The organism is Saccharicrinis fermentans DSM 9555 = JCM 21142 (assembly GCF_000517085.1).
In the GTDB taxonomy this organism is placed as follows: Bacteria; Bacteroidota; Bacteroidia; order Bacteroidales; family Marinilabiliaceae; genus Saccharicrinis; species Saccharicrinis fermentans.
The window spans coordinates 469,796-700,481 of sequence record NZ_KI912107.1 but is presented as its reverse complement, the minus strand read 5'-3'; the positions used below and the strand labels follow the sequence as shown (position 1 = coordinate 700,481).

Below are 230,686 nucleotides of genomic sequence, written 5' to 3'. Positions count from 1 at the left end.
TATAACCTTTGATACCTAAGGGACAAATTTCAGGTTTAGAAATTACTTTCGCTGTCAGTTCATCCTCTTTTTGGCTAGATGCAAGTGCTATCGTTTTAACAATCCTCATTAAATACAGCAGACTCATCTTTTCAAATTTTCTTGAGTAAAAATGCTTATAAAATTCATTTATCAACTGATTTAATTCCAAATTATGTTCTTGTTTTATTTGGAACAAAATCCATTTGGAATTTAGTTCAATAATTTGATTTCTTTTCACTAAAGAAACTTGTAAGGCAAATTTTAAAAGTTCAGATATTTCCAGATAGAATTCTTCGAATCGATTATCTAAACACAACCCAAGCAAGTCTTCATACTTGTTTAAGAAGTTTGCTGAAACAAATTGATTTTGAATGGCAGTAATATAACCAGTAATATTTTCTAATATTGAATCTATTTGTTCACAAAAAACTAACTGTTTCCCAATAAGCACCCTAGAGATAAATCTTAAATCCCAATAGTCTATCGCAGGGTGCTTTCCATCGATTCTAATTTTGAAATCTTTTACTTTCTCGTAGAAAGAAACAAGCCAATCTAAACTTCTTTCTTCAATATCAGCTTCTTTAGTAAGTTGTGAAACAATAAACTGCAATTCATCTTCAAGGCTTGAAGTTTTAATAATAAAATAATCTACATCTGAAGTTTTAGTGTCAGCACCAAGAGCTTTACTCCCCCCAATAAATAAGGCTAATCCGGCCATCTTGCACTCATAATTGTTCTTTCAACTAAAGGAATTAAGTCTGGTTCTGTACTAGAAAGTTTTTCAGAAAGAATTAACTGTTCTTTAATCTCAATTTTTGTTGTTTCATCACTTATTTCATAAGCAGATTGTAAAAGTTGGCTGGCTTCCTGAAAATTGCCTTTCAACATTTTAATTGTTGCAGAGGCCGACAATACCATGGAATCATTATCATTTATAGTTTTCTGTTCTAGAAGAGTTTGTGCTTCATCAATTCTTCCAGATTTAACAAGAAAATTGAACTGAAGAACCTTATATGGAATTTCTCGACCAATTATATGAGCACTTAGGTTCCCTTCTGGTGCAATAGCTATTGCTTTGTTTATCCATGTGAGAGCCTCAATAGGCTTTGACATTCTTGAATAACAAAGAGCTATTCGACTTGCTGTATTATTATTTTCTTGAATTTCAAATGATGAAGTTAATAATGTTAAGGCTTCTTCATAGTCTCTTAGCATATAGAAAGCTTCTCCAAGCTTTGATTTAAAAACGTGAGAGTCTGTCGATAATTTTTTACACTCATTTAAAAAGCCTTCAGAAATTTCTGCAGCTTTTTTGAAGATGTTAATTTTAGATTCTAGTTTTTCAAATTGATCCATAGTTTAAATATTTAATTAATTTCTTTTTTGACTGTTTACAAGGTTGATTCTTGTAGTTAGACTAATTGTGAACTTATTAATACCTCCTTTATTGTCATCCGATTTGTCAACGTTAAATGCATCTTTGAATGAAAAAGTCATACCAGCTGTAGGATTAAAAGCATTCTGATTTTTTAAGAAAAATACACCTAACCCTAACGTTGTTTTTGGTTTTTCAGAACTAGAAATTTCTGTACGACTATAACCTAAAAAACCAATATTTTTTAAATTATGAGGCACTACGTACAGGTCAAAATTTAAAGGATAAACAGTTTTCGTTTCATAATCACCAGAGTACACAGTCTCTTTGATAACATATTTTCTAGTCGTCATATTTAATGTATCAGCTGAAACTTTAGTGTCCTCTCTTGTGCCTTCAACTAAATCATCAAAGTTATTTTTTTGTTTTACTCCTAAACTAATACCTGTTAAAGTAGTAAGATTTAAAATTCTTGCGTTCCAATAATTTAAGCCTAACTGAACATTGTAACCTGTAAAGTTTTCTTTTTGAATTTGACTAGAGAAGAGTGTATCTGATAAAAAACGTTTAAATGATGTACCTGAAAAGCTACCTTCTAACACAAGCCAAAGGTCATTTGCAGGCTTTGTTGAATCGTTTAAAATACTATGGACTATGTCGGGATCACTAATGTTCCTGTTAGCCATGAGCTTAGGCCAATCTGTTTTATTCTTAAAAATCCTAAACCCCGTTTTTAATTTAACTTCTCCTTCTGCAACAATATTCTTTTCTGAAAAAATATTGGCGGTACTATTTTTAATTTTACTGTTTGTTGAAATCCCGATGTAATAATCAGTAAATCGTTGAGGCGTAAAGTAGGAGTAGTAATCAAGCGCCAGTTTTTTATCCTTAGTTGTAAATTTAACCATTCCAAGATCAAAACTAACTGTATCAATCTTAGGTTTGTCTTCAGTTGAACCTTTTTTAGTTTCTTTAAAACCAGGAGTTAACCCTAAAGTTGAAAAACCTCTTTCATCTTCAATTATTGATTGCCCTTTTACAAGAGCAATGTTTGCTACTAAAATTATAGTAACAAATAATTTAAAGGACAGCTTAAATTTCAAGATTGAACTGACCATAACCATTACGATTAAAAGGTTTGTACATGCTAAATTCACCTTTAAATTCACTATTTACAGTGAGCTTTAATTTTGAATTTTCTCTAGGATTCCCTACAGTTATAATAAGGATATCTAAATCTTCATCGTTATTTAAAGGAAAATCCTTTTGTTCTGCAACCCAACTTCCATTGATAAAATCAAAAAAAGAATTAGTACTTAAGACTCTTCCTTCAATATTGATATATTCAATCCTTCTAGAATTCAAGTCAATTTCAATTTTTAAGTTAACTTTTTTCATAAGGTTTAATTTAGGACTTTATTAACTTGTAACATGTTTAAGATGAAAAAGTTTAATTTAAATCAAGAATTATACTTCAACGATCTAATCCTTTTCAACCAACCTTCTAGGAACAAATGATTTTTGCCCTTTTTAACTATTTTATAGTAATAGCGTATTCTTGCTTTTTTAATCTCCCAAAACAAATCTTTAGGCTCGTGAATATTAATAGCCGTCAGGGTGTTGAAACCTATAATACCATCCATCTTCAGGTCTTCATCAAAGAATTGGTTAAGCACACGCTGAACACCTCTGGCTCCCCAATGACCGCTATTGACACACCAATCAAAGATAATTTCTTGTAATGAACCATCAAGAACACCATCTATTTTGAACTTCTTATAAAAAGCCTCTTTATAAAAATCCTTAACGTGCTGTGTCAGTTCTGGAACATCTATTTTGTAGTTCCATTTGATTTTTCCGTACGTCTCTTTATAGGCATCAATATACTCCCAACCTTCCCAATCGGGATGTAAATTACGGGCAACTCCCATGTAGGTTTCACCACCTCGGTCTCCGTTAATATTGGCGTAATATCCCTCATGCTTAATTACTCCATCAAAGAGTTTATCAAAAGTCATCATTCTTACGTTTGGTTTTAAGTTTTACATTGTTTACATCGGAGATTGAACCTCCAAAAAGGAAGTCTATAATTGTGCTTAGTTTAGTGGATATTCCACCGTTAATACTGCTTACAAAGGCTATTTGCCAATCATCAAGCTGAATAGATTGAAAAATGAAATAGTTCAGCATAATAAAAGTCAATCCACACCATGCAATTAGGAAGAATATGGCAAATGCTTTTTGTAGCCAACTATCGTTCTGATACATTTCCCTAGCTGAACTCCTATCAGCTACCGCCATCTTGAATAGTTCCATTTTCCCCTGGAGCTTTTCTTCTTTAGTTGTAAATATCTCATCAATGAGCTTTGTACCTTCCTTTAGAGTTTCTGCCACTCCTGCATTGGTTAGTTTTGAAAATATCTTTCTCATCTTTCTACAAATTTTAATATGGTATCAAGCTTCTCATTAAGCTGTTTTATGGTTTGATGGAATAGCTCCTTGCTCACATAAATTTCTTTAGAACTATCTCTTAAATCAGAAACTCGTTTATGCAGTATGGTAAACTTGGTTTCAGCTCCTTCAAGTTCTTTTGTTAGGTGCAGAATATCCTTTTCAAGCAAGTCCGTTTTTGCTTCAACACTTTCTTTTGTTGCATTTCTCGATATAGCATTGCGTATAACAAATGAGACTACACCAACAATTAGTGAGCTGAATCCTGCAATGACTACCCAATAGAATTTAATTGTCATTTCCTCCATGTTTAGAAGATTTTAATGGTTTCCTGGCTACCTTCTGGAAAGCGATTCTTTTCCATTGTTGCACTCTTGTTTTCAATGTGCATGATAGCATCTACAAGGTGTTCGTATTTCGTTCCACCTTTTGATGTGCCGTCACGATTTGCTTGATTGATAATAACGAAAGAGGTTCGTGGGAACTGTTTTTTCAAGACCACCAATTCCTCATGTGAGACTTCTGTAGTTTGAGTACTGTCGATAAAAACTACATCGTAATCCTTGAATAATTTAGGATTGTAGTCTTCGATAATTCCGATTGGACTATTGATACCAAGTCGCACAACTTTCTCCTGCATCGTACCTTTTGCTCCCTCTTCATTGGCAACGTAAATCACCTTATGATCATGCTGCTTTACTAACTCATCGGCAAACATCAAAGCAACCGTACTTTTACCATGAAAGCGAGAACCGTATATCATTATATAGTAAATATGCGGTCTGCTACATATTGCAAAATAAAAAAATGCTCCAATCCGGATGTCGATTGGAGCGTTGAAATTCTCTAAGTTTTACTGGAATCTTTTGGAATTAATCGAAATTAGTGGGTGTTTTTTGGAATATTCTGGCAACTATTAGACTTTTTCCAATTGTGCTGCAAAAGATCAGCCAAGTCTAAATCATAATTGCTTCTGTATAACGCAATCTTAGATAATACATCCGTAAGCCATTCGCGAGGATTTACATCACTGGCTTTGCAGCATCCCAGTAGTGAGTAAATAATTGCTGCATTTTCTGTGGCATCATGGTTACTACAAAAAAGAAGGCTTTTCTGAGACGAGGCATAGCAACTACTATGGTGAGTTGAAGAAAAGTAACGTAGTGACTTCTTTTGAAGCCATTTAAAGACGTAATAGATTTTCTAATGCATTTTCCGCGTTACAACTCTCGCCGCCGACCACGGCTATTGTTCTGGCCAACCCTGCGCTCGTTAACCTGATAGTTGAGCTTGCAAATGAGAATCACTCATTGATTGAAAAACGCAACTCAACAACTCCACGACTTTACCAGCTCGCCATCCTAACAAGCTAACAATCTAACGACCTAACTATCTAACAACTTTACCAACTCGCCAACTATAACAACTCCAACAACTCGCCATCCTCAAGCTCTCTCGCCAACGCCGGCCCCGGGGCTATTGTTCTGGCCTGCCCTGCGGTTTTTAAATTGAAACTTTCTTATTTAAATGGAAGATATCCTTTAATTGAGAAATCTTAAATACGGATTTTTATAACTGAGAGCTTCTATGTTCTACCTGGATTTATATTTAAAACGTAGGTTTTCAATATCTGAGAAACACAACTTCCCAACTCGCCAACTAAATGGCCATAAAAGAAGGCTTTTCTGAGACGAGGCATAGCAACTACTATGGTGAGTTGAAGAAAAGTAACGTAGTGACTTCTTTTGAAGCCATTTAAAGACGTAATAGATTTTCTAATGCATTTTCCGCGTTACAGCTCTCGCCGCCGACCACGGCTATTGTTCTGGCCAACCCTGCGCTCGTTAACCTGATAGTTGAGCTTTCAAATGAGAATCACTCATTGATTGAAAAACGCAACTCAACAACTCCACGACTTTACCAGCTCGCCATCCTAACAAGCTAACAATCTAACGACCTAACTATCTAACAACTTTACCAGCTCGCCAACTATAACAACTCCAACAACTCGCCACCCTCAAGCTCTCTCTCCAACGCCGGCCCCGGGGCTATTGTTCTGGCCTGCCCTGCGGTCGTTTTATTGATAGTTTAATATTCAAATGAAAGATAACTATTAATAGAAAAATCTTAAATATAGAATTTTATAACTGAGAACTTCTATGTTCTACTTTTGGAGTCATAACTACTAACTGATGCCGATGATGGCAGGAAAACCTAAACGAATGAGCCAATGGATCTGCTCATCATTGATGATTTTGCTGTAAGAAAAATGGATGGCCTACAGTTACTGGAATTTATGGAGCTTATTGAAGACCGACACGCAAGAAAGTCCACTATTATCATGCGCCAGTTAAAGGTTGCAGACTGGTATGATGTAATGTTGTCGAACACTGCGGCTGCCGATGCCATTATGGGTAGAATCGTACATACCGCATACCGCTTCGATCTTAAAGGAGAAACAAGGCGTAAATAACAGAATGAATAATTTTTTGTAAATTCATAGCTGATTAAAAAAAGTGAACGGGTATGGCCGTTTTCACAGGGTGGGTATAGACCGTTTTTTCCAAATTGACGACAGAGATTAACTTCATCACCCCACAAAAATAGAATTTACAAACACTTGGATATAAACAGATTTTATATATTTGTATATATGTAAACATGATTTGATGCCTGTAAAGCCCAAAATAATCCTCTCTTTAGCACAACACCGGAAGATGGATGTTGTAAAAATAGGAATAAACAAAAAGGTGACTCCACATATGCTACGCCACTCATTTGCAACTCATTTATTAGAACATGGTGTCGACCTTAGATACATTCAAACGTTTTTAGGTCATGTATCGAGTACCACAACAGAAATTTACACACACGTAAGCAAACGATCTCTTGCAAATATAAAAAGCCCTTTAGACCAAATTACAGAATATAAACAACTCAATAACTGATAATTAAACAATTATCGACATAATAGATATAAACACAATATGCATTTACACATACGTTAGCTGCAAGTGAAAAAAACGAAACTGCAACATTGAAAACTGATTATAAAATTTGAAAAAACAGATAGAAAATATTAGCTCTTTGATTGAAAGTTGGTGCAAGAAAAAATTAGTTTTTGCCCGCACGCTTCTGCCCTTCGGGACAGTTGGGGAAGCCCACTCACATTGCACACATTTGCAAATCGCACAAGCCGCCCCACAGTCCGAAATTTGCAAAAGAGTGCAATTCTTCACCCCTCAAAAATTTGATATATGATTAATACAGGAACCTTTAAAAGGTTATTATATGACAAAAGAATAAATAAATATGATTTAGTTAAAGAACTAAAGGAGTCTTCTGATATAGAGCTAATAAATAAAGTCTTGAGACAAAACAGAAGTCATCCATTAATCAAGAACATACTAAGCATAAATTCTTTACCCAAATCTTACGAAGAAATATCATTAAGGAAATCAATCGGATTTACTCATAGTTTTGAATCAGAAATTAACTGGCAACTAATACATTTCGAAAAACATGCTGATTTAATTAATGATTTTATTGGACTAAAAACAGATTTTGACAAACTTATGCTACTTGGCAAATATCAAGAAGCTGAAGAAATATTAAACACGATAGAAAAAGATATTTGTTACTCAAATTGGTCATTGGAGAATAAATTTCTGTTAAAAGAACATAAGGATGGTGTTAAAGAAAACTGGGGTATACTTAGTGAAATAAATAAAATGAACCTGCAGCCCATGACTGCAATTTTAGCTGATAATTTTAGTAAAAGAGCTGAAAAGAAAATCTCATATTTTCGATTTAAAAATCTTCTAGACAATCAACTTGAAGAGTTAGTTGACTTTAAGTACTTCTATGAATACATGTGTTTTCGGATACATATGTTTGGTTATAAGGGTTATGAAAACTTCACCCATCTTCAATATTTAGAATCACAAGCATCTATAGCAGACAGATATCTAGCTTATTTAAATATTGCTAATGAAATCATTTCTCAACAGAACACGGAGAATTTAAGTGTAATTGAAAGAAGTCTAAACTATCTTAATTCCTTTATAAATGATTCTAGCCTAAATCAAGCCCTAAACCATATGGGAGAATCTATTGAGTTAGAAGATTCAAAAACGGCTAATCAAGCTTTTACGATGTATATCAAAGGGGATTATCAAGAAGTTCTGACACATTGCAGATATAATATTATCCACAATCCAGCATTATATGAATTATGGGAAATATATGTAAAGGCCTTAATTGAATCTAAGAGTGATTTTATTGAAATAGAAGGAATTGGTTTTCTGAATGATATATTAAAAAACCTATACTCATTTTTTGATAAGGGGCCTAACTTTCAGAACTCAATCCAACAACTATTAAAAATAATCCTTTCGTTCTCAAGTACTAAATGGTCTAAGCAGATTTATAATACGGTGTATTCACATTATAACTGGTCAAATCCTCTATATTACAATTCGATAAGTTCTATTAACAGTATTATTAATTCTACTTTAACAGATTTATTGCTTTGAATAACAGAGGTCTATGTCACGCTGTCGCTTTTCATGTCGCTGCTGCAGTTTTTCCAGCATCCGTTCATCGGTCATTTCACGATAAAATTTGTATACCATAAAATCCATAATGTCTCTTGCCGACAACAATGGGACTTCGTCTTGATTCAATAGTTTTTCTTTCAGCATAAAGCTGCCCACCATTAAGTTGAGGGCTACTTGGTGATGCCATGACAGCCATTTGCGGGTTTGGAACTGATCCAAGCCTACTATCTGTTTTTGCTCTTTGAAGCTATGCTCAATGAAAAAGCGTTGTGCCTGCATGTATGCCAGCGCCTGATGCGTGTATTGAGCAAGTTCTGCGTTAGTGAACGAATATTTTATTTCTACTCCCTGCTTTGTCTTTCTTTTCGAAATGACCAGCAACCGTTTCTCAACAATGTTCTGAACCTTATCCCAAATGTAAACTGTCTTAAAATGGAACAATCCCTTCAGCTTTCCCTTGGCAGAATCACGAATGTCAAGCTTTTTCCAGTCCTTGTTTGTAAGCGTTTCTATATATTCGTTAGCGTTTACCGATGGGGTGCTTGCCTTCGGCCTTTTGGGTGGGCGCCCACGATTGCTCTTTCGCTCTGGAATATGTAGTTCTGGTTTTTCAAGGTGGATTTTTTGATCGCTATGAATGTCAAGCATGTACACCAAACCCATATCCTCAACCGAACGGGTAAACGCAAGGTCATTGCCATAAAGTCCATCCCCCCCAACGTAATCGAACTCGATACCCATTTCCAGTTGGTGCTTCACAATATCTGTAGCCAGCTCCGGTTTTGTCTTGAAAACCCTGTCCTCTTTGGGGATGCCAGCAGTTTCACACCTGGCGTTGTTAGTACACCATGACCTTGGAAGGTACAGTCTCGTGTCGACCAACGCTGCATATTTGTCCGTGCACAAGCAACCAAAAACTGCAACCTGCGAGTTTGCAGTCTTCCCAACGTTCCCGCAATACTGGTGATCAACACCAATGCTTTTGTCACCTTTTTTCACCCATTCCGCTTTCGTCTATGAGTAATCCTTTTAAATTTTTGGTTTGGGAGTGATTGGTCTACCTGATTTGCTATTTGGTCGATGACAGCTCTTGCATCCCAATTGGATTCGGTGATAAAATGCTGCATCTTATGGTAGTCTGCGTTTAATGTCTCAGTGATGCGTTCGATGTTTTTCAAATCGCTTAAAGCTAGACCTTCGACGTATTGAGTAGCTTTGTCGAAGTTGGATTTTGTTCTATTTTTAAAATGGTGCTGAAATTCAGATAAATACACTTCAAGTCGGTTGTTGACCGCTAGCAGTGTTTTACCATTATTCGTATATTTTTTTAAGTTTTTCGCCCGTTACCCATTGCAAACTTGAGTTTTGTTCTTTGTTTCAATTGCAATATACTAATTTACTGTTTATTACGAAAGAAAAACAATACTAAATTATCGTTTTTTCAGTGATCATTTTAATCTGTTAAAGTAGAATTAGTGTGGTTTAATAAATCAATAGCACGAATCATTTTGAATGGAAATATTTTCTCACTTTTTTTCTTTAGAATCTTAATAAATTCTATGCATTGACAAATACTCCAATCTTCTCGTTTGTCACCTGTTTGTTCTTCGTAAATTTTAAATAAATCCATAAAGTACTTCTGGTGACTTCTGTTTCCAACTAAATCTAAACAAATGTCACTATTAATTTCGAAATCAAATTGAAATACGTGGTAATCATTATTGTAATGATATTTACCCCAACTTTTTGCAAGTTCAATATTATCATCCCAAAAATAATAACCTGAACCTAAGAATTGATATTTCTCTTCATCCATATTGTGCTCTGCAAAGAAAGGAACATTAGTTGTCACATAATCAATTCCTCCTTCTTTTTTGCATGTATGATGAGCAATAGTCTTCATTGGTTTAATTTCTAGGATGCAAATATATAATTTATATTGTAATAATGATGAAAAAGAACAGGCTACAATCGAATAGGTGGCTGACAGGATTGTAGCCCTGCCAGTGCACCTTTCACAGCACGACTTTTTACTCCATAAAAAGTACGTACGGGTAACTTCGTTATTCCTCTTCACAAATTAAAATACTATTTTAATTTATTCGAGCATATACGGCGGTTCCCTACATCATGGGGAATCGAAGATCGCCGGAGCCAATAACGAATTATCCCTTGAAGGTAAAGAAGAAGTTATTTCATTGTACATGGAAGCTAAAGCAATATAGCCACGCTTCTGAAGTCTTTTTATCGTGATGGTAGTCCCTAATATTGGACTTTGCCAACAAAGATTATGTTTTATTGGTGTTAGCGATTTCCGCTTTGCTCCAATTCAATGTAAATATGCGGTCTGCTACATATTGCAAAGTAAAAAAATGCTCCAATCTGGATGTCGATTGGAGCGTTGGAATTCTCTAAGTTTTACTGGAATCTTTTGGAATTAATCGAAATTAGTGGGTGTTTTTTGGAATATTCTGACAACTATTAGACTTTTTCCAATTGTGCGGCAAAAGATCAGCCAAATCCAATGAGTAATCGCTATTATAAACAACTATCCTCGTTAACACATCGCTCAGCCATTCTCTTGGGTTACCATTTGAACGATTTCTCAAATATTTATCATTCAAAGCTGAGCACTACTTTTACGGGGAAATGATCAGAAGGCATACGTACAACATATTTCGTTAAAGATACTTCTTTCGGAAAATTCCCTGACTTCTCCGGTTTACTCGCCTCTATTTTAGCACGATAACTATCTGTTAGTACGCCATAACGTTCAACGGTAAAACCGTTACTTACAAACACATGATCAATGCGACTATCTGTTTTTCTATCTGCCATAAAGTTATTGAAAGTACCATTTAGAGCATACCTTATTTTCGCTGTTTTATAGGCGTCATTTAATAAGTCTGATTCTTCCAACACCGCATAATTCCGGCTATGTTGATCAACATTAAAATCGCCGGTTAAGATCACAGGTGTATTCCCACACATCTCGGTAATCTTTTGAAGAACTAGCTTAGCACTATTTTTCCTTGCTTCTACGCCAACATGATCCATGTGAAGGTTAAAAAAGAAACACTCAAATCCAGTATCAACAGCCTTGAACTTTGCCCACGTACAAATCCGTGGCAATACAGCATCCCAGCCTCTATTAGGTCTATCGGTTACTTCCGACAACCAAAAATTGCCTGATGACAACACTTTAAACTTTTCTTTCTGATAAAAAATAGGAGCATATTCACCCTGTGTTTTACCATCGTCACGTCCTACACCTACATAAGCATAACCAGGCAATCCGACCAACATGTCCAACAGTTGGTCATGCAGTACTTCCTGCGCTCCAAAAATCTCAAAATCATTAAACCGTATCAAATTGCAAATTATTGGGCAACGCTGTTTCCATCCATTTCCCTTTATGGAATCAGATGAATTGTGGTTGCGAACATTAAAAGACGCAACCGTTAATTGTTCAGCACTTAATACCTGAATTCCAAATAAAACAAGTACCCAAAAAGTAAATAATATTCGTTTCATTTCATCTATTTAAATATATCTTTCAATGGTCATAAAGAGCTCGCCAAAGTTAATCATCTACCATATGGAGGGAAATGTACAGCTATTTTTAAAAATCTAAATGTATATAATATTAACTAAAAAAGGAAGACCAAGAAACGACAACTATATCTCAGCAAAATCCTACTGTTCTTTATATAAGAATGATCGTCTTTACGCACTCTGGTGATCCTTCCAAACAATACTATTAATAAATTTTCTATATCCACATTTTTCAATTCAGATTATTCTGATATAGCTGGAATGAAACAAGGAACTGCATTTATTTATACATCATGTATCGATATAGATAAAGCACTTTTAATGTCGAAATATTAAACAGGATAAACAATAGCTATTTCGTATATTGCAGCACTATTAAACCTGCCGTTAAGTAAAAAGCCCATAAAACGAGCCATAGGTATAAATTCACAGACAGGCAGATGATTAATTTCGGCGAATTCCATCTAGGCACAGAAAGATAAATTTAATCATATGAAACGAGCCATGAGAGTGATCTCTCACACAGGTGAATGATTATCACGGCGAGTTCCATATGGCAACTGAAAAACAAATTATAATCATATGAAAGCAGTATTTTTCGACATGAATGAAACCTTGTTAAACTTAAGTCTTTTAAAAGAACAGTTTAACAAATACTTTGATGATCAATATGTACTAAAATATTGGTTTACCAAATTATTACACAGCTCTACAGTGATGGGAATAATGGATGAGTATAAGAATTTTGGCGAATTAGCTGAAGTTGCCTTAGAAAATCTCTTTAACGAAAATAATAGAACCTTAACAAAAGAGACAAAATCAGAAATACTAGGTGCTTTTAGAGAATTACCCACCTATAAGGATGTTCGGCCTGCCTTACAATGGTTAAAGAAAAATAATATTCGGGTAATAGCCGTTTCTAACTCATCATTAAGCATGATTGAAGAGCAACTAACGAATGCCGGAATCATTGATCTATTTGATCAATATTACTCGGTAGATGCAGTAAAGAAATACAAGCCTTTTAAAGATATTTACCAATACGTAGCCAAGCAAGAAGCCATTGCCGTTCACGATATTGTAATGGTGGCCACCCATGATTGGGATTTATTTGGTGCTAAAAAAGCAGGTTTAACAACTGCCTATATTCAACGCAAAGAAGAACTATTTCACCCTCTTTATGCAAAAGCAGATTTTTACGACACCGACTTATCAGCATTATTAACACAAGTATTTAACCCGGTAAAATAATCCAATCAAGAATGGCACCCCATCTCTTTTTTTAACCATTATTGTTTAACGCCAATGATGCATTGGAACTTCGTCAAAGATTTTCTAATACGTTTTTCGGGTTTAACGATGTTTGGAATTATACAAGGCTACCCTATCCTCTAATTTCTGAATCAATTCTTCCACTTCAAAATCACCACGTCCAGCAATCATTTCCAAGGTTGCTACATTACCCATTGTATTAAAAACAACTGGATTATTGAGTTGCTTATATTTGGGACTTAGTGAAATTAGAAATTCCTTTAAGTATGGATATTTTTTTAGTAGTGGCGCAATTACAGCTCCCTTATGAATTTCTAAAGTTTTAACGGCTTCTTTTGTTTTCTGCTAAAGTGAGTGTTTATCTGCCTGAGTTTATCATATAGCTCTAACCATTCATTTTTAATAAACTTGGTATTCATTTTTGCCTCGATACCTCGAAGCAAAGCCTCTAATGCATCCACTTCGTTGAGATAGGTCTGAATTGGATGTCCTTGAGGTAAATGACTATCCTCTGTTCGTAACACATCTTCAAAAATATCAATAATATCATCCATACCCTCCACCATAACTTCATCCGTTATGCCATATTCAAGTATATGTTGTTCACCATAAGCAAACTCTTCGGGAGTGATAAACGTAAATGAATCATTCACTAGCTTTTTAGCTTCTGCAGGGCTCATCTCTCGCCTAAAAACTTTTAGTTTTATATCAAGAATCTTTTTTAACTTTTCCTCATCGAGGTTTAAATACGCTTTCATGTTAACCTTTATTTTTGTTAGTCTTTTGGAACCCGACAAAATAGCTAGCCACTAGCCAGATAGAGAATAATATTCCCCCACCAGGTTCCCTTAATGTCAAATTATATAACCATCGCTTACAATATAGCTCAGCACAACATGTACTAAACCAGATTCTAGCCTCCCTGTTTTTAACTACAATCACATATAACAATTCGTGAAGATACAGCATAAAATCATAATAAAAGGATATACATATCTTTTTATAAAATGTTTCTATATTTGCAATCAGCAAGCAAAACTGAAAATTAAGACGATTTATTAACTTCAAACATTAAAATAAGACACCTATGAAAGTAGCAATATGGGATACCTACGTAGAAAAAAAAGATGGCAAGAAGATGCATTTTGATATTGCTGTTCCTGAGGAAGAAAAAAATGCCTTAAAAATATACCATTTTGGACAAGAATACCTAAAGGGAAAAGATGTTCAATCAGAAACGCTGAGTGCAAAAGAATGCGTATTTTGCCATATTGAGAATGCAAATGAGGTAATGGTCAATGCCATACAAAGTAAGGGGTATTATATTATTGAAATGGAGAATTGCGATTAACTATGAGGAATTCAAAGAACAAAGTGACAAAGATCTTTAAAAAGCTGCATAGATGGCCCGGCTTAATCATCTCATTTTTGCTATTATACTATAGCATCACAGGTATTTTCATGAATCATAGAGAATTTTTCTCTGGGATAGATATCTCAAGAACGATCCTCCCTGCAAACTTCCGGTATCATCATTGGAACAACGGTGCCATTAAGGGAAATTTGATCATTAATAGTGACAGTATACTGGTATATGGCAATATAGGAATTTGGCAAACAGATTCTAGCTTTAAAGAATACCGCACCTTCAATGCAGGTTTTCCACAAGGAATGGATAACCGAAAGATTTTCGACCTTCATCGCTCGCAAGATGGAAATCTATATGCGGCAACACATTTTGGTTTGTACGCCTACAACAAAGAACAGTTGGCATGGACTAAATTTCATCTTGATGTAGAGATAAAAAGATTTGTGTCTATTGAAAGTATAGGTGATACCATTTACGCAATGAATCGTTCCTTTTTATTCAAGGGAAGGTCAAAGGGAAGTGAGACCGAATTCAAAAAGATTGAATTAAAAAAACCCAAGGACTACAAAAACCAAGTGAGTCTCTTTGAAACCATCTGGCAAATTCATTCCGGAGAAATACTGGGTTTGCCTGGGAAGTTATTTGTTGATTTACTCGGTATTGTAACCCTCTTCCTTTCCCTTTCCGGCATCATTTATTTCTTCTTTCCTAAATGGATTAAACAACGGCAACAAAAATCAAAAGAGAGAACAAAAATCATTAAAATAAATCGCTGGTCGTTAAAATGGCACAATCATCTGGGCGCATGGACTTTTGTTTGCTTAATCATACTTTTTTTTACCGGTATGTTCCTTCGGCCTCCTTTGTTAATAGCCATTGCCAGGTCAAAAGTAACACCTATTAAATATTCTCATCTCGATCAGCGCAATCCTTGGTATGATAAGTTAAGAGACCTACTATACGACGCAAACAAAAACATCTTTCTACTATCCACTTCCGAAGGCATGTATCACCTATCAACCAACAACTTAACCCCCATCCCTTTTAAAATACAACCACCGGTTAGCGTAATGGGCATTAACACATTGAAACCCTACACACAGGGAGCCTACATGATCGGTTCATTCAGTGGTTTATTTCTTTGGCATCCGTCACACCCCGAAATATATAATTATGCACAAGGTGAAATTTACAAGGGAAATCATTCCGGTCGTCCCATTGGTGATTATAAAATCACTGGACATTTGACCGATACAAATGGCAATCAATACATGGTAGACTACGACAAAGGTGTTATTCCTTTGAATCACCATGGGCACTTTCCTGAAATGCCAGAGAATGTATTAAAAGAATCAAAAATGTCGCTCTGGAATTTGTCACTGGAAATACATACCGGCCGTTTTTTTCAGCAGCTAATCAGCAGCTTCTACATCCTAATAGTCCCCCTTTCCGGACTAATAGGAATGATGGTCGTATTAAGTGGCTATCTACTATGGCGAAAACGATATAAAAAGAAAAATATACCATAGTTTTTTTGTATATTGTTCACAATATTAGTTGAACACATAGGTTCATTCATATTCGAAGATCATACAATTAAGTTGTTTACTCATCTACACACTAAGATTCAATACCTTACATAAGAAATTTACGCAAACAGTTATGAAAAGTATCCGAATACCATGTGTAGAAAAAAATAAATGCATAACAAATGGAAAGTAATTTTAACAATTTCAAAATCGAATCTCCTCTTTTGAAAAACATTCTGAAGTACAGGAAGATGATCATCATCGCCTTTTTTTCATTGCTGATTTTCTTTGGTTCTTTTTTTCAGGTTGAACCAGAAGAAGTGGGTGTTATTACCCGTTTTGGTAAATATGTAAGAAAAGTTGAACCAGGGCTGAATATGAAAATGCCTTTTGTTGAACAGGTATACAAGGTAGCTGTTGAAAGACAACAAAAGTTAGAATTCGGCTTTCGAACACGTAAAGGTGGCTCTCAAGCACAGCATGCCAGATCGGGTGTTAAAGATGAGTCTTTAATGCTCACAGGCGACCTTAATCTGGCTGATGTGGAATGGGTGGTACAATACCGTATTAACAAACCATACGACTATCTTTTTATGGTAAGAAACCCGGAAGGCACACTACGTGATGTATCGGAAGCTGCTCTTCGACAAATCATTGGAGACCGCACGGTAAATGAAGTACTAACCGTAGGACGTACAGAGATAGCCACCAAAATGGAAGTGCTTGTGAACGAAATATGTCAGGAATATTCACTGGGTGTTAAGGTAGATCAGATAGTACTGCAAGATGTAAACCCTCCAGAACCGGTAAAAGCTGCATTTAATGCTGTCAACCAAGCACAACAAGAAAGAGAAACCTTGATTAATCAGGCAAAATCAGAGTATAATAAAGTAATTCCCAAAGCAAGAGGACAAGCCGAAGAAACCATACAAAAAGCGGAAGGTTTTGCTACAGAACGGGTGAATAACGCACTCGGTGAAGTTGCCCGTTTTAACGCAATCTACAAAGAGTACGTAAAAGCTCCTGAGGTTACCAAAAGAAGAATATACCTTGAAACCATGGGCTCTGTTTTACCAAAACTAGGTAGCAAGATCATCATTGATGAAGAGGGAAACAGTGTTTTACCATTATTACAGATGCAGTTGAATAAATAGCACTTTTAAATGGTAAAACAAGCCACTAAAAGCACTGCCTACCTATTAGAAGAGATCAGCGCAATAGTGAGATCAACACATACTTCTTTGTAAAACAAAGCAATACCATATGAAACGTGTTATGAGAATTGTTTCACACACAGAAGGATGATTAGTTTTAATGAGATCCATAGGACCATTAAAAGTTAAATATAAACAGATGAAACGGGCATGAGCAGCGCAAATGATTGGGCACATAGATGAACAATTGAAATTTGCACAGTTTAGTAAAGTTTCACTAATTTTTAAACAAATGAAAAATAATAAATTCATACTTATATCCGTCGCTTTGGCTGTATTGCTAGTTGTAATATTTCAAAGTGCATACGTGGTAAAAGAAACAGAACAGGTTGTAATTACTCAGTTTGGTAAACCTGTTGGAGAAGCAAAAACAGAACCCGGTCTAAAATTTAAAACACCTTTTATTCAAAAGACCAATTATTTTGACAAACGCTACATGGAATGGGATGGTGATCCTAACCAAGTCCCCACAAAAGATAAAAAGTTCATTTTTGTTGATACGTATGCACGATGGCAAATAACAGACCCATTGCAATTCTTCAAGAGAATGACCAACGAAAGAGGTGCTCTTACACGTTTAAATGATATATTGGATGGAGAAACACGGGATTACATAGCAGCCCACGATCTGGAAGAAGCAGTACGATCTCAGAACAGAACACCAGCATCTTCCGGAGCTACGGGAGAAATGATCTCAGACTCACTGGATATCATATCTGTTGGACGTCAACAACTGCAAGATAAAATTCTTATATCTGCCAACGAAAAGGCCAAAGACCTGGGTATTATCATCCTAGATTTTAGATTCAAAAGAATTAACTATGTGAAAGAGGTGAGTGCTCAGGTGTACGAACGAATGAAAAGTGAAAGATTTCGTATAGCCGATAAATTTCGCTCCGAAGGTCAGGGTGAAGCCTCTCGTATTAATGGAGAAAAAGAAAGAGAGCTAAAAACAATACAATCCGAAGCCTTTAGAAAAGCTGAAGAAATAAAAGGTAAGGCCGATGCACAGGCCGCAGCCATCTATGCCTCTGCGTACAACCAAACAGCTGCTTCCCGCGAATTATACGGTTTCTTAAAATCAATGGAAACTTTTGAAACTACATTTGACACAACAACTTCGGTTATCTTATCAACCGACAGCGAACTTTTTAAATACATGAAAAGTATGAAGTAAAGAACAAAAGTAATTGGGTAATAAGTAAAATACGATCTCCTATAACCCAATTAATATAAACAATAGTTATAGCGGACTTATTCTCCGCGTAATCAGCAAACTAAAAAGTCATTTACATGAGTCACCATTGCAAAAATGGTGACTCTTTATTTATATAGGCGTTTTGCATTTAACACACCATAAAACACCGGCAGATAACGCACAAAAGTTGGTTCTGTTAAAAAAACATTTACACAAGACCTTTTCAGTCTGTATCAGCACACAGATCCCACCCATGCATATGTCAAAAGAAACTATACTACCGAATCAATACGAGACACATTATAAACGCCTTTCACTTTCTTCACCTTTTTGATGAGTCGTCCTAACATATCGGTATCATTTACAAATACAGTTACTGTCCCCTCAAAACTCCCCTCCTGGGAGTCAATAGAAATAGACCGCATTTTCATTTTCAAGTCTTTAGTAATGACCTGGCTTATATTACTAACAATACCAATATCATCCGTTCCTGTAATCTTAAGAGTAGCCTGAAAATTAGCTGTACCACCAGAATTCCATTGTGCATTAACAATTCTATATCCAAATTTAGATCGCATCTCTGGAGCATTGGGACAGTTAATTCGATGTATTTTTATTCCTCCAGTAACCGCCACGAAGCCAAAAATTTTGTCACCAAAGATTGGACTACAGCATTTGGCCAGTGAATAATCCACATTTTTAAGGTTTTTATCAATCACAAGCACATCATCCGAGTCCTCCAGTTCATCATAACCGGCCACAAAATTGGTAGCACTTTTCTGTTGAGCAACCTCTTCCTGCTTCTCTTTATCCAGCACTTTAGTATCTGGAGCACTCACCACATCCTTCATACTGGTCACATCTATCGTCCCCAGTGCAATCTCCCTAAAAAAATCATTAATCGACTTTGATTTATAATGCTTTACCAACTGATGAATCAGCTGATCGGTCAGTTCTATTTTCCAATTTTTAAGTCTTCTAACGAGGGTTTCTTTTCCAAATTCAGATTCCTTATATTGTATTTCCTTGAGCGCCTGTTTCACCTTCGATTTAGCACGAGAAGTAGCCACCACATTTAACCATTCAGCCCTAGGCACTTGTGTTTTAGACGTAAGCACCTCTATTTGATCTCCATTTTTCAATACCTGTTTAATGGAGGCATGCTTTCCATTTATCTTAGCGCCATTACATTGTTTTCCAACCCCTGAGTGAATATCAAAAGCAAAATCAAGCACCGTAGCGCCCTTTGGCAAGCGTCTCAGATCCCCTTTGGGTGTAAAAACAAACACCTCTTCATCGTAAAGATTCAGTTTAAAATCATCGATAAAGTCAATGGCATTTCTTTCTGGATTTTCCAATACCTCACGGATATTACCTAACCAAGCGTCCATTCCCTTTTCGCCTTCTCCCCCCTTATATTTCCAGTGAGCAGCAAGTCCTTTTTCAGCCACTTCATTCATTCTATGGGTTCGAATTTGCACTTCCACCCACTTTTTATCGGGCCCCAGAACGGTGGTATGCAATGATTCATATCCATTTGATTTGGGGATAGATAACCAATCGCGTAGCCGGGATGGATTAGGTTGATACTTATCAGTAACAATGGAATACACTTTCCAACAATCAGCTTTCTCATCCTTTTCCTTACTATCTAGGATAACACGAATAGCAAACAGATCATACACATTTTCGAAAGGTGTATTTTGCTTTTTCATTTTATTATGGATAGAGTAGATCGTTTTAGTACGTCCCTTGATATCGAACTTTAAGCCAGCAGCCTCCAGCTCTTTTTTTATAGGCGCAATAAAATCGGCGATATATTTATCGCGGGCACGTTTCGTTTCATTTAGTTTTTTAGCAATAAAACTATACATCTCTCTATTGGTGTATTTCATCACACCATCTTCCATCTCACTTTTGATAGAATACAAACCCAAGCGGTGAGCCATAGGCGCATACAAATAGCCCACTTCGGCTGCAATTACCTGTTGGCTCTCAGCATCGTATAAATTTAAGCTACGCATGGTCTGTAACCTGTCCGCTAAAATAATGAGGATGACCCTCACATCCTGCGCAAAAGTCAGAAGTAGCTTTCTAAAGTTTTCACTTTCAATAGAAGTATCTTTCTCGTACAATCCTTTTACCTTTATCAATCCGGTAACAATATCCTCCACATTCTTACCAAAGATCTCTAGTATCTCATGTTTCTCAACATCATCACCCTGAACAACATCATACAATAAAGCACAGATGATAGAGGTCCTTCCCAATCCGATCTCCGATGCCACTATATTGGCCACTTCCAATGAGTGAATGGCAGATAACTTGCCCGATGGCCTTCTAAACTCTTTCTTCCTACTCAGAGCCATTTCAATGGCTTTCCGAATCTCCTTTATGTCATCATTAGATAATATATTCTTACAAGCCCTCAACAAGCTTCTATAGTTCTTTGTTATCTCTTTCTTCTCGTAACGATCAATTTCAACCAGCTTCTCCATATGTTTCTTTAAAAATCCATACCGTGTCAGTCATAAAACAAAAACAGACCCGATGCTAATCCCCAAATTTAGTGTACAGATATGTTTATTCAAAGCAATTATCAAAAGCTTTTTTTGCCATCTTGACTTTTACACCTTTAAGTGTTATATTAATAAATGATATACATTATTATTAACCATTTAAAAATTAGGCATATGAAAAATACAGGATTATTTTTAGGAGGCTTGCTGGCCGGAGCTATGGTTGGCGCTGCAGGCGCACTATTATTTGCACCTCAAAACGGAAAAGAAACCCGTAAACAACTAAGAGATAAGCTGCATGAGTTAGAAAAAGAGATGAATGCCACAAAAGAAAAAGTAAAAGTTAAAAGTGGAGAAATTAAAGACGAACTTAGAACTAAGATTCACAACATAGAGGGGAAAATTGAAAAACTTCTTGAGGAATACAAAAAAACACTAGAACCCACAAACAGTCCTAATTAATAAGAGGCAGCATCATCCATCATCTTTGTTAATTAATTGATGTCACATAAAATTTGCAGCATTTTATTTTGAAGCCCGATTCAAATTTCTTACATTAAAACAGAAATTGATTCGGGTATTTTTACGTATATACTATGAGTAATAAAGAAAGTTTATCTGACGATCTAACAGAAATAAAAAAAGAGATTGAATCTTACGTTCAAAATAGAATAGATTTGACGAAGCTGCATGTTGCCGAAGATTTAAGTCGTTTTACGGCCGGTGTAGCTGTTCGTCTTGTTTTATTTTATATCGCATTTTTTATACTCTTATTTTTATCAATAGCTGCAGCTTACGCATTTGGACGCTACACAAACAGCACCGAGTTAGGCTTTATCATAGTAGCAGGAGCCTATCTGGTTGCCGGTATTATTTTTTATCTGCTTAGGGGAATCCTTATCAACAAGCCCATCATTCAATCATTTATACATTTATTTTTTCCTAACTACAGCAATTATGACAAAGAATAATAACTATACACACATAAGTTCCTTTGACGACTTCCGAGAAGAAAAAATAAAACTTTATTATCAAATACGTCTCTCTGAAAAAAAGTTAGAAATAAAAAAAATGGAGCTTCAAGAATACCTGAATCCAATGCGTTTTGTCTCTGCTATCTTCAATGACTTATCACAATATGTTTTAAACCTATTCAAATCCTTTATAAGTGGCTTTATGCAAAAAGCAGAAACAAGTAACGCAGAAAAAGCCACTACCCCGAAATCTTCGGATTCAACATCCGAGACATAAGACCCATTAGTTTGACACCATTACCCATCATCACAGGATACAGGTCTACAAACAACCAGCATCCTTCACTCGGGCACTATTATTTCAATTTAAAAACAACACCCCATATTAACCTCCCTCAAAATAATTCATCAAGTTACATCAGGCAAGTGCTTTTTCACATATACTGTTCAAGTAGGAATTTTATTCCTCACTCAATACGATGATTGTCACAAGACAAAACACAATCCACCTTCTACATCGTCATTAAACACGAATATTTTATTAAATTTGCCGCATATTTGGTTTTCAAGGGTTGTAACAACCCGCGAATGAAAAGGGAATCCGGTGCTTGGTTTATTCCAAAATTCCGGAACTGTACCCGCAGCTGTAGGTTCATTAGTTATTACTGAAACACGCACACCACTGACAGACACTTGACTGTTGGGAAGGTATCAGTAGTATGAACAAGTCAGAATACCTGCCAATAATTAATTAACAAAAGCTTCGGGAGCTAGGCTGTTAAAGGTATTCTAACTAGAACATCTTTTTTTCCTCCCAGGCTACTATTTGACAAGTAAATGCATAAGATAGTCGGGATTGCTTTTTTCGTTTTTTTCACTTCTGTCATTCAAGGACAGAACTTATATTTACTGAATGACTCCACTCATTCGGTGTTAGCAGATACTTTTTATATCCAAGAAGTAGATGTTCTGTCACCCATCACGCAGAAATATTTAGTAGGCAGTAAAACCCAGCTCATCTCCCCTGAGCAAATGGAACAAATGGCCTCCCAAAATCTCAGCGATTTATTATCAACGAATACGCCCATATACATAAAATCTAACGCAGGCGGCTTATCCAGCTTCCACTTCAGAGGTACGTCCAGCGACCACACCTCTGTAATGGTCGGGGGCTTAACCATTAACTCACTCACCTTAGGCAGTTCTAATCCTAGCAATATCCCAACTTTTCTGTTTGACAAGGTGAATGTTTTATATGGCAGCTCATCCGCATCTCTTGGATCCGGATCCATAGGTGGCAGTATTCGCTTAAGTTCTGCACTCAACTGGACACAAGGACAGAAGGTTGAGTTATTGGCATCCACTGGATCTTTTGGCGCCTACACATGGGGTGGAAAAATATTTTTAGGGAATGGTAAATTTGAATCGGTCACCCGTATTTTATCTTTAGAAAAGAAAAACGACTTTAAATTTAAAAATACAGCCATTAAAGACTTTAGTACAGGTCAATTTAAAACGGAGAAACAAAAATATGCTTCCATAGATAACATGGATGTAATGCAAGAGCTAAATTTTAAAATTTCAGATAAAGAATCTTTCACATCCATGTTTTGGTATACCAATAGCTGGCACGAAGTTCAACCTACCATAGAAGCAAACTCCAGCGATACATTAATACAACAGACCTATGAAGATACTCACTTCAGAATGTGGACAAATTACAAGCTACAAAAACGCAAAATAAAATTCCAATTAGGAGCAGGTTATGTCTATGACGACGCTATTTCAAACGGTCTTCAAGAAGAATCTATTTCTACCCAAAGATTTATTTCAGAAACAAGCATCCAACACCAATGGAAAAATTTCAATTACACAATAGGAGCAAAATACAAACATATCGTTCCTGATGTTTACGCCTATAAAAACAATCCCACGGAAGATCGACTTGATATTTTCGCTTCCTTACTTATGAGATACGGCACCAACACCAATGTATCCATCAATTTACGTCAACAGTTTGTGACTTCATTCTCGGCACCCTTTACACCTTCCTTAGGATTAGAACACAACCTTTGGGTTCAAAAAAACTCCGTTCTAAAACTAAGTGCTAACATCCAAAAGAGCTATCGAATACCCACCCTCAATGATCGTTTTTGGGATCAACCTAACTATAAGGCCAATGAAAATTTAAAGTCAGAAGAAGGACTCGCTATTGAAGGAGGCTTAAAATACACCGTTAGCTTGGAGCACTTTACCCTTAAATCCAACATACATTACTTTTATATGGATGTGGATAATTGGCTTATGTGGATTCCAAAGACCGAAGGTTGGATTGCGGCCAATATACTTCGCGTAAAAAGCAAAGGACTAGAATTCCATTCCGATGCCACCATAAAACTCAACAAAACGAACATCCAATTAAGTACAAACTACACCTACAACAAGGCGATACGAGCAGCTTCGGAAATTGAGAATGATCAATTAGGACGTCAGTTAGAATATACACCCAAACACATGGCCAATGGATCCGTCAGCATCAACTATAAAGAACAGGGAATCAACATAAACGGATCTTATACCGGAGAAAGATATTACAACCAAGCGGAAAACAAAACATTGAACGACTATTTTCTTTTAAACATTTCTATTTACAAATACTTAAAGTTAAAAGAACACAAGCTTAGAATGTTTTTAAACATAAACAATGTGCTCAGTGAAAAATACCAAAACGAATATAGATACGCCATGCCCATGATCCACTACACTCTGGGCATCAAATATTACTTTAATAATTAGAAACAAATATTTTACACATGAAAAAGCTATTTTTATTAATTGCTATTATTCCATTTCTATTTTCTTCGTGTGAAGAAGACAATGAAACCAATAAAAACACGGAGACATCCAGTTTTTACATTGTAAATTATGGAAATTACGGAGGCACTAAAGGCTCTTTATCTTCCTTTAACCTAGCAGATTCAACCATCAACAATTACGTCTATGAATCGATCAATGGCGTAGCCATGACGGGTAACCCACAGTATGTATACAACTACGATGGTAATATTTATGTGATGGGTAACAACAAGGACGAAGTATATTATTTCGACAATGTTTTTCTTGAACAAACAGAAAATGGAGTGAGCACAGACATTGTGAAACCCAGGTACTGTGTTGGCAATGGAGACTACCTGTATATTTCATGCTGGGGAGGAGACATCTGGGAAGACACAAGCCTTTCCTATATTGCTAAATATAATTTAAAGGAAAAGATTGTGGAGAAAAAGATTGCTTTAGCCGGCGGTCCGGAAGGACTTGAAATTGCCAACGGCAAATTGTACTGTGCCTTAAATTATGAGCAAAAAGTAGCCATAATGGATTTAAACACCGAAACCTTCTCATATATCGATTTACCTGCCGCCACATCGTACTTTCTAAAAGATAATAGCAATAATTTATATGTAAGTATGATTAGTACCTTCACACATCCATCCACAGAAACAGGCATGGGGTATATCAACACACAAACAGATGAACTGGAAACAACGTATACCTTAAGTGGTATATCCACCGGCTATAGCTCCATTATGGCAGCCAATAGCGATTTTTCAAAAATATATATTATTGCTTCCTCATGGATTCAGGATACCAATGATGAGTGGATACAAGTAGGTGGACTACAAACTTTTGATGTTGCTAGCCAGACATACGAAGCAGAACCCTTCGTTTCCAATGTAAATGGATTAAATGGAGTAGCCGTCAACCCCGAAACCGATGATGTTTTCTGCATGATATCAGAAAGCACCTCTACCTCAGGAAAATTACAAATGTATAACAAGGATAAAACACTCATAAAAACACTAACTACCGGAATAGCGCCCGCATGGGCTTTATTTATTCAATAAAGATTATCTGCCGATAACTGCGAAGCACGCTTTTTCAAAAAGTTGAGAAAGCGTGCTTTTTTATTTTAGTATGTTCTTTCATTCTTTAAAAATTGTATTTTTACAAAATACCGATTCGAAAATGATAGATGATGAACGAAAACATTCAACAAGAGATACAAAGTTTACGAGAACAACTCAACCAACACAACCATCAATATTACGTTCTTAACCAACCTAGCATCTCTGATTATGCCTATGATCAGATGATGCATACATTGATAAAGCTGGAGAAGGAGCACCCCGAATACATGGATACCAACAGTCCTTCACTAAGAGTAGGTAGCGACATATCCAATGACTTTCAACAAATCACCCATAAATACCCTATGCTATCCTTGGGTAATACTTACAACGAAGGAGAGATAGCTGATTTTCACCAAAGAGTTAGCAAGGCTATTGGAGGAAATATAGAATACGTTTGCGAACTAAAATATGACGGAACGGCCATTGGTCTCACTTACGAAAATGGCCAACTAACACATGCTGTAACAAGGGGCGATGGAGAAAAGGGCGACGACGTTACAGCCAATGTAAAAACCATAAAAAGCATTCCTCTGCAATTAAAAGGTGACTATCCAGCTCATTTTGAGATCAGAGGAGAGATATTTATTCCCAATGCCGAGTTTCAGAAGATAAATGAGCTCCGTGATATTGAAGGAGAAGCACCCTTTGCCAATGCCCGTAACGCCGCAGCAGGCTCTCTTAAAATGAAAAAAAGCTCCGATGTGGCCAGACGTGGTCTCGACTGCTATCTATATTACATGATCGGAGAACAGCTTCCCACGACAATACATTCTCATAACCTGGAAAAAGCGCGTACATGGGGTTTTAAAATACCCGAACACTATAAGATATGTCATTCTCTGGAAGAGATCAACGAATTTATTGCCCATTGGAATAAGGAACGACATCAATTACCCTTTGAAATAGATGGCATCGTCATCAAGGTGAATGACATCAACTTACAAAATGAATTGGGCTACACCGCCAAGTCGCCACGCTGGGCCATATCTTATAAGTTCCAGGCTGAGGAAGCTTGTACCCAGCTACTATCTGTTGATTACCAGGTAGGCCGTTCAGGAAAAATAACGCCCGTGGCCAATCTGGAGCCAGTACAACTTGCTGGCACAACCGTAAAAAGAGCCTCCTTGCACAATGCCGACATCATTCAACAGCTAGATCTGCATGAGTCAGATATGGTATACGTGGAAAAGGGAGGAGAGATAATACCCAAGATAACAGGCGTAGATGAAAGTGCCCGCCCCCCTTTATCGTCAAAGATCCATTTTATAACAAAATGTCCTGAGTGTGGCACAATGCTCATCAGACCCGAGGGTGAGGCAGCCCATTTTTGTCCCAACGACAAGACCTGCCCCCCTCAACTCAAAGGCAAAATTGAACATTTTGTTAGCCGAAAGGCATTGAACATAGATTCATTTGGCGAACAGGTAGTTGATCTTCTTTTTGAAAAAGGTTTGGTAAGAGAAGTCAGTGATATTTACCAATTAAGTTACGATCAGCTAAATGGACTCAGCAGAATTTCAAGCGATGACCCTCAGAAAAAAACATTCAGCTTTCAGGAAAAGTCGACCCAAAACCTACTAAATGGAATTGCCAAATCCAAAGAAGTTCCTTTTCCCAATGTTTTATTCGGACTAGGCATCAAACATGTTGGGGCAACAGTTGCCAAAACACTCACTAAAAAGTTTCATACTATCGATCGATTAGCTAACGCTACCTTGGAAGAACTAACAGAAGTGGATGACATAGGACCTAAGGTAGCCCAAAGTGTCATTACCTATTTTGCCAATAGCGAAAACAGGGCTATGATTACACGATTAAAAGACGCAGGTCTTCAACTACAAGGTGAAGCACAAAATGAAAACCTGGGCAAATTCACAGGACTATCCTTTGTGGTAAGTGGAACCTTTACGCAGTTCTCGCGAGATGAACTAAAAAATAAGATTGAACAACACGGTGGAAAAAACCTTAGTGGAGTTTCGGCAAAAACATCGTATCTTGTGGCAGGTGAAAAAACAGGACCAGCTAAATTAGCCAAAGCCCAAAAACTAGGTGTAAAAATTATTAGCGAATCTGATTTTATTGATCTTCTAGAAAATTAATTCTGTGAACTACTTAACAAACATAAGAATTCGATTGGGTGCTTTTATATTGAAGCAAAAACTAAAAAAGAAAAAAAGAACGCCGGTCATTTGCAACTTAAAACAAGCCAAGAACATTGGTATTGTTTACGATACCAGCATTGCAAACAATCGACAATCCGTCACAAAACTCGAATCCTATTTCAAGGAATTAGAAATGAATATTGAAGTGTTAGGCTATGCCCATGTGAAAAAAGAAGAAAACACACTTATTGGAGACAATCACCACCACTATATTTACGCACAGGACTTTAACTGGTATTACAAGCCTAAAAATGAAATGATTGAACATTTCATTCAAGCCCCACTGGATATTATTATTAATTTGTACCAAGAAGAAGAATTTGCCATCGAATACATAATCAAGATGTCAAACGCAAAGTTTAAGGTAGGTTGTGCCCATATTGAAGAAAGCCTGCACGATCTGATGATAGATGTGAGCAAGCACAAAGGAGATACGGAATACTTAATTGAAAATGTGAAACATTATCTGAATATTTTGAATAATTAGTTGGCATGATAATTGATTTTTGACCACTACAATTACAAAATAAATATAAACATTTATCCAACCAAAATACGGTAAATATGAAAACTAAATTACTAACGTCCGCCCTTTTTATAGCATTACTTTTTTCGGCCTGCGCCAGTCACAAAGTAGAGCGAGTATCTCCTGATGAAGCCATTGATTTAAGTGGGAGATGGAACGACACGGATTCAAAGATGGTGGCAGAAGCCATGGTAGAACAAGTACTTTCCGGCGCTTGGATCACCAATTATATGCAAAACAACAACGGCAAAAAACCAGTGGTAATCGTTGGATTAGTATACAATAAATCACACGAACACATTAATGCCAACACCTTCATTAAGGATATAGAACGCACCTTTATTAATAGTGGTAAAGTACGTTTGGTACAGGCCGCCGACAAACGAGAAGAGCTTCGAAAAGAACGTGCTGCCCAACAGGAGTTTGCTTCACTGGAAACTGCCAAGCAATGGGGCAAAGAATTAGGAGCTGATTTCATGCTCAACGGAGACATCAACTCAATTGTAGATACCTATAAAAAAGAACGGGTGAACTATTACCAGACTAACCTGGAGTTATCAAACCTTGAAACCAACGAAATAGTTTGGATTGGTGACAAAAAGATAAAAAAATACATCAACAAATAAATTACAAAAGCCTATTCCATTCCTACTAAACACTACGAATGGAATAGGCCTTTAAAGCAGTCAAATCAGTGACGCATAAATATTTATTTCTCACCTCCTTCCAATTAACTCATATGTCAATTAAAAAAAACAAACTCGTACTTTTAATTGTCACTACATGTATATCCCTCACTTTTATGGGATGTGCCACCTACTACCAAAAAAACTATCAACTTCAAAGTTATATTACAAATGGAGATTTTCATTCTGCCGACAAACTCTTAAAAAAAGATAAGAAAGGAGAATCTGGAGTTAATAAGGTACTCCACTATATGAACAAAGGGGTGGTCAATTTTATGTTGGGCAACTACCAACTTAGTAATACCTACTTTGAAAAAGCAGACTTATACAACGAGGACTACAAAAAAAGTCTGGGTTCAGAAGCTTTAGCAATGATCTCCAACCCCATGGTACGCCCCTACAAACCAGAAGATTTTGAAATCGTAATGGTTCATTATTACAAATCGCTCAATTACCTTATGCTTAAAAATTATGAAGAAGCACTGGTAGAGTGTAGAAGAGTCAACATTCAGTTACAACAGCTAAACGACAAATACAAAAACAATAAGAACAAATACACCAATGACGCTTTTGCCCATAATTTAATGGGGATGATTTATGATGCCTCAGGAGATAAGAACAATGCATTCATAGCCTACCGTAATGCTTACGAAGCCTATGAAAATGACTATAAGAAGTTATTTAGTATTGCTGCCCCCCTTCAATTAAAAAAAGACCTCCTACGTGTTGCATACCAAATAGGTTTTATGCAAGAATATAATTACTATAAAGACCTATTCGCACTAGAATACAAACCTTCCGACAACGAAGATGGATCGCTTGTTTTTTTATGGATGAATGGTTTTGGCCCAGTTAAATCAGAGTGGAGTATCAATTTTACAAATGCAGGCTACCGAAATGGATGGGTTACTTTTGTCAATGAGGATTATGGCTTTAACTTCCCGGTATACGTAGGTAACCGAAGAGTAAATGAGCAAGGTGCTTTTAAAAACCTATCCTTTCTTCGGGTGGCCTTTCCCAAGTACATAGAAAGAAAACCTGCATTCACTCAAGCTATACTACGAACCCAACAGCAGGAATATCCCCTGGAATTATCAGAAAATATTAACGCCATCGCATTTCAATCACTCAAAGACCGTATGACCAGAGAGATGGCCAATAGCATTGCCCGACTCGCCACAAAAAAAGCACTGGAATCATTGGCCAACAGAGAAAACCAAAACCTGGGCTCCATCATCAGTATTGTTAATGCACTCACCGAAAAAGCAGACACCAGAAACTGGCAGTCGCTTCCATATGCCATCCACTATACAAGAATACCTTTAGCACCAGGAAACCATCAGATAGAGATGATAGTCAATGGTTCTGAACAACGCCACGAAACCTTTCATTTTGATATTGAAAAAAACAAAACAAGCTTTTTCACTTTCCACCAGATAGAAACAAAATAAACTTTAGAGCATATCGTACACTCATAACAAATACTTCGCTAACGAAAACAATGCACTCCTTAGATGATTGATGACATTACTCAAAAAAAAGGACTACATCATCGAATTAATTTGGACTGTATTCAAATTAAGTAGTATTTTAGTATTTATAAATTCTATCATTGCAAATTAATATGCTTACAGCAAAGACGTGGACCTATCAAACAACAACTATAATTACTTCTTAAAACGTTGGAAAGGACAATTTGGCATTTATGCCCAAATAATGAATTGTTCCATGGTTTTATTAGCTGAATTAAAAGAAAATAGCTTAACAGCGATTGCCTATAGTTCGCCAAGTGAAAACAATATTTTTTACAATAAAAACATCAGCAACAGTCTTTGCAAACAAATTATTGACACTTCAAAAAGTCAATTCATTGACGACCTACAAAGGTCAGATAAAAATGAAACACTAGAAGCTCAAGCAGGTTTAAAATGCCTATATGGTGTACCGGTCCTTGACGAACAAGGCAATAATTTTGCTTGCTTATGCATGTATTCCAAAAAACAAAGCTACATCTCTGACGAAAAAAAAAGGCAACTTGAAATCATTAAGATCCAACTAGAAGAAGACATCATATACGCATCCAAACATTATCAAAGAAACACCATACCACGCGACGTACTGCTGAACGAAGATGAAAAACTAAAATATTTTTTTCGATATTCTCCCATTGGCATATTCTACTTCGACAAGAATTTGATTATTACCGATTTAAACGAAAAGTTTGCCCACATACTCAAATCGGATAAAAGGGCATTACTAGGGCTTAACATAAACAAGATTTATGATAAGAGAGTACTCCCAGCCCTTCAGAATGCACTTTTAGGTATTGAGGATGAATATGAGGGAGAATACCTTACTTCCACTAGTGGCAATGTTACAAATGTACTTTTAAAGGCCGCTCCGGTATTTGTAAATAAAAAGATCGCCGGGGGTATTGGCATCTTACAAGATATATCCATCAGAACAAAGATCGAAAAAGCCTTAAAATCCAGTGAAAATAAATACCGCGACCTGGTAGAAAAGATTAACGACGTCATTTTTTCTATTGATGCCAATGGAATCTGCACCTATATTAGTCCGGTCATTAAATTATTGGTTGGCTATGATCCTCAGGAAGTAATCGGATACAGCTTCAGTGATTTTGTCTGCGAGAACCACCGCCTCACCTTTAGTGATGCGCTTAAGAGTGTAAAGCGAGGATGCACTGTTGATTCCGAAATAAAAATAAAAAATAAAAGTGGCGATTTCAACTGGATTCGCAGCTCCATGCGCCCCATCTATGGAGAAGATGGGGTCTTTGTTGGCATACATGGTATCGCCCAAGATATTAGAGAAACCAAACGCATAGAATTGTCTTTGCGGGAAAGCGAAGAGCAATTCAGGATGGTGGCTACTCATATTTCAGACATCATATATGAATGGAATCCACACACCGATGAATTGACATGGTATGGAGACCCATCCGTTATTCTTAAACAGTTAAGCACCATCAATAAATTTTCTGATTTAAAGGAATTCATCCATGAGGAAGACCGCCCTACAATAACCCAACGATGGGAAAATGCGCTAAAGGATGGAATCGCTTGGAAAAATGAATTTAAACTACAATCAGGCAATCATAAACCCATATACATTTTAGGTAGTGGCTTAATGCTATTTAAAAATGACAAACCCCACAAAGGTTTTGGCACACTTACAAACGTAAGCACAGAGAAAGAACTGGTTGAAAACCTTAAACTATCCAACCAAAGATTGGCAAAGAACATGACCAAAACCAACAGTCTGATGTCTGCCATTCCTGATATGATGTTTGTATTTGATAGAAATGGTAAAATAACAGACTATCAAAGCAATGACGAAGCGGAACTATTTAAGAAAGCAAATATTTTTATTCATAAAAATGTAAACCAGGTATTGCCGCCCGACATCGCCCAGTTAACACTTGATAAAATAGCCATTGTACTTCATAACAAAAACATTGAGACCTATAAATATGAGCTCCAGTTCAAAAATACGGTTCAAATATTTGAATCAAGAATGGTGTATCTTGACGAAGAGCACACCTTAGCCATCGTCAGAAACATTACCACAAAAGAACTGGCAGAAAAAGAACTCATCACGGCAAAGGAAAAAGCGGAAGAAAGCGACCGGTTGAAATCCTCATTCTTAGCCAATATGTCTCATGAGATCCGAACCCCCATGAATGGCATCATAGGTTTTTCAGAGCTATTATCTTCTAAAACCATTAATCCTGCCGAAAGAGAATATTACACCTCGGTTATTATTAAAAGCGGACATCAATTACTGGACATCATCAATGATGTACTGGAAATATCCAAGATAGAAACCGGTCAAATACAGGTAAACAATTCTGTTGTTCATGTTTTTGACGTATTGCAAACCATGTTTTCTTTCTTTAACAAAAAAGCACTGGAGAATGACATACATCTTAGGGTAGACATTCCGGAAGACGAAGAAAAAGTGCTTGTTGTAACTGATGAAAGCAAATTAAAACAAATATTAAGTAATTTAATAAGCAATGCCGTTAAATTCACGAAGGGCGGTACCATTTGTATTGGCTACAGCATTACAGACCGTTTTATTGAGTTCTTTGTGGAAGATAATGGTATTGGCATCGCCAAACAAGAGCAGAAAAAAATATTTGAACGCTTTTCGCAAGCGAATCCTCAGATCATGCGGCAGCATGGAGGAACAGGCTTGGGTTTGTCTATTTCTCAAAGCTTGGTAGAAATACTAGGAGGAAGTATTGGTTTAGACTCAGTGCCTGGCAAAGGGTCTAAATTTTCCTTTACAATCCCTTACAAACAACCAAAATAGTTACATATAGTATCTTACTGCGTTCTTAGGTACTCACACTTAACGGAGTCTACTTTTTCGAATCGGTGCAGCACCTTTTGAACTTCGGACTGACGTATACTAAATTCTAATTCACAGGACAGGTCAAATTTTTGGTTGGCAATTATCAAATTCTCATCCTTCACAATCTTCATAATATCATTCATTACCAAATAATCGAACTTAACACTATATAAATCATCCACCGTTTTTTCAATAATATCGGCATTAGCGATGGCATCTATGGTAGCCTCTTTATAAGCGCGTATTAAACCAGGAACGCCCAGTTTGGTCCCTCCAAAATAACGTACTACAACCACCAAAATATTAGTCAGCTCCATGGATCTTAACTGCCCATAGATAGGCTTACCTGCCGTACCCGATGGTTCACCATCATCATTGGCACGGTAACGTAGACCATCCGTCCCTAACTGCCAGGCAAAACAATGATGACGTGCATCGTAAAATTCATCCTTTAGCTTACGCACATGTTCTTTGATTTCATCTTCGCTATAAACTGGATATGCGTACGAAATAAATTTACTTCCCTTTTCTTTATATATGCCTTCTGAAGGGGCTGCTATGGTCTTATATTTATCTTTAATCTCTCCCATATTTCTTTGTAGAAATGCAAATCTACAAAAAGTACAATGATAAATAAAGCAAGCATGCCTTGTATATAAATTTAGTACCATATATAGTGGCTGCAAGAAAACTACTGTTTTCTTTGTCTTTGATAAGAAAGCTACAAAGACAAGGCTTTCGATATTTTTGAAACCAAGGAGTTTACTGATAGTAAATGACTGTTTCAAAAATGAGAATAACGCAGTATTTGGAGTTTTCTTGCAAAGACTATATAACAACACTTCCCCTTCTGTCCTCAGACAAAAGGGGAAGTACAGTGTTAAAGTTGAATTTCTAAAAAACTGCCAGTCCTTTACTAATTAAATACCAACTGTAAACGGCTAACTAGGATCATACACTACTTGATATATTTTTTCCTGCGAATCTCCTTTATTAACCCTTATCCTGAATTCAATTTCATTATCCTCATTCAGCTCTAACAGAGAAGAAAGCTCACTCAAATCGTATGTTTGGTAGGTATAATAATTAGCGCCACCATCTTCTTCTTCCTCCGGATAATAATTATACAGATCTAGAATAACAGCTTCACCATCCTCCTGTTGAGTTGCATCATAACACAAAGAAAACACATGCGATCCTTTTTGCTGGGCATAAAAAATCTGCAAATTCAAATAATTCTCAGATATACCCATATCTGTTACTGTAATAAAGCCATCTCCAATGGTGTCGCGACTATCATCATCTAAGGTCACAATATCAGAAAAGTCAATATCGTAAAAACCTTTCAACTCCACCAAATAATCATAAAGAATAGTCTCCTCTGGTGTTTCTTTGATGGAAAAAGTAGCAAGCACCCTATCATAAGCATCTAGTTCTACCCCTTCATCATCAAAGGATTCCACCATTAGCTTCTCGCCACCATCAATATCGATAAAGTAATTACCCCCATCTGTATACATAAAACCAAAACGTGTAAACACCTCTGGTATTGGGTCACTATCTTCTGAACAGGCTGACATCCCGACAACAATAGCGAACATAAGCAACATATGCTTCATTTTTAAAAACTTCATTCCTTCTTTTTTTTATGTGTTATTAATTTCCTCTAATCTAACCTATTTTACAAATAGGCTAAATTAGGATGCACCTACTACCATCAATTGTTTGACTAAATTTATTGGTAATGGTTGCGTACCAAATAAATTTATTACTATATTTTTTCGAAATAGATTTCCTAATGCCTTTTCCGCGTTTATTAATCACAAGCAAAAAACAAACAGGTATTTTTAAAGATACAAGGCTAAAAAAATGCCAACACTCACTCAAGTATTGGCATATACAATTTCATCAAAACAGGATAACTAGCTATACCCTACTCAGAATATTATTAAAGGTCTCACTTGGACGCATAGCTTTTGAAACCAAGTCCTCATTTGGTTGGTAATAACCACCAATATTCACTTCTTTACCCTGTGCATCAATCAGTTCTTTGGTAATTTTTCTTTCATGATCGGTAAGCATCAATACCATTTTAGCAAACTTACGTTGCAACGGTACATCTTCCGTTTGTTCGGCCATTGCTTTGGCCCAATATAGAGCCAGGTAAAAATGACTGGTTCTATTATCTGGTTCATTCACCTTACGCGACGGAGATTTATCATTGAGTAAAAACTGGCTATTCGCCTGGTTTAAAGCCTTAGCCAATAGTACTGCTTTAGTATTCCTTGTTTTATTACCAATATCCTCCAACGACACAGCCAATGCTAAAAACTCTCCCAACGAATCCCAACGAAGATGTCCTTCGCTCAAGAATTGTTGCACATGTTTTGGAGCAGAGCCTCCTGCGCCGGTCTCATACAGACCTCCGCCAGCCAACAAGGGCACAATAGATAACATCTTGGCACTTGTTCCCAACTCCAAAATAGGAAATAAATCAGTCAAGTAGTCACGAAGCACATTACCTGTCACCGAAATAGTATCTTCACCTACTTTCACGCGTTTTAAAGTATATTGCATAGCTTCCACTGGCGACAATATTTTGATGTCTGATCCAGCAATATCTTCTTCCTGAAGGTAAGCATTCACTTTGTCCATGATATTTGCATCATGCGCTCTATTCTTATCCAACCAGAAAATAGCTGGATTACCGGTTGCCTTTGCTCTTTTAACAGCCAGACGCACCCAATCTTTCACTGCCACATCCTGCGTTTGACACATACGCCAAATGTCTCCTTCCTCAACAGCATGCTCAAAGGCCACAGAACCATCACTAAAAGTGACTCTCACTGTTCCGTCAGCAGGAATCAAAAATGTTTTATCATGCGATCCGTACTCCTCTGCTTTCTTTGCCATCAATCCCACGTTGGAAACGCTCCCCATGGTAGTCACATCAAAAGCTCCATTTTCCTTACAGAAAGAAAATACCTCTTGATATATTTCGGCATAAGACCTATCCGGGATCATGGCTTTGGTATCTTTCAGTTTACCATCCGGTCCCCACATTTTACCTGAGGTACGAATAGCAGCCGGCATAGAAGCATCGATAATAATATCACTAGGTACATGCAGGTTGGTAATTCCCTTGTCTGAATTAACCATGGCCAATTCCGGACGAGATGCATACACCTGTTGAATAGCAGCTTCCACTTCTTCTTTTTCTTCTGCAGGCAGGGTTGCTATCTTGGCATAAACATCCCCCAAGCCATTATTGGGATCCACTCCCAGCTTATTAAAGAGATCGGCATATCTTTCGAATACCTCCTTATAAAAAACAGTTACTGCATGTCCAAACATAATAGGATCGGACACCTTCATCATGGTAGCTTTTAGATGTAAGGACAGCAATACATCCTCACTTTTAGCAGCTTCTATCTCTTTTTCATAAAACGCTCTCAACGCTTTTTTACTCATCACCGAACCATCGATCACCTCTCCCTTTTGCAGAACAGTTTGTTCTTTCAACACGGTTACTTCCCATTCATTGGCTATTAACTCAATTTTTACAGCCCCTTGCTCAGGCGCTACAAAAGATTTTTCAGAAGAATAAAAATCACCACCTTTCATATAGGCCACATGAGATTTAGAGTCGGCACTCCATGCCCCCATTGAATGTGGGTTATTCTTTGCATATTGCTTCACTGCTTCTGCCACCCTTCTATCAGAATTCCCTTCTCTCAACACAGGGTTCACTGCACTTCCCAATACCTTAGCATACCTGGCCTTTATTTCTTTTTCCGCATCGTTTTGGGGATCTACCGGGTAGTCAGGAATATCATATCCATGGTCTTGCAATTCTTTAATAGCAGCTATTAACTGAGGTATAGAAGCACTTATATTTGGTAATTTAATGATATTGGCCTCTGGACTATTGGCCAATGCTCCCAACTGTGCCAAGGCGTCATCCTGCTTTTGTTCCTCTGTCAAACGATCCGGAAAGCTAGCAATAATTCGTCCTGCCAAAGATATATCAGTCAACTCAACCTCAACACCAGCAGCGTCAGTAAAGGTTTTTATGATGGGCAATAAAGAATAGGTAGCCAAAGCCGGTGCTTCGTCGGTTTTGGTGTAAATAATTTTTGATGTTTTTGTCATATCAAATCAGTTTTCTGTATTCGGTGTTCAGTAAACAGTTTTTTATCTGCAAAAGTTTAAAAAAATAATATTTTGCCAGCCATTCATCTATCAAACCAGATACACATTTAGTATCATCCTGTTTTTAAACGCATTATTCAACATCCAAATCAAACTTCTTGGTAAGCGACAATAACGCAGGATTCTTTTTTGCCATTAACTTGGCTTTTTCGGCAGCCGTAAATGCCTTTGTTGTTACATGCTCACCAGTCATCAATTGCGTCTCTAATTCTAAGTTCGCATTTCTCAATTCGCTCTTTAAGAATAAGAAGATGTTTGTTTTCTGTTCTTTCAGCTCATGATCTTGCGTTTTATTTTTAAGCTGAACTCTTAATATATTACCTGCTTGTAAGGCCGGTATATGATTATTCAGGATACTTGCCAGCCGCGGATTTGTTTTCTCAATCTTTTTCGCATATTTGAGCCAAACCAATCTCACACTGTCCTGATCTACTGGATCGTTCCAGCTTGGATCAATGGTGATAACCTCCTCATTGGTTTTACCATCACCTGCACCATCCGCCTCATTTATTAACAAATCACCATGCAGCGCAGCTTTTAATGAGATGGTTTTTTTTAGTGCACTCTTATGTCCACCTCCTTGTTTTACTGTATTGCTTTTTGCAACGGATTTTCCAGATCTAATATGATCTGGTGACGAAGCACCGGCTGAACTTACATTTTTATCACTCCCCCCGGAACCGTTTTGCTGCCTCGCCTTTTTAGCTACTTTTTTCTTTGTTCATCTAATACACGTGCTATCTTAAGAAGAGCAAACTCCACATGCAAACGCTTATTTTTAGCCACCCTATATTGCAAATCGCAATCGTTGGTAATATTTAAAGCATCCATTAAAAAGTCAATCGTACTTTTTTGCGCCTGAACACCGTACTTCTCCTTAATTTTAGCACCCACATCCAGCAACTGAATGGTGGCTGCATCCTTACATACAAGTAAATCACGCAAATGAGAACTTAAACCGGAAATAAAATGATGTGCATCAAATCCCCGTTTCAATATCTCATCAAAAATCAATAGTGTTTGTGTAGTATCTTCTGCCAGAAAAGCATCCACCAACCTAAAGTAAAAATCATAATCCAATACATTCAAATTATCGATTACTTGCTGATAGCTGATACTTTTACCTGAGAAAGCCACAATCTGATCAAAGATGGAAAGTGCATCCCGCATAGCTCCATCAGCTTTTTGTGCAATGACGGTTAACCCCTCTTCTTCCACAGTTATATGCTCACTCTCTGCTACATATTTTAAATGACCTACCGCATCTTCAATGGTAATCCTATTAAAATCGTAAATCTGGCAACGAGACAGGATCGTTGGTAGTATTTTATGTTTTTCAGTAGTGGCCAAAATAAAGATGGCATGCTTGGGTGGCTCTTCCAATGTTTTAAGAAAAGCATTAAAAGCTGCCTGCGATAACATGTGAACCTCATCGATAATATATACACTATAACTACCTATCTGAGGTGGAACACGAACTTTATCAATCAGACTCCTGATATCCTCTACTGAGTTATTGGAGGCTCCATCCAGTTCATGAATATTATAAGAACGATTCTCATTAAAAGACTTACAGGATTCACACTCATTACACGCTTCAAAATCAGCTGATATATTCGAACAGTTGATGGTTTTAGCAAAGATACGGGCACAAGTCGTCTTTCCCACACCTCGCGGTCCGCAAAAAAGATAGGCGTGTGCCAGTTGACTGCCTTTAATGGCATTTTTTAATGTAGTGGTGATGTTCTGCTGCCCTACCACCGAAACAAAGGTAGAGGGACGATATTTTCGTGCTGAAACAATATAATCCATGAATAATATTTTTGCTTAGGCAAAGATAAAATTTAACATGGAATGACAGCGATATTTATAACAGCATTTTTAAAAACTATACAACAATACTTACTTAAAAATGGTCATGAATGGAATCTGTCGCCAATGGAATTGCACAAGTTTAAGCAAAAGTAGAATGTTGCTTTTCACTAAAATTGTAAGAAAACGAAATCAGTTTACAGGATCACAAATGTCTTGCTGGAATTTTATATATTTTGTTGGACTAAGATTAAGATAATATTTAAAATCATTGATAAGATGGCTTTGATCGTAGTAACCACAATGGTCAATAATAGTAAACCAATCTTCTTTTGAATCCTTTGAATACTTTTTTTTTACCGGATAACCTATTAGAACATTATCATGAAAATAAATAGTGCAATCAATCACTTGCTGAGATCAGCCATCGCACCTACTATGGTGAATTGAAACGAGCCATGGGAATTGTTTCACACAAGAGGATGATTCACCATGGCGAGTTCCATATGACCATAGAAAGATCTATTTAAACATATAAAACGGTTAGGTTTTACGATTGGAAGATTGTATCCAAATGGTATTCTAAGAACTCTTTCTTTGGTTTAAAGCGTTCAGGAATATTAATACCAGAAATTGCGCACCCTTTTCAAAAAACAAACTACAAGCAAGCTAGCACATGCAAAAAACACCATTAATTTCATACCAACTTATCCTTAATTATTTAATATTGATTACCTTTGCACAAAAAATTGAGTGTGCAACATAAAATAAGTGATTGGCTTCCTACCACAGCAAAAGAGGTAAAGGAAAGAGGATGGGATGAGTTAGATGTGATTCTTTTTAGTGGAGATGCATACATTGATCATCCCTCATTTGGTGCCGCCGTTATAGGCAGAATCATTGAAGCTGAAGGCTTAAAGGTAGCCATCGTACCGCAGCCTAATTGGCGTGACGACTTACGTGATTTTAAGAAACTGGGTATTCCCCGGCTGTTTTTTGGGGTTACCGCAGGTAGTATGGATTCCATGGTCAATCATTATACGGCAAACAAAAGGTTAAGGTCTGATGATGCATACACCCCGGGAGGGAAAGCTGGTTTCAGACCGGACTATGCGTCCTATGAATACACCCGCATATTAAAAAAGCTTTATCCTGATGTTCCTGTTTTAATAGGTGGCATAGAGGCTTCACTGCGCCGCGTAACTCATTACGATTATTGGAACGACCAGTTGATGCCGGGAATACTGGAATCAACCAAGGCCGATCTATTGGTCTATGGTATGGGAGAAAAGCCATTGAAACAGATCATTCATTTGATGGACAAGGGAGTACCTTTTAAGTCATTGACTACCATACCACAAACTGCCTTCTTACACGAAGGAGAGGAACTGCCCAAAAACAAAAATTGGAAAGATTTAGAATTAGCTTCGCATGAAGAATGTTTAAAGGATAAGGTTAAGTACGCCAGAAATTTCAGGCATGTAGAAGAAGAGTCGAACAGGTGGCAGGCAGCAAGGCTCATTCAGCCGGTGGGTAAACACAAGATTGTTATCAACCCTCCTTTTCCGCCCATGTCGAGCAAGGAATTGGATGCGTCCTTTGATTTACCATACACCAGACTTCCTCACCCCAAATACAACAAAAAAGGCATCATACCCGCTTTTGAGATGATTAAATTTTCGGTGAACATGCACCGTGGTTGTTTTGGCGGATGTAGTTTTTGTACCATATCGGCTCATCAGGGCAAATTTATTGCTTCCCGATCGGAGAAATCCATTTTAAAAGAAGTAAGAGCCATCACGCAGATGCCTGACTTCAAAGGCTATATATCCGACCTAGGAGGCCCCAGCGCCAACATGTATAAGATGGAGGGTAAAGACTTGAAAATATGCGAACGTTGCGCCCGTCCATCGTGTATTCACCCTAACATATGCACCAATCTAAACACCGACCATACGGCCATGACCAATATTTACAAAAAGGTTAATAAGATGCATGATATCAAAAAAGCCTTTGTGGGAAGTGGTGTAAGATACGACATGCTATATAATAAGATGGCCAGTACCAAGGAGCAGGACAGCCATAAGGAATATATGACCGAACTAATCACAAATCACGTTTCGGGCAGACTAAAGGTAGCACCCGAACACACTTCTGATGATGTTCTTAAACTAATGCGTAAACCTACCTTTAAGCTATTTTACAAGTTCAAAGAAGACTTTGATCGCATCAACAAGTCCGCCAATCTGAATCAACAGATCATACCCTATTTTATTTCTAGTCATCCGGGTAGTCAGGTAAAAGACATGGCCAATCTGGCGGTAGAAACCAAGAATCTAGATTTTAGGCTTGAGCAGGTACAGGATCTTACCCCAACGCCAATGACCGTATCTACTGTTATCTTTTATTCAGGTATACACCCATACACATTAGAAAAAACATATACTGCCAAATCGAAAAGTGACAAACAGAACCAACGGATTTTTCTATTCTGGTACAAACCAGAATACAAAAGGAGGATTGAAAGTGTACTTAAACAAAACAATCAGCAGGAACTGATACACCAACTATTTTCAAAAGAAAAAAAAGAAGTCTATTTTTCTAAAAAGAATACCACAAATGCGACAAGTAGAAAACGGCGCAAGCAAAACAAATAAATATAAACCTATGCACATAAAAAAAATTTTACTGATCTCCCTCATTTCCGTATGCTTAAGCGGGTGCGCAGAACTTATGCAAGTTGTTAACACAATGGATCTGGACATTCCCTTAACAGAGAGCGAAGTCGCATCCGGTTTAAAAGAGGCCCTACGTGTGGGTACCGATTCAGCAGCCCACCATTTGGCACTTAAGGATGGCTACTTTGGTGATGAAATGGTAAAAATATTGTTGCCCCCCGAAGCAGATATCATTGTAAAAAACGCCTCTAAAATACCGGGTGGGCAAAAGTTAATTGATGACGTTATACTGGGTATTAACCGAGCTGCTGAGGATGCAGCCAGTGAGGCAGGTCCCATATTCTTCAAGGCAATTAAAGAAATGACAATAAGCGATGCCATGAATATCCTAAAGGGATCCAATGATGCCGCCACTACCTATTTTAAATCCAAAACCTATCAGAAACTCTTTGATTTATACAGTCCTAAAATCAAAAGCTCCATCAACAAGGATTTAATAGCCGGCTATTCTGCCGGAGATACTTGGTCTACCATGACATCAAACTACAACAAGGTAGCATCTTCCTTTGTAGGTCAAATGGCCAATTTAAAAACTGTTGATGTGGAGTTAGAAGGCTATCTGACACAAAAAGCTTTAGACGGCTTATTCTTGAAGCTGGCAGATGAGGAACAGAAAATAAGAACGGATCCTGTTGCCAGAGTTAGCGACATTTTAAAAAGAGTATTTAAATAAATATCCTATAAATAAAAGAATTAACTGAACCTACCCTATCTATAGATTAGCTTAAAAGCTTACTAGGAGGATGTCCAAACTGTTTACTAAAACACCGACTAAAATAAAACGGGTCACTAAAACCAACTTTATAAGCCACCTCAGAAACATTATTATTACCATTCTTTAATAACACAAAGGCATTTTTCAGTCGCACGGTTCTAATCATTTCATTTGGCGAAAGATCGGTTAGTTCTTTAATCTTTCTGTATAATTTTGAGGAACTAATACCAAATTCAGAACACAGAAGCTCTTTATTCAGTTTAGGGCTCATCATATTTTCTTGAATGAACACTTGTATTTTGCTAATAAATTCATCGTCGGCCTGCGAGTGAGAGAGCTGGTCAATTTCCATATCGGCCTCCGAAGAGTAGCGTTCTTTTAACTTACGTCTGTTTTCTATAATATTAATGATTTGAACCTTTAATAGCGAAGGGTCAAACGGCTTAGAGATATAAGCATCTGCACCTATCTTCAGACCCTCTTTTTTATTTTCTATCTCGGCCAAAGCTGTAAGCAAGATAACCGGTATATGACTTATCTCTTGGTCTTTTTTCAGCTGCCGGCAGAATTCAAACCCATCCATACGTTCCATCATCACATCAGACACCACCACCACCGGTCGAATTTTTCTCACAAGCTCCAGTCCTTCCTCACCATTAGAAGACTCATAAGTTTTATAGGTATCAGACAGTGTATTGGCAATATACTTACGAAGCTCTTCATTATCCTCTATGATCAGCAAAGGCTCCTTATTTGCAAAAGACTCCACCCGTACTTCATCAGGTTCTTCAATGGAAGTTTTTACTGAAGGTGTGATAATATTACATTCAAACAGTTCATTGCTGGCATACGACGTTTTACCAATGGGCAGAAGAATATAAAAGGTAGATCCTTTGTTTATCTCACTTTCAAACGATATTTCACCATGATGAATCTCAACCAATGATTTTACAAAAGAAAGACCAATACCTGAGCCTGTATTATATTTTAACTGTTCCTTTACCTGATAAAAGCGATTAAATATCTTTCCTTGTCTATTCTTAGGGATACCTATTCCTGTATCCTGAACTGCTATTTGAATACATCGCTTTCCCTTTTCCACGATATCCAGGGATAATTTCACTTGCCCATTTAAGGTAAACTTAAAAGCATTAGATAACAGGTTAAAAATGATTCGTTCATACTTATTAACATCGATCCATCCCTCAATTTTTTCCTGCTTACAATCAAAAGAATAAGCCAATTGTTTTTGGTCGGCCATTATTTGAAAAGACGCAAACAGTTCTTGTGTATAATGTACTATTTCGATGTGCGAAACCTTTAATTCCACCTCACCCCGCTCTACTTTTCTAAAATCAATAATCTGATTTACAAGTCCCAACAAACGTGCAGCATTGGAATATATTAGCTGATGATTTTTTCGCACCTCCTGACTAACATGATTAAACTCCAATAATTGCTTGGCCGGACCAAGAATAAGGGTAAGTGGTGTTTTAAGTTCATGCGAAATATTGGTAAAGAAACGAAGTTTTTCTTCGTTGAGTTTTTCATCTTTTTCGCGTTTAATTTTTTCAAACAGCAACTCCTGCTTCATCTTTATGCGAAAAATGGTTATACGCCGAATTTGAAATATCAACAACAAAAACAATATAATATAAATAGCAAAAGCCTTATATGTGTACCAAAATGGTGGCATGATGATAATCTCATACATGGATTCATCGCTCCAATATCCATCATTATTTCTAGCTTTCAACCTAAGTTTATACTTGCCTGGTTTAAGGTTGGTAAATTGCACATTACGTTGATCACTACCCACCGTTGTCCATTCTTCAGTATAGCCATTCAGCACATATTGGTACTGATTAAGTCGTTGATTTACATACGATGATGAAGAAAAAGAAACCGAAAAGTCTCTATTCACATAATTCAGTTCTACCTTGGGCACATAATTAAAGTTCTTATTCAGAATAACCTGTCCATTGATCTCATCGCCACAAAACACTTCTTTATTATGAACCACCAACTTATCGATTACAGGCTTTGGCGAATAGATATTTTCATACATTCCCGTAGGCGCAAAATAGATGATACCATTTTCACCCCCCAAATAAATTCTCGAATGATCAAAATATAAAAAACCTCTTTTGTAATAGATCGTTGATCTCATACCACTTTTCACGATATAAAATCGCAGCTCATTGTTTCTTGGATTATAATTGGCAATTTGGTTATAATTAATATTGAGCCACATTTTCCCCAGGGAATCAATCGCCATATCTGTAATCCAAATATCCTTTAGCTCTGGGGGCGTATGTACTGGTACAAAATTATCCAATGTGGCATCATAATAATTCAGTCCCTGTCTAGTACCTGCCCATATTTTACCATCGGCATCTATCAAGATATCTTTCACTTCGATATTTGACAAGCTGATACTATCATGAGCACTATGGATATAGTTCTTAACCTCCTCTTTATACCTATCATACTTAAATACACCATTTTGCGTTGCAAACCAAATCATATTTGCATCATCCTGAATTATCTTATTGATCCCTGTAAGGTTTTGTATATCAGCTTTTATTTTTTTATGCATTCGGGATTTCAAATCATATTGGTGTAGTCCTTCATTATGTGACCCAATGAGCAATAAGGAGGGTGCTACTTTTAAAATAGAAAACACAGGCGAATCATTAATACCCACATCTATTATTTCAATGTGAGCACTTAGGTAATTGTATTTGAGAATTCTACCATCCCACAAACCACAATAAAATACTTTTCCATCGGCGCTATAAATACTGGCAATACGATGTTCGTTGGATGATATTTGTCGAAACGAGTCATTTTTAAGCAAATACAATCCATTGGAATGTGTTCCCAACAGCAAGTGACCATCTACAGTCTTCCCATAACTACTAACATCTAACGCAACATCTTTGGCTAGACTTTGTCCTCTGATGGTCTTAAACTGGTTTCTGAACGGATCATATTTATCCAAACCATTTTCTGTTCCAATCCAAAGAACACCTGATTTATCAAAAAATAAAGAAGTAACATAATTATTACCCAATGACCCGGGATCTGAAAGATCATTCACATACCTTTCATATTTATCGATGGAGATATCCTCCAACAAGTCACACACCAATAAACCTTTTAATGTTCCCACCCAATACTTTCCGTTGGGTCCTTGCGTGATGCATCTAAAAAAATCAGGAGTCACATTCTTCTGCTTAACCAAATCAAAGGCATCTGTGAATTTATTTTTTTTAAACAAACCATAGCGTGTTCCCACAAACAAATCAAACTTATGGTCCTGATATATAAAAAACACATCAGGGTTTAATTCGCTGCCTGGTATTCCTTTCAAATCATAATGAGTTGTACTTTGGATGCGGTCCTCCCCATCCATGCGGATGGCATACAAACCATATCCGAAAGTTCCCACCCATATGGTTTTATCTTGCGTTTGAAATATAGACCGAACATATTTAACCGCCCCCATTTCAACAGGCACAAATATTTTTTTACGATGACTATAATAGCAAAGGCCATTATTCTTGGTTCCAGCCCACACCCGTTTCTCACTATCAATAAATAACGATCTTATTTTATTACCCACCAACTCACAGCCCATTGAATCGGGATGAAATGTAATAAATGATGAAGTGGGAATATGATAACGCGTCAATCCATTACTGGTGCCAATCCACATATGCTCATCGTCACCTAAAACCAATTGAGTAATATCATTATCCTGCAAATAACTAACATCATTAGGCTTACCTGTATAGGCCTTAAAACTATAACCATTAAAGCGATTAACACCCCCAAAAGTACCCAACCAAATATAGCCTTTGGTATCTTGTATGATTGATCTCACTGAATTATGCGAAAGTCCATTTTCATCACTATAATGTTCAAAACGAAGCACTTCACCATTAGCCTCTAAAAAAAAGACCAGTAAACCTATGACCTGAATAATTATTCGCATACATTAAAAATTGTAAAACTAACATCCTATAGTAGAATTAATCTACAAAAATCATATTTCATTTCCAACTAGGGCTCCAACACAAATATACCTTACTGCAAGTCGATGATGGTTCCATCCTTTAGGTTAACCTCAAAATGATCGGCCGGCTCACCATTTAAAAAATGATGAAAGGTAGTCGCAAAACTTTGAAATTTACCCCACATAAGATCATTCGTATTTGAGTGGTTTAGAATAGCTTTATTGATCAATTGATATTGCTGAATTCTCTCCCTACCAATATCTCTGATGGCCAATTTATCGGCACTACGCAAACGATAAAAGTCATAGATCATATCAAAACCGGTCCAGTTATCAAACTGTTTTAGATATTCTTCTGATGCATGCTCTGATGGCTTGGCATACATCAGTAAATCACGTCCGGAAGCCTGCAATAAGAAGTCTCTAAAATCTGCGGGCCAATCACTTTTTAGAAAACGTAAACGAACCAACTCACGAAGATGCCAGCTGGTAAACTCATGATAGGTAGCAGCATTAAGCATATTCACATCCCAAATATTATCAGCCTTCATCTGGCTTAAATATGCATGTTCCTGTTCATACAATGGAAACAACTCTTTAAATCGCGGAATAGAATCAATCACGATAGTCTCCACCTCCATCAGGTCTTTATGTTTTATAGTAACCAACTTATAGGCTGGAATATAAGCGGCCAAAGAAGGGATCTGCACATTGATTAAACAATTCCCTTTTTCCGATTTACGAATGCCGGTATCATTGATGTGCATATGACCACCAAAGTGCAATTTAACACCCGCATTGGCAAATATTCGCGCCACATCTTCTTCTGGTATTCTATGTGTCTGCATTTTTCCTTCCCCCATCAAGTTTTGAATATACATAGAAGCATCGTCATTGAAGTCAATCATGGGATAATGGCTAAATACAATTAGAGTTTTACCCAATTTATGGGCTCTTTCAGCTACATTCTTCACCCACTCTATAAGATGTTTTTTAAAAGTAAGCACATTGGAATACCCTACACTGGCACTTTTATAATATTCGCCTTGCTCGGGATGATCTTTCACATTTTCGCCCGGAATATACACATTGGCATCAATGGCCAGGAACCACAAATCCTTCTCTGGCTCAACCAAATAACTAACATCTGGCATGGAAGTATAATAAGGTGGTATTAGGTATTGGCGATGTTTGAAATCACTTTGCTCTTTGGCATCCGCAAAGTGATAATCGTCATAAGCATAAGTTGAGAAAGGCGTCTCCCAATACAGATCTTCTTTTGAAGGGAAAAACCCAAAGTCACTCATTGTGTGAACAATTTCTCCATAACCCATTTTTCTAATATCCTGAGAAATCACCACCGGATGTTCATTTTCACTTTTAGGAGTGTACATACCCTCACGGCTCATCACTACTTGTGATTGACCACCTTCACCTATGAAATCTTTCTTCCCCGCGTCCATCGAAAATGGACGAACAGGATCATGATTACCTGTTGTTAATAAAAAATGCAAGCCATATTTCTCGGTGTACTCATGCAATATACGCTGCAGGCCACGGACATTTATAGGTTGGCCATCATCACTAAAATCACCCGGCAAAACGACATATTTCACACCCCTTTTTACGACATCATCCAATGCAGCCAGAAAGGCAAAATAATTTTCATTGAAAATCCGGGTTGAATGTAATTGAGCTTCCATCGTACGAGCCATCACATATGCTCCATTACCTGGGTTGAGCACTCCTTTGTAATCCGTATCGCGCAATGTCCCATACACATCTTGCAAATGTACATCAGCCATAAAAGCAATCTGCCGTTCTTTTTCCTCAAAAGTATGGCTTGGTTTACAAGCTAAAACAACAAATAAAAAGAAGCCCCACACGATATAACGGACCATTTGATTCTTCATATGTTTAAAAATTAGAGAAACTTCACTAGCCAATGCAAATTTCAATCATTCACCTGTGTACCCGATTATTTGCACTGGTCATGCCAGTTTCCTATGATTACTATTAAATTTCAAAGGACATATGGGACTCGCCAGAACTAATCATCCTCCTGTGTGTAAAATAATTCCCATAATCCGTTTCATAAAAACGTTTTTATCTGAATAAAATATGGCACAGATAAGTCACATCCAATATTTCATCTTTGAACTCTCGGAAAAGCATAACTCTTCTTCCATCCACCCAAATCAATTAGAATTTGGTCAATCATGACACCGGGATCCACCATCCATATTTTAAGTCTGTGTTTGCCCGCTTTATTTACTATCTGAGGCACTGACTGAACGGAGGCATTTCTTAACACATTCTGCATCCACTCCTCACTTCTACCCAAAGTCTGAAAGTCGACCACTACTGGATCGGCATCATCAATAGCTACCGCACAACGAACACCCCTATCACTATTGGGGGCATGAGTGGGGATGGCCTGCAAATACACCTGAGCTTCACCAAAATTAAAAGTATAAAAATCATATTCCAGCACAGGGCTGTTATTCACAATAGATTGCAGATGAAACTGAGAATCTGCAGAACGCGGCAAGGCTGTTACCACTTTACCGCTATAACCAATACCCTCATGGGTTTGCCAGTCAGCTTGTTTACCTGCTTTCTTAAGGGAATAATTTTCGGCATTGATAGAAACAAAACCTTTATCTTCAATATGTCCTTTATAATACTTCAGTTCCTTTAACTTAGGATTAAAAACAGAGATTCCTATACTGATAGTTGTGTCAGCTGTCACAAAATCGATGGAGGAATTCACCTTATAGCCAGGAGGAATCAACTGATAGTCATGCCCCAAAGGAGCTTCCTTTTTATTTTTCCCAACCGGTACCTTATCCCAGTCGACACTCACCCATATACGTTCTTCTGGTAACTTATGGTTGATAGCTCCCACTGTTTTCGTAATTTTAATCCAGTCGGCATTAGCCACCGCCTTCCAGTTTATTTTCCCATCACCCTTTAAAAATACATCGATAAAATAGCGGTTATGGGTATAGGCATTAAAAACAGGCAATACATCAGCAAATGAATTAATCACATTGTCATTCACCTCCATCTCATAACCCTCCAAAGCCAGACCCAGCTGTGCCTCCTCCGTATTAACTCCAGCAGCTATGATGGGAATCGAAAACACTGGCAAATTCCGCGGAGACATATTCATGATATGCTTCCACTTTCCATTTTGCAGGCGGCTATTAAAATAATCCGTTTCCTGTTGTATTCGCTGATAAGCCTCCAAGGATTTTTGCCCCAAATACGCAGCACTAGACCTTCCCTGTTGCGCTGCAAGCTTATTTTTATAGGCATACAACCACTTGTGATTTATATTTGCTGCACTCACCACGGGATAGTACACCAGTTCATAAAAGGCATCCTGTCTATTGGTTTCCATACGATCTCTCAACGCAATGACATTATCCACTAATGCCTGATACGCATCAATTCTTTGCGAAACTTCATCCCCATAATGAATCTGACTTAATGTTGTTTCACCAGGTTTACAAACAGGTTCCACCCTACTCCAGGCCATGAATTCAGGACGACGTTGAAAAGCCAGATGATAATATTTATACATCAACTCAGTCACCGTTTGGGCATTTTTTTCACCAAATTCTCTACCTGCCCAATAATCCATATGCGTTTTAACACTTTCACTTTTTTCAAATGAAGACATATCCCAGGCCATATCCAGAAATAACTCAATATTATATTCATGCGGTTTTATATCGCCACAATTTAAAATCCACAAATCACGGGACTGAAATTCAAAGGCCTTTGCCATCTCCTCCCACATTAAAACAGGGTTTGTTGAATTAAGCCACAGATAATCATGAGGACGCCCCCAGTATGAAGTATGGTAATACACACCAGCCCCACCTTTACGTTTCTGCTCCTGCGCATTACTCAATTGACGTATATACCCATAGTTATCATCGGTCCAAACCAGACTGATGTCCTCTGGCAGTTCCATTCCATTTTGATAATATGTTAATACCTCTTTGTATGGAATAAAAATCTGTGGTAATTCCTCCGCCCGCTTGCCTGTTTTTTTACGCAATATGACTCGTTGATCACGCACCACCTGCTCCAACAATTGAACCTGCGATTCCGTATCATCGGCGCCAACTATCATCGGCGAATCATGTTCTCCACGCATACCCATGGTGTAAATACTTTCAAGACCGGCGCTTTCCTTTGCTCTGGATTCAAACAAATGCTTGATGGCTTCAGAATTACTATCATAACGCCATTCACCCATTTTATCACTATCCCACTCAGCATTAATATTACAAAGCATCGGTTCGCAATGAGACGTACCCACAACAATGGCATAATCATCCGCTACCTGTTTATTTTCCGGATAAAAATAAAAAGGTTTGGTACAAGAATGCATGGCCGGCCAAATGGTATTGGCACGCAAACGCAACAACAACTCAAACACCTTCGCATAGGTTTTGGGGCCAATATCTCCCGTTTCCGGCTCATAATTCAAAGCAGCCCAACGCTGCAAGCCCCAATCTTCATCATTTAAAAAGATACCCCGGTATTTCACCGATGGAGAACCATAAATTCTGTTCTCAACAGCAATGGTCAGATTTTCTTTTTCTTCTGGTATTACATCAGCCCACCATTCCCAAGGTGACACACCAATCATCCTGGAAATCTCCAACAAACCAAAAGCTGTAGCACGACGATCACTACCCGCGATAAGCAATATTTTACCCTGCTTATTGTCCGGATTCGCTATTACTTGTAAAGAATAAGTCTCCCACTTACCTTTTACCTGACTAACATCCAAATTCTTATTTGAGATAAATTGATCAATCAGCCTGCTTTCCCCAATCGTTCCGGCCACAATCCCCATTTCCTTAATCACAGAAGAAATCTCCGGCTTTTTTCCACTGACATTAAGTATATCAGACGCCAACATATCTGCGGCAATTTGAACGACTCTCGCTTCCTTTTTATCTATCGCAATATTTACAATGTGGTGTTCTGATGCTATTGAGAAGTTAGTTGCCTGACCACTTACGCCATTTACCCGCACCGCTAAACCAATAAGTATTGCTATTAAAATTATCTTGTTTTGAAACATACCCCTTTACATTTTCATTAAAACCACTAACTACTTCTTTATTCGTCCCTTGCAGGTATTCTTTCGTAGGTATTTCCTTCAAAGGCCACTTTAAAAGATGAATTATAAAGCTTGGTTGGTATATAATAATCGGTTGAAATCACTTGAGCACCCGATGCCTTTGCTCTATCAAAGCGCGTATAATCCATAGTTTTAGACTCCTTGGTGGCTGCATCTGCCCGTGTTCTCACCATATAACCTTTCGCCACCAAATCCTTTATATAGTCAAAATCCCGAATAGGATTATTGATGATTCTAAATGCAGCCTCAGGATTTCCTTCGGGACTATTCACAAAAAGAATCCTGTTTTTTAATCCGGCATGCCCTTTAAGATAAGAGGCGATTTTTTCTGCTTTTTCATCCAGCACAAACAAAAAACGCCCTTTCATCGCTTCCAGACTAGGCCAACCATTTTTCAATACCGCTTCTTCCAATGTTTTACAATTCCCCCTCACCAAATCAGGCGTAATAAGATCATCTTCCGATAAAACAGCTTTTATTTCCTCATCCAACCGATCAAATGCTTTACTGGTAAAAGGCAGCGGGTCCCGTGTTCCTTCCACCTTTTGATCCTTGGTATTCATCAGCACAAAAACCGGTGTGTGGGTTGGATTTTCGTCGGACCACTTTTTCATCATCTGTAAACAATCACTAAATAATAAATGATGACTTCTAAAGTCAATATCCTGAATATGAAACATCTTCAAACCTGGTTGTGCCAGCTTATTAAGGGTATCGTATGGCAACGGAGTGATCCCATTTTCACGGAGTATGTCCAGTCCTTGGGGATTCGAGAAATGCCCACCATCGGGATCGTCAAAAACATCTAGCTCTAAATTTCTCAGTCCCAATTTCAATTGTTCCAAAATGGGAATATGCGCATATTGTAGAGACAGTGCTTTTGCCGAGTCTTTCTGATACAAAAAATTCCACAAAGGTTTTTCAATTTCCTTTTTATAGGAATTGTGACTTCCTATGACCTGTATTTCATTTAAGTGCGTTTCCGGCTTACTGCAAGCAGATAAAACAAACACTATAAAAGCAATACGTATATATCCCTTATCCATTTTCAAATGTTTATATTATTCTTTCAAAGGTCATATGAAACTCACCGAAACAAATCATTCCCTTGTATGCGAAACAACTCCCACGACTTGTTTCATATGAAAAGTATTTCAGATTGACACGTTCTCAATCCTGTTTATGTCAGGTTGTGAAATTACAAAAACATGCCTGTAAAAGGATGAATAAAACAATCACAGGGATGGACAAATTGTTCAAAAAGCCATGAACTTGCCTAAGAAAATGAGACTTACCTTTAATCCAGTAGATACATTAAAAAATTAATACGGTTATAAGTTGGTCACATATCTAAAGACAAATCAATCTTTTTTCTTTCGAAACTGGCTTGCAGTTATTCCTGTATGACGTTTAAAAAACTGATTAAAATTGCTAACTTCATTAAAACCTAAAATATCAGCGATCTCAGAAATCGATTTTTCCATTTGATGGAGCAATGTTTGTGCGTACAAAATTTTATAGTCAATAATAATTTTTTGTGCACTTTTCCCAGTAGACGATTTCACACATTCGCTTAAATAAATCGGACTAATATTTAATTTCGACGCGTATTCATTCACCGATAAAAAACCATCCTTACCAGAAAGAATCTCATATTCAAATTTCGACATAACTGCATCAAATCGGTTCATTGTTACAATACCTTCATCCCCCTGTGTAAGTCGCTTTATCTTGTATAAAGCAATTAGAAGTAAAGAGCGCACCACTTCGAAACTATGAGTTTTATTACCTCTTGATTCTCGGAATATTTCTTCTATAATGCTTAATATTTCATTAAAGTCATCCTTGGATAAATGGTAAAGTGGTAATGTATGGATTTTAAAAAAAGGAAATTCATTTTGTACTGCATAGGGTTGATTAAAATGATGAAACAAAGAAGCTTTAAAACAAATAACATATCCCTCATCCTCATCATTGGGCGTTTTTTTTTCATAACGAATAGTCTGAAAAGGCGAAACAACCGCCAAACTTCTTTCCATCACTGGTAGTGTTTGATCACCAATTTGAATGTTTTTTGTATTCTGCAACAGTACTGCTATCTCAAAAAAATCTCTTTTATGAGGTTCAATATAAATTTCATCCGGCTTTTTGTTTTCAAGCCTATCCTCTTTGATCGACCTGATATAAAACTGGTTTGAATAATCGTTCACCTCAGGGTTCGTATTCAAAAAATAGCCCTTAATATTCTCATATATCTTCATCATCTCTCTCCTTTTTTTTCAAAGATAGCTCAAAAACCTAAATGACAATCTATTTTACCCATTTTACAATACCTAATGCAATATCACAAACCATTAGATTTGTCTACTGAAAACAACACAAAAGATAAAGCGAAATAGCTTAACAAATAATAAGAAAATACAATAATAGCTTGATCATTAAATTATCTCAAAGATGAAAATTAGAATTTTAAACACGATCGTAATCATGGTAATGAGTCTTACTGTATTCGCTTCTTGCAGTGAAAATAAAGAAAAGAGGCACATTACAAATCCTGAATTAACAATAATGGAAGTTAAGCCTAGTACACAGGAGTTCCACGAATCTTTTTCGGCCACCCTAAAAGGGATGCAAGACATTGATATTCGTCCGCAAATAACGGGTTTTATCACCAAAGTAAATGTGGATGAGGGATCCATCGTTAAGAAAGGTCAAGTATTGTTTCAGATCGATCAGATACAATATGAGGAGGCTGTAAACGTAGCAAAAGCAAATGTTGCTGTAGCAGAAGCTGATGTAGCAACAGCTAAGCTAACAGCTGCAAATAAAAAATATTTAGCAGAACGTAATATTATAAGTGCTTATGAACTTGAGCTTGCCCAAAACGAATTGGGTAGTCGTAATGCTCAACTTGCTTTAGCAAAGGCGGAATTAGTGAGTGCACAAAAGGACCTGTCCTACACACGTATAACAAGTCCTACTGATGGTATTATAGGTAAAATATTCTATCGTGTTGGAGCTTTGGTAAGCCCAACCATGTCTGATGCTATTACTACGGTTTCAGAATTCGCCACCATGTATGCCAACTTTTCTCTTACCGAAAAAAAACTTCTCGCCCTCGCTAAAGAAAATCATTTAACAACAGACATCGTCAAAAATCTTCCTAAAGTACAATTGAAGATGAGCAATGATGATATTTATAGATATTTAGGAACGATAGAAACTATTAGTGGAACCATTGATGAATCGACAGGTGCTGCCAGCATTCGTGCAGCCTTTCCTAACAAAGATGGAATTTTACGTAGCGGTGGAACAGCTTCCATTATTCTGCCATATTCGCTCGATAGCTGCTTGTTAATTCCACAAAATGCCACCTACGAGATACAGGACAAAAAATTCGTATACACCGTAGATGAAAATTCGACCGTCTCAAGTACCGAAATTGAAATATATCCACTAAACAACGGCAGTGAGTATGCGGTAACAAAAGGATTATCAGCAGGCGATAAAATCGTCATTGAAGGGATTAATTCCTTACGTGATGGTTTAACTATTAAAGAAAAATCTAATACATTATAAATTATGAAGTTTGATAAATTTATAACGCGGCCTGTTTTATCCTCAGCCATATCGGTTTTTATTGTTGTTTTAGGTGTGCTAGGTTTAGTTTCCCTGCCGACCACACAATACCCTAGCATAGCACCACCTACTGTTCAAGTAGAGGCCACTTATACCGGAGCTAATGCACCAACGGTGCTCAATAGCGTGGTTTCGCCTTTAGAGGAAGAAATCAATGGTGTAGAGGGTATGACCTATATGACCTCTACGGCCACCAATACCGGAAAAGCTACCATATTGATCTATTTTGAACCGGACACCGATCCGGATATGGACGCTATCAATGTGCAAAATAGGATCAGCCAAGCAGAAGGCTCACTACCTTCTGAAGTCACCAAAATTGGGGTGACTGCCACCAAACGTCAATCGAGTATCTTGATGACTTGGGGGCTTTATAGCGAAAATGATCAATATGATTATGCCTTTTTGGAGAACTATGCCGATATCAATTTAATTCCACAAATCAAACGGATTAAGGGCGTTAGTGATGTTTTCATCACAGGATCAACCTACTCCATGCGCATCTGGTTGAAACCCGATGTAATGGCACAATATCACCTTATGCCCAGTGATATAACAACAGTACTTGATGAACAAAATATTGAAGCAGCTCCCGGACAATTGGGAGAACAGGGCAATCAATCATTCCAGTATGTATTAAAATACAAAGGACGTTTAGAAACTGTTGAAGAGTTCGAAGATATCGTAATTTCGGCTACCAAAGATGGGGAGGTACTCCACTTAAAAGATGTTGCGGACATAGAACTAGGTCGTTTATCCAATAGTGTTACGGCTAGTATAAACGGTCATCCTGGCGTCACCGGTATGGTTTTCCAGACAGCGGGATCCAATGCTATGGATATTAACAATAGTATTGAAGAATTCTTAATAAAGGCAGAAGCCGATTTTCCCGAGGGCGTAAAGTACGCGATCATGATGAATACCAATAACTTTTTATACGCTTCTATTTGGGAAGTGGTAAAAACCTTGCTCGAAGCTTTTCTATTGGTTATTTTGGTTACTTATATCTTTTTGCAAAATACCCGTTCCACACTTATCCCAACCATCGCCATTCCGGTGGCCTTAGTCGGTTCGTTTTTCCTAATGTGGGCATTTGGCTTTAGTGTTAATTTGCTTACGCTGTGTGCCATGGTACTGGCCATTGGTACGGTGGTGGATGATGCCATTATTGTAGTAGAAGCTGTTCAGGCAAAAATAGATACCGGCTACACCTCGGCGCGTCAAGCTTCGCTGGATGCCATGGGTGAGATATCCAGTGCCATTATTTCATCTACTTTAGTGATGATGGCTATTTTTATACCCGTTAGCTTTACGGGGGGAACTTCCGGTGTCTTCTTTAAACAAATGGGATTAACCATGGCTTTCGCCATTGGTATATCAGGGATAAATGCACTGACCTTAAGTCCAGCATTGTGTGCAATATTGCTAAAACCAGGAACTAAAGATGGCGACCAAAAGCTCTCTTTTGCACAACGCTTTCACGACTCTTTTAACGATAATTTTAAGCGCTTAACCAACAAATATAAAAAAGGAGTCAGCTTTTTCACCGGCCACAAACTGTTGAGTGGATCACTTGTTGGCATCGTCATCATTACTTTTGTATTTTTATTGCGTATCACGCCTACCGGCTTAATTCCCAACGAAGATCAGGGAACTATTTTTGGTGCTCTTTCTATGCCTGTGGGCACCTCCTTAGAAGAGACTTCCAAAGAAATGGAAAAGATATCTAAGGTGGTACAAAGTATTCCTGCCATCGAATCGTATTCTATAAGTAATGGTTATAGCCTTCTTGACGGATCCGGTAATACCTATGGAAATTTAATATGTAAACTTAAAGATTGGGACTTACGAGGTGATGGAAAAAGTGTTGATGAGCTTATTGCACAATTATATAGAGAAACAGCCAAAGTGGTTAAAAATGGGAACATGATCTATCTTGCACCTCCTATGGTCGCCGGATATGGTGTAACCAATGGCTTTGAGTTGAAGTTGCAAGATAAAACAGGTGGTGATTTAAATGATTTCGAAACGGTGGCTAAAGATTTTATACAGCAACTTAATCAGCTTCCTGAAATAGAAAGTGCACGTACTTCTTTTAGCGCATCAACACCGCAGTATATGGTCGATGTGGATGTAGAAAAATGTAAAATCGCCGGAATCAGTCCTGATGTCATCTTATCGACATTGGAGGGTTATTATGGGGGTATTTACGCATCTAATTTCAACCGCTTTGGTAAACTTTACCGTGTGATGATTCAGGCTAGTCCTGACTACCGCACCAATACCGAAAGTTTAAATAAAATTATGATACGTAATGGAAGCGAAATGGCGCCTATATCACAGTTTGTAACGCTTCGAAAAACCTATGGTCCTGATAACATTACCCGTTTTAATATGTACACTTCTATCGCTGTTACAGGTTCACCGGCCGATGGCTACAGCTCCGGTGAAGCCATTAATGCAATCAAAGAACTGGCCAAAGAGCTACCCACCGGTTATAGCTATGAGTTTGCGGGCATGACACGTGAAGAAAATAATACGGGTGCCAATACAACGGCTATTGTTTTAGGTATCGTATTTCTGTTTATCTACTTGTTGTTGAGTATGCAATACGAAAGTTATATCCTTCCCATTATCATCATGCTTTCCATTCCAATGGGATTAGCAGGAAGTTTATTGTTTGCTAATATAATGGGGGTCAGCAATAATATTTATCTGCAAGTTGCACTCATTATGTTGATTGGATTAATTGCTAAAAACTCCATCTTAATTGTGGAATATGCCGCAGACCGCCGTCAACAGGGATTATCAATTAGGCAAGCGGCTATTGAGGCAGCAGCAGCACGTCTTCGTCCAATTATGATGACTTCGTTTACGCTGATTATTGGTTTATTACCTATGATGTTTGCCAACGGAGTGGGCGCTAATGGCAATAGCTCTGTAGGTACAGGTGTTATTGGAGGTATGCTTGTGGGTATGATCTGCCAGATATTTATTACACCTGCTTTGTTTGTCATCTTCCAAAAAGTTCAGGAAAAAGTTAAGCCTATGAATGAGGATTTTGCCCAAACAGCCAGCGAAAATGCAAGTATCACACAATAAAGAATAAACAGATGAAAAAATTAATCATATTTTTTACCGGCATAGTACTACTCAGTAGTTGCTCGGTGTATAAAACTTTCGAAACGCCAGAAGTCGAAAAAGAAAATCTCTATCGCGACACCAGTGCCGTTGATGCTGCAATACCTGAGGATAGTGTGAATTTAGGAAATCTTCCCTGGAGAGAGCTATTCACTGACCCTCAATTACAAGAACTTTTAAAACAAGGCTTGGAAGCCAATGTAGATTTACAAACCGCATGGCTTCGTATAGAGCAAGCCGAAGCATCACTCTCATCGGCTCGTTTAGCTTATACTCCTGATTTGTCCTTTTCATCAACGGGAACACTATCAGACTTTGATGGATCAACGACGAAATTTCATAATTCAGGACTTTCAACAAGCTGGCAGATACCCTTGTTTGGTGGTTTGCGCAATGCAAAAAAAGGAGCTGAAGCGACTTTAGAACAAAGCCAGGCGTACCAACAAGCGGTCCAAACACAGTTGATTGCCACCATTGCAAATAGTTACTATTACTTATTGATGCTCGACAGGCAACTGGATATTACCGGCAAAACCATTTTAAGCTGGGAAGATAGAATTGAAAGCATGCGCGCTTTAAAAGAAGTTGGCATGACCAATGAAGCTTCCATCACCCAAAGTGAAGCCAGCTATTATGCACTAAAAACGACCTATTCCGACTTACAACAGTCGATACGTGAAACGGAGAATGCGCTTTCTATCACTTTAGGGCAAGCACCTCAAGCAATCAAACGGGGTGAATGGCAAAGCATAAAGCTTCCGGAGCGAATATCGGCGGGGGTTCCTTTACAGATTTTAGCGAATCGCCCTGATGTAAAACAATACGAAATGGCTTTAGCTACCGCTTTTTATAACACCAATGTGGCGCGTTCAGCTTTTTACCCCAACATTACGATAAGTGCTTCTTCAGTATGGACTAATAGTAACGGGGGAATCATTTCCAATCCTGGCGATCTTTTATCCAGTACCATTGGTTCCTTAACGGCTCCAATTCTCAATCGCGGGGTGAATAAGGCAAATTTAAAAATAACAAAGTCTTTACAAGAGGAAGCTTTACTTAATTTTAAACAGAGCCTGTTGAATGCCGGCAGCGAAGTGAGCAACGCCCTATTTCAATATGCTACGACGCTACAAAAACAAGCTAACCGTAACAAACAGCTGGAGGCTCTTGAACGGTCAGTGGTCTATACGCGCCAGTTATTCCAAACAGGAGCATCAACCTATTTAGAAGTACTCACTGCTCAAGAAGATTTGCTGGATGCTCAATTATCTGAAACGAACGATTGGTATGACCAAGTCCAAGCGGTCATCAGTTTATATCAGGCATTAGGTGGCGGAAGTGAATAAATAAATAATTAATTCACTTAGTTAGTGGCTGCAAGAAAACGACTGTTTTTTTCTGTCTTTGATAAGAAACGAACATGAATTTTAGCATTCTAAAATACACACAGAAGAATGATTAAAATTCATCGGGAGTTCCATATGACCATTGAAAGACAAATTATAATCATATGAAAGCTTCAAAGACAAGGCTTTCGATATTTTTGAAACCAAGGAGTTTACTGATTGTAAATGACTGTTTCAAAAATGAGAATAACGCAGTATTTGGAGTTTTCTTGCAAAGACTAGTTAAAATTCAATCATCCGTTTTCTTCACTCAGGAGAAAGCGGATGATTCACGCGACTGAAATCAACAAATTAGAACAATAATTAAATGAGTGACACCTCCTATTCCCTTAAGGACAGTTCTATCCCTAAACTCCTTTTAAGCTATGCCGGTCCGGCTGTTTTAGGTCTTTTAATTAATGCCCTCTATAATATAGTTGACCGTATATTTGTAGGACAATTTGTAGGCGCCGAAGGACTATCTGCAGTAACCATAGCTTTTCCCATTACCCTTTTACAACTCGGCTTTACAGTGTTGTTTGGAAGTGGAACCGGAGTTCTTATCTCAAAGTATTTAGGCGAGTCCAAGCCCGAAGAAGCAGAAAAAGCGCTGGGTAACATGATCGCTGGCTTGTTGGTAACGATTCTGTTGTTTACCATGCTAGGATTGCTATTTTGTAGAAATATCTTACAGATATTTGGCGCTCAGAACGAGTTGCTCAAGCTATCGACCAATTATCAACAAATCATCTTTATGGGCTTTCCTTTTGCATTTTTTATTGCATTCGAGTTTACCTGTCGGGCAGAAGGAAATCCTCGTTTGCCAGCTTATTTGATTTTAATTTCATCGCTCATAAACATCACCCTTGACCTGGTATTTATGAAATATTTAAATATGGGGATCCGAGGAGCCGCTCTGGCAACCATTATCGCACAAAGCGTCAATGGCCTGCTATTAATCAGATACTACCTCAGTGGTAAAAGCCTGATCAATGTAAAATGGAACAATATTAGGCTGCAGAAAAACATCATTTTTCCTATTCTTTCTTTAGGAATGGCCCCATTCATTATGGATGTGTCGAGTAGTATACAAAATGTAACGGCCAACCATTTGCTCCTTCAATCAGGAGGAACTTTTGCCATCGCAGCTATGGGAATTATTTTTAGTATGAATGTTATTTTTCAGATGATAGCTCTAGGAACGGGCGATGGTATGCAGCCCATTGTCAGCTTTAACTATGGAGCCAATCGCCCCGATCGTAGCCGTAAAACGCTACTTTACGCTATGTCTGTGGTATGCCTATCGGGATTGTTAGGCTTAATCATCCTTGAACTCTTTCCCAATTTAATTATTGGAATTTTTATCACTGATAATGAGGACGTCATAAACGTAGCCCGAACGGCCTTACGCCTTTTCGCCCTATCCCTCCCTTTCTACATGATGCAAATAGTGGCTACACGTTATTTTCAAGCATTACACCAGAAAAAAACGGCTGTCTTCTTAGCCATTTTAAGGCCTGTCCTTTTGTTTATTCCCATATTGTATAGCTTAAACTGGCTTTGGGGCTTAAACGGCATTTGGATTTCATTTGTAGTAGGTGATAGTTTAGCTTTTTTGATCACCTGGTATTTGATACGGAAGTATCGCGTTTAATTTGCTAGGCAATGGTTTTGATTTCAACCCTCGGATAAAATCATAAAACTAAATAGAAAAGAATAAACGGAAGGATAAGCAGTGTACTTCCGCTTAATTTCGGTAGACGAGTAGTTTTCAATTTACGACACAAGGATCAGAAGATACTGCCCCCAGACTTTCTGACTTAGTGCCTTGTTTTACAGTATATCCTGAATTCATCCCAATAGCATACAAAACGAATCTTTCATACCTACCATGGGCGACTGCATTTGCAAATCCTTATAAACCTGCCCGAAATGTCGAACAGCAGGGGAAGTTATATCCATTCCACTGCTCAACAATTTCAGTTTTTCCATTACGACCAATTTTAAGGCTGCAAATATAAATGTAATAAAAAAATGAATTATTTCTAATGCTTACTATTATCAAAATAGAAAGGGTGAATCCATAGCGGCACCAGAACGCTATATGAACAAGCAAAATAGACGTAATTTTCCCACAGAATATTTGGATGTTTCTACAAATAAAATAAAAATTACAGATATAAATATCGGATACTTAGGACAATGAAATTAGACTCATTTCAGATTGCCGAACAACAATGATTTATTAAGTATTAATTTTCGCTTGATATTTCCGTTCTTCGTTTTATAAAAAAAGATATGAGGAAACCTATTAAAACAACTCCAAGGGCTACGGTAAATGAAGTTGTGGTGCCTTCAATGGTGGCCAGTTGTTGTTGGCTAAGGTCTGGGTTCTCTATACGTGCAAGATATTTGACGTATCGGGCACCCATTAATCCAATAAACAACGAAGAACCAAACGATGCAGCAATCTGTTGTGTTGTATTTAGAATAGCCACGCCATGAGCCATGTATTTCTTAGGAAGTTGGTTTAATGAATTAGTTTGTAACGGTGTAATAATTAATGAAATTCCAATGCACATTAAAATGTGAAAAACAATAATTGTTGTCAATTCTGTGCTTGTAGAAATACGAGAGAAAAAGAACATGCTTATGATTAAGGGTGTAAAACCGGCTACAACTATGGGTTTTGCCCCTATTTTGTCATAAAAACGCCCTGACAATGGAACAAGAAATACCATCATAATACTACCGGGTAACATGGATAATCCTGCAGTACCTACATTTATATTTAACGCATTTTGCAGATAGGTCGGTAAAATGATATTTGTAGCAAAGGGTATTAAAAAAGATAAAAATAGAATGATTGTCCCAAATAAAAACACAGGATAACGGAGTACCCTAAGTTCCAGCATAGGCTGTTTCATTGACAACTGTCGTTTTGAAAAGATAAACAAACTTATAAGTCCACAAAATAGAGGGACAAAAGTCGTAACATTCCACAAACCCAGTGTTTCTATAGAAGAAATCCCAAATATCAGCCCACCAAAGCCGACGGTAGAAAGGAGGATGGAAAAAACATCAATTTTGGGTTTGGTTAAAGTGGAATAACTTTTCAGGTATAGCATTCCTAGTACAATTGCAACAACTGCTATCGGTAGCATAATAAAAAACAGCCAGTGCCAGTCTAAATATTTCAAAATATAACCACCCAAAGTTGGTCCAACTCCTGGTGCTGCAATTACCACCATCATGCTAATGCCCATAGCACTTCCCCGTTTTTCTGGAGGGAAAATAGCCATCACCGTATCCATCATTATGGGTAGTAGCATACCTGTACCAACACCCTGAAGGATTCTTGAAATCAGTAAAAGCGTAAAACTTTGAGAAATGCCGCATAGTGTTGTTCCAAGCGTAAAAAAAAGCATCGCAAATAGGTATAACTTTTTAGTGGTGAACGTTTTTATGAGAAATGCAGTAACAGGAACCAAAATACCTACAATCAAAAGGTAAGCCGTTCCTAACCATTGCACAGTACTTAAAGAAACTCCCAAACTTGACATCAAATTTGGAAAAGCCACATTTAAAATTGTTTCGTTTAATAATGCTATAAAGCCACCAATTAATAAAGGTAGCATAATTAGAATCTGTTGTTTTCTTGTCAATGCTAATTGATTATCTGATGCTGGTTGGAAAACTTCAACCTTATCTTGAGTGGCTATTTCAGGTGCTGTTTCTTCGTATGTTTCAATATTTTTTTGTTCCATTTTTACTTTCTTAAAATTTTAATACAAAACAATAAAATTCTCAAGGATAATATGGGTTCAGTTTTTCACTAAAACTTGTCATTATTTCCAGTACTTTTGTGGTTGAATTACAAAACAAGGATAATTAATAGTCATAAAGAGAATTCGCAACTAATGTTAACCGATTCCAAATTACCAGACTCCAATATAAATTTAGACCATAATTTTTCAATAAAATTACATCATACAAAACTACCTATTGAACATTCACCGGAACGTTTAACAAGAGGAATGACGTGTATATGTACAAATGGAAGTACCGATGTGATGATTGATTTCATTAAACACCATTTTGAAAAAGGAGCTATTCTTACCCTTTTTCCCATGCAAATAATAGAGCAAAAACAGCTAAGTGAGGATTTTTCCTTGATTTATGTTACTTACTCCAACGAGATATTGCAAAATATAATGTTCCGATTTTCACCAGAATTTGAAGTATTTTTAAAAGAAATACCGGTATTTAATGCCCCTGAAGAAATATACAAAGCCGAGATCAAATTTATAGAACTCATAAAAAGCAAATACGAAGAGGTTGATAACATCTTTCGAAACGAAATTATAATAAGTCTATTGCGAGTGTTTTACCTTAACAGATACAATGGCATTCACCATGAATTATTGAAAGACACAGTTAAACATACACGTAGAATTGAGATTACAAAAATGTTTATCAACCTGATAATACAATATTTCAATGAAAGTAGAGATGTAGCATTTTATGCCGACAAACTAAATATAACCCCCAAATATCTTTCGCTTGTAACATCTGAAGTAAGAGGACAAAGTGCAAAAAAAATGATTGATGATTATATAATGACAGAAATAAAACTACAATTAAACGCAACTTCAAAATCTATTATGGAAATTTCAGATGAACTAAATTTCCCTGACCCATCGTCTTTTTGCAAATTTTTCAAACGTCACTCAGGATTGTCTCCCAAACAGTTTAGGGATAAATGATACAAAATTTAATTATAACCTAAAATCCCCAGATCAATAATTTGACTGACAAATGGTATTTTTGGGTAGAAGATGGCATTAATTCATGTTGTCCTCCTCGTTTTATTCACTTTGAATGCATTTATAACATATCGTCATCAGTCGAAAATACGTTTAATATCAGCCAGGACTTAATAAAGCTATCACTTCCGGCTGGGACACAATGATTCTCGTAAAACAAGAAAGTGAAGGTGCTTATGTCTTTTTTAATGATTTACTGCTGAATCTGCAAAATATTTACACCGTTCGCCAGCTTCAATATTTTCTTATTTTTAACGACACGATTGTTAAGCTGTACTTTATTCTTACTGTTGGGCAAAATAAACTCCCCATTCATACCTTGCGGCAGCTTAATTTCATAAAACGGATCGCCATCTTTCGTCAGCTTATACTTTGCCACAATAACACCCTTGATGGTGGGGACTTTAATGTCTGAAAATTCCAATCCATCTAATTGAGGTTTAATTTGTACATCAGCAAATCCCGGCGTTTTCGGCGTCACTCCCCACATCCGGCGGGTAATAATATTCAACGGTGCCGTTCCCCAGGCATGATTCCAGTCTGAATTAGGCTTATATTTCATATCCCAGGCCTCCAATGCCATGGTAGACCCAATTTGAATCATATTCCACCATGAACGGTCACTTTCTGTTTCAGTAATCAGTTGCAAAGCGTATCCCGACTCATTGACATTGAATAAGCCTTCCAATAAGTACTGTGCGCCGTATACACTACAAGCCATACCACGCGTCTTCACAAACTCAACAACGGTCTTTTTATAACTATCCGGAACAAGATTAAACGCCAGAGGAAACATATTGGCATGAAGAGAAGCATGCGTTGAACCTTCTCCATCCACATAAATACCACGTGATTTATCAAAAAGCTTTTCATTGATCACCTTTTTTACTTTTTCGGCTTTCTGATGAAAAAACTTAACATCATCTTTTTTCCCAAGATAACCGGCTATCTCCGACATAAGATACATATTGTAGTAATAGAAAGAATTAACCACCGTATTAATCGCCATCATCTCATAGCCATCACGTTCTCCGGCTTCTGTAGCCAGCTTCCATCCTGTATCCTTTTGTCCTGCGGGCCAATCAACAATATCCCTCACATTTGTTCGCGCGTTCTTAAATCCCAATTGGGTTTTAAAAACGCCATTTAACTTATCTGATTTAGAACTAATTAATCCATCCTCCCGCTCCAGATCCATCAATGTTCTAACCTTCAGTACATCATAATACTTTTCTAACAAATCAATGTTTCCCGTATACATATAATCCTGATAAAACATCATTACGGTATGAAGAAGCCATTCTGTTGGCCAGGTAGGATGCTGAATAAAATATTCATTGGTTCTGCGAGCTATGGAATAAACACTATCTACAGCATAATGACTCAGCTGGTTGATATATGCATCCGCCTCATAAGGAATACGTTCTCTGTCCCCATCCACATAATAACCGGCAAAGCTCGTTGCCTTAATGGTATGCTTACACAAATCCCATACTGCATTTAAAACAGTATCAGACGACGAAAACATTCCAGCCTCATCATTAAATTTATAATGATAGACCTTTTGCCAGATCTCCAGCTCTTCCATTGGTACTTGAAGATTCTCCAGTTCACAATATCTGAAAGGCATGATCACCCCAAACGAATCGGGAAGAATAATAGCGCCCGGTTTGGTATTTCGCTTATCGGCCTTCAAAGGAACCACCATATTCTGATGGCCTGTTATTTGATCAAGCTGCACTTCCTGATACCGAATGGTACCACCGGGGTTTCTATCTATTTCGTGAGTAGCGGTTAATTTCTCACCTAAACGAACAATCAAACTATCGTTTTGATCTCTTTGGGAGCATAATACCACCGTACCAAAATAAGCCTTGCCAAAATCAATAAAATAATGTCCTTTCCCCACTTCAATAATCTGCCGTGGGCTCATCATTTTCGATACAAAATCACTTTCCTGGGGTACTTTGGTCAATTGACTTTGCATCGAGAAACTACCGAACAAAAACAAAACTTGTAGCACATAAAATTTACTATTGGATAACATCATTATTTTTTTCATACTCCCAAAAATAAAAAACATAAATATAAATTGACAATTATTTTATCGTACAAGTCTTTTTTAAACGGATATCCTTCGAAGATGCACCTAGCATAAATTCAAATGCTCCCTTTTCAAATTGCCATTCTTCGCAATCTTCATTCCAATACATCAAGGCAGATATAGGGACTTCAAATTGAATGTTCTTCATTTCTCCTACATCAAGAGAAGTTCTTCGAAAACCAACCAATTGTTTCAATGGGCGTTGCACAGATGATTTCACATCTCTCACGTAGAGTTGCACGACCTCATCACCTTTACGTTCACCAGTATTTTTAACTTTCATTGAAACCGTAACACTTTCTTTATGTTTAGAGATATTCATTTGAGAATATGCAAAGGAAGTATAACTCAAGCCATAACCAAAAGGATACAGAGCTTCTCCTTCAAAATATTGATATGTTCTACCATGGGAAACTTCATAATCGTTCATGGGTGGCAAGTCCTTTTCTGATTTATAAAAAGTAAAAGGCAATCTTCCTGCCGGGTTATAATCTCCGAAAAGTACGTCGGCCAGAGCCGTTCCTCCACTCTCACCCGGATACCAACACTCTACAATAGCCGGAACATGCGCCTCCATCCAATTAACAGACAAAGAACTTCCGGCTACCAATACAACCACCAAATTTTTATTGATGCTGTAGATTTCCTTTAAATAAGCTATTTGGTCCTCAGGAAGACCTAACTCCACCCTATCTTTTCCCTCTTTTTCAATGGTTTTATTGATTCCCATAATGGCAATCACATAATCGCTCGTTTGAGCCGCTTGTTTATCTTCATCGTACAAATCACCCGTATCCCCTGGCACTTTCCAAAGTAATTGACAAATAGCATCACCTCCATTGTCAAAATACTCCAACTTAATGGCATATTTCTTTCCTGCCTCCATTTTAACATCCACCTGATCTGTTGTTGTACCGCGGTTATGCCACTCATCAACCACCAATTTATCATTTAACCACAAACGAATTCCATCATCTGAATTTACGCCAATTTTATAATCTCCTGAAATATTAGGTACAATATAACCAGTCCACCTCATGGACTTATGGCGATAATTACTATATGAATCCGGTGGTTGATTTACCGGATCAAAATTCACCACTTTATCTGTACGGGTTTGTGGCGTTCCTTCTAAAAACTTATCATCATAATACTCAGCATACAAACCCTTTTCATCATTCATATCATTACGCAAATACTCCGACTCAAGTAAGGACAAGTTTCTTGCAGCTGTTTTCCATTTCACATGTTGTATCTCAACCTGGTCTCCCACTTTATTTTGAATTCCTTTAAGGGGAGAAACAGGAGATATCACAGGCAGACCACTGTAATCACCCAAAACTACCTGGTTGGCGTTAAAACCAACCACTGCAATTTTCTTTATTTCCTTCGTTTTCAACGGTAATAAATGCGCTTGGTTTTTAAGCAACACAATGGACTGCCTTGCTGTTTCCAGTGCCAGATCCTGGTGCTTTTTTGAAGCAATGACATCGGGCGAAATACGAGAATAAGGATTATCCTCTACCGGATCAAAGATACCCAATTTAAAACGAGCCTCCAGCACCCTTCGAACCGCCTTATCAATAGACGCCTCACTCACCAGGCCCTCTTTAAAAGCAGGAACCAAGTAGTTTCTATAGATATCGTCACCACACTCCAAGTCCAGGCCAGCCTCTATAGCTGCTTTTGCAGCCAGCTTTTTATCGGTCACAAAATGGTGCGATTTCTCCAGATAAGTAAGTGCACCACAATCGCTCACTACATAACCTTTAAAACCCCATTCATTCCTTAATACATCGTTTAACAACCAACTATTCGCAGAACAAGGTGTTTGATTGATGGCATTGTAAGCGCTCATTATTGACTGTGCCTTACCTTCAGTTATACAAGCCTTAAAGGCAGGCAAATAATACTCCCGCAATGCGCTTTCCGAAATATCGACATTACATGCAAACCTATTTTCCTCCTCGTTATTGGCAATAAAATGTTTAGGGGTAGAAACCACCTTTAAATATTTTTCGTCATCACCCTGGAGTCCCTTAACAAAAGACACACCAATCTGACTGGTTAAAAAAGGATCTTCGCCATATGTTTCCGGGGTTCTTCCCCAACGAGGGTCTCTGGCCATATTAATGGTAGGTGACCACATTGTTAGCAGATCGCTATATGGGTTCAGCTGATCTTTACCCTGATTATAAAAATTCCATTTGGCCCTGGCTTCATCAGAAATAGCCGTTGCCACATCATAAATAAGCGCTGGGTTCCATGTGGCAGCCAGTGCTATGGCTTGTGGAAACACAGTAAAACGCCCACCTTTCACCACCCCATGCAAGCCTTCATTTCCATGATAATATTTAGCAACACCCAAGCGAGTTATTTCCTCTGATGTACTGACTAACAAAGATACCTTTTCCTCTAAAGTAAGGCGATTCAGCAAATCATCCACTCTTTTTTCAACAGGTAAATCTACATCTTTAAAAAGATAACTATCTTGCGCAAAGCCAACAAATGGACAAAAAGCAAAGATTAATATAAGAAACAACTTCATTTTCGTAATTTTCTATTTAGTACTTATCTATAAAGTCAAAACTTCCTTTATGGACTGGCGCTATTTATTTAGAGTAAAAAACACCATTCCAATTTCACAACCACACACAAAACACTTATACACTACCCATTGCAACACACCTTTACTTTATAATTTCAACATTGGTTAATTTAACAACCACTGCATTGGGCCAAACTTTATCATTATAAAGACGTTGCGCCCTAGCGATGGATATTTCCAATACATCTTTATGCTGCACAAACTTTGATTCCGGAATATTCTCTGGCCAATACTCAACCACTAAATCATTTTGTCCCACAACAGAGACGGTTGTTTCGTCGGTAGCCTTCAAATTTTTCAGTATAAAATTTCTACGAAATCCTTTGAACCATTTTCTTTGACCTGTAATCAAAACATAAACCGCTTTTTCCTTTTCATTTTGGGTAAACCACAAATCACCATCCTTTACTATACCAGACATGGGGCGCACCCCCTTGATGGCCTCCTCATTTACAAACATCCAAAGACCCAATTCACGCAAACGCACCTCTTGTTCAATAGCAATTTCCCCGTTGGGTTTTGGCCCTACATTCAATAAAAAATTTCCACCTTTAGCTCTAATCTCTATCAACTTATTGATCACATCGGTACCGCTTTTGTAGCTTTCATTGGTAGGCTTATATTGCCATTGTGTTCCCATGGTCATACAAGTTTCCCAAGGACCCGGCATGGCTCCATTAGGTATGCGCTGTTCCGGCGTTTTCATCTCTCCACGAGTAACCACAATATTGGGATCTAGCGAATGTACATATTGAACAAGCGGACCGGTTTTAAAGGCATCAAAAAAGATGATATCAATAGGTCCATAATTGGTAACCAGCTCTTTCACCTGTTCTTTATCATAAGCCAAGAGCTCTTTATTTTCGGTAATTTGGCTCAACTCACCTTTCCTGGAGATAAGCGTACCCTGTTTATGCAAAAAATGAAAATCTTCAGGCGAAAAATACACCCCTACCTTTAATCCAAATTTACGCAATGATCTGAATAGCATAGCCGTAATATCCTTACCATAGGACGTGTTCATTATATTGAAATCGGTCGTTTGGGTATCCCACATACAAAAACCATTGTGGTGCTTTGTGGTAAAAACAACATATTCAGCACCCGTCATTTTAAACAGTCTAGCCCATTCGTCCGCATCAAACTTATTTGGATAAAAGGTCTTTGGAAGCGCATTAAAATACTTATTGACATAATTTTCGGAGGCTCCAACTAATGAATGACTAATAACACTCCCTAATTGAGAATCTAAACTCCAATGAACAAAGATACCTAAACCCATATCCATAAAATCCTCTTGCAAAGCTGGCTTATTTTTAAGCTGCCCAACAACAGAGAGAGTTAGTAAACTCAACAAAAGAATAAATCCATTTCTTCTTAAACTCAACACCATACACATATTTTACCCATTGTGCATTTAATCGCTTCACCTTTACAATTCACTTCCTGAACTTAATGGACCAACAACTAAATACACAATAGTTTAATATTGATTCCTTTAACTTATTTATTCGACGCATCCGTCATTTCTAACACCAAGGTACCCCCTTTTACAATGTCATTATGCCGGATATTGGTACCATTTATTAACTGATTATTTAATTGAATACTTTTTACATAAAGATTGTCGGCACTATTATTATGGGTCTTTATCACAAAAGTGTTTCCAGGATAAAAATCCGGATTCAAATGAATCTTTATCTGATTAAAAATCGGACTTCCGATTTGGTATTGAGGGTTCTCCTCTGTACCACCATTCATCTGAAATAGGCCTAATTTCAATAAAACAGATAAACTACCCATTAAACCTTGATCTTCGTCGCCATTAAAACCTGTAGCAGGACTCAATCCGGAAAACACTTTATTCACAACCTTACGTGTCCAGTATTGAGACAAATCAGGACGGTTTAATTGGTTAAACACCTGCGCAGTTTGTATAGAGGGTTGGTTTCCATAATTGATAGGAATACGCCTGTATTCTGGATGTAGCTCTCTATCATGAGAATCACCAGAAGTAAAACCAATTTTTTCAGCGGTTTCAAATTGAGTATTCAATTTTTCCACAGCCTTTTCATGACCTCCCATAAGCGCAGCTAATCCTTCAATATCATGTGGAACGAACCAGGTTGACTGCGCTCCATTGGATTCATTAAATCCTGTTTCATACTTATATGGATCCAAAGTTCCATGCCATTGTCCATTTACCTCGCGAGGCCGCATCCAACCAGTTTCCTTATCAAAAGTATTTTTGTAATATCCAGAGCGCTTAAAAAAATACTGGTAATCTTCCTGATGTCCTAATTTCTTTGCCAACTGAGCCAAAGTCCAGTCCTGATAGGCATATTCCATCGTTAAACTTGCACCATCCTGATGAAAGCCAAAATCTCCCTCAGGAATAGGATATGGCACATAGCCCTTATCGAGATAATGTTTAAATCCTCCCCCGATGGATGTTTTGTGTTCATACCCTGCCTTCTCCATTATTCCTCCAGCACTATGTGTAATTTTTAATGCTTGGTAAATATCCTCCAAGTTATCCTTAACAATATCTTTTTGAACGGCACTAACGATAAAAGGTGTTGAGGAGGCTCCAGTCATCACGTAAGTATAATTACCACCAGAAGGGCCACGCGGAACAATACCGCCATCATGATAATATTGCATTAAAGATTGAACAAACTCATTCATTATTTCTGGATACACCAATCCCCAAAGAGTATTAATGGTCCATTGAGCGCCCCAAAAAGCATCAGAATTATAATGATTAAACAAAGGTTTACCCTCCGTATCCAAAGGTAATTGACCAACCCTAAACACAGGCCCAGTATTGTCTGGATAAGCGCCATTGGCATCACTAATGGTTCTGCGTCCTTGCAAGGCATGCCACAAGTCGGTATAAAATCTTCTTTGAGCAGTATCAGAACCACCCTCTATCTCAATACGATTTAAAAGACCATTCCACTCCTCTTTTGACGCATGCACCACCTGATCGAAATCCCAATGTGCCAGTTCGGTTCGCATATTAACAGCTGCATTATCAACAGAAGTATAAGAAATACCCACTTTCATTAATACTTCGGGTGTCTTATTCAAAAGACGAATCAGGTAGTTTCCTGTTTCATCATCCCTAACAACGGACTCCACCTCAGTATTTAAGGCTACCTTAAAAAACACTTTGGTCGGTTTAGGACGTCGTATGGTTGGTGCATTCACCAACTCACCGGTTAATTCCTTATCCCCACTCTTTACCAGCTTTCCATTCACAATATCACAAGGTCCTAATTTCCCATTTACATTGAATAAAACAGTAGCTTGCTCATCTTGAGGAAAAGTATAACGATGAAACCCCACCCGTTTAGTACTGCTTAGCTCTACTTTTATATTATACCTTTCCAACTCCAGAAAATGATAACCAGGAGTTACATTTTCGCTTTCATGACTAAATTTAGAATAGTAATCGGTATAAACAGACTTTTCATGATCCTTTGATATAGTAAGGGGCATCACAGAAAGACCTGCTAACTGCCATGCGTGAATATGACTGAATCCTTTTACTGTATCCGTCTTATAACGATATCCACTTCCCCAGGCACCTCCCACTTGCGTATCTGGGCTCAGATTAACCATCCCAAAAGGACGACAGGCGGAAGAAAAGAAGAACCAACGTGAATTTTCCGTATCCAACATAGGATACACCAGCTCTACAGGTTTTTTAACAACAGCTTGATGCTCTTTTGAATCTGGCGTACTGCAATAACTAAAGCACAAGAGTCCTAACACTCCTATATTGAGCAATATACCTTTCACATTTTTAAATACATTCTTTTTAGTAGGCTTCATATTCATTACAATTAGTAAGTTGATTATCAATTGACACATCAACATTTTATACATTTCAATATATCTTACCCACCTAAAGTTCCTCTGCTACATTCTTTATTTCAAGCAGATCTTCCAATTCAGGAAACCCATTATTAGGTCTTCTAATGGCAGGATTATACCAATTTTTCCACTTTGGATTCATATCCCCACGCATACGAGTAGCAATATGTTCTTCAAGTAACATGCGGGCATTATCGATCTTTTCTAAAGCATCCTGTTTATCAAGCTTATTTCCCGTTTTTTGATATCTGTCACGAGCCAAGGAAACATTCTGTAATTCAAATTGATAATTAAGTAACTGACGAATAAGCAAAACAGGTAACTCGACCTGATCATGATAAAAATAAGCCTTGCTTTTGTCCAGCTCTTTACCTTTTTCAACAAATTCCCAGGCACTATCAATGATGGCCATACGTTGATTCAGGTCTTCACTAAACGCACGCTGATAACTTTCGCTATTCTCAATTAAAGCATCGGTTTTTAAATGCTGATGATACATCTTAATACGGTAGAGTATTTCAACATAACCATCTTCATTTAGCTGTGCCTGGTGCAGATGTTTATAGGCTGAAACCACATATTCAGCTGCGTCCTCCCCAAAATAGTAGCGAGTCCATTTCCGATAAAAATCTTCACCATCAAAATCTTTATACGACTGGGCCACCTTTGAGAAAGCTGTAATATTTAAAATAAACAGACGAAATGTTTGCCCATTGACCTGTAAATACTTATTGGCGCCATAGGTATCAATAAAATGAGTCATGGTTTCGTCAATAAGCTCCGGACAAGGATCAGGCACCGTATGATTACGCCAGAAACCAGCATGCATATATGTTCCAAAGTTATAACCTTTAGTACTCTCAGGCAAGTATTCGAATCCAAGCCAGCCATTATCACTCCAGGCCACAATAAAATCCTTTGGAGGGTTAAAGTCCTTATTAAAAATCTCCATCCCGTCATGATAACAAATCAGTACCTTAACAGCATCCGGATTATGCCTATCTATTAACTTCCCAAACTCAGCATACACCTCATTGAAGACTTCTGTTTTATCCTCACCACAAGTACTCTTATATTCCCAATCCCAAACTTGATTTCTCGGACGAAGCGAAAAAATATCACATTTACCCACAGGTGTTTTTTCCAGATAATAAGTCCAAGCCTCTATCCATTTTTCCTTATTCTCTTTCCAGCAACTCGCCTCATTCTCATTTAATTGATACAACTTATAGCCCAATGACATATCAATTTGAACCTTCATCCCCTTCAAGTGCGCATAATCAATAAGTTTCTCAATATACTTAATGTCAATATCGTAATCCGGTTTTAGTTTTTGATAAGCTTCACGTAAAAAAAACTCAGGTCTCCCCAACATATCGAACAACTGTATGGCATTATATTTTAAGCGAACCAATGAATTAATCATTTCGGTATATGTTTCCCAATCGTACTCTAACAATTTACCCCGGTAATTTGCTAATTCATCCACATCATTTTCAAAATAGCATAAAATAGGAATTTCTGGGGGTGCTATTGAACGATTTTCGAAAACCAATAAATCATTGTCTGATACCATATTCGCTGTTTTCCCAGTCCAATACTCAAGAGGATCAATTCCTAAGACCTCACTTGAATAATCATATATGGCATATTGTAGCCCCTGAACATCAGAACCTGCTAACACAATAGCCTTTCTTCCATTTTCCAATGTAGCTTGTGCCCATATACCTCCCCGAGGTCCTGGATTTTCATTAGATAAAGATATCTTACGACTATCTGCCAATTGTGCTATTTTTTGATGAGTATCAATTGTTCCCAACAAATACAGTATTCCATTCTCAGGCAAATCCTCAGACTCAGAAAAAATTTCGATATTTTTATTTGTTACTTTCATCAAGTCTTTTTTCAAATCCTGAATAGCATTTTTTTCAAGATCTGTTGCATGATCCCCTTGCACCAAATAGACGTCATCAACAGACGCAGTACATGCATTAAATAAAAATATCCCAATTAATAAGTACAATAGCTTACTTGTCATATTTTGTAATTTACATACCATATTATTTATATTTTATGACATTGTTATCCCACTCCCAGACATCACAATTGCCTAGGATAAATCACCCAGATACCCGTATTGAATTTTTTTATAAAAAAAAGGATCCCCTTTCCTTGGTAAAAGAAAAATGTAGTCCAATAAAAAGAAAGTCTCAATAGATGAATATCCAGATTTTGCGTTCAAAATATTACTTGGGCATGTATCAAAAACACACGCCCAAGTATTTTAAACGAAGTCTAATTAGTATTCAGGATTTTGTATTAATGAACCATCAGATAATTCCATTTCGGCGGCTGGAATTGGACGAACCAAATGAATATCAGCGTCAAACTCGCCATGATCTATTACATGCGGATTATATGAATTAATTCTTTCCTCAAGTTTTCCGGTTCTTTTCAAAATATTCCACCTATTGGACTCTCCAGCCAACTCCATAGCTCTTTCATTTAAAACATCATCAATATCAATAGATGTGTAATAATTAGAAACCCCACTGGCTCTCTCATGTACTTTATTGATATGTGCCAAAGCAGCCGTATTATTACCAGCTTTTAGGTACGCTTCTGCCGCCACTAAATGGGTTTCTGCCACACGAAATACATAAGTATCTCTATAACCTCCATCGGTTCCCGCAGAATTAACATCATTAAATTTCTTAAAAATAGGGAAATTTGTTTTTAACTGATTATCAGAATATTGATAAATAACCCCCTCAATATTATCACCTACAGCATCATAGGCATATTGATCAGGCTGATATACAAAATACCTATTTAATTTATCTTTTAAGTCAGCTGTAGTCAAGGCGTTTTTAGGATAATAAACAATAGTATCACCAATACTTATAATATCTGTTCCATAGTTAGAAGAATACGATGTTGCTTCCGTTGCAATAAGAGCACGATACAAGGTTACCTCATCGCGGGTATCATTATCTTCGAACAAGCTGTAGAAAAAATCTGTAGGCATCGCTGCAAACACCACCTCACCATAAGGACTTGTTGTACGCTCGATTCCGATATAGTTAAAAACCTGATTCATAATAATACCTTGCTTATCATTATCACGATCATCAGCTTCACCACCATCGCCATATTGAATAGAAAATAAAACCTCATCGTTTTCTTGATTATCATAATCAAAAACCTCTGCATAAGTTTGGCTTAAAATGTCATAGGAATCAATGGCTAATTCCGCATACTGAGCAGCTTTCGTAAAATCATCAGAACTACCAAAAGACTTATAACCGCGGGTTACATATACATCCGCTAACAAATGCTCAGCTGCTCTTTTGGAAAAACGGCCAAAATCGGGTACAGCCTCTAAATTTGGAATAGCCGTTTCAAGGTCGCTAATAATTTGGTTAAAAACTTCTTCCTCACTGGCTCTTGTGTAGCTAAATGAGATTTCATTAATCTCATCCAACACAAGTACAACACCACCAAACTGTTGAACTAAATTATAGTAGGCCAATGCTCTTAAACCTTTGGCTTGCGCAATACCATAGGCCTTTTGCGTGGCACTACTTTCAGACCAACTAATAACATTTTCATATTGATTAATGGTAGAGTTGGCATTACTGATTACTTTATAATTGGAATCCCAAACACCTTCAACCCCTCCTACTGAAGAAGTCATATTATAATACTCGTTCAAGCTATTATTACTGTACAAAGGATTTTGCGTAGTGAAAATATCTGTACCATAAAAAGCGGTTGAATATTGCTTATAAACATCACGTAACGAACTATAGATACCAACCACTAGCTCATCTGCTGTATCTTCCGTTATATAACTTTCCGCTGTAATTTCAGAAGGATTTTCTTCCTCTAAAAAACTTTCACATGCATTGAAACCTACCAGTAGACTCAATATTGAGCATGTATATATAATTTTCTTTCCTAATTTCATTGCTTTAATTTTTTCGGTTACAACTTAAGTTTCAATCCAAATAAAACAGTCCGAACTGAGTAAGCCATATTATAAGAGTTCTGCAAACCAGTTTCTGGGTCAGGACCTTTATAATCGGAAAATGTAAATGGATTCTGAACATCTAATGAAAAACGTAAACTTGAAATATTTAACTTGTTTATAATTTGTTTTGGCATATTATATCCAAGGCCAATATTACCTACTTTCACAAAAGACATATCTGCGAAATACCATTCATCATCAGAGCCAACGCCAGGCATTGGGTTTTCTGCATCCTGATTATTGGGCGTCCAATAATCCATATCTAAATGATTAAATGTAGCTCCGTCACCGTTGTGTGGCGCAAAATGTGAGTAAAATTCTGAGTGACCAAATACCCCCTGACGAGTATATACCATTACTGATAAATCGAGATTTTTATAATTGAAATTATTGGTCATTCCACCTGTCCAGTCGGGAGAATTTGAACCAATTACGACTTTATCATCTTCAGCAGAAAGAATACCATCATTGTTTTGGTCTTTAAATTTATATTGACCAGGTACAAAACCATATTTAGCAGCCTCTGCTGCTTCGTCCATTTGCCAGATTCCTATTTTTTCGTAAGAATACACAGCATCAATCGGTTGTCCAACCATAAGAACCCCATGCGTTCCATAAACTTGTTTTTGGATATCATCAGTTAACTCTACAACTTCATTTTTATTTTTTGCAAAATTGAAACTGGAGGTCCATCTGAAATCGCCTTTTTTTACATTTACTGTGTTTAATACTAGTTCCACACCACTATTACGTACTGATCCGTAGTTTCCTTCCGACTCAGAAAATCCTGTTAATGCCATTAATGTTTTTCCCAATATCGCATCAACAGTCTTCTTATTGTAATATTCAGCTCCCAACCTTATTCGTCCATCAAATAAACCTAGATCCACTCCTATATTATATTCTTTTGAGCGTTCCCAGCGTAAATCGTCATTGGATAAATCGTCAATCACTTTTCCAGAAGCGGATTGATTACCGAATAGATAAGAATCATCACTTAAATAAGCTTGCGAGGCATACCGACTCACAACCCCATCATTCCCTGACTCTCCATAAGATAAGCGCAATTTTAAATTCGACAACCAATCTTTATCAACTAAAAAAGGTTCCTGGCTTACTCTCCAGGCAAAAGCTGCTGATGGAAAAAATGCCCACTTATTTCCTTTCGCTAATTTAGAAGACCCATCATAACGCCCTGTAAATGTGAATAAATATTTCTCCTGAATATTATAATTAATACGAGAAGCAAAAGAGGTCAATGTTTCTTTTGAATAATAAGAATCATATACCTTTATATCATCTCCTCCTTCAATATTGTAATACGAATAAGAATCAGAATCTATATTCCTAATTTCAAAGTCTGAACCATCTTCTTGCTGTAGATATATCGATGAAATAAAGGTAGCCTTCAAATTATGTCCATCTTTAATATTGAAATCAAAGTTCGCAATATTATCCCAGGTATATGAATTTGAAAAATCTGTTTCATAATACGCGCGAGTACGACTTTGATCATTACGTGCGGTTTTTGTTAACAAACCTCTGTATTCTCCATATCGTTGAGTAATCAACTCCGGTGCAAAATTAGTTTTAAAATTAAACCAATCTGTAGGCCTAATTTCAATGAAAGCATTGGCAATCATATTGTATTTTCTAGTATTTCCCTCCCATGAACCATTTGCTTCATAAAGAGGATTGATAAAACGTACATCCTGTGCATCAGGAACCGTCTTAATAGAACCATCCTCTTCATAGGCGCTTAAGGTTGGTGCTAAACGTAAAGAGCTTCTAAATAACTCCTTACTTCCTTCTTCTCGATCAGAATATGCAAAATAAGAACGAACGCCTACTGTTATCGTCTCACTTACTTTTTTAGAAAGTGAAGAACTAATATTGTAACGTTCATAATTCTCAATTCCCATTAGTCCCTCATCCTTGGTATACCCCACCGACGCGTTATAAAGCAAACCAGATTCTCCACCAGAAAAACCCAAGGTATGACTTGTTTGAATGCCTGTTTCTTTTATTAAGTCAATCCAATTGGTATAATTTCTATTGGCCACATTATTTCTTTCGTCTTCGTCGAAGAATTCAGGATCTGTATCAATAACCGTATTATTCCAGTCTTCTACACTGGCAACACCATCTTCCCATTGCTTTTCCCATTTCTCTCCTCTTAATGCGTCAGAAACATAGCTAACATATTCATCTCCATTGTAAAAATCTGGAACATTAGTGGCCGTATTCACCCCAAAGGTTCCATCGTAAGTTACTTGCATTTTACCACTCACTCCAGTTTTTGTAGTAATAATAACTACCCCATTGGCGCCTCTTGAACCGTAAATAGCTGTTGCAGACGCATCCTTGAGCACATCCATTTTTTCAATATCCGAAGGATTCAAAATACTCAGATCATCCATAAATACACCATCAACAACGTATAGAGGTTTCGACAAGTCTTCATCTAAATCATCACTAATTCCATCTTTGGTAACATTTGTATTCTTAAGCACTGTATTTCCACGAATTTTGATAGACAATTGCGCACCAGGCTTGGAGCTTAATCTACGCACATCAACCCCTGCAACCTGTCCTTGAATAGCTTGTCCAACATCCGTTTTACTCATCTCTGTTAACTTTTCCGCATTGATTGATTCCACTGAACCTGTTAAATCGCTCTTTTTAACCGAACCATATCCAATAGCCACAACCTCATCCAGGCCAATGGCATCAGACACCAATTGTACATTGATTGAAGATTGGTTTCCAACAGCAATTTCTTGTGTGGCAAATCCAACAAAAGAATATACAAGTGTGGCGGAGGCTCCATCAGGAATCATGATTGAATACTTACCTTCAATGTCTGAAATCGTACCCGAAGTAGTTCCTTTAACAAAAACATTTACACCCGGCAATGTTTCACCGCTTTCATCTATAACGGTTCCCGATATAGTTCTTTGCTGAGCCCAACTAAATGAAGTCATCAAGCATGCAATAGCCAGCAATAAGAACTTAGTTTTAATCTTTTTCATATAGTTTAATTTTTATTAACAGCTCAAATGTAAAACATATCGTTTTTTAACACATGGATTATCAGACCATAGACATGGATAAAATATTAAATACTGATTTACTGATCATTACAAATACAAACCATCTGATTCATAGAAAATATACACGCTTCTAAATACACAAAGCAAATTTCCGCTTAACATTTATTAAACCTCTCTAACATACAAAAACGCTACATGGATATTTAAATCATGCACATGGATGTTTTATGCTTATCTATTTTTTTCTGATTACGGGTAGATGGTCAGTGAAATTATTCATTCCCAATGATACAATAGAACTTTACCCTGAGAATTAAAAATACAATCAATCAAAATATACGTAATAAATCTTCTAATGCATTATCCGGGTTAAACTAGTGTCTTCTAGACATATATTATTTGCAAGACAGAAAACAATAGTTTTCTTACAGCCACTATACACCATGCACGACACACCTAAAAAAGCCCTACTTCTCCTAAGAAGTAGGGCTTTTTTCCATACAAGTCTCGACAATACAAGTACTAAAAACTCACTGCTCATTTATTTTGCCCATACTACAAATACCTTTTCATATACTTTGCCTAAACGAAAATCCACCTGCCTTATATTCCCGTAATAGATACGTGGATGCTTCTCACTTTTAACATAAGCGCCCCCAGTACAAACAACAATAACACTATGGAAAGTATGGATTTGTAACTACTCATTGATATCAGTAATTAAGTATCTCAAAACTCCCATTAAGCTTGATATCCTTAGATGAACTACCTACCATAATATTAAACTTACCTGGTTCCACAGTCCAGTTCATATTTTTGTCCAACAGCTGCAAGTCCTCTGGATGCAAAGTAATTTTTACTGTTTTAGTTTCACCAGGCAATAAGTGCACTCGTTCAAAACCTCTCAGCTGAGATTCATAAGTGGTTACACTACTTACTACATCTTCAAGATACAGTTGTACAACTTCATCCCCTTCACGTTCTCCCGTATTTGTAACACTAAAAGAAACATGAATATCTGCTTGAAAAAGGGCATTGCTTGGAGTAATTTCTAAATCACTATATTCAAAGGTTGTATAACTTAATCCATAACCAAAGGGATACAAAGGCTCAGTAACACGTGTTGTTCCATAACCATTTCCAATATTCTCAATCTGACCGCCATGCGATCCTCTTTTAAATGGAAAATTCAAAGGTATTTGTCCGGTAGACTTAGGAAAGGTCACCGATAATTTACCTCCGGGATTATTATCGCCGAACAAAGTTTCAGCCACTACATCCCCGGATGATGTACCCGGAAACCAAGCTTCCAAAATAGCGGGTATATATTTATTTTCCCAGTTAATGGTAAGTGGTTGCCCGTTAATTAATACCAATACAACAGGTTTTCCCGTAGCATACAAGGCTTTCACCAACTGCAACTGTCTCCCGGGCAATTGCAAACTAGTACGCGATTTACTTTCGCCCACTCTTTTCTCATCTTCTCCAACCACAGCAATGATCACGTCTGATTTTATAGCCTGCGCAACAGCCTCATCAATGCCAGCCTGCTCTTCATCAGTTAGTGCCACATCCATCAATTCACTTTCGGGCCAGCTGGCATCCATTACTTCGCAACCCTTCACATAATTCACATTGATCATTCCTGCCCCATACTTTTTAATACCCTCAAATACAGACACAGAAGCATTAGCAGCAGGTCCATAACGACTAAAGGTATAACCTGTTTCATCTGCCAGTGGACCAGTTACCAGTACATTTTTAAGTTGATGAATATCCAATGGAAGTAGGTTATTCTCATTCTTCAACAATACCATCGACTCACGTGTTATTTGACGTGATAATTCTTCATTTTCATCTGTATGAACCACCTTATCGGCCAGTTTAACATCCTCAATAAGTGGATGATCAAACAAACCAAGTCGCATCTTCACCTTTAACACTTCGGCAACACGAGCATCAATCGTCTGCATAGACACTTTACCCTCTTTAATAATCTCCCGCAAAGGTTCTATATAAGATTCCGGGGTTTTAAAAGTTGTTCTCACATTTAAGCCAGCTTCGACCACCTGACGAACAGCTTCCTTATAATCTTCGGCCACATTGTGCTTATCAGAAAGATACTCCACAGCCTCGCTATCCGATACTACGTAACCATCAAAACCCATTTGCTGACGCAATAACTCTGTCAAGAAATAATAACTACCGGTTACTGGCTCTCCATCATAATCGTTATAACTACTCATCACACCCATTGGCTTAGCCTCCTGTATCACCTTTTTAAAAGGATAAAGATACAATTGATGCATTTCGCGTGGCGCCACATGAGGGTCCGTTCTGGCCTCTCCATCACGTGCCCCCTTAGGCACACTATAAACTGCAAAATGCTTTATGGTAGCAGCAACACCAGCCGACTGAATACCCTTTGCCATCCGCACCCCCAGCTCTCCAATATGAAAAGGATCCTCTCCATAGCACTCTATTACTCTTCCCCATCGCGGATCACGAGCCACATCCAGTATCGGCGCGTAAATATTGGTATATCCCAAAGCCTTGGCTTCACTCCCCACCATTTGTCCTGCTTTATATACCAAATCTTTATTCCATGTTGAACCAATACCAATGGGAGCAGGAAGAGGGGTGGCTTTTTTATGACACAAACCATGAACGCCCTCATTCGAGAAATCAACAGGAATACCCATTCTGGTTTCTTCAATAAACCACTTTTGCATGATATTTATGGCTTTAGCATGATTGCTATAAGGAAAAGCATGTTCTGTAAAGGTATAAGGACGATTTTGAATTGTATTTAAATGCTCATCAATATTAGCAATTCCGTCTTTCCATACACGATTTTTCCACTTCTCGTTGGGTAATTCATCCTCCAGCACTCGTGAAAAACCATAAAGGGTAGCCATTTGACAAGTCTTTTCTTCCATGGTCATTTGCGAGAGAAGATCCGCTACCCTATCATCTATTGTTTGCCTTGGATCCTCATATATATCCTTCACCCCATTCTTATTAAAATCAATCCATCCTTTATGATAGATCTTTACTTTTTTCTCCTTGATAGTTCCAGAAGAAGTTAACATGAACAAACCTAGCACCAGACTAAGCAATTTGTAGATTTTCAGCATAATTATATTATTTTGTTGTATCATTTAATTTTCAATACTCACTTTAAGCTAGCCTCTTTCATATATTTTAACCGCAATAAAGCTTCAATAAAAAATACAATCCAGCCTCAACCACCTGTCTAACCGCGCCTTGATAATCGGCAACCACATGATGTTTGACGAAAGAAACTTAAGCGTATCGCTGTCGGACACAATATAACCCAAAAATCCAAATTGATGGCGCAATAATTTGACCCGCTTGGTTCATCAAGCTTTTATTCCAGGTACATCCCATACCTATGGGAGCTGGCAATGGAGTGGCTCTATCATGACAAAGCCCATGGGTTCCTTCATTCGTAAAATCAACAGGAATACCCAAACGTGTTTCCTCCATAAACCATTTCTGAATAATATTTATGGCCTCGGCATGATTGCTATGGGGATAAGAATACGCATTATATGTTTGAGGTCTGAAAGCAATGGAATTTAAGTGTTCATCAATATTGGCAATTCCATCTTTCCATGCACTGTTTTTCCACTCCTCTGTAGGCAATTCATCTTGCAAAATGCGTGAATATCCATACAAAGTAACCATTTGACAGGTTTTTTCTTCTATAGTCATTTGCGACAAAAGGTCTTGCACCCTCGCCTCAGTAGATTGAGAAGGATCTTCATAAATATCCTTTAAACCATTCTTATTAAAATCGATCCATCCTTTATGATAGATATTGCTAATATTCCTTTGGGTGGCCGTTAAAGAAATAAATACCATAATACCCAACAAAGACAAAATAAATTTAAAAAACATTGTTCTAACCTGCATCCTATATAACTTTTTTTGCACATCTCAAATTCATTGTCATTCGAATCCCTAAATTATTACTGCTACCCTAAGAGTCCATGCATTTTTCATCTGGAAACATGTATTTTTAAATCAAAACCACTCATTAATTCACTGAAACAGGACTCATTATACAAAAAATTGTTTAAAAGGAGTAACCCTGAAGCTTGATACGGTTGTAGTAAACCACCGATGTTTTATCCCTGTTTACTTTCAGGTAAAGATGTTCCTCTATAAAGCAGATCACATTGTTCATTATGCGCTCTCCCGCCCTTTTGCTTTTGCATAAAATAACCAAGTCATCGGCATAGCGTACAAATTCATGACCTCGCCTATGAAGTTCTTTGTCGAGTTCGTGAAGCATTATGTTACTCAGAAGCGGACTCAGCGCCCCCCTGCGGAACGCCTGCTTCGGTCTTCTCGAATTGGTGTCCCACCACAACTCCTGCATTCAGGTATTTGTGGATTAACGAGATTACACGACCATCATTTACCGTGCGTGACAGTACCTCAATCAGCTTGCTGTGGTTCACCATGTCGAAGAACTTTGCCATGTCCATATCAATGGCATATTTATACCCTTGGGATATAATACTTTTACATTGAACCAGGGCTTTATGAGTGCTTCGTTTAGGACGAAAACCAAAACTGTTGTTCGGTAAGCATCCTTGCCCTTGGCTAATGGTTGGCTACTACAAACCCCCTTAATGAACTTGCATCATCTAGTTAGTTACCATGCACGACACACCAAACAAAAAAGGCCGTTCTAAAATAGAACAGCCTTAAAAAAAATCAATTAAAAAATTCTAATGATTATGGCCTTGGATTCGGCACATAAATCCTCAAGTTATCAACCCAAAGTGCACCATCTTCCGTACCATTATAGCGCATAAAATTAAAATATAAAGTACCCGTTTTAAACTTGGTATCGGCACTCACATGTAGCGTTTTTTTAACAGTTACCCATGCTCCCACACCACCTTGATTTGCAGAACTCCAGTTGCCACCAGCATCATTTGAGCCATTACCACTTACAGTACTAATTCTTCGCTCTAATGCACCACCAACATTACCAATTCTCTGTGCTTCATACGCAAATTCAACCACATCGCCTTCTGCAACATTAAAACCTTGCTGTACAGAAACACTTACATTGTTATCACCTTTGACAATTACTGCACAAGTATTTCCTTGGTATGGCTTCATAGGATATTCCATAGAACTTTCATTAACAAAAGCAAAGGTACCACCCCCATGACTAGAGTTAAATATCCAACGATCAGGATCTTCCATATCAGTATTCACTAACATGTTATGTCCATATACACAAACATCTTCTAGCACTGGCTCCGGATTATGTAAACCAGTCGCATCCTTTAGTATACCTGTTGGTACATAAGATATAATTACCTCATCATCACTATACATCTGATCATTAAAGGTAAGTGTTATGGCGCTGTCTCCCGTTGATTCAATAGCAGTAATGGTAGGAATTATTTCCCCACCAGCCATTGTATTAATCTTTAATGAAAACTCACTAATTGCACTAGCAGGAACATCCTGCGCCATCGGCTCATTAAACTGTAATTCGATTTTATTATCCGTAGCAACTGCCCGAACCAATTTAACAACACGCTGGATAACATTAACAAAGCCATTTTTCACTACCTGACTAGTTAAGATATCTCCCGGCCCATCTTCTCTGGTAGCTGTTAAAGTTACATTATAAACACCCGCGGTTTCATAGCGTACATTAACTGTTTCTTCGGTAGAAGCAGCTGGTGTTCCTCCATCAAACTCCCAAGCTACCCCATCAGGCGAGCCAGCCGTCGCATTGTTATACAAAATATAGTCACCTGTTTTGATATTAATCACATCATTCACAGGATCAACACTCGACACAAAACCAACTGTTAGCGGAATTTTATTAATAGTCAATGCGGTCTCGGTAGTAATAGAAGTTCCATCAGCAGAACGTGTTGACGTAAGACTAATTGCAGCAGTTCCAGGCTTACGAAAGCTAACTTCGACCATACTTTTATCAGAGGTAATCGTTTCGTCTCCATTGGTGATTGTCCAAGCGGATGTATTGGCTCCTCCATCTGTATTATCTACCAAATAGAAAGTACCCCCCATATCAACATCAGTAATCATTTCTCCTTTACTATTCAAGACAGCAATATGTCCATTTATATTACCCGTGAAACTCTTTACCTCAGCCTCTCGGGGATCCTTAGTTATATTCATATCTTTATAATCCTCTTCATCGCACGAATGAAGAGTCATCACAACGAATAGTAACATTAAATAATATGTTATATTTTTCATGTGTTTAAATTTTAATTTAAATTTTCACAAGAGACACTCCGTATGTATTCTTTTCCCCATAGAAAAAAATCACAAGGCTTATCTCTCACAAATAATCCTCTATACTAAGGATTTAACCAATCTTCCAGCTCAATTTCCGTATTAGCGTATACCAAAGTATCCACAACACTATGCTTTACTGCATTCATGGTATAAGTATAATTACAAACAAACATTTTTTCTCCAAAATCATACTTTGCATTTCCCACAAAATCAGTCATTTTTGACGACTCTGCTAATGAAAGAATGGCCTTACCATCAGAAGATCTGATTTTCATATTATAATCATAATCGCTAAAAAGACGCTTACTTCCCACTCTACTTTTAACCACATCTTGCTCAACCGTATTGAGAAACATATAATTATTTAAAACCAAGGAGGGGTTATTATAAACCACACTTGACACAACAGATCCATCAGGAGCAAGCTCATCATCTTTTCCTTTGATATAATACCTTCCATCAAATTCATTTTTATACTTAACAACAACGATAGAATAATTTTTATTCTCTAATATTGAATCAGTAGTTGCCTCTTTAAGCAAAAAAGGAATCGCATAAGTATTATTTGCGGCCTCTGGATACTTAACTAAAGAATCTTTAATAATACTTACGTCAACAAAGCCTGCATTATCATTACTAATTTTAATTTCAGAATCATCAGATAAAGTATACCACGATTCAGGCATTACTTTAATCCCTTTGTCTGTATATACAGTATTATTAGTAATAAGGGTATCTTCTATAGAAAAAACGACAGACTCCGATTGTCCTCCATAATCATATCGCCCTCCATACATTGCACCTACTTTAATCACAAAATTATCAACCTCAGGGTCTATAATCACGGTACGAACAGGAGTTTGATAAGAAAAATAAGCCGCAGTATAGTCAAAATCTGTTTTATACTCGTCATAACAACCAGTCATAATTGCAGCTAGAAATAACGATAATAAGATTAACTTTTTCATTCGTATAAAATTTTAAATTTTCAAAACTCTTTATTACTCTCCTATGGATATTGGAGAGTAATAAAGAAAATAATTGTCAACTATTTCCAACCATCATTTTGATTCAAATTAGGGCAAGTCAATATATCGTTTCTTGGAATAGCCCCATACCTCATATATTCAGGAAAATCAACTTGGTTTGGATATGCGTCTTGACTAAAGTCATACTCGGAACTTACCCCAAAATTATTCGTAGAGATCGTCGCTTTCTTAACTTTAACATTCAGATCATCATTCCACCTTCGAATATCATAATAACGATGACCCTCAAAACACAGTTCTATGCGTCGTTCAGTCTTAATGAGTTCTAACAAATCAGACAATCCGGCTAAATAAGGATCGCTTGACACCGCCGCATCAGCACTAACAGGTATATTTGCGCGATATCTAACAGCCCTTAAGGCCTCTCTTGCAGATAAGCCACTAATCATACCGTCAGGACCAACAGCAGCATTTGCTGCCTCTGCAAAATTTAAGTACGCCTCAACAGCTCTAAAAGCAGCTGTATAATGCCAAGGTTTAGTCGTAGATTGCGCAGCAAAATTAGGTATCTCAGTAATATGTTTTCTCAGATAATAGTTAGTACGTGAAATACGAGCATCATCAGCAATCTGATCATTACCTTCGATCGTATTGTTACCTCCTGGCCACATTTCAATCTTCTGATTTTTAAATGAAGCATTGTTATAAATAACTGTCATATAAAATCGAGGATCTCTACCGGTATAGGGATCATTAGCATCATAACCCGACAACCCCTCATGAATGGGATAACCATTGGCCATCGGGAATACATCTACTAAATTCTGAGACGGATTAGTACGCCCCAGAACTGATAAGTGAATAGATGGAGGATAGTTATTCTTTTCCCAATCCGTTGTTTGACTAGCCCTTCTTAAAATTAGCTCTGGGTTATTATCTACTTTCGTATAATAATCATCTATATCAGAAAGATTATAGCTTTCTTTTGAGAGCGTCCCTACCTGATCAATGACCATTTTTGCAGCCTCAGCTGCTTTGGTATATAAAGCCTGTATCTCGGCATCTGACTTACCTATTGAAAAGGCAGGACTCGCCGCATATAAATACAATCTTGACTTTAATGAGTAACACGCCGTTGTAGTCGGAATACCCAAGGCAATATCACCATAAATAGTGGGATCCAATCCTGGATGATCCTTAAGATAGTCATTAGAATATTCTGGTAGCAAACCCGAATTAAGAGCAGTGTCAATATGAGCAACAATAAAATCAACACAATCATCATAAGTATCACGAGAAATATTACGAGCCTCTTCTGCACTTATATCCTTATCAACGATAGGAACACCCATGATTCGCCCTTCTACGGGGCCAGCATAATCCCTCAACAACTGGAAATAATTCAAGGCCAATAAAAAATGTGCTTCCCCGCCCATTCTTTCTTTAATCTGTTCGGATCTTAATTCGCTAGATGTCCGGTATACTATATCGTCATTTAAGCCAACAGATAAGAACTTATAAATATCTTTAATGTATCTATAATTTCTACCCCAGATATAAATAGGATAGTTACTGGAGGTAATAAAATCATTAACCGTACGCATCTTCCAGGGTGTAGCATCATAGTCATTGGTAACAGCATTGTCTGTCACACAATCTAAAAAATTATTATTTAATGTAGTATAACTATTTGACACTGCACCATAGGCAGGCACATAAAGACCAGCAACATACTCAGGATTTAAGTGGTAATCAAACACCGTTTCCTCTGATAAGTTATTGTTGAAATCTTCCTCAAAGAAATCATCACAGCCCACAAATGCCATGAGCAATGCAAAAAGCAATATGTAGTTTTTTATATTTTTCATTTTCATTAATTTTAATACGACGATTTCATTAAAAAACAAGTTTTACACCACCTGAAATTGTTTTAAACGTAGGATTACCAGTGATACCCGCATTCACATTATCAGGATCTCTGTCGTCCAAATCAGAAATGGTAAGTAAGTTGTCTCCTCTAACGAATACATTTAACTGCTCGGCAAAAATAGCGGAAGAAACAGATTTAGGTAACTTATAAGCAAGTTCAACTGTTCTTAACTTAAAGTAGTATCCTTTTTGCAACAAATAGGTATTGGTGTTATAACTATGCGCATTTCCTTCTGTTGACAATCGCGGCTTCGTAAAGTCGTTATCCACTAAACCAACGGCCTTACCTTCAGCATCGAAAGTTGGAACAGCTGCATCATAGACATATTCGGAGTACTTAACGTTTCCCTTATTGGTAAAATAAGTAGGCCAAGACATGGATCTATCGAATCCTCCCACTCCCTGACCCAACGCATAAAGACTCAAATCTTTATATTTTAAATTAACGTTTACGCCATAAACATACCGTGGACGTGAGTTACCAATAATAACCTTATCGTACGAATTAATTACATTATCATCATAAGTATACTCACTTTGATAATCTGACATATCTTTAAATCGTAAATCACCAGGTATCAAAGAGGAACCTAAACTAGAGGTAAGAGGAGTAGCTCCATCTGCACCATATGTGGCCACATCATCAGCTGTTGTATAAAAACCATCCGCCACATATCCCCATATTGCATCCGTTTCTGTTCCTTGTACATTTTGGAACGAAAACTGGTTCAACTCATCGTATTGGATCCATTTCGACTCGTTTGAAGTCAAATATCCACCTACAGAATAGGAAAAATCGCCCATTTTATCAGTAAACTGTGCAGATATTTCAAACCCTTTATTCTCAATTCCATTATAATTGTCATAAATAGTGGGCACACCAGAAGTTTGAGGAAAAGCATACTTCATCTCCGTTGGCATTCCCGTGCGCTTCTCTTTAAAATACTCAGCACCAATCTCTAATTTATTATTTAACGTACGTAAGGTTAATCCAATATTAAATTCTTCGGACTCCTCATAAGTTAAACCTTTATTACCAGATTGAATATACTCAGTACCTATCAGTTGACCAGAGTTTGTGAGTCCGATCTTATAACTTCCTGCCCAATATTTATAATAATCATTAAACAACAAATAGTCAAATGATTGATCATAACCAATTTTTCCATAAGAAGCTTTTACTTTTAGATAATCAACAAAATCTACATTATCCATAAAATCCTCTTTAGAAACAATATAAGAAAGACCAAACGAGCTATATAACTTCCAGCGATTATCTTTATAAAACTTTTTAGATCCCATATAAGAACCTGCGTATTCAGCTATATATTTATTTTTAAATGCATAGTTAACTCTTAAACCAAGATTCATGGTTTTTTCATCCTGAATCGTACGCATTAAATCTTGCTCATCAGTCGTATCATCGTTATCACTAACAATTGTTTTAACACTTTTTGTTTCAAGCATATAACTCACATCAGCCAAAAGAGCATGATTTCCAAAAGTTCTATCATAATTCACATAAACACCACCTCCCATATTGCGATAATAAGAGTCTGCTAATTTTTGTTCTTCACCTTTAGGTTGATAGATACCATTTACAATTAAAGTATCTTCTCCTGTTGAAGTTACATCAGGTTTAAGAGTACGGTAATCCAATTTTTTACCCTCTGAGATATAGTTATTGATATCAAAAGTAACAAATGCATTGGCACTTAACCCTTTAACATATTGATTAAAATCGAAATCCATACCAATATTCGTTTGGGCAAAAGACGTGGATTCTCTTTTATAACCAGCATAAACCATATCTCCATAAAGATTCTTTCCTTGTTGTCCCGCAGACGTACCTAAAAAGTCCACACTCTTTTGATCATTAATAAAGATTGGATAATCATTCGGTTTGGTTCCAGACAAAGCGCTAAAGAAGTCACTTGTACTAAGTCTGTTTCCTTCCACATTATAAAAACGACCTGCAATATCCAAATTCACACTAATTATACTATTTACCTTATAATCTAAATTACTTCTTAGGTTAAAGGCATCCATTCTCCTTTTCTCTCCCACTGCTTCCAAGCCATTTTCTCCAAAATATCCAATATTAAAGAAATATTTAGTTTTATCGTCACCACCCATAAGTTGCGCATTTACTTTTTGGTAAGAGGTTTGATCATCCAAAAACATATCATAATAGTCCACATCCGGGTTCTTATAATTATTTCCTGCTAAATCAATATTCTCCTGCGTATATAAAGGATTCAGACCATCATTTCTACGAGCTTGATTATTATACATCATATAATCAGCAGAGCCCACATACTTAGGATATTCATTGGCCATTCTTAAACCATAATCACCCCTTACTGTAAATTCTTTTTTCGCATTTTTTCCTCTTTTTGTTTTCACAACAATAACACCATTGGCAGCCTTGCTACCGTATAGCATTTTAGCAGTTACATCCTTTAAGATATGGACCGATTCAACCTCATCTACCATCACCGATTCTAACAGGCGATTTGAGAGACCATCTATAATTATCAATGGTTGATCACCATTACCACCACGTGCAAAACCTCTTATTCGACCTTGTAAATAACCTGGTACTTTCCAAGCCAACGCATTGGACAAGGTGGGATAACCCGATTTCATAAGATCCTCCTTTGTAATTATATCAACTGACCCCACCAGTCTGTCTTTTGAGACTTTCCCATATGGCAGATCAATAAATTCTTGTTTTATACTATCACTTACTTCCTGTGCTTTAACTGAGTCTACAGCAAGCATGCAAAACAAAGCCAATGATAGTGTCACAATATATTGTTTCATAATTTATTCGTATTTAAAATTACCAACCGGGATTTTGTTCAAACATAGAAAACATATCAATATACTTATTATCAAGCGGGTACCAATAATGCTTATCCTCAAAAACCCTTGGAACATTTAATTTTTCATTTACATATGAAAATGTACCATCATTATTTTTAGTCACATTAACACCATAAATTCCCTGATTGAAAACATCTTTAGCGATTCTCCAACGTCGCATATCCTTCCACCTACGAAATTCCCCATAAAATTCAACAGCCCATTCATTACGAACCCGTTCTCTAAAATCTGACACATTGAGAAATTCATCCCTCACATCAGACATGCCTATTCTAGCTCGAATTACATTTAAGGCATCTTTTGCGCTATTTACCTCAAGACCTGTTGTTTTATCGATAAAACCCGCACCTGGAATAACGCCAGTAGGACCATAAACTTCATTGGCTAATTCAGCTAACCCCAAATACATATCTGCTAAACGAATCAAAGGAAAGGACCGGTAATAATTCTGAGAATATTGGTTATCAAATTTATTATACCCCAACTTCCTCCACTTTCCGGCAGAAAAATAACCTGTAAAAACTAACTGCTTACCTCTATAAAATTTATAGTGAAATCCAGCCCCATCCTTTTCCGAAGGATCTGTATCATTGGACCAGGCCTCATTGGTTCTGGCAGCTCCTTCTGGTTCTGACAGGTACATATCATCACCTGGGCAGAAAATAAATTTTTTCAAACGAGGATCTCTTCCTTCATAAGGATTAGCGGGGTCAAACTCTGGATCATCGGAAGAGAAATTACTTACAGGATACCCATTCATGGTTTCAAATTTATCCACTGCATTTTGTGTAGGCACATTAAACACTGCCCAACCACCATCATGTTGCGGTAAAAACCATCCGGTACCAGATCCACTACGATTCATTGGTAGATTATAATTATCTGAGTTGGTAGGCACAGGTTGCAATAAAGCCTCATTCGTAATGGCTCCACCATTTTCATAGCCTTGTGACATCCAGTTTTCCATATAATGATCCTTGTCGTATAACTGATAACGCGTACCTCCATTAGCCACTTGCTTAAGAGCTGCTAACATAGCATTAATACCTTTTTTAGCGTACTCCTCGTTATACGAATCCTGGCCCAATGGATAAGCACCATCCTGCGTGTTCATTAAAGGACTTGCGGCATACAAGTAGGTCATTGCTTTGATTGCCAAAGCAGATGTTTTTGTCAAACGCCCTATATCAGTCGAGGAAGTCCACTTATTAGGCAATAGCTCATACGCTTCATCACAGTCTGCAGCAATTAAATCAGCACAACGCTGAAAGGTTGGACGTACCTGATCAAAATTATATGTTTTTGTAAATGTAGATCTACCCCCACCAACTGTATCCACTAATAAAATTGGACCATACCGCCGAATCACTTCGAACTGATGCCAAGCTCTCAAAGCATAAGCTTGCCCTAATAATTGGTTCTTTAACTCCGTAGGAGTGTAACCAATCTCTGCAGGGAAATCAGATAGCATTTCAATATTTTCAATGGCTAGGCCCATGGCACGAATAGCTTTTAAGGACTTACCTGAAGGTTCGTTATAATAAGGATCGGCACCATAAGCCGTTTCTGACCTATAATTCATACCAAAATCTCTCCAATGAGAATCTTGCCAAACACCCTGATTAATCGATTTATATACAGGCATATCATTTTTAACAGCCTGCTGCTCATCTGACATAGCACCAATGTAAGCACCCCAATTAGTAGAAGTGGCCACATAATTCATCACCAACCAGTTTCCTCTGTCTACGGCTCCTTTAAAAGTGTAATATTCCGAATAAACTTCATCTGCATTTATCCCCAACTCAGGATCCTTATCCAGATAGTCTTCACAAGAAACCAGCGCAAGCACCGTTGCGAATAATACAATTAATAAACTTTTATATTTTTTCATGTTCAACCAATTTAGAATGAGAATCTACAACCAAAATTATATCTCTTTGTAATGGGATATACCTCTAACTTTTGTGCTTCCGGATCAAATGCGCTAGGTAAATCCTGCCAAGTGTATAAATTGTTTCCATTTACATAAAACTCAACACTCTCGAAAAATCCGGTTCTGTCTAACAAAGCCTCACCAAACTTATACTTTAATTCGACATTTCTTAGGCGTAAGAAAGAACTGTTTCTTAAACTATAAGTACTTGTTGTTTTATAATAATCGGTTTCGGCAGTATGCATAATAGGAACATCAGTATCCGTATTCCATGGCGTCCAAGAATCTTTTTGCTCATTATTTTTCAACATAAAACCAGTACTCGTATTGGTTCCATAGGCATATAAATAATTATTCGAAATAGCTTTAGACAAACCGAACATACCATTGAGCATAACCGTTAAACTAAGGTTCCTATATTGAACCCCCAATGAAAAAGCATAAGAGTTGGAAGCATAGGAAGGGTTACCTATTACTACCTTATCATTTGTATCTACTACACCATCGGCATTATAGTCATTCATTCGTAAATCTCCGGGCATAAATTGTGATATTAATGAAGAAGGTGAGTAGGCATATACATCATCCCAATTCTGCATAATGCCCATAGACTGGAGTCCACTATTCCATCCAATAGGTTTACCAGCTTCGTTCCTGTATTCTGGACTTGGCAATGGATCATCACGTTCCACAATTCTATTTTCACTTAACGATAAGTTAGCTTTAGCCCAATAAGAAAAATTACTACCAACCTGATCATTCCACACTAATTCAATATCAATACCATGATTTTTAGTTTCTCCCATATTAGCATATGGAAAAGAATTACCATACCAATTAGGAATCGTGCGGCGTTGCATTAAGATGTTCTTACGGTTTTCCTGAAAGAAATCTACTGTTGTCTTTAATCTATTGGTTAATACATTAAATTCGACACCCAGGTTTTGTTTCACTGCCGTCTCCCAACTTATATCATCAACAGGAGGTTGACCTTCAGTATACATATATAAACCAGTGGAGTTTGTATTTTCTGTAATATTAGGTACATAACCATATTCCATATTAATTTGGTCATTACTAAACGAACTAAAGTATGCAAAACGCAAATCCTCCAGCCCTTTGTCTGAACCAACTTCACCGTAAGAATACCTCAATTTCATAAAGTCGATAAACGGAAGTTTGTCTTTCATAAAATTTTCCTCAGAAAGTACCCAACCAACGGCCATCGAAGGAAAGAAACCAAATCGTTTTCCTGGAGCAAAATTTTCATTGCCATTATAGGCACCATTGACTTCAAATAAATATCTATCGGCATAGCCATAAGTTGCGCGTCCTACCCAACTCTCTTCATAATGAGCGAAATCTGCCTTGTTTTTTTGTTTAACACGCTGAAATAAGGCCAAAGCACTCACATCATGATTGCCAAATGATTGATCATAATTTAAAGAGAATTCATAGTGAATATTAGTACTATAACCATCAATTGTTTCATTGGATAAATTGGCAGGATTTTCCCAGTCATCCAACCTATCTAAATCTTGCATTATAATAATATTACCGTCCTCATCAAGATCAGGACTGTAACCATCAGAAGAAGGTATCCAATAGTAGATAGGTGCATTATCCCACTGCTTTGTAATGCTGGATTTATAATTTCGACTATAATTATATGAAAACTTACCTGTAGCCGAAAAATGTTTTCCCAGATCTTGCATTAAAATAAAGTCGGAATATAAACGGTTTTTCTTGGTCGAGTAACCACCTTCCCGTTCCATTTGTCCGTAATAATTCACATTAATAGAATTATTTCTATCCATACCTAATCTGCCATCTTCAAATACAGGAGGTGCATACAGTAATGCTGCCGAATAAATACGCTCCATCATTTGTCCTCCGCTACCTGCAACACCAGAATCGGTACCTTGTGTATTGTAATTACCATTCCAATTCGTCATATCACCAGAAAGTTTGACACTGAACTTCGTCGATTTTGTAAAAGAAAAATCAAGATTAGTACGCCAATTAAAACGCTTTTGATAGGTGCGAGGATCAAAATCAGCTTGTTCTTTCAAATCAAAAATATCGCCATCATAATTATAACCAAATGATGTAAAATATTTTACGAATTCATTTCCTCCTGTGATATTTAAGTTATACTGTTGTGTATAACCCGTTCCAAAAAGCTCATTAATAAAGGATGTATATTGGTAATAAGGATTATCAGCATAGGCAGGATCCCTCCATCTATTAATATAAAACTCGGGCCACAAATCATAATTGTAGTCATTCATCTTTGCCAAATTATGATACTCCAGGTTAGTGGCAAAATCGGAGACATAATCCGTATCAATGGTCGGATCCTTGATACCTACATTGGCAGAAAACTGCACTTTGGGCTTACCTATAGAGCCACTTTTGGTAGTCACCAAAATAACTCCATTTGCTGCTTTTACACCATAAACGGCAGTTGCAGAAGCATCCTTCAAAACTGAAATAGATTCAATTTCATTAGGATCTAAATCATTAAACCCCCTTTCTACGCCATCCACTAAAAACAAAGGCGTATTATCTGTCCAGGTAGATTGACCTCGAATAAGAATAGTAGCAGCAGTAGATCCGGGCTGACCCGCAGCCTGCATGGTTGACACGCCTGGCAAAAGACCTGTTAAAGCTTCAGATACAGTTGTAACACTACCCGCTTTAAGTAGTTCATCACCTTTCGTCTGTGTAATAGATCCTACAACAGACTTCTTCTTTTGGGTACCATAACCAACCACCACAACATCATCAATCATCTCTGTTTCTGGTTTCAAAACCACGTTGATAATTGATTTACCAGCAATAGAAATCTCCTGCGACTCGTACCCTATAAACCTAAATACTAATACCGCATTAGATCCTATTGAAATAGAATAATTACCATCAAAATTAGTAATTGTTCCTCGGGAATTATCACCTTTTACAACAATATTAACTCCCGGAATTGCTTCTCCGGCATCATCAGTTACTTTACCTTTCACTGTCACATCTTGTGCAAAAGCATTAGGTAAGGCAAACAGAAAAAGGAGGAAAAATAAACTCCTTGTGATACCTTTCATTTCTACTTTTAAAGTTTTTTTCATAGTAAATTGTTTTTTTTCAATGACTTACTTTTCAAGCCACGCTCTCACTTTGTAAGTCTATTAAAACCAACTTATAATTACACATTTCATGTTTTTTTAGTTTTCATTTGAATGGAACTCCCAAGAAAATTTATTATTCATCAAATTTCACATTCAAAAGCGTTTATGAATACAATCATATTTCATTTCGCTCGTGTTACATATTAAATAATTAAATTTTGCATGGCATTTTTTCATAAGGAAAGGCATATAGCACCAATAACTTTTTGCCATACTAATGCCTGTGATTGGCACAATATTTGTTGCCATAAAAGCACGATTTAAGATTTCTTTTGATTTTTTTTTCATTGTTAATTAGATTAAGATTATTCATGAATACGCATTTAGATTTTTTAAATATTTTTTCATTCATAAATATATATTAACATACATTAACAACAGGGCAAAAACACTTGAAATAAAGGGGGGATATTAACACGCCTTTTTTACCTAAAAAAAAGAAGTGGGGGTAAAATTAAAACAAAAAACCATAATCACCTATAGATAAGATACTTAAACCCATGAATAAATTATAATTTCCGAAGGGGGGAGGTAATATAAAATTTCAGTATTTTCACTTTAAAGTGGACTGGGAGACTGCATCTTAGCTTTTAAATACGACCAATCAACGGGTCAGTGCCAAAAGTCGGGTATAAATGTTGTTTATAGTTGTCATGTAAATATTTTTATTAACCTAAACAAGAAAAACTTCACATCAACAACACCTCTGAATTGCCTTCTGAAATCCTTTACTTTTGCTTTGAACTCAAATGATGTATTAGAACTTTGTTATGAGCGTTGGAATGACAATAAAAGAAATAAAGTGACTTCTTTTGAAAACATTTTAAGGCGTAATAGATTTTCTAATGCATTTTCCGGGTTATAGTTTCTCGCCAACGCCGGCCTCGGGGCTATTGTTCTGGCCAACGCTGCGGTCTTTTTACTGATCGTTGGTTTTTTAAGTGAGAATTATCGTTTATTGAGAAATGTTGAATCTGGCTAGGAATGAGTTGTAACTACTTTTTTTTACTTGGATTTGTTTTTACAATTGAACACCAACACCCTTACCTTCAGACACTAACCTTCTTAACTCACCAACTTAATATCCCTTCTGCTAAAAATATAGCTGCCGGTAGCTCAAATAATAGTTCTTCTTTCACAATTTATTTTATCCGTTTCTATTGAGTGGCTGCAAGAAAACGGCTGTTTTTTCTGTCTTTGATAAGAAAGCTTCAAAGACAAGGCTTTCGATACTTTTGAAACCAAGGAGTTTGCTGATTGTAAATGACTATTTCAAAAATGAGAATAACGCAGTATTTGGAGTTTTCTTGCAAAGACTATTTAACAGCTAAATAAATACATATTTTTCAACAGACCCAACTTTTGTGCATGATCCACTTTCATCTCGTCAGACTATTACCATGACCGACCACAAAAAAAAGAAAGGCCGTTCTAAATTAGAACGGCCTTTCGTTAAATAAAAGTTAACTATTAATTATAAATTTCCTTCTCAACCAAAGTACCAGAAATACTTAAAGTACTAACCTCACCCTTTTCATTAGTTGTTGTAATACTAACATTACAAACACCAGTTTCCTTGCTCGCTACTAAATCATAACCATACGTAATGGTTGCCAAGGATTCATTACCTTCTCCATCAACTACAGTAACCTCTTCTACAGCAGTAACCGTAACCAAATAGTTAGTATCATCAGAACTGTCACTATAATCCTTTGTCTCAAATGAAGTAACTGCTCCATCCTTATTCCAAACAGTTAACAGCGCTTTATCTCTATAAATATTGATAGTACTTAAATCATTATTTTCCGTTTCACCTATAGAGTATACAGAAGTTAAATCAATATCCGGAACGTCATATTCCTCTGGCTCACAACTACTCATACAAGCAGCAATAAATAGTAGAGCAAATATTTTTAGTATATTTTTCATGTGTTTAAATTTATCTTTCAATGGCCATATGAAACTCGCCTAGCTTAATCATTCCCCTATGTGTGAAACAATTTCCATAACGCGTTTCATATGATTAAATTTATTTGTCAATGAACACCCCTAAAAACAGTGAATCATTCTTTAGTTTCAACAGGTCGAGCTTCGTAAACAGAGAAACTAAAATCATCCCAATATGTTTCAGAAACACTATAAGACAATATCTGAACACCTAGAGAAGTTGCATCACCCGTATAATTAAGCACTTTAGAAACCGTTTTCCAAACTCCATCTGCACTTCCATAAGCTGTCCAGTTACCTTCATACCTATCATTAATGACCCCTACATTATTTAAACGAAGTTCATACCCGCCGCCACTAGCAGCCGTCACTTTTACTTTCCATGAGAGTTCATAAGTCACTCCTTTAGTTACATCGAAATTAGTCACATTCACGACAGAATTTCGAACTGCCTCATTGGTAACAAGATGCATACAATACATACCTGATGCAGGATCAGTTGTAGAATACTCATTCATATTACTAGCAACATGATCAGAACCAGTTACCCATTGCGTTCCTCCATCCTCAAAACCAGGACTTACAATTAAATTTGGCTTATACATTACAACAGGTAAATCAGAAAAGGCTACTAAATTCCTCTCATCAAGTGAAATAATATTTCCCCCTGCCCATGAAACAGTAATCACATCCGAATTATAAATTGGATCCTCTAACTCCAATTCAATGATGTTCTTTTGATCATCATTAATTGTAACAGCTTTTACAGGAATATCCTGATCGAAACCACTGCTATTTGTAACATGAACAATAAAATTCTCCTCTTCATCTGTAAAAGGCTGCATTTCACCCGTCAAGCTAATCTGAATCTTCTCATTTTCAAGTTCCACAAGAGGACCTGTTACTTCAAAAGGCAAAGTAGACTGAATTACGCGAATCTTCAAAGGAACATACTTCATTTTATAACCGGCAGGAATATTTTCACCTGTTCGAGTGGCGGTAAATCTCGCGAAATAATCTCCCAATCTATAAAAGCTAATAACAGCAGCAGAATCTGTTGAACTAGAAGGCGTTCCCCCTCCCACATTCCACGTTACATCAGTTGGACGGCCAACGGTAGTCATATCAACAAATTTCAATTGTTCTCCAGCCATCACCTCCTGTACAGGCCAGGAAGCAGAATCAGATAAGAATACTTGTTGATCAAAATCTACGTTTGCTGCTGTAATTTCAACATCGTCTTTAAACACTTTAAATGCAGACTGAATAGAGTCATAAACATCCACTATAAAGGTTGTATCAATCAACCATTCTCCATTTTCATAAACGGCTTCCAAGGTATCATTACCTTTAAAAGAAACAAAATCGTCAAAAGTGTTCCTTAACCTAATGGTTTGCAGTCCCGCTTTAGTAAATAGGATATGCACCGTTTTATCGCTAGATATGGTATCCAAATCTTCATCAATAAATGGATAATAAGTAGAATCGGTACGAGTAATTCTACCTGTCAGAAATTTACATCCACTTTCACTAGAAAATGACCAAGAGTGACTTGTTGCATTATGCGATAGATCAGAGAAAGACAAATACTTCTCTAATCCAACCATTGTTTCTTCAGAAAACGAACTCGTATACCAATCTACATCCGAGTACTCATTTAATGGCTCATAATCCGCCTCACAAGCAAACATCATTGCCAGGATGGAGAATACGAATAATAATTTTATATTTTTCATATCTTTTCTTACTTTTTAGTTAATCTCTGAATTCGCCGTTGTTTCACTAGTTGGTATAGGCCAATATGCATGATCTGTTTCACGATAATTCACTGCTGCTTGCGTAAACTCATTTGACTTATAGTCATAATCGGTATCATCTGCATAATCAAGAACACTTCCCCATCTGGTTACATCCTTTTTATCTATCTCACTGTAAAATGCATAATCTCCTCTTTTATAACGTCTTTCTGACAGATCTTCAAAACGCTCTTTTGTAATTCCCCAACGCCTCATGTCCAATTGACGAATAGAATACCCTTCAGCAGAAAGTTCTAGAGGACGCTCCTTATACATTAAATGATCCATTACATCCTGTGCCGAATATGTCAATTCATCATGTGTGGAAGTACTATATGGACTTGTGGCTGATTTTCCCAATAAAAGAAGTGCAGAGCGATAGCGTACAGTATTGATCAATGCCAAAGCATCTTCAACCCCCGCATCATCTGTTCCTCCTTTTATTAAACACTCAGCATACATCAAAAGCACATCAGAATAACGAATAACTCTAAAGTTGATACCTGATTTTGCATTGGTGATCTTTTCTGTATCATATTTATCCCAGTTGGTCATCTTTCTCCAATAACCACATTCAGCATTATTAAATGCAGTTCCATCAGCAGTGGTAGAACCTTTATAATAACTCATATCGTCATCATCCACTACAGCAATAGAGTAGGACGTTCTTAGCGAATATCTCCTAAGTCGTTCAACTTCAATTACAGTATCCTCTACCACAGTAAGTTCTGTAACTATATTTCTAGGATCGTTAGGGTCCATTTGATCTTCCTTATAAGCCATAATCAACCAGTTAGAAGGATAATTAGACCTCCAACCTCCTACAGGACTAAATTGATAATGGTATGTATTGGTGGTACCTTGGGCAGACCATTCTGTTTGGTCTGTTTTGGCATCTTCATCATAACTAATTTCTAGAATAGATTCCCCATTAAATTCATTGCTCGAAGTAAAATTATCACCAATATTTTCCATTAATCGATATGTACCGCTATTAATCACTTCAGCAAAATATTCGCCCGCCTTAGCATAATCTTTTTCATACAAATAGCTTTTACCTAAAACAGTAGTCGCTGCACCTTTCGTCACTCTAAACAAATCACCGGACTTTTCTGTAGGTGTACCTGAGGCATCGATATCTACCCATCTTTCAGGCAAATTTTGACGTGCATACTCTAAATCATCTCTAAAAAAAGCTTTTATGGTAGCTTCGTCACTTATAGGCTGATTAAACTGGGATTCATTTTCAGGAACGAAATCATAAAGAATGACATTACCGTTATTATACGAACTATGTAAATAAAAGTAAAACAATCCTCTAAAGAAACGAGCCTGTCCCATCAACTGACTCCACTCTTCCTTATCATCTTCTGTTACCATATCGACTTCAATCCCCTGCAAACCAGCAATCACCTGATTGGCACGAAAGATCCCTTTATAAAGGTTCTCCCATTTTGAGTTGGCACCACCCGATGAAGCAGTAAACATCTGTAAATAATAAGGATCAGAAGTACTAGGACGTCCCCACCCCGGATAACACAGATCACTACGTCGTAACTCTTCACTCACCCCCATTACTCCAGGGTTTTTAAACTGGTTATACACCGCATTTAAACCGGTACTACAATCCGACAAGTTTCGCCAGAAACTTTCGGTAGATATCTCATTGGGATTTACCTCAGTAAGATAATCATCACAACTGCTAAAAGACAAAACGACCAACGCAGCTGCTATATAATTTATAATATTAATCTTCATTTTTTCAACTTTTAAAAATTAAAAATCTAGTTGAACCCCTACTCTATACTGTGAACTAATAGGATAGTTACCTTTATCTAAACCTCTGGTAGCCAAACCATCGTTACCTACCTCTGGGTCATAACCACTATATTTGGTCAATGTAAGTGGATTATCAGCTGCCACATAAAATCTCAGTTTTGAAACACCAACCCTACTGATTACACGTTTAGGTAGCGTATAACCAAGCATCACATTTCTTAAACGCACATAACTACCATCTTCTACCCAAATATCAGACCACGCTCTGTAATTATCATGGTCACCTCCTCTATTGGCAGGAATTACACCGTATGGGTTATCTTCTTGCCACTGGTATAATAGATCTTTATGCGTTCCTGTAGTATACGCATACATTTTAGAACCATTGATAAGCTCTTGATCAAAAGCACCAAACCATTGCATAGAAAAATCGAAACCTTTGTAATCACAATTAAAGTTAAGCCCTATTTCATATTCTGGAGTACCACTACCTCCGTATACCCTATCGCTCTCATCAATCGTATTGTCTCCATTTTGATCAACATAAATTAAATCACCCATCTTAGCCGAGGAGTTGATCTCCTGATAATCAGCCAATTTTTCTTCAGTATTAATGATTCCATTGGTTTCCATCACCATAAAGGCACCGGCCTCATAACCTTCTCTTATTACTGTAATTTTATCATTATTACCACTTACACTAATAGGATTACCATTAGAAAAATAAGAAATGGGGTTAGAACCGGCCATTTTTGTTACCTCGTTCACATTTTTGGTATAAGTAGCACTGGCTCCCCAAGAAAATTTTCCATGGTGACGATAACCTGCGGCTACCTCAATACCTCTATTGGACATATCTCCTACATTTAAAACTACATCCTGGTTTTGACCAGCTCCTGCTGCTGTAGGAATCAACAATGGAAATAACAAATCTTCTTTTTGAGTATCATATAAATCCACGTTCAAGGTCAATTTATTACTAAAAAAACCTAAATCAAAACCCAAATTCTTTTGGATAGATGTTTCCCATTGTACCTCTGGATTGGCATAACCGGTTTGAATACTTCCCAATGCCAGCGAAGTAGTTTCTTCTACACCACTTGCATAATCGTAGCCGGAACTAATAGTCGGAGCATAGCTATAATCCAGAATACTCTGATTACCTGTTGTACCGTAACTAGCTCTTACTTTGAAAGAATTAATAGTGGAAGTCAAGCCTTGAAAAAAGTTTTCATCAGCCACATTCCAACTTACAGCCGCTGAAGGGAAGGTTTTCCATTGATTACCTGAAGCAAATCTTGAAGATCCATCTCTACGTGCACTTACACTTAAATTATAACGTCCATCTTTATAATTGTATTGAACGCGCCCCAGCACACCCATAATTTTGTTGGTTTTATCCTGTGTCCAGTCTGAACCTATACCAACAGAATAATCAGCGGTGGTTTGTCCTAAATTAGGAACTTCATTACTGGTGAGGTCTTTTCCTGAGGCCCAAAAACTGGTATAATCAAATTTCTCAACAGACATATTGGCCAAAAATTTCAAACTATGATCACCAAATCTCTTGCCATAGTTAACGCCACCTTCCCAAGTAAAATTAGTATTACGATCACTAGTATTCTTGATTCCTGAACGGGTATTTGAGTTAACCACCAATTCTCCTTCTTCGTCATACACTTCAAATAAGGGATTAATCACTACTCTGGTATTATTCCCATAAACCACACCTATTCTGGTAGTAAAATTTAGTCCTTTCAATATTTCAAGATTAACATTCACATTACCATTGAACGATTCTCCATTACGTGTATCCGTTTGTTTCAGCTTTGCCATAACAGTACCCAATTGCAATTTGTCATTTTCTTGACCTCCATCATCAAAGGTACTGGCATCAGGGTCTAGAGGTGCTTGATATGGTTTATATTTATAAGCTTCATAAAGCAGATTCCAAGCAGCATATTTCTGCTCATCCACTTTAAAACCTAAACCAGTTCTTATTGTCCACTTTCCTTTCTTGTAAGAAGAGTTAGCCCTCACATTAAATCTTTCGTAATTGGTATTGAGCAAACTACCTTCCTGCTCGAAGAAAGAACCCACCACATTATAAGTAAGATCCTTCGTACCTCCAGAAATATTTACACTATAATTTTGAGTCTTAGCATGATCATTTTCAATAACATCCACGATATTTGTATTATTCGTGAAGTTATCTGCACCTTGCTCCAAGGACGTCCAAATTAAATCAGAGTTTGTCGTTGGATCCAAATGTACTTTATTATAAAAATGTGTTTGGAAATATTCTTCAAAATCCAACAAATCAATACCTGAAGTAATTTCTTGAACCCCATAATAACCATTGGCTGAAATTTTCATTTCTCCAGCCTTACCTTTCTTGGTAGTCACTAAAATAACACCAGCTGCACCACGCGTACCATAAATTGCACACGAAGCAGCATCCTTCAGCACATCAATTGATTCAATTTCACTACTGCTCAGTCCCGGATCTCCTTCTTGTGGTATGCCATCTACTACCCATAAAGGATCATTTTGTCCATTAATTGAACTAATACCACGAATTTGAATATTTGAACTAGATCCCGGTGCACCTGAACTAGCTTGTACACTTACCCCGGCAATTGCACCCTGAAGTGCAGATCCTAAATCAGAAGTCGAAATTTTTTCCAATGCTTCTGATTTTACTTGCACAACAGCACCTGTTACTTCCTTTTTCTTTTGTGTGCCATAACCAATAGCCACAACTTCTTCCAAACTTACAAGATCAGTCTTCATTTTTAAATCATGAACACTACTGCTCACCTGTACTTCTGAAGTTGTCATACCAATAAAGCTAAACACAAGCACATTTCCGTTTTCTGCTTTTATAGAGTATTTCCCGTCAAGATCGGTAATGGTACCAATGGTTGTTCCCTTAATAACAACACTTACCCCAGGAATAGGGTATCCATCTTCAGCTCCTGTTACTGTACCTGTGACAGTTCTTTGTTGGGCAAATGCTCCCGTGCAGAAAAGCCCAAAGACTAATAGCAAGAGCCATTTTCCGCATTGAAACCGCATTCGATTTAGATTTTCTTTCTTCATTATTCTCTTTTTAATAAGTTTAATTTAAACATGAACACGCTTTTAAGATATTTTAGTTTCTTTTTGCAATTACAAATGTAGATTAACATCCATTAACTAATCTGCACAAAATAATACTGATAACGGGGGGGAAATATTGATAGTACTGGGTTTTCTCGAAAAACAAGGGGGGTATATTAATCCTAAAAAACACACAACACATGACAACCAACTTATTACATGACAATTACCCCACATTTCTTTCTTATTAAAACAAATTAACATAAAGTCATCCATTATAAGGTGATCAGTTAAACCCGCAAAATGCATTAGAAAAACTATTACCAAATTTAAGTGTCCATACAGGCAAAACAAATCTTATCTCAATGAAAATAGATACTAGAACAGTTTTAAGAAAAAATAAAGGAGATGGGAGGTTTCAATTCTCAACTCAACAAAAATAGCAATATACATAACAAGATTTAATTGATTCTACAGCTATTCATTTATTTAGTGATGTACGTAAGAGTGTAAGGCGTAATCCCAAAGGAGATGAAAAAAAGAAAGGTAGACTTACGGTACACATGTTTATAGAGGGTCAGTACCAAAAGTTGGGTATAAATGTTGTTTATAATTGTCATGCAATTTTTTTTGTTAACTTGAACGAAAAGAACTTTACATCAACAATACCTCTGAATTGCCTTCTAAAATCCTTTACTTTTGCATTGAACCCAGATGATGTATTTGAACTTTATTATGAGAATTAAAAGTGGAATCAATCATGAACTTGTTGAGATGAGGCATAGCACCAGCTATGGTGAATTAAAACAAGTTAGGTTAGCTGGCGACTTGATTGGCAGCAATTTTAATTCGTAATAGATTTTCTAATGCATTTTCCGGATTATAGTTTCTCACCAACGCCGACCCTAGGGTTATTATTCGGGCCAACCCTGCTACCGCACGTGCAATGTCGTTAAGTTAAGAATTTCTTGAAATTGTTATTAAAATTGAACATCAACACCCTCAACTTCAGACCTTTAACTCATGCATACCGTGCAATCAGTCGATAGTTTTACAAAGCTTACTTCGAAACACTACAGGATATTCCACCCCATATTTCTTCAAGGTTTAAAAGCTCTGTTTCAGCCTTCGACTTCGTTGGAGTCTGAAACACCATTTTCAGGTCTTTCCTAAAGTTTTTCCACCTTTAAAAGGCACATATTCCGAGTATTAACATCTAAAGACATCACGTAAATACGTTTTAACATATGAGTCCTTCATTCAATTTTTAAGTTTTTCAAAACCCAATTTTTAAACATACTCCTTACTCACCTTGTCCGGCACACCAAAAAAAAGGGTGGCTATGATAACAGCCACCCTTCATGCTCATTCAATATTTATTCACAAAAATTTATTCCACTTCAATTTCAAATGCGCAAGCATAATCCGATTTACAATTTCCTTTTAACGTTAAGTACAAACCATCACTCTCTATACGCCAGTCACATCCTTTATCACTACTCAATGGCTTAACGCTCTTAATCTTTCCCTTAAACACATCATTCGCACTACCTAGTGACTTCACCATATACTTTCCATCCTCGGCTACATCCATGGCAATCACATATATTTTTCCATCTTTCTGTGTAAATCGAAAATCAGCAGATGTCAGATCCGGATTCTTTCCCTCAGTATGGTGACCTGTTTTAACTTCGGTAGGTCCTTCTCCGAAGATAGTCCATGGTCTAGTTCCATAAATAGCATCACCATTAACACTCAACCACTCACCCATTTCCAAAAGAATAGCTGCCTGATCCTCAGGAATCGTTCCATCAGCCTTAGGACCAACATTAAGAAGCATATTACCATTTTTACTCACAATATCAATCAAGTCATCTAGAAGCGTATTTGCATCTTTCGATTCCCAATTTGTCACATAGCACCAGCTATTTTTACCAATAGAGGTATCCGTTTGCCAAGGAAATTCAAGTATATCGGCAGATTTACCTCGTTCAATATCCCATACATTAGTCCCTTCGGGGAAAGTGCGTCGCCCAAAATTCTTTGTCTGAAGCACCACATCTTTTCCCCATTCAATTCCTTTATTATAGTAATATTGGGCCAGCAAAGGGTGATATGGATCAAACTCCTCATGGTCCAACACAAAGTCAAACCAAAGAATATCAGGATGATAGTTATCAATAATATCTTTGGTACGATTCCACCATAATTCTAAAAATTCTTTATCAGCGGGAGCGTAATGTGGATGATTCCGTGAATACAGGTCAGCATATTCCGGATCAGCTGTATCAAAACCTTCTTTATGATTGTAGTAATTCCAATTAAAAGCAAAATGTGAAGAAGCACCAAAATACAAGCCCTGCTCTTTACTAGCCTTGGATAACTCGCCTAAGACATCTCTTTGAGGTCCCATATTAACAGCATTCCATCTAGTATAATTTGAGTTATACATCGCAAAACCATCATGATGCTCCGCCACAGGAACCACATACTTAGCACCAGCCTTTTTAAACAGCTTTATCCATTCTGTTGCATTAAACTTTTCCGCTTTAAACATGGGAATAAAGTCTTTATAACCAAATTCAGCAGGACTACCATAGGTATCTACATGATGTTGATATACCCAACTAGGTTCTTCACTTGTCACCTCTCCATCCGGATTCCATTGCACCGAATCCATATACATCCAACGAGGGTACCATTCTGACCCAAAAGCCGGCACGCTATAAGGTCCCCAGTGTATAAAAATACCCAATTTTGCATCCTGAAACCACGGTGGTGTTTGATAAGTTTTCAATGACTCCCAATTAGCCTCAAACGGAGTATTATTTACCGTCTTGTTAACATCTTTGGTTTGACACGCTGTTAACAGCACAGCAAACAACATAACAATAAATATACTTTTTTTCATAAATTCTAAATTATCTATTTAATTAGTTTAAAAATGCTCTAGCAAAAGCATATAAATAAAATGCAAAGCAAATATATGTTTACCATACATTTTCTAACAAACAGAAACCTTTTATAAAAGGGGACATTTTTAGAACTTAGTGTAATGAGGGATAGATTATATCTTATAAGAGGGACATTTTAATCAATAGAAGAAAAACCTCCACCAATCCGATATGTATATACCAAAATGTTTGTGTTGCAGAATCAGGCAATTACTCTGCATTTTCTTTTGCATATTCCGAAGGAGTAAGATTAAATTGCTTGCGAAAACATTCCCTAAAATATTTAACATCATTAAAACCTACTTCATAAACAATATCGGTAACCGAATGACGATTTAACTTTAACAACTGTGCTGCTCTTTTAAGTCTAATGGTACGAATAAACACATTGGCCGTTTGCCCCATCAATGCCTTTAACTTTTTATTCAGTATTGACTGGCTCATTCCTACCTCTTCGGCCAATTGAACCACTGTAAACTCCGGATTACTAATATTCGCTTCCACCACTTTTAGCAATCTCTCAATCAGCTTTTCATCAATGGAGGTAAAAGTCACATCCTTAGGCTCCACACTTAGACTCTTCGAAAACTTTTGTATGACTTTTTTACGAGAATCCAGAATGGATTTAATTTGTGCTATCAGTACTTCCATCTTAAACGGTTTTGCCACATAAGCTTCGGCACCACCACCAAATCCGGTTACTCTATCACTATCCGTTGATTTTGCGGTTAACATCAAAACCGGGATGTGGCATATCATTTCATCATTTTTTATTTTACTACACATCTCAAACCCGTCCATTTCGGGCATCATCACATCACTGACAATTATATTGGGGCTATATTTAAGTGCTAATTCCAGTCCTTCAACACCATTATAAGCCTGAATACAATTAAACTCCTCCTGCAAGGTTTCCTTGAGTAGCTCTTGCACATCATGATTGTCCTCAACAATCAAGACGGTAGACTTATGTTGCGACAGTTGTATTTTTTCCTCTGTTTTTTCAATTTGATTGGCCAGGTGGATTTCCTTCGTTAAAGCAATACTTCGCTTCTGATCCTCTACAGTCTGATCAGAAAAATCTTTTTTATCAAAGTGCATTTTCCCTTTTTTCAAAAAAACAGAAAATTTCGTTTTCACATTAGGTTCGCTAGTCACCTTTAGTAATCCTTTGTGCAATAACACCAAATTTTTAGCATAAGACAGGCCAATGCCAGTACCTGATACTTTCGACAATTTATGACTTCCTGTTTGATAAAAACGATTAAATAAAAAAGGAAGTTTCTCCTTATCAATACCCGGACCATTATCTATCACATCAATCCTCACCCACTCAGAACCATCCATTTCTTCTTCACTCAGCTCCACGGAAACCATTCCTTCGGCACGGGTAAACTTAAAAGCATTAGACAACAGGTTAAACAGCACCTTCTCTATTTTATCATAATCAAACCATAGTTCAACAATTGAATACATACTTTTTAGCTCAAACTGAATATTCTTGGCCTGAGCTATTTCTCGAAAAGCATCCACCACTTCTTTTACCAAATCGTAAAGATTCCCTTTAGTAACCTCCAAGGGCATACGTCCTTTTTCTAACTTTCTAAATTCCATCAACTGATTAATCAAACGATTAAGGATGGATATATTTTTCATCATTAATGAATAACTATTCTGTCGTGTTTGCTCATCAACCACTTTCTGCCCATCCATTAATTTCTCCAAAGGGGTCTGTATTAAGGTTAATGGAGTTCGAAACTCGTGCGATATATTGGTGAAAAACTGGAGTTTTAACTGAACCAGCTCTTCCATTTGTTCCTTTTTAAAATGCTCCATCATCAAGTCATTTTTTTGGGTAATCGCAATGATGGAATATCTACGAAAGAACATCAACATAGCTATGAGCACAAATCCATAAATCAACATAGCCCATGTTGTTCGCCAAAAAGGAGGCACCACTTCAATGAACAAGGTCGCGGGAACCGAGTTCCAGACCCCATCATTATTGGTAGCCAATACTTTTAACACATATTCACCCGGAGGAATATTTGTATACTTAGCCACAGGCTCCATGCTTTGAATAGCATTCCAATCCGTATCAAAGCCCTCTAACATATACTTGTATTTGATCTTTTCCGGAGCAACAAAATGAAGCGCAGTAAATCCAACACTAAAGCTTCCTTCTGAAAATCGTAACTGAAGCGAATCAGTAGAAGCTATTTCTTTTTCCAGAACCACATGTCCATTTCTGGCTTTGCCGGGCAATATGGGATCATTTAATATGGATAAATTGGTAAATTCAATATCAGAAGCATAAGGATTATCCACAATCTCTTCAGGAACAAAGTTATTGACTCCATTAACGCCTCCAAACAAAAACTCACCATTGAAACGTTTACAAGATGCTAATTCACTAAACTCATTGTCCTGAAGCCCATCTGCAATGGAGTAATTTCGCATCTCTTCGCTTTCCGGGTTAAAGCGGGTAAGTCCATTATTCGTAGATATCCATAAATTACCTGTTTCATCCTCTTCTATGGCTTTTATCACATCATTGGGCAATCCCTGTTTAGAGGTATATCTTTTAAAGTAAATATCCTCCTTATCATCTCGCTGGAGTAAACATAGACCGCCACCCATAGTTCCAATCCACACACGCCCTTCACGATCTAAACACATGGCTAATATATAATTATGTGCCAATGATTTTGGGTTATTATAATCGTAATGAATCCAATCAATGGCAGGCTTTTTCCTATGGCGCTCCGAATATGGGAGTATATTTAGCCCCTTATCCGTTCCTATTAATATGTTCCCCTTGGCATCTTCAATGATACTCCTAATTCTATTGGATGTTAATCCTTTGCCAGGCTTCCCTGAGGACATATAATGTTGATATATCTCTAATTTCTGTGCGTCCGTATTAAACCCTGCCCTATATAATCCACCACCATAGGTTCCAATCCATAAAATATTATGCGAATCTTTAAATATGGTAAAAGCAGGGTTTGTTATCAATTCTGAAAGGGGTTCTAGCTTCACCTCTCCACTTTTTGATACGGTAGCTAAGCCCAATTTCATAGGATAACCGGCGCCCAGCAAAACTTTATTCTCCGTATCAGGTATATCCTCAAAGCAGTACACATAATTTTGTCCAAAATCAATCAATGAAACATCAAAATACTTAAACCCAGTATCATATAGACTTTCCTTCTTTCTCGGCAGAAATGAAATCCCACCTCCCTCAGTACCAACCCACAAATTACCACTATTATCTTCATGCAGGGCTCTGATTTTGTTGTATGAAAGACTTCCTTTCTCTGAACTTTTATAAAAATGGTTGAATTTTTTTTCGTTTAAATCAAGTTTATTTAATCCTCCACCATTTGTACCAACCCAAAGTAAACCTGATCTATCCTCATAAATATCGAACACATTATTGGTTGACAAGCTTTTAACATTATTAAAGTCATAAAAATAATGTTTTTGTTCAATTAGTTTTTTGTATTTTACATCCCAACTAAACTTATACAGCCCATTTTTATTCCCTCCAAAAATTTCTCCTTTACTGGTTTTAATAAACTTATTAAAAAAATAGTCCGAAACCTTGGTTGTCTCCATTTTGTCATTCAGGTAATAAACACCCGAATAAATAGAAAACAAAAGTCCCCCATCAACATCAATGATGCTTTCAAGATCGCCTCCCCATATCTCTGATATTTTATTTAATGACAGATTAGTAGGGTCAGCATTCGTAACTTCAAAAACACCTTCTTTTGAACCTATCCAGAACCTGCCCTTTGCATCTAAATCGACAAAACCAACACCATATAACCACCTATTCAAATCATTATCGCTATTATACACTCCTTCGTATAAATAGCTCACCCATTCTCCTTTGTAATATTTTTCTGTATCTATTATACTTAAACCCTCATCCGATGTAGACCAGAGCATTCCATTGGGATCAAGGAATAAGCTGGATACATTATTTCCCAACAGCAAACGTTCTCCATTCTTTTCAGTCGGGTACTGTTTAAATTGTTCTTTTTCTCTATTCAAAAACCATATCCCATTGTCTGATGTTCCGATCCAAAAATTTCCTTTTTTGTCCTCAACCATACAAAATGGAAGATTACTACCAATGGGATATTCCATTGGTGTTGTAATTTTATAATGAACAAACTGTAAACCATCATATCGATTCAAACCATCCACTGTACCAAACCACATAAAACCCTTGGAATCCTGAAGAATAAAATTGATGTCATTCTGAGACAATCCATCATGGGAATCCAATCTCTCAAAATCAGATTGAGAAAAAATTGACAGAGATATAATCAATAAGATAGATGTCAGAGAAATGCGCATAAGGTATCAGCTTTAATTTATAATGTTAAAATACAATATGAAGGGATGGTTAAATTAAAATTAGCACAATAAAGGCAGAAAATATCTACCTCCCAATTACCAAAAATTCCCCACCACCAAATGGTAGCAGGGCAAAGTTACAAATTATCATTTCTAAGCAAAAATATTAACGCAACGTAAAACTAGCTTTTACTGGTTCTGCAATAGCTAATCTATCCATATCCTTCACTGGAGATGATCCTCCAATTATAATCGTATATTCTCCTTTTTTGATGATACCCTTTCCTTCATTGTTAATCTGCTTCATGCAATCGGGTGTTATTTCAAATGTAACACGCGTTGATTGTCCTTTTTGAATATTCACTCGCTTAAAAGCGACTAACTTTTTAAAAGGGGCAGACTCTCCTGCACCAGGCTGCACCAAATAGGCTTGCACCACTTCCTCACCATCTCTTTTCCCAACATTCAACACTTCACATGTTACTGAAATCGTTTTTCCTTTTTTTATTCTTGCTGCACTTGTTTGAATATTATCATACTTAAATCTGGTATAACTTAAACCAAAACCAAAAGGGAACAAAGGATCTTCTTTCATAAACTTATAAGTACGACCTCTCATACTATAGTCTTCATAAGCCGGATATTGGTCCAAAGATTTTAAAAATGTTAATGGCAAACGACCAGAAGGAGAAATTTTTCCAAAAATAACATCGGCAACAGCAGTACCGCCTTCTTGACCCGGATACCAAGCCCAAAGAATAGCATCTGCCAGTTCTTCAACTTCAGGAATAATCATTGGGCTACCACCGGTCATCACCACAATAATTGGTTTTTCATTGTTCTTACGCAATTTTCGCAGAAACTCAATTTGGTTATCCGGAAGATATGGATTCAATCTATCTCCCTTTGTATCAGAAGCGATAGCTTCCCCTTCTTCTCCTTCCATAGCTCCTGTAATACCCAATACTGCAATAATCGCATCAGACGCTTTTGCCTCTCCTGTCGTCCAATCCATTGGGTTTACATTTTTACGATAAGGCAAACAGCCTTGCTTATAATTAATAGTAGTCCCACCTCCTACAGCAGCAGTTACACCTTCAAGAATATTCACCAAACGATTACTCATTCCATAATAATTACCCAACAGCACCTCGCTATTATTTGCTTGAGGCCCTGTCACATAAAGATTTCTAATAGTAGGATTTAATGGTAATACATTATTCTTATTAGTTAATAAAACCAATGATTTACGCGCAGCTTCTAAGGCAATAGCACTATGTTCATCACTACAAATCACCTCTTCTCCAACCTTATTAAACGGGTTTAATTCCACGGGGTCAAACAAACCTAATTTAAAACGAGTACGTAACAAAGAACGTAATCTAACATCAATGGTATCTTCCAATACCAGGCCTCTTTTTACAGCCTCTACCAAATGATGATAGCTATTACCACAATTCACATCCACCCCACTATTAATAGCCAGTGCTGCTGACTCTGCAGCATCTTGAGTAACCTTATGATATAAATGAAAATCAGAAATAGCTCCGCAATCAGATACAATATGCCCTTTAAATCCCCATTTTTGTCTAAGAATCTCTTGTAATAAAAAAGGGCTTCCACACGCAGGCTCACCCAACACCCGATTATAAGCCCCCATTACAATTTCAACATCGGCTTCTTTCACCAAAGCTTCAAATGCAGGCAAGTAGGTTTCATAGAGATCACGGTATGACACCACAGCATCAAATTCGTGACGAAGCTCCTCTGGTCCAGAATGTACCGCAAAATGTTTAGCACATGCAGCAGCCTTTAGATACTGTTCATTGTTACCTTGTAAGCCCTTCACAAAAGCAATACCTATTTGAGAAGTCAAAAAGGGATCTTCACCATAGGTCTCCTGTCCTCTACCCCAACGTGGATCTCTAAATATATTTATATTGGGAGTCCAAAACGTAAGACCCGCATATCTCGACCTATTTTCATTCTTTATGGCAATATTGAATTTCGCCCTCGCCTCATCTGATATAGCTGAGGATACTTTTTGTATCAATTGAGGATCAAAAGTAGCAGCCAGACCGATGGCCTGAGGAAAAACCGTAGCTCTTCCGTTTCTGGCAACACCATGCAGACATTCGTTCCACCAATTGTATTCCGGAATATTGAGTCTCGGAATAGCTTTACTCTGGTCTAACAACTGACTTGCTTTTTCTTCCAGGGTCATAGCTTCAATCATGGCTTCTATCCGTTCCTCGGTGGGTAAGGTATAATCTTCCCACTTAAAACCACTATCCTGTGCTAATCCAACCAAAGACACTGATAACAACAATATCAAAAATAAATTTTTCATTTTATTTTGTTTACAATTTTTCTATAAATTTAAATCTCTTCCAAACATAGGAAAAATGTATATCGCAAATAAGTAATTTTTACACTATTTATAAGGGGCATTTTAAATCCATTCCAACACATTTACTCCTCCTACTCTCTAAATCAACACTATCTCAAGCCATTAGACTTTCAAAAACAACCAATCAATAAAAGTCAACTAAATTGACTTCTCCATTCATAAGCTTATTCAAGATAATTTATCCCTGAATAATACGATTATATCTTTCTTTAATCAACACAACAAAGCATAATTTTACAAAACTAAATGGACGGGTTCCATGTGACCTTAGAAAAATAAATTAGAGTATATGAAAAAACATAAAAATCGAATACGACAATTTTGCATCCCCTTCCTTCCTCTTTTATTATTGATGGTTGGATGTAATAAAAATAACTATGTGAATGACACAAGCTTTAACGAGAACTGGTCTTTTTACAAAGGAGAAGTAAAAAATGCAGAAACATACGAGTTCGATGATAGCCAATGGCGAAAGTTAGATCTTCCTCACGACTGGGCCATAGAAGAACCATTCGACAGAAAATATAACGCACGTACAGGTGGTCTCCCTGTATATGGAACCGGTTGGTATAGGAAACACTTTACCGTAAAAAAAGAACATTTAGGAAAGTTAGTTTCTATTGAATTTGACGGTGCCATGAACAATGCTCATGTATGGGTAAATGGCCAATTTGCAGGAGAAAGACCATATGGTTATATAGGATTTGAAGTAGATATTACACCCTATTTAAAATACGACGAAGATAATGTAATAGCAGTTCGTTTACAACCTGAAGATCTAGCTGCCAGATGGTATACTGGTGCCGGAATATATCGAAATGTGCGTCTAAAAATAAATCATAAATTACACATTCCACAATATGGCACATATATTACAACTCCCACGGTAAACAATAACCAAGCTACCATTTGTGTTCAGACTTCTATTAGCAACCAGAACAAACAGGAAAAATCTGCCATTTTAATAACTGAGATTATTGATCCAAGTGGTGATAAGATAAATGAAGCCATTTCAAATATTGTTATTCAATCAGGAACAACAGGCATTGTAACACAAAACATTAGCGTGAACAAACCTGAACTATGGGATATTTATAAACCCAAGCTATACAAGGCCATATCTTATATTAAATTAAACAATAAAATCGTAGATAAATATATTTCAGACTTTGGAATTCGTGAAATAGATTTTTCAGCCAACAAAGGGTTTCTTTTAAATGGAAAACCAACTAAACTAAATGGAGTTTGCATGCATCATGACATGGGTCCATTGGGAGCCGCCATCAATTACAGAGCCAAAGAAAGACAGATGGAAATCATGAAAAATATGGGTGTCAATGCCCTACGAACAAGCCACAATCCCCCCCTCACCGGAACTACTGGAAATCTGTGACAAATTAGGCATAGTTGTTTTAGTAGAGGCTTTTGACGAATGGGAGTTAGGAAAAGTACCTAATGGATATAGCAAACACTTTAAAAGATGGCACGAACGTGACCTGCGCGATATGATAAAACGTGACAGAAACCACCCTAGTGTTATCATGTGGAGCATAGGCAATGAAATTCTAGAGCAAAGTAAAAAAGACGGATGGAAAATTACCAAAAGACTCACTGATATCTGTCATGACGAAGACCCTACCAGACCAACAACAGCCGGATTCAATTATTATCCTGCACCTTTTAAAAACAAATTGGCAGACTATGTTGATATAATTGGAATGAACTACTGGCCATTAAACTACCAAGAGATACTGGATATGAACCCCAATTATATGGTATATGGATCCGAGACTTCATCACAAACCAGTAGTCGTGGTGTTTATCATTTACCAATAGAAGCGATGCCTAAAATAGAAACCAATCAGGTTTCAAGCTACGATGCGATTGTCGGTCCTCCATGGGCATATCCTCCAGATGTTGAATTTGAACAACAAGAAAAAGTAGAACGTTCACTGGGGGAATTTATGTGGACAGGCTTTGATTATCTGGGAGAACCAACTCCTTATGGCGGAAGAGATAATTCTACACATGGCTACTGGAATGACAATTGGCCTTCACATTCCTCTTATTTTGCACCAGTAGATTTATGTGGATTTCCCAAAGACAGATATTATTTATATCAAAGTCAATGGACCTCCAAGCCCATGGTGCATGTTTTACCACATTGGAACTGGCAAGAAAAAGAAGGTGATACCATACCCGTATTTGCATACACCAACTGCGATGAAGTAGAGCTCTTTGTAAATGAAAAATCAATGGGAAGAAAAGTAAAAGGGGTAGATTTAACACCTATTCCTGCTGAATTCCATTTTTTCGAAAAAGGAACTTACATGTCAAAATATAGGTTATCATGGAAAGTACCCTATCATGCGGGCTCTATAAAAGTAGTAGCCTACAAAAACGGCATAGAAGCAGCCTCAAAAGAAATTAAAACATCAAAAGAACCATACCAAATAAAAATGGTAGCAGATAGAGCACATATTTCTGCCGACGGAAAAGACTTGTCTTTTATAACTGTGTCTGTAAATGACAAGAACGGTAATCCCTGCATGACAGCAGACAACCACATTCAATTTAGTTTACAAGGATCTGGCAGCATTGCTGCGGTAGGCAATGGTAATGCAGCATCACTAGAACCTCTACAAGCAGATAATATTAAGCTTTTTAATGGACTCTGCTTACTTATTGTTAAGTCAAGTACCCAAAAAGGAAATATTTTCATAAAAGCAAATTCGCCAGGATTGTTAGAGAATCAGATAACAATTAGGTGCGAGCCATAACACCATTATTATTCTATTTCCCAATTCAAAAAGCACCTAAACATATGTCTAGGTGCTTTTTCTATTATGCTATTTATTTACAATGTTTACTTTAACTGACAAGGGAAAAGGAAAAAACTCCTTTCCCTTCCAAATTCGATCACTACCACTCATCAAACCTCAAATCCAATTCAGGAGCCTGACGAAGAATTAATGTATCTAATGTATGATACATTGTTCCGGATTTTTCAAATTTGTAATCCAGAAATATCGTTGTTTCTTCAGGACTATACACTGAATTATTTTCAGAAACTGTAATAGCAGTTGAGGCAATCTCCACAGCATTATCATTATCAATCGTTAAATCCATTTTTCCACTTATTTGTGCGGAAATATTATTGGTACTTATGATATTTAAAGCAAGTGTAGAAAAATCCTTGGTCATGTTTTGACTTAGATTTTCATCTGAAAAAGTGATCGTATCAACTGGAGCTCCTGTTGCATCTAATTCGTACTGTACTCCCTTTGAATAATACGTTCCATGGTATGGACTAATATACTTCACAACCAAAATTGTAATATCTTTTGATTCAATTGTAGCTGTGTCCAAATCGCTTCCAGGGATACTATCCAGAGTAGCACTGGTAATGCGCAATGGTAATGCGTAAGTATTAGTAATTGCCAATGGATCAGCGGTAAAAGTTTCCCTATTTAAAGAAACATTCACCACACGCATATGATCTTTTACAATATTAAAATTCGACTCGTCACCTAAAGTATAATACGCTTCAGGTAACATCACAAAGCCCGCAGCTTCCGGAATATTTTCTAAAAGACTGGAATCCACTTTGAAATTTACTTCATGCGTACCATTATCTTCACGCATTCCACCTAATGCAACACCTACTTCAAATTCCATTTCATCACGCGCCACAATGGTGCGTAATGGCTTTTGAGATCCAAAGTATGCGGTCGTATAATCATAGTCACTTACATAATCCTCATATTTTTCACAAGAAGCCATAAGACTCAATACAAGAAAAGAAGCAAATATCAATTTATATATTTTCATAACTTTCTATTTTAAATTTCTTTATAAATCTGTCTGAAACTATTTTACCAACCCTTGTTATTTTCCAGATTTGGATTTTTCACCATCTCATCATATGGTAATGGATGATAGTAATAGCGATCAGAATCAAAACTACGCTCTTCAATATCTACGAAACCACTTGGATCGGTTGGATCAGTACCTTCATAGTTTAAGTTTCCTGATTCATCCTGGTTAACGATCATACCACGAACAGTCTCATCCAGTGGCAACATCCATCTACGCAAATCAAAATAGCGGTGATTTTCAAAGGCAAATTCCAGACGAGATTCATTCTGAATTAATGCTCTCATATCATCTGCACTTCCCAATTGACTATCTAAGTATGGATCTGTAGCCCCTAATCCAATCGATTTACTCCTTATATCTTTCATGATATCGTAAGCTGAAAGACTACATCCAGGAACAATACCTGAAGGTCCAACAACTTCGTTTGAAGCCTCGGCCAAATTAAAGAAAGCCTCTGCACCTCTAATAATTGGGAACATATGCTCAGAATTTAGTTTCTGATTAACATTTGTAAGCATATCTGCTTTAGTAGAAATCCACTTACGTAAGTAATAACCAGTACGTGTTCCACGGTAATCATAGGCTTCAGAGTCTAGGCCTGCCCGATAAATCACAGTATCTGAGATAATATCAACCACCTCTACCATGTTCCCGGTTCCATCATCCACTTCTGTCGTATCCGCATCTAAAACGATATACTCAGCCACAACTTCAGCAACCTCTAGCCCTCTGCCGTTTATTTCCACACTTGCTCCATTATAAATCACTGTATTATCCAAACGTGGATCACGACCTGTAAACGGATTCTGCGGATCATAACCAGATGCAGGATCAGTAATAGGATACCCATTAGCCATTGGAAAAGCATCCACCAAATTTTGAGATGGATTGGTTCGTCCATTCCCCCAGAATGCAGGTGGCAAATTTCTGTTTTCTAAAGAGTTATTGTTATGATATCTACGAAACAAATAATCTTGTGGCGTTGTTAACGATCCTTTATCCGGAGTTGGATTGGTGACAGCCTCATAGCTAAGTGCTGTATAACTTAAATTGGCTTTATCGATAGCTTCCTGACTCAACAAAGCAGCACGCTCCCATTTCTCCTGAACATCTACATTTCCATTATATGCAGGACTGGCTGCAAAAGTGGCAACACGGCTCTTTAACACATAAGCAGCAGAAGCTGAGGCACGACCAATATAAGCTTTTCCTAACAGTAAATCATCTCCACTATACTCCAATGGAAGAAGCGCAATTGCACTGTCGCAATCATCTAGGATTTGTTGCACACACTCTTCGTAAGTATTACGGGTTACATGAAGAAATTCATCTTTCTGGTCTTCAGTAACAAACTTGGTAACAATTGGATAACCAAGCACCTCACCCGATTCAGTAACTCCTCCATACACTTTTAACAATTCCATTCCCCAGTATGCTCGTAAAAAATAAGATTCTCCGATTAAACGAGTACGTTCTATAACATCATTTTCATCATTAGCAATCCACCACTTTACTGTAGCGGTGTCTGCCGATTTTTCCTGAAACAGATGTATCCATTGGAAACTCGAATAAGCAGCATCCCAAATACCAATCGGATTACTTGTACTTGACATTTTTCCATTACCCAATGCATAAACACTTGATCCATATTGGTTGGTCACTGCATCACCAGTAGCTGCGTCCAAAAAATCGCTACCATAATGGTCTATTTGACTCGGAATAGCTCCATAAGCATTCGTCAAAAATCCTTCAACCGGTCCAGGAAGCGTGTAAGCATATTCGTCACCATAAGGTGACATTACCTTTGGCTCCAGATTATCTTCACAAGCGCACAACAAGTATACAACTGTAAGTAATCCTAGTATATATCTAATTTTGTTCATTTTATTTTTCTTTTTCATAATTTATCAATTAGAAAGAAACAGACACTCCTCCTGTTATCATACGTATCACAGGATAATTAGTCACTCCACTATTGGGGGCTTCCGGGTCTAAGTCTTTCATATCAGAAAGAACCAATAGGTTATTACCTCTCACAAAAAACTTAGATTTCTTCACAGCACTTCCTAAAGCAAAATCAAGAGTATAGCTCACTTCCACATTTTTCAAACGGAAAAAATCACCACTCTTGGTCCAAAAATCAGAAGTCACTGTATTATTAGCTCCACTAGTAGTAGTCAAACTAGGCTGTGTTCCATTAGGATTACGGGTAGGGTGATAAGCATCATAAGCTACCTTAGAATATTTACTTTCACCATTATTACGGTAATATGTATTGCTTAGGGTTTTCATTCCACCCAAAGAGGCAGTACCTAAAGCATACAAGCCCCATTTTTTATACTTTAACTCCACATCAATGCCTATAAATGAAGTAGGTGTATCCAGCCCCACCTCTACCTTATCCAAATCATCGATTATATTATCTCCATTCTGATCTTTATAAGCAATGTCTCCGACTCCATAAGAACCAAACATCTGCTTAGGAGCCCCCTCAAGAGCGACATCTTTGCCAAATAAACCAAGGGACTCATACCCCATAATAACACTAGTTGGACGTCCTTCTGTAGCGCGATCATCAGAATAATTAACCTCATCCTTCACCTTAAAATTGTTTTTAGAATAAGTATAGTTAGCACCCACACGGTAAGATAGCTCACCGATAGTATTCATATAATCGATATCCAGCTCAAAACCATTATTAACAACCTCTTGATAGTTTGTATAATATTTGAATGGTCCAACCATCGCAGCATACTGCTCATCAACTTGATCAACCATATCGTAGCGATACTCATTAAAGTAGTTCACTTCAAAAGCTAAGCGACGATCAAAAGCCATACCTTCTAAACCAATGTTAATTTCACGGGATTTTTCCCATTCTAAATCAGGATTTCCCCATGATACCAAAGATACTTTACTGGGATTATCGCCTTTATTCTGCTCTCCAAAAGACTGTGAACCACTAGTCAACCATAAGTTCTCATATAAATATGACGAGGTAGCCCGATCGTAACCTAATATACCAAAACTAGCTTTTGCCTTTAAGTAATCAATCGCATCAATATCCAAAAATGATTCTTCAGATAAAATCCAGGCAGCACCAATAGCTGGAGACAAGAAATGTCGATTATCCTCTATAAAACGGTTACTTCCCATATAAGAAAGAGATCCCTCAATCACATATTTATTCTTTATACTGTAATTGGCTCTTAAAAACAAGTTGTCATTTTCGATATCTATAGATGAACCTGCTACCTCTTTCATATAGTGAAAATATCCTAATGAAGCGTTAAGCACACCTACTCCCAGATCTTTTTTATAGCCCAATTTACCATTGAAGGCAGTCGTTCTCAAGGTACTCTTGTTATTTAGATCATACTTAGTATCTGTTACTGCTGCTCTCGCTAACTCAAAACCTACCGCAGGAGATCCATTTTCATCAAGTATACTTTCATCAATAACAGGCACATAAGTTGCTGCTTTAGGAGCCAATACCTGACTCCCATAAAAATAGTTATCAAAGGCTAATGACACATTCGCATAAAGTCCTTCAGTAACTTTATGAAGATCAAAATCAAAACCGGTGGTCATCTGTTGGTTAATAAATTGGTTATTACCATCGCCCTGATAATTCAGACTAGCCAACAAGTTATCCGCATGTTGATAACTTGCCCCTAAAGCAGGAACACCATCATCGGTGGCCTCAATATACTCCTCCCCAATGATAAAAGGATATTCATTGGGACGATGAGAACTCAACGCACTAAACGTTGAAGAATGATCTAAACCACTATATTTCCACGAATCCATAATAGCCGACATATTAATAAAAGCAGAGATATCTCTTGTGATATCCATATCTAAATTAATACGTATATTAAAACGATCTTGTCGAGGATCCGGCCCTATTTTCTGCAAACCTCCATATCCCATATATCCGGCCATAAAAGCATACTGTGCATTCTTATTACCTCCCGATACATTTAAAGTCGCTTTACTGAAAGTTGTATAATCACGCAAAAAATAATCGTAGTAATCTGCATTAGGATACAACAGATCATTTTCACCAGTACTATTTTGGTAATTAGCAATATCCTCACTTGAATACAAAGGTGTTAAACCATCGTTTACACGCGCCTCGTTATATAATGTGGCATACTCAGCTGAATTAATAAACGCTGGCATACGAGTGGTTAAACCAACTCCAAAATCCACCTTTGCATCAATAACACGTTTATGCGCTTCTCCACGTCGCGTAGTTAACAATACGACTCCATTAGCAGCACGTGAACCATAAAGAATCTTAGATGTTGCATCCTTCAAAATTTCAACATTCTCAACCTCTTCAGGGTTAATATCATCAAAACTGCGCTCAATTCCATCTACAATAAAAAGAGGAGTATTTGAGCTATTTCTTGACAATCCGCGTACATATAATGAAGCAGGATTATTAGCCATACCACCAGAGGTAGCAATAACATTAAGACCTGCTGCCATCCCTTGAAGTGAATTCCTCAATAAAGGATCGGCATATCGTTCCAGATCACGACCTTCAATCCGGGATACAGCACCTACCAGCATGCGTTGCGAAACCTGATGACCCAAAGGTAGGTTAACCATATCTTTGGCACCCATTTTTAATGCAACTTCTTGCAAAACAATCTTCGACATTACTGGCTCATTTGACAAATCCCAGCTCTTTGGTGTGTAACCTTCTGCTTCTATAAGAATAACAGTACCTCGCTTGACATAAGTCGTAAATTTACCATCAGCATCAGACTTAACTACCGTAGCACCTTCATTGGCATAAATGGTAGCACCACTAATAGCATTTCCTGAGGCATCTTCCAGTTTGGAACTGACCTCTACACGTTTGGTTTTATTTTTCTGGGCTATAGTATCTCCAAACGGAAATACAAGAACCAGAGCGAACAAAACCACATTCAAATATTTTAAAAATCTTTTTGTTTTCATATTATTTTATATTGCGTTCTTAGTAAAGCAATCATTCTAAAAATGATAATTTACCATCCCGGGTTTTGTTCAATATTATATAAACGATCCATATGTGATTGAGGAATAGGATACCAGTAGTTTCTCAATGTATAACCACGTAAAGATTGCTGAATATCTTTAATCTCATATTCATAGGTCCAGTTTTCCTGATTTTCTGTTCCATCAGTAGCTATAAGCGTGGAAGCCATCCCTTTAATAGGATATGTCTCATCAAATAAATCATCGAACAACATCCAGCGGCGAATATCAAACCAACGGTGATATTCGTAACTTAATTCAATTCGGCGTTCGTTACGTATTCTTTCACGGAACTCTTCCTTAGAACCGGGAGTTAATATAACAGGCATACCAGCTTTAGCTCTCACTTTATTAATACAGTCCAAGGCAGTATAGCCTGCAGCTCCGGAAACAGCCCCCGTAGGACCTGCCACTTCGTTTAAGGCTTCAGCCAAATCTAACCAAACACCAGTAGTACGAATAAATTCTGCATTATACTTATAAGTACCAAATCCATCAGGGTTAGATCCGTTCTGTCCATAAGCTTCAGGCCACCAGAATTTCTTAAACATATACCCGGCTGGAATACTCTTATTATAAGCAGAATAAGCATTATCCATTCCCCATCCACCACCTAAATCGTCGCTGGCTTTCCAAGGTTCGAAATAGTACGTACCATGTTTGGGTACTTTTGAATTAAAAGTAGGTAAGTCATGTGTCCCTGGATGTCCTACTTTCCCATACTGTCGGCCAGCATAGATAATGAAATTATAAAAACGTGGATCACGATTCTTATACGGATTAGCGACGTGTTCCGGGTTATTCCAGTCAAAAGGCGTACCGTCGGCAAATTCAAATGCATCCACAAAGTTTTGCGTAGGCATACTACATGAAAAACCCCAGGATCCCGAACGACCAGAAACACGAAGACTTTGAAATAACATAGAAAGATCCCCCTCGCGTCCTCCGGCATTAGTCCCTGCCGATACTCCGTTACTACTACGACAAAATAACGACTCTTTACCAATATAGTTGGTATGATAAAAAATCTCAGTATATAAACTATCTCTTTCTTTTTCTGTCAAACCAGTTGGATCGAACATCATTTTGGAAGGACGATTTGCTTGCAGATAATCCAAAGTAGCTGCAGAATACTGAGCGGCGCGCGTAGCCCAATCAATATCATAATCATCTCTCTCGACTAATTCATCAACACTATTCTGCATTAATGGGCTAGCAGCGTATAACGCAACTAAACCTTTAAGAGCATAGGCTGAACATTTTTCCAAACGTCCCTGATCCGCATCAGGCCATTCGTGAGGCAATAAACCAATCGCCATATCCAGGTCTTCAATGATATCCTCTGAACATTCTTTATAGGATTGACGAGGTAAGTCAAGATCCTCACTACCTGTATATACTTTATTTACTGGCGGCATACCACCTAAGCGACGTATCCATTCAAAGTAATACCAGGCCCGGAAGAAATATGCCTGCCCCATGAGCCAGTCCTTTTGTTCCTGACTGGCACCTATTTCAGGTATGGTCTCAATATTTTCAATCAGATTGTTAGCAATACGCAAACAAAAAGAACTGTTATAAATAGGCAAACCACTACCTGTAGCATTATCATTGTTTTGTTTCGTAAGATTCCAACCGACCTCTTGCATACCACTCTTATTATACCAGTCACCCAAATTAAAAGCAGAGTTAGGACTTTGCGTACAGGCATTATCAGTAATCGTCTCAATTTGATATATACCCATACCACCAGCATTAGGCCCTGAGAAATCATATAATGCTCGATAACAGTTATCTAAATAACTCTGCGTCGTATAATATGTTTCGTACACATCCTCTTCACTAAACTCCTGAGATGGTACCATGTCCAGATAATCTTCACAAGCAGTAAGTGAAGCAAATAAAAGGACAATCAATATTTTATATATTCGTTTCATCTTATAAATATTAAAAGTTAACCAAAAAACATCGCTTAAAACGAGGCTCTAAGACCGATGTTATAACGCTTAACCATAGGAAAAACACTTAGTGTAGTTGCCTCCGGATCTAAACGTTTATCCAAGTCAGTAAATGTCATCAGGTTATTCCCATTTATGTATAACTGCAGTTTGCTCATTTTATATTTTTCCAAAGCTTTTTTACTAAAGCTATAACTCACTTCAACATTCTTCAAACGCCAATAAGAAGCATCACGGTATGAATAGGTACTTTCCTTTTGACTGTAACCATTATATTGCGAAGTATGTAATGCAGGTTTAACTGCATTCGTTTGGTTGTCGACAGTCCAACGTCCTGTAACATTTGGCCCGGCAGAATATATACCTGCATCACCGCTCAAATTGTCATACAAAATATAGTCAGGAACTAGCTTGTTAACCTTAGATACACCATAAAATCGCAGACTCAAAGCCCAGCCTTTATATGACAAACCTCCTGATAGTGTATAGGTATTCAAAGGGTATTTCAAGTCTTCATTCACCACTTTATCATCAGCTGTGATTACACCATCTCCATTATAATCAACATAAAGTTGATCTCCCGCTACTAACTTAGATTGTTCTGCTTCACTATTTGCTGTTGCATAATTATAGATATCATCTAAACTGCTATAATAACCATTATTAATATAAGTAGATGTCCAGTTAATGGGCTTACCTGCTTGTCGCAAATGATCGGCTGTATTAACCCCATCATTTCGATATACAATTCGGTTTTCGGTAAAAGAAGCATTTCCACTCACCCAATAACGTAAGTTTTCGCTTAGCTTATCATTCCATTTTAATTCAACCTCAAGACCTTGATTCTTGGTTTCTCCCATATTACCTGTAGCTACACTACCTGTAGGCAAATACCACAATGGTGCCCAAACGTCCATTAAAATATCTTCACGTTTTTCGTTATACACATCCAAAGTTCCATTCAACTTATTAAATACACCAAACTCAACTCCTAAATTTTGCTTAATAGAGGTTTCCCAGGTAGCTAAATCATTGGCGGCATCACCCTCGCGGTAAAGGGGAGATTGCACGCTCGTTTGAGTATCGCCAAAAAAGACACCACCTCGCCAAAAGTTATTGGAACTAGCTGTACTATAATCTTGTAGATACAAAAAACGCTGACTACCATCCAAACCAGAAGTACCATAGGAATAACGTACTTTTAAGTTATCTAACCAGTTACCTGCCATTTCTTTCACCAAAGGCTCTTCTGATATACGCCACCCCAAAGATCCGGAATAAAATAAACCAAAACGAAGTCCTGGAGCAAAAGCTTCTGATCCATTATAAGAGCCATTGGCTTCTAACAAGTAGCGATCTTTATATCCATAAGTCACACGACCTACCCAGTCTTCTTGACGAAACTGAACTTCATAAGAACCCGGTTTACGTTCACGACGACTAAACAGAGCCAAACCAGTAACTTTGTGATCTCCAAAAGTTCGTGCGTAATTGAACGCTAACTCGTAATAAGTTTTCTTGTTATAGCTTTTAAACTTATCATACGTAGCAGCTACAGGTCCTAGCGTCGCCTCCGCATCAGGCCAACGTGACTCTAAAATCAATGGTAAGGTACCATCCTCATTAGGATGCGCATAGTCGTAAGAACGGCTATATAAAATTGCATTAGAGGAAAACGCCCACCCTCCTGCTGTGATGTAAGACTCCCAATTAGAATTACTTGTATATGAGAACGAAGCTTTTGCACTTAAACCTTTTGTGATAAAGTCCAACTTCTGATTTAATTTAAAATCTAAAAAACCCTGAAAGTACTTATACTCACGTTCTCCACCTGTATTAAGTGCTACAAGAGGATTACCACCCCCACCTTGGTTAGCCGCATAGGTACCATTTGACCATACAGCAGGATACTGATTACGACTTGCCGTATAAAGTGCATTAAAAAACTGTTCCTGTCCATATCCATCTTCAGTAGTACCATCGATACGATATCCCGGCTGATGACGATAACCTAACTTACCGGCCATATTAGCAGAAAAAACAGTTGTCTTCGTTAAATTCAAGTCAAGATTTAAACGCCAGTTATAACGCTTATAATTAAATGAAGGATCAAAATCAGCATTCTCCTGACCATTGTATACATCACCATCATGAAGATATCCCAATGAAGCAAAATATTTCATAAAATTAGTACCTCCTCGTACGTTTACATTATACTGCTGTTGGTAACCTACCTTTTTCATAATCTCATCCCACCAATCCACTTCTGGAAAATAATCATTATCAGGACCATAATTACCGGTAGCATAGGCATTCTTCCAAGCATTTATCTTATATTCAGGAATGAGTTCATCCCACAATTGGTCATTGGCAACCGCCTCATTCCACATCTCCATTGAAGTAATATAATCGGCATATTCAGGCGATGCTGTAGGCTGTTTCAATCCGAAATTGGCCGAAAAACCAACCTTAGGTTTAGAAATAGTACCTCGCTTAGTGGTAATAAGAATTACACCGTTGGCACCAAGTACACCAAATACGGCTGTTGCTGATGCATCCTTAAGTACAGAAACACTTTCTATTTCATTTGGATCTAAATCGTTCATATCACGCTCCACTCCATCCACTAATACCAAAGGAGCATTACCTGAATAAACATCACTTCCTGTCCAGGTAGCTACACCACGTATAATAATATTGCCTGCATCAGCACCTGGTTTACCAGTACCACTGGAAACAGAAGTTACACCGGGCAGCATACCTTGCAAAGCTTCTGTTACAGTATTAACACTACCGGCCTTTAAAAGCTCTTCTCCTTTGGCCTGCGAAATAGCACCTACCATAGAGGCTTTCTTTTGGGCTCCATAACCTACTACAACCACATCTTCCAGTTGTGTAGTTTCACTTTTCAATTCAATATTCAGAGACATAACTTCTCCGACAGTTACTTCCTGGGTAATATAACCGATAAAGGATACTACCAAAACATCATTAATATCCACACGAATGGAGAAGTTACCATCGAAATCGGTTATAGTACCTACCAACTGTGTGTTTTCAGACCCCTTTACAATAACAGAAGCACCAGGCACTGGTCCTTCGTCATCATAAACCCGTCCTGTGACCAGTTTTTTTTGTGCCCAACCCATTGTTGTTAACAGGCACAAAAAAATAATTATTCCAATTTTTTGCATAGACGATTTTGATTTGTAGTTAATAGAATAAAACATCTTTTAACAAAAGTATACACAAGTTGTACATCTTATTCTCTTTCAAAATGCAATTGTTAAAAGACATCCTTCATAATTACAAATCACTACAAATCAGTACATTTCATACCTTAAAGAATAATAATTCATAGTAAACTGAATGATTTGTCATACAGTTCTTTTTGGATAGGCAATTCAAGAAACGTAAATAACAGTTAATTTACAGCACATAACAAAAATTGCTAAAAATATTCCACTCAAAGAAAAATTTCCACTATCAGTCAATTTTCACAAAGTACTGTATTAAAATGTTAAAACTCATAGGTCTTTATTTGTTTGCTTTTCGACATCTTTATTGATACGATAAAACATTTTCAAAAATTTATTCGAAGTATTCTTAAAGGTTATGTGATGGGAAAATAAAAACAAAGTCAAGTAGAGCATAGAAGTTCTCAACTATAAAAATTCATATTCAAGATCTCTCACCTAAAGGATATCTTCCATTTATGTACGAAATTATCAGTCAATGAACCGCAGGGTTGACCAGCACAATAGCCGTTAAACGTTATCATAGTTTTATGTACCAAGCTGGAACTTGGGAAGTCCTTTTGAAATGCTTTCGATACTTCGTATTTAGTATATAACTACAAAACAACCACTTACATACATGTTATACAGAACGACAATTTGTCGTATGGAAGAATAATACCCAAACACAGCAAAAAAATACAATTATTCCCATTTGGGAAACACTTTTACCGTCTCAACTATTCCATTATAAAGTAAAACACACCAAAAATGAGAAATTGCTACTCAAAAAATAGGCAGATTTTAATGAATTTTAAGTTTATAAATTAATCAGGCCAAAATGAGTCACAATTATTTTAAAACACCAATAAACCAATTAATGGAACAAAAGCCAGATTTGCGTGGTAAAAAAAGTAACAATAAACCCCAAAACGATAGGCAAAAAGGTTGAAACCAATGTCCATTTCGCACTTTTTGTTTCTTTATAGATAGTCATAATAGTCGTAGAACAAGGGTTATGCAACAAACTAAACAACATTAAATTTACGGCCGTCAATAAGGTCCAACCACCCGCATGCAAAACATTGGCAGTATCAGACAGCGAATCCAACTCAAACATAACTCCAGAACCTGCACCTACCCCGGTAAGTTTGGCACTTAATACAGTAAGCATCAAAATAGTAGGTATCACAATTTCATTAGCAGGAATCGCAATAATATAGGCCAAAAGTATGACCCCATTTAAACCAAATATTATGGCAAATGGATTAGACCATTGAATAAAATGTTCAGCAATACTTAAATCACCCATATGAATATTAGCAACTAACCAAATAAACACACCAGCTGGAACTGCAAAAACGACTGCACGCCAGAGAACAATAATAGTACGATCAATAAGTGAGGTATATAAAGTTTGCAGAACACGTGGAGGACGATAAGGTGGCAACTCCAAGCTAAAAGAGGAGGCTTCCCCCTTTAAAACCGACTTACTTAAAACCCAAGATACAACCAAACTAAAAAAGATACCCAACAAAGCTATTGCAACAACAGCTCCCGCTGAAACAATACCGGCCATCCCTGCAGGCACTAAGCTTCCCATAAAAATAGAAGCAATAAGAATTTGGGTTGGCCAACGACCGTTGCACAAAGAGAAATTATTGGTAATAATGGCGATTAGCCGTTCTCTAGGACTGTCGATCACCCGAGCGGCGACAACACCTGCCGCATTACACCCAAAGCCCATGCTCATAGTAAGAGCTTGTTTACCATGGGCGCCAGCTTTACGAAAAAGACTATCCATATTAAAAGCCACACGTGGCAGATACCCCAGATCTTCGAGCAAAGTAAAAATAGGAAAGAAAATAGCCATTGGAGGCAACATAACCGCTATAACCCATGCCATAGAAAGATAAGCACCGTCAATAAGCACACCATCGAGCCACCAGGGCATATTCACGGAAGCGGCAAACCCTTTAAGTATTGGGTGCATGGTATCAATTAACAATGAAGCCAATAAACCGGATGGATAATTTGCACCTGCCACAGTAAGCCAAAATACAACTGTCAACATTAGAAACATCAACGGAAAACCCAACCATTTACTGGTCACAATCTTATCAATTTTTAAATCAAAACTATAAGCTTCCTTTTCTCCTGTTTGTTGAACTGTTTTTTTTGCAATGAGTGAAGCATCTTCGTATATGGATTCTATAATGGAATCATGGAAATCAATCCCTAAATCCCATCTGACAGTATTTGCCAATGCTATAATCTCTTCACCTTTTGATTTTATTGTGTTATTTTGCATACGATCCTGATTCATTTTCAATACTTAAATCTACGCCCATATATTTGATCAATCATCTGTGTGTGTTTGTCAATTTAGATCATTCACGCTTTAGCTGCTTTTCATGTAAGTTTCCTATTTCGCCAGAACGAACAGCTTCTATTATACTGTTATCTCCCTCAAGCAAACGCATGGCTACCCACTTTACATTTTGCAGTCGTGGATAGCTTTCTTTGATTTTTACAGAAAGAGTTTCAATGGCATGTTTTAGCTTTTTAGAACGACTTTTGATCTTAGGCGGCCTACACAGATACTTACCTGTCGCAACTTCTTCAATTGCCTGCAGTAATTCATTCATTCCTTCTTTTCTTCGAGCAGAAGCTGGTATAACAGGAATCCCTAATTCTTTTGAAAGAGTACGAATATCAATTTCCAAATTATTTCGTTTAGCTTCATCCATTAGATTAACGCACATTACCGCCCTATCGGTCAGTTCCAGTATTTGTAACACCAAATTTAAATTACGCTCCAGACGTGTTGCATCCACCACAATAACAGTCACATCAGGCTGACCAAACAAGATAAAATCGCGGGCAACTTCTTCATCGGTGCTGGTAGACAATAAGGAATAAGTTCCAGGTAAATCTACGACCTTATAACGCTTATCATTAAAAATAAAACCACCCTCCGCTCTAGAAACTGTTTTACCGGGCCAATTACCCGTATGCTGGCGTAATCCGGTTAGATTATTAAAGACAGTACTCTTACCTGTATTGGGATTTCCCGCCATGGTGATGACAAAATCCACATTCTCAAGGTTAATGCCTAATTTTACAAGGTTAGCCTTATTATGTGCAGGACAAGTTGCGCAATTATCTTTAGTATGCATGTTTTTTATTCATTTCGTTTAACAAATACATAATCGGCATGCTGTTTTCGGATACCTATGGTTGTTCCCATAACCCGATAACCCATAGGATCACCTGAAGCACTTTTCATCACTGCAGATATCTGACTTCCGGGAACCATACCTAGATCCATCAGCCGCCTTCGTTGCAGACCACGACAATTTTGAGAGATACCTAATACTTCAGCTTCTTCTCCTATACGAAGCGACGACAGTAATTCATATTTGTGAGCGCGTACTGATTCATCAGAAGTTTTTTCGATGGTAATATATCCCGCAAATAAAGGTGTCAACATACACTCTTCACCATTGGCAACAAAAGTAATTTTCTTTTCCGTGACATCAATCACATAAATCTGCATACCAGGATATAAGCCAAGTACAACCAACTGCTCGTAAATACTTTTAGGTTCATCTTCCAAATGGATAATGCGCCCCATCTCTCCTTCTTGCAAAGCACTCAAAAGAACACCTTTCGCTTTGGGTAGAATCCCTTCGGTAGTTGGAATAGGGTCACCATGCGGATCAAATACAGGATTACCCATTTGAGCAGCTAATAACTCTGTTTCTTCCTCTGTAACCAAATGCTCTATACGATCGGCTTCATTGTGCCAGTCCGCCGGCTCTATACTCGTTTGATCTGCTAGATAGCGTTCCCATATCCGGTGTATCCGCACAATACGTAATGCATAGGAACGCCCTTCATCGGTTAATGAAACAGACTGATGATTGATGGTAACCAATTCTAACTCCGTCAACTGATTCAGAATACTACTTGATTTCTCTAGTGTGATATTTAAGTTTCCAGAAAGGCTATTGATATTGCAAATCATTTTATTGTACTCACAATCAAAAATAAACTTCAATGCATCTTCCAGCAGGACTCTTTTATTATTTCTAAGGAATTTTGTAATTAAAGCAAGACCTCCACTATTAGGCCATATGAACCAAAAAAACACGAAAGTAACAAGCAATCCTATGGCCAGTGATATTTCTGGTTTTATTTGTAAAATAATAAACATCCCGTTTTAGGTTTCTCGTTAATAATTTTTACCAAACAAAGATAGCGCTATTTTGCACATATTAGCATCCATCACAACCATCTTTCTGATAATCCATCAACTGATTCACAAGTGTAAAGAACAATCATGTATAAAACCTAAAGTAATGAAACATTGGCAATTTTGATTTGATTAAACCATTGATCCAAAGAAATACAAATTCTAACAAAAGGCATACTTTCACAATGCTGGTACACCAAAAAAAAACCTTCTGTGAGTCAGAAGGTTTTTTTTAGTGACCCCTACGAGATTCGAACTCATATCGCTGGAACCGGAATCCAGTATTCTATCCATTGAACTAAGGGGCCTAATAAAAATAAAAGCTAAATATTTTATAATATAGCTAGCTCCTATTAAAAGTGGGGCAAATTTATAAAAAGATTTTATAATTTCGCACATTCACGCCTAAAGCGTATTATTTTTAGGTGCTTAAAAAGAACAAAACACTCGTAACAACATGGATTACAATTTTAAAGCCATTGAAACAAAATGGCAGAAACAATGGATAAGTGACAAGACTTACAAAGTGGAGATTGATAAAAACCGTCCGAAATACTATGTTTTGGATATGTTTCCCTATCCTTCGGGAGCAGGTTTACACGTTGGTCACCCACTCGGCTATATTGCTTCTGACATATACAGCCGTTTTAAAAGGCTAAATGGCTTTAACGTATTACATCCTATGGGATACGATGCCTATGGGCTGCCTGCAGAACAATACGCCATCCAAACAGGTCAACATCCGGCAATTACAACCGAAAAAAACCTGAACAGATATAGAGAACAGTTAGACAAAATTGGATTTTGTTATGATTGGGATCGAGAAATAAAAACCTGTGATCCTGAATATTACCACTGGACTCAATGGGCATTTATCAAAATGTTTAACAGCTATTATTGTAACAAAAGCCAAAAAGCACTTCCTATTTCGGAGTTAATAAAAGCTTTTAACACAAATGGAACATCAGGCTTGCACGTAGCCCAAACAGAGAACCTTGAGTTTACCGCTGATGAGTGGACAGCTAAATCTGACAAAGAACAACAACAGATATTAATGAATTATCGTTTGGCTTACCTGGCCGACACCATGGTCAATTGGTGTCCTGCCTTGGGAACCGTTTTAGCCAACGACGAAGTGAAAGAAGGAATATCTGTACGAGGCGGACACCCGGTAGAACAAAAAGTAATGCGCCAATGGCTATTGCGCGTATCTGCCTATTCAGAAAGACTATTGGATGGTTTGAACAAAGTAGACTGGACAGATTCATTAAAGGAGATTCAACGTAACTGGATTGGCAAAAGCGAAGGTGCAGAGATGAAATTCAAGGTTAAGGATTCCTCAATAGAGATGGATATCTTTACTACCCGTGCCGATACCGTCTTTGGGGTTACATTTATGGTTTTAGCTCCCGAAAGTGAATTGGTAGATCAATTGACCACAAAGGACCAGAGAGACGCAGTTGATCATTACATTGCAGAAACAAAAAAAAGAACAGAGCGCGAACGTCTTGCCGAGGTAAAAAAGGTAACCGGAGTATTCTCTGGCTCTTATGCCATCAACCCTTTATCGGGCGAAGAAATTCCCATTTGGATTGGCGATTACGTACTGGCCGGTTATGGTACAGGTGCCATCATGGCCGTTCCTGCCCACGACTCTCGTGACTTTGCTTTTGCCAAACACTTTAATTTACCCATTATACAAGTGGTAATCCCTGAAGGAGAAGAAGCCTCCGACCCAGCTACATGGGATGACTCTAAAGACTCCAAGGCCGGCATCATGATAAATTCAGGATTCTTGAATGGCTTAAAGGTGCCCGAAGCCATTGCAAAAACAAAAGACTACATTCGTAAAATGAATGTGGGCGACGTTAAAATAAATTACCGCTTACGCGATGCTATTTTTAGTCGTCAACGTTATTGGGGAGAGCCATTCCCTGTCTATTACAAAGATGATATGCCACAAACGGTTGACGAGGCTGATCTACCATTGAAGCTTCCCGAAATAGACAAATTCTTGCCCACAGAAAAAGGAGAGCCGCCATTGGGGCGTGCCAAAAACTGGGTATATAAAGATGCCTACCCCTTGGAGCTAAATACCATGCCCGGCTTTGCAGGATCATCTGCTTATTACTTACGTTACATGGATCCAAAAAACAAGCAGGCTTTGGTCGGTAAAGAGGCTAACGAATATTGGCAAGATGTTGATTTATATATCGGAGGTACAGAACATGCCACCGGACACCTGATTTATTCACGTTTTTGGAATAAGTTTTTATTCGACATGGGCTATGTTGTAAAAGACGAACCCTACAAAAAATTGATTAACCAAGGAATGATACAGGGGCGCTCTAACTTCGTTTACCGAATCAATGGCACCAATAAGTTCGTATCTCTCCACCTAAAAAACGAATACAAAACAACAGCTATTCATGTGGATGTGAACATAGTGAGCAATGACATCTTAGACATTGAGAAATTTAAGGGATGGAACCCTGAATACAAAGATGCTGAATTTATTTTAGAGGATGGAAAATATATTTGTGGCTGGGCCGTAGAAAAAATGTCTAAATCAATGTTCAATGTTGTTAATCCAGACGACATCATTGAAGACTATGGGGCTGACACATTGCGCTTATACGAAATGTTCCTAGGACCACTGGAACAAAGTAAACCATGGGATACCAACGGTATTGATGGAGTCCACAAATTCTTACGAAAAACCTGGCGCTTATTTTTTAACAAGGATAACAAGCTAGAAGTATCCAATGAAGAAGCCACTAAGGAGGAACTAAAGGTGCTTCACAAGACCATTAAAAAAATCAGTGACGATATTGAGAAGTTCTCCTTTAACACCTGTGTAAGTGCATTTATGATATGCGTGAATGAACTTGGGGCACTCCAATGTAATAAACGCCAAATTCTTGAACCTCTGACCATATTACTTGCGCCATTTGCGCCTCACCTATGTGAAGAACTATGGGAAAAATTAGGCCATACAACATCTGTATGTGATGCTCCATGGCCTTTATTCAATGCATCTCACCTAGCAGAATCCTCTTTTAATTACCCCGTTTCATTTAACGGAAAAATGCGATTTAAGATGAATATGCCAGTGGATGCCTCCAACAAAGAGATTGAAGAAGCTGTTAAAAGTCACGAAAGTGCACAAAAATGGCTGGAAGGAAAAACAATAAGAAAAATCATCATTGTTCCCAATAAAATCATCAATGTAGTGATCGGATAAAAATAAACACTAAATATTCAGAGAAGGCCGGCAAACAATGTCGGCCTTTTTTTATCAATTAACCTGCTATTAAACCCGCAAAATACATTAGAAAATCTATTATAAATTAAAACTACTACCAATCAAGTCGCTTGCTAGCTCACTCCATATAATTAAATTTTTAAAAGCCATATAAAACTCGCCAAAATCAATGATCCCTTTATGTACAAATCCAGGTTAAACAAAGAGACTAAATACCTTTAACTTTTCCAACGCATAAGACCCATGAGAAAAATCATATAAAATAAGACACAAAACATGACATTAGTATCATTTTCATATAGCTAGCTTTCGTTTACTTTGCCGAAATTTCAATGATCATTTTTTACAAACAAAAAAACGGTTTATATTTTAAGCATCAGCAATGGAAAAGCAAAAAATTTATCGGGAAGTTAAGTCATACTTAATGTTGACTCTTTCCCTCTGCATTGCATCTATAGGGTGGTCCGCCTTTATCATTCCCGCCGGAATTGTAGGAGGAGGAATAACTGGTTTAGCCAGTACTTTTCATTTTTTATGGGGATGGGATGTGGGATTGGTTTCTATCTCCATCAACGCAATACTCATTATCTTAGCCATCAAAATGCTAGGTTTTTCATTTGGTATCAAAAGTATTTATTGCATCATACTATTTGGCATCTTGCTTTCCGTTTTAACGCGCTATTTTAAAACACCGCTTACTGAAGATACTTTTATGTCTACGCTTATTGGCTCTTCTCTAGCAGGAACAGGAGGAGGCTTAATCTTTATCAATGGAGGTAGTACCGGAGGTACAGATATTATTGCCATGATCATCAATAAATATAAAAACATAAGTTTAGGAAGGTTATTATTACTTTGCGATGTATTTATCATATTTACTGGATACTTTGTTTTTCAAAACATAGAAATTGTCATGTATGGCTTTATCACCATGGCCATTTTTGGCTATGCAGTAGATCTGGTTATTACAGGCAATAAACAAACCGTTCAGTTATTCATTATTAGCGAAAAATATAAAAGAATAGCTGATAGTATAATTGCTAAAACGGAAAAAGGTTGTACCATACTTGATGGCATAGGTGCCTACACTGGAGATGAAAAAAAGGTATTAATGGTAATCTCCAAGAAACGAACCTCTACCATCCTTTTTCGCATCATCAAAGACATTGATCCTGATGCCTTTGTAACCATGGGAACCGTTTCGGGTGTTTACGGTAGAGGATTCGACCAACTTAAGGTATAGTTGATTATTCCAAGTATTCAATGGCAAGTACAAATAAACATGTTAAGCAAATGGGTAAACACAAAATAAATCATAAAACAATCATTAGGTAGTCGCTTTTGAAAAATAATTAATGTCTGATAAATTTCTATGTTTATGGAATCAACAAAAGTATTTAATGAGCTAAAGATATATGTAATACTCACCTTTGCAGTGTGCGTTTCAAGCCTTGGATGGGCAGGATTTCTTATTCCTTCAGACATTGTTGGTGGCGGAATCACCGGATTATCCAGCACCTTCTATTTTCTATGGGGATGGGATATCGGCATCACTTCACTAATTATCAATGCCTTATTGATATTGCTCGCCGTAAAAATATTAGGTCTGTCCTACGGTATAAAAACGGTTTACTGCATCGTCTTATTTTCAACCATGTTATCCATACTCACCAAGCACTTTACTGAACCTGTAGTCAGCGATATTTTTATGGCTACATTAATTGGTGCTGTATTAGGAGGTGGGGGCACCGCTATTTTATTTATCAACGGAGGCAGTACGGGTGGCACCGAAATCATTGCCATGATCATAAATAAATATAAAAATTACAGCTTAGGACGTCTCCTACTCACTTTCGACATTGTCATTATTTCCACTAGTTATATCGTTTTTCAGGACATTGAAAAAATTATGTACGGCTTAATATCAATGGCCATTTATAGCTACTGTATTGACATGATAATATCCGGCAACAAACAAACCGTACAAATATTTATCATCACAGACAAATACGAAACAATGATGGATCAAATAATCACAGTAGGTAATAAAGGCGTAACGATGATTGACAGTATTGGTGGCTATACCCGGGAGCACCGAAAAATATTATTGGTCATCTCAAAAAAACGCACATCCTCTATCCTACTAAAAATCATAAAGGATGTCGATCCGGAGGCCTTTGTAACAATGGGAAATGTCTCTAATGTTTTTGGTAAAGGTTTTGACAGAATTAAAGGATGATAAAATTACTGTACAATGGAAAGATCGTTCATATTCATCTTTTTTAAAACTTTTTGCCAGAAATCGACAATTTCTCTCTTGATTTATTCGTTTGATGTGATAACTTGCGATATCAAACTGCAAAACACAATACAATTTTTAAAAGCATGATGCATATAACTCTCAAAAAAACACCATTTCAATATCTATTGTTACTCATTATCATCTCCACAGTGGTAAGTTGCTCATCCGACAAAAAGAGCGAAAGCAAAAAAACATCCGTTGATTCAACTACCCTCGTTAAAGAGAAGGAGCCTATCAACCTAAAGTTTGGTTTACCCGTAGACTCTTTTATCGTAGAACGTAATAGGGTAAAGAGAAACGAATTCCTGGCATCCATCCTGCTTAAATACAACATACCCTACAAACAAATTGATTTATTGGCACACAAAAGCAAAGACACCTTCGATGTAAAAAAAATAAAAGTAGGTAATCCATACCATGTTTTTCTTAATAAGGATAGTTTACATACCGCCGCCTATTTTGTATATGAGATAGATAAAATAAACTATATCGTTTACCAACTGAACGATTCAATCACCTTCTCCAAGGGGAAAAAAGAAGTGAAAAGAATACAAAAAACAGCGTCCGGACAAATAAACTCTTCATTGTGGAACGCCATGACAGAAAATAATACCAGTCCATTATTGGCGCTGGAATTATCCGATATTTATGCATGGACAGTCGATTTTTTTGGTATTGAAAGAGGTGACTATTTTAAAGTAATGTACACCGAGAATTACGTAGATTCAACTTCTGTTGGTATAAACTCCATTGAAGCGGCACTTTTTCATCACCGGGGCGACGATTATTATGCTTTTAATTTTCAAGAAGACAGCCTCACATCCAACTATTTCGACGAAGATGGTAAAAGTCTCCGCAAAGCCTTTCTAAAAGCACCTTTGAAATTTTCACGTATCAGCAGTCGTTTTTCCAACAGCAGATATCATCCCGTACTAAAAATAAGACGACCACACCACGGTGTAGATTATGCAGCGCCCAAAGGCACCCATGTATTTTCCATAGGAGATGGAAGAATCATCGCCAAGGGATATCAGGCTAAAGGTGGAGGAAACTACCTTAAGATAAAACACAACAGTGTTTATACAACCGTTTATATGCATCTTAATGGGTTTGCCAAAGGCATTGTCAAAGGCAAAAAAGTAAAACAAGGAGAACTAATCGCTTATGTGGGATCAACGGGTCTTTCAACGGGTCCGCATCTTGACTTCAGAGTCTTCAAAAATGGTAAACCCATTGATCCATTAAAGGTAAAAGCACCACCAGTTGAACCCGTAAAGAAAGAGGATATGAGAAGATTCAAAGAGTTCTACAAACCCTTAAAAGAATCCATTGACAACTTATCGCTTCCTGTGAAACAATGATAAAACAGGCATAAGAAGAATAGCTGTACAAAAGGCCCTCAAGACAACTTGACCTATACCTCAGCTATTCAGAGGATTTTGAAAATTTTCTGAACTCCATCAACTCACGTAAATAGGCTTTATTTAAAAAGCTATTATCATCAATGGAGCAAAGGATTTCAAACATCTTTCCATTAACAGTAAAAGCCATCACATTATCAGGTAAGTACTTGCGCATAGCCAAATCTGAGGCTCCAAGCACCGCCTTGGGTTTTTCAAGCGCAGAAGCTGGAGCTAGCAGTTGCATACACCCCGATCCAAAAGGGATTTCCACTGGGCTCACCTGTTGCGAGCCGACATGATAATTTGCCGCCACAACTAAAGCACTCAACTGATCGGGGGTTACAAAGAAAGTAACCGTTTTAAGATACTCTATCATAGCGTTCTTTAAAAATCCAATATACAAACATGTGTGTTTGGGGCGATAATGAGGTGTCGCATTCAACCAAGCGGCAGCTATTTCGTCCGAACACTTCACGCCTTCCTCTCCCACCAGCAATTCAATAAGATCCTTTCTACTCCTATTCTCCTTACCCAACAACCAGTAACTACAATCTTTACAACCACAATTGGCAGAGGTCAACATTAAAGTCTGTCCTCGCATCCAAGCATTGAAATAGGCAAAAATACAAGTTCTTCGATGCGCCACCGGTACAATCACTCTCTCAAAAGAAGCATCATGAGGGGCATCATAAACAGCAATCAATGGAAGGTCGATACCCAATTTATCGGTTATATAAGCAGCATCTAAAAGCGTAGACATTTTCTTTTTAATATAGAAATAAATCCCGACTAATACAAACCTCTCCAAAAAAATTAGACATACATACAATGTACCAAGCAGTATCTCTCAACTATTCCAATAAGTCCAATAATTGTGCAATGACCTTAGGATAGTGTTCATACTCCAAGGCATGCACTTTGGCCTCCACATCATCAGCCGTATCCGATGGCAATACTTCACATGAAACCTGCTGGATAATCTTTCCTTCATCATAATTAGCATCCACAAAATGAATGGTGATTCCCGTTTCATCTTCATGATTGGCAACAATAGCCTCATGAATTTTTTTACCATACATTCCTTTTCCACCATACTTAGGCAACAAGGCTGGATGTATATTAATAATACGTCCCTTAAAAGCTTCCACCAAATTTTCGGGGATCAACCATAAAAAACCTGCCAATACGATAAGATCAAACTCTTCTTGTTTTAAAAGTCGGATTATTTTATCCGATTGATAAAACGCTTCACGCGAAAATAAAGTGATGCCAACATCCAATTTAAGCGCTCGCTCATTGACATAAGCATTACTGTTGTTGGTAAAAAAGTGAAAATCGACCGATTTAGACCTCTCTTTTAAATATTTTACAATGTTTTCTGCATTACTTCCAGACCCCGAGGCAAAAATTGCAACCTTACTCATTTCCTGTTATATATAGGTTTATTAATAGCGATTTTACAGTGCTCAAAATTAGAAAAAAAACGTCCCGAAATGATTTTATTGAAATAATATTTGGCTGATTATGCCGATTTTTTTTCCTTTGCAAAGTTATTTTAATCAATAAATTTTAATTATTAACTTAAAATTAAAAGCTATGTCTGACATTGCATCAAGAGTAAAAGCAATCATCGTAGACAAACTAGGAGTTGACGAAACTGAAGTTACAACTGAAGCAAGCTTCACAAATGATTTAGGAGCTGACTCTCTTGACACTGTTGAGTTGATCATGGAGTTTGAAAAGGAATTCAATATCGCAATTCCTGATGATCAAGCGGAAAACATTGGCACCGTAGGCGATGCCGTCTCTTATATAGAGGAAAATGCTAAGTAAGCTAAATTAAACGAAGTTTACATTTTAAACGAAGTTATGGAGTTAAAAAGAGTAGTAGTAACGGGATTAGGAGCCATCACTCCTTTGGGTAAATCCATTGATGAACTATGGAAGAACCTGGTTGAAGGAGTAAGCGGTGCCGCACCCATTACTCGATTTGACGCCACCAATTTCAAGACAAAATTTGCTTGCGAAGTAAAAAATTACGATCCGAATGAATATTTTGATCGCAAAGAAGCAAGAAAACTTGACATGTTTGCTCAGTTTGCTATGATAGCAGCTGAGCAGGCTGTTCAAGACTCTGGCATCAACCACGAAAGCATCAACCACGATGAGGTAGGTGTTGTCTGGGGTGCTGGTATTGGTGGAATTCAAACATTTACAAAAGAGGTTAAGGGTTTTGTGGAAGGCAATGGTACTCCACGTTTCAGCCCATTTTTTATACCAATGATGATTGGCGATATTGCTGCTGGTCATATTTCAATGAAATACGGATTTAGAGGCCCCAATTTCAATACCGTTTCGGCTTGCGCCTCCTCCACTAATGCGATTAGTGATGCCTATAACCTTATACGTTTAGGTAAAGCAAAAGCATTTGTTACTGGAGGTTCAGAAGCAGCCATCAGTGAAGCAGGTATGGGAGGTTTTAATTCAATGCAAGCTTGTTCAACCCGTAACGATGATCCCAAAACAGCTTCTCGTCCTTTTGACAAAGACCGTGATGGTTTTGTAATGGGAGAAGGAGGTGCATCATTGATATTGGAAGAATATGAGCATGCGGTGAAACGCGGTGCTAAAATCTATTGTGAGGTAGTAGGTACAGGAATGACTGCCGACGCATACCACTTGACAGCTCCACATCCCGATGGTATCGGAGCCAAAAATGTTATGTTGATGGCCTTGAAAGACAACGGTACTAAACCAGAAGATATTGATTATATCAATGTTCATGGTACAGCTACTCCTCGTGGAGACATTGCTGAAACCATTGCCATCAAAGAAGTTTTTGGTCAACATGCATACGATTTAAATATCAGCTCAACAAAATCAATGACTGGACACCTTTTAGGTGCAGCAGGAGCTGTTGAGTCTATTACATGTATTTTAGCGATCAAACACAATATTGTTCCTCCTACAATTAACCACTTTGAGGATGATCCTGAGATCGACCCTAAATTAAACATGACTTTTAATAAGGCACAAAAACGCGAAGTTAATGTTGCCTTATCAAACACATTTGGTTTTGGAGGTCATAATGCATCTGTTATATTTAAAGCAATTTAATCGATTGTGATAAAAATATTATTGAACAGGATAAAGCTTTCTCCTCAAAGGAGAAGGCTTTATTTGTTATTAAAATCCATGGTTGGTTTTTATCCTAAAAACCTGAATATTTATGAGTTATCATTAATTCATAAATCTGCCATGAAGAAAAATAAGCTTGGCAAAATGGTCAATAACGAGCGTCTGGAATTTTTAGGCGATGCCATATTGGGTGCCATTGTTGCGCAAGAATTATACAGTAAATATCCATACGTAAACGAAGGTTTTTTAACAAAGACTCGCTCCAAAATTGTTAATCGTGCTTTTTTAAATGAAACAGCCAATAAAATAGGCTTAAACAAACTAATCATATCCCAATCCAAAATATCTCTTGAAAAAACCAATATTCCCGGCGATGCTTTAGAAGCCTTAATTGGAGCCATATTTGTGGATGGGGGCTATCAAAAATGCCGCAAGTTCATCCTAAAAAAAATACTGATTCCCTTTGTGAATCTAAACGAAATAACCAACAAAGACAGTAACTATAAATCATTACTTATTGAATGGGGACAGAAAAACAAAAAAGACATACAATTTATTACCGATGAAATACCCGGTACTCTGCACCACGTACCTCTATTTGTTTCGTCTGTTGAAGTTGAACAAATCGTATTTGGCCGAGGCGAAGGCACCTCTAAAAAGGAATCACAACAAAATGCAGCCATGGAAGCCCTACAAAATGTTTCCCTTAGAAAAAACAATTCAAAATAATTCATAAAAGCGACAACTTAACTCACATTATATTTGCCATATTAAAGTGCAAATAACTATATTGCAAAAACTTTTCCGTTGACTTCATTAAGTATGGTGAAAAGTACATTTTGTAAGCCTTAAAAATTTGACAACCTAGCAGTTAAATGTCAAAAATAAAGGCATACACCATAAAGTTAAAGACAAGAATGAATAAAAAATACATATATCTTTTATCATTTATCATAGCAGCTAGTCTGGGTGGTATCATCTATATCCAAACTCTTTGGATGAAAAACGACAGCAAAAGAAAAGAGCAAGAGTTTGATAAATTAGTGAAGCAAGCTATGGGCAAAGTAATAGAAAGGCTTGAACGCGAAGAAAACTCAGAACTTGCCACCTCGCTTAAAAAAGAATATCGAAAAAAAATACAAGCATCCAAAAACCTTCCCAAGGAATTACAAAGAGACCCTAAGTACTTTAATGGTGAAGAACAAGAAAGCGCTTTAAGTGATGATGAAATATTGGACATATCATTTCGCTTTCAGTTACAAAACAACAATATCAGCACCACACTTCAAACCTTTAACCAAGACTCGTTAATTTTCAGTCTGGATAATCGCTCACCTATTTCAACCCGTTCCAGTAAATTTGGTCCACTTACCAGTGCTTTATTGAGCATACAAGACGAACTCAAATCAAAGGTTGAAGACAAAGCAGAGATGATCTTGAACACCTTCTTTCCTAAAAGGACTATCACAGAACGTGTTGACAGAGAAAAGGTAGACGTATTATTAATGAAAGAACTGGAGGACAGAGGTATTACCTTGCAATTTGAATTTGCCATTTACGATGGCAAAGGTAAAATGGCCATGGCTACCACAGGATATAAGCCAGATGAATCAAAGACCATTTATCAAAAATACTTATTCCCCAATGACCCACACCCTGAGGCCCATCATTTAAATCTGTTTTTTACAGAAAGGCCCAATTTTGTAGTACAATCCATTGCAACTTTTATCCCTTCTGCCGCTTTCACACTGGTAATGATCTTCACTTCTATCATCACCATTATGATTATTTTTAAGCAAAAACGACTTGATGAAATAAAAAATGACTTCATCAATAATATGACCCATGAATTTAAAACACCTATCTCAACCATATCGTTGGCCTCTCAAATGTTAAAAGATCCCAGTGTTGCCAAAACACCCAAAACACTCCAACATATATCAGGAGTGATACAGGATGAAAGTAAAAGATTGAGCTTTCAGGTAGAAAAAGTGCTTCAAATGGCTATCTTTGACAAGGGAAAATCAGGCCTTAAAATAAAAAAATTAGACATAAATCACTTAATTCACAATGTTTCTACTAACTTTAAGCTCAAAGTAGAAAATAAAAAAGGTAAAATAATAGAAAGTTTGGATGCTAGAAATAGCACTGTTTATGTTGATGAAGTTCATTTTACCAATGTGATTTATAATTTATTTGATAACGCTTTTAAGTACAGAAAAGGGACTCCTATTTTACAGGTAAAAACGTGGAATAAAGATAATGGAGTGGTCATTTCTGTTAAAGACAATGGAATGGGAATCTCTAAGGAAAACCTCAACCGTATCTTCGAGAAATTCTACCGCGTACCAACAGGGAACGTTCATAACGTTAAGGGATTTGGACTAGGACTAGCGTATGTAAAGAAGATTGTGGATGACCACGGAGGTAACATTGTTGCAAAAAGTGAATTAAACGTAGGAACAAAATTTGAAATCTTTTTACCGATTAAAAGCACAAAAGAATGGAAAAAGAATACAAACTTCTTTTAGCGGAAGATGATGAGAACCTAGGTATGTTATTGCGAGAATACCTGGAAGCTAAAGGATATGAAACGGATCTTTGTCCGGATGGAGAAGAAGCTTACAAAGCATTTACGGCAAACACGTACGATCTTTGTGTTTTAGACGTGATGATGCCTAAAAAGGATGGCTTTACCCTAGCCAAGGACATTCGTTTAATCAATGCCGATATTCCTATTATCTTCCTGACAGCAAAATCTATGAAGGAAGATGTTTTTCAAGGTTTTAAAATTGGTGCAGACGATTACATCACCAAACCTTTCAGCATGGAAGAACTACTTTTTAGGTTAGAAGCCATTATCAGAAGAACAAAGGGAACCAATGCAATTCAGGATGTATACCAGTTGGGTAAATACAAATTCGACACTCAAAAACAACAACTTATAGAAGGTGACGAAATTGTTAAACTAACTACGAAAGAGTCCGAATTACTTAAGTTATTATGTAATAATGCCAACAAGGTACTTGAACGTAATTTTGCACTAAAAACTATCTGGGTAGATGATAATTATTTCAATGCTCGTAGTATGGATGTATATATTACTAAATTAAGAAAACACCTGAAGGAAGAAACTTCCGTTGAAATCATAAATGTTCACGGTAAGGGATACAAACTGGTAATGTAGTTAATGGTACAATAATGATTCATACATAGGAAACATTTTTACCACCCAAGTCTCGCATTTATCAACAACAATAAAACGAGTCATGGATATTATCTATGACAAAAAAATACCCAAAATACCCGATACCTCATTATGATTGTATCGGGTATTTTTTCACGGTGATCCTCCTACTGAGGGATCATGTTCAAAAGTTGGGTCTTGCGAAAAAAAGATGCAATGAAATATTTCCCACTTCTGATATTGCTCGCCTTTCTGGTCTTTCCTTTAAAAAAGATTGAAGGAAATTACTGGATAGGAATAGGCAATAAGATCGTGGAGGCGAAGCGACTTTCTGAAAATGAATTTACAATCGTTAAAATTTGGTCCAAAAACAATTCGCCTGTTATCCAATTTTACTTAGATAACAATAAGCGTATTTAGGTAGGAACTGCGAGTTCGGGTCTTTTATTGATCGATAAAAAGAAATCTATTATTCGTTTCACAAAAGACAACCAACCTACATTTCGTTCTAACACAATACACTCCATCTGCCAGGATTCAAAAGGTAACCTTTGGGTAGGTACCAGTGATGGCGTATACAGCTGCACCAATAACAAACTATTCATTGCAAAGCCAGAAAATATTTCATTTCACGGTTTTTTCAAAGAAGGCGGACTTACACATAATTATGTATCGGGGATTTTACCGGATGAGAATGGTGCCTTATGGATGAGCACTTGGAAAGGTATTGTAAAATATGAACCTTCCAACACTTGGCTATGTCAATTTACACCCTATACGTTTTCAGATGGTTTAATTGATGAGAAATATAACAGAAACAGTATCCATTGGGATAGAAAAACAAATACTTATTATTTTGGTAGTGTGAATGGCGTTAATTATTTCAGCCCATTAAAACAAACCACATCAAAAATACCCCACAGAGTACTTATTTCAACAATGGTATTGGATGACAAGCCAATACACCTCTTTAACCAAGAGAATATGGCAGATAGCATTATTCAGGTAAATGCAAATCTCGAGAAAAAAGAAATATACTTTACATTTTACTGTGGACGGCTCTGAACCTACCATTCATTCCCCCTTATATTCTGGAACTATTAAACTTACCCAGTCGACACATATAAAAACACAGACCTTTGATTCTAATGGAAACCCTGTAGGTTTCACGAACGAAGCCCGCTTCAATAAAGTAAACAAGGTAGAATATCCAAGTTGGTATAGTACATTGTTGGCTGGTAAATATACAGGATCACAAAAGAAAGAAGCGACAAAGGCTATAAAAATGATGGTCAATGGCGCTTTGATGGTAAATATTGCTGATGATCCCGATTTAATCGACGCCTCAGGCGGATACAATACGGGTTGCTTTATCAGATCTATTGATCCCCTAAAAGGAAAAGCATGGTTAGATGCCGGTCTTTCTGAAACCTGGATTATTCAGCAAGTAAACAACAATGATGTTCATAACACCTCTGAACTACAAGACATTTTACAAGAGAACGTTGGAAAAACTATACATATTAAGGCTGTTCGAAATTATGGCCAAAATATATTTAAAATCAAATTATAATGAAAAATTAGCTCCTTTTCCACGAACAGCATATTCCATAAAAGTAAACCGTCAAGAATACTACGCGCTTATTACTCACATGGATAATCAGATTGGCCGTATATTGGATGCACTTGAAGCGAGTGGAAAAGCAAAAAACACCTACATCATTTTTACTGCTGATCATGGTTTGGCTTTAGGAGACCATGGCTTTGTTGGCAAACAAAATATGTACGACCGCAGTATCAGAGTTCCTTTACTATTAGCAGGCCCAGGCATTAAAGCAGGCAAAGTCATCCAAGAAAAGGTATATTTACAGGATGTTATGGCAACCTCATTGGATATTGCAGGAAGTAATGTAATAAAAGACGTAGATTTCAATTCTCTTTTACCTCTTTGTAAAAACAATTCTAAAAAAGGATATAAGGCTGTTTATGGTGCCTACCTAAGCAATCAACGTATGATCCGAACGGATAAATATAAAATGATTATTTACCCACTTGCCAACGTGGTCAGACTATACAATATGGTTGAAGATCCTGAAGAAATGAATGATCTGGCAAGTGACATAAAATACAAGAAAGTAATGGATAGGCTTTTTAAACAGTTTCAAAAACTTCAAAAGGAAGTTGGTGATCCATTAAATGTTTCTAAAAATTACCATAGCTTTTTTACGAGAGAACAGTCTTAAGCAATAAGCAAATAAATAGCCAGGTGTGTAAATAGGCCAATAAATAAAAAAAAAGGGACTTTAGTCGAGACTGTAAACTCAACTCTGTCCATAATTTAAAAATTATATTTTTGAGGATTATGGAAAAAAAAGAATTGAACCCCGAGTATATCGCTATGCGTGATATGGCACTCGAACAGTTAAAGAGCGGTAAATCCCTGACGGGTAAGGGTGGAGTTTTTGCACCCATTATAAAGGAGTTTTTGGAGAGCGCTTTGGAGGCCGAGATGGACGAGCATTTGACCTCCGAGCGGCGCTCCCAGGGCAATAAGCGCAACGGCAAGGGTAACAAAACGGTTAGATCCGAAGGCGGTAGTGTGGACATTGAACCGCCCTATGACCGCCACGGGGATTTTGAGCCCGAAATAGTAAAGAAGCGGCAGACCGTTTTGGCAGACAGCCTTGCCCCCAAGATTATTAGCCTTTACGGCAAGGGTATGAGCCTACGTGACATCGGATCATATATCCGGGACATGTACGACGTTGAGGTTTCCCCAACCGTTTTGAGCAACATTACCGACAGGGTGATCCCACAGGTCAAGGAGTGGCAGAACCGACCCCTAGACGATGTTTACCCCATTGTTTGGATGGATGCTATGCACTACAAGGTAAGGGACGGGGGAAGGGTAGTATCGCGCGCCGTATACAATATTTTGGCTATCAACAAAAGCGGCAGGAAGGAACTCATAGGGATGTACATTTCCGAAAGCGAGGGCGCTAACTTCTGGCTGTCGGTATTGACAGACCTAAAGAGCCGCGGAGTAAAGGATATCCTGATTGCCTGTACGGATAATCTGACGGGTTTTTCACAGGCGATATTAAGCATATTCCCCGATACAGAAATTCAAAAGTGCGTGATACACCAAATTCGGAATTCGCTCAAATACGTGGTCTCCAAAGACCAGAAAGAATTTATGAAGGACTTGAAAAAAGTGTACCAAGCCCCAACCAAGTCACAAGCCGAGAGCGAGCTGATTAACCTAGAAGTAACGTGGGGCAAAAAGTACCCCGTGGTGCTGCGCTCGTGGAACGACAACTGGGAGGAGCTGTCCGCTTACTTTAAATATGACGCCCCCATTAGGAAGCTGATTTATACCACAAACGCCGTCGAAGGCTTCCACAGGCAGGTTCGCAAGGTAACCAAGACCAAGGGTGCGTTTTCCAGCGACATGGCTTTGATGAAACTCATTTATCTGGCCACCGAAAACATATCGAAAAAGTGGACTCAACCCATACAGAACTGGGCATTGACAGCCCAGCAGCTTTGTATCATGTTTGAGGGGAGGTTTGTTATCAATCTGTGAGCACACACCAAATTATAAAAGCGAAGGTAGGTCCGCTTATGAGTTCTGCCAAGGGTATATAAACGGCTTCGTACCTCAGCCGCCCTTGGCAAAAATCATAAGCTCCCCGATGAAGCTTTTAGAAATTGGTTAAAAGAAAAATAATGAGTTAATTTGAAATCGTAAAAAAACAACAGGACAGAGTTCAGCTAACATTCCCCTTTAGTCCACGACCAAAGTCCCTATATCCTATTAAAATTCCAATCCTAATCCAGTTTCAGCACAGCTAAGAAGGCTTTCTGTGGCACTTCAACATTTCCCACTTGCTTCATTCGTTTCTTACCTTTTTTCTGTTTCTCCAGCAACTTCCGTTTTCTACTGATATCACCACCATAACATTTTGCTGTCACATCTTTACGAACTGCCTTTACTGTTTCACGGGCTATAATTTTAGTTCCAATAGCAGCCTGTATAGCAATATCAAATTGTTGGCGAGGTATTAGTTCCTTCAGTTTTTCACACATTCTACGTCCTAAGGTATAGGCATTATCAAAATGAATAAGGGTGGATAATGCATCCACACTTTCTCCATTCAAAAGAATATCCAGCTTAATTAATTTGGCCTGTTTAAATCCTGTTGAATAATAATCGAAGGATGCATAACCTTTCGAAATACTTTTCAACTTATCGTAAAAATCAAATACAATTTCGGCCAAAGGCATATTATAACTTAGCTCAACCCTATCGGAGGTCAGGTAATCCTGCTTCACCAGCTCCCCTCGTTTGGCCAAACACAAGGTCATGATCTGTCCTATAAACTCCGATTTAGTGATGATTTGAGCATGAATATAAGGTTCATCTATGCGGTCCACAACTGTTGGCTCCGGAAGCCCTGAAGGGTTATGCACCTCCATCCTTTCACCTTTTTTGGTATGAACGATATACGGAACGTTAGGTACGGTTGTAATCACGTTCATATCAAACTCTCTATCCAGACGTTCCTGTATAATTTCCATATGAAGCATACCCAGGAATCCGCAACGGAAGCCAAATCCCAATGCAGCCGAGGATTCTGGTTCAAAGGTGAGTGATGCATCATTAAGCTGTAGTTTTTCCATGGAAGCACGTAAATCTTCATAATCGTCACTCTCAATAGGATAAACACCAGCAAAAACCATAGGTTTCACCTCTTCAAAGCCTTCAATTCGATTCTCACAAGCACCTTTAACATGCGTAATAGTATCACCTACCTTTACCTCTTTACTTGTTTTAATTCCAGATATTATATAACCTACATCTCCTGTACTAAGCACTTTCCTCGGCTCCATATCCAAACGAAGCACACCAATCTCATCCGCATTATATTCTTTTCCAGTGGCCATAAACTTCACCAAGTCCCCTTTGTGAATTTCACCATTCACCACCTTAAAATAAGCGATTATACCTCGAAAGGAGTTAAATACAGAATCAAAGATAAGACACTGTAATGCTTGCTTTGGATCACCAACCGGAGCCGGAACCTTATCAACAATGGCTTGTAATATATCTTCTACTCCCTGTCCTGTTTTTCCACTCGCTCTAATAATATCTTCGCGCTTGCCGCCAATTAAGTCGATGATTTGATCTTCCACCTCATCAGGCATCGCATTGGGCAGATCCATCTTATTCATGACGGGTATAATGTGCAAATCGTGCTCAATGGCCTGGTACAAATTAGATATTGTTTGGGCCTGAATACCCTGTGTGGAATCAACAATAAGCAATGCTCCCTCACATGCGGCGATAGACCGTGATACTTCATATGAAAAATCAACGTGTCCTGGGGTATCAATCAAATTAAGCACGTATTTTTCACCATCTACTTCATAATCCATTTGAATAGCATGGCTTTTAATGGTAATGCCCCTCTCCCGTTCAATGTCCATATCGTCCAATACTTGTTCCTGAGCATCACGCTCTGAAACAGTAGAAGTAAATTCCAATAATCTATCCGCCAAAGTACTCTTACCATGGTCGATATGAGCAATAATACAAAAGTTTCTTATATTCTTCATAATTTGTTATTCCCGTACTCGTAAAATTAATCTGTCGTCATACAAAGGACAATTGCCTTAGATTTGAATTTCCAAAGATATTCAAATCATTCTAAATAAAATTCATTTTTATCTCATTATAATTTTAACTTTAAAATATAGCCACTTTATTCGTAAAAATATTCGGACAACAACAGATATGTATATCTTTGTACAAAAGATATGATTCATGCATAAAATATTAGTTACCGGTAGTGCCGGTTTTATCGGCTCACACTTAACCGAAGCTCTTTTAGCCCAAGGCTATCAGGTTGTGGGGGTAGATAATTTTGATCCCTATTATGATCGAAAATTAAAAGAAGCCAATTTATCCCAAGTTTCGTCACATCCGAATTTCACCTTTCATGAGTTGGACTTATGTGATGAAACATCAGTTCGGCAAAAATTAGAAGAGAAATTCGACTGTATCGTCCATCTTGCTGCCAAAGCAGGTGTTCGCCCTTCTATTGAAAATCCACAAAGTTATATCGATAACAATATTAGTGCTACACGGTGTCTGCTAGACCTAATGAAAGACACGGCCTCAAAAAAAATGATATTTGCCAGTTCATCATCTGTATATGGTAATATACCTGACACACCCTGGAACGAGGAATTGGATGTATCCAAACCTATTTCGCCCTATGCATTTTCTAAAAAATCATGCGAACTTTTAAATCATTCTTATCACCACCTTTATGGTTTAGATTTTATTAACGTCAGATTTTTTACTGTTTTTGGTCCTCGCCAACGTCCAGACTTGGCCATTAACAAATTCACACGTTTGCTTTATGAGGGACAAGCCATTCCCATGTACGGCGATGGATCTACAGCTAGGGATTATACCTTTGTGCAGGATATTGTTTCTGGAATTATTAAATCGATAGAATATATTAACAGTCGCGACGGGGTATTTGAAAATATGAATCTGGGCAATAACTCTCCTGTAAAACTTATCGATCTAATCAAGACCATTGCAGAAGTAACCAATCAGAAACTTACAATAGAACAACTACCAATGCAACCTGGTGATGTAGATATTACCTTTGCAGATATCAGCAAAGCACAACGAATGATAGGCTATGAACCTAAGACTTCTTTAAAAGAAGGATTGACAGCATTCAAGGAATGGTATTTAACCTGTCCTATTCAGCTTAAAAAATAAGTCATTATATTATCATGATCAGTCATCAGACAATCGATGACTGATCACGATATTTTTTCTCCTAAGCCACCAACTCCTGAACCAAATCAGAAGCCTCTTTTAACGTAATGGCCGAATAAACTTTCAAGCCAGATTCATCAATTATTTTTTTACCACCTTCGGCATTTGTTCCTTGTAATCGAACAATAATGGGCACTTTTATCTCTCCAATCTTCTTATATGCTTCCACAACACCATTAGCCACTCTGTCACAACGTACAATTCCTCCAAAAATATTAATAAGAATGGCATTTACATTAGGATCAGACAATATGATCTTCAGACCAGCCTCCACGGTTTGCGCATTGGCACCACCACCTACATCAAGGAAGTTAGCCGGCTCTCCTCCCGACAACTTTATAATATCCATCGTAGCCATAGCAAGACCTGCCCCGTTCACCATACAGCCCACATTTCCGTCTAACTTAACGAAATTAAGACTATGCTTTGAGGCTTCTATTTCAGCAGGATCCTCTTCGCTAAGATCACGCATTTCTGCTATATCAGCGTGACGGTACAAGGCATTATCATCTATATCTAATTTGGCATCAATGGCCATAATCAAATTATCAGAGGTCTTTAATACCGGATTTATCTCCACCAAGGATGCATCAGCACCTTCATAGGCTTTATAAAGGGCAGGCACAAACTTGGTCATTTCCTTAAAAGCAGTACCTGACAATCCCAGGTTAAAGGCAATTCTACGTGCCTGAAACGGCAATATACCTGTAGCAGGATCCACCTCCTCCTTATAAATTAAATGAGGTGTTTCAGCAGCTACCTTTTCAATATCCATGCCTCCTTCAGTAGAATACATAATAATATTACGTCCCGAATCTCTATCTAACAATACACTCATGTAATACTCTTCAGGCTCAGATTCACCTGGATAAAAAACATTTTGCGCAATCAGCACCTTATTAACCCTTTTACCTTCAGGCCCGGTCTGGTGAGTCACCAACTGCATACCTAAAATTTGTTTTGTAAGGTCTCGAACCTCCTCCAATGATTTAGCCACCTTTACGCCACCACCTTTTCCTCGTCCACCCGCATGAATTTGGGCTTTTACTACCCATATGCCGGTTCCTGTTTTTTGGCTTAATCTTTTGGCTGCCTTCACTGCATCATCCGGGTTATCTGCAACAATTCCTTCAGAAACGCGAACGCCATATCGTTTAAGGATCTCCTGACCTTGATATTCGTGTATATTCATGGTAGATTTAATTTAAAAAAGCTTAGATATATAATTACAATCTTTTAATTCTAGTGTAATGTACAATTTTGGATGCACAAATAAAACCATCAAAATGTTTATTTTTGCAGTTCAAATGATCATTATATGAGAAAACTGCGAAACAAAGAATTAAACAGATTAAGTGTAGAAGAGTTCAAAGCAAGTGCAAAAACACCCATTATCGCCTTATTAGATAATGTGAGAAGCCTCAATAACGTAGGATCCGTTTTCAGAACTTCCGACGCGCTTTGTCTGGAAGAAATATATCTATGTGGCATCACCCCAACACCGCCCCACAACGATATACACAAAACTGCACTTGGAGCCGAAGACTCAATGACCTGGAGTTACCACGAAAACACCCTCACTGCTGTTATTGCCTTACAGAAACAAGGCTACAAAGTATATTGCGTAGAGCAAGCAGAGGGAAGTACATCATTGATTGATTTCAAACCTGCCATCAACGAAAAGATCGCCTTGGTTTTTGGCAACGAGGTAAAAGGTGTACAGCAAACGGTTATTGATAGTTCAGACGGCTGTATCGAGATTCCACAATTTGGGACTAAGCATTCCTTAAACATTAGTGTAAGTGCCGGAATCGTACTCTGGGAAGCTACCAAACAAATGAGAGGTATGGTTTAAGGTGTTATAAAAACATAGTCCTCAATTTTCTAACGCATATATGAGGTTAAATGAAGCTAAAGGTTCGAGGTTAACCCATCTTGAGCGTTTTTAACAAATTTCAGCCTTTTTTTTGGCAAAATCGGACTTTTTTCTGATAGCTTAATTTTGTATGTAGCTGATTATCAGTTATGGAATTTTCGAAAACTCATTTGTAGTAAACAACTTTCGGATATGAAAAAAAAGGCCGATCTGTACAGATCGGCCTTTTATATATTTGGTAACTATTAATTACTGAATAATAGCTTTAAAGCTAGCATCTTCCATGAATTTAGCAAACTCTTTGTCTTTAGCAGCATCTGCTTTTAAAGAAGCATCAAGTTCCACAGCTTTACGTAGGCTATCAAATACCATATCGTTATCAGCAGTACGTGCACCAACGATAGCTTTTAGGTAATATTTAAAACCAACCTCTTGCGTATTTGCATTCAAAGTAGAAAGAGCAGCATCATATTTACCTGCTAATATTTTAGCAAGCGCAGCATTTGTGCTTGTGCTATTTCCGAAGTAACGCATAGCAGCATCGTAATCTCCTTTATGAATAGAAACGATACCTAAGTTATTGTCTAATTCAGGACCAGCACCTGCAGCAGCACCGAAATACTCTTCTGCTTTAGCTAGATCACCTTGACGAAGAGCAACCACACCTAGGTTATTATTTACAATAGCGTTATTAGGAGAAAGCTCATTTGCTTTATCCAAAGCACTTTTAGCGTCATCTAATTTATCTTGCATCACTAAGATGTAAGCTATATCGTTTTGCGCTCTCCAACATTTAGGGAATTGTTTAGCTGCTTTTTTGTAGATATCTAATTTAGCATCTAATCCTTCTGTTAAAGTAGCAGCATAAAGAATCTCTTCTACATTAAGCTCGCTTGGGTTAGAAGAAGCTAACTCTGAAATTTCTTCGTCTGATTTTCCAATCACTTCAACATTAACAGCTACTTTAGAACGACGCAATTGAGGTAAAATATCATCTTTGATTACTTTGTAAGTCTCAGACATATTTTTAATCTCTTTTTCACGTACTTCAGGATCTGAATACATAGAAAGAACTCTTAAGATAAGTTCTTTATCTTGAATGCTTGAAGTTTCCATCAAAGCTTTAAATCCTTCCCAGTCTTCTGGTGTATTTTTTAGATCAAAGAAATCCTCAGCAGACTCGTCTACTTTAGCTCTCCTTAACTCTTTAGCCAAATAACCCTTAGCAGCTTTTTGTCTTTTTTCAGACAAAGTTGTATTTAAGTCTGTAGGACCATCAGGAGAAGCGTAAGCAGATATAGAAACGCCTTTGAATTCTTTATTCTCAGCAGCTTTAGCTTCTTTGATATAATCTTTCAGCGCTTTGATTTCTTCTTTTCTTAATTCAGTACCACGCAAAGCAGCTTGTTGAATAAGAAAATAGATATCAGCATCTTTACTTTCTGGAATAACTCGTTGGAAGTTATCTTTTCCAAGAGCAACAGCTGCACCTTTATCTTCTACTAAACCTGCAGTAGCAATAACACCTTCAGCAATTTTTACATCATCAAACTCCATGCTCTGTCCGCTTTTGGTCGCTTTAATGCGAACCACAAGGTCAGATACTTTCATGTTTTCATTATATGGTACAGAACCTGTGTAAGTGTACTGACCACCGTTAAGGTAGGAAATTACCTGATTGTTACCTTCAGCCTTTTCTCCTTGAACTGTTTTTGAGTCAAATGCAGTTTCACCCCCCTCGTATTTTAATACAGGAGTAAGCTCTACAGTCGCTTTTTTGTCCATGTAATTTTCAGGCACTTTTACCTTCACAGTAACATCTACTCTACCAGCATGTGCTTCCAATACTTCAGGAGTAACAGTATACGTTACGTCTTCTGCTTTACTTTTCATTTTGTTTAAGCCTGCACAGCTAGCAAGTATGGCTGCCAAAGCTATCGAAGCAAAAACGTTGATTCTTGATTGTTTCATAATATTAACCTAATTATGTGTTTTCAATTAACTTTCGATAAGTTTTACAAATTTAATAATGTTTTAAAAAAATAAAAGTCTCGCTCTCATTTATTGCAAATATAGATATTCTATGAAAATAAAAACAATTACCACAATATTAAATCCGAATATTTACAAAATAAAATCGATTTTTTTGAAGCTGTTCAACCAAAAACCATTTTAACGGAACATAACATTCAAATAACTTTAATATTTGTTACTCCGCAAGGAAATTTCCGGTTCAACAATTCAGCAAATTCTCTGTAATATTTTTTATTTTGGAAATCGGCCTCTGTTGCATCTACAACAACGACAGGAAAATCCCTCACTTCTTTAAAGTAGTTAAAATAGCCTCTAGAAACGGATGATAAATATTCGGTATCCAGATCTTTTTCATACACTCTCCCCCTGTTCATAATATTATTTTTCAAAACACTCACCTCTCGATGAATATAAAAAAGTATATCTGGCTTTGCCGAGAAAGACCGAATCAAATCAAAGAACTGCCTATAAAGCCTGAACTCATCATCCGACAACGTAATTTTAGCAAAAATAAAGGATTTCATCAAATAATAATCAGCAATTATTATGCTATTAAACAAATCCCCTTGCTTAAGATCACTTTTCAGCTGCTGATATCGTGCTGCCAAAAAGGATAGTTCAAGAGGAAAAGCATAGCGTTTCTGGTCTTTGTAAAACTTAGGAAGGAATGGATTATCTTCAAAAGTTTCCAACACCAGCTTGGCCTTCATCTCGTCGGCCAACTTTGTAGCCAATGTTGTTTTACCTGCGCCAATGTTACCCTCTATAACAATGAACCTATTACCCATATGATTAAATTTCATTTTCAACGCTCACATGAAACGCTCCAATATGAATCATCTTCCAATATACGAATGGCGTTTCATAACTCGATATTCCCTCATAAAACACAAGCTACTTATACATTGGTTCCACACCCAGATGATAAAATATAAAGGAATACAGATCCGCTGCCTCCTCAATCATCTTACTGGTTGGTTTACCTGCCCCATGACCTGCTTTACGCTCAATTCGAATGATTACTGGATGGTCACCTTTGTATTTGTCCTGAAGAGCTGCAATATATTTAAAAGAATGGGCAGGCACCACTCGATCGTCATGATCGGCTGTCATCACCATTATAGCAGGATAGTCAACTCCCTCCTTCACATTATGCACTGGCGAATATCCATACAGATAATCAAACATTTCTTTACTATCTTCTGAAGTACCATAATCCGTAGCCCAAAATCTACCAATGGTAAACTTATGATAACGTAACATATCCATCACGCCGACGGCAGGAATAGATACTTCAAATAAATCAGGCCGCTGATTGGTCACTGCTCCAACTAACAAGCCACCGTTGGAGCCTCCCATTAACGATAACTTATCGGCCGAAGTATACTTCTTATCTATTAAATATTCAGCAGCTGCAATACAGTCATCAAACACATTTTGTTTTTGCAGTTTGGTACCAGCCTGATGCCACTCTTTACCATATTCACCTCCTCCTCGTAGGTTCACCATGGCATACACGCCGCCATTTTCAAGCAATACCATTCTACTCACTGAAAAGGATGGGGTTAGCGAAATATTAAAACCGCCATAACCATAGAGCATGGTTGGATTGTTCCCATCCAGCTCGAGTCCTTTTTTATAAACAATAAACATAGGCACCTTAGTACCATCTTTACTTTCAAAAAACACTTGTTTGGTTTCATAAAGGTCAAAATCAATATCAATTTCGGGCTTCCAAAACAATTCCGTTGTATTTTTAACCACATTATACTTGTAGATAGCAGAAGGGTATACAAAGGAATTAAAAGAAAAATAACACTCCTCATCATCTTTTTCACCCACAAAGCCATCTACTGATCCAATGGTTGGCAAATCCACATTATACAAATATTCTCCGTTTATATTAAATACCTTCACAAGATCATGGGCATCCGTCATATAAGTGGTTATTATTTTATTTCCCACAATAGAAATACCACTCAACACATCCTTTTGCTCTGGTATCAGATCAACCCATTCATCTTTATTCAATCCCTTGAGCGAGAATTTAACAATACGTTCCTTCGGAGCTCCATAATTCGTTGACAACAGAAAAACCCCATCTGAGTGATCTAGAATACGATGATCGTGTTCAAAATCGTCCACCACCTTTACAATCTCAGCCGATTCTGTAGTAAGGTCTTTAATATACAAAGCATTACCACTCGTAGATTCTGTTTGGTATAACACAAGATATTGATGATCATCCGTTACACTGCAGGTGCTAATCCTATCAGGGTGAGCGGGGTCATCAAATATTACGGCATCATTGACTACCTCATCACCTAACTGATGATAATACACTTTCGGATTTTTGTTCTCTCCCTTGAGCTCATCACCTTCTTTTGGCGTATCGAAACGCGTATAAAAGAAACCATTCTTAAACCAGGAAATTCCAGAAAACTTAACCCATTGAATATGGTCGTCCAATAATTTACCACTTTCTATATCCTTCACAAATATTTCCCGCCAATCGGAACCTCCTCGCGAAATGGTATACCCCAAGTACCTACCATCGTCAGATATACTAAATGATCCCAGAGACACAGTCCCATCTTCTGAAAGCTTATTAGGATCAATCAATACTTTTTCTTCGTCATCAGTTGTTTTTTTATAATAATAAATAGATTGGTTTTGAAGTCCATCATTTTTAGCATAAACCAACAATTCTGCCTTTTTAAAAGGCGTACCTATCTTTTCATAATTCCAGATTTGGGTTAGTCTATCTTCTATCGCTTTCCTGTAAGGTATCTGATCCAGGAATGCATCTGTTACCTTATTCTGTTCCACCACCCAATCTTTTGTTTCAGCCGACATATCATCCTCTAACCATCTATACGGATCAGAAACCTCCGTACCAAAATATATATCCGTTGTATCTACCTTCTTTGTATTTGGATAAGTAAGTTTTTCCATTGTAGTACTTGTATTACAGGCCACCATCGCAATACCGATAGTCACGCATGTGAGTTTATTGATTAAATGAAGGTTCATATAATTATTTTTAAGTAGTCTTTGAAGAGTCAAAAAAGTTTTCAACCCTCAAAATTCCCATGAATAAAACAGGTTAAAATATTTGGTTCTCTTTACGCATTCTTTCCTCCTTAAACTTTCCTGCAAACCATCCAATCATCACCCCTACAAGCCACCCCAACACAACACCTCCTTTAAATGATTCCAGATGAAACAAAAGCACCCACGCTCCGCCTACACCAAGTCCCAATGCCATTCCCACAACTGTATAAATGGATAATACCAAGCCCTTAGGCCGAATGGCATGCGTCGCCTTCAAATGGCGAAGAACCTCTCCAACTAACTCATCAAAATCGGCAGAATAGCTATTTCCATCATTAAAAAATTCATCTAAATGTTCCGTTGCTTCCTGTAACTTTTTCCAATACATTTTGCATTCTGGGCACTCTTTTGCTTTTTCAGAAAGAAGCTTTCCCATCCGAGGTAGCACTTCAAAATTAGAGAAAACCCCTTGTACTTTAGGAATGCGGGTTGCTTTTTCTTCCAAGGCATCTAGCCACTGGTCATACAGTAATAAATCAGTCATTTCAATCAGCTTTCAGTACACAATTTTACGAATTCAATTATGCATTTAAGTTAGCGATAAATAATTTAATTTCTTAGTCATAAAAAAAGGCCTTACGGCCTTTTTTATATCATTTTTAAATAAATTTACTCTATTCTAGTTGGACTTACGTTCCGGACGAGGTAATAAGGCTTTGCGAGAAAGTTTTAATTTCCCTGATCGTTGATCTACTTCAATCAACTTAACCTCTACCTCTTCACCCTCTTTTAGTACATCTTCAACTTTTTCAAGACGTTTCCACTCTATTTCAGAAATATGAAGCAATCCTTCTTTTCCTGGCAATATTTCAACAAAAGCACCAAAAGGAACGATTGACTTAATTTTTCCTTTATACACCTCACCTACTTCTGGCACAGCAACAATACCTTTTATTTTGGCCATTGCGGCGTTAATAGCAGCTGCATTATCAGCAGAAACACTTACTTTACCAATATCTCCGTCTTCCTCTATGGTGATTGTAGATTCGGTAGTGGCTTGTATTTCCTGAATAATCTTTCCTCCCGGTCCGATCACTGCACCAATCATATCCTTAGGAATATTAATTGTTTCAATTCGAGGTGCATGTGGCTTAAGATCTTCACGTGGCTCATCCATCGTTTCCATGATCTTATCCATAATATGCAAACGTCCTTCTCTTGCTTGTAAAAGCGCTTTTTCTAATACTTCGTAAGAAAGGCCATCCACTTTAATATCCATCTGCGTAGCCGTAATACCATCTCTGGTACCAGTTACTTTAAAATCCATATCACCTAAATGATCCTCATCTCCTAAGATATCAGACAAAACAGCAAAGTTTTTGTTTTCATCGGTTATCAGTCCCATAGCAATACCTGTCACTGGTTTTTTAATGGGCACACCAGCATCCATCAAAGCCAATGTACCAGCACATACGGTTGCCATAGAAGACGAGCCGTTAGACTCCAGAATATCAGACATGATACGTATGGTATATGGATAATTATCCGGAAGCATATTTTTCAATGCTCTAAAAGCCAGGTTACCATGACCTATTTCACGTCGACTTGTACCTCTAGAAGCTCTTGCATCACCAGTTGAAAAAGGAGGGAAATTATAATGTAATAAAAAACGTTCTACTGTTTTATTTAACACATCATCCACAATCTTCTCATCCAATTTGGTACCTAAGGTAACAGTAGACAAGGACTGAGTTTCTCCACGTGTAAAGATAGCTGACCCGTGAGGACCCGGAAGATAATCCACCTCACTCCATATAGGACGTATTTCATCCGTTTTACGACCATCCAAGCGTACTCTTTCATCCAATACACAACGACGAACCGCTTCTTTTTCCACATCGTGATAATATTTACCGATCAAAGCCAATGGAACTTCTCCTTCTTCAGCATCAGCATAATTATCCGCAATATATTCTTCCTTGATAGCCGCAAACTTATCTGCACGTTCATGCTTAGGAAGACCAGCTTTGGCCACTTCATAAACTTTATCGTAAGTAGCAGCTTTAATATGCTCTTTTAGTTCAGCATCATTTTCTTCGTGATTGTAAGACCTTTTTTCAGTCTTACCAACCTCTTCCATCAACTCTATCTGTGCTTTACACTGAACCTTAATGGCTTCATGAGCAACTTTCATAGCTTCCAGCATTTCCTGCTCTGAAACCTCTTCCATCTCTCCTTCAACCATTAAAATATTCTCGATGGTAGCACCCACCACAAGTTCCATGTCAGCTTCTTCAATTTGTATGCGTGTTGGGTTCACAACCAGCTCACCTTTTACACGAGCCACACGTACTTCGGAAATGGGTCCGTTAAAAGGAACATCTGAAACAGCTAATGCAGCTGAAGCTGCCAATCCGGCTAATGCATCCGGCATATCTTCTTTATCACCTGAAATCAAGTGGATAGTCACAAATGTTTCTGCATGATAGTCTTCCGGAAACAAAGGACGTAAAGCCCTATCAACCAAACGACAAACCAATATTTCATTATCAGAAGGACGCGCCTCTCTTTTCATAAAACCACCAGGGAAACGACCAATGGCCGAAAACTTCTCTTTATATTCTACTGACAGTGGCATAAAATCAGTACCCGGCATGGCATCCTTAGCAGATACCACTGTAGCCAACAAATAAGTGTTGTTCATTTTTACAACGACTGCACCGTCAGCTTGTTTTGCTAATTTTCCAGTTTCAATGGTAATGGACCTTCCATCACCCAGATCAATCTTTTTTTCAATTGGAGTAATCATATTTCTTTCTTTATCTCTTTTTATCGTCCCAAATATATGCAATCTGTTTCTATTATAATTAGATAAGATGATTTATTTTTAATACGATAAGATTGTAATGTTTTTTTCGTTCATTTTTTCTTGAAATCGAGCAGATGGCCTATGAGATACACAAACTATTTCACAAATACACTTTTGACCACCCCTTTCCTTTCTCGGATGGTTCCTAAATAATCTTTGCAAATAACTCCAAATACTGCATTATTCTCATTTTTGAAACAGCCATTTACAATCAGTAAACTCCTTGCTTTCAAAATATATTGAAAGCCTTGTCTTTGAAGCTTTCTTATCAAAGACAGCTTTACTTCTTATTCCATTCTTTAATTTGCTGTGCACAAACAACACACCAAAGCGCTCACTTGTACTATTACCATGCCCTATCAATCAAAAAAAGGTAATCCATTCAGGATTACCTTTTTCTTTTTTTTTAGCCGAGACTGGAGTTACTTACGTAATCCTAATTCTTTAATTAAATTACGGTAACCTTCAATGTCTTTAGCCTTTAAATAATCCAAAAGGCTACGACGCTTACCAACTAATTTAACCAAAGCATGCTCTGTGCTATAATCTTTCTTATTAACCTTTAAATGTTCGGTTAAGTGAGCGATACGGTAGGTAAATAATGCTATCTGGCCTTCTGTGGAACCAGTGTCAGTATTCGACTTTCCGTACTTCTCAAAGATCTCTTGCTTTTTTTCAGCTGTCAAGTACATGTGTATATATTTAAAAAATTTGCGGTGCAAAGATAATCAATAAATTACAAGTTACAACATATTCGTTAGCAAAAAACATCAAAAACTGTAATTGGATAATTTGTTGGTTAAGTTGGATGGAATATATATTTTTAGACCAAACATTTCGTAAAAAATCTATGCGTTCTTTTCGCTTTCAACTATATTTAACTTCATGGATCACCTGCTTGCTCTTCACACAAACGATAGTAGCACAGAAAAAGTTAGCGGAGATCAAATACAACGAAGTGATCAATCTGATCAATCATTATGAGCATAACAGCTTGTATAATTTCAAATCACACCCTACAAACCGACTAAACAATCAAGGAATAAATGGCTTTATACTTGATTTACAACTCAGCAAAGACAGCAATAAGATAGAAGTACTTCATCAAAATAAAAAATGGATCACCGACTTCGCCACTGTTTGTGATTCTCTTGCAACATACTGCCAGCAAGACACCCTTCATGTGCTAAGCATATTTTTTAACTACCACTTTGATCCTAAGCTCCTTGTTCATTTTTTAAAATCTCACCCCATCCATCAACATATTTGGCAAGGTGATTTCAATGCCCAATGGCCTACGATGGCTCACCTAATTTCGAACAACAAACAAATCATTTGCTTTGCTTACACAGGCAAAAATTCACCATCTCCCTTTATCCATTATTTATGGGATTACGCAGCCAATCCCTGCGATTCTAAAGAAATTGAGCCCAAACTAAACGGAGAATTTTGCCATGGAAACATACAAAACAAGCTACTATACCTAACAAGCTATCAAACATTTGCCCACGATCCCCCCTCCCAGAGTCGCCAGACATGGATAGACACAAATCAAGATCCTTTTTTCATTTCTCACGCCTTAAACAGCTGGAAGAACACCGGCAAAGTCATTAACTTTATAGTATATGACGACAAGCAGAAGAACTACAAGGGATTAAAAGGTCATCTACTGAGTCAGCGAAGCATCTCAGGTACCATTTCCTACAATAGACAAGCCATCGACAAAGTGTTTTGGCAAGGGGATTTCAATGCGGTAACATACGGCGAATATAATTTTCCTGCTACCTTAAACGAGGTAGTAAAACTTCGCCCCGAATGTCCTGGTTTTAAGTTTGTACCTGAAGAAATACACATTGAGGGCATCACAAAAGATGTCACTCAAAATTTCATTGCCATTCCTCTCACCCTCAATCATAGCATACGTGCCTACTATCCATTCGATAGCAACATTAAGGACGAAGGACCTCATCAGTTCGAGTTAGAAAACAAAGGCTGCAAAATTGTCCATGATGGCCAACGAAACAACGTCATTGAATTAGATGGCAAATCCTACATTACCATTGCTAAAGCAAATGATCTAGGCATCTCCGATTCTGATTTTACAGTAAGTGCGTGGATTAAACTAGCCAGAAACAATGAAGCAGATCAACGCGACTTCTCCATATTAGGAACGCAAGAAAATTATTACAGAGGAGGCTTGCACCTTCAATCCAGAGACAACAGACCCTATTTTGGTTTCTTTTCCAACGACTTATGGGGAAATACCAAATTTATACCCGGCAAGTGGTATCATGTGGTATGGAGGTATACTAAATACACCCAAGAGCAAGCTATTTTTGTAGACGGTAAAGAAGACGTCTCTTCTTTAAATCATCCTCCCTTTGTTAGCAATTCCCATATTTACATTGGCCGCTCTATCAGTCAGGATAACCTTTTTGAAGGAAGAATAGATAATTTACTCATCTGGAACCGAGCACTAGGAAAAGAGGAAATTTGGCATTTATCGCAGGATATTTCCGATATACAAGAAGATTCCATTGTTCATTTCATCATGCGAAACAAATACTGGATGGGCGCATTTATATTTTTATTGGTAACCCTCATCCTCTTTACCCGAAAAAGCAAAACAACTCCCACAGACAAAGTGATAGAGAATATTGACCTAAAACAAAAAGCCCCCAAAAAGAATGCTATTAAATTGTTTGGAGACTTTCAAATATTGGATAAAAATGGAGAAGATATTACCCACTGTTTCACCCCACGTCTGAAACAAATATTTATTTATCTACTTATTTACAGCAAAGAAGAACCCCATGGCATCTCTTCAGATGAATTCATTCAAATGATATGGCCAAATTTCGATCGCAAGAAAGCCATCAACAACAGAGGCGTTTCCCTCAGTAAACTGCGCAACATACTGGAAGCAATGGACAAGATATACATATCAAATCACCACGAGAGATGGAAACTTGAAATAACAAGCAATGTATATTGTGATTATTACGAATGTTTGGAGAAACTCGATAGTAACCTATTTAATAACCGTGAAAACCTACATATTTTTTTAAGTACCGTTCAGCGGGGAGCTTATTTACAAGACTGCCAAGAAAGCACTTTTGATGAAATCAAAGGCAAATTTTCCAACAAAGTAATAGACGTACTAACCCGTTTAATGTTTGACTTTGACATGAGCCAGCATCCAGAAATAATAGTGAAGATTGCCAATCGAATATTAAAAACCGACGATCTTAATGAAGATGCCATAAAATACAAAATAAAAGCACTATTGGTGCTACGTCAAAATAACGAGGCCCGATTTCTATTCAAATCCTATCAACAACGCTATCAAAAAATATACAATCAAGAACTCCCCATCTCTTACGAGGATCTAATCCGATAAGTCACTCCCTCACCGCCCCTAATTACCCCTAAAACGATCCAACACCATGTTCAATACCTTTCATTTTTCCGAACTGCAAGTCGTAAAATAACTTTTTATCCGCACTTACTTCATTCTTTCATTGCGCAAACTTTATACTTTTTACAAATACACATACAACACTGATATACTGCTTATTAAAAATAAAATTAATATCCAATTAATAACTTTTTAATACGCATTAAACACAATTTTAATTGTCCAATAAGGCCATACCATTTACTTAGTGACCATAAAAAAAGAATGCGCACTATGATTAAAAAATCTTGGTTAAAAAGACAATTTTACAAATTCTACTTTATTTTTTTACTGGGTATAATAGCCGCTTTTATTTTTAGTTACTCCGGAGGTAAGGCTGTTGAATATACGTCAACAGATCAATACTGTTTTTCATGTCACATACATGATCATGCAGAAGACTCATGGCGATTATCAGCTCATGTTGACAACAAGTCTGGTGTGATTGTACACTGTGTAGACTGCCACCTTCCACCCAAAGGACATGGGCAATTAATGGCCAAAGCCAAACATGGATCAAAAGACCTGTACGGAATGCTATTTAAGGATTCCGCGGATTACAAATGGGAATCTAAAAGAACAAAAGAAAAGGCCGACAAATTTGTTTATGAGGCATCCTGTTTAAAATGTCATTCCAACATCTTTCCTTCTGGTCTATCAGTAAAAGGAGAAGATTCTCATTTATATTACGAATCAAGAAGAGAGGAAATGACCTGTTTAAACTGCCATATGCATACTGGACACTACAATCCCCATGCCCTACATACGCACAATATTGCTTTCGCCACCCACAATGTAGCTCAGGAAAAATTCACCACAGCCACTATCGTCCACCAATTTGAAAATTTCACAGAACAAATACCAGGCACCAGTGTATCTTTCGATATGGTGGCTATTCCGGGTGGTGAGTTTATCATAGGAAGTCCCTCTAAAGAAAAGTATAGACAAAATGATGAGGGTCCGCAACGAAAAGTAAAAGTAAGCCCATTCTTTATGGGAAAAATAGAAGTAACATGGGATGAATACCTGGCCTTTTTTAATGCTACTGCTGCTGAAGGCAGGAAAGAGACTGTACAGAAAATACAACAAAGTAAAGATGATGTGGATGCTATTTCAGGGGCAACTCCACCATGGGGCGCTCCAGATCAGGGATGGGGCAAAGGAAAACGTCCGGCTATCACCATGAGCCATCACGCTGCGCTAACATACTGTAAGTGGTTATCACAAGTAAGTGGTAAAAAATATCGTTTGCCTACGGAAGCCGAATGGGAATATGCAGCCAGAGGAGGCACATCTACTCCCTATTTTTTTGATGGTGTCCCCAGCGATTATTCCAAAAAAGGAATCTGGAACAAAATATTTGGTATTGACACTGCCATCATCGCCTCCTACGTAATTTTTGATGCCAACAGTGACGGTAAAACACAAGAGCCTTCACGGGTAGCAGCTAATCCATTCGGGCTAAAAAATATGATAGGCAACGTTCATGAATTCTGTTCCGATTATTATCATCCGCAAACCTATACTCAATATACAAAAGAAACAACCATTGACCCCCAGGGACCCAGCAAGGGAAGAGAACACGTAATACGCGGTGGGTCCTTTAAATCAGATGCCAGTGAGTTGAGAAGTGCAGCACGAGGCTTTACCGAAACCCGCAGGTGGTTACAAACAGACCCTCAAATGCCTAAAAGTATTTGGTGGTACTCAGACTGTATTGATGTGGGCTTTCGTGTTGTCTGTGAAGCTGACATCATTGAATAAAAAGCCCTTCATTATCCATCGTCTATAAAAATCAGAGATCATGAAAAATAAAGAATCCAGAAGAAGTTTTTTAATGAAATCAACAGCCGCAACTGTGATCGGAGCAAGCGGACTATCATCCATACTATCATCCTGTGGGCACAAAACAAACGAAGAATTAGGTTTACCTCCATTGCTAGACAGAGCTCCTAAAGGCAAAAAGCTAAAAGCCGGTTTAGTCGGATGTGGCCACAGAGGAACTGGTGCCCTATTAAATTTCTTAAGTACAGGCCCTGGTGTAGAAGTTGGGGCACTGGCTGATGTTTTTGAAGATAAGGTAGAAGCTTGTAAGTCCAGACTTAAGCAATACAAATTAGACGTTCCTGACGAAAAATGTTTTGTTGGCTTAGATGCATACGAAAAACTAATTAAAACCGACGTTGATGTGGTATTACTTGTTACACCACCCCACTTTCGTCCCCAACATTTTAAAACAGCAATCGCACATAACAAACATGTATTTTTAGAAAAGCCGGTTGCTGTAGACCCTGTTGGCATACGTTCCATTATTGCTACTGCTAAAAAGGCAAAAGTAAAAGGATTAAATGTGGTCACCGGGACCCAACGCCGCCACCAACGCGATTATATCGCTACTTATAAACAGGTAGTAAACGGTGCTATCGGAGATATTGTGGGGGCTAAAGCATTCTGGAACCAGGAGCATGTGTGGTTCCGTCGTCGACAAGAAGGTTGGACAGATATGGAATATATGCTTCGCAACTGGAATAATTTCTGCTGGCTATGTGGCGACCACATATTGGACACTCACATTCACAATATAGATGTGATCAATTGGTTTACTGGTCAACACCCCATCAGTGCCGTTGGCTATGGAGGAAGGCACCGAAGGGTAACTGGCGATCAGTACGACTTCTTTAGCATTGATTTCGATTATGGCAATGGATTATTTTCACATAGCATGAGTCGTCAAATAGATAACTGTGCCAATGCCACCGGCGAATTTATCATGGGCACTAAAGGCTACACAAACTGCAAAAACACCATTTACAACCATGATGGACGTATAAAATGGCAATACGAATACCCCAAAGACAAGGATGGAAAATCAACCAATGTGGTCAAGATTTCACCCTATATACAGGAACACATCCATTTAGTTACTGCCATACGAACCAATAAATATGTTAATGAAGCAGAACAAACCGCCCTATCAAATCTAACAGCTATCATGGGACGCGAATCGGCTTATACGGGAAAAAAGATTACTTGGGAAGAAATCATGAAATCCGAACTGCGACTGGGTCCGCAAAAATATCACATGGGTGATGTGGACATGGAGTTTCCTGTTCCCATACCAGGAACTCCAATTAAATCGAGCTAATAAGCATTCCTTTATTTTTTTGTAATCCCTAAAGGAATCGCTACTTTAATAGACGAATAATACAGCGTTTACTATTCAAATACACCCAATAAAAAACATCCTTAAAATCATATATTACCATGAAAAATAAATCTCAAAGTCGTAGAAACTTCATAAAAAAAAGCGCTGCTGCAGTGGCCGGCGCTACCCTTTTCCCCTCTATTATACCTGCATCTGCCTTAGGTAGAAATGGCTTTACGGCTCCTAGTGACCGAATACAAATGGGGCTTATCGGATGCGGAGGGATGGGACGTGCTAACATGAAGAATCTACTAAATCTCAAGAATAAACAAGTTGAATTAGTTGCCTTATGCGATGTAGACAACAAACAAATAGAAAACGCAAAAAAAATAATTACAGATATCCGTGGTAAATACGATGCCCATGCATACAGAGATTTCAGAGATTTACTGGAAACAACGCATCTGGATGCAGCCATCCTCGCTCTTCCTGATCACTGGCATAGCATAATGGCCACCCATGTAGCCAACAAAGGCATCCATATCTATGGCGAAAAGCCACTAGCTCGCACCATCAAAGAAGGAAGAGCCATTGTAGAGGCAGTAGACCAAAATAATATCATATGGCAAACTGGCAGTTGGCAAAGATCCGTAGCTAATTTTCATAGAGCAGCAGAACTGGTTCAGAATGGAGCTATCGGAAAGGTTAACCACGTAGAGGTAGGATTGCCTGATGGAAAGGCATCCATTGGCACGCCACCTATTCAAACCCCACCAGAAAGTGTTGACTGGGATATGTGGCTCGGCCCTGCACCCAAAGTACCATTCCGCGGTGTTTTGCATTTTCATTGGAGATGGATCATGGATTATTCTGGTGGTCAACTGACTGATTGGGCCGGCCATCATATAGACATTGCGCACTGGGGATTAGGATATGACCATAAAACACCCGTTGAAGTAGAAGGGAAAGGGGTTTATCCTATCGAAGGCATTTACGATGTACCAACGGCCTACGACTTCACATGCACATATGACACTGGTGTCACACTCCGTGTAGCCAATGCAAGTGCCTACCCCAACAGAAAAGGTGAAGGAACCGATATGCAACATAAGAGATGGGGAATGGGAACCGTTTGGTACGGAGAGAAAGGCTGGATTCACGTAAGTAGAAAAGGTCTGTGGGCAAGCGATCAAAGCATTTTAGACACACCGGCCTCGCAGATAAAAACACCTATCTATCAAAGTAATAACCATTGGCAAAATTTTATTGATTGCATTAAATCGGGCAAAGAAACTATCACTCCGGCACGTATTGCGCACAACTCCATCAGTGTAGGCTTGTTAGGCGAAATAGCCATGCTTACCAATGAAAAACTGAAATGGGATGGTAAAACTGAACAATTCACAAACAGCTCTAAAGCAAACCTATTACTAAGCCGCCCTTTCCGAAAACCTTGGCAGCTTCAACAATAAATCAAACAAGTTTTCAACATCTTAAAAAAATCTACCATTAAAAAAATTAAACATGAAAAGCTACATAAAACTATCGCTTTATTATTTGGTACTTGGCTGCATACTGACAATAAGTTCTTGTGGTACTAAAAAATATGATGCACTAATTGTCACCGGACAGAGCAACAAATCACATCATTGGAAAGCATCGCACAATGCAGTAAAACAGATCATCAACAATACAGGTTTATTTTCTGTTGATGTAGTTATTAGTCCAGAACAAGGAGCCGACATGTCTTCCTTCACGCCGGATTTTAAATCTTACGACGTAGTCATTATTGATTACGATGGCGATCCATGGCCCAATACCACCCAGACAAATTTTGAAGAATATGTCAAAAATGGTGGTGGCGTGGTTGTTTTTCACGGTACTAACAACAGCTTTCCGCAATGGGAAGCGTTCAACCAAATGACTGCCTTGGGGGGTTGGAAAGGTAGGACAGAAAAAGATGGCCCCTACGTACGTTGGGAGAATGGGAAAATTATCAAAGACAACTCCCCTGGTAAAGGAGGAACCCATGGTAAAAAAACTCCATTTGTTATAGATACCAGAGCACCTCAACACCCTATCATGAAGGGGTTACCAATGAAAAGCATGCATGCAACCGATGAATTATACGGCAAATTAAGAGGTCCTGCAGAAAATATGAATGTATTGGCTACAGCCTTTTCTAACCCTAAAACAGGAGGGACAGGCAACCACGAGCCTATCTTATTTACGGTAAACTACGGCAAGGGACGCATTTTCCATAACGTACTTGGTCATGTGGGCCAAGATGAAGATATGACGCCATACAAAAGTGCATTTTTTATTTATGCAATGCAGAGAGGAACAGAATGGGCAGCCACCGGTAAGGTCACGCAAGCAATACCAGAAGATCTTCCCAACCAAAGCTCAGCACTCATCTTACCTGCTTACAAGGATTTCACGCTTGAGGATCTTTTCAGAAATGCCAGGAAATACGAAATCGGCAAATCTAAAAAATACCTCAACCTGATTCTGCAGCGCATCAGAAATCATAGCACTGATAAAGATTACCTGGAGAAAGTTGAAGACGAAATGATTAAACTATTAAGTGCTGATGATTGTACTACGGATGCTAAAAATTTCATCTGCAAAGAAATAAGCTGGTTAGGCTCTCCTAAATCCATTTCCGTATTAAAAGCCTTGTCTAAAAAAGCCGAAACTGCCGAGATGGCGCAGTTTGCCATAAGACGCCTACAATCTAAGAATTAGAAAAAACGAAATCAATCATGAGAATTTCATATTTTTTTATTTTAATAATCTGCACTATGCTATCCACATCCAAGACCGAAGCCAAGCAATGGGAGCTCGCATGTCAGGCCTGGACCTTTCATCGTTTTACTTTGAGCGAAACACTGATACAAATGGAAAAGCTAGGTATTAGGCACATAGAATTGTACCCAGAACAAAAAGTAGCACCAGACCAGCAGGGCACAACCCACTTTTCCATGTCGGACGACGAGATAATTCGATTAAAAGCACTGCTAAAAAAACATCATATAAAAATTAGTAGTTATGGTGTTGTCACTCCAACACATGAAAACGAATGGGAACAGCTATTTGAATTCGCTGAAAAAATGAATATCAAAACCATTGTCTCGGAGCCGCAACAGGCCTTACTCCCATTTATAGATAGCTTATGCCAACAATACAAAATAAGAGTGGCTATTCACAACCACCCTGAGCCAACCCCCTATTGGAATCCTCATATTGTATTAAAAGCCTTGGTTCACCGCAGTCAATACATCGGTGTATGTGCGGATATTGGTCACTGGACACGCTCAGGTTTAGAGGCAAGCGAATGCCTGAAAAAACTAGAAGGACACATATTTGAAATCCATACAAAAGATGTGAACCGCACAGATAAACAAGGACATGCGGTGGTCTTTGGAGAAGGAATTATGGACTGGCCAAAGGTTTTTAGTGAATTAGAACGTCAACAGTTTAAGGGTAAGTTTGTCATTGAACATGAATACAACTGGGACAATCCTGTACCAGACCTACACAAAAACATTCTCTTTTTCAAATTGAACACCCAGTGATTAAAATACTGAACAGCACTGCCTTACGACATACATTTGATAAGTCACCGTTATTTTAACAAAAAATGAATCACACACCCATGAAAATAAGATTACTAATACTAACACTTCTCTTTACCGGATTTTCTGTTTCATATGGCCAGGACAATCATAAGATGCAACCCAAGGAAACCGAAGATTGGAGTAGAAAACCGCCAGTCGTGAGCCCTGGAACAAAAAGAAATCCGCCATCGGACGCCATCGTTTTGTTTAATGGAAAAAATCTGGATAGATGGAAAAAACAAGGAAGCAACGAGCCTGCCGACTGGAAGGTGAAAAGAAAAAAGATGCAAGTCAGCCCCCCAAAAGGTGGAATAGAAAGCAGGCAGAAATTTGGTGATTGTCAATTACATATAGAATGGAAAACTCCAGTACAAGATGTAAAAGCCGGAAAAACAGGCCAGAAATGCGGTAACAGTGGTATCTTCTTAATGGGCTTATATGAAGTACAGGTATTGAATTCTTTTGAAAACGAAACCTATTATAACGGGATGGCATCCAGCATTTACAAACAACATATTCCCTTGGCCAATGCCACCTTAAAGCCTGGAAAATGGCAAAGTTATGATATCATATTCACGGCACCCACATTTAATTCCGATAAAACCTTAAAATCACCTGCATATATTACGGTCATACATAATGGCATATTGGTACAGAACCATGTTGAAATAAAAGGACCAACAACATTTATTGGACGCCCCTCATACAAGTACCATGAGGCCAAGGGGCCCATCTCTTTACAAGATCACAACAACAAAGTGAGTTATCGTAATATTTGGATTCGAGAACTATAATTCTTTTTAAACCATTAAAGATATGAGCAGAAAAGTCACCTTATTCACCGGTCAATGGGCCGATTTAGATTTTGAAACCATATGTCAAAAAGCCCATAGCTTTGGTTACGACGGACTAGAATTAGCTTGCTGGGGAAACCATTTTGAGGTGGACAAAGCAGATCAGGCCTATTGTGATGAAAAACAGGCCATCCTAAAAAAATACGATTTAAAAGTCTATGCTATCTCAACCCACCTGATTGGGCAAGCCGTATGTGACCACATAGATGAGCGCCACAAAGCAATCTTACCCAACTATATATATGGCGATGGTAAACCCGAGGGTGTCAGACAAAGAGCCGCAGCTGAAATAATTAAAACAGCCGAAGCAGCTAAAAGACTGGGCGTAAAAATTGTGAACGGATTCACCGGCAGTTCTATCTGGCACTTATTGTACGCCTTTCCACCTGCACCACAAGAAATGATAGATGCAGGATTCAAAGACTTTTCCGAACGCTGGACTCCCATACTGGATGCATATGATAAATTAGGAATCCAGTACGCACTAGAAGTTCACCCCACTGAAATAGCTTTTGATATTGCCTCGGCCGAAAGAACATTGCAAGCCATTCATTACCACCCCAGCTTCGGTTTTAACTACGACCCCAGCCACCTGGGTTACCAAGGAGTTGACTATGTGAAATTTATCAACAAATTCGCCCAACATATTGTACACGTACATATGAAAGATGTCGCATGGAGTGATACGCCCACAGAAGCGGGTGTTTTTGGTGGACATACAAATTTTGGTGATGCGCGACGCTTTTGGGATTTCAGAAGTATGGGACGAGGTAATATCAACTTTGAAAAGATAATCAGAGCGCTCAATCGCATAAATTACACAGGCCCCCTTTCTGTTGAATGGGAAGATGGTGCCATGGACAGAGAACAAGGAGCCTCCGAATCATGTCGTTATGTGAAACAGGTCGATTTTACACCCTCAAACTTAGCGTTTGATGCAGCCTTCGACACGGAAAACCAGTAGCAAATATCTCTGAGTCTGAACAAACCCAATAGAAATACTTTTATCGTACATACCCATTAATAGCTTATAACACCAAGAAAATGAAAAAAATAAAATTAGGAATGATTGGAGGCGGAACCGGCGCTTTTATAGGAGATGCACACCGAAGAGCCTCCCGTATATGCAACGATTTTCAACTCATAGGTGGAGTCTTTAGTAAGGATTTTGAAAAAGGAAAGCTGTTTGCTGCACACGAAGGCCTGGACACCCATAGGTGTTACCCCGATCTAAATACTTTTATTGAAAGGGAGATGGCTCTATCAGCCAACGAAAGAATAGAAGCAGTATCCATTGTAACACCCAATGCACTTCATTACCAATCGGCCAGCAAATTATTAAAAGCAGGCTTTCACGTGATCTGCGAAAAGCCGATGACCGTTACCGTAGAAGAAGCAGAAGATTTACAGAAAACAGTAAAGAAAAGCGGTCTCAGCTTTGCCCTTGCACACACTTATGCTGGTTACCCCATGGTACGCCAGATGAGAGAACTGGTTAAATCCGGAATACTGGGCAATATCCATCGCGTTGATGCGCAATATTACCAGGGATGGGTAAATTCGATGATTCAAGGAACAGACTCCGGTATTCAAGGAGTATGGCGACTAGACCCTCAGCACGCAGGACTAAGCAGTTGCATGGGAGATATAGGCGTACATGCATTTCATTTAATTGAATATACCACTGGTCTTTGTGTAAGCCGTGTACTTTCTGATCTAAGTCCAGTGAAAGACCATATTCAACTTGATCTGGATGGAACAGTACTACTGCAGTTACCCCACAATATCAAAGGAGTGATCCGTTCAAGCCAAGTAACAGCAGGTGAAGAGAACAATCTGACCATTGGCATCTATGGTTCCAAGGCCAGCTTAAAATGGAGTCAAGAGAATCCTAACTTTTTATATATGCTAAGTGATACCGAACCCACAAAAGTTTATAAGCCGGCACATGAATATAACACTCAATTTGCAGAAGCCAGTCATATGATGCCATCGGGACACCCAGAGGGAATATACGAGGCATTGGGTAACATCTACAAGGGGATGGCCAAATCTATACGCGGAGAAGACACCTTCGATGGAGAATTCCCAGGCGTACTGGATGGAGTACGTGGCATGAAGTTCATCAAAAATGTAGTAGAATCTAACAAAGAAGGCAATATTTGGAAAGAGCTATAGAAAAAAGTTATGGACTCTCTACCATCACAGACCCGTCCATAACCTAGCCCCATAGCACCGACCATTCATACAAATACATAGTGATATGATTTCAGTCGTAATACCCATATACAACGAAGAATCACTGCTAGGTGAGTTGGTGAAGCGTACCATAACAGCGCTCCAACACACTGGGCAGGATTTTGAGCTCTTATTTGTGGATGATGGATCTACCGACAATAGTATGGATCTATTGCTTCAACTCCACACCATTGATAAACGAATCAAAATCATGTCCTTATCACGCAACTTTGGACATCAAGCAGCCTACACCGCTGGTATTGATTATGCACAGGGCGAATATTTGGTACTCATGGATGGAGACCTACAAGATCCTCCCGAATTAATCCCTCAAATGTTCACATTGTTAAATTCCGGATCCTTTGATATCGTAAATGGATATAGAAAAGCCAACACGTCCCGATTCACACGAAATATATATACCCGGATATTTCACCAATTATTTAAACGACTATCAGCAATGGAAGACATTGAACATATCGGCAACTTTTCAATGCTAAATAAGGCAGCTACCCATGCTTTACGCACATTAACGGAGAAGAGCAGATACCTACCAGGACTTCGCCATTTCATAGGCTTTAGAAAAACATCCATCAGCTACCAACGTGAGAAACGAGGGTCCGGCTGTTCCATGAGCACCCGCCAACTTTTCACATTGGCATGTGACGCCATTTTCTCTTTCTCAAAGTTGCCACTGAAATTCTGTTTAATCATGGGTATCATCGGTATTATCACTTCTTTTTTAGCTGGCATATACATTCTTCTTTCAAAAACATTGGCACTCTCCCCCCTTGGCTGGTCATCTACTTTGACCAGTATATTTTTTCTGGGTTCTATTCAGCTAATATTTCTTGGAATATTGGGCGAGTACGTATTTCGCATTTATCGTGAATCACAGAATAGACCCATTTATTTTGTGCGTGAATTCCATACGGATCAAAAGAAAATTAAACGCCATGAATTGGCTTAGGTCACCCCGAAATACAGTATATCTATTATTGGCGACATTGCTGGTGATAATGCCTATCATGAGCCTGGACGCAGGCATCTCTGGTGATGAAAAGGTACATCTGGAACAAGCAGAGTTAGTGCTTCAATATTTTGCCAGTTGGGGACAGGACAAGTCGGCAATCCATACTCCTGTAACCAACTTAAAATATTATGGTCAATCATTTGACAATTTAACCACCCTACTATCCCATTTACTGGGTATAGAAGATATTTACACATTCCGCCATATTTGCAATTCAATCATTGGTTGGCTTTGTATTTTATTTACATCACGCCTTGCTATACATTTAAGTGGCCATAGAGCTGCCATATTTACCATATTGATAATGGCAGCCTCTCCCCGGTTCATGGGACATTCATTCAATAACTTAAAAGATATACCCTTTGCCTTAGGATATGTTGCCTCCTTATTTTATATGATAAAGCTGATATCCCATCTACAAAATATTCGAATACAACATGCGCTAGGATTAACATTGTCCATGGCCTTTACCCTTAGCATTCGTCCAGGAGGATTACTGGTACTTTGTTACTTTATTTTCTTTGCGGGCATGACTTTCCTTATCATGCAAAAGCAGAACAACAATACACTACAAATAATGCCTTTTGCACTTCGCATGGCCACCATTGTTCTTTTATCCTATTTAATAGGACTACTATTCTGGCCCTATGCGCTTGAAAACCCGATTATCCATCCACTCACTTCAATGAAGATGATGTCTGACTACCCCATCCGAATTCGTCAACTATTTGAAGGAGAAATTTATTGGAGTGATCAGTTACCCAGATACTATTTAATAAAATATGTAATCATTACCATCCCCATCATCATATTTCCTCTTTGTCTCATTTCTGTTATAGAGCTCCTAAAGAAACAAAAATCAGCTATTTTATTTCTCCAGAAGCTAATTTTAATATTTGTCATTATTTTCCCTTTTGCCTATACATCTATAGTCCATTCAAATGTATATGGAGCATGGCGTCATCTGTTATTCATCTATCCTCCTTTGGTAATTTTAGCTTCCACATCACTGTCTTGGCTCATAAATCGCATCAATGCTAAATCCATACGACTAGGAATATCCCTTGCATTTATGCTGAGTCTTTTACCTTCTGTACTATTTATAATCAAGAATCACCCCATAGAATACACATATTTTAACCGCCTAGCAGGCAATTATAAAGATGCTTCCATCAATTATGAATTAGACTATTATTACCACAGCGTTCGTAAAGCTTCCTTATGGTTAAAAGAACATATCGAAAAAAAAGACACCAATCAGATAAAGGTGGCTTCTAATTATGGAATAGATGTCTACCTAAAAAAAAGTAACAGAGCCATATCTCTGGTCTACACACCATATTACTCGAGAGGAAATACTGATTGGGATTATGGTATTTTTTACCGAACAACCATTGCACCTGCACAGATAAAACAAAAATTATGGCCCCCAGCTGGCACCATAAAATGCATCAAAACTCAAGGAGTAACCGTTTGTGCCATCGTCAAAAGGCAAACCTACGATGATTATCGGGGAAAAATAGCTTACGAAAAAGCAAACTACCAACAGGCCATTAAGCACCTACAAAGAGCCACCCAGGTGGATCCCGGAAACGAAATTGCGTGGATCAACCTAGGTAAATCATACTTAAAAAACAACCATTATAAAAAAGCCAAAAATGCTTTTACCCAATGTTTAAAAATGATACCTCAGTATGAGCCCAGCATGTATTATCTGGCTCAAACAGCTTTGCTCCATGGCGAAATGGAAAAAGCAGAAACATATTACCAAGAGATCTTAGAAAATAATAATAAAAGCTATCAAACCTACTTAGCCTATGCGCAGTTAAAAGAACTTTTAAACGACACAACAAATGCAAACCGGTTACTGAACCAATGTTTAATGATCAACCCCCATTATAAACGAGCCATTAAAATGAAACGAAGATTAAATAATTAAATTTCCATGGTTGTTATATACGCTTCGAATAAACAAACAAATATCTATCCATTAAAAATGAAAATGATGAAAAAGTTAGCTTTAAAATTATTTCTGATATGCTTTTTAGCGATCGGATCAGGAGCTGTTACCTATGCACAAGATCATGATGCTGTAACCGACTCGTTGTCCATTGATGACATGGCTCCTGTATTGTACGATGAAGATGCCTACGAAGAGGAAGAAGCATCCTCTAATGGTGTAATCATTGGCATTCTCATTGCCGTTGCGGCGCTTGGAGCCATTGGCTTCGTTGTCTTAAAACAAAAGAAGAAATAGCAAGCCACACATTTCACATCCCTTAAATGCAGAAAGCAATATGTAGGGATTATCATACACGGGGTGTCTAACACATGGCACCCCATATTAAAGCCGGAAAATGCAATGACATATCTACTCCTAAATTATCACGCATCATCTGGATTAAACGAATATCAACACATATCAGCTTTTTGTTGATTATTAATTGTACTTTCGTTTTTTATAAACTCTGGAGTGGGTGCATTGATGCTCATGCAGGCACACACTTTATACATGACATTAGAAACAAATCTAAAAAAAATACAAGAAATTGCTCTTCAAAAAAGAGAACACAATCAGGCATTCCGAATTTTCCTGGAAGGTCAAGAATCAGATCAGATAGATGACATTGTCTTAAGACTAAATAAGGAAATTACACCTCAGATAGATTGTACAGCGTGTGGCAATTGCTGCACAAAACTCAGACCAATAGCTTCTGTGGAAGTGCTCAAGCAATTTGTTGATTTGGATAAAATTGAAGAAGTAAAATATGCGATGAGCATAACATGCAAGCATGTTAAAAATAAAAAATGCACCCAATACCTTGATCGCCCTGAAGAATGCAGGTTATATCCTTATATGGACAGGGATCAATTTGTATCACGAATAGTGGGTATACTTCAAAATTATGAAATATGTCCTATCGTCTATAATATTTGCGAGCATTTAAAAGTAGAACTAGGATGGAACGCTAAATAAAATAAAGAGCTTGTTCTATGAATGAACAAGCTCTTCTTCGATTATCTTGGCACTTATTTTTATCAATACAAGGTATATTTTTTAATATCCACTTTCTTCTGCCATCTTTTCCATTTCCTGATTAAAGATCTCTTCGTATTTTTTCTTGTCGTAATCAACTTGTAATTTAGCATCTTTAGAAATGCTGTTATTCAAGGAGTTTAACAACTCTTCTTTTTCAACTTCAATAGCTACAAATGAACGATACTTTTTATCGGGTAAAACACTCGACTTTTCACAAGCCACAACAATATTGCTGATGGTTTGATCAGCAACTTCACGGGTTAAATTCTCAAATTTTTGCTCAAATTCAGATGCAGAGCCTACTTCACGTTCATTCACATAACGATCAGTCACTGATTTGGTGTTTGATTGAATCAAGGTTACCAAACGCTGTTTAGCCAACAACAAGGCTTTTTCCTTGGAAAGGCTCAAATCGCTACTGGTAGCCATTGAGAATGCTCTAAAGTAGTTTTTATCTGATTTGCCATTTTTTTCACAAGGCATATCTTGCAATATTTCACCCACTTCACTGTTGGTAGCCACTTTTTCTTTTGACTTACAGCTATAAGCGCCAAAAGTTAGGCATACAGCAAGAGCGCCAAGTCCAATTGTTTGTTTCAATTTCATAATATACATTTTTGGTTAGTATTCACTAAAAAACATTATTCAAAAATAAAGCCAAAGTATAACTTAATCTTACCTGACCTATTTACAAATGATTAATTATAAACCTAAACAGCTTTGTTAAAAAGCAATATTACTCTTCATGTGTTAAAATTTCATTTTCATTGATCACATGAAACACACCGAAATTAATCATACACCAGTATCTAAAATAATTCCCATGCTACGTTTCTAGTGTTTAAATAGTTCACTATTTCTGCAAACTAAAAAACTCCGTTTTGCTTTTTCTCTTTACTTTTTAGATATTCATTACAGCAATTCACAAATAAATAAGGTTAGTTTCGCTTCAAAATTACAAATGAATATTCATAATATTCCAATCAACACAAATAAAATTCACATTCTACTATCTTTTAGAATTTCTTTAAACAGCTCCACCTGCTCATCGGTACCCAAAACAAATAACTTATCACGGGGCGAAATTTTTATTTGAGGTGATGGGTTATAAATATAGGTTCCTTCAGGAGTCTTTAGACCCATCAGGTTAGCTCCTGTCTTTTTTCTAAGATTTAATTCCTGGATCGTTCTGCTTTCGTTAAGCGGATCCATCATTTCACATTCAATTTCCGTCAGCTTAACCTCTTTACTTTTTTGCAATAATATATACTCCACAAACTCCACCACATCGGGTTGTATCACCAGCTTGGCCATTCGCTGCCCACCTATTCGGTCTGGCATAATCACATTGGTAGCTCCCGCATGTCGCAACTTAACATCGGATCGAAAATCACTGGCTCGGCTTATGATTTTTAGCTTAGGATTTAATTCCCTGGCGGTCAACACCACAAACATATTATCTGCATCATTCGGAAGAGCTGTAATTAAAGCCTTGGCTCTTCTTATTTGTGCCACATCCAACACTTCTTCAGAACTGGCATCCCCTTGTACATAAAGCAATGTGGGATCTTCCAGAATTCTGGCCACCACATTATCTCGCTTTTCCAGGATGACAAATTTTTCACCATGATCCTTTAATTCGACACAAGCCTGGTAACCATTTCTACCATACCCACATACAATAATATGGTCTTCAAGTTTTACGATCTTCTTTTTCAACTGATACGATTTATACGACTGTTGTAATGCTCCTTCAACTACCAAGCGAGTAATAGAAGTGATGGCATAACCAAATATTCCTAAACTAAATATAATAAGAAGGACTGTAAAAAGCTTCCCTCCATCGGACAAGGGAAACACTTCTCTAAATCCCACTGTTGACACGGTGATCATGGTCATGTACAAGGCATCAACAAACGAATAATGCTCAATCAACATAAAACCGACACTACCAAACAGAACAATTAAAATTAAAGCGGCTACCCCGTAAACGATGGTTTTAAAATTATCTAAATATAAAGTTCCTTGCTTCACGCGTCGTTTTTAATGGCCAAAACCTGATGTCCGATCCTACACCGTAGGCATTTTTTTAATTTGCAATAATTTTTAGACAAATATATTAAAGCCTGTGAATCTCCTGCATTATTCACCGATATTTCCTTGGCTACCCATTGATCCAACAGGGCATTTTTCTCGGCTCTGATTCCACTCAGCCAATCCAATGACCTCTGTATGTATCCATTATCACCATTCAACTTTCCATAGGCAAATAAATAAGGAACAATAGTATTAATAATAATAAGATTTCTTGAATGAATTCCAATATTCTTTCCTTTTTTACATGATTTTCTTTGAAATGTATAGTGCTGTTGCCAGTAGGGAGACACCTCCACCTCGAAAAACTTATTAACCCTTTTAATATCCGGCTCATTAATAAGCATACCAAATACTCCTTTCAATTTAATCAACAGTGCCGCAAGCTGTGCCATACGAATGGTTGGAAAATTAGAGGGGCGCAACCTCAGGAATTTCCATAAATGCTTCTCTATGGGACGCAGGCCATGCTTGTCCTTCAAGAAGCGATAATCTCTCACCAAATGATTAACATAGCCTTCTTCATTCACTTCCTCCAGAAATCCTGCCTGCCCAAAAAGCAAAGCTTCTACAAGAAGCCTGTTATCACAATATTTAAGTAATATTTTCAAGGGAATAGATTGGGCCAGTAATTCAAACGGATCTCCATTCACTCCAAAGCCAAAACTACGAAAAAGCAACCTATAAAATGTTTCGTCCCAATTTTGGATAGTTAAATCTAACATACGCTGAATATCCATCGTCTTATGTTCCAGCTTCTCTATCAGCATACGCTGCATCCACAGGGAAATATCAAATGAACTAACCTCTTTGAGGTGCGCTGCACAAGCTAACCAATCATTACTGTTGGTGAGCTGCAAATATTCGTTCAACAATCTACTCGCATAGGTGATTTTCAATACCGGTATCAGTTGTCCATTGCTCCGGGTTATTGGCACATCGTCCTTTTCTACAACATGCAAAATAACATTATCGTAGGCTTTGTCCATTTGGTGCTTATGCTCATTCCAATCTGAGGCATTGATATGCACCTCTACATTTCCAGCCCAAAGGGTATCTCCGATTTTTATTTTAGCATTAAAAAAATCTGGTCCCGCATTGACATTATACGTTCCCGGATGAATAACCTCTACATGCAAGCCACATTGCGTTTTCAGTGACCTGTTATTATACATCTTATACTGCCATAAATAATGCAGAAATTCTTCGTGCATACAATTGTAATGTTTGGTTGATGATTTCCACCATAATTTACTAAACATTATTTAATCATTAAAATATTCCTTTCATATGTTTATAATTTGTTTCTTAATGGTCATATGGATTTTTATAATTGAGAACTTCTATGTTCTACTTGGATTTGTTTTCAAAATTGAAAATATTGGTTCTGTATAGAGAGGATAGATTGATTCTTTTAATACAGACCTTGCTCTTGCTGCTTATTGATATGTCCGTTTTACTCGGGGAGGTTTATTTTCAAAGGCCCTCATGATCAGGCTTCGCCGAATTACTCGGGAAGGTATATTTTCAAAGGCCCTCATGATCAGGCTTCGCCAAATTACTCGGGAAGGTTTATTTTTAAAGGTCCTCATGATCAGGCTTCGCCAAATTACTCGGGAAGGTATATTTTCAAAGGCCCTCATGATCAGGCTTCGCCGAATTACTCGGGAAGGTATATTTTTAAAAGCCCTCATGATCAGGCTTCGCCAAATTACTCGGGAAGGTATATTTTCAAAGGCCCTCATGATCAGGCTTCGCCGAATTACTCGGGAAGGTATATTTTCAAAAGCCCTCATGATAACTTCGTTATTGTCATTGCCATAAAAAGGACCCCAAAGGTCTAGAACAATAGATCACTATCAGCCCTACATCAACTTCCCTTTCCGTCCGGCGCACACTTCCTTTGCGCTAGGCCAACAGCACTACCACCTCAAGTGCGCCCAGAAACCCGGATGATGTATTAGAACTTCGTTATGAGCATTGAAATGGCAATAAAAGAAGGCTTTTCTGAGACGAGGCATAGCACCAGCTATGGTAAGTTGAGAAAAGTAACGAAGTGACTTCTTTTGAAGCCATTTAAAGGCGTAATAGATTTTCTAATGCATTTTCCGGGTTCATAGCTCTCTCGCCAACGCCGGCCAAGGCTATTGTTCTGGCCAACCCTGCGGTCTTTTACTGATAGTTGCGTACATAAACGGAAGATATTTATTAAATAAGAAACACTACTTTAACAACTCCCCAACTTCAACAACTCCACGACTTTACCAGCTCGCCAACCTTACAAGCTAACAACCTAACAAGTTAACAAGCTAACAACTTCAACTAATTCAACGACTTCAATAACTTAACAACTCGCCACCATCAAGCTTCTCGCCTACGCCGGCCCCGGGGTCATTGTTCTAGTCTGCCCTGCGGTCTTTTTACTGATTGTTGTGTATATTTATGGAAAACAAACCTCAAAAAAAGCCGGCTCAACATTTACATTGAACCGGCTCCTCCCTAACCTAAATCACAAATTAAACACTATCTATTCATTGATGAATCAACCTACCAAACATTCTTTTATCACGAATCACAACAAAATAATACGGACTAAAAGCCTCATTAATTTCAATATCTTTGTGATATGTACCTGTGAACTTCTTCAATTTTTCTTCAAATAAACGTTGCCCATCCTTAGCTAGCAAAAGCACATGCAAGTCATTTGTATCGTCAAATTGCATGGACATACCTATCGTTTTTATTTTTTTATTAAACTCCTCCTTAACATCAATCTTGATCTCAACATTTTTAGGCTCCAGAGCCGGTGCCGTAATCACCTTGGGCGAAATACCTCCCTTTACCAAAATATCCGCATGAGAAATAGATATTTTTTCAACATATCGATGTTTTTCATCTTTCGTCTTCAAGCGCATTTTATTCTCCTCAACAGCAATATGCTCTTCCGGATGTCGAATTCCAAACCGATGCATATGATCTTGTACACTCCTATTATTGTCCTTTTGATTGAGGAAGCGTTGAATCACCTTTGACTCTCCGTCCTCACCTTTTCCTTCAACAATAACTTCATTTTTTATAACGACTCGTCCATCCTCATACACAGAATCTCTTTGTATCCTAACATCGAAGCCTTCACGACTCAACGAATCCAGATAACTATCATCCCAATTCCAAGCATTCCTTCCTTGCTTACCACCATAGCTATCCAGCAAACGTTGAATCCTGTTCTCATCCATTCCCCAATGAAAAGATGAAAATAAAGAATCCAGAGGCCCATCAAAATCAAAATTAAACCTATTAAATAATGAATCATTACTGAATGCCATTACACGAATACTCTTATCCAGCTTTTCATCCAAGGTAGAAAGAATACTATCCAATTTTTCATGCATCTTTCCTACATCTTCCACATCAAATATGGTACTAAAATAATGACTAGTAGAAGTAGAATCAGTGTCATCTGTCTGAGCACTTATCTTTATTTCATTTTGTTGCGCAATCAGTGAAACAGAAACAAAGAAAACAGCACATAAGATAAACACCTTTGATTGATTACCTTTTGTTTTCATAACTGGGATTTTATGTAAAAATTAAACTAAAATTACCAAACCGCTAGCTGATTCTGGTTCTATCAGGATCATACAATACTGAAATCCTCTCCACCAAACATCATACCCTCCTCTTTCTTATCAGCCAAGGAGATACCTTAAAAAACATCACACATCAAGTTACTATCTTTTGCCTTGCTACACAATATTTTTTTTAACAGTTCAAAATTAATCAACTCACTCAACAACAAGGGTTAAGGTAGGGTTAAAATCAGTTAAGGAATAGTTAAAATAAAATCAACATCCTGAAAATACCATATATTTACATCGCAAAGCCAATAAAAATAACTATTTGCGCAGAAGACAAAAAGGAGATGAAGAAGAAATCGTTTACAGGATTAGTGGCATTAATGACCTTTTCATTATTGGGCATCATCTTGGTTCAGTTTTTATGGATGAACAATGCCATTAAAGTACGAAAAGAAAAATTTAACGCCACCATTTACGATGCAATGAATGCCACGGTTATACGTATGCAGCGCGAACAACAGGCTAACTATTTCTTTCGTCAATTCATTCCTCAACGCTATAGTAGCATACCTAAGATGGATACATCGCCACAAAGCAACACGCCTTATTTTCCACCATCCAATGGCAAGGCAGACAGACTTTCTCCTGAAGATATCATACAAAAGAAAAGCTCCACTAATCAAGCGCTCAACAGAGGTCATATTGAAACACACATAGAATTTCAACAAAACGGACAGCCCAAAGAGGTGATCATAGCACAAAATAATTTTGACGTAAACAGCGAAGAAGATATTTATCGCGCCCAGAAGACCTTGAAGCTATGGCAAGATTCTATTAAAAAAGTCATTAAAAAAAGTGCTGATCTAAGTGCCCTAAATTTTATCAACCAATTTAGTTTCGAAATCGAGAGACGTTCAACAAACCCTGCCGATGGAGTTGACGCAGAAACACTTACTCGAATATTAAATTATGAATTAAAAGCTCGAGGCATAGACCTCGCGTACGAATATGCGGTCATCAACAAAAATAATGGTGTACAAACCCGAATCTGCTCAAGCGAATACGACAGAGACAAGAGCAACTTTGGGTTTGTTGCAGACCTGTTTCCCGATGACCTGATACGAAGCTGGTCGCCACTGGCATTGGACATATACTTTCCCAATCAAAAATTATTCATCTATAAATCGTTACACATTTTACTGGGGTCTTCACTACTATTCACCCTATTTATTCTCATCACCTTTTATTTCACATTTAGGACCATCCTTAACCAGAAAAAACTTTCTGAAATAAAATCAGATTTCATCAATAACATGACCCATGAATTTAAAACACCCATTGCTACCATTAACTTGGCTACCGATAATATTGCAAACCCCATGATTATAGACAAACCAGCGCATATCTCTCCTTTTCTTAAAATAATTAAAGAGGAAAATAAACGCATGAACAACCAGGTAGAACGAGTACTGCAAATGTCTTTGATTGAGAAACAAGATTTTCAACTGGTACAAATCAAGGCCGACCTGCATATTTTAATCCAGGAAGCCGTTGAGAAAATAAAACTACTGGCAGAGCAAAAATCAGCCGTCATACAAACTGATTTACAGGCTGACCTCACAGTTTTTAACGTGGACGAGGTACATTTTACCAATGTGATTATGAACCTCTTAGAAAACGCATTAAAATACGCTAAAAAAACACCTGAAATAAAGGTAAGCACACAAAACACCAACAGCGGAATAGAGATTCGCATAAGCGACAATGGCATTGGCATGACAAAAGAACAACAGTCCAAGGCTTTTGAAAAGTTCTTCAGAGCAACCAAAGGCAACATACACAATGTTAAAGGATTTGGACTTGGACTAAGCTATGTAAAAGCCATTTTAGACCAACACAACGGTCATATTTTTGTAAAAAGCAAACTTGGTGAAGGCACTACATTTAGGTTAATTTTACCATACAGTTAAACCCATACTAAGAAAAGAAGGCATATTTTTTATACTTTCGTTTCCATCGAAGAAAGAGAGATCTATCATACCTAAATAAATAACAACACGCGCATTTTTATATGCGCAATAAATAAATACGACATAATATGAGTGACAAGAAAAAAGTTTTCATGGTTGAGGACGACCAGAATTTTGGAACGGTAATGAAATCGTATCTTGAAATCAATGGTTTTGAAGTTACCTGGGTAAAAGATGGCATAAATGCCCTAAAGACTTTTTTAACCGGTCACTTCGACATTTGCATATTGGATGTGATGCTACCCAATGTAGATGGGTTCACCATAGGCCGAGAAATAAAAGCCAAAGAAGAAGAAATTCCACTTATATTTTTAACAGCTAAAACACTCAAGGAAGATATACTAGAAGGCTTTGGAATAGGAGCTGACGACTATATCACCAAGCCTTTTGACTCAGAAATATTGATTGCTAAAATCAATGCTATCCTTAACCGCAGTTCCAGTAAAGAAAACGAAAATACCCCCAGTCTATTTCAATTGGGCCGTATAGAATTTAATTATGAGTTACGCACCCTTACCTCTCCCGATAAGGTTCACCAACTTTCGCCCAAGGAAGCAGAACTATTAAAAATGCTCTGTCTGGATATCAATAAAGTGATGCCTCGCGAAAAAGCTTTGAAAAGTATTTGGGGTGAAAACAGCTATTTTACAACCCGAAGCATGGATGTTTATATTACCAAACTAAGAAAATACCTGAGAGAGGAGCCCAAGATAGAGATTGTGAATATTCACGGCAGTGGATATTTATTGAAGCTTCCTGAATAATGAGCAAAATAAGGATACAAACATGAGGAAAGCAATGAAATAAAATCACTCTGTCAATATCAATTTCTTAACACAGCTTTTCATATCAGCAGCTATACCAGCCAGTCGAAATACTTTCCATTTACTCAAATCGCTTTTGAACAATGGGATCCTATACCTACCATCCAACATATAAGCTTTGTCTCCTTGTACCAGTATTTCAATGGGCATGGATGAAACACAATCCACACCCATCAAAGCGAGCATTTCTTCATCCGGATTATCCTTACCATAAAAAGCAAGTCCCAAGACACTTATCTCTTTATCTTCAAAAGCCAATTCATAAACCAACTCACAATTATCTCCTCCATGCAACAATTTATCTTTTATCGCAACCACTGCTTCTTCATAATCAAGGTATTCATCCAATACAACCACATCGTGGTATCTAGGCAAAAAGGGTAAAAAATGATAGGTACTTAGTTCGTCCTCCTCCATATCCGATCCATAATAAACCGGATGATCACCTATTGGACGCAAGGCTTCTTTTACCAACGAATCAGTAATAGCCGTCATTCTCATAACCTCATCTCTGTTGGTAGTGGATCCAAAATATGCATGTTTTAAATAATGTGGATTCAAAAATGTGACATCAGTCTTTCCTTCACTCCCTACCAATCCAATCTTTAAAGTAGTACCAAAAGCTCCTTTATCAGTCACACTGGTTGCCATGCTACTCAACTCATCACAAGTAAAAACGACCACACATAGATTTTCATTATTATTAGGATGATACAATCCCAACACCTCAAAGTCGCTCTCCATTAACAACTGTGTCACCTCAGCTGTTAATTGATGAACAGTCTTACTAGATTCCCCTAACAGGCAATAAGGTTTCACAGCCGAGACTGATAAAAACAACATGACCCAAATCGTTGACACAATTACCCGCTTCATTCCATATATAATTAAAAAATTCTTTAAAATCATTCAAGCCTGAACTATTCAAAAATTATCCAACAATAATTCACCAATAAATCAGGCTAGAAAGATAAAAAAGAAATTAATATTTAACAGTTATTAACAGATTAATTTTAAGGGGGTATTTTACATTATCCAATCAAATCTGCTTAAAACAAAGAGTCCCTCCTGGTCGGCACCCCAAAAACAATTATATTAAAGTACATTTTTCACACGTCCCACAATCCCGGATTCCAACATTACTTTTATACCATGCGGATGGTTGGGAGAATGAGTGAGTATTTTTTTAACAAAACCCTGGGTTAATTCTCCTGTTCGCTGATGATGCTTCTGAACCACCTTCACTTCGGCTCCTATTGCAATATTTTTTCGCAGTTTTCCTTCGTTCATATTTTCTAACTTAACAACTAAATATTAATAATATAGCCTTCTCCGCTGAGCTTGTCATAAACATCTTTACTAAACATATATAATTTAGCTGGCTTTTTCGAGACCCCCAGTCTTTTTTCCTCCAGAGGAACAATATAACTTTTACTAAGTGCTTTTTTACGGAAGTTTCTATTATCAATTTTGATATTTAAAACCAACTCAAATGCCACCTGCAGCTCATTTAAGGTAAATTTTTCACGTAGTAAATCAAAGATAACAGGCTCTACCATCACTTTTTGTTGAAGATCGGAGTACGCATCTTCAATTAACTGGCGATGATCAAAACCCAGCTTAGGCAATGACTTGATGGAAAACCACTTCAAGGTATTCTGCTTTAACTCAAACCTATCCATGGGTATCAGAAAATAATAGGCTACTGTCATGGTACGTGGGTTACCTCCCCTGCTACGAACCCACAACAAATCTTTATCGCTTTGGATGCGAGAAGGATTACCATAAGTACGAAACTGTATTTTATAAACATCATTAAAGCCACTTATTTCACTAAAAATTCTATCTGCTGCCTCGTCTAGTGTTTCGCTCTTAAAGATATGATGACCTGTTACCACCCAATCGTCAACAACGGGATAATTGTCATTAAACATATCAAGGGTTCGCTTGCTTAATAAAATATTTAAAGAATCGGAACCCAAACCAAAAATAACACAATCAACCGAAACGTTGTCAATTTTTCTGAAATCCATATTTCAAACGTTAAAAATACGTTTTGTTTCTACTTAGTACATTGCAAATGTAGCATTCTACCATTAATATTCCCAACATATATTATTATTCATTTATTTCTTTTATTTTTACCTTGTGCGTAGCAGATACGTTTAATTTCAGTTATCATTCATTTCACTTTTATGCAAAAGTCATTTTACCTCAACCAAGAGAACTTAAGTCTACTGCCCGCCAATGTCATTAGGCCAACATACAACCGCAACGACATTACTACCACCATCGTTCATATCGGCGTGAGCAACTTTCACCGCTCACACCAAGCCTATTACACCAATGAACTAATGAATAAATATGGCTTTACCGATTGCGGCATATGCGGGATAGATCTCTTGGATTCAGACAGGAAAATATATAGCATACTAAAAGATCAGGATGGCCTCTACACACTCATCACCAAGCAACCCAACGGCGTAAACAGGATTAAGATTATAGGTTCCATTGTTGAATACTTTTTTGCACCAGAAAACCCGGTAGCCGTCATCGAAAAAATGGCCCACCCCAACATACAAGTCATCACCTTAACCATCGCAGAAGATGGATATCACCTCAATGAAATAACTGGAGAATTTGATATGAATCAAGCGCTCATTGCCGAAGATCTCAAAAACCCACTCTCTCCCAACACGGTCTTTGGCTACCTCACCCAAGCCTTAAAACTCAGACAACATAGAGACATAGGAGGGTGTACCATCATATCCTGCGACAACATCCCATCCAATGGAACAACCATAAAGAATTCCCTTTTTAAATATCTAGAGAAGGCCGAACCTGAATTACTAGACTGGGTAGACCAACACATCACCTTCCCTAATACCATGGTAGATCGCATTACTCCAGTAACCAGAATAGAAGACCTAAGCTATTTAAAAAACGACCTACAGACCGAAGACCAATGGCCGGTGGTATGCGAACCTTTTTCGCAATGGATCATAGAAGACAACTTCGCCACACAAAGACCCCAATGGGACAAGGTGGGCGTCCAATTCACCCAAGACATAAGTCCCTACGAGAATATGAAATTACGGCTACTCAATGCCGGTCACAGCATCTTAGGAATCGTAGGCACCCTATTGGGTTATCATACAGTAGACGAAGCTGCTTGCGACAATGACTTAATGACATTTGTAGAACATTTTATGCAAGAAGAAGTTAGCCCCACACTAGACAAAACAAAAAAAACCGACATTAATAACTACAAACAAAATATTATTGCACGTTTTCAAAACTCCCATATCAAGGATAGCCTTACCCGGATTTGCAAAGAAAGCTCTGCGAAAATCCCGCTATTTATTTTACCTACCATACAAGATCAACTAAAAAGCAACAAGCATATTCGTTTGGGAGCATTTATCATTGCTGCCTGGTGCAAATACAACGACGGAATGGATGAAAATGGAAATAACTACGAAATAAGCGATGAGCTTAGCGACATACTCATTCGTACAGCCGCTTTATCTCACCAATCACCCATTCGTTTTTTGGAAATAGAACCCGTATTTAAAGATTTAATCAACGAAAAGATATTCGTAGACGAATACCTAAAAGCCATTGAGGCATTGCGAAAACAAACAGTAAAAAAATGTCTAAGAAATATCAATTCGTCTCATTAACAAAACACAAATCCCAAGCACCTAACAAACGAGGTCATGCGCAACAATTACAAACACGCAAAAAGTTCCTACACCTAAAATAAAACAACATCGATCTGCAAAACACCCTTGCCACTTTCTGGATTCCATATACCACTGAAATTAACAGGTATCTCTTTATTGAATAACTCCACATGCTTATTTAAAGTCAGTCCTACATTAACAAAATTAGCATTTTCGGAGTAATAAGTTTTATCAGTTGAAAAGGAAAAAGCCCCACCAGCAAAAACACTAAGTTGGTAACCATCCTTATCATACACTCTGTATTTTGCCTCCAAATAATTAGAGTAAGAATTTATTTTCTCACCACCCTCTTTCACTTCGTAATCCTGATCCTGTCCCCCCAATATGGTAGCCCAAAACAATTTCAAAGGAAGGTCTTCCGAAATAGTATACCCCAAAGCTATATCCACAAAATTAGGCGAAACATCCTTGTCGTAACTAAACATATCTATTTCAGACTCATCCTGATTGGAATAATTATTATGACTTACAACTTCAACATAAAAGTTATCAGAAAAACGATACACCCCATAGTAAGAAAATTCCTTATAACTACCATCAAAACTTGCTCCACCCCACAATCCAAGCGTTAATTTACCATTTCTGTTATTATATTCCAATGCGGTTGATGTCATTACTCCAGGAGTAACCACAAAACCACGCCACATATGCATATTTCGTAAACTTAAATGTCCGTTCACAAGACGGTATTGATCTTGCTCTTGCTGCGCAACCAAAGAACTACTACAAGCAACAACTACCCACAAGACCATCGCTCTAAGATACCACGCCCTTTTAAGCATTGAGTTCAAAAAAAGTCTTTTCGATTCAAAACTCCCTTTCTCATTCTTCCAATTAGCTATTTTCATATGTTTATAATTTGTTTCTTAATGGTCATATGGAACTCGCCATGATAATCATTCACCTGTGTGAGAGATCACTCTCATGGCTCGTTTCATAAGATTAAAAATTAACGAAACTTCATTAACCAGTACAAATGTCAATCATCCACCTGGGCGCCCTATTTTTTTTTGCACTAGCCATGCCAGTTTCATATGATTATATTTATTTTTAACAGTCATCTGGGACTCGACTAAATTAAACGTATTCCTTGTATATAAAACAATTCCCTTATTTTATGCATAAACTAAAGATTCAATAAGATTGATTCAATCTTTAAACGTTCTTTTTACGTTTATTAGATCAAATATACCATATTATTTATGATACCTGCAAATATTTTAACATTTATTTTTAAATAGATGTTAAACACAAGTGATCAACATGGCCTCAAAGCCACTTAAAGGTATAATGAATTTTCCAATGTATTTTCCGGGTTCAACGCTTCTCTCCAACGCCAGTATCGGCATTTGTTACGATCAACCCTGCTATCTATTAACTGGTAGTGTGGTGTTAAAATAGAAATTACTTTTTTTATCGGATGTCAGTTTTATGCAATTGCAATCTTGTATATTTACTAAATAGTGGCTGTAAGAAAACGATTACTGAAGCTTGAGTACTCCAGACATTACAAAAACACACCATACCTTGATCGTGAACTTCGACAATATCCCTAAACCGTCTTTTTCTTTCGCCTTCTTTTGGTTTTCTTAAGTTGAACAGAGTACACTGGTAGCGGTCGCCTTTTTCCTTTAAGATGCAAGGAATCCAACTGCTTAAAAATAAAACTATCTTTTTCATCAAAGGCCTCATATAAGACACCTGAGATCAGCAGATTTTTCTTCAGCTCATTACACTGCGATTCGATTCGCGCAGCCGTATTAATCGTATCTCCATTATACGAAATATCGCGACGAATACTACCTACCTGCAACACCATGACCTTTCCAATATGCAAGCCAGCCTTAAACTCTGGCACAAAGCCATAGCGCCATCGATAATAACGAGAACGCCGCTCAATAACTCTTAAAAAGGCAAAAAAAGATCTGATACAATTATTATTTCGCAAGCCTTTATTTTCATCCCAGGTAACAACAGCACCATCGCCCAAATAATTATAAATTTCACCATGATAATTATAAAGCACAGACATATCATTAAAGACATCTTGCACCAAGCGACTAAATTTCTCATGCCCCAACAGCTCTGCCTTAGCAGTAGATGCTTTCATATCAATAAACATGAATATTTTTTTTTCTTCCCTCGGTTTATCTAAACGACCAAAAAACCAATTTAAAAAGTTCCCCACCCCTATCTTCCGGTACATCTCCTTAAAAGTACTATTGGCTATACAAGCGAAATAAAAATATACCAAAAAACGGATATGCCTTAACTCAAAATCAGGCATGTGCTCAATAAAGACGGAATAATCCAATACAGTCCGCAAATCCAATTTCTTATTTTCTGCCAGATACAACAAACCAAAAGCTAAAGCTAAATACAACAAGGAACGTAAAAAGCCCAACGTACGCACTGGCGAAAATCTCATGATACGATCAGAAAAGAACATATCTAAAAAGGAAAAAAGAGCAGTAATAATGACACTGGCAAACACCACATTGGCATACAACGACTCCTTTGTCAACAATCCAAAGTAATTGATAAAAACCGACTGATCATCAGTTAAGAACAGGAAGAAAAAAAGTGCTAGATTCCAATATATGAGATGATATCTAAAAGACTTAAAGATTTGAGAAAACCATATTTTTAATTTTTCCTTTAGAAACATCTCAACCTAGTATAACATATAAAAGAATTAACACAAGAAACCGATCTCACATGTGTACCTCTTTTTATCGAATTTTGTTACACTCCAAGGCTCCTAGTTATTAACAAAAGACTAAGAAATATCTCTATTCCGAAAAGATGACATATAAAACAAACAACAACAAGAAATCACAACAAGCTCACAATCACCACTTACAAAAAAGAGCCACACAAATCACATCAAAAACAGCGACTCTAAAATCGATCAAAATTTTATAATCTAAATGTAGTTTTAGTTTATCAGATTTTGTGACGCCCCCAAAGGGAGCTTACTCATTTATTAAGAAAGGTTAAATATCATCTCAGAACCGCACTTCCATATACAAAACAAAAAAGCCGTTCGAATCAAATCCAAACGGCTTCAAATAAAAAATATAATGAAGTTCTAAATTAAATCTATACTTCTCTTAACAAACTTAGTCAAAGCCTCTCCCTTCAACATATTATTAGAAAGAAGTGCCAGGTCGATAAGTTGCGACACCAATTTATTATCAGCACTAAAGCCACTTAATATTTCAGTCTTTTTAAGATTCAAATCACTGATCTTTTTATCCACATCAGCCAACTCATCTTTTTCAGCTTGTGGTATCTCTTCGTCTTTTTTGCCTTCTTTGGCTTTTTCCAGCTCCTGACGTTTTCCATTCAAGCTCTCAATCTTACTACGCAAGGAAGCCACCTGCTCACCCACTTTTTCATTTTTATCAGCCAAGATACGTTCTACCAGAGGATGGTTTTCATTCACCACCAACTGATAACTATCAGGCATTTCTCCATAGAAATTCATTCCGCCCCCCTGCATAGCACTCATCTCTTTCATTCGACGCATAAATTCCTGCTGAGTAATAACTGCAGGATTAGCACCAGCACCCATTGCTTCAAAAGCCACTATAAAATTCATCTTATCACCATTGGGTACTTGCGAAGAAAACACAGTCGTCAAATCATCTTTATCTCCTGCGGAAAGAGCAGACTCCAAAGTATTTTCTTTAGGTATCAATTTCTCAACCACATCACCATCAACACGCACAAAACGACTCTTTTCGAGCTTTTGCTCCATATGATTGATAAAATGTGTATCCAACTGACCATCCATCAACAACACATCATATCCTTTATCTTTAGCTCCCGCTATAAAGCTATGCTGCTCCTCTGCATTGGTAGTATAAAGATACACCAACTGATCATCTTTATCTGTTTGATTCTCCTTAATGATATCTTTATACTCTTCGAAAGTAAAGTATTTACCATCTGTATTTTTTAACAAAGTAAACTTCTGTGCTTTATCATAGAATTTCTCCTCTGTTAACATACCATATTCAATAAACAGCTTCAAAGAATCCCACTTCTCTTCAAATCCTTTTCTGTCTGCTTTAAATATTTCTGCCAAACGGTCAGCTACTTTTTTGGTAATATGATTGGAAATCTTCTTCACATTACCATCCGCTTGAAGATAAGAACGAGATACGTTCAAGGGAATATCTGGAGAATCAATAACCCCATGTAATAAAGTCAGGAATTCAGGAACAATATTCTCTACCGAATCGGTAATAAACACCTGATTACTATAAAGCTGTATTTTATTTTTCTGAACCTCTACATTATTTTTAATTTTCGGAAAGTAAAGAATACCCGTTAAATTAAAAGGATAATCTACATTTAAGTGAATATTAAAAATAGGATCCTCAGTCATTGGATATAAATCCTTATAGAACTTATTATAATCCTCCTCTTTCAACTCACTTGGCTTCCTTGTCCATAGAGGGTTGGTGTCATTCACCACATTGTCCTCATCCAATTCAACCTCTTTACCGTCTTTCCACTCTGTTTTTTTACCAAAAGCTACTTCAACAGGCAAAAAGCGACAGTACTTATTCAATAAACGTGTTATTTCAGCTTTTTCTAAAAACTGTTTATTTTCGTCATCAATATGTAAAACGATATCGGTACCGCGATCTTCCTTTGTTATTTCTTCTAGTGTATACTCAGGACTACCATCACAAGACCATTTTACCGCCTGAGCTCCCTCTTTGTGCGACTGGGTAATAATTTCAACTTTTTTAGCCACCATAAAGGACGAATAGAATCCTAATCCAAAGTGACCAATAATAGCGTTTGCATCATCTTTATACTTATCTAAAAACTCCTCAGCTCCGGAAAAAGCAATTTGATTAATATACTTCTCAATCTCTTCTGCCGTCATACCAATACCACGGTCAGAGATCGTTAAAGTTTTCTTCTTTTCATCCACACGAATAGAAACCTTCATCTCTCCCAACTCACCTTTAAACTCACCTATACTAGATAAGGTCTTAAGTTTTTGTGAAGCATCTACAGCATTTGACACCAACTCACGTAAAAAAATCTCGTGATCCGAATACAGGAATTTTTTAATGATAGGGAAAATATTTTCGGTAGTAACCCCAATATTACCTTTTGACATATAATTTAAAATTTTTATGATGAAACATATTTACGGGTGCAACCAATCAAACCCTATGCCAACAGAACGAAGATGACATATAGGCAGAAAATGTGACATGGGCATGTCAATAGTTCTACGATAGTATTCAAATGAATATTATACAACTCTAACAACTCGCTATCCTAAAGCCTCTCGCCAACGCCGGCCCCGGGCTATTGTCCTGGCCAACCCTGCGGTCTTTTTACTAATTGTTGGGTGTTTAAATGGGAATTATTCATTTATTGAGAGTTATTGAATATGGTTATGGATAAATTGTAATCTGTTGGTTTTTAACCGAATAATGTCTATAAATGGGGAGTTGCAGTTTACAAAGCGAGAGTAATACCTCTACTAATATGACATATATCTTGCTCCTTAAATTTCTATATATGTCCTTTTTACTCGGGAAGGTATATTTTAAAAGGCCCTCATGATAACTTCGTTATTATCATTGCCATAAAAAGGACCAAAAAGGTCTAGAACAATAGATCGCTATCAGCCCGCATCGACCAACCCAAATGATGTATTAGAACTTCGTGATAGATTTTCTAATGCATTTTCCGGGTTCATAGCCCTCTCGCCAACGCCGGCCCCGGGCTATTGCTCTGGACAACCCTGCGGTCTTTTACTGATTGTTGGCTGTTTAAATGGGGATTATTCATTTATTGAGAGTTATTGAATATGGTTATGGATAAATTGTAATCTATTGGTTTTTAACCGAATAATATCTACAAATGGGAAGTTGTAGTTTACAAAGCGAGAGTAATACCTCTACTTATATGACATATATCTTGCTCCTTAAATTTCTATATATGTCCTTTTTACTCGGGAAGGTATATTTTAAAAGGCCCTCATGATAACTTCGTTATTATCATTGCCATAAAAAGGACCAAAAAGGTCTAGAACAATAGATCGCTATCAGCCCTACATCAACTTCCCTTTCCGTCCGGCACACTACCACCTCAAGTGCGCCCAGGGAAGCCTCTCGCCAGCGCCGGCCCCGGGGCTATTGTTCTGGCCAACCCTGCGGTCTTTTACTGATTGTTGGGTTTATAAGTGAGAATTATCGTTTGTTGAGAAATGTTGAATCTGGTTAGGAATGAGTTGTAACTACTTTTGTTTTACTTGAAGTCTTTTCAATATTGAACTGTCTCCATATGTCCTTTTTACTCGGGAAGGTATATTTTAAAAGGCCCTCATGAATAAGCTACGCTAATTTATTCGGAAAGGCTTGTTTAAAAAGGCCCTCATGATAACTTCGTTATTATCATTGCCATAAAAAGGACCAGAAAAGTCTAGAACAGTAGATCACTACCGCGCCTGCATCAACTTCCCTTTCCGTCCGACACACTACCACCTCAAGTGCGCCCAGAAACCCGGAGATGTATTAGAACTTCGTGATAGATTTTCTAATGCATTTTCCGGGTTCATAGCCCTCTCGCCAGCGCCGGCCCCGGGGCTATTGTTCTGGCCAACCCTGCGGTCTTTTTACTAATTGTTGGCTGTTTAAATGGGGATTATTCATTTATTGAGAGTTATTGAATATGGTTATGGACAAATTGTAATCTATTGGTTTTTAACCGAATAATGTCTATAAATGGGGAGTTGCAGTTTACAAAGCGAGAGTAATTTGCTTACTTTTTTTTGATGTAAAAAAAAGTCCACTTGCTACCTAAATAACAAACGGACTTTTGGTTTAGATTAGAGTAAATCTTTCTATAAAATCATATGGCAGAACTTCCTCGTTCTTCTGTACGAATACGAATGACCTGCTCAAGGGGTGTCACAAATATTTTTCCATCACCTACCTCACCTTCGTGACCGTTATGTGATTTTGCAGCTTTTATAATTGCATCAATAGTAACTTCTGCAAATTCATCATTCACAGCTATTTCAATCCTCATTTTAGGTGTGAGATTCGGAACAAACTCTTTTCCTCTATAAACTTCGGTATTAACCTGATTACCATTACCAGACACCCGAGACACTGTTATTCTGCTGATACCTGCTTGAATCAAGCTTTCCCGAACCTGATCCAACTGATATTCTCTTATTATTGCGGTTATTAATTTCATGCGTTTATTATTTTATTTTCAACAGTCACACGCAACTCGCCAGGCTTAATTATCGACCTGTACAAGACAACTACTCATGACTCGTTTCATAAACTCTAATTTATTTACAGGGGTAGCACTAAAAACTTAAACATAATAGATCATCCACAATATTAATTCGGATTCATCATACCATACCCTCTTTCTCCATGATAAGCACGATCCAGTCCCATCATTTCTTCTTCGTCTGTAGATTTCAGTTTAAACAGCTTTTCAACTATCCAAATCAAGGCAATAGTTAACACAATGGAATAAGCAATGGCAATTCCCACTGCTACCACCTGAATACCAAACTGATTCCAAACAGTCCATTCGCCTCCAGCCAAAGCAGCCGCATTCTCCATCCAACTTTTTCGAATAAAAAAGCTTAAGAACACAGCTCCAACAATACCTCCAACCCCGTGAATACCAAATGCATCCAGGGAATCATCATAACCCAATTTATCTTTAAGCATTAAAGCACCATAACAAACCAACGATGCAGCAACAGCTAAGGCCATAGCCCCAAGAGGCTGTACAACACCTGCTGCAGGAGTTACGGCAACTAATCCGGCCAAAATACCAGAAGCAAAACCCAATGCTGTTGCTTTCCCATGATGAAACAATTCTATGATAGCCCAGGCCAAAGCACCTGTAGCTCCCGCCACCTGCGTAGCCGTTAAAGCCTGCGCAGTAGCAATTCCCGAAGACACACTACTTCCCGCATTAAAACCAAACCAACCTACCCAAAGCAAGCCCACACCCATCATGGTCATCACCAAATTATTAGGACGCAACTGACGCAATGGATATCCCCTACGTGCTCCCAGATAGATAGCAGCCACTAGACCACTCACTCCGGCAGAAATATGCACAACAGTACCTCCTGCAAAGTCAATGGCTCCATCAGCTCCCATATTAAACAAGAAACCATCTTCAGCCCACACCCAATGACACAGCGGGTTATATACAATAATACCCCAAAGTGCAATAAACACGAGATATCCTTTAAACTTAACTCTTTCGGCAAACGCACCTGCCAACAAGGCGGGGGTAATAATAGCAAATTTACCCTGGAACATCGAGAATACCAACTCCGGCACTCCTCCTTCCATGACCGTTTCATCAATACCATTGAGGAAAACATAATCATTATTCCAACCGAACCATCCACCCAATACAGATTCTCCAAAACACATGGAATAACCAACCAACACCCAGAGAACGCTCATAACGCCCATAGCCGCAAAGCTATGCATCATCGTTCCCAATACATTTTTAGATCTTACTAGACCTCCATAAAACATGGCAAGTCCTGGCACCATCAAAAGCACCAATGCAGTTGATGTAATCATCCATGCCGTAGCTCCGGCATCTACTTCCGGGCCTCCGTTCGTGGCCCAACCGTTCACAAAAAACCCCAGCAACAAAGTCGCCAAAAGAATTGCTTTCTTCATAAAATACGCTTAAAAGGTGGTAACATTCATTTCTCGCCTACAAACTTATAATTTTTAATGGTACGTTGCAAATTTTATTATATTTCAAAAGATAAAACCCTAATTTAACGATAGTATATCACAAAAAACAACATAACACAACAACAACAACCCCTCTTAACCACCCCCTACAAAAGAAATACAGCTCTTTTAGAGTAAAAAATGACATAAAAAAAAGTCCGACAATACATGCCGAACTTTAATCCATGGGTCATATTACCCTTATTCTATTTAAGGCAAGTACCTTGCTAATTCCTCTTCAATCTTGGATTTTTTCAATGGCTTTTGAAAATAACCATCTATCCACTCAAGCTTCAAAGCTTTTTCAATTTCTGGAGTTAAGCCATATCCTGACAATAAGAAGTAGGGTATATCAGCTCTAATTTTTCGGGCTGCCGAAACAAATTCCAGTCCATTCATTGATGGCATTTTCATATCTGTTATCACAACAGAAACCTCCGATTCCCCATCCAGTATCCGAAGCGCTTCTGCACCAGATTCAGCAGTCACAATCTTATAAACCCCACGAAACATGATATTGAACAATTTTAAATTTATTGGTTCATCATCAACATAAAGAACAACACCTAAACTACGCATCTATATTTTACTTTTAACGGGGATCATCACTTTTACTTCAGACCCTTTATATCTACAAGAATCTACTTTAATATCACCCCGGTGCTTATTAATAATATTATAAACAGTGGAAAGGCCTAATCCTGTACCACCGCCAACATCTTTTGTGGTAAAGAAGGGTTCAAAGATATGACTCAATACTTCAGAATCCATTCCCTCTCCATTATCAACTATAGTAACCATCGCTTGTGATGCATTACTTATCAACTCTACCCGTACTTCAATTTTTCCAGTTTCACTAATCGCTTGTACTGCATTATACAATATATTAATAAAAACCTGATGTAAATCTCCTTCATTTCCATCCACTTCCACATCTACCTTAGGATAATCCTTAATCACTTCAATTCTAGCCGTTGTTTCAAAAGCCAGCATATTTAAACAATCCTCAATAATAATGCGAATATTGCAACTTGAAAAATCTTTTTTGTTTTTTTTATTAAATCGCTCCAGACTTTGCACTATTTTATTGATCCTATTTACCCCTTCTTCTATTCCATAGACCATTTCAGCTCTTAAGGCATCCATTTCAACCTTTGTAAGGTCATCGTACTGACCACTCATCATGTTTTGCAAACTATACAAACCAGTCTGGATATAATTTAAAGGGTTGTTAATTTCATGAGAAACACCGGCCGTTAAAACAGCCATAGAAGCCATTTTCTCCGACTCAATCAGTTTCTCTTGGGTATCATGCAACTCCCGTAAAGTGAGCTCCAACCTATTGCGCTGTTCTAACAAATCACTATTAGACTGAACCAATTCCTCATTGGCCTGCTCCAGCTCTTCGGTTCTCAGCTGCACCAATCCCTCGAGACGACTCCTATATTGCTCCAATTCTTGCTCTTGTCTCTTTTGCTCAGTAATATTTTTGATTACAGCCTGAAAAAAACAATTTTGCCCTTCTTGTATTAACGCAACACTAATGGAACACAAAAACTCTTCACCTGTGTTTTTTACATGCTTCCACTCAAAAAAACTAGGCACACCGAGTTTTGTTTTCACCATTCTTTCCTCGATCAAGGACACAGACGTCCTACCTTCCTCTTGAAATTCAGTAGAAATATCCAGTATTGTTTTTCCAATTATATCAATACGCTGACACCCAAAAAGCTCCAATGCCCTTTCATTAACGTCAACAATTTCACTTTCTTGTAAAATTAGAATAGCATCAAAGGAATGCTCAAATAAATAACGATAACGCTTCTCTCTATGTTTTAGGTCTTCATTTTTATTTCGTATTACAGATAGTTTATCCAGAATCGTATCAGAATATTTCTTACTCACATAAAGCAAAGCAAAAGAAGCCAACATTATAATGGATAAATCCATTAACCATGCATTGACATCCAAAACATAAGATTGCACATCAATGGTAAATGGTCTCATGCCTGAAACATACATCCAGCCAAAAAAACAATAGACCAAACAATATACCAATAATACCAACAAGGCCTTTCTATACCCCAACACAAAAGATACAAACACCGGAATTAATACGATATAAACTTTGGAGGATACGAGAAAACCAAACTTACTTAAACCACTGATCATAGCCAATAATACAACGACCATGATGGTATAAATTTTAAACCCGAGTTTTATCTTTTTCCGAAAAGCCACCACACAACCCAAAAAAGCCATTACAGCAGAAAGGACAAAAAAAGGCATGTCTAAACCGTAAGAAAATGTTCTAGAGAGCGTTACTCCATACGAAACAACACCAAACAGATAACCAATCAACATTGCTTTATCCACAATATTGTTTTGCAACATTAACAGTTCTTCTTTACGACTCATTGCTGGCTTCATTAATTTGGTCTATCTCCTTTAACAATATATTGATTTGCTCAGCAATATATCAATAAAAACTTATATTCAGGCATTATATTTACTGGCTTAACAATGTTTTACATTTATCAGCCATCTTCATCGATTAAAGGTTTCTCAAAATTGATAACCTATATAGTGGCTGCAAGAAAACGACTGTTTTTTCTGTCTTTGATAAGAAAGCTTCAAAGACAAGGCTTTCGATATTTTTGAAACCAAGAAGTTTACTGATTGTAAATAACTGTTCCAAAAATGAGGATAACGCAGTATTTGGAGTTTTCTTGCAAAGACGATATACTTTCAACTACTGCTAAGTTTGATTGACCCTCCAACAACACGACTGTAGTATATTTTATGATCAACTGCGACCACTTGCATTGTTTATTCTTTTCCGACCCTATAAAAGACAGAAAAAATCAGTTATTTTTTTTACACACTTACATTCTTGAAAAAAAAGCATTTACAGCAAAGAGAAAATTTAATCCTCCTTTTTATTGCATTTTTTTTTGCAGTTCAAAAAAATACTCTACATTTGCACCCGTTATCAAAAGAGATACACAACGAAACAACAGCAATAGCAGGGGTTTCGGTTCATATTAAAAGTTTTGGAGAGATGGCAGAGTGGTCGAATGCGGCGGTCTTGAAAACCGTTGTACTGCGAGGTACCGGGGGTTCGAATCCCTCTCTCTCCGCTAAGTGCGAAAGTAATTTAAAGTAAAACCCTGTAAGTCAACACTTACAGGGTTTTTTTATGCGCAATATTTTTTTAATGAGAATTACTCATTGTCTGAGAATTACGTATTATGATTATGGATAAATTGTAAATTTCCAGGCTTTACTTGAATGCATATTTAAAATTGAAAACCTTATATCTATATGGAGAGGATAACTTTCTTCTTGTGATATTTTTGTTGCTTATGCAAGAACACATATGTTCTTTTTGTCATTGCCACAAAAAGAACCAAAAAGGTCTAGAACAATAGATCACTACCTCACCCTGCATCAGCTTCCCTTTCCGTCCGGCACACACTTCTTTCGCGCTAGGCCAACCGCACTACCTCCTCGAGTGCGCCCAGGAAAGCTTCTCTCCAGCGCTGGCCACGGCTATTGTTCTGGCCAACACTGCAATCCATTAGCTGATAGTTTCTTATACAAATGCAAGATATCGATTAAATGAAAAACACAACTATAACAACTCCACGACTTTACCAGCTCGCCAACTATAACACCTCCAATAACTCGCCAACTTAATATCCCTTCAGGTAAAAATAGAGCCAGTAGCTCAGATGATAATTCTTCTTTCTCAATTTATTTTATCTGTTTAATAACTAAATAAACACTTTTTTTAACAGACCCAACTTTTGTGCGTGATCCTAAATGCCTTAAAACGACATTAAATCGTAACCTATTTTGAAAAGGCAAAAAAAAGGTTACGATTTGTCCAAAAAAGGCAAGGTTATGTCCAATATTGTCCGGCTTACAATTATTTCATTTTGAGATTAATAACATAGTTTTACAATTCAAAAAATGAAGCTTATGAGAAGTACTTTTAATGTTCTTTTCTTCGTAAAAAAGAATGCAGAAAAGAAAGACGGAACCGCACCAATTGTTGCAAGAATTACAATTAATAAAAAGGTTAGCCAGTTCAACACCAAACAATATATCAAACCAGATGACTGGAATGTTGAATTAAATAGAGCAAAAGGAAGAAGTGCTGAAGCAAGAGCTATTAATACCGTGTTAGACGAAATTAAGAACTCACTTTATAACGCATACAACGATCTCACAAAAAAAGTAAAAAATACTTTCCTGGGAATTGGAGTGGAACAATACCTTTTATTGGAATTATTCGAGGAATGTAATATTCTCTTACAAAAACAAATTGGCATAACTAAATCTAAAGCCACTTACCAAAAAGCGGAAGTTTGTAAACGACACCTTTCAAATTACCTAAAAACAGAATATAAACGAACAGATATAGACTTAAGGGAAATCAACCACTCCTTTATCGTTGGATTTGAAACCTTCCTGAATGTGCAATGCGGTTGCAACGCAAATACCACAGCTAAGTTTATTCAGAAATTCAAGAGTATAGTGCTTACCGCACAAAAAAACGGCTGGATACAGACCGATCCTTTTGCCAATTATAGAATTACAATTAAAAAGGTTGACAGAGGTTACTTGAACGATGATGAACTAAAACGCATCATGCAAAAAAGCTTTAGTAGCGAAAGATTGGAGCGCATACGTGATATTTTCATTTTCTCATGCTATACCGGACTGGCATATATTGACATTAAAAATCTTAGGCTGGAACACATCACTAAAGGTTTTGACGATAATTTATGGATAAACACTAAACGCCAGAAGACCTCTATTAAAACGGTTGTACCACTATTAGATATAGCACAGTTAATTTTAGATAAATACAAAGGTCTGCCTAACGGTGTACTTTTGCCGATTCCAACCAATCAAAAAACTAATGCGTATTTAAAGGAAATTGCTGATGTGTGTGACATAAATAAAAACCTTACGTTTCACCTGGCACGACATACGTTCGCAACCACAGTTACACTCTCTAAGGGTGTAACTATCGAGTCGGTTAGTAAGATGCTTGGTCACACCAATATTAAAACAACGCAGATATATGCTCGTATTACAGACGAAAAGATAAGTTCTGATATGCAGTTGTTATCGGAAAAGTTAAAGTGCTCGGGGATGAGTTTGGTTTAAACCAAAAACAACAAAGTTTCTGGTTGACTAAATATATTCAACTAGTTCTACTTTAACAGATTAAAATGATCACTGAAAAAACGATAATTTAGTATTGTTTTTCTTTCGTAATAAACAGTAAATTAGTATATTGCAATTGAAACAAAGAACAAAACTCAAGTTTGCAATGGGTAACGGGCGAAAAACTTAAAAAAATATACGAATAATGGTAAAACACTGCTAGCGGTCAACAACCGACTTGAAGTGTATTTATCTGAATTTCAGCACCATTTTAAAAATAGAACAAAATCCAACTTCGACAAAGCTACTCAATACGTCGAAGGTCTAGCTTTAAGCGATTTGAAAAACATCGAACGCATCACTGAGACATTAAACGCAGACTACCATAAGATGCAGCATTTTATCACCGAATCCAATTGGGATGCAAGAGCTGTCATCGACCAAATAGCAAATCAGGTAGACCAATCACTCCCAAACCAAAAATTAAAAGGATTACTCATAGACGAAAGCGGATGGGTGAAAAAAGGTGACAAAAGCATTGGTGTTGATCACCAGTATTGCGGGAACGTTGGGAAGACTGCAAACTCGCAGGTTGCAGTTTTTGGTTGCTTGTGCACGGACAAATATGCAGCGTTGGTCGACACGAGACTGTACCTTCCAAGGTCATGGTGTACTAACAACGCCAGGTGTGAAACTGCTGGCATCCCCAAAGAGGACAGGGTTTTCAAGACAAAACCGGAGCTGGCTACAGATATTGTGAAGCACCAACTGGAAATGGGTATCGAGTTCGATTACGTTGGGGGGGATGGACTTTATGGCAATGACCTTGCGTTTACCCGTTCGGTTGAGGATATGGGTTTGGTGTACATGCTTGACATTCATAGCGATCAAAAAATCCACCTTGAAAAACCAGAACTACATATTCCAGAGCGAAAGAGCAATCGTGGGCGCCCACCCAAAAGGCCGAAGGCAAGCACCCCATCGGTAAACGCTAACGAATATATAGAAACGCTTACAAACAAGGACTGGAAAAAGCTTGACATTCGTGATTCTGCCAAGGGAAAGCTGAAGGGATTGTTCCATTTTAAGACAGTTTACATTTGGGATAAGGTTCAGAACATTGTTGAGAAACGGTTGCTGGTCATTTCGAAAAGAAAGACAAAGCAGGGAGTAGAAATAAAATATTCGTTCACTAACGCAGAACTTGCTCAATACACGCATCAGGCGCTGGCATACATGCAGGCACAACGCTTTTTCATTGAGCATAGCTTCAAAGAGCAAAAACAGATAGTAGGCTTGGATCAGTTCCAAACCCGCAAATGGCTGTCATGGCATCACCAAGTAGCCCTCAACTTAATGGTGGGCAGCTTTATGCTGAAAGAAAAACTATTGAATCAAGACGAAGTCCCATTGTTGTCGGCAAGAGACATTATGGATTTTATGGTATACAAATTTTATCGTGAAATGACCGATGAACGGATGCTGGAAAAACTGCAGCAGCGACATGAAAAGCGACAGCGTGACATAGACCTCTGTTATTCAAAGCAATAAATCTGTTAAAGTAGAATTATATGCTTTTCCAGATTTTCGATGTTAACCTTTTCCCAATAATTCTTTGCTAAAATAATTTTTGGATTATCAGTTATTTTAGCTATGGCTGAAAATATATAAGCAACGCCAGAAGTGCCATGACAAAAGCAGGTGTCATAAAAATTTCTGATATCATTAAAAGCTATGCCTGATTTATTTATATCCCTCAAGGAAGCTTTCTCGGCAATCTCAACACCTGCCTTATACCATTCACTATTATTGTATTTTATGCCTGCAATTAAGAAGAGAAAAGAGATACCTAAATCCCCATAACACCATGCTAACCTGCTATCACTATCTATATCATTGGAATTATTAGCAAAAGAGCTGACACCATCTTTCTTACTCCTTGACAACAACCAACTAATAGCCGGATTTACAAATTCATCAAAAATGTCATTATTAGAGTTAAATGTATGAATAAGAAATAGAAGTATACCAGGCATTCCATGCGCTGTTCCTAAATTAATCTGATTATCCTTATCTGTATCTAACCAAAAAACACCCTTATTATCCGTTTTTTTTATTTCCCTAAAAAAAGACAAAACCTCATCTAGATTTACAACATCAATTTTTTGCTTACTAGACAATAAACATGTTATTTTCCCCATACAACCGTATAGAAAATCGTAATCCTCTTTAATAAAATCTTGCTTTATAGAATCTTCTATGTATGGTAGAATATCTTTAACAACATTCTCATCTGACAAATCTAAAATTTCCAAATCAATGAGGTGAAGAATAACCCAATAATAACCAGTTATACCATTTCCGAGTGATGAATCTAACACATAGTTATTTGAATTATTTACTAATTCTTCTAATAATTCTTTAGCTATTTTGGAATACTTTTCATCTTTCGTTTGTAAATATCTATAAGAAAAATATAACACCCTTCCCAGATCACCCATATATAAGCTCGGGATGACTGGTTCTTCTGAGAATAAAATATCATCAATTTTAACAAATCATCAACCTTCTTCTTATATTCATTCATTTATTATTGGTTTATTATAATTCTTCCAAAATAAGGTATCTTTGATAAGCTTTTTACTATTGGAAGGAATATATTGCTTAGTTGGTATAACATCAATGTTATCCAATTCAATTAACGAAATATAAATAGTTTGCTTACCCTCTAATTCGTAAAAAATGTCATTCTTTTTGTCAACTCCTTTTTGATACCGCAAATAATTACCATAATTTAAAAAATAGTTGTTTAAATTCTTTTTATATGCAACTCTAAGGTTAATAAACTCTTTATCCGAAATAAATTCACCTACCTTATTGATCTTATCTACATTATATTCCCAATACGCATTAATTTTAATAATACTATAGTCTTTCGAGTTAATATAAATAAGACCTTCAAACTTATCAATGTAATAATATCCTGAATATCGATAAGAATTAAGTTTACTTTCAAAAGCTATTTTATATACCTTAACACCTTCATATTCACTAGTCCCTATCAACTTAAAATTATATTTATTTAGATTTGCTTTCTTCAATAAGGGTGAAGTACTCACCATATCTATACGTTCTAGATATAAAGGTTTTAATGCTGCAGCAACTGATGTTGTTTGCATTCTAAATTTGCATTCGTTATTCTTAAATGCAATACGTCTGCTAGTTATATTTCCTTTATTATCATACCCGTTCTCATCGTAAATTTTTACTACATTCTCAACATCAATCTTTACACTATCATGGTTAGTCAATATTCCTCTACTATATATCTCTGCATTATAATCTTCTTGGATATAATTAGACGGAATATTAACAATAGCTTTTTCAACAATAGATTTAGGATTTAAAGTTTTTGCTTGGACCATTACTTCATCTAATACAAAATCCCTTGATTCTAGAATAACCAATTCTGAAAGATCCTTAAGAGATACTTCACGCGTTTCAAATCCAACACATGAAAATACAACGGTATCCATTTCTGTTGATATAGGAATTATAAGTTGGTAATTGCCATTCTCATTACTAATTGTACCTATTGTTGAATTCTTAACTGATATATTACAGAAAGGTACTTCTTTCTGTTTTTCACTTAATATCCGACCTTTTACTAACTTTAAATTCTGCTCTATAATAGAATTATTTTTTTTGTCCATTGTACTTTCAATAGACATATCCTTAGGTTTTGCTCTAAAGAAACAATCTTCATTAACTAATGAAGTTGAGCTTGATTTTTTAATATAAATAAACCCATCAAATATTTTATTCCATTCAGCTTGAATTGGCGTATACTCAATTGCAGATGAAGTAAAAAGTGGATTGGCATCTCTTGATCGAAGATCAACAAACTGATAATAACTTTCTTTTTTACTTAGCTCAAATTCAATACTTTTATCCAAATTATCTGGTATCGTATCCGTTGGCTCAAATACTCCAAAAGTTCCAGACCCTATAATCGGCGCAATAGAATACACCTGTGAACCAAATTTTTGTTTTAAGTAATAAGCCATAGGCTTATACTGCCTTAACTCATCATTATTCGTAGTAGAAAAATCATTCGCAAAATGTGCTGAAGCCCCCCAACATATAACCTTTTCTCTTGGATTTTCACTCATGTAAAACAAAAGATTATCCGCCATTTGGGCATCTCTTGGATTACTCATTTTAGCCTTCCAATCTGCAACAAGGACTGAATTAGGATCATTTTCAAAATAATCATTAACTAGATTCTCTGTACTTTTTATATATTGTAGCCAAAAATCAGCCTCAGATGTATTAGTATTCCTTAAACTTTGCAAACAATGTTTCACTTTACCAAGTTCTATCTCAAATAACTTATAATCTTTTTCCCCATTAAAAGAAAATTCCTCACCTAACCTGATAAATACACCCTGTAAAAACTCAAAATTAATACTATTATTTATTTCATTTTTTTGCAAAAGCAATCGCAAATCTTCAATTGATTCATAAGTTGAATAATTACCAGAGAACTGATTATCAAAGCCCACAATATTGATTTCCCCTCTTTTCTCATGAATATATTTAATCAATTCTTGAAATTCACAAGAATTACTCCATATCGGGAATATACTATTCGAAATAGCTTCACTAACATCCCCATCGTCTTTAATTATTTTATTTGCTTTAAATAAATCGTAAATTCCACTTTCAAAAGCAATTGTATTAAACCCGAGCTCTTCGTGTAAATATTTTACAATTTCAATATTAATCTTTATAACATTACTTTCACTATGAGTTCCATCTCCAAGCGCAACTAATCTAATTTTTTGTAACCTGTCCTCTAACAATCCATTATTTTTTTGAAGTAAATCCCCTAATGAGAAACCAAGATCATTATTTACTTGACAACTAGTATACGTACAACCTGCAAATAAAATTATAAAAAAAAAGAACCTCATATGTATTTCATTTATTCTTGAATCAACACAATCTATTAAAGCTTATCGCATAAAATGCGATAAGCAGATATAAGTGTTATATTTCATAATAAAAAAGAGTTATTCTACTCAAGTTTTTTTAACTCATCTACTCTCTCTGCAGCTGCAACTTCCTTTGCAAGCATTTCTCCACACTCGTATGGATTTCCTCCTCCATGAGCTTTTGATACTTTACACCTTAAACCTGTTGATAAAGAGTAGGTAAATCCCCCTTTAACTTCGCTCATTGCTGAATTATCTAAAACTGCAATAGTTTCTTTGTTCAAATTTAACTTTTTCATTAAAATAAATATTAATTAAAACCCCTACTCTCTTTAGGCTTTTCGGGAACCTCCATAATCCATGAAAATTTAAGAATTATTCAAATAAAATCGTAAATATGCGGTCTGCTACATATTGCAAAGTAAAAAAATGCTCCAATCCGGATGTCGATTGGAGCGTTGGAAATCTCTAAGTTTTACTGGAATCTTTTGGAATTAATCGAAATTAGTGGGTGTTTTTTGGAATATTCTGACAACTATTAGACTTTTTCCAATTGTGCGGCAAAAGATCAGCCAAGTCTAAATCATAATTGCTGTTGTATAACGCAATCTTAGAAAATACATCTGTAAGCCATTCGCGAGGATTTACATCACTGGCTTTGCAGCATCCCAGTAGTGAGTACATAATTGCTGCATTTTCTGCGGCATCATGGTTGCCACAAAACAGATAGCCTTTTCTTCCAACAGCTACCGGCCTAATTGCATTTTCAGCTCCGTTGTTGTCAGGCAGATATCGGCCATCAAGATGATAGCGAGACAGACGTAAGAAAAGATTGTATGTATAAGCCAGCGCCTTACTCATCTTTCCTCCTTGTAGCGCTTTGGGGTAATAGCCTTCGATCCATTTTTCAAAAGCACGCATGATTGGATAAGCCAAGCGCTTTCGTAGTTCAGCTCTTTGCTTGTAATTCATGTTCTGATCGGTGGCCATTTGCTCAACTTGATAGATTTTAGCAATTTGTGCCAATGCGTATTCAGCCCCCGTTTTGTCTTCTTTTAGACTTTCGGAGAATTTCCTGCGCGCATGAGCCCAACAACCCAGAAGCAAAACACCTTTCTTTTGCTCATAGATTGAATATGCCTGATATCCATCGGTTTGAATAGCTCCCTGAAAATCCTTTAATAAAGGAAGTATCACTTTTTGTGCTCGGGAGCCTTTGTCGTAGTGAAAGAAAACCAAGTTATTCATTACTGATCGAACCATCCACAGATAAGCCTTTTGTGCTTTGTGCTTTTCGTTGCTAATAACAGGAATGGTACTTTCGTCAACCTGAATATAATCAGATTTTAGAACAATTTTTTTTAAACGTGCATAAAGAGCTCTTAGTAAATCACAGCTTCCTTGAAACCAACCATTAATGGTGGATGCAGGTAATTTTATACCAATCATTTTGAACATGGCCATTTGGCGATTAAAAGGCTGGTGGAAATAATATTTATTCATCATCAGCTCGCTCAATAAAGAAGGCCCTGCATTGCTGCGTGGCAAAGGCAATAATGGCATTGAACCAATACGGATAGCTGATGCTTCTTCGGTGTTTTGATCTGTAGCAATATCCGGTGATACTGATTCTTGCTTTACTGCATATTTAGGACGTTCTATACGACGTACATATACCTCTCCGGGCTTGTGTTCGAGTATTTCTGTTACTTCTTCGCCAATACGCACCCAGTTATCTTGTTTACCTTCCGGTTCAATAACTTCTACCTCTCGTCTAAGGTGGTCAGGAAGTGGTTGACGAACTGGCCTCTGCTTGTTTTTTACAGGCTTGCGGCGCTCATATTCGATAAGCTCTTTTTCAGCTTTTTCAATAATAGCTTTCTCTTCTGGGACTACCTCTAGTCCGTCCCAATCGATCTTTCGTTGATCGGGATCTTCGGCAATATGCTTTTCACTAGAATTGCCAAAAAACTTATGGCGAAACCAAGCAAGCTGGTCGATCAGCTTTTTAATTTGCTGCTCTTTTTTAGCGACTATGGACTCTAATTTTTTGTTTTTAGCTTCCAAAGTGTCCAGAACCCTATTGTCATTTTTTCGCAAGCGGGAAAGTTCCTGAAACATCTCGTCACATTCCTGGAGAAGCTCCTGTATTAACACATCTTTATTGCTTGAAAAATCGCTCATTTATCACTGCTTAATTACGAGCTTAAAGATAGTAAAATCATGGCTTCTAGCCAATTTTATCGATCTAAAAATCCTAAAAAATTGCTTCTTTTTGTCACCTCTTTAAGAGCCTTTTTTTAGGCTTCACATTCTTTACAATCAACATTAAATCGTGCCAACTTATAATGTGAGATGTGAGGCTTTCATCAAATGCAGGAAGTTTGAAAACACCACTATCGAGCTTCTTATGGTAAATTACCAACCCGCCGTGTTCTAGATGAAGTATTTTCATGGTGGTCAGCCTACGGTTGACAAATATAAAAACTTCACCGTCCTGAACATTACGCTTCATCAAGGAGCTTACAATGCCGCTGAGTGTGTAAAAGCTTTTACGCATATCCACTGGTGCCGGATATAGAAAGTATTTAAGTTTATCGTGTAAATGAAACATCAGACTTAATCAAATAAGTGAACAATTGTTTTTAATACTTGCGTGTTTATATTATCCCTTAGTAGCATCTTGGTGCCATTGGGAAATAGGAATTCAATGGGAGCATCATTATTTAAAGTAGCCTTACTCTTGATGATAGATGGACTCGATTGGTTATTCGTCGCTAACGGATTACTGTCAAATTCTAGTGGAACAAAGCTATCTGGCTCATGTGCTAATGCCTCTTCCAATTTATTTCGCCAATAGTAAAAAGTGGAAGGAGCCAAATCTTGGTTGGTACAGAAATCTTTTATGTTCAAACCTGATTCCTGGTAATCCTTATACAAACGCTTAAATGTTGTTAATGTCATTCTCATTTTTTGCCATCAAAGAAACAGCGCTAGTATGAAGGTCGCAATATGTGAAAGACCGAAGACTTACTTTTGAGTAAATTCTTGAAGATGTTTTAAAATTGCAGGATTCTTTTTTTTAACACTATTCAATGCATCAACGACCTCTTCTTTATCATTTTCATTGTTTTTCACCTCAAGAAATTTTTCAATAATTTCTAACGATTTTATTAGTGCTTTATCATTTGTTTGGAGATACTGTTTTAAACTTTCGTTCAAAAGACTTTCTGACACCATTGAAATACTCTTTTTATTTGATAGTGTAGTGCCAATTTGACCACGTAGCCAGCTTATCTCATTTTCAATATGAGTAATCCTGTTTTGGTGATTCTGCCTTTCGTACTCAAGTTGTTTTTTGGCAAAACGTAATTCAAGCTTAGATATTTCTAGTTTTTGCTCTAACTCAAGTATTTGCATATTATCAGTTAAAAAATCAGTTATTTTCAATTTTCCCGAAATTACAAGTCCATACTCTTCTAAAGTCCGTTCTATTACTTGTATATCATCTCCATTCTCAGGGATAACCATTAATCTAACTTTTAATCCTTCTTGCTCAATTCTAACAATCGAATTGGATTTAGGCTCTTTTTGCTGTAATACTGTAGAAAAATAATTAAGAATGGTTATTCCAGATTGTAAATATTCAGGTTTAAATTCTATGGTTCTTTCTATTCTATTTTTCGTTGACAATTCCCATTTTATTAATCATAAATCTATAGCTGTCACAACAGCAGAGACTGAATTATTTACACCTAACCTTGGATAAAGTAATGATTTGTGTCGTCTAAGAGCTGTATGTGAAATACCTAATTTATCAGCGATATCAGCCTCCGTCAACCCTTCAGCCATTAGCTGAAGAATATCTTTTTGCCTTTTTGTAATGCGACTTCTCATATTTCTTAATTAATTTTTTTCATTCAAGCATTATTTTACATAACAGATTAACCTGTCGCAATCCACTATCAATCAACTATATGTTTAAATTCGACTAATCCAGAGTTCTGTAATTCGTCAAATATTACTCGTATCTTTTTAAAGTCTTGATTTCTCAAATTATCCCATTTATCCTTTCTAGTTTTACTATAAGTAAAAGCAACTCTTTCTTTTGCTCTAGAAAGTGCAACAAAAAAAGCACATTTGTCCTCATCTGGTTGTTTTTCAAAACTCCAAAATGCACCATCTTCCAAACCAACAAAAATTATAGAATTATACTCTAAGCCCTTACTTTTATGAATTGTCATAATAGGAACAGAATCTTTTCCTAATAATTTCTGAACAGCTTCATATACATTTTCACTTTCTTCCTTATATTTCCCCAATGATTCTGACAGTTTATTTAACATATCTTTTAAAAACTTGGGATTTCTATAATTTGGAAAATTAGCCTTAATTCTATCAATTGAAACAAATTTAATTATTTCATTAACTAACTCCTTTGGGTCTAAATCCTTATTTATAAGTTGTCTAATGAACTTATTGAATTTATTTTCAAGCTTCATTATTTCATCATCCTCATATACTGAGGAAGTATTAATAAGAAAATTTATAGCTTGTGTTTTTTCATCAAGACTTTTGGTGTCAGACAAAAGAGTGATTGTATTTAGAACAAATACAATCAAGTCATCTGACAATAAGTCTTGCAATTGATTCTCATCTCTTGCTTTAATACCATTCTGGTTAAAAAAGTCAATAATTTCACCTGCATAAACACCAAGCTGTTGTTTGACAAGTATACAAATATCTCGTGGTGTTATATCTTCATTTTCAATCCACCTTTTGACTTCTTTGAATAAATGCTCAGTTTCTTTTTGTTGGTTGTCATATACCCATACAAAAGCTTCTCCTTCTTCTTTATTCCATTTATCTGAAGATTTTACTAAATCACTTTTATTCAAGAGTTTTGAAATAAGGTGATTTTGTAATTCTACTAATCTTGGAGCTGATCTAAAGTTCATTTCTAAGATTAAATCTTTTGCTTTATAGTTTTTAATATAAGTATCAAATATATCTGGTTTTGCTCCGGCCCATAACATAATTCTTTGCTTATCGTCACCAACAGCTGTAAATATTGCGTTACTATTACCAAAACAAGAATTTAAAAACTCAAATTGAAGAAATGTAGTATCTTGAAACTCATCAAGAAAAATATGGCTATATGTTTCCTGTAGAAAATCCATTATTTTCGGGTTCGATACAATAATGAGTTGAGATAGACGCATTATCATTTTAAAGCTTAATTTTGAACTTTTACTTTCAAGAAGTTTTTGCCATACTTGAACCCTCATTTTTTTTTGCTTCCCGTCATTATTCACAAGAAGAGCACTATTATGAAATTCTAGAATTTTATTCCTGTCATGAGTGTTGTGAAATTGAATATCAATCGCTTTATATATTTCTAGTATTTCCTTTTCATCTAAAATGACATCATAAGGGTAATTTATTTTATAACCTTTGGGTAAACCTCTATAAAACTGATCAAGTATAACCTTTGAGAATGCATCAAATGTTAGAGAGTCAAATCTTTTTGAAAGTTTTTCGCCACACCTCTTATCAACCCTATTTTTTAAGTTATACGCAGCATCTCGTTTAAAACTAATTGCAAGAATTTTACGGGGGTAAATACAACTATTTGTTTCTAATAAAAAACTTGCTCGTTGTGCTAACAATTCAGTTTTACCTGCACCTGGTCCCGCAATAACCAATGTGTTATAATCAGATTTTACTGTATTTAGTGCATTATCCTCTAATTGGAGATTATCGGAAGGGATCCACTCTTCTATTTTCCTATACCTCATGACAACAACTCTTTAATCTTCTTAAACATCTTTTCAAATACAGGTGGCATGTTTTCTGAAAGTTCCTTATCTGTCATTGAAGATAATGCCGTAATATGTGTTGTTGGTTTTCCTCTACCCAAGAAGTGATAATTATACCATATCATCAGTTCCTTTTGTTTATCACTGTATGTTAACGCTTGAGCTTCTTCCGATTTTAAAGTAGCCTGTATAGCACCTTTCAATTTCGATTTGAATTTGGCATCCTCTTTTACTTTATCCGGAATTTGCGGCCCCCCACCTTTGGGGATTGCACTTTTATATTTTTCTGAATAATACTCTAGCATTAAAAAATCTAAATCTAAAGGATTGGAATAATAAACATTGTAACTTTCAAGAAACTTCACCCATGATAAAACACTTTTTAACTTATTATCTTTATATGTCCATGTATGCATCTTTGAAAAACGCTCATCAGTCATTATTTCACCCCCTTCTAACTCTAATAGTTCATCTCTATCATAACCAGCATCAATTAATTGCTGAAGAATATATTTAATTCGTCCCCAACCTCCACCATTTCTTTCTATATCTAAATCAAGTAATGTAACATAGGGTATATTTAATACATCTAATAACTTCCAGATATGATTGACAAATCGGTGTCCTAATGGAACAAATGTAATTATGTTGTCATCGAAATCAACTTTATTAGTTTCCATCAGACGATTGAACAATACTTCTTCACTATCGCCTTCGCCAATAACAGCTAGTTTTGCAAAATATATTTCAGGATAGTTTCTAATAGCTTCTTTCACATACTTATAAGCTTCATCTTTCTTTTTAGGTAATAAAATTGAATTAATCTCTGCTTTGTATTGATTATCAACCCTAAAATGAAATATTGATTCTGGGTCAATTCTTTTAATTATTGCAGGAGTATGAGAAGATAAAAACACTTGCGTTTTTTCCTTAGTTGAAATAGATGTTAAAATACTAATTACTCTTCCAAGTAATTGAGGAGCAATATGATTTTCAGGTTCTTCAACTGCTAAAATTGTTAAAACAGGTCTAATCTTATCATCGTCTTCTTTTATAATTTTCTCCTCAACCTCCAATAAAGCACAAACAAGAGTAAGATAGAATAATGACCTATATCCTTCTCCTAAATCATTTATTTGAAATGCCCTATTTGTTTCGGTTGGACTGAAAGACACTTCCAATTTCTTCAATATTGAATCTAAGTCACTATTACCAAAGCCTAAACTTGTTTGTTTATACCTTTCGTCTTTGTGAAATTTCTTCCAATAAGTGGTTAATGACGATTGAATTTCATTGAACTCATTTAACTCTTTAAATAGGTCATTAATTTCTTCTGCTTTATCACTAAAATCTTCTTTGAATTTATCATCAAAGTTTAACAAATGTAAAACACGATAAAGTATTGAACCTGAAACATAACGAATTTGGTCACTTGGTTTTCTAATTGCAGGAATATATAAAACTTGGATTAATCCTCTCAAATGTTTTGGGAAAACACGTTTTGAATCTTCATCTTCAATTTCTCCCTCTGGAACAGTTACGAAAAATATTGATGTTTCAATCTCTCCTTCATCTGTAAATTCACTTTTATACCAAGTGCTTTCTAATCTAATCCGTATATAAGGTTTCTCTCCTTCATCGTCAACAACCATTTGATTAAAAAAATGAGGAATAGATTCTTTGTCTGAATCACCAAAGTTCATTTGTACTTCTATTGATAATGACTTTTCTTCAATTGAGTCTATATCTTCTTCATGAGCAACATGAAAATCTTGTTTTAAAATATCTCTTTCATTTTTAGTAACACCAAAAATTTTTGTCAAAGCTTCTAAAGCAGCCGTTTTCCCAGAACTATTTAATCCGATAAAGGCATTTATTCTATTTTTCAAGACCATCGTAGCACCCTCTGTATTAAATGCTCTAAATCCTTTAATTATAGTTTTTGAAATATACATATTCTTTAATTTATAATCAGCTTAATGTAATCACACCCACTTAAGGAGCTGGCTACCTCAACACTATCACACCATTTTCCTCGTCATACCTGTACTTCACAATCTTTCCATTAATAATCAATTCAATTGCTTGCTCAATCACTTCGAAAGGGGCAATAAACCATTCTCTTGGTGTATGACGCTTTCCTTTTTCATCGAAAACATCAATTTCTAAACACGAGTTGCCAAAGAAATTATGAAGTAGCTGCTCTAATTTCTGAGGATTCATATTAAAGCATTTCCAAGCTCCTTTTATTCGCACTGGTGCCATTAAATAAGTTGGCTCTTTTTCGGCATTTTTTATTCTTTCTTCAACATCGGTTTTCGAGTAACCAACTTTGAATAATTCTTGAATTGCAGATATTCTTTCATCGGTACTTTTTGACATTAGAACATAGATATATCCGGCTTCTTCATCTTCTTCAGTTATAGTACTAAAGCTTTCAAGAAAGCCTTCGTTTACTTTATCAATGTTTTCTGTTACTACTCGACCGTTTGCATATAGTATTTTCTCAACCGAACGTTTAAGCATATTTGATTCCGTGCCATTTTCAAAGATGCAGCGTGTCCGACCATCTTCTCGTACCCTGGTTCCGTCTTCTTTGTAATGTTCTTTATGAGAGATATTAATTTTCTCAAGGTAGAAAAGCACCCCATTGTGAACGTAAAAAGCCATTTCCTGAAGATTATCTTGCTTAAAGTCTATTAGTTTTCGTTTGCCTTCTGCCAGATCCTTTTGAACATCTTTAAGTAGTTGTTCATATTTACCAAAATCTTTGCAAGTTTTCCTACGAGCTATAAAATCGGCGTGTGCTCTTTCGTAATCTTTTGGTGTATGCTTAAAATCAAACAGACCTGCATCATCACCACCAAGAATATTCAATGAATCATCACCAAACAAATCCTCAATTGAATTAATTTCTTTTGGTTTGTTATATTCACCTTGTGATTCGTTTACTTGATTAATTGCAACATCTGGTAACAAGTTATAGGTATCGTGAAGCTTTAATAGTTCTACCTTTTCCAAATCTTCACGCAAGCTTTTTAAACGAGAATATAATTGATACTCTGAAATATTTGATGGGTTTGGTTCAGGTTCTTTGCTATTGTTTTTAACAAAGTCATTTATTTCCTGAAAATTAGCCAATAAACGTTCATCTGCCGTTCGAGCATTAGATTTCTTAGGCTTAACATTTAATAAGCCTAAGGGGTCATTGCTAAATATTTCATCTAAAATGCTATCCTTATCCATTTGCCTGTGCTCGTTTGCGTTTTTCCTCTTTCAGATAAATAATACATTCAGCCATACGCTTTTCCAATGGGTCATTTGATTTAAGACTTGGCTCTCTATTATACATTTTCATAAATTCCTGAATCTTTGGCCAGAGAATCTTAGCTTCTTCAAAATCCATTTTTATGCGAGTTGATTCGATATGGTCTTGAATAACTTTCAATACTTTGGTTGTTACCGATTTTGAAAGTATCTCGAAAGCCTTTTGGAAAGGATTAACCTTATCAATAAGGTCAATATGAATATCATCAATATCAACAAAGGAACCTGCCATGCGGATGAAACGTTTATCGCCTGTTTCCTTAATCTCTCCGTTTTTAATTACAGAATCTACTACCACATGCTGACGAACTTCTTCTACTTCATCTTCCGATAAATCAGGATATTTCACCTTGATAATTTTAGGGATTAACACTTTATTGATGACTTCTGGGTCAACATTGCCAGGCATGGCTTTAAGCATAGTATCATCTTGCAATACTGTTGCTTTAAGGTCATTTAAGTCCGATTCTAGTATATCCTTTACACGTTTTGAAGTTGGTTCTTTTAATCCCCTGATTTTTATTTCACCCGGTTTTGCCTTATCATCATCACTTACTTTTGTTTTAAACTTCCAGTTTGGAGCTAACACCTGTTCCATAAGCAATGAAGCAGTAATGGCTTTAAGCATATTATTAACCGAAAGCTTTACCAAATCATCGGCTGCATCAGGTTGGGCAATCAGATTTGTAAATTGGGCATGAGTTTTATTGTTGCTGTCACGGGTTGCTCTACCAATAATTTGAATAATCTCGGTAAGCGAACCACGATAACCAACCGTTAAGGCATGTTCGCAATAGGGCCAGTCGAAACCTTCCTTGGCCATCCCAAGAGCAATAATTAAATCCATATCATCAACGGACTTAATATTTCGTAAGTAATCTACGATTTTATCACGCTCTCTTGGATTATCCTCAACTAAATCGGCAACCTTTAATATTTTGCCGTCAGAATGCCTTTTGATATGAATTACACCTGTTTCTTTATCCTGCTTTGTGACTGAACCAATGGCATCCAGTATGAAATCAACCTCGTTGTGTTTGTCTTTAGTTGATTCACCTGAATTCACATTTGGAATATGCAGAATTGTTTTTTGGTCGGTGTTTAATATCTCCATAATGGCATCGGTGTATCTCCCCTGGTAAAAATGATAACCAATACCCAATGACTTTAAGAACTCATACCCGTTAAGCTGTTCGTAATAGTTGTATGTAACTTTAGTAAACTTTTCTTCATCTTCGGGTTTTAAAACCGGTATACTATCTCCACGAAAATATGAGCCTGTCATAGCTATAATATGAGCCGATGATTTACTCATTATTTCTCGTAACAAATCACCTAAACGGTTTTCGGCATCTGCTGATACATGGTGAAATTCATCAATGGCAATTAGGATATTGTTAAAGGTGTTTTCATCCAATTCTTCACAAGCAAAGCGGAATGTAGCATGTGTACAAATTAGAATCTGCTCACCGTTTGCCATAAAATTTTGAAAGGCTTGTACTTTACTTTTACTGCCATCGCCACCGGGAGTACACAGGTTATATGTATCATCGGGTTCCCAGTCAGCAAAAAAGCCAAACTTCTTTAATTCTGTTGTAGCGAAGGAACTACCGATGGAACGTTCTGGAACGGCAACAATTACTTTTTTAATGCCCTGATTTACCAATTTATCTAAACCCAAAAACATTAATGCCCTTGATTTACCGGAAGCCGGAGGAGACTTTATTAATAGGTATTGTGCATCACGATACTCAAAAGCACGTTCTTGCATTTCACGCATACCATATTGGTTTGTGCTTTTACTTTTTCCTGTTTGTTGGTACTGTACGTTTACTATATCTGGCATGTCTTTATTTTTTATAACTCATCGTAATTAAACTTTTGAAACCTTATTTCTTCATTTTTCAATTCGCTCCAATCAAAATGATATTTCTCTTCATCGCTCCAATTTGTTGGAAATTGAATCCTAAATAAACTGCCTATTGCAGACTGCATATCATAATAGTCTCCTCCAGAGAATGCCATTAAAGATTCTCCTGCAGAGAAGTCCTCCTGTCTAAATTGTGAAGAAATCAAAACCAACAAACCAGAAATGGCATTTAATAGGTTTTCAAGGTTGGCGTATTTAAAATTATCATGTCTATCATGCTTACTCTTATTATAGCTTTGATACCATTCAGGACTTGTATTTGATTCTGACCAAACCTTAAACGGTTCTAATATCAAAAGCTCTGAGTCCGACCATTGAGGTAGCCCAACTTTATATGAAGACAAACGATGAGTTGAATTTACCTTCCTGTAAATTCTCATGTTTAAAATTGGGTTGCCAAACCTATCAAGCTGAGGAGTATAGATATTCTCAGATAATATTGCTTTGAAATTAGCCTCTACTTCAATACAAGTACGCATAAAAAGCTCATGTATCCGATAAGAGAAAGTTTGCATACTTTCAGGAGATGGCTCAATGAATTCAAAAATCCGTTTTAAATCTTCAAGAATAAGTAAGAATGCTCTTACATAGCTATGACCTGATTGACAATAGTTCCTGTCAACAATATACGCCCAACTACTATAACCAGCATTGGGATGTGATTCTATTACTGGTCTATAAATTCTATGGTATGGCAATTCTATTCTCATTTCTTCTTATTTCGAGTTTTCTTAGCAGCTTTTTCTTTTGCCTCACGTTCTTTTTCCTCTCCAATCATTTTTTCATACAGCTTGAATAAATACTCCAAACGCTCTTCATCACTTTTAAATGGGGTACTACGGTAACATTTTTCAATGATGATGTCATTTTGATGATGTGCCTCTCGTAAACCATTTGGCATTTTATTAGGGTCATAAAGTTCTGCTAAAGTTTTATCAGAGTGCTTTTCTCTTTCCTCTAAAATACGGAATACCGCCTGAGTTATTTCATTTTTGCGTTGCGTAGAAATATTTGGAAAAGGGAAAGTATGGTATGAAAAGTAAGAAGAATATCTATAATCAGATTTTAATCGCCCTGCGGTGACTCTAACCCAAATCATGTGCATTTTGGAATTTAGCAACCCAAATACATAAGGTTCTGCATCATATATCACTTGAGAAGAATCAGCAATGACATTATCTATTTCAACAAAACCCATAGGAATGTACTCTCTGCGTATAGACGATACTCGGGGTACAATAATCTGAGATTGTTTTGGCTCATTCGAAAACTCAAATTTATGTGGTGTTAAAGCTTTTGCTTTTGCATTATTTCCTCCTTCCAACCTAAATTGTTTAACTTTTTCAATCCTTTCCTTTATTTCATGTATTTTAATAGCTTCATGTAGATTATCATCATTTAACCACAAACACCACCTTTCGTTTCCATTGATATAATCACTAGAACCGATAAATTTTCTAATAAAGCCATCACAAGTGGGATGAGACCTGAGCAATTGTTCTTTTTCTTCAGTTGATAAAACCAAATTACCTCCATCTAAAGGTTTATTACCGGAAGTCATTTTAATAATGTCGCAAGAGGTTTGGAACGCTTATAGACTATGGTATTTCTAGCATTTGCCAAATAAGCATTAATATTGTTTACGTTACTTTGTATGCCATTATTGAATATATATTTAGGTTCATTATTTTTTCCTCTAAGACCAATAATTGAACATATCACGCCAGCTTTATTTTTAGCACTATTTGTCCAAACAAAATCCTTATGCGTGAAATATATTTCAATACCCATATTAAAAATGTGGGGCCAAGTCATTTCAACTTGAGTTCCTTGGCATATCGAGTTGGTGGAAACAAATGCACACTTAATACCTTTTCGGATATACTTCGCCGATTTATAGAACCAGCAGGAGATATAATCCTGTTTCTTATAATTTTCCATACCTCCGAAAACAAATTCCATATCGGACTTTTGTTCTTTATCTTGCATGCTCGACCCCAAGTAAGGTGGATTCCCTAAATATAAATTTCATCATCCTCGATTTTTGGACAAACTTCTTCCCAGTTCACACGTGTCGCATTTCCCTGAACAATATGTCCTGCCTCACTTAAAGGTAAGGTTGGATTAGTGCGACCAAACTCTTTATGAAATTCAACGTTTATTTGGTGTTCAGCTAACCATAAAGCAAGCTTAGCTATTTCTCCTGCAAAATCATCTATTTCAATGCCATAGAACTGCGATAGCTGAATACCGGAAAGAGCCATCATGCCTCCTGCTTTAAAAATCTTCATTTCAAGCAAGCGGAGTTCTTTGTAGGCAATAATTAAAAAATTACCGCTACCACAAGCAGGGTCAAATATCTTTAGATTGTGTATACGGTTTAGTAAAACCTTTAATTTCTTTTGATCTTTACCTGCTTTTTCAAATTCTTCATACAACTCGTTTAAAAATAAAGGCTCTATAACCTTCATAATATTAGGAACAGAGGTATAGTGTTGTCCTAAGCTTCCACGCTGGTCAACCGAAATAACAGCCTGAAACATAGAACCGAAAATATCAGGATTGATAGCAGACCAATCCTGGTCACCGCTATTTAACAAAGCAGCTCTTGAGCTTCTTGAAAATACCGGAGAAGGAACTGTTTCTCTGAATAAACCTCCGTTTACAAAAGGAAAAGTATTTAAATACTCAGGTAAGTTCTCCCTTTTACTTTCAGGTGTATTAAGTACTGTAAATAGTTTATCTAAGTAGGTATTTAAATCACTTCCATCAACCTGTGTATGCGAATCTATAGCATTGGTAAATTGATTGTCTTCAAAAATATGGGTATCCTCGGCAAAGAAGCAGAATAACAAACGAGATAGGAATATATTTAACCCATGTATGAATTCCGGTGAATCATCAGGGTTATCCTTTTTAATCACATCGAAAAGCTTTGCCATTTTTTCGGCTGCTTTTACTTCGGCAGGGTTTTCATTGGCATGTTGTGCCTTTTCCATTCCGGCCCACGGCAAAAAGAAATCGTAATGCTTCGCTAAATCCTTTATTTGGCAATCCAGTTTATCTTTTGTTTTGGTGTCAATTGCCAACAGTGTTTTATAATCAGTTACTACTACAAAGCGTTCATTGTGAGTAGTATTATTTACTAATTTAGAAATAGTTAAATGTAAATCAGCGTTTTGTTCCTCTTTGAAAAACAGCTTTTTCTTCCAAGATATTTCACCTTCTGTTTTCGACATATTGCGATTGCCTTTTTTTAAAAGTGTAATCGCATTTTTTGGTAAACCATAGGCTAAAAGCAAATCGAAAATAAAGGTTTCTTTATTTATGGTTGCTATCAGCTTTTGTAGGTTTATTTCTATCTGTGCAATGTTCATTTCTATCTTCTATTGGGGAAACGAATAATTGTAATTATTTAAACTTTAGCAACAAAGAGGTTAACCCAAACTATCATTCATTATCTGAACATATTCTTTTGCTTTATCTAATTCTTTAAACCTACATATCAATTCGTTTTCAAAAATTACCAGATATTCAAAATAAGGTTGGTAACCAATCAAGTCACCCGAATAGTGTGGAGAATGAAGGCAGATAAAGTATTTTCCACTTACATCTTGTCTTTCTTCAAGTTCTAAATCTTTAAATAGTTTTCTATAAAACATGGTGTATTATTTATTCAGATTTCAATTTGCTTAATATTGTTGAAATGTTTTTCGAGAATAGGTTTTGACTTTTTATCTATCCAGTCATTAGACAATTCTTCCTCAAGAAACTTTAATATATGTAATGGATTCACTCTATTATCCGTGAAATATGATTTTTCAGAGGATTGTAAACTATTGAAATATAATAACGATGCAATATCCCCTTTAGTTATTATAGCACCTCCCGCTCTTATATTAGAACCATTATATCGAACGTATAAATTTATATAATTAAGCTCAACCAACAATCTTCCGGCACTAAAACACCGCTTCATATTGTCTGGCTCATAATTACCTTTCTCTTGTAATTTTTTAAAATGATCGGGATAATGCTTTTTAGTAGTATCTACAAAACCTTTTTTTTCTAGAATAGTAGCGAGAAAAATGGCATCAATTTCTTTATTGAACTTAGATAGACTATTAACTGTATTATATTCTCTCATTTGTTTTTGGTTAAGGTTTATAATCCAAATTCTAGATTTTCTGTCCAATCGAATATTGTACCGTTACATTCTGGAGCATAAGCGCAACAGACGTAGTATTCCTTTTTACGCTTACCTTCTTCAAAAGCTTTAAAATCCTTTACATAGAAAGTATTTCCGCAGTGTATACATTTACGAACTTCATCAAGCCCTATATCCATATATCCATATTCAAGAATGAATTGCTTCTTATCCTCGTCTGTGTTTAGAATTATTTCTGTCATTTATTTTTCTTTAATATCTTGTTCTACTAATTTTAATGCTTCCAGCCCTAGAGGTTCATCACGTACCACATCTTTTATCTTATCAGCCAACCATAAAATCACCAATTCTTCTTCCTGAACTTTAAGTATAGAAGCTAATTGTTTGATGTGCTCACGCTGTGCTCTCCGTTCACCTCTTTCAAGTTTGCTCATTAAAGCAGTATCAACCTCTAAATCGGCTGCAATCTGCCTTAACAATAAGCCTTTCCCTTCTCTTAATTCTCTTAATTTCTTGCCAAGTATATTCATTACTGTATTTTTGACTTGTCACATTCTGTCAAATATAACAAAAACCTTCGATAAATGAACTTATTGTCAATTCAAAATTTTAAGTATTTATGAACAAGTTTAGTATGTATCAAGACCGTACTGGTTTTAGTAAAAGCTCAAAGCAGTTCAAATTCTTCAAGAGTAATACAAAAGTGTTCCAAGATTAAAAGAAGTTGCTGTTTGTTGTAATAGTGCCGTTTGGTATGACCTGCCTGTTCAATCTGCTTCTTTAGTGTCGGACAAACTTCAATTTCATTCCTGAGTTGTTGCATAGCAGATTTTACAGAAATGCTATCAGGATATAATTTCTTAACCAACTCCTGTTTTAATATGGTTCTACGGATAGTCATAGTGCTGAATTTTGGTTAGAAAATAAGCCCGATAGTCCTAAAAGAACAGGATAAAGCAAGTCCAAAGACCATATTTTAATAGCCTGAGACTGCTTTGCTAAGCTTTTTTGAATAATTAGATTGCCTGAGCATATATTCAGACCATGTTCAGACAGCTTTGCTAAATATTGCCCCAGATTGAGACTTGCTTGTATAATACATTGAAATATTTTGGGCATAACTTGTTCAATTATACCCCTGACGGCTAATGTTGTAAAGATAGCTTTTTCAATCCTGCTAAAAAGAACAAAACCGTTGTAAAGAACCTACATTTCCCTTACTTAAGTTACTTAGGTTACTTAGTCGAATTAACTATCACGACAACAATCTTTTATACTTTCTAACAATCATCCATTTTCTAAGTAACTAAGTAACCTGGACTGAAAATGGCAAAATCCTAAGTAACTCTAAGTAACCCTAAGTAACCTGATTAAATACGATATATTAATATAATACACTTGTATTCATTTATTTATACTTCTCTAAGTAATCTAAGTAACCTAAGTAACCAGTTTTGTAAGAGTTTTTCATGTTTTGAGTGAAAGTCTCTGTTTGTTTCTGTTTTTTCTCCATTCGCTTAAAAAATGGCAACAAAAAACCCGATACCAAAACTGATACCGGGCTGTAATTATCTGTATCCGCCCGAGCAAATACTTATTCCTGAAGCAAACTTTTATCAATAAATTGCGGCAAAAGTTCTTTGAAATTTTCGGTGGGTGTCATGTGGATGTTTTCCATGACGTACTTTAGCCATTTTTGCGGATCAATGTCAAGTTTCTTGCAAGTTCCAAAGAAGCTGTAGAACATTGCGATATTTCTGGC

Annotated in this window: 160 protein-coding genes, 2 tRNA genes, 4 pseudogenes and 1 riboswitch (2 of these 167 cut by a window edge); of the genes and pseudogenes, 61 read left to right on the top strand and 105 right to left on the bottom strand. The window is 37.1% G+C overall.

The window, feature by feature from the left end; genetic code table 11:
- The 9 genes from CYTFE_RS0103040 to CYTFE_RS31390 form a co-directional block, all read right to left on the bottom strand.
- Nucleotides 1-739: the 5' portion of a hypothetical protein gene (locus CYTFE_RS0103040; protein ID WP_027470604.1), read on the bottom strand. It extends 44 nt beyond the left edge of the window; only the first 739 of its 783 coding nucleotides appear in the window; its start codon is at nucleotides 737-739; the stop codon falls past the left edge of the window.
- Nucleotides 727-1,377 carry a tetratricopeptide repeat protein gene (locus tag CYTFE_RS0103035; RefSeq protein WP_027470603.1) on the bottom strand — a complete coding sequence of 217 codons (651 nt, stop codon included), beginning with the start codon at nucleotides 1,375-1,377 and terminating at the stop codon, nucleotides 727-729. Before CYTFE_RS0103035 ends, CYTFE_RS0103040 begins: the two co-directional genes overlap by 13 nt.
- A gap of 15 nt (nucleotides 1,378-1,392) precedes the next feature.
- Nucleotides 1,393-2,514, bottom strand: coding sequence for a hypothetical protein (locus CYTFE_RS0103030; RefSeq protein ID WP_152541891.1), 1,122 nt, complete (start codon nucleotides 2,512-2,514; stop codon nucleotides 1,393-1,395).
- Entirely contained in the window at nucleotides 2,489-2,794 is a 306-nt protein-coding gene (locus CYTFE_RS0103025; protein WP_027470601.1) for a hypothetical protein, read from the bottom strand. The genes CYTFE_RS0103030 and CYTFE_RS0103025 overlap by 26 nt, the downstream gene beginning before the upstream one ends.
- Before the next feature lie 62 nt (nucleotides 2,795-2,856).
- Nucleotides 2,857-3,417, bottom strand: coding sequence for a glycoside hydrolase family 108 protein (locus CYTFE_RS28300; RefSeq protein WP_081735896.1), 561 nt, complete (start codon nucleotides 3,415-3,417; stop codon nucleotides 2,857-2,859).
- Nucleotides 3,404-3,826, bottom strand: coding sequence for a hypothetical protein (locus tag CYTFE_RS0103015; RefSeq protein ID WP_027470600.1), 423 nt, complete (start codon nucleotides 3,824-3,826; stop codon nucleotides 3,404-3,406). The genes CYTFE_RS28300 and CYTFE_RS0103015 overlap by 14 nt, the downstream gene beginning before the upstream one ends.
- Nucleotides 3,823-4,146 (bottom strand): hypothetical protein, encoded by a 324-nt coding sequence (locus CYTFE_RS0103010; RefSeq protein ID WP_152541890.1) that lies wholly within the window; start codon nucleotides 4,144-4,146, stop codon nucleotides 3,823-3,825. The genes CYTFE_RS0103015 and CYTFE_RS0103010 overlap by 4 nt, the downstream gene beginning before the upstream one ends.
- A gap of 11 nt (nucleotides 4,147-4,157) precedes the next feature.
- Complete coding sequence (locus CYTFE_RS0103005) at nucleotides 4,158-4,610, bottom strand: P-loop NTPase family protein (protein WP_027470598.1); 453 nt, start codon at nucleotides 4,608-4,610, stop codon at nucleotides 4,158-4,160.
- Between the two features lie 119 nt (nucleotides 4,611-4,729).
- Entirely contained in the window at nucleotides 4,730-4,897 is a 168-nt protein-coding gene (locus tag CYTFE_RS31390) for a transposase domain-containing protein (protein ID WP_407689936.1), read from the bottom strand.
- A gap of 1,180 nt (nucleotides 4,898-6,077) precedes the next feature.
- Here CYTFE_RS31390 and CYTFE_RS0103000 point away from each other — a divergent pair.
- The 3 genes from CYTFE_RS0103000 to CYTFE_RS0102985 all read left to right on the top strand — a co-directional run bounded on the left by CYTFE_RS0103000 (nucleotide 6,078) and on the right by CYTFE_RS0102985 (nucleotide 8,382).
- Nucleotides 6,078-6,320 carry an ATP-binding protein gene (locus CYTFE_RS0103000; protein ID WP_052342958.1) on the top strand — a complete coding sequence of 81 codons (243 nt, stop codon included), beginning with the start codon at nucleotides 6,078-6,080 and terminating at the stop codon, nucleotides 6,318-6,320.
- A gap of 196 nt (nucleotides 6,321-6,516) precedes the next feature.
- Nucleotides 6,517-6,795 carry a tyrosine-type recombinase/integrase gene (locus tag CYTFE_RS0102995; protein ID WP_044262527.1) on the top strand — a complete coding sequence of 93 codons (279 nt, stop codon included), beginning with the start codon at nucleotides 6,517-6,519 and terminating at the stop codon, nucleotides 6,793-6,795.
- A 309-nt stretch (nucleotides 6,796-7,104) separates the two neighbouring features.
- The gene (locus CYTFE_RS0102985) at nucleotides 7,105-8,382 is read left to right on the top strand and encodes a hypothetical protein (protein ID WP_027470594.1); all 1,278 of its coding nucleotides are present in this window, start codon (nucleotides 7,105-7,107) and stop codon (nucleotides 8,380-8,382) included.
- Here the strand turns inward: CYTFE_RS0102985 and CYTFE_RS0102980 are convergent.
- The 3 genes and pseudogenes from CYTFE_RS0102980 to CYTFE_RS0102965 all read right to left on the bottom strand — a co-directional run bounded on the left by CYTFE_RS0102980 (nucleotide 8,371) and on the right by CYTFE_RS0102965 (nucleotide 11,940).
- Nucleotides 8,371-9,762 (bottom strand): annotated as a pseudogene (locus tag CYTFE_RS0102980) (IS701 family transposase). The gene CYTFE_RS0102985 and the pseudogene CYTFE_RS0102980 sit on opposite strands and share 12 nt — an antisense overlap.
- A gap of 97 nt (nucleotides 9,763-9,859) precedes the next feature.
- Nucleotides 9,860-10,309, bottom strand: coding sequence for a hypothetical protein (locus CYTFE_RS0102970; protein WP_027470591.1), 450 nt, complete (start codon nucleotides 10,307-10,309; stop codon nucleotides 9,860-9,862).
- 713 nt (nucleotides 10,310-11,022) lie between these two features.
- On the bottom strand, nucleotides 11,023-11,940 hold the full coding sequence (locus CYTFE_RS0102965; protein ID WP_027470590.1) for an endonuclease/exonuclease/phosphatase family protein: 918 nt from the start codon (nucleotides 11,938-11,940) through the stop codon (nucleotides 11,023-11,025).
- Between the two features lie 603 nt (nucleotides 11,941-12,543).
- Between CYTFE_RS0102965 and CYTFE_RS0102960 the strand changes: the two genes are divergently transcribed.
- Nucleotides 12,544-13,212, top strand: a complete 669-nt coding sequence (locus CYTFE_RS0102960; protein WP_044213682.1) for a haloacid dehalogenase type II — start codon at nucleotides 12,544-12,546, stop codon at nucleotides 13,210-13,212.
- A 102-nt stretch (nucleotides 13,213-13,314) separates the two neighbouring features.
- Here the strand turns inward: CYTFE_RS0102960 and CYTFE_RS29275 are convergent, their stop codons facing one another.
- On the bottom strand, nucleotides 13,315-13,545 hold the full coding sequence (locus tag CYTFE_RS29275) for a DUF1858 domain-containing protein (protein ID WP_081735895.1): 231 nt from the start codon (nucleotides 13,543-13,545) through the stop codon (nucleotides 13,315-13,317).
- 2 nt (nucleotides 13,546-13,547) lie between these two features.
- Nucleotides 13,548-13,991 (bottom strand): hypothetical protein, encoded by a 444-nt coding sequence (locus CYTFE_RS0102950; protein WP_027470588.1) that lies wholly within the window; start codon nucleotides 13,989-13,991, stop codon nucleotides 13,548-13,550.
- A 329-nt stretch (nucleotides 13,992-14,320) separates the two neighbouring features.
- Here CYTFE_RS0102950 and CYTFE_RS0102945 point away from each other — a divergent pair, with 329 nt between their 5' ends.
- The 4 genes from CYTFE_RS0102945 to hflC all read left to right on the top strand — a co-directional run bounded on the left by CYTFE_RS0102945 (nucleotide 14,321) and on the right by hflC (nucleotide 18,522).
- Nucleotides 14,321-14,584 (top strand): DUF2024 family protein, encoded by a 264-nt coding sequence (locus CYTFE_RS0102945; protein WP_027470587.1) that lies wholly within the window; start codon nucleotides 14,321-14,323, stop codon nucleotides 14,582-14,584.
- Between the two features lie 2 nt (nucleotides 14,585-14,586).
- On the top strand, nucleotides 14,587-16,131 hold the full coding sequence (locus CYTFE_RS0102940) for a PepSY-associated TM helix domain-containing protein (protein WP_044213677.1): 1,545 nt from the start codon (nucleotides 14,587-14,589) through the stop codon (nucleotides 16,129-16,131).
- A gap of 182 nt (nucleotides 16,132-16,313) precedes the next feature.
- Entirely contained in the window at nucleotides 16,314-17,285 is a 972-nt protein-coding gene (gene hflK, locus CYTFE_RS0102935; protein ID WP_044213675.1) for an FtsH protease activity modulator HflK, read from the top strand.
- A 292-nt stretch (nucleotides 17,286-17,577) separates the two neighbouring features.
- Nucleotides 17,578-18,522 carry a protease modulator HflC gene (hflC, locus tag CYTFE_RS0102930; protein WP_027470584.1) on the top strand — a complete coding sequence of 315 codons (945 nt, stop codon included), beginning with the start codon at nucleotides 17,578-17,580 and terminating at the stop codon, nucleotides 18,520-18,522.
- Nucleotides 18,523-18,815: 293 nt separating this feature from the next.
- Here the strand turns inward: hflC and CYTFE_RS0102925 are convergent, their stop codons facing one another.
- On the bottom strand, nucleotides 18,816-21,041 hold the full coding sequence (locus CYTFE_RS0102925; protein WP_027470583.1) for a RelA/SpoT family protein: 2,226 nt from the start codon (nucleotides 21,039-21,041) through the stop codon (nucleotides 18,816-18,818).
- A 195-nt stretch (nucleotides 21,042-21,236) separates the two neighbouring features.
- Here CYTFE_RS0102925 and CYTFE_RS0102920 point away from each other — a divergent pair, with 195 nt between their 5' ends.
- From CYTFE_RS0102920 to CYTFE_RS24715, 10 genes are all read left to right on the top strand, one after another.
- A complete protein-coding gene (locus CYTFE_RS0102920) occupies nucleotides 21,237-21,524 on the top strand; it encodes a YtxH domain-containing protein (protein WP_027470582.1) in 288 nt (95 codons plus the stop codon).
- Nucleotides 21,525-21,658: 134 nt separating this feature from the next.
- Nucleotides 21,659-22,033, top strand: coding sequence for a phage holin family protein (locus tag CYTFE_RS0102915; protein ID WP_027470581.1), 375 nt, complete (start codon nucleotides 21,659-21,661; stop codon nucleotides 22,031-22,033).
- On the top strand, nucleotides 22,020-22,313 hold the full coding sequence (locus tag CYTFE_RS28295) for a hypothetical protein (protein WP_052342957.1): 294 nt from the start codon (nucleotides 22,020-22,022) through the stop codon (nucleotides 22,311-22,313). The genes CYTFE_RS0102915 and CYTFE_RS28295 overlap by 14 nt, the downstream gene beginning before the upstream one ends.
- A gap of 265 nt (nucleotides 22,314-22,578) precedes the next feature.
- Nucleotides 22,579-22,795, top strand: a riboswitch (cobalamin riboswitch).
- A gap of 78 nt (nucleotides 22,796-22,873) precedes the next feature.
- On the top strand, nucleotides 22,874-24,832 hold the full coding sequence (locus CYTFE_RS0102905; RefSeq protein ID WP_027470580.1) for a TonB-dependent receptor plug domain-containing protein: 1,959 nt from the start codon (nucleotides 22,874-22,876) through the stop codon (nucleotides 24,830-24,832).
- A gap of 17 nt (nucleotides 24,833-24,849) precedes the next feature.
- Complete coding sequence (locus CYTFE_RS0102900) at nucleotides 24,850-25,941, top strand: NHL repeat-containing protein (protein WP_027470579.1); 1,092 nt, start codon at nucleotides 24,850-24,852, stop codon at nucleotides 25,939-25,941.
- A 128-nt stretch (nucleotides 25,942-26,069) separates the two neighbouring features.
- Nucleotides 26,070-28,106: an NAD-dependent DNA ligase LigA gene (gene ligA, locus CYTFE_RS0102895; RefSeq protein WP_027470578.1), complete on the top strand. Its 2,037-nt coding sequence runs from the start codon at nucleotides 26,070-26,072 to the stop codon at nucleotides 28,104-28,106.
- Nucleotides 28,107-28,110: 4 nt separating this feature from the next.
- Nucleotides 28,111-28,656, top strand: coding sequence for a DUF6913 domain-containing protein (locus CYTFE_RS0102890; RefSeq protein ID WP_027470577.1), 546 nt, complete (start codon nucleotides 28,111-28,113; stop codon nucleotides 28,654-28,656).
- A gap of 77 nt (nucleotides 28,657-28,733) precedes the next feature.
- A complete protein-coding gene (lpoB, locus tag CYTFE_RS0102885; RefSeq protein ID WP_027470576.1) occupies nucleotides 28,734-29,321 on the top strand; it encodes a penicillin-binding protein activator LpoB in 588 nt (195 codons plus the stop codon).
- Nucleotides 29,322-29,434: 113 nt separating this feature from the next.
- Nucleotides 29,435-30,832 (top strand): COG3014 family protein, encoded by a 1,398-nt coding sequence (locus CYTFE_RS0102880; RefSeq protein ID WP_027470575.1) that lies wholly within the window; start codon nucleotides 29,435-29,437, stop codon nucleotides 30,830-30,832.
- A gap of 277 nt (nucleotides 30,833-31,109) precedes the next feature.
- On the top strand, nucleotides 31,110-33,719 hold the full coding sequence (locus CYTFE_RS24715; protein WP_052522272.1) for a PAS domain S-box protein: 2,610 nt from the start codon (nucleotides 31,110-31,112) through the stop codon (nucleotides 33,717-33,719).
- Between the two features lie 14 nt (nucleotides 33,720-33,733).
- On the opposite strand, the gene CYTFE_RS0102870 is transcribed toward CYTFE_RS24715, so the two are convergent.
- From CYTFE_RS0102870 to CYTFE_RS31790, 6 genes are all read right to left on the bottom strand, one after another.
- Nucleotides 33,734-34,351 (bottom strand): IMPACT family protein, encoded by a 618-nt coding sequence (locus CYTFE_RS0102870; RefSeq protein ID WP_027470574.1) that lies wholly within the window; start codon nucleotides 34,349-34,351, stop codon nucleotides 33,734-33,736.
- 351 nt (nucleotides 34,352-34,702) lie between these two features.
- Nucleotides 34,703-35,395: a NigD1/NigD2 family lipoprotein gene (locus CYTFE_RS0102865; protein WP_081735894.1), complete on the bottom strand. Its 693-nt coding sequence runs from the start codon at nucleotides 35,393-35,395 to the stop codon at nucleotides 34,703-34,705.
- A 292-nt stretch (nucleotides 35,396-35,687) separates the two neighbouring features.
- Complete coding sequence (locus tag CYTFE_RS0102860; protein WP_027470572.1) at nucleotides 35,688-37,913, bottom strand: NADP-dependent isocitrate dehydrogenase; 2,226 nt, start codon at nucleotides 37,911-37,913, stop codon at nucleotides 35,688-35,690.
- A gap of 133 nt (nucleotides 37,914-38,046) precedes the next feature.
- On the bottom strand, nucleotides 38,047-38,490 hold the full coding sequence (locus CYTFE_RS28290) for a hypothetical protein (protein ID WP_052342955.1): 444 nt from the start codon (nucleotides 38,488-38,490) through the stop codon (nucleotides 38,047-38,049).
- Nucleotides 38,491-38,678: 188 nt separating this feature from the next.
- Complete coding sequence (locus tag CYTFE_RS24710) at nucleotides 38,679-39,785, bottom strand: DNA polymerase III subunit gamma/tau (RefSeq protein WP_044213664.1); 1,107 nt, start codon at nucleotides 39,783-39,785, stop codon at nucleotides 38,679-38,681.
- A gap of 192 nt (nucleotides 39,786-39,977) precedes the next feature.
- The gene (locus CYTFE_RS31790) at nucleotides 39,978-40,196 is read right to left on the bottom strand and encodes an AraC family transcriptional regulator (RefSeq protein ID WP_081735893.1); all 219 of its coding nucleotides are present in this window, start codon (nucleotides 40,194-40,196) and stop codon (nucleotides 39,978-39,980) included.
- Between the two features lie 344 nt (nucleotides 40,197-40,540).
- On the opposite strand from CYTFE_RS31790, the gene CYTFE_RS0102840 reads away from it, so the two are divergent.
- Nucleotides 40,541-42,442: a YgiQ family radical SAM protein gene (locus CYTFE_RS0102840; protein WP_244880306.1), complete on the top strand. Its 1,902-nt coding sequence runs from the start codon at nucleotides 40,541-40,543 to the stop codon at nucleotides 42,440-42,442.
- Nucleotides 42,443-42,452: 10 nt separating this feature from the next.
- Nucleotides 42,453-43,196, top strand: coding sequence for a DUF4197 domain-containing protein (locus CYTFE_RS0102835; protein WP_044213687.1), 744 nt, complete (start codon nucleotides 42,453-42,455; stop codon nucleotides 43,194-43,196).
- Nucleotides 43,197-43,242: 46 nt separating this feature from the next.
- On the opposite strand, the gene CYTFE_RS0102830 is transcribed toward CYTFE_RS0102835, so the two are convergent.
- The 5 genes from CYTFE_RS0102830 to CYTFE_RS0102810 all read right to left on the bottom strand — a co-directional run bounded on the left by CYTFE_RS0102830 (nucleotide 43,243) and on the right by CYTFE_RS0102810 (nucleotide 54,693).
- Nucleotides 43,243-47,238 (bottom strand): hybrid sensor histidine kinase/response regulator transcription factor, encoded by a 3,996-nt coding sequence (locus CYTFE_RS0102830; RefSeq protein WP_027470568.1) that lies wholly within the window; start codon nucleotides 47,236-47,238, stop codon nucleotides 43,243-43,245.
- A 92-nt stretch (nucleotides 47,239-47,330) separates the two neighbouring features.
- Nucleotides 47,331-49,172, bottom strand: a complete 1,842-nt coding sequence (locus CYTFE_RS0102825; protein WP_044213623.1) for a metallophosphoesterase — start codon at nucleotides 49,170-49,172, stop codon at nucleotides 47,331-47,333.
- A gap of 236 nt (nucleotides 49,173-49,408) precedes the next feature.
- A complete protein-coding gene (locus tag CYTFE_RS0102820; protein WP_027470566.1) occupies nucleotides 49,409-52,369 on the bottom strand; it encodes a glycosyl hydrolase 115 family protein in 2,961 nt (986 codons plus the stop codon).
- 38 nt (nucleotides 52,370-52,407) lie between these two features.
- Entirely contained in the window at nucleotides 52,408-53,475 is a 1,068-nt protein-coding gene (locus tag CYTFE_RS0102815) for a phosphatidylinositol-specific phospholipase C1-like protein (RefSeq protein ID WP_027470565.1), read from the bottom strand.
- Between the two features lie 315 nt (nucleotides 53,476-53,790).
- The gene (locus tag CYTFE_RS0102810; RefSeq protein ID WP_081735892.1) at nucleotides 53,791-54,693 is read right to left on the bottom strand and encodes a helix-turn-helix domain-containing protein; all 903 of its coding nucleotides are present in this window, start codon (nucleotides 54,691-54,693) and stop codon (nucleotides 53,791-53,793) included.
- A gap of 190 nt (nucleotides 54,694-54,883) precedes the next feature.
- Between CYTFE_RS0102810 and CYTFE_RS24705 the strand changes: the two genes are divergently transcribed.
- The 4 genes from CYTFE_RS24705 (at nucleotide 54,884) to CYTFE_RS0102785 (ending at nucleotide 62,248) form a co-directional block, all read left to right on the top strand.
- Nucleotides 54,884-56,008 (top strand): efflux RND transporter periplasmic adaptor subunit, encoded by a 1,125-nt coding sequence (locus CYTFE_RS24705; RefSeq protein WP_044213620.1) that lies wholly within the window; start codon nucleotides 54,884-54,886, stop codon nucleotides 56,006-56,008.
- Between the two features lie 3 nt (nucleotides 56,009-56,011).
- On the top strand, nucleotides 56,012-59,170 hold the full coding sequence (locus tag CYTFE_RS0102800) for an efflux RND transporter permease subunit (protein ID WP_027470563.1): 3,159 nt from the start codon (nucleotides 56,012-56,014) through the stop codon (nucleotides 59,168-59,170).
- Nucleotides 59,171-59,181: 11 nt separating this feature from the next.
- The gene (locus CYTFE_RS0102795; protein WP_027470562.1) at nucleotides 59,182-60,555 is read left to right on the top strand and encodes a TolC family protein; all 1,374 of its coding nucleotides are present in this window, start codon (nucleotides 59,182-59,184) and stop codon (nucleotides 60,553-60,555) included.
- 367 nt (nucleotides 60,556-60,922) lie between these two features.
- Nucleotides 60,923-62,248: an MATE family efflux transporter gene (locus CYTFE_RS0102785; RefSeq protein WP_027470561.1), complete on the top strand. Its 1,326-nt coding sequence runs from the start codon at nucleotides 60,923-60,925 to the stop codon at nucleotides 62,246-62,248.
- Nucleotides 62,249-62,445: 197 nt separating this feature from the next.
- On the opposite strand, the gene CYTFE_RS29790 is transcribed toward CYTFE_RS0102785, so the two are convergent.
- Together CYTFE_RS29790 and CYTFE_RS0102775 are read right to left on the bottom strand one after the other, a co-directional pair.
- Entirely contained in the window at nucleotides 62,446-62,586 is a 141-nt protein-coding gene (locus CYTFE_RS29790; RefSeq protein WP_154665613.1) for a hypothetical protein, read from the bottom strand.
- Between the two features lie 260 nt (nucleotides 62,587-62,846).
- Nucleotides 62,847-64,361, bottom strand: a complete 1,515-nt coding sequence (locus CYTFE_RS0102775) for a DHA2 family efflux MFS transporter permease subunit (RefSeq protein ID WP_052342954.1) — start codon at nucleotides 64,359-64,361, stop codon at nucleotides 62,847-62,849.
- A 270-nt stretch (nucleotides 64,362-64,631) separates the two neighbouring features.
- On the opposite strand from CYTFE_RS0102775, the gene CYTFE_RS24700 reads away from it, so the two are divergent.
- Nucleotides 64,632-65,360 (top strand): helix-turn-helix domain-containing protein, encoded by a 729-nt coding sequence (locus tag CYTFE_RS24700; RefSeq protein ID WP_052522147.1) that lies wholly within the window; start codon nucleotides 64,632-64,634, stop codon nucleotides 65,358-65,360.
- A 253-nt stretch (nucleotides 65,361-65,613) separates the two neighbouring features.
- Here CYTFE_RS24700 and CYTFE_RS24695 read toward each other — a convergent pair whose 3' ends face one another.
- From CYTFE_RS24695 to CYTFE_RS0102645, 23 genes and pseudogenes are all read right to left on the bottom strand, one after another.
- Nucleotides 65,614-67,482 carry an alpha-L-rhamnosidase-related protein gene (locus CYTFE_RS24695; RefSeq protein ID WP_161636242.1) on the bottom strand — a complete coding sequence of 623 codons (1,869 nt, stop codon included), beginning with the start codon at nucleotides 67,480-67,482 and terminating at the stop codon, nucleotides 65,614-65,616.
- A gap of 37 nt (nucleotides 67,483-67,519) precedes the next feature.
- Nucleotides 67,520-70,072 (bottom strand): glycoside hydrolase family 3 protein, encoded by a 2,553-nt coding sequence (locus CYTFE_RS0102760; protein WP_027470559.1) that lies wholly within the window; start codon nucleotides 70,070-70,072, stop codon nucleotides 67,520-67,522.
- A gap of 142 nt (nucleotides 70,073-70,214) precedes the next feature.
- On the bottom strand, nucleotides 70,215-71,519 hold the full coding sequence (locus tag CYTFE_RS24690; RefSeq protein ID WP_200871280.1) for an alpha-L-fucosidase: 1,305 nt from the start codon (nucleotides 71,517-71,519) through the stop codon (nucleotides 70,215-70,217).
- A 116-nt stretch (nucleotides 71,520-71,635) separates the two neighbouring features.
- Nucleotides 71,636-73,972, bottom strand: coding sequence for a GH92 family glycosyl hydrolase (locus CYTFE_RS0102750; RefSeq protein ID WP_052343423.1), 2,337 nt, complete (start codon nucleotides 73,970-73,972; stop codon nucleotides 71,636-71,638).
- Nucleotides 73,973-74,045: 73 nt separating this feature from the next.
- Entirely contained in the window at nucleotides 74,046-76,073 is a 2,028-nt protein-coding gene (locus tag CYTFE_RS0102745) for a glycosyl hydrolase 115 family protein (protein WP_044262521.1), read from the bottom strand.
- 240 nt (nucleotides 76,074-76,313) lie between these two features.
- Nucleotides 76,314-77,984: a RagB/SusD family nutrient uptake outer membrane protein gene (locus CYTFE_RS0102740; RefSeq protein WP_027470556.1), complete on the bottom strand. Its 1,671-nt coding sequence runs from the start codon at nucleotides 77,982-77,984 to the stop codon at nucleotides 76,314-76,316.
- 17 nt (nucleotides 77,985-78,001) lie between these two features.
- Nucleotides 78,002-81,079, bottom strand: a complete 3,078-nt coding sequence (locus tag CYTFE_RS0102735; protein ID WP_027470555.1) for a SusC/RagA family TonB-linked outer membrane protein — start codon at nucleotides 81,077-81,079, stop codon at nucleotides 78,002-78,004.
- 734 nt (nucleotides 81,080-81,813) lie between these two features.
- Entirely contained in the window at nucleotides 81,814-84,237 is a 2,424-nt protein-coding gene (locus CYTFE_RS0102730; RefSeq protein WP_027470554.1) for a glycoside hydrolase family 3 N-terminal domain-containing protein, read from the bottom strand.
- 169 nt (nucleotides 84,238-84,406) lie between these two features.
- A complete protein-coding gene (locus tag CYTFE_RS0102725; RefSeq protein ID WP_027470553.1) occupies nucleotides 84,407-85,039 on the bottom strand; it encodes a glycoside hydrolase family 3 protein in 633 nt (210 codons plus the stop codon).
- A 163-nt stretch (nucleotides 85,040-85,202) separates the two neighbouring features.
- Nucleotides 85,203-85,668, bottom strand: a pseudogene (locus CYTFE_RS31785) (reverse transcriptase domain-containing protein).
- A gap of 202 nt (nucleotides 85,669-85,870) precedes the next feature.
- Nucleotides 85,871-87,385 (bottom strand): PKD domain-containing protein, encoded by a 1,515-nt coding sequence (locus CYTFE_RS0102715; RefSeq protein ID WP_044262517.1) that lies wholly within the window; start codon nucleotides 87,383-87,385, stop codon nucleotides 85,871-85,873.
- A gap of 104 nt (nucleotides 87,386-87,489) precedes the next feature.
- Entirely contained in the window at nucleotides 87,490-88,395 is a 906-nt protein-coding gene (locus tag CYTFE_RS0102710) for a DUF1735 domain-containing protein (protein ID WP_027470550.1), read from the bottom strand.
- 80 nt (nucleotides 88,396-88,475) lie between these two features.
- Nucleotides 88,476-90,284: a RagB/SusD family nutrient uptake outer membrane protein gene (locus tag CYTFE_RS0102705; RefSeq protein WP_162150065.1), complete on the bottom strand. Its 1,809-nt coding sequence runs from the start codon at nucleotides 90,282-90,284 to the stop codon at nucleotides 88,476-88,478.
- Nucleotides 90,285-90,312: 28 nt separating this feature from the next.
- Nucleotides 90,313-93,171 carry a SusC/RagA family TonB-linked outer membrane protein gene (locus CYTFE_RS0102700; protein ID WP_027470548.1) on the bottom strand — a complete coding sequence of 953 codons (2,859 nt, stop codon included), beginning with the start codon at nucleotides 93,169-93,171 and terminating at the stop codon, nucleotides 90,313-90,315.
- Nucleotides 93,172-93,190: 19 nt separating this feature from the next.
- The gene (locus CYTFE_RS0102695; RefSeq protein WP_027470547.1) at nucleotides 93,191-95,128 is read right to left on the bottom strand and encodes a RagB/SusD family nutrient uptake outer membrane protein; all 1,938 of its coding nucleotides are present in this window, start codon (nucleotides 95,126-95,128) and stop codon (nucleotides 93,191-93,193) included.
- An 11-nt stretch (nucleotides 95,129-95,139) separates the two neighbouring features.
- Nucleotides 95,140-98,292: a SusC/RagA family TonB-linked outer membrane protein gene (locus CYTFE_RS0102690; protein WP_052342950.1), complete on the bottom strand. Its 3,153-nt coding sequence runs from the start codon at nucleotides 98,290-98,292 to the stop codon at nucleotides 95,140-95,142.
- 1,530 nt (nucleotides 98,293-99,822) lie between these two features.
- Nucleotides 99,823-100,233 carry a hypothetical protein gene (locus tag CYTFE_RS0102680; protein WP_044212438.1) on the bottom strand — a complete coding sequence of 137 codons (411 nt, stop codon included), beginning with the start codon at nucleotides 100,231-100,233 and terminating at the stop codon, nucleotides 99,823-99,825.
- A gap of 182 nt (nucleotides 100,234-100,415) precedes the next feature.
- On the bottom strand, nucleotides 100,416-102,035 hold the full coding sequence (locus CYTFE_RS0102675) for a carbohydrate binding domain-containing protein (protein WP_152541709.1): 1,620 nt from the start codon (nucleotides 102,033-102,035) through the stop codon (nucleotides 100,416-100,418).
- 15 nt (nucleotides 102,036-102,050) lie between these two features.
- Entirely contained in the window at nucleotides 102,051-103,853 is a 1,803-nt protein-coding gene (locus CYTFE_RS0102670; protein WP_027470542.1) for a RagB/SusD family nutrient uptake outer membrane protein, read from the bottom strand.
- Between the two features lie 18 nt (nucleotides 103,854-103,871).
- Nucleotides 103,872-106,976: a SusC/RagA family TonB-linked outer membrane protein gene (locus tag CYTFE_RS0102665; protein ID WP_211238145.1), complete on the bottom strand. Its 3,105-nt coding sequence runs from the start codon at nucleotides 106,974-106,976 to the stop codon at nucleotides 103,872-103,874.
- A 1,390-nt stretch (nucleotides 106,977-108,366) separates the two neighbouring features.
- Nucleotides 108,367-109,887 carry an alpha-L-fucosidase gene (locus tag CYTFE_RS0102655; protein ID WP_027470540.1) on the bottom strand — a complete coding sequence of 507 codons (1,521 nt, stop codon included), beginning with the start codon at nucleotides 109,885-109,887 and terminating at the stop codon, nucleotides 108,367-108,369.
- Nucleotides 109,888-110,140: 253 nt separating this feature from the next.
- Nucleotides 110,141-114,301 carry a hybrid sensor histidine kinase/response regulator transcription factor gene (locus CYTFE_RS0102650; RefSeq protein WP_027470539.1) on the bottom strand — a complete coding sequence of 1,387 codons (4,161 nt, stop codon included), beginning with the start codon at nucleotides 114,299-114,301 and terminating at the stop codon, nucleotides 110,141-110,143.
- 166 nt (nucleotides 114,302-114,467) lie between these two features.
- Nucleotides 114,468-116,651 (bottom strand): glycoside hydrolase family 3 C-terminal domain-containing protein, encoded by a 2,184-nt coding sequence (locus tag CYTFE_RS0102645; RefSeq protein ID WP_044212432.1) that lies wholly within the window; start codon nucleotides 116,649-116,651, stop codon nucleotides 114,468-114,470.
- Between the two features lie 349 nt (nucleotides 116,652-117,000).
- Here CYTFE_RS0102645 and CYTFE_RS30595 point away from each other — a divergent pair, with 349 nt between their 5' ends.
- Nucleotides 117,001-118,104, top strand: a complete 1,104-nt coding sequence (locus tag CYTFE_RS30595; protein ID WP_200871277.1) for a sugar-binding domain-containing protein — start codon at nucleotides 117,001-117,003, stop codon at nucleotides 118,102-118,104.
- Entirely contained in the window at nucleotides 118,049-119,491 is a 1,443-nt protein-coding gene (locus CYTFE_RS30590) for a DUF4982 domain-containing protein (RefSeq protein ID WP_211238144.1), read from the top strand. Before CYTFE_RS30595 ends, CYTFE_RS30590 begins: the two co-directional genes overlap by 56 nt.
- A 142-nt stretch (nucleotides 119,492-119,633) precedes the next feature.
- On the opposite strand, the gene CYTFE_RS0102635 is transcribed toward CYTFE_RS30590, so the two are convergent.
- The 9 genes from CYTFE_RS0102635 to CYTFE_RS0102595 form a co-directional block, all read right to left on the bottom strand.
- Nucleotides 119,634-120,542 carry a BT_3987 domain-containing protein gene (locus tag CYTFE_RS0102635; protein ID WP_027470537.1) on the bottom strand — a complete coding sequence of 303 codons (909 nt, stop codon included), beginning with the start codon at nucleotides 120,540-120,542 and terminating at the stop codon, nucleotides 119,634-119,636.
- A gap of 44 nt (nucleotides 120,543-120,586) precedes the next feature.
- Nucleotides 120,587-122,491: a RagB/SusD family nutrient uptake outer membrane protein gene (locus tag CYTFE_RS0102630; protein WP_052342949.1), complete on the bottom strand. Its 1,905-nt coding sequence runs from the start codon at nucleotides 122,489-122,491 to the stop codon at nucleotides 120,587-120,589.
- A 10-nt stretch (nucleotides 122,492-122,501) separates the two neighbouring features.
- Nucleotides 122,502-125,564, bottom strand: a complete 3,063-nt coding sequence (locus CYTFE_RS0102625) for a SusC/RagA family TonB-linked outer membrane protein (protein ID WP_027470535.1) — start codon at nucleotides 125,562-125,564, stop codon at nucleotides 122,502-122,504.
- 50 nt (nucleotides 125,565-125,614) lie between these two features.
- Nucleotides 125,615-127,561: a RagB/SusD family nutrient uptake outer membrane protein gene (locus CYTFE_RS0102620; RefSeq protein ID WP_027470534.1), complete on the bottom strand. Its 1,947-nt coding sequence runs from the start codon at nucleotides 127,559-127,561 to the stop codon at nucleotides 125,615-125,617.
- 35 nt (nucleotides 127,562-127,596) lie between these two features.
- A complete protein-coding gene (locus CYTFE_RS0102615) occupies nucleotides 127,597-130,776 on the bottom strand; it encodes a SusC/RagA family TonB-linked outer membrane protein (RefSeq protein ID WP_027470533.1) in 3,180 nt (1,059 codons plus the stop codon).
- Nucleotides 130,777-131,695: 919 nt separating this feature from the next.
- Complete coding sequence (locus CYTFE_RS0102610; RefSeq protein WP_081735891.1) at nucleotides 131,696-133,144, bottom strand: nucleoside recognition domain-containing protein; 1,449 nt, start codon at nucleotides 133,142-133,144, stop codon at nucleotides 131,696-131,698.
- Between the two features lie 64 nt (nucleotides 133,145-133,208).
- Complete coding sequence (locus CYTFE_RS0102605) at nucleotides 133,209-133,997, bottom strand: FeoB small GTPase domain-containing protein (protein ID WP_027470531.1); 789 nt, start codon at nucleotides 133,995-133,997, stop codon at nucleotides 133,209-133,211.
- Between the two features lie 5 nt (nucleotides 133,998-134,002).
- Nucleotides 134,003-135,037, bottom strand: a complete 1,035-nt coding sequence (locus tag CYTFE_RS0102600) for a metal-dependent transcriptional regulator (protein WP_027470530.1) — start codon at nucleotides 135,035-135,037, stop codon at nucleotides 134,003-134,005.
- A gap of 275 nt (nucleotides 135,038-135,312) precedes the next feature.
- Nucleotides 135,313-135,384, bottom strand: a tRNA-Arg gene (locus tag CYTFE_RS0102595).
- Between the two features lie 149 nt (nucleotides 135,385-135,533).
- Here CYTFE_RS0102595 and leuS point away from each other — a divergent pair.
- The 4 genes from leuS to CYTFE_RS24670 all read left to right on the top strand — a co-directional run bounded on the left by leuS (nucleotide 135,534) and on the right by CYTFE_RS24670 (nucleotide 142,004).
- Nucleotides 135,534-138,320: a leucine--tRNA ligase gene (gene leuS / locus CYTFE_RS0102590; RefSeq protein ID WP_027470529.1), complete on the top strand. Its 2,787-nt coding sequence runs from the start codon at nucleotides 135,534-135,536 to the stop codon at nucleotides 138,318-138,320.
- Nucleotides 138,321-138,723: 403 nt separating this feature from the next.
- Nucleotides 138,724-139,584: a YitT family protein gene (locus CYTFE_RS0102585; protein WP_027470528.1), complete on the top strand. Its 861-nt coding sequence runs from the start codon at nucleotides 138,724-138,726 to the stop codon at nucleotides 139,582-139,584.
- 135 nt (nucleotides 139,585-139,719) lie between these two features.
- A complete protein-coding gene (locus CYTFE_RS0102580) occupies nucleotides 139,720-140,580 on the top strand; it encodes a YitT family protein (RefSeq protein WP_027470527.1) in 861 nt (286 codons plus the stop codon).
- 146 nt (nucleotides 140,581-140,726) lie between these two features.
- The gene (locus CYTFE_RS24670; protein WP_052342947.1) at nucleotides 140,727-142,004 is read left to right on the top strand and encodes a M23 family metallopeptidase; all 1,278 of its coding nucleotides are present in this window, start codon (nucleotides 140,727-140,729) and stop codon (nucleotides 142,002-142,004) included.
- A 64-nt stretch (nucleotides 142,005-142,068) separates the two neighbouring features.
- On the opposite strand, the gene CYTFE_RS28275 is transcribed toward CYTFE_RS24670, so the two are convergent.
- Together CYTFE_RS28275 and purN are read right to left on the bottom strand one after the other, a co-directional pair.
- Nucleotides 142,069-142,806 carry a DUF169 domain-containing protein gene (locus tag CYTFE_RS28275; RefSeq protein ID WP_052342946.1) on the bottom strand — a complete coding sequence of 246 codons (738 nt, stop codon included), beginning with the start codon at nucleotides 142,804-142,806 and terminating at the stop codon, nucleotides 142,069-142,071.
- A gap of 91 nt (nucleotides 142,807-142,897) precedes the next feature.
- Nucleotides 142,898-143,470, bottom strand: a complete 573-nt coding sequence (purN, locus tag CYTFE_RS0102565; RefSeq protein ID WP_027470526.1) for a phosphoribosylglycinamide formyltransferase — start codon at nucleotides 143,468-143,470, stop codon at nucleotides 142,898-142,900.
- Between the two features lie 172 nt (nucleotides 143,471-143,642).
- On the opposite strand from purN, the gene CYTFE_RS0102560 reads away from it, so the two are divergent.
- The 9 genes from CYTFE_RS0102560 (at nucleotide 143,643) to CYTFE_RS0102515 (ending at nucleotide 151,957) form a co-directional block, all read left to right on the top strand.
- Entirely contained in the window at nucleotides 143,643-143,879 is a 237-nt protein-coding gene (locus tag CYTFE_RS0102560) for an acyl carrier protein (RefSeq protein WP_027470525.1), read from the top strand.
- Nucleotides 143,880-143,915: 36 nt separating this feature from the next.
- A complete protein-coding gene (gene fabF, locus CYTFE_RS0102555; protein WP_027470524.1) occupies nucleotides 143,916-145,163 on the top strand; it encodes a beta-ketoacyl-ACP synthase II in 1,248 nt (415 codons plus the stop codon).
- A 6-nt stretch (nucleotides 145,164-145,169) separates the two neighbouring features.
- A complete protein-coding gene (rnc, locus tag CYTFE_RS24660) occupies nucleotides 145,170-145,913 on the top strand; it encodes a ribonuclease III (protein ID WP_044212424.1) in 744 nt (247 codons plus the stop codon).
- A 146-nt stretch (nucleotides 145,914-146,059) separates the two neighbouring features.
- On the top strand, nucleotides 146,060-147,715 hold the full coding sequence (locus CYTFE_RS0102545; protein ID WP_235208089.1) for a sensor histidine kinase: 1,656 nt from the start codon (nucleotides 146,060-146,062) through the stop codon (nucleotides 147,713-147,715).
- A complete protein-coding gene (gene rprY / locus CYTFE_RS0102540) occupies nucleotides 147,688-148,371 on the top strand; it encodes a response regulator transcription factor RprY (RefSeq protein ID WP_027470522.1) in 684 nt (227 codons plus the stop codon). The genes CYTFE_RS0102545 and rprY overlap by 28 nt, the downstream gene beginning before the upstream one ends.
- A 447-nt stretch (nucleotides 148,372-148,818) precedes the next feature.
- On the top strand, nucleotides 148,819-149,436 hold the full coding sequence (locus CYTFE_RS0102530; RefSeq protein WP_027470520.1) for a two-component regulator propeller domain-containing protein: 618 nt from the start codon (nucleotides 148,819-148,821) through the stop codon (nucleotides 149,434-149,436).
- The gene (locus CYTFE_RS0102525; protein ID WP_027470519.1) at nucleotides 149,423-149,944 is read left to right on the top strand and encodes a chitobiase/beta-hexosaminidase C-terminal domain-containing protein; all 522 of its coding nucleotides are present in this window, start codon (nucleotides 149,423-149,425) and stop codon (nucleotides 149,942-149,944) included. Before CYTFE_RS0102530 ends, CYTFE_RS0102525 begins: the two co-directional genes overlap by 14 nt.
- The gene (locus CYTFE_RS24655; RefSeq protein WP_052342945.1) at nucleotides 149,913-150,614 is read left to right on the top strand and encodes a sulfatase/phosphatase domain-containing protein; all 702 of its coding nucleotides are present in this window, start codon (nucleotides 149,913-149,915) and stop codon (nucleotides 150,612-150,614) included. Before CYTFE_RS0102525 ends, CYTFE_RS24655 begins: the two co-directional genes overlap by 32 nt.
- A gap of 119 nt (nucleotides 150,615-150,733) precedes the next feature.
- Complete coding sequence (locus CYTFE_RS0102515; protein WP_027470518.1) at nucleotides 150,734-151,957, top strand: IS256 family transposase; 1,224 nt, start codon at nucleotides 150,734-150,736, stop codon at nucleotides 151,955-151,957.
- Between the two features lie 245 nt (nucleotides 151,958-152,202).
- Here CYTFE_RS0102515 and lepA read toward each other — a convergent pair whose 3' ends face one another.
- Nucleotides 152,203-153,990, bottom strand: a complete 1,788-nt coding sequence (gene lepA / locus CYTFE_RS0102510) for a translation elongation factor 4 (RefSeq protein ID WP_027470517.1) — start codon at nucleotides 153,988-153,990, stop codon at nucleotides 152,203-152,205.
- Between the two features lie 208 nt (nucleotides 153,991-154,198).
- Between lepA and CYTFE_RS0102505 the strand changes: the two genes are divergently transcribed.
- On the top strand, nucleotides 154,199-155,173 hold the full coding sequence (locus tag CYTFE_RS0102505) for a GDP-mannose 4,6-dehydratase (protein WP_027470516.1): 975 nt from the start codon (nucleotides 154,199-154,201) through the stop codon (nucleotides 155,171-155,173).
- 61 nt (nucleotides 155,174-155,234) lie between these two features.
- On the opposite strand, the gene sucC is transcribed toward CYTFE_RS0102505, so the two are convergent.
- Nucleotides 155,235-156,425: an ADP-forming succinate--CoA ligase subunit beta gene (gene sucC / locus CYTFE_RS0102500; protein WP_027470515.1), complete on the bottom strand. Its 1,191-nt coding sequence runs from the start codon at nucleotides 156,423-156,425 to the stop codon at nucleotides 155,235-155,237.
- Between the two features lie 126 nt (nucleotides 156,426-156,551).
- Between sucC and CYTFE_RS0102495 the strand changes: the two genes are divergently transcribed.
- Nucleotides 156,552-157,088: an RNA methyltransferase gene (locus CYTFE_RS0102495; protein ID WP_027470514.1), complete on the top strand. Its 537-nt coding sequence runs from the start codon at nucleotides 156,552-156,554 to the stop codon at nucleotides 157,086-157,088.
- A 270-nt stretch (nucleotides 157,089-157,358) separates the two neighbouring features.
- On the opposite strand, the gene CYTFE_RS0102490 is transcribed toward CYTFE_RS0102495, so the two are convergent.
- The 6 genes from CYTFE_RS0102490 to rpsO all read right to left on the bottom strand — a co-directional run bounded on the left by CYTFE_RS0102490 (nucleotide 157,359) and on the right by rpsO (nucleotide 165,758).
- Nucleotides 157,359-159,080, bottom strand: a complete 1,722-nt coding sequence (locus CYTFE_RS0102490) for a tetratricopeptide repeat protein (RefSeq protein ID WP_027470513.1) — start codon at nucleotides 159,078-159,080, stop codon at nucleotides 157,359-157,361.
- 218 nt (nucleotides 159,081-159,298) lie between these two features.
- The gene (locus CYTFE_RS24650; protein ID WP_044213427.1) at nucleotides 159,299-159,946 is read right to left on the bottom strand and encodes a deoxynucleoside kinase; all 648 of its coding nucleotides are present in this window, start codon (nucleotides 159,944-159,946) and stop codon (nucleotides 159,299-159,301) included.
- 91 nt (nucleotides 159,947-160,037) lie between these two features.
- Nucleotides 160,038-162,176: a prolyl oligopeptidase family serine peptidase gene (locus CYTFE_RS0102480; protein ID WP_154665612.1), complete on the bottom strand. Its 2,139-nt coding sequence runs from the start codon at nucleotides 162,174-162,176 to the stop codon at nucleotides 160,038-160,040.
- A gap of 73 nt (nucleotides 162,177-162,249) precedes the next feature.
- Nucleotides 162,250-162,741, bottom strand: a complete 492-nt coding sequence (locus CYTFE_RS0102475; protein ID WP_027470511.1) for a hypothetical protein — start codon at nucleotides 162,739-162,741, stop codon at nucleotides 162,250-162,252.
- A 135-nt stretch (nucleotides 162,742-162,876) separates the two neighbouring features.
- Nucleotides 162,877-165,006, bottom strand: coding sequence for a polyribonucleotide nucleotidyltransferase (gene pnp / locus CYTFE_RS0102470; protein ID WP_027470510.1), 2,130 nt, complete (start codon nucleotides 165,004-165,006; stop codon nucleotides 162,877-162,879).
- A 482-nt stretch (nucleotides 165,007-165,488) separates the two neighbouring features.
- On the bottom strand, nucleotides 165,489-165,758 hold the full coding sequence (rpsO, locus tag CYTFE_RS0102460) for a 30S ribosomal protein S15 (RefSeq protein WP_027470509.1): 270 nt from the start codon (nucleotides 165,756-165,758) through the stop codon (nucleotides 165,489-165,491).
- A gap of 116 nt (nucleotides 165,759-165,874) precedes the next feature.
- Here rpsO and CYTFE_RS0102455 point away from each other — a divergent pair, with 116 nt between their 5' ends.
- The 13 genes from CYTFE_RS0102455 to CYTFE_RS0102390 all read left to right on the top strand — a co-directional run bounded on the left by CYTFE_RS0102455 (nucleotide 165,875) and on the right by CYTFE_RS0102390 (nucleotide 182,390).
- Nucleotides 165,875-168,466: a LamG-like jellyroll fold domain-containing protein gene (locus CYTFE_RS0102455; protein ID WP_027470508.1), complete on the top strand. Its 2,592-nt coding sequence runs from the start codon at nucleotides 165,875-165,877 to the stop codon at nucleotides 168,464-168,466.
- A gap of 291 nt (nucleotides 168,467-168,757) precedes the next feature.
- Nucleotides 168,758-170,287: an SUMF1/EgtB/PvdO family nonheme iron enzyme gene (locus CYTFE_RS0102450; protein ID WP_211238143.1), complete on the top strand. Its 1,530-nt coding sequence runs from the start codon at nucleotides 168,758-168,760 to the stop codon at nucleotides 170,285-170,287.
- 40 nt (nucleotides 170,288-170,327) lie between these two features.
- Nucleotides 170,328-171,668: a Gfo/Idh/MocA family protein gene (locus CYTFE_RS0102445; protein WP_027470506.1), complete on the top strand. Its 1,341-nt coding sequence runs from the start codon at nucleotides 170,328-170,330 to the stop codon at nucleotides 171,666-171,668.
- 119 nt (nucleotides 171,669-171,787) lie between these two features.
- Nucleotides 171,788-173,140: a Gfo/Idh/MocA family oxidoreductase gene (locus tag CYTFE_RS0102440; protein ID WP_027470505.1), complete on the top strand. Its 1,353-nt coding sequence runs from the start codon at nucleotides 171,788-171,790 to the stop codon at nucleotides 173,138-173,140.
- A gap of 52 nt (nucleotides 173,141-173,192) precedes the next feature.
- Nucleotides 173,193-174,416 carry a ThuA domain-containing protein gene (locus CYTFE_RS24645; RefSeq protein ID WP_081735887.1) on the top strand — a complete coding sequence of 408 codons (1,224 nt, stop codon included), beginning with the start codon at nucleotides 173,193-173,195 and terminating at the stop codon, nucleotides 174,414-174,416.
- 56 nt (nucleotides 174,417-174,472) lie between these two features.
- Nucleotides 174,473-175,246, top strand: coding sequence for a sugar phosphate isomerase/epimerase family protein (locus CYTFE_RS0102430; RefSeq protein WP_052342944.1), 774 nt, complete (start codon nucleotides 174,473-174,475; stop codon nucleotides 175,244-175,246).
- Nucleotides 175,247-175,326: 80 nt separating this feature from the next.
- Entirely contained in the window at nucleotides 175,327-176,082 is a 756-nt protein-coding gene (locus CYTFE_RS0102425) for a 3-keto-disaccharide hydrolase (protein ID WP_027470503.1), read from the top strand.
- A 22-nt stretch (nucleotides 176,083-176,104) separates the two neighbouring features.
- Complete coding sequence (locus CYTFE_RS0102420) at nucleotides 176,105-177,106, top strand: sugar phosphate isomerase/epimerase family protein (RefSeq protein ID WP_027470502.1); 1,002 nt, start codon at nucleotides 176,105-176,107, stop codon at nucleotides 177,104-177,106.
- 80 nt (nucleotides 177,107-177,186) lie between these two features.
- Nucleotides 177,187-178,320, top strand: coding sequence for a Gfo/Idh/MocA family protein (locus tag CYTFE_RS0102415; protein WP_044213422.1), 1,134 nt, complete (start codon nucleotides 177,187-177,189; stop codon nucleotides 178,318-178,320).
- Between the two features lie 85 nt (nucleotides 178,321-178,405).
- Nucleotides 178,406-179,350 (top strand): glycosyltransferase family 2 protein, encoded by a 945-nt coding sequence (locus tag CYTFE_RS0102410; protein ID WP_044213420.1) that lies wholly within the window; start codon nucleotides 178,406-178,408, stop codon nucleotides 179,348-179,350.
- Entirely contained in the window at nucleotides 179,337-181,352 is a 2,016-nt protein-coding gene (locus CYTFE_RS0102405; RefSeq protein ID WP_044262505.1) for a tetratricopeptide repeat protein, read from the top strand. Before CYTFE_RS0102410 ends, CYTFE_RS0102405 begins: the two co-directional genes overlap by 14 nt.
- A gap of 63 nt (nucleotides 181,353-181,415) precedes the next feature.
- Nucleotides 181,416-181,670, top strand: coding sequence for a hypothetical protein (locus CYTFE_RS0102400; protein WP_152541791.1), 255 nt, complete (start codon nucleotides 181,416-181,418; stop codon nucleotides 181,668-181,670).
- Nucleotides 181,671-181,925: 255 nt separating this feature from the next.
- Nucleotides 181,926-182,390: a YkgJ family cysteine cluster protein gene (locus CYTFE_RS0102390; protein WP_162150063.1), complete on the top strand. Its 465-nt coding sequence runs from the start codon at nucleotides 181,926-181,928 to the stop codon at nucleotides 182,388-182,390.
- Between the two features lie 81 nt (nucleotides 182,391-182,471).
- Here CYTFE_RS0102390 and CYTFE_RS0102385 read toward each other — a convergent pair whose 3' ends face one another.
- The 4 genes from CYTFE_RS0102385 to CYTFE_RS0102365 form a co-directional block, all read right to left on the bottom strand.
- Nucleotides 182,472-183,059: a hypothetical protein gene (locus tag CYTFE_RS0102385; protein WP_027470496.1), complete on the bottom strand. Its 588-nt coding sequence runs from the start codon at nucleotides 183,057-183,059 to the stop codon at nucleotides 182,472-182,474.
- A 393-nt stretch (nucleotides 183,060-183,452) separates the two neighbouring features.
- Complete coding sequence (locus CYTFE_RS0102380; protein ID WP_052342943.1) at nucleotides 183,453-184,487, bottom strand: potassium channel family protein; 1,035 nt, start codon at nucleotides 184,485-184,487, stop codon at nucleotides 183,453-183,455.
- Nucleotides 184,484-185,809 carry a DUF2851 family protein gene (locus tag CYTFE_RS0102375; protein ID WP_052342942.1) on the bottom strand — a complete coding sequence of 442 codons (1,326 nt, stop codon included), beginning with the start codon at nucleotides 185,807-185,809 and terminating at the stop codon, nucleotides 184,484-184,486. The genes CYTFE_RS0102380 and CYTFE_RS0102375 overlap by 4 nt, the downstream gene beginning before the upstream one ends.
- A gap of 1,269 nt (nucleotides 185,810-187,078) precedes the next feature.
- Nucleotides 187,079-188,116, bottom strand: a complete 1,038-nt coding sequence (locus CYTFE_RS0102365) for a hypothetical protein (protein WP_027470492.1) — start codon at nucleotides 188,114-188,116, stop codon at nucleotides 187,079-187,081.
- Nucleotides 188,117-188,469: 353 nt separating this feature from the next.
- Here CYTFE_RS0102365 and CYTFE_RS24640 point away from each other — a divergent pair, with 353 nt between their 5' ends.
- Nucleotides 188,470-190,095: a sensor histidine kinase gene (locus CYTFE_RS24640; protein WP_052342941.1), complete on the top strand. Its 1,626-nt coding sequence runs from the start codon at nucleotides 188,470-188,472 to the stop codon at nucleotides 190,093-190,095.
- A 128-nt stretch (nucleotides 190,096-190,223) separates the two neighbouring features.
- Nucleotides 190,224-190,919, top strand: coding sequence for a response regulator transcription factor (locus CYTFE_RS0102355; RefSeq protein WP_027470491.1), 696 nt, complete (start codon nucleotides 190,224-190,226; stop codon nucleotides 190,917-190,919).
- Between the two features lie 45 nt (nucleotides 190,920-190,964).
- On the opposite strand, the gene CYTFE_RS0102350 is transcribed toward CYTFE_RS0102355, so the two are convergent.
- From CYTFE_RS0102350 to CYTFE_RS0102340, 3 genes are all read right to left on the bottom strand, one after another.
- Entirely contained in the window at nucleotides 190,965-191,855 is an 891-nt protein-coding gene (locus CYTFE_RS0102350) for a hypothetical protein (RefSeq protein WP_154665610.1), read from the bottom strand.
- Nucleotides 191,856-192,074: 219 nt separating this feature from the next.
- Nucleotides 192,075-192,269: a YwbE family protein gene (locus CYTFE_RS0102345; RefSeq protein ID WP_027470489.1), complete on the bottom strand. Its 195-nt coding sequence runs from the start codon at nucleotides 192,267-192,269 to the stop codon at nucleotides 192,075-192,077.
- Nucleotides 192,270-192,286: 17 nt separating this feature from the next.
- Nucleotides 192,287-193,012 carry an NUDIX hydrolase gene (locus tag CYTFE_RS0102340; protein ID WP_027470488.1) on the bottom strand — a complete coding sequence of 242 codons (726 nt, stop codon included), beginning with the start codon at nucleotides 193,010-193,012 and terminating at the stop codon, nucleotides 192,287-192,289.
- A gap of 162 nt (nucleotides 193,013-193,174) precedes the next feature.
- Here CYTFE_RS0102340 and CYTFE_RS0102335 point away from each other — a divergent pair, with 162 nt between their 5' ends.
- Complete coding sequence (locus tag CYTFE_RS0102335) at nucleotides 193,175-194,662, top strand: mannitol dehydrogenase family protein (RefSeq protein WP_027470487.1); 1,488 nt, start codon at nucleotides 193,175-193,177, stop codon at nucleotides 194,660-194,662.
- A gap of 74 nt (nucleotides 194,663-194,736) precedes the next feature.
- Here CYTFE_RS0102335 and CYTFE_RS0102330 read toward each other — a convergent pair whose 3' ends face one another.
- The 7 genes from CYTFE_RS0102330 to CYTFE_RS0102300 all read right to left on the bottom strand — a co-directional run bounded on the left by CYTFE_RS0102330 (nucleotide 194,737) and on the right by CYTFE_RS0102300 (nucleotide 205,920).
- Nucleotides 194,737-195,573 (bottom strand): hypothetical protein, encoded by an 837-nt coding sequence (locus tag CYTFE_RS0102330; RefSeq protein WP_052342940.1) that lies wholly within the window; start codon nucleotides 195,571-195,573, stop codon nucleotides 194,737-194,739.
- 704 nt (nucleotides 195,574-196,277) lie between these two features.
- A complete protein-coding gene (locus CYTFE_RS0102325; protein WP_027470485.1) occupies nucleotides 196,278-197,393 on the bottom strand; it encodes an adenylate/guanylate cyclase domain-containing protein in 1,116 nt (371 codons plus the stop codon).
- Between the two features lie 423 nt (nucleotides 197,394-197,816).
- A complete protein-coding gene (htpG, locus tag CYTFE_RS0102320) occupies nucleotides 197,817-199,871 on the bottom strand; it encodes a molecular chaperone HtpG (RefSeq protein WP_027470484.1) in 2,055 nt (684 codons plus the stop codon).
- A 1,745-nt stretch (nucleotides 199,872-201,616) separates the two neighbouring features.
- On the bottom strand, nucleotides 201,617-201,967 hold the full coding sequence (locus CYTFE_RS0102315) for a P-II family nitrogen regulator (RefSeq protein WP_027470483.1): 351 nt from the start codon (nucleotides 201,965-201,967) through the stop codon (nucleotides 201,617-201,619).
- A gap of 152 nt (nucleotides 201,968-202,119) precedes the next feature.
- Complete coding sequence (locus CYTFE_RS0102310; RefSeq protein WP_027470482.1) at nucleotides 202,120-203,442, bottom strand: ammonium transporter; 1,323 nt, start codon at nucleotides 203,440-203,442, stop codon at nucleotides 202,120-202,122.
- 270 nt (nucleotides 203,443-203,712) lie between these two features.
- Nucleotides 203,713-204,081: a response regulator gene (locus CYTFE_RS0102305; RefSeq protein WP_027470481.1), complete on the bottom strand. Its 369-nt coding sequence runs from the start codon at nucleotides 204,079-204,081 to the stop codon at nucleotides 203,713-203,715.
- On the bottom strand, nucleotides 204,082-205,920 hold the full coding sequence (locus CYTFE_RS0102300) for an ATP-binding protein (RefSeq protein WP_161636277.1): 1,839 nt from the start codon (nucleotides 205,918-205,920) through the stop codon (nucleotides 204,082-204,084). It lies immediately after the preceding gene.
- A gap of 637 nt (nucleotides 205,921-206,557) precedes the next feature.
- Here CYTFE_RS0102300 and CYTFE_RS0102295 point away from each other — a divergent pair.
- The 3 genes from CYTFE_RS0102295 (at nucleotide 206,558) to CYTFE_RS0102285 (ending at nucleotide 210,234) form a co-directional block, all read left to right on the top strand.
- Nucleotides 206,558-206,642, top strand: a tRNA-Ser gene (locus CYTFE_RS0102295).
- 844 nt (nucleotides 206,643-207,486) lie between these two features.
- Complete coding sequence (locus CYTFE_RS0102290) at nucleotides 207,487-208,683, top strand: site-specific integrase (protein WP_027470479.1); 1,197 nt, start codon at nucleotides 207,487-207,489, stop codon at nucleotides 208,681-208,683.
- Nucleotides 208,684-208,926: 243 nt separating this feature from the next.
- Complete coding sequence (locus CYTFE_RS0102285) at nucleotides 208,927-210,234, top strand: IS701 family transposase (RefSeq protein WP_027470370.1); 1,308 nt, start codon at nucleotides 208,927-208,929, stop codon at nucleotides 210,232-210,234.
- Between the two features lie 5 nt (nucleotides 210,235-210,239).
- Here CYTFE_RS0102285 and CYTFE_RS0102280 read toward each other — a convergent pair whose 3' ends face one another.
- The 21 genes and pseudogenes from CYTFE_RS0102280 to CYTFE_RS29785 all read right to left on the bottom strand — a co-directional run.
- A complete protein-coding gene (locus tag CYTFE_RS0102280; RefSeq protein ID WP_407689935.1) occupies nucleotides 210,240-211,199 on the bottom strand; it encodes a lanthionine synthetase LanC family protein in 960 nt (319 codons plus the stop codon).
- A gap of 63 nt (nucleotides 211,200-211,262) precedes the next feature.
- Nucleotides 211,263-213,659, bottom strand: coding sequence for an erythromycin esterase family protein (locus tag CYTFE_RS0102275; protein ID WP_027470477.1), 2,397 nt, complete (start codon nucleotides 213,657-213,659; stop codon nucleotides 211,263-211,265).
- Nucleotides 213,660-213,763: 104 nt separating this feature from the next.
- Nucleotides 213,764-213,979: a class I lanthipeptide gene (locus CYTFE_RS0102270; RefSeq protein WP_027470476.1), complete on the bottom strand. Its 216-nt coding sequence runs from the start codon at nucleotides 213,977-213,979 to the stop codon at nucleotides 213,764-213,766.
- Between the two features lie 205 nt (nucleotides 213,980-214,184).
- The gene (tnpC, locus tag CYTFE_RS0102265) at nucleotides 214,185-215,864 is read right to left on the bottom strand and encodes an IS66 family transposase (protein WP_044262502.1); all 1,680 of its coding nucleotides are present in this window, start codon (nucleotides 215,862-215,864) and stop codon (nucleotides 214,185-214,187) included.
- Nucleotides 215,865-215,958: 94 nt separating this feature from the next.
- Nucleotides 215,959-216,294 (bottom strand): IS66 family insertion sequence element accessory protein TnpB, encoded by a 336-nt coding sequence (gene tnpB / locus CYTFE_RS0102260; protein ID WP_027470460.1) that lies wholly within the window; start codon nucleotides 216,292-216,294, stop codon nucleotides 215,959-215,961.
- 5 nt (nucleotides 216,295-216,299) lie between these two features.
- On the bottom strand, nucleotides 216,300-216,650 hold the full coding sequence (gene tnpA, locus CYTFE_RS0102255; RefSeq protein ID WP_027470474.1) for an IS66 family insertion sequence element accessory protein TnpA: 351 nt from the start codon (nucleotides 216,648-216,650) through the stop codon (nucleotides 216,300-216,302).
- Nucleotides 216,651-216,710: 60 nt separating this feature from the next.
- Nucleotides 216,711-217,373 (bottom strand): hypothetical protein, encoded by a 663-nt coding sequence (locus tag CYTFE_RS0102250; protein WP_027470473.1) that lies wholly within the window; start codon nucleotides 217,371-217,373, stop codon nucleotides 216,711-216,713.
- A gap of 15 nt (nucleotides 217,374-217,388) precedes the next feature.
- Nucleotides 217,389-217,577 carry a response regulator transcription factor gene (locus CYTFE_RS0102245; protein ID WP_027470472.1) on the bottom strand — a complete coding sequence of 63 codons (189 nt, stop codon included), beginning with the start codon at nucleotides 217,575-217,577 and terminating at the stop codon, nucleotides 217,389-217,391.
- A gap of 68 nt (nucleotides 217,578-217,645) precedes the next feature.
- The gene (locus CYTFE_RS0102240) at nucleotides 217,646-219,478 is read right to left on the bottom strand and encodes a UvrD-helicase domain-containing protein (RefSeq protein ID WP_027470471.1); all 1,833 of its coding nucleotides are present in this window, start codon (nucleotides 219,476-219,478) and stop codon (nucleotides 217,646-217,648) included.
- Nucleotides 219,475-221,454: an ATP-dependent nuclease gene (locus CYTFE_RS0102235; RefSeq protein WP_027470470.1), complete on the bottom strand. Its 1,980-nt coding sequence runs from the start codon at nucleotides 221,452-221,454 to the stop codon at nucleotides 219,475-219,477. Before CYTFE_RS0102235 ends, CYTFE_RS0102240 begins: the two co-directional genes overlap by 4 nt.
- A 52-nt stretch (nucleotides 221,455-221,506) precedes the next feature.
- Nucleotides 221,507-222,745 (bottom strand): GIY-YIG nuclease family protein, encoded by a 1,239-nt coding sequence (locus CYTFE_RS0102230; RefSeq protein ID WP_027470469.1) that lies wholly within the window; start codon nucleotides 222,743-222,745, stop codon nucleotides 221,507-221,509.
- Complete coding sequence (locus tag CYTFE_RS0102225) at nucleotides 222,738-224,672, bottom strand: DEAD/DEAH box helicase (RefSeq protein ID WP_027470468.1); 1,935 nt, start codon at nucleotides 224,670-224,672, stop codon at nucleotides 222,738-222,740. Before CYTFE_RS0102225 ends, CYTFE_RS0102230 begins: the two co-directional genes overlap by 8 nt.
- A gap of 11 nt (nucleotides 224,673-224,683) precedes the next feature.
- Complete coding sequence (locus CYTFE_RS24635; RefSeq protein WP_052342939.1) at nucleotides 224,684-225,466, bottom strand: hypothetical protein; 783 nt, start codon at nucleotides 225,464-225,466, stop codon at nucleotides 224,684-224,686.
- Nucleotides 225,463-226,317, bottom strand: a complete 855-nt coding sequence (locus CYTFE_RS30585; protein WP_200871464.1) for a type IIL restriction-modification enzyme MmeI — start codon at nucleotides 226,315-226,317, stop codon at nucleotides 225,463-225,465. The genes CYTFE_RS24635 and CYTFE_RS30585 overlap by 4 nt, the downstream gene beginning before the upstream one ends.
- Nucleotides 226,314-228,133, bottom strand: a pseudogene (locus CYTFE_RS30575) (DNA methyltransferase). The gene CYTFE_RS30585 and the pseudogene CYTFE_RS30575 overlap by 4 nt, the downstream one beginning before the upstream one ends.
- A gap of 60 nt (nucleotides 228,134-228,193) precedes the next feature.
- Nucleotides 228,194-228,418: a hypothetical protein gene (locus CYTFE_RS0102210; protein WP_027470467.1), complete on the bottom strand. Its 225-nt coding sequence runs from the start codon at nucleotides 228,416-228,418 to the stop codon at nucleotides 228,194-228,196.
- 14 nt (nucleotides 228,419-228,432) lie between these two features.
- Entirely contained in the window at nucleotides 228,433-228,903 is a 471-nt protein-coding gene (locus CYTFE_RS0102205; RefSeq protein ID WP_027470466.1) for a hypothetical protein, read from the bottom strand.
- 17 nt (nucleotides 228,904-228,920) lie between these two features.
- Complete coding sequence (locus CYTFE_RS0102200) at nucleotides 228,921-229,166, bottom strand: hypothetical protein (protein ID WP_027470465.1); 246 nt, start codon at nucleotides 229,164-229,166, stop codon at nucleotides 228,921-228,923.
- Complete coding sequence (locus CYTFE_RS0102195) at nucleotides 229,167-229,454, bottom strand: helix-turn-helix domain-containing protein (protein WP_027470464.1); 288 nt, start codon at nucleotides 229,452-229,454, stop codon at nucleotides 229,167-229,169.
- A 137-nt stretch (nucleotides 229,455-229,591) separates the two neighbouring features.
- Entirely contained in the window at nucleotides 229,592-229,825 is a 234-nt protein-coding gene (locus CYTFE_RS0102190; protein ID WP_027470463.1) for a DUF4248 domain-containing protein, read from the bottom strand.
- A gap of 693 nt (nucleotides 229,826-230,518) precedes the next feature.
- Nucleotides 230,519-230,686: pseudogene (locus CYTFE_RS29785) on the bottom strand (IS66 family transposase) (its annotated part continues 177 nt past the right edge of the window); the annotation flags it as partial.

What these genes read in the sequence shown, in the direction of transcription:
- CYTFE_RS0103035 (WP_027470603.1), bottom strand. Translation starts at nt 1,377, where the DNA reads ATGGATCAATTTGAAAAACTAGAATCTAAAATTAACATCTTCAAAAAA.
- CYTFE_RS0103030 (WP_152541891.1), bottom strand. Translation starts at nt 2,514, where the DNA reads ATGGTCAGTTCAATCTTGAAATTTAAGCTGTCCTTTAAATTATTTGTT.
- CYTFE_RS0103025 (WP_027470601.1), bottom strand. Translation starts at nt 2,794, where the DNA reads ATGAAAAAAGTTAACTTAAAAATTGAAATTGACTTGAATTCTAGAAGG.
- CYTFE_RS28300 (WP_081735896.1), bottom strand. Translation starts at nt 3,417, where the DNA reads ATGATGACTTTTGATAAACTCTTTGATGGAGTAATTAAGCATGAGGGA.
- CYTFE_RS0103015 (WP_027470600.1), bottom strand. Translation starts at nt 3,826, where the DNA reads ATGAGAAAGATATTTTCAAAACTAACCAATGCAGGAGTGGCAGAAACT.
- CYTFE_RS0103010 (WP_152541890.1), bottom strand. Translation starts at nt 4,146, where the DNA reads ATGACAATTAAATTCTATTGGGTAGTCATTGCAGGATTCAGCTCACTA.
- CYTFE_RS0103005 (WP_027470598.1), bottom strand. Translation starts at nt 4,610, where the DNA reads ATGATATACGGTTCTCGCTTTCATGGTAAAAGTACGGTTGCTTTGATG.
- CYTFE_RS0103000 (WP_052342958.1), top strand. Translation starts at nt 6,078, where the DNA reads ATGGATCTGCTCATCATTGATGATTTTGCTGTAAGAAAAATGGATGGC.
- CYTFE_RS0102995 (WP_044262527.1), top strand. Translation starts at nt 6,517, where the DNA reads ATGCCTGTAAAGCCCAAAATAATCCTCTCTTTAGCACAACACCGGAAG.
- CYTFE_RS0102985 (WP_027470594.1), top strand. Translation starts at nt 7,105, where the DNA reads ATGATTAATACAGGAACCTTTAAAAGGTTATTATATGACAAAAGAATA.
- CYTFE_RS0102970 (WP_027470591.1), bottom strand. Translation starts at nt 10,309, where the DNA reads ATGAAGACTATTGCTCATCATACATGCAAAAAAGAAGGAGGAATTGAT.
- CYTFE_RS0102965 (WP_027470590.1), bottom strand. Translation starts at nt 11,940, where the DNA reads ATGAAACGAATATTATTTACTTTTTGGGTACTTGTTTTATTTGGAATT.
- CYTFE_RS0102960 (WP_044213682.1), top strand. Translation starts at nt 12,544, where the DNA reads ATGAAAGCAGTATTTTTCGACATGAATGAAACCTTGTTAAACTTAAGT.
- CYTFE_RS0102950 (WP_027470588.1), bottom strand. Translation starts at nt 13,991, where the DNA reads ATGAAAGCGTATTTAAACCTCGATGAGGAAAAGTTAAAAAAGATTCTT.
- CYTFE_RS0102945 (WP_027470587.1), top strand. Translation starts at nt 14,321, where the DNA reads ATGAAAGTAGCAATATGGGATACCTACGTAGAAAAAAAAGATGGCAAG.
- CYTFE_RS0102940 (WP_044213677.1), top strand. Translation starts at nt 14,587, where the DNA reads ATGAGGAATTCAAAGAACAAAGTGACAAAGATCTTTAAAAAGCTGCAT.
- hflK (WP_044213675.1), top strand. Translation starts at nt 16,314, where the DNA reads ATGGAAAGTAATTTTAACAATTTCAAAATCGAATCTCCTCTTTTGAAA.
- hflC (WP_027470584.1), top strand. Translation starts at nt 17,578, where the DNA reads ATGAAAAATAATAAATTCATACTTATATCCGTCGCTTTGGCTGTATTG.
- CYTFE_RS0102925 (WP_027470583.1), bottom strand. Translation starts at nt 21,041, where the DNA reads ATGGAGAAGCTGGTTGAAATTGATCGTTACGAGAAGAAAGAGATAACA.
- CYTFE_RS0102920 (WP_027470582.1), top strand. Translation starts at nt 21,237, where the DNA reads ATGAAAAATACAGGATTATTTTTAGGAGGCTTGCTGGCCGGAGCTATG.
- CYTFE_RS0102915 (WP_027470581.1), top strand. Translation starts at nt 21,659, where the DNA reads ATGAGTAATAAAGAAAGTTTATCTGACGATCTAACAGAAATAAAAAAA.
- CYTFE_RS28295 (WP_052342957.1), top strand. Translation starts at nt 22,020, where the DNA reads ATGACAAAGAATAATAACTATACACACATAAGTTCCTTTGACGACTTC.
- CYTFE_RS0102905 (WP_027470580.1), top strand. Translation starts at nt 22,874, where the DNA reads ATGCATAAGATAGTCGGGATTGCTTTTTTCGTTTTTTTCACTTCTGTC.
- CYTFE_RS0102900 (WP_027470579.1), top strand. Translation starts at nt 24,850, where the DNA reads ATGAAAAAGCTATTTTTATTAATTGCTATTATTCCATTTCTATTTTCT.
- ligA (WP_027470578.1), top strand. Translation starts at nt 26,070, where the DNA reads ATGATGAACGAAAACATTCAACAAGAGATACAAAGTTTACGAGAACAA.
- lpoB (WP_027470576.1), top strand. Translation starts at nt 28,734, where the DNA reads ATGAAAACTAAATTACTAACGTCCGCCCTTTTTATAGCATTACTTTTT.
- CYTFE_RS0102880 (WP_027470575.1), top strand. Translation starts at nt 29,435, where the DNA reads ATGTCAATTAAAAAAAACAAACTCGTACTTTTAATTGTCACTACATGT.
- CYTFE_RS24715 (WP_052522272.1), top strand. Translation starts at nt 31,110, where the DNA reads ATGGTTTTATTAGCTGAATTAAAAGAAAATAGCTTAACAGCGATTGCC.
- CYTFE_RS0102870 (WP_027470574.1), bottom strand. Translation starts at nt 34,351, where the DNA reads ATGGGAGAGATTAAAGATAAATATAAGACCATAGCAGCCCCTTCAGAA.
- CYTFE_RS0102865 (WP_081735894.1), bottom strand. Translation starts at nt 35,395, where the DNA reads ATGAAGTTTTTAAAAATGAAGCATATGTTGCTTATGTTCGCTATTGTT.
- CYTFE_RS0102860 (WP_027470572.1), bottom strand. Translation starts at nt 37,913, where the DNA reads ATGACAAAAACATCAAAAATTATTTACACCAAAACCGACGAAGCACCG.
- CYTFE_RS24710 (WP_044213664.1), bottom strand. Translation starts at nt 39,785, where the DNA reads ATGGATTATATTGTTTCAGCACGAAAATATCGTCCCTCTACCTTTGTT.
- CYTFE_RS0102835 (WP_044213687.1), top strand. Translation starts at nt 42,453, where the DNA reads ATGCACATAAAAAAAATTTTACTGATCTCCCTCATTTCCGTATGCTTA.
- CYTFE_RS0102830 (WP_027470568.1), bottom strand. Translation starts at nt 47,238, where the DNA reads ATGCGAATAATTATTCAGGTCATAGGTTTACTGGTCTTTTTTTTAGAG.
- CYTFE_RS0102825 (WP_044213623.1), bottom strand. Translation starts at nt 49,172, where the DNA reads ATGAAGAATCAAATGGTCCGTTATATCGTGTGGGGCTTCTTTTTATTT.
- CYTFE_RS0102820 (WP_027470566.1), bottom strand. Translation starts at nt 52,369, where the DNA reads ATGTTTCAAAACAAGATAATTTTAATAGCAATACTTATTGGTTTAGCG.
- CYTFE_RS0102815 (WP_027470565.1), bottom strand. Translation starts at nt 53,475, where the DNA reads ATGGATAAGGGATATATACGTATTGCTTTTATAGTGTTTGTTTTATCT.
- CYTFE_RS0102810 (WP_081735892.1), bottom strand. Translation starts at nt 54,693, where the DNA reads ATGATGAAGATATATGAGAATATTAAGGGCTATTTTTTGAATACGAAC.
- CYTFE_RS24705 (WP_044213620.1), top strand. Translation starts at nt 54,884, where the DNA reads ATGAAAATTAGAATTTTAAACACGATCGTAATCATGGTAATGAGTCTT.
- CYTFE_RS0102800 (WP_027470563.1), top strand. Translation starts at nt 56,012, where the DNA reads ATGAAGTTTGATAAATTTATAACGCGGCCTGTTTTATCCTCAGCCATA.
- CYTFE_RS0102795 (WP_027470562.1), top strand. Translation starts at nt 59,182, where the DNA reads ATGAAAAAATTAATCATATTTTTTACCGGCATAGTACTACTCAGTAGT.
- CYTFE_RS0102785 (WP_027470561.1), top strand. Translation starts at nt 60,923, where the DNA reads ATGAGTGACACCTCCTATTCCCTTAAGGACAGTTCTATCCCTAAACTC.
- CYTFE_RS29790 (WP_154665613.1), bottom strand. Translation starts at nt 62,586, where the DNA reads ATGGAAAAACTGAAATTGTTGAGCAGTGGAATGGATATAACTTCCCCT.
- CYTFE_RS0102775 (WP_052342954.1), bottom strand. Translation starts at nt 64,361, where the DNA reads ATGGAACAAAAAAATATTGAAACATACGAAGAAACAGCACCTGAAATA.
- CYTFE_RS24700 (WP_052522147.1), top strand. Translation starts at nt 64,632, where the DNA reads ATGACGTGTATATGTACAAATGGAAGTACCGATGTGATGATTGATTTC.
- CYTFE_RS24695 (WP_161636242.1), bottom strand. Translation starts at nt 67,482, where the DNA reads ATGAAAAAAATAATGATGTTATCCAATAGTAAATTTTATGTGCTACAA.
- CYTFE_RS0102760 (WP_027470559.1), bottom strand. Translation starts at nt 70,072, where the DNA reads ATGAAGTTGTTTCTTATATTAATCTTTGCTTTTTGTCCATTTGTTGGC.
- CYTFE_RS0102750 (WP_052343423.1), bottom strand. Translation starts at nt 73,972, where the DNA reads ATGAAGCCTACTAAAAAGAATGTATTTAAAAATGTGAAAGGTATATTG.
- CYTFE_RS0102745 (WP_044262521.1), bottom strand. Translation starts at nt 76,073, where the DNA reads ATGGTATGTAAATTACAAAATATGACAAGTAAGCTATTGTACTTATTA.
- CYTFE_RS0102740 (WP_027470556.1), bottom strand. Translation starts at nt 77,984, where the DNA reads ATGAAATTAGGAAAGAAAATTATATATACATGCTCAATATTGAGTCTA.
- CYTFE_RS0102735 (WP_027470555.1), bottom strand. Translation starts at nt 81,079, where the DNA reads ATGAAAAAGATTAAAACTAAGTTCTTATTGCTGGCTATTGCATGCTTG.
- CYTFE_RS0102730 (WP_027470554.1), bottom strand. Translation starts at nt 84,237, where the DNA reads ATGCTGAAAATCTACAAATTGCTTAGTCTGGTGCTAGGTTTGTTCATG.
- CYTFE_RS0102725 (WP_027470553.1), bottom strand. Translation starts at nt 85,039, where the DNA reads ATGCAGGTTAGAACAATGTTTTTTAAATTTATTTTGTCTTTGTTGGGT.
- CYTFE_RS0102715 (WP_044262517.1), bottom strand. Translation starts at nt 87,385, where the DNA reads ATGAAAAATATAACATATTATTTAATGTTACTATTCGTTGTGATGACT.
- CYTFE_RS0102710 (WP_027470550.1), bottom strand. Translation starts at nt 88,395, where the DNA reads ATGAAAAAGTTAATCTTATTATCGTTATTTCTAGCTGCAATTATGACT.
- CYTFE_RS0102705 (WP_162150065.1), bottom strand. Translation starts at nt 90,284, where the DNA reads ATGAAAAATATAAAAAACTACATATTGCTTTTTGCATTGCTCATGGCA.
- CYTFE_RS0102700 (WP_027470548.1), bottom strand. Translation starts at nt 93,171, where the DNA reads ATGAAACAATATATTGTGACACTATCATTGGCTTTGTTTTGCATGCTT.
- CYTFE_RS0102695 (WP_027470547.1), bottom strand. Translation starts at nt 95,128, where the DNA reads ATGAAAAAATATAAAAGTTTATTAATTGTATTATTCGCAACGGTGCTT.
- CYTFE_RS0102690 (WP_052342950.1), bottom strand. Translation starts at nt 98,292, where the DNA reads ATGAAAAAAACTTTAAAAGTAGAAATGAAAGGTATCACAAGGAGTTTA.
- CYTFE_RS0102680 (WP_044212438.1), bottom strand. Translation starts at nt 100,233, where the DNA reads ATGAGTAGTTGTGAGCCAGAGGAATATGACGTTCCGGATATTGATTTA.
- CYTFE_RS0102675 (WP_152541709.1), bottom strand. Translation starts at nt 102,035, where the DNA reads ATGAAAAATATAAAATTATTATTCGTATTCTCCATCCTGGCAATGATG.
- CYTFE_RS0102670 (WP_027470542.1), bottom strand. Translation starts at nt 103,853, where the DNA reads ATGAAGATTAATATTATAAATTATATAGCAGCTGCGTTGGTCGTTTTG.
- CYTFE_RS0102665 (WP_211238145.1), bottom strand. Translation starts at nt 106,976, where the DNA reads ATGAAGAAAGAAAATCTAAATCGAATGCGGTTTCAATGCGGAAAATGG.
- CYTFE_RS0102655 (WP_027470540.1), bottom strand. Translation starts at nt 109,887, where the DNA reads ATGAAAAAAAGTATATTTATTGTTATGTTGTTTGCTGTGCTGTTAACA.
- CYTFE_RS0102650 (WP_027470539.1), bottom strand. Translation starts at nt 114,301, where the DNA reads ATGCGCATTTCTCTGACATCTATCTTATTGATTATATCTCTGTCAATT.
- CYTFE_RS0102645 (WP_044212432.1), bottom strand. Translation starts at nt 116,651, where the DNA reads ATGAAAAATTTATTTTTGATATTGTTGTTATCAGTGTCTTTGGTTGGA.
- CYTFE_RS30595 (WP_200871277.1), top strand. Translation starts at nt 117,001, where the DNA reads ATGAAAAAACATAAAAATCGAATACGACAATTTTGCATCCCCTTCCTT.
- CYTFE_RS30590 (WP_211238144.1), top strand. Translation starts at nt 118,049, where the DNA reads ATGCCCTACGAACAAGCCACAATCCCCCCCTCACCGGAACTACTGGAA.
- CYTFE_RS0102635 (WP_027470537.1), bottom strand. Translation starts at nt 120,542, where the DNA reads ATGAAAATATATAAATTGATATTTGCTTCTTTTCTTGTATTGAGTCTT.
- CYTFE_RS0102630 (WP_052342949.1), bottom strand. Translation starts at nt 122,491, where the DNA reads ATGAAAAAGAAAAATAAAATGAACAAAATTAGATATATACTAGGATTA.
- CYTFE_RS0102625 (WP_027470535.1), bottom strand. Translation starts at nt 125,564, where the DNA reads ATGAAAACAAAAAGATTTTTAAAATATTTGAATGTGGTTTTGTTCGCT.
- CYTFE_RS0102620 (WP_027470534.1), bottom strand. Translation starts at nt 127,561, where the DNA reads ATGAAACGAATATATAAAATATTGATTGTCCTTTTATTTGCTTCACTT.
- CYTFE_RS0102615 (WP_027470533.1), bottom strand. Translation starts at nt 130,776, where the DNA reads ATGCAAAAAATTGGAATAATTATTTTTTTGTGCCTGTTAACAACAATG.
- CYTFE_RS0102610 (WP_081735891.1), bottom strand. Translation starts at nt 133,144, where the DNA reads ATGAATCAGGATCGTATGCAAAATAACACAATAAAATCAAAAGGTGAA.
- CYTFE_RS0102605 (WP_027470531.1), bottom strand. Translation starts at nt 133,997, where the DNA reads ATGCATACTAAAGATAATTGCGCAACTTGTCCTGCACATAATAAGGCT.
- CYTFE_RS0102600 (WP_027470530.1), bottom strand. Translation starts at nt 135,037, where the DNA reads ATGTTTATTATTTTACAAATAAAACCAGAAATATCACTGGCCATAGGA.
- leuS (WP_027470529.1), top strand. Translation starts at nt 135,534, where the DNA reads ATGGATTACAATTTTAAAGCCATTGAAACAAAATGGCAGAAACAATGG.
- CYTFE_RS0102585 (WP_027470528.1), top strand. Translation starts at nt 138,724, where the DNA reads ATGGAAAAGCAAAAAATTTATCGGGAAGTTAAGTCATACTTAATGTTG.
- CYTFE_RS0102580 (WP_027470527.1), top strand. Translation starts at nt 139,720, where the DNA reads ATGGAATCAACAAAAGTATTTAATGAGCTAAAGATATATGTAATACTC.
- CYTFE_RS24670 (WP_052342947.1), top strand. Translation starts at nt 140,727, where the DNA reads ATGATGCATATAACTCTCAAAAAAACACCATTTCAATATCTATTGTTA.
- CYTFE_RS28275 (WP_052342946.1), bottom strand. Translation starts at nt 142,806, where the DNA reads ATGTCTACGCTTTTAGATGCTGCTTATATAACCGATAAATTGGGTATC.
- purN (WP_027470526.1), bottom strand. Translation starts at nt 143,470, where the DNA reads ATGAGTAAGGTTGCAATTTTTGCCTCGGGGTCTGGAAGTAATGCAGAA.
- CYTFE_RS0102560 (WP_027470525.1), top strand. Translation starts at nt 143,643, where the DNA reads ATGTCTGACATTGCATCAAGAGTAAAAGCAATCATCGTAGACAAACTA.
- fabF (WP_027470524.1), top strand. Translation starts at nt 143,916, where the DNA reads ATGGAGTTAAAAAGAGTAGTAGTAACGGGATTAGGAGCCATCACTCCT.
- CYTFE_RS0102545 (WP_235208089.1), top strand. Translation starts at nt 146,060, where the DNA reads ATGTCAAAAATAAAGGCATACACCATAAAGTTAAAGACAAGAATGAAT.
- rprY (WP_027470522.1), top strand. Translation starts at nt 147,688, where the DNA reads ATGGAAAAAGAATACAAACTTCTTTTAGCGGAAGATGATGAGAACCTA.
- CYTFE_RS24655 (WP_052342945.1), top strand. Translation starts at nt 149,913, where the DNA reads ATGGCCAAAATATATTTAAAATCAAATTATAATGAAAAATTAGCTCCT.
- CYTFE_RS0102515 (WP_027470518.1), top strand. Translation starts at nt 150,734, where the DNA reads ATGGAAAAAAAAGAATTGAACCCCGAGTATATCGCTATGCGTGATATG.
- lepA (WP_027470517.1), bottom strand. Translation starts at nt 153,990, where the DNA reads ATGAAGAATATAAGAAACTTTTGTATTATTGCTCATATCGACCATGGT.
- CYTFE_RS0102505 (WP_027470516.1), top strand. Translation starts at nt 154,199, where the DNA reads ATGCATAAAATATTAGTTACCGGTAGTGCCGGTTTTATCGGCTCACAC.
- sucC (WP_027470515.1), bottom strand. Translation starts at nt 156,425, where the DNA reads ATGAATATACACGAATATCAAGGTCAGGAGATCCTTAAACGATATGGC.
- CYTFE_RS0102495 (WP_027470514.1), top strand. Translation starts at nt 156,552, where the DNA reads ATGAGAAAACTGCGAAACAAAGAATTAAACAGATTAAGTGTAGAAGAG.
- CYTFE_RS0102490 (WP_027470513.1), bottom strand. Translation starts at nt 159,080, where the DNA reads ATGAAACAATCAAGAATCAACGTTTTTGCTTCGATAGCTTTGGCAGCC.
- CYTFE_RS24650 (WP_044213427.1), bottom strand. Translation starts at nt 159,946, where the DNA reads ATGAAATTTAATCATATGGGTAATAGGTTCATTGTTATAGAGGGTAAC.
- CYTFE_RS0102480 (WP_154665612.1), bottom strand. Translation starts at nt 162,176, where the DNA reads ATGAACCTTCATTTAATCAATAAACTCACATGCGTGACTATCGGTATT.
- CYTFE_RS0102475 (WP_027470511.1), bottom strand. Translation starts at nt 162,741, where the DNA reads ATGACTGATTTATTACTGTATGACCAGTGGCTAGATGCCTTGGAAGAA.
- pnp (WP_027470510.1), bottom strand. Translation starts at nt 165,006, where the DNA reads ATGATTACTCCAATTGAAAAAAAGATTGATCTGGGTGATGGAAGGTCC.
- rpsO (WP_027470509.1), bottom strand. Translation starts at nt 165,758, where the DNA reads ATGTACTTGACAGCTGAAAAAAAGCAAGAGATCTTTGAGAAGTACGGA.
- CYTFE_RS0102455 (WP_027470508.1), top strand. Translation starts at nt 165,875, where the DNA reads ATGGAATATATATTTTTAGACCAAACATTTCGTAAAAAATCTATGCGT.
- CYTFE_RS0102450 (WP_211238143.1), top strand. Translation starts at nt 168,758, where the DNA reads ATGATTAAAAAATCTTGGTTAAAAAGACAATTTTACAAATTCTACTTT.
- CYTFE_RS0102445 (WP_027470506.1), top strand. Translation starts at nt 170,328, where the DNA reads ATGAAAAATAAAGAATCCAGAAGAAGTTTTTTAATGAAATCAACAGCC.
- CYTFE_RS0102440 (WP_027470505.1), top strand. Translation starts at nt 171,788, where the DNA reads ATGAAAAATAAATCTCAAAGTCGTAGAAACTTCATAAAAAAAAGCGCT.
- CYTFE_RS24645 (WP_081735887.1), top strand. Translation starts at nt 173,193, where the DNA reads ATGAAAAGCTACATAAAACTATCGCTTTATTATTTGGTACTTGGCTGC.
- CYTFE_RS0102430 (WP_052342944.1), top strand. Translation starts at nt 174,473, where the DNA reads ATGCTATCCACATCCAAGACCGAAGCCAAGCAATGGGAGCTCGCATGT.
- CYTFE_RS0102425 (WP_027470503.1), top strand. Translation starts at nt 175,327, where the DNA reads ATGAAAATAAGATTACTAATACTAACACTTCTCTTTACCGGATTTTCT.
- CYTFE_RS0102420 (WP_027470502.1), top strand. Translation starts at nt 176,105, where the DNA reads ATGAGCAGAAAAGTCACCTTATTCACCGGTCAATGGGCCGATTTAGAT.
- CYTFE_RS0102415 (WP_044213422.1), top strand. Translation starts at nt 177,187, where the DNA reads ATGAAAAAAATAAAATTAGGAATGATTGGAGGCGGAACCGGCGCTTTT.
- CYTFE_RS0102410 (WP_044213420.1), top strand. Translation starts at nt 178,406, where the DNA reads ATGATTTCAGTCGTAATACCCATATACAACGAAGAATCACTGCTAGGT.
- CYTFE_RS0102405 (WP_044262505.1), top strand. Translation starts at nt 179,337, where the DNA reads ATGAATTGGCTTAGGTCACCCCGAAATACAGTATATCTATTATTGGCG.
- CYTFE_RS0102400 (WP_152541791.1), top strand. Translation starts at nt 181,416, where the DNA reads ATGATGAAAAAGTTAGCTTTAAAATTATTTCTGATATGCTTTTTAGCG.
- CYTFE_RS0102390 (WP_162150063.1), top strand. Translation starts at nt 181,926, where the DNA reads ATGACATTAGAAACAAATCTAAAAAAAATACAAGAAATTGCTCTTCAA.
- CYTFE_RS0102385 (WP_027470496.1), bottom strand. Translation starts at nt 183,059, where the DNA reads ATGAAATTGAAACAAACAATTGGACTTGGCGCTCTTGCTGTATGCCTA.
- CYTFE_RS0102375 (WP_052342942.1), bottom strand. Translation starts at nt 185,809, where the DNA reads ATGTTTAGTAAATTATGGTGGAAATCATCAACCAAACATTACAATTGT.
- CYTFE_RS0102365 (WP_027470492.1), bottom strand. Translation starts at nt 188,116, where the DNA reads ATGAAAACAAAAGGTAATCAATCAAAGGTGTTTATCTTATGTGCTGTT.
- CYTFE_RS24640 (WP_052342941.1), top strand. Translation starts at nt 188,470, where the DNA reads ATGAAGAAGAAATCGTTTACAGGATTAGTGGCATTAATGACCTTTTCA.
- CYTFE_RS0102355 (WP_027470491.1), top strand. Translation starts at nt 190,224, where the DNA reads ATGAGTGACAAGAAAAAAGTTTTCATGGTTGAGGACGACCAGAATTTT.
- CYTFE_RS0102350 (WP_154665610.1), bottom strand. Translation starts at nt 191,855, where the DNA reads ATGAAGCGGGTAATTGTGTCAACGATTTGGGTCATGTTGTTTTTATCA.
- CYTFE_RS0102345 (WP_027470489.1), bottom strand. Translation starts at nt 192,269, where the DNA reads ATGAACGAAGGAAAACTGCGAAAAAATATTGCAATAGGAGCCGAAGTG.
- CYTFE_RS0102340 (WP_027470488.1), bottom strand. Translation starts at nt 193,012, where the DNA reads ATGGATTTCAGAAAAATTGACAACGTTTCGGTTGATTGTGTTATTTTT.
- CYTFE_RS0102335 (WP_027470487.1), top strand. Translation starts at nt 193,175, where the DNA reads ATGCAAAAGTCATTTTACCTCAACCAAGAGAACTTAAGTCTACTGCCC.
- CYTFE_RS0102330 (WP_052342940.1), bottom strand. Translation starts at nt 195,573, where the DNA reads ATGAAAATAGCTAATTGGAAGAATGAGAAAGGGAGTTTTGAATCGAAA.
- CYTFE_RS0102325 (WP_027470485.1), bottom strand. Translation starts at nt 197,393, where the DNA reads ATGTTTCTAAAGGAAAAATTAAAAATATGGTTTTCTCAAATCTTTAAG.
- htpG (WP_027470484.1), bottom strand. Translation starts at nt 199,871, where the DNA reads ATGTCAAAAGGTAATATTGGGGTTACTACCGAAAATATTTTCCCTATC.
- CYTFE_RS0102315 (WP_027470483.1), bottom strand. Translation starts at nt 201,967, where the DNA reads ATGAAATTAATAACCGCAATAATAAGAGAATATCAGTTGGATCAGGTT.
- CYTFE_RS0102310 (WP_027470482.1), bottom strand. Translation starts at nt 203,442, where the DNA reads ATGAAGAAAGCAATTCTTTTGGCGACTTTGTTGCTGGGGTTTTTTGTG.
- CYTFE_RS0102305 (WP_027470481.1), bottom strand. Translation starts at nt 204,081, where the DNA reads ATGCGTAGTTTAGGTGTTGTTCTTTATGTTGATGATGAACCAATAAAT.
- CYTFE_RS0102300 (WP_161636277.1), bottom strand. Translation starts at nt 205,920, where the DNA reads ATGAGTCGTAAAGAAGAACTGTTAATGTTGCAAAACAATATTGTGGAT.
- CYTFE_RS0102290 (WP_027470479.1), top strand. Translation starts at nt 207,487, where the DNA reads ATGAGAAGTACTTTTAATGTTCTTTTCTTCGTAAAAAAGAATGCAGAA.
- CYTFE_RS0102275 (WP_027470477.1), bottom strand. Translation starts at nt 213,659, where the DNA reads ATGAGGTTCTTTTTTTTTATAATTTTATTTGCAGGTTGTACGTATACT.
- CYTFE_RS0102270 (WP_027470476.1), bottom strand. Translation starts at nt 213,979, where the DNA reads ATGAAAAAGTTAAATTTGAACAAAGAAACTATTGCAGTTTTAGATAAT.
- tnpC (WP_044262502.1), bottom strand. Translation starts at nt 215,864, where the DNA reads ATGAGCGATTTTTCAAGCAATAAAGATGTGTTAATACAGGAGCTTCTC.
- tnpB (WP_027470460.1), bottom strand. Translation starts at nt 216,294, where the DNA reads ATGTTTCATTTACACGATAAACTTAAATACTTTCTATATCCGGCACCA.
- tnpA (WP_027470474.1), bottom strand. Translation starts at nt 216,650, where the DNA reads ATGAGAATGACATTAACAACATTTAAGCGTTTGTATAAGGATTACCAG.
- CYTFE_RS0102245 (WP_027470472.1), bottom strand. Translation starts at nt 217,577, where the DNA reads ATGAGAAGTCGCATTACAAAAAGGCAAAAAGATATTCTTCAGCTAATG.
- CYTFE_RS0102240 (WP_027470471.1), bottom strand. Translation starts at nt 219,478, where the DNA reads ATGAGGTATAGGAAAATAGAAGAGTGGATCCCTTCCGATAATCTCCAA.
- CYTFE_RS0102235 (WP_027470470.1), bottom strand. Translation starts at nt 221,454, where the DNA reads ATGTATATTTCAAAAACTATAATTAAAGGATTTAGAGCATTTAATACA.
- CYTFE_RS0102230 (WP_027470469.1), bottom strand. Translation starts at nt 222,745, where the DNA reads ATGGATAAGGATAGCATTTTAGATGAAATATTTAGCAATGACCCCTTA.
- CYTFE_RS0102225 (WP_027470468.1), bottom strand. Translation starts at nt 224,672, where the DNA reads ATGCCAGATATAGTAAACGTACAGTACCAACAAACAGGAAAAAGTAAA.
- CYTFE_RS24635 (WP_052342939.1), bottom strand. Translation starts at nt 225,466, where the DNA reads ATGAGAATAGAATTGCCATACCATAGAATTTATAGACCAGTAATAGAA.
- CYTFE_RS30585 (WP_200871464.1), bottom strand. Translation starts at nt 226,317, where the DNA reads ATGACTTCCGGTAATAAACCTTTAGATGGAGGTAATTTGGTTTTATCA.
- CYTFE_RS0102210 (WP_027470467.1), bottom strand. Translation starts at nt 228,418, where the DNA reads ATGTTTTATAGAAAACTATTTAAAGATTTAGAACTTGAAGAAAGACAA.
- CYTFE_RS0102205 (WP_027470466.1), bottom strand. Translation starts at nt 228,903, where the DNA reads ATGAGAGAATATAATACAGTTAATAGTCTATCTAAGTTCAATAAAGAA.
- CYTFE_RS0102200 (WP_027470465.1), bottom strand. Translation starts at nt 229,166, where the DNA reads ATGACAGAAATAATTCTAAACACAGACGAGGATAAGAAGCAATTCATT.
- CYTFE_RS0102195 (WP_027470464.1), bottom strand. Translation starts at nt 229,454, where the DNA reads ATGAATATACTTGGCAAGAAATTAAGAGAATTAAGAGAAGGGAAAGGC.
- CYTFE_RS0102190 (WP_027470463.1), bottom strand. Translation starts at nt 229,825, where the DNA reads ATGACTATCCGTAGAACCATATTAAAACAGGAGTTGGTTAAGAAATTA.